Source organism: Corallococcus sp. AB038B, from assembly GCF_003668955.1.
Taxonomy (GTDB): Bacteria; Myxococcota; Myxococcia; order Myxococcales; family Myxococcaceae; genus Corallococcus; species Corallococcus exiguus.
The window spans coordinates 147,419-325,846 of record NZ_RAWO01000006.1 but is presented as its reverse complement, the minus strand read 5'-3'; the positions used below and the strand labels follow the sequence as shown (position 1 = coordinate 325,846).

Here is a 178,428-nt window from a genome sequence, read left to right as displayed (position 1 = left end):
GGCACGCTGGGCATCCTCAAGGCGGGCGGCGCGTACGTGCCGTTGGATCCGAGCTACCCGAAGGAGCGCCTGGGCTGGCTTCTGGAGGACGCGCAGGGCCCGGCGTTGGTGGCGCACTCGCATCTGCTGGAGTCGTTGCCCGCCTTCAGCGCGCAGGTGGTCTGCCTCGACACGGACGCGACGTTGGCCATGGAGCCGACCGAGGCGCCAGTGGCAGGGCCCCGGCCTGAGAACGTGGCGTACCTCATCTACACGTCGGGAAGCACAGGCCGTCCGAAGGGCGTGGCGGTGACGCACCGGAACGCGGCGGCGTTCCTCGCGTGGGCAACGGAGACGTTCACGGAGGAGGAGACGAAGGCAGTGCTTGCGGCGACGAGCCTGAACTTCGACCTCTCCGTCTTCGAACTCTTCGCACCGCTGGTGAGAGGCGGCAGCGTGGTGGTGGTGCGCAACGCCCTGCATCTGGTGGAGGAGAAGCCAGAGGCGGACGTCACGCTCATCAACACGGTGCCGTCGGCGATGGCGCAGTTGGTGCGGCTCAACGCGGTGCCGCCGACAGTGCAGGTCATCAACCTCGCCGGTGAAGCGTTGCCGGAGACGTTGGCGAAGGCCGTGTACGCGGTGCCGACGGTGCACAAGCTGTACAACCTGTATGGCCCGTCGGAAGACACGACGTACTCGACGTGGTCGCTGGTGGGGCGGAATGAGGTGCCGAACATCGGCCGGCCGCTCACCAACACGCGGGCCTACGTGCTGGACAAGTATCTGCAGCCGGTGCCGGTGGGCGTGGCGGGAGAGTTGTTCCTGGCGGGTGAAGGCCAGGCGCGCGGCTACCTGCTGAGGCCGGAGTTGACGGCGGAGAAGTTCCTGCCGGAAGTCTACGGCCCGGAAGGCAGCCGGATGTACCGCACGGGAGACCGGGTGCGGTACCGGGCGGACGGAGTGCTGGAGTACCTGGGGCGAGTGGACTTCCAGGTGAAGGTGCGAGGCTTCCGCATCGAGCTGGGCGAAGTGGAGTCCGCGCTGCGCCAGCAAGAGGCAGTGAAGGAAGCCGTGGTGGTGGCGAAGGGGGAGGGGGCGGAGAAGCGCCTCGTGGCCTACGTGGCGCCGAAGGCCGGCGCGACACTGGAAGCGGAGTCGCTGAAGGCAAGCCTGCGCCAACGGCTGCCGGAGTACATGGTGCCCGGAGCAGTGGTGGTGCTGGAGGCACTGCCGCTCAACTCCAACGGCAAGGTGGACCGCAAGGCCCTGCCGGAGCCGGAGGCACCGACCTCCACCCGCACGTATGTGGCACCGCGCACGGAGGTGGAAGCGAAGCTGGCGGCCATCTGGGCGGAGGTGCTGCGAGTGCCTCAGGTCGGCGTGAAGGACGACTTCTTCGCGCTCGGCGGCCACTCGCTGCTGGTGACGCAGGTGGTGTCGCGCATCCGCACGGAGACCGGCGTGGAGTTGCCGCTGCGCGCGTTGTTCGAGGCTCCCACGCTCGAGGCCCTGGCCCAACGGATGGGGACGGCGGGCCGGGGCCAGAGCTCGATGCCGGGCGACTCGTTGATGGGCACGACGCCGCCGCTGTCGTTCGCGCAGCAGCGCCTGTGGTTCATCGACCAGATGGAGCCGGGTACGGCGCTCTACAACCTGCCCGTGGCGGTGCGGCTGGTGGGTTCGCTCGATGTCGCAGCCCTGGAGCGGGCCCTGAACGAGGTCGTGCGCCGTCACGAGGCCCTGCGGACCACCTTCGAGGAGCGCGGCGGTCAGGCCATCCAGGTCATCCAGCCCACCCTGTCGCTGGAGCTGGGCCGGGAGGACCTGCGGTCCGTCGACGAAGCTCGCCGCGAGACGGAGGCCCGCCGGCAGGTGGAGCAGGAGATGCTCCGTCCCTTCGACCTGGGCCGTGGGCCGTTGATCCGCACCCGGCTGTTCACGCTCGGGGAGCGCGAGAGCGTCCTCGTGGTGACGATGCACCACATCGTGTCGGACGGCTGGTCGCTGGGCGTGATGATCCGCGAGGTGGGCGCGCTCTACGCGGCCTTCTCCTCGGGGCAGCCGTCACCCCTGCCCGAGCTGCCCGTGCAGTACGCGCGCTACGCGTCCTGGCAACGCGGCCGGCTCCAGGGAGAAGTCCTCGCGCGGCAGGTGGACTACTGGAAGCGGAAGCTCGCAGGCGCGCCGCCGGTGCTGGAGCTGCCCACGGACCGCCCGCGTCCGCCCGAGCGGGGCATCGCCGGTGCGAAGTACGCCTTCACCCTGTCCCGGTCGTTGACGGGGGCGCTCAAGGCGCTGGCCCAGCGGGAAGGGGCCTCGCTGTACATGGTGCTGCTGTCAGGGTGGCAGGTGCTGATGGCGCGCTACAGCGGCCAGCAGGACATCAGCGTGGGTTCACCCATCGCGGGCCGCATGCGTGCGGAGCTGGAGGGGCTCATCGGCTTCTTCGTCAACACGCTCGTGCTGCGTGCGGACGTGGACGGCGCCCTGTCCTTCCGGGAGTTGCTCGCCCAAGTGCGCGAAACGGTGCTGGATGCGTACGAGCACCAGGAGGTCCCGTTCGAGAAGTTGGTGGAGGTCCTCCAGCCCGAGCGCAGCCGCAGCCACACGCCGCTGTTCCAGACGATGCTCGCCCTCCAGAACATGCCGATGGGCGAGCTGCGGCTGCCGGACGTGGTGCTCCAGCCGGTGAACGTGGAGAGCCCCATCGCGCAGTTCGACCTGAGCGTGTCGTTCATGGAGCAGCCTCAGGGCCTCTCCGGCACGATGGAGTACAGCACGGAGCTGTTCGACGCGGGCACCGTCCAGCGGATGGTCACGCACCTGCTCACGCTGCTCGAAGGCGCGGTCGCGCGCCCGGACACGCGAGTGGCCCGACTGCCCCTGCTGACCGGCCCCGAGCGCCGCGAAATGCTGGTGGAGTGGAACGCCACGCGCGCGCCCTTCCCCGAGTCCAGCCTGCATGCGCTCTTCGAGGCGCAGGTCCGTCACGCGCCAGAGGCAGTGGCTGCTGTCTTCGAGGGAACGCAACTGACGTACGCGCAGCTCGACGCGCACGCCAATCAGCTCGCCCACGCCCTGCGCCGTCGAGGCGTGGGCCCGGAGGTCCGCGTCGCCCTCAGCGTCGAGCGCTCCCTCGACATCGTTATTGGCCTGCTCGGCATCCTGAAGGCCGGTGGCGCCTGGGTGCCCGTGGATCCGCTCCTGCCCCGTGAGCGCCTGGCGTTCATGTTGGAGGACAGCGCGGCGCAGGTGCTCGTGACCCAGCAGCCACTGCTGGCCCGCTTCCCGGAGACCTTGCATGCCCGCGCGCTCTGCCTGGATACGGAGCGCGAGTCGCTGGCCAGGGAGTCGACGGATGCGCCCGTGACGGGCGTCACGCCCGCGAACATGGCGTACCTGCTCTACACCTCGGGAAGCACGGGGACGCCGAAGGGCACGGCGGTGGAGCACCGCGGCGTGGCCAACCTGGTCACCCACGAAGCGGTGGCCTACGGCATCGCCCCTGGCAGCCGAGTGCTTCAGTTCGCCAGCCTCAGCTTCGACCTGTCGGTGGAGGAGATCTTCACCACGCTCTGCAACGGCGCCACGCTGGTGCTCGCGCCGCTGGAGAAGCTGATGCCGGGCGCGCCGCTGCCCGTACTGCTGCGTGAGCAGGAGTTGAGCGTCGTCAGCCTCACCCCCGCGGCGTTGGCGGCCACCTCCTCCGAGGGGCTGCCCAATGTTCGCACCGTCATCTCCGGCGGCGAGGCCCTGCCCGCGGACGTCGCCGCGCGGTGGGCTCCGGGGCGGCGCCTGCTCAATACATACGGCCCGACGGAAGCCACCGTCATCGCCACACTGGGCGAAGTGGTGGCGGATGGAAACGTGCCGACCATCGGCAAGCCGCTGGCGAACGTGCGCGTCTTCGTGCTGGACCCGTACGGGCAGCCGGTGCCCATGGGCGTGCGCGGTGAGTTGCACATCGGCGGCGTGGGCGTGGCACGTGGATACGCGGGACGTCCGGGACTCACCGCCGAGCGCTTCGTGCCGGACGCCTTCTCGGGTGAAGTGGGCGCCCGTCTCTACCGGACGGGCGACGTCGTGCGCTGGCGTGCGGACGGCCAGCTGGACTTCGTCGGCCGCATCGACTCCCAGGTGAAGGTGCGCGGCTTCCGCATCGAACTGGGCGAGGTCGAAACCGCGCTGGCGCGGCAGCCGGGAGTGAGCGAGGCCGTCGTGCTGGTGCGGGGCGACGGTGCCGACAAGCGGCTCGTGGGCTACGTCGTGGCGAAGGAAGGCCACGCGCTGGACGTGGACACGCTGCGCACGGGCCTGCGCCAGGGGATGCCCGAGTACATGGTGCCGGGAGCGCTGATGGTGCTGGACGCCCTGCCGCTCAACGCGAACGGCAAGGTGGACCGCAGGGCGCTGCCAGAGCCGGAGGCCGCCCGAGGGGGCGACGCCTACGTGGCCCCGCGCACTGTGACGGAGGCGAAGCTCGCGTCCATCTGGGCGGAGGTGCTCCGCCTGGAGCGCGTAGGTGTGAAGGACAACTTCTTCGCGCTGGGTGGACACTCGCTGCTGGCGACGCAGGTGGTGTCGCGCATCCGCACGTCGCTGGGCGTGGAGATGCCGCTGCGTCTGCTGTTCGAAGCGCCCACGGTGGATGCGCTGGCGCAGCGGATCGAGCAACTGGGACGCTCCGGCGTGCCCTCGCTGAGCGCCGGAGCGCGTCCGGCGTCGCTGCCGCTGTCCTTCGCGCAGCAGCGGTTGTGGTTCATCGACCAGCTGGATCCGGGCAGCCCGCTCTACAACGTGCCCACCGTGGTGCGGCTGGAGGGCGACCTGGACGCCGCGGCGCTGGAGCAGGCCCTGCGGGAGGTCGTGCAACGGCACGAAGCCCTGCGCACGACGTTCGAGGAAGAGGCGGGCCAGCCCGTCCAGCGCATCCACGCGTCCGTGGACGTGCCGTTGAACATCATGGACCTGACGGGCTCCGGGCCTGAACGGGAGGACGTGGCCCGTCAGCGGGTGCTGGAGGAGCTGGCGAAGCCCTTCGACCTGATGCGAGGACCGCTCCTGCGGGCGCTGATGGTGCGCATGGATGCACGCGACCACGTGCTCGTGGTCACGATGCACCATGCCGTGTCGGACGGCTGGTCCGTGGGCGTCCTGCTCCGCGAGATGGGAGCGCTGTACACCGCGCGGGCGAGGGGCCTGGCGTTGGCACTGCCACCGCTGCCGGTGCAGTACGCGGACTACGCGGCCTGGCAGCGCGACTGGCTGAGGGATGAAACCCTGGCGCGCGAGGTGGACTACTGGAAGCAGTCGCTGACGGGAGCACCGCCGGTGTTGGAGCTGCCGACGGACCGTCCGCGTCCGGCGGTGCGCACGAACGCCGGCTCGACGCTGGGCTTCATGTTGCCGCTGGAGCTGTCCCAGCGGTTGGGCGCACTGGCTCGAAGTGAAGGCGCATCGCTGTTCATGGTGCTGCTGGCCGGGTGGCAGGTGCTGCTGTCGCGCTACTCGGGGCAGACGGACATCAGCGTGGGTTCGCCCATCGCGGGCCGCACGCGCGCGGAGGTCGAAGGCCTCATCGGCTTCTTCGTCAACACGCTGGTGCTGCGCACCCAGATGGATGGAGACCCGTCCTTCCGCGCGCTGCTCGCGCAGGTGCGGGAGATGGTGCTGGGCGCGTACGAGCACCAGGACGTGCCGTTCGAGAAGCTGGTGGAAGCGCTGCATCCGGAGCGCAGCCTGAGCCACACGCCGCTGTTTCAGACGTTGATGTCGCTCCAGAACGTGCCGATCGAGGAGGCCCATCTCCCAGGGCTGGTGCTCAAGCCCATGAGTCTCGAGGGCCGCACGTCGAAGTTCGACCTGAGCCTCTTCTTCACGGAGACGCCGGATGGGCTGGCCGGAGCGGTGGAGTACAGCACCGATCTGTTCGAAGCGACGACGATGCGCCGGATGGTGGAGCACCTGCACGTGCTGCTGGAAGGCGTGGTTTCAAAGCCGGACGCAGCGGTGGGCCGGCTGCCCCTGCTCACGCCCGCGGAGCGTCAGCAGGTGCTGGTGACGTGGAATCAGCAGCAGGCGGAGTACGCGCGTGACGCGACGATTCCGGCGCTCTTCGAGGCGCAGGCGAAGCGCACGCCGGATGCCGTGGCCGTGGTGAGCGGGAAGCAGCGGCTGACGTACCGAGAGGTGGAGGCGAAGGCGAACCAGCTGGCGCACCGGCTGCGCAAGCTGGGAGTGGGCCCGGAGTCGCGAGTAGGCCTGTGCGTGGAGCGCACTGCGGACGTGGTGGTAGGCACGCTGGGCATCCTCAAGGCGGGCGGCGCGTACGTGCCGTTGGATCCGAGCTACCCGAAGGAGCGCCTGGGCTGGCTTCTGGAGGACGCGCAGGGCCCGGCGTTGGTGGCGCACTCGCATCTGCTGGAGTCGTTGCCCGCCTTCAGCGCGCAGGTGGTCTGCCTCGACACGGACGCGACGTTGGCCATGGAGCCGACCGAGGCGCCGGAGGCAGGCCCCCGTCCTGAAAACGTGGCGTACCTCATCTACACGTCGGGAAGCACGGGCCGTCCGAAGGGCGTCGCGGTGACGCACCGGAACGCAGTGGCCTTCCTCGCGTGGGCGACAGAGAGGTTCACAGAAGAAGAGACGAAGGCAGTACTCGCGGCGACGAGCCTGAACTTCGACCTCTCGGTGTTCGAGCTGTTCGCTCCGTTGGTGAGGGGCGGCAGCGTGGTGGTGGTGCGCAATGCCCTGCACCTGGCGGAGGAGAAGCCAGAGGCGGAGGTGACGCTCATCAACACGGTGCCGTCGGCGATGGCGCAGTTGGTGCGGCTGAACGCAGTGCCGCCGTCAGTGCAGGTCATCAACCTCGCCGGTGAAGCACTGCCGGAGACGTTGGCGAAGAGCGTCTACGGCATCCCCACGGTGAGGAAGCTCTACAACCTGTACGGGCCTTCGGAAGACACGACGTACTCGACGTGGTCGCTGGTGGGGCGCGCAGAGGTGCCGAACATCGGCCGGCCGCTGACCAACACGCGGGCCTACGTGCTGGACAAGTATCTGCAGCCGGTGCCGGTGGGCGTAGCGGGCGAGTTGTTCCTGGCGGGCGAAGGCCAGGCGCGCGGCTACCTGCTGAGGCCGGAGCTGACGGCGGAGAAGTTCCTGCCGGAAGTCTACGGCCCGGAGGGCAGCCGCATGTACCGCACGGGAGACCGGGTGCGATACCGGGCGGATGGAGTGCTGGAGTACCTGGGGCGCGTGGACTTCCAGGTGAAGGTGCGAGGCTTCCGCATCGAGCTGGGCGAAGTGGAGTCCGCGCTGCGCCAGCAGGAGGCGGTGAAGGACGCCGTCGTGGTGGCGAAGGGGGAGGGCGCGGAGAAGCGGCTCGTGGCGTACGTGGCGCCGAAGGCCGGTGCGACGCTGGAAGCGGAGGCCCTGAAGGCGAGCCTGCGCCAACGGCTGCCGGAGTACATGGTGCCCGGAGCGGTGGTGGTGCTGGAGGCACTGCCGCTCAACTCCAACGGCAAGGTGGACCGCAAGGCCCTGCCGGAGCCAGAGGCCCAGAAGTCCGGCAACACGTACGAAGCGCCCCGCACGGAAGTGGAAGCGAAGCTGGCGGCCATCTGGGCGGAAGTGCTGCGAGTGCCCCAGGTCGGCGTGAAGGACGACTTCTTCGCGCTGGGTGGCCACTCGCTGCTCGCGACGCAGGTGGTGTCGCGGGTGCGCGCGGAGACGGGAGCGGAGTTGCCGCTGCGCGCGTTGTTCGAAGCGCCCACGGTGGAAGCTCTCGCCCGGCGGCTGGAGAAGGCCGGACGCGCGAAGGCACCGGCCATCGTGCCCGTGTCACGAGACGCAGCGCTGCCACTGTCGTTCGCGCAGCAGCGCCTGTGGTTCATCGACCAACTGGAGCCGGGTACGGCGCTCTACAACGTGCCCATCGCGGTACGGCTGGAAGGCGACCTGAACGTGGAGGTCCTGGACCGGGCCCTGCGTGAGGTCGTGCGCCGTCACGAGGCCCTGCGGACGACGTTCGTCGCGGGCAACCCCGAGCCGGAGCAGCGGACCACGTTCGATAGCGCCTTCACGCTGGCGGTGGATGACCTGGCGTCGAACACCGCCGCGCTTCGCAAGCGCGTGGAGCAAGAGGTTCTGAGGCCCTTCGCGCTCGCACACGGTCCGCTCCTCCGAGCGCTCGTGCTGAAGCTCGACACGCGCGAACATGTGCTCGTCGTTACGATGCACCACATCGTGTCGGACGGATGGTCGCTCGGGGTGTTGGTCCGCGAGGTCGGCGCGCTCTACGCGGCGTTCGTGCAGGGCCAGCCCTCACCGCTGCCGGAGCTGCCGGTGCAGTACGCGGACTACGCGGCGTGGCAGCGCGGCTGGTTGCAGGGCGCGACGCTCCAGCGGGAGGTGGACTACTGGAAGCAGAAGCTCTCCGGTGCGCCGCCAGTGCTGGAGCTGCCCACGGACCGTCCACGTCCCGCGGTGCGAGGAGCCGCGGGAGCGACCCAGAGCTTCCTCTGGCCGCAATCGCTGGCCCAGGGCCTGCGTGGCCTCGCGCAGCGCGAAGGGGCCTCGCTGTACATGGTGCTGCTGGCGGGCTGGCAGGTGTTGCTGTCGCGCTACAGCGGACAGCAGGACATCAGCGTGGGTTCGCCCATCGCGGGTCGCACACGCTCGGAGGTGGAAGGCCTCATCGGCTTCTTCGTCAACACGCTGGTGCTGCGCACGGACCTGTCCGGAGACCCCAGCTTCCGGGGCCTGCTCCAGCAGGTGCGTGAGACGGTCCTGGAGGCGCAGGAGCACCAGGAGGTGCCGTTCGAGAAGCTGGTGGAGGCGCTCCAGCCCGAGCGCAGCCGCAGCCACACGCCGCTGTTTCAGACGCTGCTGGCGCTCCAGAACGTGCCCGTCGGTGAAGCCCGGCTGCCCGGTATGACGCTCAAGCCCGTGGAGATCGCGGGCGGAACGTCGAAGTTCGACCTGAGCGTCTTCTTCGTGGAGACCGCGGAGGGCCTGAGCGGAACGCTGGAATACAGCACCGACCTGTTCGACGCCGCGACGGTGCGCCGGATGGTGGAGCACCTGCACGTGCTGCTGGAAGGCGTGGTGGCGAAGCCGGAGGAGGCAGTGGGCCGCTTGCCCATGCTGACGGACGCGGAGCGCCAGCAGGTGTTGGTGACGTGGAACCAGCAGCAAGCGGAGTACGACCGCGCCGCGACGATTCCCCAGCTCTTCGAAGCACAAGCGAAGCGCACGCCGGATGCCGTGGCGGTGGTGAGCGGCAAGCAGCGGCTGACGTACCGGGAGGTGGAGTCGAAGGCGAACCAGCTGGCGCACCGTTTGCGCAAGCTGGGAGTGGGCCCGGAGTCACGAGTGGGCCTGTGCGTGGAGCGCACGGCGGACGTGGTGGTGGGCACGCTGGGCATCCTCAAGGCGGGCGGCGCCTACGTACCGTTGGATCCGAGCTACCCGAAGGAGCGTCTGGGCTGGCTGCTGGAGGACGCGCAAGGCCCGGCGTTGGTGGCGCACTCGCACCTCTTGGAGTCGCTGCCCGCCTTCAGTGCGCAGGCGGTGTGCCTGGACACGGACGCGGCATTGGCGACGGAGCCGAAAGAGGCACCGGAATCAGGTCTGCGCCCGGAGAACGTGGCGTACCTCATCTACACGTCAGGAAGCACGGGCCGCCCGAAGGGCGTCGCGGTGACGCATCGGAACGCAGTGGCCTTCCTCACGTGGGCAACGGAGACGTTCACGGAGGAGGAGACGAAGGCAGTGCTCGCGGCGACGAGCCTGAACTTCGACCTCTCCGTCTTCGAACTCTTCGCACCGCTGGTGAGAGGCGGCAGCGTGGTGGTGGTGCGCAACGCCCTGCATCTGGTGGAGGAGAAGCCGGAGGCGGACGTCACGCTCATCAACACGGTGCCGTCTGCGATGGCGCAGTTGGTGCGGCTGAACGCCGTGCCGCCATCGGTGCAAGTCATCAACTTGGCGGGCGAAGCGCTGCCGGAGACACTGACGAAGGGCGTCTACGGCATCCCCACGGTGAGGAAGGTCTACAACCTATACGGCCCGTCGGAAGACACGACGTACTCGACGTGGTCGTTGGTGGGACGGAATGAGGTGCCGAACATCGGCCGGCCGCTCACCAACACGCGTGCGTACGTGTTGGACAAGTACCTGCAGCCGGTGCCGGTGGGCGTGGCGGGAGAGTTGTTCCTGGCGGGTGAAGGCCAAGCGCGCGGCTACCTGCTGAGGCCGGAGCTGACGGCGGAGAAGTTCCTGCCGGAAGTCTACGGCCCGGAAGGCAGCCGGATGTACCGCACGGGGGACCGCGTGCGATACCGCGCGGACGGAGTGCTGGAGTACCTGGGGCGAGTGGACTTCCAGGTGAAGGTGCGAGGCTTCCGCATCGAGCTGGGCGAAGTGGAGTCCGCGCTGCGCCAGCAGGAGGCGGTGAAGGACGCCGTCGTGGTGGCGAAGGGGGAGGGCGCGGAGAAGCGGCTTGTGGCGTACGTGGCGCCGAAGGCCAACGCGACACTGGAAGCGGAGGCTCTGAAGGCAAGCCTGCGCCAACGACTGCCGGAGTACATGGTGCCCGGAGCGGTGGTGGTGCTGGAGGCACTGCCGCTCAACTCCAACGGCAAGGTGGACCGCAAGGCCCTGCCAGACCTGGACGTCACCACGTCCCAGGCCGACAACTTCGTCGCACCCCGTGACGCGCTGGAGTCCCAGCTCGTGGCGGTGTGGGAAGAGGTCCTGGGCGTGAAGCCCATCGGGGTGCGCACCAGCTTCTTCGCGCTGGGAGGCCACTCGCTGCTCGCGGTCCGCCTGATGGCCGCGCTGCGCGAACAACTGGGCCGCGATGTCCCCCTGGCCGCGCTCTTCCAGCACCCCACCGTGGAGGACCTGGCCAACCTGCTTCGCGCCGAGACGGAGACGTGGTCGCCGCTCGTCCCGCTGGAGAAGGGCGACGCGGGTCTCCGGCCCCTGTTCCTCGTCCACCCGGGTGGCGGCAACGTGCTCGCCTACCCGGAGCTGGCGCGGCTCCTGGGGCCCCAGCAGCCTGTCTTCGGCCTCCAGGCTCGCGGCCTCCAGGCCGGCCATGCCGTGGTGGAGACCGTGGAGGAGATGGCCACCCTGTACGTGGCCGCGATTCGCGCAGAGCAGCCGGAAGGGCCGTACCGCCTCGCGGGCTGGTCGCTCGGCGGCGTCATCGCCTTCGAGATGGCTCGCCAGCTGCGCGCCCAGGGCCAGGCCGTGGGGTTGCTGGCGCTGCTGGACGCCTACGTCCCCGGCGTCGGAGCGCCTCCCGGCGAGGCCCCCAAGAAGGACCCCGACGCCAGCACGCGCGTCGCCTTCGCCCTGACGGTGGCCCAGGCCTTCTCCCTGACCCTGCCCGTGTCGAACGAGGCCCTGGAGCGCATGGATGACGAAGCCATGCTGGGGACGCTCCTCGCCGTGGGCGTCCAGGCCGGACTCCTGGAGGAAGCGACGGGCCGCGAGCAATTGCGCGCGCTGTTCCGCGTCTACCAGGCCAACCTGCGCGCCATGGACCGCTACGTGCCTGGCCCCTACGACGGACCGGCGCTGCTGCTCGCCGCCACGGAAGCGACCCCCACCTCCGAGGTGCCCCGCCACCGCGGCTGGGAGCCCTTCGTCCGGGGGGGACTGGACGTGAGGGACGTCCCTGGGGGACACCATCAACTCATGCAGGAGCCGTACGTGCGGCACGTGGCCACGCTGTTGCGCGAGGCCCTGGAGGACAAGTCATGACCGTTGAAACATCCAGCGGGGGCTCACCGTGGCCCACCCGCATCATCCTGGCCATCTGGTTCGTGTGCTTCTCCGTGGGCTCGCTGATCCACATCCTCGTCGTGGCGAAGTACGGCCTCTTCGCGAATGATCCGGCGGATCCGCTGCCCACGCCGTTCGTCGTCGTGAACGAGTTCTTCACGGTCCTCAACCCGCTCACCATCGCGCTGCTCATCTTCAGGCGGCGGGCGGGCATCCTCTCCGCGCTGGGCGTGGTGGCGCTCGTCTACGTCCTCAACCTGGCCCTGATGGTGTGGTTCTGGACCGCGAAGCAGCACCTCCACGTCGCGTGGCTGTACCTCAACGGCACCATGGGCGTGTTCATGGCCCTGACCGCCAGGCGCCTGTGGCGGGCCGCCCCCGAGGCGAAGGCCCTCCCACCCGCCACCACCCCGAGCCCGACCTAGCCCCCGCCCCCCTGTCTGGCCGCCAGCCGGCCCCGGGGGAGGTCCCCCCGAGGAGAAACCCCCGGGCCGGACGCGCATCTTGAGAAAGGTCGGGGCGGTAGCTATAAGCCCCGACCCACTACAACGCTGGACCTCCCTCCCATCCTGGGTGGGGGCAAGGCGCACTGGAGAGAAGCCATGAAGCCCGACATGCACCCGGTCTACCCGCCCTCCCGCATCACCTGCGCGTGCGGCAACATCGTCGAGACCAAGTCCACCCGCGGCTCGTTCAGCGTGGAAGTCTGCTCGAACTGCCACCCGTTCTTCACCGGCAAGTACAAGCTGCTGGACACGGCCGGCCGCATCGACCGCTTCAAGAAGAAGTACGCGAACAACGCGCCGGCCGCCAAGAAGGGCGCCAAGGCCGCCGAGCCCGAGAAGGCGTAGTCCTTCGGCTCTACAGCATCCGCAGCACCCCACGAGCAGGGTCGTGGAGGGCCTCGAAAGACAGAGGCGCTCCCCGCCCTGCTCGCGGTGTTTCAGCTCCAAGCGCTCGTCAAATTTTCACGCGCGCTTTCGGTGCTACAGCCAATTACAGGCCAGAAATTCGACGTAGCAGCCAACTGACCGCACAGTCCGCCGCGTCCCAGAGACGTCTGTCCCAAAGACGGAGGCGTGATGTTCGCGGAAGCTGCTGCCCCTGCCCTGAAGATTGTCCGACGCTCCCAGAACGACAGCGTCTTCGCGAAGCGCGGGGAGGCCTACACGCTGCTGCAGGGCGACAGCCTGGAGCTGATGGCCCAGCTGCCCGAGCAGTCCTTCGACCTCATCTTCGCGGACCCGCCGTACTTCCTCTCCAACGGCGGCACCACCTGCAAGGGTGGCAAGCGTGTCTCCGTGGCGAAGGGCCAGTGGGACGTGTCCCGCGGAGTGGAGGAGGACCACGCCTTCACCACCAAGTGGCTCGCCGCCTGCCAGCGCCTGCTGCGCCCCACCGGCACGCTGTGGGTGAGCGGCACCCAGCACGTCATCTTCAACGCCGGCTTCGCCATGCAGAAGCTGGGCTACAAGCTGCTCAACACCGTCACCTGGTACAAGCCCAACGCGAGCCCCAACCTGGCGTGCCGCTACTTCACGCACTCCACGGAGCTGCTCATCTGGGCCTCGCCGTCGTCCGGCGGCAAGCTGAAGCACGTCTTCAACTACCAGCGCATGAAGGCGGAGAACGGCGGCAAGCAGATGCGCGACGTGTGGAACCTGCCGCGCAACGGTGACGAGGAGCTCACCGCCGACGGCGCCGGCCGCATGTGGACGCAGACGGCCCCGCGCGGCGAGGAGAAGTCCTTCGGCAGCCACCCCACCCAGAAGCCGGTGGCCCTGCTGGAGCGCATCCTGGAGGCGAGCTGCCCGGAGAACTCGCTCATCCTGGACCCGTTCAACGGCAGCGGCACCACCGGCGTGGCCGCCCTGAAGCACGGCCACCGCTACGTGGGCATCGACATGAACCCGGAGTACCTGGCCCTGTCCAAGAAGCGCCTGGACGCGACCCTCAAGTAACCCCGTGTCTCAAGCGCGGGTGAGGATGAGCTCCACGCCCTGACGGGCGATGGGGTGGTACCTCGCCCCGTTCTTCTCGAACGCCGCGCGCGCCACCTTGCGGTGGTCGCGCGACGAGGCGAGCACGCTGTAGAGCGGCTTCAGGTACTTCATCCGGCCCACCTCGCCGAGGAACTCCTCGGCCCGGCCGAGCGGAGCATCGAAGCCCGCGCGCAGCGCCGCCACCAGCCACGCCACCAGCACCTCCGAGTTGCGGCTGCCCGTGAGCGAGAACCTCGCGTCCAGCTCCCGGAAGACGTCCTGGGACGTGTCCGTCGGCATGGACTCCAGGAAGAGCTGCCACTCGGTGGGCGTCCAGTCCTTCGTGTCCGCTTGCGAAGGCACCTTCCCGCGCAGCTTCTCCAGCGCCTCCAGCCGCGCGGAGGTGGGGCGGGGCGCGCTGGGCGGCACGCCGGGCCGGTTCAGGTACGCGTCCGCGTCCACCTTCGCCAGGGCCCCCGGCAGCTCGGCCTCCGTGAAGCGGACGAACTCCTCCGTGGTGAGCGCCTGGAAGCGGTACTTCGCCAGGTAGCGGCGCAGGAAGCCGTCGAAGGTGGGACGGCCCACCGCGTCCTCCAGCGCGCGCAGCAGCAGGTAACCCTTCTCGTAGGGAATCTGGGAGAAGGCCTCGTCCGGATCCACGCCGGACAGGTGCGTGCGCAGCGCGGTGAGCTGCGGGTGCGCGCGGAAGTGGTGCAGCGCTTCATCCAGCGAACGGCGCCCCAGGGCCGCGTGCAGCGCCGCGACCTCCGGCCCCGCCAGCGCCTCCAGGATGCGGCGCTCCGCGAAGACGGTGAAGCCTTCGTTCAGCCAGAAGTGCTCCGCGGACGCGTTCGTCACCAGGTTGCCCGTCCACGAGTGCGCCAACTCGTGCGCCACCACGTTCACCAGGCTCTTGTCCCCCGCGATGAGCGTGGGCGTGAGGAACGTCAGGCGCGGGTTCTCCATGCCGCCGTAGGGGAACGACGGCGGCATCAGCAGCAGGTCGAAGCGCTCCCAGTCGTACGGCCCGAAGAGCGACTCCGCGGCCTTGAGCATGTCGTCCACGCCCGCGAACTCGTCCGCCGCGTCCTCCAGCGCCTCCGGCTCCGCCCACACCCGCGAGCGCGGCCCCAGCTCCTTGGACGTGAGGCTGCCCACCGCGAACGCCAGCAGGTACGGGGGCACCGGCTGCGGCATCTCGTAGTGCTCCTCCGCCTCCACGCCGTGCTCCTCGCGCGCCACGAATGAAGCCGCCATCACGGACTTGAGCTGCTTGGGCACCCGCAAGGACGCGCGGTAGCGGATGCGGATGCGCGGCGTGTCCTGCAGCGGCACCACGCTGCGCGCGTGGATGGCCTGGCACTGGCTGAACAGGAACGGCTGCTGCCCGCCCGCCGTTTGCGACGGCGTCAGCCACTGCAGCGCGCTCGCCTCCGGCGACGTGCGGTAGCGCACCGTCAGCTGCTTCAGCCCCGCGGGCAGCTCAATCCGAAGCCGGCTGCCGAGGATGGGTTCAGGAGGGGAGAGGATGTAGGGCAAGGGGCGACCCTGGGCATCCACCACGCCCCGGATGTCCAGGCCGCGGGTGTCCAGGTCGAGGGGACCTGCTGACGCCTCCTTGAGCGTCAGCGTGGCCTCCGCGTGCAGGCGGCGCGTCCGGAAATCGACGCGGGCCTTCCAGTCCAGCGTTTCGGTCTCAGGCTGCGTGCTGTCGTTGTACGAGTGCGGGTCGAGGCGAGCCATGGGGCCCGACTTGTAGTCGGGGAGCCGACCTCCTGGCGAGCACACCCGACGGCAATGCCGGTTGACTTCCGGGTCAATCGCCTACATTTGTGCAGTCCCCTACTTCCTTTCATGGGAGCCGATTTCCGATGACGACCCGGATCCGAAAAGTGGCGGTGCTTGGCGCTGGCGTGATGGGCAGCGGCATCGCCGCGCATCTGGCCAACTCCGGCGTGCGCGCCCTGTTGCTGGACATCGTTCCGCCCCAGGCTGCTCCGGGCGAGGACACCGCTTCCAAGGCGTTCCGCAACAAGTTCTCGCAGGGCGCCATCGCGAACCTGCGCAAGGCGAAGCCCAGCCCCATCGTGTCAGAGCAGGTGCTCGCGGCCATTGAAGTGGGCAACCTGGAAGACGACCTCGCGCGCCTGGGCGAGTGCGATTGGATCATCGAGGTGGTGAAGGAGGACCTGGCCGTCAAGCAGGCCCTGTTCGCCAAGGTGGAGAAGCACGCCCGCAAGGACGCCATCATCTCCTCCAACACCTCCGGCCTCTCCATCGTGGGGATGACCGAAGGCCGCGGCGCGGACTTCAAGAAGAACTTCCTCGTCACGCACTTCTTCAACCCCGTGCGCTACATGAAGCTCCTGGAGCTCGTGGCCGGCCAGGAGACGAGCGCGGAGGTCGTGAAGACCATCCACAAGTTCGGCGAAGAGGTCCTGGGCAAGGGCATCGTCTACGGCAAGGACACCACCAACTTCATCGCGAACCGCATCGGCGTGTACGGGATGATGCGGACCATCTCCGAGATGCAGAAGACGGAGATGTCCATTGAAGAGGTGGACAAGATCTTTGGCCCGGCCATGGGCCGTCCCAAGTCCGCCGTGTTCCGCACCGCGGACATCGTGGGCCTGGACACGTTCACCCACGTGGCGAAGAACTGTTACGACACGCTGACGCACGACGAAGAGCGCAACGTCTTCGCCGCCCCGGACTTCCTCCAGAAGATGGTGGAGAAGAAGATGCTGGGCGACAAGAGCGGCGGCGGCTTCTACAAGAAGGACCGCTCCTCCGGTGGCAAGGACATCCTCGCGCTGGACCTGAAGACGCTGGAGTACCGGCCGCAGGCGAAGGTGCGCTTCGACTCGCTGGGCGCCGCGAAGGACATCGAGAACGTCAAGGAGCGCGTGGCGTCCGTGATGAACGCGGACGACAAGGCCGGCAAGTTCGCCGAGCGCGTCACCCTGGACGTGCTGGCGTACTCCAGCCGCCGCATCCCGGAGATCGCCGACGACCTGGTCAACGTGGACCGCGGCGTGCGCTGGGGCTTCGGCTGGGACCTGGGGCCCTTCGAGGTCTGGGACGCCTACGGTGTCCAGAAGGGCGTGGAGCGCATGAAGGCGCTGGGCCTCAAGCCCGCCGCCTGGGTGGAGGAGATGCTGGCCAAGGGCCGCACGTCCTTCTACGGCGTGCAGGACGGCCGCGACACCTACTGGGACATCCCGTCCAAGTCCGTGAAGCCGGTGGTTGAGAACGCGCGCACCTTCCGCGTGGAGTACCTCAAGCGCGGCAACAAGAAGATCACCGGCAACGACAGCGCGTCGCTGTGGGACACGGGCGACGGCGTCACGCTCTTGGAGTTCCACTCCAAGATGAACTCCATCGACGATGACATCATCGCGATGATGAACACCGCGCTGGATGAGACGGAGAAGAACTTCAAGGGTCTCGTCATCGGCAACGACGGATCCAACTTCTCCGCCGGCGCGAACATCATGGCCATGCTGATGGCGGCCAAGAGCGAGGACTTCGACTCCATCCGCAAGATGGCGTCCGCGTTCCAGGCGGCCAACCAGCGCATGCGCTACAGCCCCGTGCCCGTCGTGACGGCGCCCTTCAACCTCACGCTGGGCGGCGGCGCGGAGGTCACCATGGGTGGCAACGCGGTGCAGGCCAGCGCGGAGCTGTACATGGGCCTCGTGGAAGTGGGCGTGGGCCTCATCCCGGGCGGCGGCGGCACCATGATGCTGCTGCGCAACGTGTTCGGCGGCTACGCGGCGGACAAGGACTTCGACTCGCTGCCCTTCCTCAAGAAGGTGTTCCTCGCCATCGGCATGGCGAAGGTCGCCACCAGCGCGGAAGAGGCTCGCGAGACGGGCTTCCTGTCCCAGCAGGACGGCATCACGGGCAACCGCGACTTCCTCCTGTCGGACGCGAAGTCGCGCGTGCTGGGTCTGGCGAACGGCGGCTTCCGCCCGCCGCGTCCCACGCGCTTCCGGCTGCCGGGCCCCAACGGCGCGGCCACCATCGACATGATGCTGTACGACATGCAGCTCAATAATCAGATCAGCGCCCACGACCGGAAGATCGCCCAGAAGCTGGCGCGCGTGCTCTCCGGTGGTGACACCAGCCCGTCCGTGCTGGTGACCGAGGAGAAGCTGCTGGAGCTGGAGATGGAAGCGTTCCTGAGCCTCATCGGCGAGGAGAAGACCCAGGACCGCATGATGTTCATGCTCGAGAAGGGCAAGCCGCTGCGCAACTAGCGCGAGGCGTTTACCCAATGGTTTTCCAGACGCGAATTCCGAAGCACGCCCGGACGGTGTCCGGGCAGGGAGACATCTAAAATGTCCGGTCGAGTCGTGATTGCCAGCGCGGTGCGCACCCCCTTCACCCGCGCCCACAAGGGAGAGTTCAAGGACACGCGGCCGGATACGCTCGCGGCCCTTGCCATCAAGGAGGCCGTCGCCCAGGTCCCCGGCTTGAAGCCGGCGGACGTGGAGGACGTCATCATGGGCTGTGCCATGCCGGAGGCGGAGCAGGGCATGAACGTGGCCCGCAACGCGAGCCTGCTCGCCGGCCTGCCAGACACCGTTCCGGGTCTGACCATCAACCGCTTCTGTTCGTCCGGCGTGCAGTCCGTGGCGCAGGCGGCGCAGGGCATCAAGTCCGGCATGATGCAGGTGGCCGTGGCCGGTGGCACCGAGTCCATGACCATGGTGCCCATGGGCGGCAACAAGGTCTCCGCCAACCCGGAGATCATGCAGAAGCTGCCGGAGGTCTACACCTCCATGGGCGCGACGGCGGAGAACATCGCCTCCCGCTACAACGTCACCCGTGAGGACGCGGACAAGTTCGCCGCCGAGTCCCAGCGCCGCGCGGCCACTGCCCGCGAGCAGGGGAAGTTCAAGGAGGAGATCTTCCCCGTCACCACCACGATGTTCGACGAGGACGGCACCCAGAAGCAGGTGACCGTCACGGTGGACACCATCCTGCGCCCGGAGACGACGGTGGAGGGCCTGGCCAAGCTGCGCCCGGCCTTCAACGCCAAGGGCGTGGTGACGGCGGGCAACGCGTCGCCGCTGACGGACGGCGCGGCGGCCGCGGTGGTGATGAGCGAGGAGAAGGCGAAGGAGCTCAACGTCAAGCCGCTGGGCTACTTCGTGGACTACGTGGTCGCCGGCGTGCCGCCCGAAATCATGGGCGTGGGCCCGGTGCCCGCCATCCGCAAGCTGCTGGAGCGCAACAAGCTGAAGGTGGAAGACATCAGCGTGTTCGAGCTCAACGAGGCCTTCGCGGCGCAGGCGCTGCACTGCATCCGTGAGCTGGGCATCCCCCAGGACAAGGTGAACCCGAACGGCGGCGCCATCGCCCTGGGCCACCCGCTGGGCGTGTCCGGTGCACGCATGGTGGCCACCATCCTGCGCGAGCTGAAGCGCCGGGACGGCCGCTACGGCGTGGTGAGCATGTGCATCGGCGGCGGCATGGGTGCCGCGGCGCTGGTGGAGCTGGCGAAGTAATCCGCTTCCGCTTCGCGCCCCCTGGTGGCTTCAAGGGGGCGCGAGGTGGACTGTCAGGAGGCCGGGGCGTCCGGGTCGTTCACCGGGACGCCCGCCAGGCGCAGCACCCGCAGCGCGTTGGTGGTGTCCACCACCCCCTGCCGGAGCCGGTAGTCGAACACCATCTTCCCGTCCTCCAGGTGGTCGCGGAAGTGGACGTTCACCACGTGCGAGCCCGGCTCGTCCGCCAGCACCGCCAGGGACAAATCGTGCGTCGTCACCGCGCCACACGCACCGGAGGCGAGCAGCAGCCGCAGCACTTCGCGTGAGGCAATCTGGCGCTCGCGGGTGTTGGTGCCCAGCAGGATTTCGTCCAGCAGGAAGAGCGCCTGGCCCTTCGCGGCGGCCGCCGCGTCCAGCACCACCTTCAGCCGCAGCACCTCCGCGTGGAAGTACGACACGCCGCGCTCCAGCGAGTCCTTCACGCGCATGCTGGTGAGCACCTGCACCGGGGACAGCCGGAACGATGCCGCGGCCACCGGCGCGCCCGCGAGCGCCAGCACCACGTTCGCGCCCAGCGCGCGCATCAGCGTCGTCTTGCCGCTCATGTTGGAGCCCGTAATCAGCAGCGCGTGGCGCGGGCCGGGCAGGGACACGTCGTTGGGCACGGGCGCGTCCAGCAGCGGGTGTCCCAGCGCGGTGGCCTCCACGCTCGGGCCCTGGGCGTGCAGCTCGGGCCAGGTGAAGGCAGGGCGGTCATGGGCCAGACCTCCCAGGCAGCAGAGGGCCTCCAGTTCCGCGAGCCCCTCGAACCACTGACGCACGTCGCGGCCGTGGGCGGCGCGCCAGTTCTCCAGCGCGAATAGGGCGTGGATGTCCCAGAGCGTGAGCCAGTGGATGAGGGGGTGGAACTGGTGCCGCTTGAACTCGATGAGCGAGAACAGCCGGCTGAAGCGCTGGAACAGCACGGACACCGCCGGGCCGCTCTGCGCCGTCAGGCCGGACTGGAGCTGCTTGAGGCGCGGGTGCTCGAAGGTCTGCTTCTCCACGCGCTCGAAGAGGGACGCGTAGCGCACGAAGCCGCGCTCGCCGCGCTCCACGCCTTCGTCCATCTGCCGCAGCGTGCGGCGCGTGGCCACGGCGATGCCCAACTGCGCGAGCAGCCCCACCCAGACGGTGCTGTCTGGAATCACGCCGACCGTGCCCAGGATGAAGAGGGTGAGCGTTATCAGGGGCAGGATGATGGCCAGGGGCCGCGCCCAACGGATGGCGTCCAGCGAGGGCCCGGCTTCCGCCCACTCGATGAAGAGGGCCGGATCCGCCTTGTCCTTCGCCACCACGCGGGCGTCCGCGCAGAGGTCCTGGCGGAAGTCGACGCGCGGGGCCAGCTCGCGCGCGGCGCCCTGCCGGGTCACCACCGTCTCCGCGGTGGCGGGGGAGGACAGCCACTCGGCCAGCCGCTCTTCACCCGCGCGCGTCGCCGTCTCGTTGATGAGCTGGAAGAGGCTGCCCTGGCCAAAGACATCCAGGTCCGTGGCGTAGAGGTGGTTGGGGGAGAGGAACCGCTCGCCCTTGTCCGTGAAGGAATGCCAGCCGCCCTCCAGCCGCGCCAGACCGCGCTCGTTGAGCAGCACGAAGAGGCGCGCACGCTGCTCCTTGAGGAACACCTGGTGATGCAGCACCGCCAGCAGGCCATAGACGGCGAGCGCCCCGGCCGCGGCCCACCACCAGGGCTTGGGCAGCCGGCCCATCAGCGTCAGCGCGGCCACGACGAGCGCCGCCACGAAGGCCACGGTGCGCAGGTTGGCGTACCTCGCGCTGACGCGGTCCAGCTCCGTCAGGTCCGCCTGGGCGGCGGCGCGGCGGTCGGTGTACGTGCGATGCGGGCTCTGGGACTCGGTCGGGACGGGCACGATGGTCGCGCATGCTGTGCGGCCCCCCGTCCGAGGGCAAGCGCTCAACGCGTCCCGTCACGCTTCGATGCCAGTCGAGAACAGCCTCTGGACGGGGGCACGATGCAGGGCGCCTCCATCGTCGAGTGGGCCCGCTGTTGACTCCCAAGGGCCCCCCGGGATTTGAATGCAGCCCATGAGGGACGGTCGGGCCGGCCGTGCCTCATCGAGGGGGTTCACCCCATGTCGTTACCCAAGGTCGTGCTGGGCGGAGGGCTCGTGATGGGCCTGCTCGCCGCGCCTCCCGCCGAGGCACGTTTCGGCAAGCGCTCGGACTCCACCGAATCGTCGAAGCCCGTCCACGAGGCGACCGCCATCGGTTCGGACCGGGACGACGATTCGAAGAAGGACGACGAGGAGAACAAGAACCGTTCGTCCAAGAGCAAGAGGACCACCGTGTCCTCCACGGACGACAGCTACGAGTACAACTCGAGCGCGTCCAGCGACGCCGCCTCCTTCATCCTGGGCGCCATCTTCGAGCTGCTCTTCCGGGGCATGGGGGAGGCCATCGCCAACACGGGCACCCACCACGGCCACGAGATGGTGGCCCCGGACGCGCCGCCCCAGCGCAACTCGCTGCGGCACGCCGTGCCGTTCTCCTTCCGAGCGGGCCTGCTGGTGTCACCCCTCAGGGGCGGTACCGGCTTGGACTTCGACCTCGGCTGGGAGGCCCAGCGCTTCGGCATGGACCTGCGGCTGTCGCGGCTGACGGGGACGTGGGACACCTCGGCGTACCGCGACACCCTCACCCTGGGGGAGATGCACGCGACGTACTCCCCCCTCGTCCGGGAGGAGCTCCGCCTGCGCGTGGAAGCCGGCGTCTCCACCCTGGATGTTCCCGGGCGCGTCTACGTGGCCCCAAGCCTGGGCATGTCCGTGGAGGCGTGCCTGCTGGGCCCCCTGGACGTGGAGGGGCGCCTGCAGATGACGCCCGGGCCCTACCAGCAACTGGACGCGCGCGGAGGGCTCGCGCTGCATCTGGGCAGCCTCATGCTGCGCGGCGGGGTGCGCTACCTCGCGCTGGACTCAGAGGTGGCCCCGCTGGGGCTGCCTCTCGGCTTCACCCCCGAGTTCGGCCTGGGCTTCGCGTTCTGAACAGCGCCGTGCGCTGAAAACACCACGGGCCCGGCCGCGGATGCTCTCGCGGTCAGGCCCGTTGGACGTCACGGTCCCCTTGAAGGGACGTGGGGTCTACTTCTCCTTGGAGGCCAGCTTGCGCAGGGCCTTCTGGTCACGCACGCAGAGGATGCGGCCGACGTTGCCGAGCACGCCCTCGCGCTTCATCTCGTTGATGAGCGTGGACACGAAGGAGCGCGAGGCGCCCACCAGGTCCGCCAGGTCCTGCTGCGTAATCCCGCGCAGGTCCGTCTCACCGCCGTGCGGGCAGCGCTCGCCGTGCGCTTCCACCAGCGTGAGCAGGGTGTCCGCCAGCCGGGCCGGAACCTCCTTGAAGGTCAGGCCCAGGACGCGCTTGCGCAGCGAGCGCACGCGGTCCGCGTAGGCGCGCACCACGTCCACCGCCAGGGCCGGACGGGCCTCCAGCTGGGCGCGGAAGTCGCGACCCTCGATGCTCCACACCTCGGCCTCGCCCGCCGCCACGGCCATCTCCTCGATGGGCGTGCCTTCCGGGCGGAACAGCTCGCCGAACAGGTCGCCCGGGCGCAGGATGGACACCACCGAGCGGGTGCTGTTCTTGCCAATGCGCATCAGGCGCACGCGGCCGGACTTCAGCAGGTACACGCGGTCAGACGTGTCGCCGGGGCGGTAGATGGTCGAGTTGTGCGGGAAGGACTCGACCTTGAAGTACCCCTTGAAGTCGATGGCCTCCTGGCCGGGGACCAGCTTGTTCGCGGTCACCATCATGCCGGACGACGTCGCCTGCAGCGGCGCCACGACATTGGAACCGATGGGGCCGAGGGGGCGGTTGAAGCCGTGCATGGGAGACTCCTGGGAAGGCGGAAAGGGATGGGGAAGGTTGGTCGCTGCTGCTGCTGCTGACGGACCTTGCTCTTTCCAAGAGGCGTGCCATGAGCACTTGAACTATTCCCGGGGGAACAGTTCGAGGAATGCCGGGTACTTAGCGCTACACCCCGGTCTGTTCCCCCCAACTGTGTCCAAAACCTGAAACAGAACGTTCAAACAGTCTGATCACTTTGAACGAAACGTTAAATGGGGACACTGGTTTGTCGGGGCTGGGACACTGTCAGGAAGCATCCTTCACCGGATAAGGGTGCACCTGTGGACCCTGCCCCTGTGCAAGACCGAACTTTTGAAGCTTTCGTTCAAGCGTTGGACGGCTGATGCCCAGGATCTGACACGTGCGTCCCTTGTGTCCCTTGGTGACGGCCATGGCCCGGGCAATGAGCTGCCGTTCGGCCTCTTCCAGGGTGGGGATGAGGCTCACGTCGTCCACGGCGGGGGCCGCGAACATGCCGCCCGCGGTGCCCGGCCCGCCCCCGCGCTGGGCGTCCAGGGGGCTTGAAGGGCTCGCCTCCAGGGCGGGCAGGTCGTCGTTGCGGAGCACGTCACCCGGCGCGAGCACCACGGCGCGGGTGAGGACGTTCTCCAGTTCGCGCACGTTGCCGCGCCAGGGCAGGCGCGTGAGGCGCTCCATCACCTCGTGGGGCACGCGGGTGACGCGCTTGTGCACCTTCTCGTTGATGCGCTCCAAGAGGTGCTTCACGAGCGGGGGGATGTCCTCGCGCCGTTCACGCAAAGGCGGGATGACGAGGGTAATCACCTTGAGGCGCTGGTAGAGGTCCTCGCGGAAGCGGCCCTGGTCCACCTCGTCCGCGAGGTGGCGGTGGGTGGCGGCGATGACGCGGGCGCGCAGCTTCACGCGCTTGACGCCGCCCACGCGCTCGAACTCGCGCTCCTGGAGCACGCGCAACAGCTTCGCCTGGAGCATCAGCGACATGTCGCCAATCTCGTCCAGGAAGACGGTGCCGTCCTCGGCCAGCTCGAACTTGCCGGGCTTGCCGGCGACCGCGCCGGTGAAGGCGCCCTTCTCGTGGCCGAACAGCTCGCTCTCCAGCAGCGTGTCCACGATGGCGGAGCAGTTGATGCCGATGAAGGGGCGGGGCTCGTCGTAGGAGTAGTTGTGGATGACGCGGGCGATGAGCTCCTTGCCCGTGCCGCTCTCGCCGTTGATCAGCACCGTCGCGGTGCTGCTCGCGACCTTGCCAATCTCCTTCACCAGCTGCTGCATGGAGGGGCTGGTGCCCACGATGTCGCCCAGGCGGACGACGGCGTTCTCGCGGTGGACCTCATCCGCGCGGCGCGACAGCTGGCGGTACTCCAGCGCGCGCTCCACCACCAGGTCCAGGGCGGCCGGATCCGGGAAGGGCTTGTGGATGTAGTCGAACGCACCGGCCTTCATGGCCCGGATGGTCGTCTCCATGTCGTGGTAGGCGGTGACGAGGATGATGCGCGCGTCGCCGCACAGGCCCTTCATCTCCTCGATGATCTCCAGGCCCGTGCGGTCCGGGAGCATCATGTCCAGGATGACCACGCTGGGCATGTTCTCCTGGGCGGCCTTGAGGCCCGCGGCCGCGCTGGTGGCCGTCACCACCTGGTAGCGCGGCTGCCCGTCGTCCTGCTCGATCTCCTCGAAGTGCATCGTGAGGGTTTCGAGCAGCGACACGTCATCGTCGACGATGAGGAGGGTCTCCATGGGGTCCTCAGGCGGCGAACGTCAGCGTGAACACCATCCCCGGTTCCGCGCTCCCCTGGGCCGCCACGTCGCCCCCCACACCCGTCATCACCCGCCGCAGGGCGGCCAGGGACAGCCCCGCGCCCCGCGCCAGCCGCGAGCCGAAGGGGTCGAACAGCGTGCCCCGCTCATCCGGAGGCAGGGCCGCGGCTGGATCATCCAGGATGAGGCTGACGTGGCCGGGGTCGTCCTGGCGCAGCGTCACCTGGACGCGGCCCTCTTCTGGCAGGCCCATGGCCACGTTGAGCAGGACTTGAGCGAGCACGGGCCTCAACCGGTTGGGATCCACCCTCACGCGGGGCAGGTCCGCCTCTTCCTTCACATCCACCTCGATGCGGCGCTCGGCCAGTTCCGGGGCCACCATGGCGGTCGCCTCCTGGACGACCGAGCGCAGGGCGTGGGCGTCCAGGTTCGCGGCGCTCTCGCGGCCGTATTCGGAGAGCAGCCAGAGCATGCGCTCCATGGTGCGGATTTCGCGGTTGGCGATGGTGAGCCGCCGCTTGTCCCGGTCCGACAGGCCGGTGTTCCGGGCCAGCGTCTGCACCGCCATCTTCACGGAGGAGAGCGGGTTGCGGATCTCATGGCTGAGGGACGAGGACAGCTTGGAGATCTGCACCGGCGGGGCGCCCTCCAGCACGGTGCCCAGGTCGAGCACGCCCGCGGCGGCCTCCTCGCCGTCCATGCCCAGCACGAGCCGCAGGTGGTTGGCGGGCGGGTTGCCGGTGGGGCCTCCCGCGGAGAGGGTGACGAACTCCACCGCGCGGCGGTCCTCGCGCGCGCGCGCATCCAGTTCGCGGGCACGCTCCTGGGGAACCCCCAGCGCGGTGTGCAGGGACATGCCCACGAGCGCCTTGGCGTCGCGGCGCAGCACCTGGGCGCAGTCACCTTCGGCGCGTGTCACCCGGAGGTTGGGAGACCAGGCGAGCTGCGCGGCTTGCAGGAGATGGGCGTTCATTGGTGGACCTGAAACATACCGGGTAACGTCGAGCGCTGTCCTTATGACCAGCACCGCACGTCCTCCGAAGAACCTTGTGGCGGCCCTTCTGTTCCTGTCCGGGGCCACGGCGCTCGTCTACGAGCTGGTCTGGTCCAAATACCTGGGGAACGTGCTGGGCAACAGCGGCCAGGCGCACGCCGTCGTGCTGGCCACGTTCATGGGGGGGCTGGCGCTGGGGGCGTTTGTCTTCGGGCGGACAGCGGACCGGGTGAAGAACCCCCTGGCGCTCTATGGCGTGCTGGAACTGGGCGTGGGCCTGTACGCGCTGGCGTTCCCGTACGTCCTGGGGGCGCTGGAGCACCTGTGGCTGTCCCTGGCGCCCCACGTGCCGGAGGGCCTGCGGGTGGCGCCGCGCCTGCTCGTGTCCTCGCTGTCCCTGGTGGTGCCCACGCTGCTCATGGGCGGCACGCTGCCGGCATTGGTGCGCCACTTCGCGGCGAGCCTCGCCGGGGTGCGCAAGGAGCTGGCGCGGCTGTATGCCATCAACAGCCTGGGCGCGGCGGTGGGCGTCTACGTGGCGGGCACGCGGCTCGTTCCGCTGGTGGGCCTGTCCGCATCCGCGAAACTGGCCGCGGGCATCAACGTGCTGCTCGCACTGGCGGCGCTGGCGCTGGCCCGTCAGCACCCACCGGCGGTGACAGTGGGGGCGGCGGCCTCCGCGGAGGACGTGGCCTATCCCCGGCGGGCGGTGCGGGCCGCGCTCGTGGGCGTGATGCTGTCGGGCTTCACGTCCATGCTGTACCAGGTGACGTGGATCCGCCTGCTGTCCATCGTGCTGGGGGCGTCCACGTATGCCTTCACGCTCATCCTGACGGCGTTCATCCTGGGCATCGGCCTGGGCAGCTTCTGGCTGATGACGCGCAAGGAGGGCGGGGACTCGCTGAAGCTGTATGGCTGGACGCAGGTGGGGCTGGTGTTGAGCCTCTGCGTGGCGTTGCCGCTGTACGTGCGGCTGCCGCACCTGTTCCGCTGGTCGGAGTGGATGCTCACGCGTGCGGTGGAGACGTGGCCCGTCTTCCAGGGCATCACCTTCGCGTTCTGCTGTCTGGTGTTGCTGGTGCCCACGTTCATCATGGGCATCGCGTTCCCGGCTGCGGCCCGCGTGGCCACGGCGAAGGTGTCCGAGGTGGGGCGCCAGTTGGGTGGTGTGTACCTGTGGAACACGGCGGGCACGCTCTCCGGCTCCGTGCTGGGCGGGCTGGTGCTGATGCCTTTCTGGGGCATGCAGGGCAACTTCATCGCGGGGGCGGTGGCGAACCTCCTCTCCGCGGCGCTGGCCTTCCGCGCCCTGTCCGAGCCGAAGGCAGGGGAGGGCGCAAGCGTGGTGCCCGCGTGGCGGACGCTGGCGCCGGTGGGCGTGACGGCGGTGCTGGCGGCGGTGGTGCTGGGCAGCATGCACGGCTGGCCGCAGCGGCTGGCGAACATCGCGGCCATCCGTGCGCACCAGAAGCCGCCGGACAGCTACGCGAAGCTGGTGGAGAGCACGGAGAAGAACATCGTCCCGCGCTTCTACGCGGACGACACCTTCGCCTCGGTGATGGTGGGGGACCTGCCGAGCGAAAACCTGCGCTTCATGAAGATCAACGGGAAGACGGACGCGTCGAACGGGAGCGACATCGAGACGCAGGTGGTGGCGGGTCACCTGGGCGCGCTGCTCCACCCGCGCGACCCGAAGAACGTGCTCGTCATCGGCTCGGGCGCGGCCATCACCACGGGCAGCGTGTTGGCGCATCCAGTGGAGCGCCTGGACATGGTGGAAATCTCCCCTGCGGTCATCGATGCGGCGCGCCTGTTCAAGGCGGACAACCGCAACGCGGTGGATGATCCGCGCACGCACGTGCACATCGACGACGCGAAGACGTTCATGGCGCTGGCGCCCATCCGGTACGACCTCATCATCAGCGTGCCGTCCAACCCCTGGGTGTCGGGCGTGTCCGGCCTCTTCACGCGCGACTTCTTCCAGCTGGTGGACAAGCACCTGACGGACGACGGCGTGATGGTGCAGTGGATCCACACCTACGAGAGCAACCGCGAGCTGGTGCGGCTGGTGATCCGCACGCTGCAGGACACCTTCCCGCACGCCACGACGTGGCTGGGCCCGGAGGACCTGGTGATGGTGGCCAGCCGCAAGCCGCTGTCATTCAACGCGGCGGAGGTGGCCGCGCGCATGGCCCGGCCGGACGTGAAGGCGGACCTGGCGCGGGTGGAGATCAACGACCTGTTCGGCCTGCTGTCCAAGCAGGTGCACACCGAGGCCGGACAGAAGGCCTTCGCGGGTGAGGGCCCCATCAACACGGACGACCAGAACCTTTTGGAGTACGCGTCGCCGGTGGCGTTCTTCCTGGCGAACCTGGACGTGCGCGTGAATGACGAGCGCCGGTCGCCGGAGACAGGGCCTGGGCTGCTCCTGCACCAGTACCTGCGCGATTTTCCGCCCACCGCCGAGCAGGCCGCGGGGCTGTACCGCAACGTGCAGCGCTACCACGCGGACAAGGATCCAACGGTCCGGGGCGTGGCGGCGCTGTGGCGTTCGCTGGCGCCGGAGGATCCCGCGGCGGCGCTCGCGCTGGGCCGGGCGGTGCTGGCGCAGGGGGACCTGACCCTGGCGGCGTCCCTCTTGGAGCCGGAGGTGGCGCGGGGCGGCCGTTCCCCGGAGCTGGTGACGGAGTACCTGAAGCTGGTGACGGCCCGGGCCTGGGCCGCGCGCACGGTGTGGACGCCGATGAACGCGGACGGGGCGCTGGCGGTGGGCCGCGAGGTGGCGGCGCTCCACCCACAGGACGCGAAGCTGCAGAAGGCGTTCAAGGCCTACTGCGAGGCCCTTCCTCCGGACGCCTGCGGGAGGACCGCCCGTATGCCCACGGCGGTGCCTGGCGAGCCCTGAAACAGGGGGGATGAAACCTTGAGAGGTTCCAGACCCGCGATATTCCTTGATCCGGCCCCCCCATCCTCCCGATGACGGATGGAGGTGCTTGCCCGCCCGTTGTACTGTCCGTATCGACCCTGACTTCCCGCAGGGTGTGTCTTTCCACCGCTGCAACGACCCCCGGAGTTTCCCATGAACGCGATCGCGAAGGCCCCGAAGAAGCAGTTCCGCAAGAACCGTGGTCAGGGCATGACCGAGTACATCATCATCGTTGCCCTGATCGCGATCGCCGCCATCGGCGTGATCACGCTGTTCGGTGACAACATCCGCAAGCTGTTCGGCGCCTCCGCGGCGGCCCTGGCCGGTAACGACAACGTGGCCAACGACGGCCAGGTGTCCAACGACCAGCTGAACAAGAAGACCATGAAGTCCTTCGGTCAGAACAACACCTACTGAGCCGCTTCCGGGCTTCGGTGAATGGCAGGTCCCTCCAACTGGAAGGGCCTGCCATTCGTGTTTCAGGGGGGTGAAGCGGTCGTCCTCGTGCGCTCCCGCGCCCAGAGGACCCAGCCGTTCGCCTTCGCCAGCTCGCGCCAGCCGCCGCGCTTCTGGAGGTGATCCAGCAGGAGGTTGCCCGGGTTCTCCGTGTCCCAGACGACGTAGTCTGGATCATAGGCCTCCAGTGCCTGCTCCCAGCCGGGCTCGGACCACACGAGCCGCGCATAGGCCTGGTGGATGGCGGCGGGGAACGGATCATTCCGGCTGTCGATGTAGACCTTGTACGGGGCACCCGCGAAGTAGGAGATGGGGCCGCCCATGATGAAGCGGTTGAGCACGCGGCCCGGAGGCTGTTGGCTCAGCGTCTGGAGCACGGGCAGGGGGATGATGGGGTGCGTGCCCTTCTCCACGGGGCGGGGCGCGCTTGCGTTCAGCGCGAACAGACCGGCCAGCAGGACGGTGGGCCATAGCGCCAGGGACGTTCCGGTGCTCCAGGTGGCCAGGGGGCGCTCCAGCCACGACAGGAATCGGGGGAGGGCGGGCGCGTCCACGTCGCCCGTGCGCGCGTGCTCCACCAGCGTGAGGGCGAGGAGCACGGACGCGAACGGCGCGTGGCGCTGGACCTTCAGCGCGGCGATGCCCAGCACGAGCGTGGGCAGGAGGGCAGCGGCGCGCCGCACTCGGGCCCGGCCGATGACGAAGAGGCACGCGCCGAAGAGGAGGAGGTAGACCCAGCTCCAGCCTGCATCCAGGTCCAGCGGGCGCCACTCGTTGATGTGCTGAGTGGATGAGAGCAGCGAGTGCTCAAGCGGATACAGGTAGATGCGGGGGCCGTCCGGCGACAGGCCCGCGACGAGGAACATCGCGAACGCCGAAGCGAGCGCCGCCCCGCAGCGCCGGAGCGACGCGGGCGTGCGGTCATCCAGGGCCGTGCCCATCGCGGTGGAAGCGAGCAGCGCCGGGCCCAGGAGCCAGCTGCCGTGAAGGTTGGCCCAGGCGAGTCCCAGGAGCGGGAAGGCCCAGAGCACCCGCGTATTGCCCTGTCGCCAGGCCTGGACGCCCAGGGCGGCGAGGACGAACAGCAGGTGTCCCAGATGGAAGGGACGCTCCTGGATCCATGTGGAAGCCTGGACGCCCGACACCAATCCCAGACAGGCGAGCACGAGGAGATGGGAGGGCCGGGCGTCCGCGCGCCGCAGGGCGACCCAGAGCAGGAGCACGTTGGCCGCGACAAGTGAGGCGACGAGGAGCGAGGGACCGGCGGCGCCCAGGGCCTTGATGAGCAGGACGCAGAGCACGCCGAAGCCCCACTCGTGGGGGACCCAGCCCGCGGTGCCCGTCACGCTGAACGGGTCCACGGGGTTGAAGCCGTGCTCCAGCACGTAGCGGCCCCCCGCCAGGTGGAAGAACAGGTCGTAGTTGCGAAGGGGAAGGAACCCCAGCCAGAGGATGAGCCCCAGCGTGAACAGGGCCACTGGGGCGGGCAGGAGGGCGCGGAGCCGCATGGTGTTCGGGTGGGGCCTACTGAGCGCCGGGGGCGGGCAGGGGCGGCCTCGGGGCGGCGGAGAAGCCCAGGCGGCGCAGCATGACCTGCCGGATGGAGGGGATGCGGAAGCGGAAGATGAAGGCGTCCGCGAAGTAGTGCGCGAGCACGCAAGCGAAGCCCAGCGAGGTCAGCGCGCGCAGCAGGGGATTCGCTTGCGCGCCGCCGCCGATGCCCAGCGAGCCGCGCATGGGGCCATCCAGCAGGAAGCCATGCACCACGCCCAGCGCGAACAGCGGGAGCATGGACACGACCATGGCGGGCCAGATGAGCTTCTGGCTCAAGCGGGGCGCGTCCCCCTCGCGAGGCTCCAGCATGCGGGCGCTGAGGAGGTAGTACTCCAGGCCGTGCATGCCCGGGAGCATCACGTAGCCCCAGGACGGCGCCACGAGTGCCAGGCCGGTCGCGGTGGCCATGCCCAGGAGGTAGAGCACCTTGGGGCCGCTGGCGGTGCCGGAGCGGAGCACGCTGCGGAAGAGCAGGAGGAAGTAGCCCAGCCAGATGGCGATGAGCACGGGCAGCGTCTGCCACGGAAGGACGACGCCCTGGCCCACGTCGAGGTAGGCGGGGGCGTTCGGGGCGGCGGACTCGGCGACGAAGAAGATGCGGACGAGGAGGACGGAGAGGAGCAGCGGAACGTAGAGCTGCTGGAGCTTGCGCTCGAGCGGGGTGGGCGCGGGAAGGCCCGCCTGTCCGCCGCGCAGGCCGTGCAGGGACCACAGGCCCCGGTGTTGGGACAGGGTGTGGTGCATGCCGAAGACGTTGAAGATGACGGCCACGGCGAAGGTGTGGATGGAGCGGTCGGCGTAGAAGACGACGAATAGCGCCGCGCCCACGGCGAGCATGGCCAGCGCACCGGCGAGGATGGTGCGCGGCTGGTTGGGCGCGGCGGTGAGCACGTCGCGGTGTACGCCGAAGAGCAGGAACGTGAGGATGACGTGCGTGGCGTTGCCCAGCAGGTTCTGGGCGGTCCAGCTCAGCATCCGGTGCGCGCTGTCCGCGGAGGCAGGGGCGAGGAACGCACTGGCGACGGCGGCCACCAGGGTCAGGGCCAGGGGGATGGCCAGGATGGCGAGGTCGGCCCGGGGCGAGAACAGCCACAGGCGGCGAAAGCGCAGGGAGCCGGGCGCGGCCGGCGTGTCCTGCTCCGTGGCGGTGGCGACTCCGGGGCTCAGCGGTGTCATGGGACTGGGAGTATACCGGGTCGCCTGGACCCCAAGAACCCGGGCCGCAGCGAACCTCCCTGGCTGCAAGGCGGAGGAGGGGGCCGGAGAATCCAAGGCAAACGCAAGGGCCCGTTCAGGGACGCAATCGATGGCGGCGCGAGCGCCAGTCTGGATTGCCACAGAAATCCCGGATTTGTGGCTTGTGTTGAGTTTCCGACAAAAGTAAGAGTATGGTTTTCCCCGGTGCGTCGTCACCCGGGAGTGGACTCTTCCAAGAGTGAGGGGCGATTGTCTTTCGGGTCATGGGTGTGGGGAGTGCTGGCGGGGGGAGTCCTGCTGGTGGCGTGCAATGAATCGCGACCGCCAGTCATCGACGCGGAGGTCGCGGCGAAGCCAGGGACGGTCTTTGGGGAGCACCGGCAATCACAAGCAGCCCTAGCGGCGAAGGAAGTGGGCGAGGACTGTGCCGCGGGAGGCGCGTCCGCTTGCCGCTCAAATCTCTGTCTCCACACCGCGCCCGCCCCCGGACAAGGGCTGATCTGCTCCAGGTCGTGTCAGGCGGAGGCGGAGTGCCCCGCGGACTGGCGGTGCGCTTCGGTTCATCCGAACGCGGGGGCCTCCTTCTGCGTGCCGCCCAAGGGGTGGTCCGCGCACCCCGCGCCGGAGCGATAGGCCCATCCCATGCTTGCCCATCTCTTGATGCTTTTGCTGGTGGCTACGCCTCCAGGCGCTCCCCGTGCGTCCTCGCCCCGGTATCTGGTTTTTGGCCGGCTGGGAGCTTGGATTGCCCTGGATGTGTCCACGGGCAAGCCTGAGCGTATCCCTGTTCCTGCCCCGCATCTGGCGACGACCCTGGCCCTTTCCCCGGATGGTCAGCACGTCATCTTCACGGCATATGAAAAGGCGGCACACAACGACGTGATGTACCGGTGGGATTGGAAGACGAAGAACGCACCGGTTCGCATTGGGAATGAGCAGGGCTTCCATGCGGATCCCGCCGTCAGTCCGGATGGTCAGTGGATCTACTTCGCGCACCATCCCCGAATGGGTGGCCCCCCGGGGCAGCACGAACAAAGGGCGAACGCGCAGCTGTATCGCGTGAAGATGGACGGCACCCAGCTCACGGCGCTCACGGACGAGCCCGGTTGCCACCTCCGGCCGTCCTTTCGTCCCAACGGAGAGCTCGTCTACGTCCATACGCCCTGCCGTTCGAACTTCAGGACCGTCCACCTGATGCGCGAAGGTCAGGCCGCCTCCGGCCCGGTGGCTTCTGGCAATCTGAACGAGCCCGTCTCCTCGCCGGATGGACAGAGGCTGGTGTTCGTGGAGCACGACGAAGCGGAAGCGCTGCTCAAGGAATGGAGCTCCGCGGAGCGTCCCCCCCGCATCCTTCACCGGTTCCGCTTGATGGATGGGTCCAGTGCCAGGGTTCAATTCGGTGCAACGGCGCGGGAACTCTACTTCCAGGATGATGAATTTGTTTCGCGGCTTGTGGGCCGCAAGGTCACCCGACTCTTTTCCATGGAAAACGTCCCATGAGAACGCTGTTTCGATTCGCGCTGCTCCTGGCCGTTTCCGGAGCCTCCGCGGCCCATGCGCAGTTCTGTCCGCTCAACATCCTCCCTCGCTGTGAGGGCTCCCAAGGGAATCCGGATTCCCAGCCAGCCCGTCCCACTGCACCTGGAGGCGCGGGATACTTCGGCGACCCGGTCAGTGTCTCGGATGGCTACAACTACCTGCGCCACGTGGACTTCGAGCTGCCGCTCAGTCAGGGCAGCCTGCCCTTCATTCGCATGTATGCGACGCCGGCCAGCGCGTACCAATATTCCAGACTGGATGAGACAGGCCTTGCGGGTTATCTCCAGTCATCCATGGGAAAGCCGTTCGGCGAACACCGGACGAACACCGGGAGCGTCAACTGGTGGCATAACTTCTATAGCTCCGTCTACAAGGCAAGGCCCACAGATGCCGCGGTCAATATCCGTGACGTCGATGGACACTTGAATGTCATGAGTTGGAATCCGACGCCAGGCACGTCGGGCCGGTGGTATACGAACCATTCTTATAATCTCGGCAATCGGGATCAGCTCTGGCAGGACACCTCGGATGGGGGCTGGCCGCAGCAGTTCGTCTACTACCGCGAGGGAAGCGGGCGCTATGTCTATGATTCCGTCCTCGTTCTGGATGGCGGCACCGGGCGTGCTCCGCGCCATTATTTCCTGAGCCGCATCGAGGATGCCGAGTACGCATCGGATGGGGGGGTGGAGGTTGCTCGGGCGGTGCTCGAGTACGCGCTTCCCTCGACGGATGGCGGAACCCTGCCAGATCCGTCATGCCCCGGGGGACAGCCGGGGTCTACGCCAGGCGTTCCCTACTTGCGGACGATCACGACCCGCGATGGTGCGAAGCTCCACTTCTACTATCGAAGCGTGCTGGGGACCTTCTCGGGGAAGGATCTGTGTGTCCTCGATCACGTGACCCTCGAGGATTCAGCTGATGGCGGCGTGACCGAGAAGACGCTCGTGCAGTATGGCTATGCGCCAAACAAGAACGAGCTGGTGGACGTCACCTATCCGCAGACGGGCGGAAGTCGGAAGTACGTCTATTCCAGAACCTCCAGCGAAGCCACGTACGACCTCTACGCGGGGGGAGCTCAGACCGGCCAACTCAAGTGGGGGACGAGCGAGCTGAAGGCCTGGCGGGACGTGTCGGAAGGCCATGATTACGCCATCACCATTCCGCCGAAGGATACCAGTGAGCTGGACGCCTGTACCCTCGCAGGGGGTCGCCCAGACCAGCCTACGATGGAGTTCGCGGACTCCTTGGCGGGGCTCGGCACTGGCGCCTCGGGGGCAACGACCTTCACGAATCGGTTCATCTCCGGGGTTCCCTATGACTCCTCCTGGTCCTGGCGGCTGCACACGCGCAAGGAGCGGTGCGACGGGACCTCCTGCCCTGGCGTGAACCCTGGCACGGAGCGGTGGGAGTATGAGTGCGCGACTACTGACAGTACGGCTGTCCCCGCGATGCCCAAGGCCCACAAGGATCTGCGGGACACGTGGACGGCCTACTCCCACGTCAATCCGGACGCTGGCGTCGCTATTGCCCAGGGATTTCCCCTGCGCCACGTCAAGGAACTCAGGCAGGTCACCGAAGGCGCTACTTCCCTCAGTGGAACGGGAGGCCTTGCCCAGTTGAAGTATGGCTATACCTACGGTGGAGCTGGGCGCTCGCTGCGCGCCTTCGAGCAATTGCTCGAGCGGAAGGAGACGGCCAGCGTCCTGGCTCCGTCCGGAGTGACGGACCCCAATGCGCGGACGCAATACGTCTACGATTCCGTGACGAACCGGCTGAATGCGACGTTCCGTACGGGGTGGACCCAGGTGCGGGACAGTTCGGGCAACTGGCAGGTGGAGAAGCGCCGGGTGGCGGTGTTCAACTTCCGGGCGAATCAGTGCGGCGGCGTGGGGCCGGAGGACGCCGAGGGCCGCGTGCTGGAGGTCCACGGGCCCTGTCTGGTGGACGCGAGCGTCGCGGATGTGTCGACCCTTGCGGACTGCCCGTCCACGACGCCGTTCCCGGTGACGAAGTACGAGTACTGGCCGCGGACGGATGTGGAGAACCGCCGTAACAAACTCAAGAAGGAGTCTGTCTTCCCGGGCGGCTGCGGTGGGAGCACGTCGCTGGACACGCAGTACCTGGAGTACGACTTCTTCGGGAACGCCACCCGGATCCAGGACTCCAACGGCGTGATGCTTACACGGGAGTTCAACCAGGACCTGCTCGCGAAGCAGAGCGTGGTGGATGGCTCGACCACGACCACGACCGAATTGACGTACGACCAGGGACGCCTCAAGGCCATCAAGCATCCCCAGGGCAACTACGACGTCCTCTGCTTCCGGTCGGGGACGACCTCGGGCTGTTCGGGCGGGACGCTCACGAAGCTGCTCCAGTGGAAGGCGACCGCCGCGGATGTGGCGGGCTCCTCCTGGTCGGAGCGCGTGGACTACACCTACTGGCCGGACGAAACGCTCAAGTCGGAAACGTTCCAGACGTGGACGGGAAGCACCGCGCAAACGCGCCGGGTGAAGACCTACGCGGCGGATGCACGGAAGCATCCGACCTACGAGGGCATGGGTACGTCGCCCTCGCCCGTCCAGACGGCACGGGTGTTTGACTCGAATGGCAACCTGACGGGTCTGGGCTTCTCCTCGAACGCGCCGCCCGCGGTTTGCGGCGGTGTGAATCCGGACGGCTCGCCGGTTTCGACCCTGTGCACTGCGATGGGCTATGACCGGTTGAACCGGCTCACCAAGGTCGACGAGTTCCCTACGTCTGGCCGCGACCAGCGCACGTGCTTCACGCACGACGTGCAGAACAACGTTACTTCCGTACGGGCGGGTTGTGCGGTGGCGTCGGGCTCGAATGATTGCTCAACGTGCAGTTCGTCGGTGCCCGCGTCCACCTACGGCTACGACGACTTCGGCAACCTGGTGACGGTGTCCCTGCCGCATACGAGTGACGGCGCCGGTGGTGCGGGCGTCACCCGTTATGCCTATGACGCCCGGGGCTCGGTGACGGTGAAGGAGACGCCGGAGATGCGGGCCACGTGGGAGTGGCTCACGTATGAGTACGACCTGCTGGGCCGGCCCCTGCGCTCCGTGCGGCACTTCACCACGCCCTACGCGGGCGCGGAGAACCTGTTCGCCCTGTCGTATGACGTAAATGATTCAGGGGATGCCACGAGCGTACCTCCGGCGAGCTGCCCGCAGCCTGTGAAGACAGCGGGACGCTTGCGCTACCGTCACGATTCATTCGGGCGGACCTGGTATCAATACGACGCGTTCGGCCAGGTGGCTGGAGAGATCCGGCTGCGCGAAGGCGAGACGGGTTGTTCGTCAGGCACGGTGAATGATCACCCGCACACGTTCTATACCTACACGGCGAATGGCAATGTCGAAACCGTGACGTATCCGCATGGACGCGTGATCACCTACGTCTATGGGACGGGGGCGAAGCTGAACCGGACCCAGGCCATCGACGTCCGGCTCTTCGGGACGACGGGCTACACTGATACGCGCGTCATCGAGGGCATCGTCTGGGAGCCGTATGGCAACCTGCGTGGCTATCAGATGAATCACCCGGCGACGTCGAACAGCAGCGCTTTCGAGTTCATGCTCGGGGACAACACGGCGGTGGCACCCGCCGCGTGTCCGACTGCTGCCCCAAACCTCTCGTCCGGAGACATGACGGGCCGCCTGCGTTCCCTGCGGGTTTCGTCCGGCCCGTTCTCGCCGGGGGCGGGGAATGGGGACATCTATCAGCGTGGGTATACGTGGACGGGCGACCAGGTGGCTCGGCTGGACACGTGCCTTCTGGGGGCGACGACGCCTCGGACGGAGACGTATGCCTATGACCGCACACTGCGACTGGTGGGGGCAGGGCGGCCGACGGGCAACTTCGCGGCGACGGGGGGCGCCTTCGACTCCCGGACGTATCAGTATGACGGGCGTGGCAACCGGACCCAGATGGAGGAGGACGGATTCATTTACGACCTCAGCTCCGGGACGGCTCCGGCGGTGGACCAGTTGACGGGGTGGGGCTCTTCCGCCACGGGGAGCCTGCTGAAGTACACCCTGTCACATGACGTTGATGGCCGGGTGACGCAGAAGCGGTGGGCCGCGACCATGTCGGGTGGGCCTGTCTACACGCTGGGCTTCGAGTACGGACAGACGGTGGGGGTGGCCACGGAAATCGTGTTCCGCGCGGTCAATATCAATGGCACGTACTACAACTATTTCTACGATGCGCTGGGCCGTCGGCGGCTGAAGTCGAATCCTTATGGGACGACAGACGAGTACTTCCACTCGGTGACGAGTCGGTTGCTGACGGACCGGGGCAATAATGGGCTTGGCACGCCGATTGGCCACTTCACGCTGGATGACTATGTGTGGCTCGCGGGGCGTCCGGTGGCGCTCGTGCGCGGGAAGTTCAGTGCCGCATGGGCGCGGCAGCCGGACGGCACTGGGGACTGCGCCCGTGATGGCGAGTCGGTGGCCTGCGGCGTGTATTTCCCGGTGACGGACCACATTGGCAAGCCCGTGGTGATGCTGGACGCTTCGCGACGGGTGACAGGTGCTGCGGACTCGGACCCGTTCGGACACGTGAACCGGGTGAGCTACCATGCAGAGACGGCGCACCCCTATGCGCACAACACGTCCACAACGCTGGCATCGTTCTCCCAACCCAAGGAGAACACCTCCGTCCAGGTGCGGATGCGCGCTCGCTACCACGTGGTGGATACGGAGCCTGGGGTGGACTTCGTGCACTTGGTGGACTCGACCACGAGTGGTGTCCTCGACAGTCAGTCGGGGGCGCGCCGGGGGCGCGTCACCACGTCTTGGGTGACTCCGTCCAACGGCAGCGTGGCGGTGAGTTTTGCCTCGAATGCCAGCGGCTTGACCAGTTACCAGGGAGTCTCGGTCGAGGGCTACGAGTACCAGCGGTATCAGACGGGAGCCCAGGCTTTCTGGATTTCGCTCGGGTTTCCAGGTCAATATCGAGATGCTGAAACCGACCTCGTTGAGAATTGGAATCGCTATTACGATCCAGATGCGGGGCGATATCTGCAGCTTGAGCCAATGCAGTATGAATCCGCATATCTGTATGGAATGGCGAGGAGCGGTTTTGTTGTGCCGGCGTACACCTATGCACTGGGAAATCCGATTGGTTTTTTTGATCCTAACGGGCTGTACATAAAGGGAACGACTTCGACTTCGAGTAAGTTCATAAAGAATGAACCTCGGGCCAATACGCTTCCGTATAGTTTCCCGGTCACCTCTCCTTGCACGAAGAGGGCTGATTCGAGCGGCCGTCAGGCGTATGGCTATGATGCCAGTGTTCATACGATTATCGAGGTTAGATATCCGGAAGGAGCGAATCCTAAAGCGCTCGTGTATGATCCGTTCGGCGATCCCTCGGTGAACAATGGGGAGGTGACAATGGAATGTCACGAGAAACGCCATGTCGCCGATGCGGAAGCTGCGTTTTCTAGTGACGGGTTGAATGGTGCTATAGCGACAGAAGGTTTTGATTCGCTCAGTGATTGCGAGAGGGCTCGGGCGAGTTTCGGGACGAGTATTGACGCGTATCACGGCTGGTTCAAGTCTGGTACGCGTAGGCGGTGGGATTGGTATAATGATGGTTTTTAGGCAGTGGGGAATGTTTGTTTTTGTCGTGACGGCGTGTGCTGCTCGTGGCGTTTCGGTTCCTTCTGAGATGCTTGGTGCTGATGCTACGGCTGGTGGTAGGTCGGATTCGCGTGCCTTGGTGAACGGAGGTCTTCCAGGGTGGACGGTTGATTCGGAGATTTCTCCTTGGCCTTGTGATGTGAAAAGCGTCCATTGGAAGCGTCGCTTTCTAAGGGTTCACGTTAGGTCTGGGGACTGCAGTTTTTCCGTGGATCCGCCTAATGAGATTGGAAATTGTTGGTTTGAGTTGCATGAGTCGGAAATGAACCTTGGTGACGGTATTGTTCCTGCCAAGGATCTTGTCTCTGCATTTAGTGCTGATGGGGATGTGATTTACTGTGGGCGCCGATGGCACTGTGGGTGTGATGACGAATGATTTTTGGATTCCCAGGCCTTCATGGGGGAGTTGATCCGCTGCGCAGCCTCTTGGCTGGATGAGCGGCAGCCAAAGCCCCCTGGGGCGGCATCTGCGGCTTGAAGAAGCTCGCGCCTGCCGACATCGGCTTCGTAGATAGTTCCTGCGTGGATCCGCCGCTCGGGGACTCCAGGTAGGAGACGGGGTTCATCCTCCACCCACCCTGTGCTAAAACGGGAATGTCTGTGGAAGGCCGACTGCTTCTGAAGAACTGCGCCGTGTTCCGTGCGGGCGGTCGCGTCCGTCACGGCATGGCCGTCGTGGTCGAAGAGGGCATCATCCGCCGCGTCGCCCCGGACGCAGAGGTGCCCGTGCTCCCCGGTGACTGGGAAGTGGCCTGTCGAGGCCGCCTTGTCGCCCCCGGGCTTGTGGACTATCACTCGCACATGGTCAACGGGCAGCTCTTGCCCCCCCAATGGCGACTTCCTCCTGCGCCAGCCCCGCTCGCGCCTGGAGCGCATGCGCTCGGTGGCCAACCTCCTCACCGCCGAGGACGTCGAAGTCCTGACCCGCCTCGGCGCCGACTGCGTATTCCAACACCATTGATTATGAGTATGACCTGGGTAACCGGCTCACCAGCATTGAAGACAGCCTGGGCCCTGTCCTGACCGAGGCCTACGACGGCCTGGACCGTCTCACCCAGGAGGTGTCACAGAACGGAACGCTGGATTACACCTATGACGACGCGGGGAATTTGACGGAAATGACGGCCACCGGGCAGTCGTCCGTTGTCTATGCCTACGACGACGCGGGACGGCTGACCTCCATCGTCCAAGGTGCCCGAACAGTAGCCTTCACCTACGATGCAGGCGGCCGTCGGCAGTCCATCGGCCTGCCCAACGGCGTGTCCCAGCATTATCTCCGTGACGCTGCGGGGCTCCTGACAGGAATTGACTACAAGCAGGGGACGACCGTGGTGGGGGACCTGCGCTATTCCTACGACGAAGACGGAAACCGCGTCACGGTGAGCGGTACCCAGGCTCGGACGGGCCTGCCGGACGCCGTTTCTGGCGCGGTCTACGACGCGGCCAGCCAGTTGACGGCCTGGAAGGGGCACACGCGAACCTACGACGCCAATGGCAACCTGGTCTTTGATGGCTCGCGGACCTATACGTGGGATGTTCGCAATCAACTGGCCCAGATCAATAACGGCACGGTGACCCTCGCTGCGTTCCTGTACGAGCCCACGGGACGCCGTTCCCGCAAGACGGTCTCAGGGACCGTGGAGGACTACCTCTACAGCGGGGACAACTTCATCCAGGTGCAGTCCCTCGCGGGGACGCGCAATCTCCTGACGGGGCTCGAGATGGATGAAGTGTACAGCCAGACCACGTCCGCCGGGACGCACGACTTCCTGTCGGACGTGATGGGTTCGACCGTGGCGCTCGTGGATGGGAGCAGCACTCTGGTCGGGAGCTATACCTACGACCCCTATGGCATGACGGCGGCTGCGGGGAACGTGGCTGGCAACAGTCAGACGTTCACGGGGCGTGAGGATGACAACACGGGCCTGCTCTACTTCCGGGCCCGCTACTACGAGCCGGAGACAGGTCGGTTCCTCCAGGAGGAACCCCTTGTTCAGAATCCCGAGACGCTCCAGGACTACGCGCTGATGGGGCAGGGACTGCCGCCCTACGCATATGCGTCCAACAATCCGCTGACCTATCGGGACCCGACGGGAGAGGAGGCGGTGGCGACATTCACCGCGGGTGGCGCCGCCGCGGGCGGGCCCGTGGGCGCGGTCATTGGCTTCGCTGTGGGGACGGTCGCGGTGGGCATCATGGCGTATTGCATCACGCATCCGGACGCATGCACCATCTCCTGGCCGGGCAATTCAGTGGACGATCCGGTCATGAACCCGCCAGCACCTCCAAACATCTGCCCCATGGGGCAAGGGACGGATCGAGGACACACTTCGGGGCCTCTTCAGGGCTAAAATCCGTTCAAGCACATGAAACCTGTGCCGGGAGATCCCACCAAGGTAGAGTTCAGGGATCCGCAGACTGGTAAGAAGATCATCAAACCCAAGCCTCCTGGATTCGACGATTGGTGGAACGGAAAAAAGAAGTAGCAGGCCGAAGCACAAAGGGCGCCATCAAACCGCTCGCGGTCGCGGCAATGGAACAGGCCTGGGATCTTGAGGAAGATGCGCAGGCTTCCCGCAGCGCCCTGTTCCATGCTTATTTGATGGCGGCCCGTGCCGGGAGAATGGAAGCGATGACGAATGCAGGACTCCATCTCATGTATGGGGATGGGGTTCGCAAGGATGCGAAGGCGGCGCTCATGTGGATGAGAAAGGCCGCCCGGCTGGGTGATGATGTTGCTGCCTTCAACCTCGGGTTGTTTTATGGGAAGGGGCAGTATGTCCGTAAGGACAGGCGGCTCGCCGAGCGCTGGTATCGGCGTGCCGTCGTCCTTGGATTCCCACTGGCCAAGGGGAATCTGGCCGCTTTGCTCTACTTCGGCAGGAACCGGCAGAAGTGGAAGGAAGCTGTCGTGCTCTGTCGAGCACTTGCTCGCCACGGCGACATGGGCGCGCTCTGCACCGTGGCCGATGCCTACGAACGGGGGCGCGGCGTCAGGAAGAATCTGAAGAAGGCGATCCAGTTGTACAAGAAGGCCGCTGCTGGGGGAGATGCCGAAGCGCAGTCAATCCTGGGATGGATGTATAGCAATGGCATTGGCGGGGTTCGGGACGTCCTGGGCGCGATCCGCTGGTACCAGGAAGCCGCGAAGCAAGGTCATCCCAGCGCCTACTTCAGCCTGGGATATATCTATGCGCAGGGAAACGGGGTGCCCAGGTCCAAATCCCGTGCGGTCCGGTATTACACGCTGGCTGCAAATGCGGGGCATCCACGGGCCGCTGCTTGTCTGAAGGACCTTGGCGTCAAGACGTAGGGAACACACCTGCCGACTCCGCCGAAGACACCGTGAAGCAAAGCGAAGCGGCCGTCGCTCCCTTCTCACACCTGTAAGCCGCACCCCTTTAAACATCATAACCGTTCACCGGCTCAGGCCGTGTTCGCGAGCTGAAGCATCTCCGGGGTGGGCAGCAGCGAGGGTGCTGGAAGGCCGTGCCGATGCGCGTGCAGGGGGGGCTTCAGGAAGTCCAGGCCGCCGCGCCGTTGCAGCTTGAGCGTGGTGACGGCTGTGAGGAGTCGCTCCACGAAGCGACTGCCCTACCACGGTGATCACGGCGGTTGAGGCGGGTAGCCGCAGTAGGCGAACCAGGCCGCTGCGTCCTGTGGCCGCACGGTTGCGAGTGCCTCTCGCATCGCTTCGCGGAGGGCCACATGCGTGTGGGCGCCGATGGCCCGCATCCGCGTCTTTACTTTCAACCAGCACGACTCGATGGGGTTGAGTTCTGGGCTGTAGGGCGGCAGGAAGAGAAGACTCGCCTTGCGACTGCGAATGAGTTGCTCGACTGCCGGTCGGTGATGGGGGCTGAGGTTATCCATGACAACCACGTCGTGAGGTTTGAGGATGGGTAGAAGTCCCTCACGGACGTAGGTTTCGAAACGTTCGCTGTTGGTGGCGCCCTCAAAAGTCAGTACCGGCCCCACTCCTTGGAGCGTCAGGTCCCCTATCATCGTGACTTGTTGGCGACGGCCCAGGGGCACGTAGCCGCGAGCACGCTGCCCACGTCGAGCACGCCCATACCGGCGCGTCATGGTGAGGGTCGCGGCAGTCTCGTCGATGAAGTGGAGGCGCGCGGGCTTCAGTTGGGCGGCCGTAGCCAGATACCGCCTGCGGGCCCGGCGATTCTTCGCCAGCCTCCGCTCGGAGGCGAGGAGTGACTTTTTTTGCGCGTATAGCCTAATCGGCGGAAGGCACGTCCCATGGTGGCGCGGCTCACCCTCACACCCGTTTGCTTGGCGTAAGCATCCGCGATTTCCTGGGTCGTACTGTCGGGCGCGGCATCCAGCAACCGCTTCACCTTGCCCAGTTGCGAATCCGGGATGCGGAAGAAGGGCCGAGGGCCCGGGCGCTTTGGCGCGATGGAGCCGGTTCGCTTCCAGCGGCCAATGAGGCGATCAACCGTCGCGACCCCTACTCGAAACCGCTTGGCGAGCTCTCCCCAGGACTCCTCTCGTGTCAGGTGCGCGTCGAGTATCCGCTGCCGCAAGTCCATCGAAAGTGGTGCGCCCATGACCTCAATCTATGGGCTCTGGCGCGCTCGCCCTTGCTCGTCACGCATGGGATGGGCCCACCGAGGGCTACGCCCTGCGCCTGCCTCGATCCACGTTCGTGAGCACCGTCGTAAACGACCGCGCATGAATCCCGATCGGCTCGGAGGGTAGGCAGGCGCTGGAGGAGGAAGGAAGGGGCAGGAGCTCGCGTCGTTCGGCCTTGTGTGCGCAAGAACCGGATGAAGAAGCGAGCCCTGCCTCAGGGAAAGCAGCCGCTACGCCTGCGATGTCGTGACCGCAGGCGGCTGATTCGCTGGAGAGAGTGGACTGGCTGCCCGCTCACAATGCGACGGTGCTTGGCGGTGGCCAGTGGCCAGCGCAAGCCGCGAGGGAGTTGCAGTGTGCAGCCTCGACGGTGGTCTCGGCGGTGCAGCGCTTCCAGAAGTCAGGCCGAGAAGGCCCCTTGGGTCGGCGCGCCCACGGCGAGCATGCCCAGCGTACCGGCGAGGACGTTACGCGGCTGGTGGGGGGACGGCGGTGAGCACGTCGCGGTGCACGCCGAAGAGCAGGAACGTGAGGATGACGTGCGTGGCGTTGCCCAGGAGGTTCTGGGCGGTCCAGCCCCGGAGCCGGTGGGCATTGTCCGCGGCGGCGGGGGCGAGGACCGCGCTGGCGACTGCGGCCACCGCGGTCAGGGCCAGGGGGACGCCCAGGATGGCGAGGTCGGCCCGGGGCGAGAACAGCCACAGGCGGCGAAAGCGCAGGCTGCCGGGGGTGGCCGGCGTGTCCTGCTCCGTGGCGGTGGCGACTCCGGGGCTCAGCGGTGTCTTGGGGCCGGAAGTATACCGGGTCTCCAGGGGCCCAGAACCTGAGCCCCTCGTGCTGTCCTGCCTGCCGGGCAGGAAGGGGGGACTCCCGATGGACGCGCCAGAGGCACCCGTTCTGTTTCGCGCTTCGATGGGAAGACCCCAGGCCTGGTGGGACCGGCTCTTCCTGGGGCTGGTGTCGACGGGCGCCGCGCTGTTCTACGCCGGCTTCGGAGTCCCCTGGTCCGGAAGCCATCTGGCGCCGGGACTCACCGCGGAGAAGGTCCGCTCCGTGTCCCCGGGCATGTCCGAAGATGAGGTGGTTCAACGCCTGGGCATGCCTCTGGCGCGGGAGGTGAGGCCATCGGGAAGGCTCTCCTGGGACTACGCGAATCCGGTTGCGAAGGTTCGGCGGTATCCGAAGGTCTACGTCACCTTCGAGTCAGGACGCGTTTTCGCGGTCGAGGTGGAACTCAAGACCTTCTGGGGTGTCGATGAGGAGGTCCTCTATCTGCGGACCTCTGACCGCATCATTCAAAGGCCTGACCTTGATGACGTCCTTCCTTGATCCGAACTGTGGGCGTGGACAGGGGCGAAAGCCCCTTGGATGATGGAACATGGGAGAGGACTTTCGCTGGGCCCTGGACGGTGGATGCTCTGGGTTCACATTTTCCTGTAGACAAGCTCTGGTCTGCATGTTGACTCAGTCAGGGCCAGATCATTCGTCTTGCCAGAGGGAGTGGAGGTGAGCCATCGATAGGAGTTGGGCGTGGACCCTGGCGGCAGGCTTGCTGGTCATCGTGGTGATTCCCGCGCTTGCCATCTATGTGTCGGGAAGAACGCGAATCGTCCTCGTGAATGAGACCGGGAGCGAGTTGCGTGCCTTGATTGCTCGGATTCCTGGCGAGGAATGCTCTTTTGAGAAGGTCCCAGTTCATGGCCGTGTCGTCTGTCAGGGACGCGCGAACGCGGATGGAGACCTGTCCGTTGACCTTGAGTTCACGGATGGCGGCAAGGTCCAATTGGAAACCGGTGCGTTCGTGAATCCGTGGCTCGGATTGCGAGGAGTCGCGACCGTGAACGCAGACGGTGGAGTCAGCGTGGAGTGGGACTGATTGCCGCCACGGAGCTTCCTGAAGATTGTTCCCGCGCGGTGGAAGCCCGAGACGCATGAACTGATAGGTGAGAACATGAAACCCGAATGGCCTTTGCTGGTGCTGCTGATCCTCCCTGCTTCCTGCGCTGTTAGCCATAGTCCCAAGATGGCCCCAGTTCATGTTCAAGAGGGAGGGAACTGCAAGAGTAGCGCCGACTGCGAGGAGGAGCTGGAATGCATGTTCTGGCTGCGGACAACACCGGGGTCGGCAGGTACCTGTCAGCGGCCGTGCGAAGAGACTTCGGAATGCCCCAGCGGACAGCTGTGCGGCAGCAGAGCGTTTACCGATTCGCCGGGGTCTTTTTGCACGCCTCCGGGCGTCGATTAATGGAGATGCGTTCAAACATGCCCCACTGGCACAACCTCCACCTATTGCCCCACCTACGTTCCCAGAGGGGGCTCAGGCCAGGAATCCGACCCCTGGGTTTGGCCACAGCTGCCATGACCTCCTGACGGTCCGGACAGTCACCCTGAGGGCCTGGGCGATGTCCCGCCAGGACTGGCCCTCGGTCCGGAGCCGGTGAACGGCACCGAGATCCACCTGGCGCCGGGGCGGTGAGCGCGGTCATTGGATAAAGTCCAGTCTTCCTGTTTCTGTGGGGTGTAGGGCTTCCGTTGCTTCTGTTTGCGAAGCGCCGGGCTCCTGCGCGGTGAGGACGACGGTCATGGCGTCCGTGAGAAGAGAAGCCCTGGACGAGAGCCTCTGGAAGGGAGTCGACGGCTGGGACGATCTCCAGTTGTACGAGGGCCCCAGGCTGACGCTGTTCGTCTTCCGCCACGAGGGGTTTGGCGCCGTCTGGGGAAACGAGCGATTCTTCCGGGACCTGGGTGTTGTTCCCGCGCGGCAGAAGCGCGAGACGTATGAATTGGTAGGTGAGCCCATGGCTCCTGCTGCCTGGTCACTGCTCATGCAGGGAACGCCCATTCCGTAGGACGGTCATGCGATTCGTTCAGATTGTCTGGATCTTCGTTGGGGCGTACCTGGGGCCGGTGGTCATGGTTGCTCTCCTGAGCCTCTTGCCGAAAGAGGGGTTTCGTTCGCTGGAGGTGCTGGACATTCCATTGGGGCAGGGGGCGACCCTGCCCGGAATCGCGGTGCTGTGGTTGCTGTCCCTGGTATTGGGAGCTGTCGCCGCGCTCTGGGTGTGGAGGTGGCGCTTCGAGCGCCGAACCCAGGTATGAGCGTGTCTCCTCGTTGGCTCCCACGATTGGGAATCGTTGGATTGGTGTGTGGCTTCGTGCCGTCGGTGGGCATCGCGGTTGGACTGTGTGCCCTGGGAATTGGCAGCATCGTGTTGGGGGATCCGCACCCCTTCCCTGGTGACCCACCCGTGGACATGCTCGCGGAGGTCGCGCTCTTTGGATGGCTGCTCCTCCTCGTGGGACATGGGTGCTTCTTCGTCGCCCGGAGGGAGTCTGATCAGATCGTCCAGTTCTGGCGATGGGTGATGCTTCCGTTGACCCTGGTGTCGTTCCTCGTGCTGCTGCCAGTCTTTGCGCAGATTGCTGGCAGACATTGGGGTGAATGGGGCCGTCTCAAGGCCGCTCTTCACGACAACGAGGCCCGTGTCCGTGCATTCTCGAGCCGGGCGGATGGTGTCTTGTCGGAGGAGGAGTACGCGCGGGCGAAGGCGTGGTGGCTGGATCAGCCCGCCACCTTCCGCTTCGAGACGGAGCCTGAGCCCGTCAGGATTCACTTGAGGAGGACCAACCCTCCGTATCTGGTGGTCGATTTCGGAGAAGGCCAGAATGCGGTCTTCGAGCCGGTGACGATGCACTGCATCTACTCAGATTGACGAGAGGTAGGAGTCCGCGTGGGTCTGTGTCTTGTTGTCCATGAAGGTGATGAGGAATTGGAGGAGGTCGCGGTTGGCGGTTACTCGGACTTCAACGCGTTGCGCGATTACGTCACTCGCGAGCTGGAGGCCGGGAAGCCGGGCTCTCGGTTCCCTGTGCTCATCGTGCACTCGGACTGTGATGGCGAGTGGTCCGTTCCCGAATGCGAGCGGTTGCGCGAGGAACTGGCGGTCATCGCAGGGGAGATGCAGGCGCGCCCGCCGGTCGCTTTTGCGTCGGAGTGGCAACGAAGCGAGGCGGGTTCCATGGGGCTCGTGCCTCGAAACGCGTTCGAGTCGTTCCTCGCCGTGAGTGGTGGCTTCCTGGTGGAGGCCCTGCAGGACCTGGTGGAATTCGCGCTCGAGCGCCGGGCTCCCATCTCGTTTCAGTGAGTTCCCGGGTCGGCGGCCTGCATGGATCCGCCCTTCGGGGACTCCAGGTAGGAGACGGGGTTCATCCTCCACCCACCCCGTGCTAAAACGGGAAGGTCCATGGAAGGCCGACTGCTTCTGAAGAACTGCGCCGTGTTCCGTGCGGACGGTCGCGTCCGCCACGGCATGGCCGTCGTGGTCGAAGAGGGCATCATCCGCCGCGTCGCCCCGGACGCAGAGGTGCCCGTGCTCCCCGGTGACTGGGAAGTGGCCTGTCGCGGCCGGCTCGTCGCCCCAGGGCTCGTGGACTGTCACTCGCACATGGTCAACGGGCAGCTCCTGCCCCCCAATGGCGACTTCCTCCTGCGCCAGCCCCGCTCGCGCCTGGAGCGCATGCGCTCGGTGGCCAACCTCCTCACCGCCGAGGACGTGGAGGTCCTGACCCGCTTCGCCGCCGCCCGCGCGCTGCTCGATGGCGTCAGCCTGGTCGTGGACCACCTGTCGTGCCCCACCGACGTCGCTGGCGCCCTGGAGGCCCAGGCCCGCGCCGCGAACACGCTGGGCATCCGCCTCGTCACGTCCCATTCCACGCACAGCCTGGATGGCGCCGATGTGGCCAACGCCCAGGCGGACGCCAACGCGGACTTCGTCCGCCGCTACCGCGAACACCCTCGCGTCCGTGGCGCACTCGGCTTCCACGCGTCCTACACCTGCGAGGACCCGCTCCTGTCCCGCATCGCGGAGCTGCGCAAGGAGCTGAACGCGTCCGTCGTGTTCCACATCGCGGAGAACGAGGACGACCTCTCCACCACCTACGCCACGCACGGCCGCCGCGTCGTGCCGCGCCTGGACGCGCTGGGCCTGCTGGGCCCCCACGCCATCGCCGGCTACCCGCGCGCCGTGGAGCGCTCCGAGTCCGAGCGGCTGGCCGCCTCCGGCACCTTCATCGCCCTCACGCCCCGCGCCACGCGCTCCATGGACCGCGCGGCCGAATCCGCCGACGGCGCGCTGTCCAGCCTCCACCTCGTGGGCCTGGGCACTGGCGGCCATGGCACCCTCCAGGAGGAGCTGGCCGGGGCGCTCGTCAGCATGCTGTCCCTGGCGCGCTCCGGCCGCATGCCGGACCTGGATGACTCACTGGCGCACCTGTTCGTCAGCGGCCCCGCGGAGCTGTGCACCCGCCTGTACGGCAAGCCGTCGGGCGGCGTGGACGAGGGCAGCATCGCGGACCTCGTCGTCTACGACGCCATCCCCGCCGCGGATCCGGAGACGGGCTACGCGCCCTTCCTCCTGGGGCAGCTCACCGCCGCCCGCGTGGCGTGGACCATCGTGGATGGCCGCGTCTGCGTCCGTGAGGGGCAGCTGCTGGGCAGCGACTTCGTGGACCTGGCCCGGGACGCCGCCGCCGCGCTCGGCCGCGTCTGGTCCCGCGCACGGCTGGGTTCGTAGGGTAGAAGGGGCGCGTGAGTGCCCTGCCTCCCCGCCTCGTGGACCTGCTGCGCGCCTCCCGCGCCCGCCGGGGTCCGCTGCTCTCGGACCCCGCCACCTCCGCCTTCCGCCTGCTGAACGGCGCCGCGGACGGCGTGCCCGACGTGACGGCGGACCTCTTCGGCGACGTCGTCGTGGTCAGCCTCTACCGCGACCTGACGGATGCCGAGGAAGTCACACTGCTCGACGCCGCCGTCGCCGCGTGGACGCCCCGGAGCGTCTACCTGAAGCGCCGTCCCCGGGAGGCGCGCGTGCTCGCCAACGTGGCGAAGGACGCGCTCGCTCCGGAGTCCGCCGCGCGGGGTGAACCCGTGGAGGACTTCGTCTCCAAGGAGAACGGCCTGTCCTTCCACATCCGCCCCGGACAGGGCCTCTCCGTGGGCCTCTACCTGGACATGCGCGACACCCGCGCGTGGCTCCAGGCCCAGGCCTCTGGCCTCACCGTGCTCAACCTCTTCGCGTACACCTGCGCCTTCGGCGTCGCCGCGACCGCCGGGGGCGCGAAGCGCGTGCTCAACATGGACGCCAGCCGCCGCGTGCTCGAATGGGGCGAGGAGAACGCGCGCCTCAACGGCCAATCCGTGGAGCGCTACGACTACGTGGCTGGCGATGTCTTCGATTGGCTCGGGAGGCTCGCGAAGAAGGGGGAGTCCTTCGATGTCGTGGTCGCGGACCCTCCGTCGTTCTCCACCACCAAGACGACGCGCTTCTCCGCCGCTCGCGACTACGCCCGGCTGGCGGAAGCCGCCGCGAAGGTGGTCGCTCCCAGGGGCCGCCTGGTCGCCTGCTGCAACCTGGCGGGACTGCCTTCGCGTCGCTTCGAAACCATGGTGCTGGAAGGTGTGACGCGGGCTGGCAGGACGGGGAAGGCAGTGGGGTCGCTCGGTCCCTCGGGGCTCGACTTTCCGACACCTCCAGGTGAGGAACCGGCACTCAAGGTGCACGTCGTCCAACTTCGTTAGCGCCTCCGGGCGGGGCGCGGCTACATTGCTTCCATGGCTCCCGCCGCCTCCTCGCCTCCGCGCGATGCGTTCCGCTTCGGCAACTACCGGCTCATCGATCGGATCGCCGTGGGGGGCATGGCGGAGATCTTCCTCGCGCACCAGTTGGATGCCAGCGGCGAAGAGACGCCCATCGTCATCAAGCGCATCCGCCCGCATCTGTCCAAGCACGCGGCCTTCGTGAAGATGTTCCTCAACGAGGCGCGGCTGGCGGCCCAGCTCAATCACCCCAACATCGTGCAGATCCACGACCTGGGGAAGATCGTCGACAGCTACTTCATCGCCATGGAGTACGTGTCCGGCCGGGACATGCGCCGCGTCGTGCCCAAGGCCGAGTCCCTGGGGATTCCCTTCCCCATGGTGTACGCGCTGAAGATCGCCTCCTGCGTCTGCGCGGGCCTGCACTACGCGCATCAGAAGAAGGACCGCTACAGCAACCCGCTCAACATCGTCCACCGCGACGTCACGCCGGAGAACATCGTCGTCGCGTTCGACGGCTCGGTGAAGGTGCTCGACTTCGGCATCGCCAAGGCCGCCAACCAGGTGGAGGAGACGCGCTCGGGAGAAATCAAAGGCAAGCTCAGCTACCTGTCCCCGGAGCAGTGCCTGGGCCGGCCGCTGGACTGCCGCAGCGACATCTTCTCGCTGGGCACCGTCCTCTACGAGTGGCTCACCGGCTTCAAGCTCTTCACCGGCGACTCCGACGTCGCCGTCATGCGCAGCATCACGGAAGCCAAGATCTACGCGCCGTCATACTTCCGCGAGGACCTGCCGGAGCGCGTGGAGGCCATCCTGATGCGCGCGCTCGCCCGCGACCGCGAGCGCCGCTACCAGACGGCGTTGGACATGCAGCGCGACCTGGATGCCTTCCTGGAGTCCTACGACTTCACGCCCTCGCCGCTGCACCTGGCCAACTTCGTCAAGCAGCTCTTCGAGGACGAGCGCCCGCAGGAATTGAAGCGCCTGTCCACGCGCCAGTCCTCCGCGCCCACGTCGGAGATGGCGCTGGAGCTGTCGGAGGTGGCGGCGTCCGTGGACGGCCCGCCCACGGAGGCCATGCACCTGGACGACCTCCCCGCCACCGAGCCGCGCCTGCTCGCGCTGACGGTGGACCCGGCGGTGTATGAAAGGCTGGAGGCCCAGGCGCGCAAGGCGAACGTCTCCCTGGCGAAGCTCGCGGCGGATGTGCTGGAGGGATGGCTGAAGACGCGCTGACCGCGTGCCTTTGCTTGCCTTGCCCATGCCCCGGCTGAAGTTGACGCTCGAATACGAAGGCACCCGGTACGTGGGCTGGCAGGTGCAGCCCAATGGCCCGTCCATCCAGTCCACGCTCCAGGACGCGCTCCAGAAGCTCCTGGGGGAACGCGTCTTCGTTGCGTCCGCCGGACGCACTGACTCGGGCGTGCACGCGACGGGGCAGGTGGCCAGCTTCGACACGCAGCGCGTGCTTCCGATGAAGGCCTACACCATGGGCCTCAACGGTATCCTCCCGCCGGACATCGCGGTGGTGGCCGCGGAGGAGGTGTCGCCGGAGTTCGACCCGCGCCGCTGGTCGCGCGGCAAGCGATACCGCTATCGGGTGAGCAACCGGCGCATGCGGTCCCCCCTGTTGCGCACGACGCACTGGGAGGTGTTCGCCCCGCTGGACGTGGAGGCCATGCGCCGCGCGTCCCATGCCCTGCTGGGCCGGCATGACTTCTCCGCGTTCCGCGCCGCGGACTGCCAGGCGAAGCACGCGGTGCGTGAAATCCGGCAGGTGCGCGTGGAAGGCACGTCCGGCGACACCGTGGCCTTCGTGGTGGAGGGCACCGCCTTCCTCAAGCACATGGTGCGCAACCTGGTGGGCACGCTGGTGGAGGTGGGGAAGGGCCGCCGCCCCGAGGCCTGGGTGGCCGAAGTGCTGGCTTCGCGCGAGCGCAAGCTGGCAGGGGCCACCGCGCCGCCGCAGGGGCTGGTGATGGAGGAGGTCTTCTACGGCGACGGCCCGCCCCCTCGCTCGGCGGGGGACTCGGCCGTCGGGGAAGAGGACGAAGGGTGAGAGTGCGGTAGGCTTTCGGGCCGTGAGCTCCAAACCCAGTGCCCTCGAGCCCCTGCGCGTCCGCGTCCGCCGCTTCCAGTTCATCGTCGGACTGGGGTTCCTGTCGCTGGTGGTGGGGGCCATGCTCAGCGTGTCGCTGGTGCTGCGCCTGCACGCGCGGGTGAGCGCGCTGCCGTCCGACTTCCTGCGCATCCCGGTGGCGGTGGCGCTGGAGGACCTGTGGGTGCTCGCGGTGCTGCCGACGCTCTGCTACGGCGCCGCCCGCATCGTCGCGCTGCGCACGTGGACCACCGCCGTGGGGGCCGCGCTGTCCGGCGGCGTGTTCGTGCTCGCGCTCAACTTCGTGCGCGATGGCATGGAGAGCTTCACCACGGGCTGGACCGTCGCGTCGGCGTTGCGGGGGCTGGCCTTCGTGGGAGGCATCCTGCTGAGCGCCCGGGCCATCCGCGCGGGCCGCGCCGCCGCCGAGAAGGGCTCCGCGGAGGCCGAGGCGAAGGCCGTCGCCCGCAAGTCGGAGTACGACGAGTTCCTCAAGGCCGCGGAAGCAGGTGGCGCGCGTCTGGAGCAGCGCGAGGGTGGCGCCGCCGCCGAAGCTCCGGCAGCGTCCGGGAGCGCACCTGCCGCGACCGCGCCGACAGGTGAAGCGAGCAGCGCAGGGGAGACTCCCGCGCCCCCGAGCGACGTGCCGAAGACGCCCGCGGCTTGAGGAAACGACAAAGGCGGCTCCGGCTTCGCGCCGAAGCCGCCTCGGGTTCAACGGCCTACTACGGGTAGCAGGCCGCCTGGCGCAGGCCGGTGTCCTCGGGGAAGCCGAGGGCCACGTTGAAGTTCTGCACGGCCTGGCCGGCCATGCCCTTCACCAGGTTGTCCAGCGCGGCCATCACCGCCACGGAGCGGCCCTTCGTCGCCACGGAGATGTCGCAGAAGTTGCTGCCTGCCACGGCCGCCACGCGCGGCGTGCCCTCCACGATGCGCACGAACTTCGAGCCCTCGTAGTAGCGGCGGTACTTCTCCGTCAGCGACTGCGTCACCACCGCGCCGCCGTGCTCCGGCCACTCGAACTGCACCGTGGCGAAGATGCCGCGCACCATGGGCGCCGAGTGCGGCACGAAGGCCAGCCGGTGCCGCTGCGCACCGTGCGCCACCAGCATCACCTCCACCTCCGCCTCGTGCTGGTGCTCCAGCGGCTTGTACGCGCGGAAGTCATGCGCGCGCGTCGGGTGGTGCGTGCCCTCGCCCGGCAGCGAACCGGAGCCGGACGAGCCCGTCACACCCGATACCGCCAGCAGCCCCAGCCCCGGCGTGGCCGCGATGGGCAACAGCGCCAGCTGCACCGCCGTCGCGAAGCAGCCCGGGTTGGCGATGCGCTTCGCCGTCTTCACCTGCTCACGCTTCCACTCCGTGAGGCCGTAGGTGAACGTGCCCAGCAGGTCCGGGGACGGGTGCGGCCGGCCGTAGGCGCCCGCGTACCGGCCCGGGTGGTCCAGGCGGAAGTCGGACGACAGGTCCACCAGCAGCATCCGGTCCGTGAGGCCCGCGTCCGCCCACTGCTTCTCCAGCCCGGCGAACTGCGACGCCAGCTCGCCGTGCCCCAGCGCGCTGAACACCACCGGACGCTGCGAGTCCGCCAGCCAGCGCCAGTCGGGCTCCGCCTCGAAGCGACCGTCCACCAGGCCGCGCAGGTGCGGGTGCACCTTGTGGATGGGCGAACCCGCGTGGTGCCGGGACACCACGCGGATGCCGGCGTTGCCAGGATGGCCCGAGAGCAGCCGCAGCAGCTCGCCTCCGCCGAAACCGGAGGCCCCCAGGATGTAGATGTTCGCAGGCGACGTCATGACTTCCTCCCCGCTCCCAGCTTGGGCGCGAGCTTCTCCACGATGAGATTCCCCAGGGCGTTCGGATCCGCGCGCGCGTTGCGAGCGGGCAGCCCCACCACCTGCTCCACGAAGCGCACGCCCACCGCGTTGTCCGTGGCGGGCCCGGCCACCATGTCCATCTCGATGCCGTACACCTCGCGCAGGTGCCGCACGCCGCCGGCCGCGCCCACCGGGTCGTTCGCGCACAGGATGAACGCGCCGCCCAGCGCCTTGAGCTCCGGATCCGCCAGGATGGCCTGCACGCCGTACTCGCCCATGATGCCGTCGCCCGTCTCCGCGACGATGACGTCCACGTCCTGGGCCGCCATCTCCGAAAAGACAATCCGCGCCACCTTGGACGCGGTGCGCGCGCCGGTGCACACGACGCCCGCGTCGGTGAAGTCCATCACCACGTCCGCGCCGCTGTCCTGCATGGACAGCGTGTCGCGCATCAGCGACACGCCCGTGAGCTTCGCGCCGCCCACGCGGTAGCCCGCCTGCGACAGCTTCCGCACCACCACGCTGGCCGCGTACGTCTTGCCCGCGTTCATGCAGGTGCCCACCACGTAAACCACCGGGCACGTCACCGCCCGCGACGTGCCCTTGAGCGCGCCGGTGGAGATGTGCGCGTGCTGGCCCGCGCGCGACTGGAACTCCGGGAAGGTGAGGACCTGGCCCAGCACCTCCGCCTCGAACGGCGGGCCCACGCCCGGGTTGTGCGACGTGCACTTCCCGATGACGCCGCCCATGTTGAGGATGTTGAGCTTGTCGCCCACCGTGACGGACGCGGGCACGATGCCCTCGTAGCCGTGCAGCGCGTTGCGGTGACCCAGCGCGCCCACGACGATGTCGCCCGCGTGGAGCGTGACGAGCCGGCCGTTCACGTCCTCCAGCTGGTTGTAGACGCTCTTCTCCCCGTGGATGCGCACCGCGATGACGGCGCCCTCTTCGCACTTCACCTCATCCGTGAGGTGCACCGTGCGCCCCACCTGGAGGTTGCGCGTGACACTGCCCACCTTGTCGACGTGGATCTTCATGTCGTCACTTCGCTTTCTGAGAGAGCATCTGTGCGACGCCGTAGAGCTTGGCGAACCCCGCCGCTTCCGTCCCCGTCCACAACACGTTGGCCTCTCCGTACGTCGCCACCTTCGCGTCCATCAGCGAGTGCGGCGAACGCACGCCTTCCACGACGTGGGCGCGCGGGGTGAGCACCAGCTTCACCTCGCCCGTCACGCGGTCCTGCGAGGAGGCGAGGAACGCCTCCAGGTCCTTCACCACCGGGTCGAAGAAGTGACCCTCGTGCAGCAGCGACCCGTACAGGTTGCCCACCGTCTCCTTCCAGAAGAGCTGCTTGCCCGACAGCACCAGCTTCTCCAGCTCGCGGTGCGACGCGATGAGCAGGTGCGCCGCCGGAGCCTCGAAGCCCACTCGGCCCTTGATGCCCAGGATGGTGTCGCCCAGGTGCACGCCCCGGCCGATGCCGTACGGACGGCCCAGGGCGTTGAGCTGCTCCACCACGTCCACCGCGGACAGCGCCTTGCCGTCGAGCGCCACCGGCACGCCCTTGTCGAAGGAGATGATCAGCGGCCGAGGCTTCAGGTCGGTGGGGATTTCACCACCGGGGAAGGCCGCTTCCGGCAGGGTGCTCCACGAGTCCAGCGTCTCGCGGCCGCCCACGGACGTGCCCCACATGCCCTCGTTGACGGAGTACGTGCCCGTCTTGGCCGGCATGTGGAAACCGCGCTCCGCGAGGAAGGAGATCTCCTGCTGACGGGAGAGCGCCAGGTCGCGGATGGGGGTGATGAGCTGAAGCTGGGGCGCGAGCGTGCGGAAGGCCACGTCGAAGCGGACCTGATCATTCCCGGCGCCGGTGCTGCCGTGGGCCACGGCCTGCACGCCCAGCTTCTCCGCCATGCGCACGGCCTCCACGGCCTGGCAGGCGCGCTCGGCGGAGACGCTCAGCGGGTAGAGCTGGCCGCGCAGCACGTTGCCGGCGATGAGGAATCGCAGGTAGCCCTGGAACAGGGTGTCGCGCGCGTCCACCGTGTGGTGCGCCACCGCGCCCAGCTTCTGGGACAGGGCCTGGATGCGCTCCAACTGCTCGGGCGGGAAGCCGCCCGTGTCCACGGTGACGGTGGTGACGTCCCAGCCCTGCTCGCGCAGGTACACCGTGCAGAAGGCGGTATCGAGGCCGCCGGAGAACGCCAGCACCACGGACTTCTTGCTCATCTTCGGACTCCTGTTGCTGCGAAAGGGGGTGAGGAAGGTTTCAGGGGGCCCAGACGCGCGAAGCGGCCTGTGCCTGCTGTGCGTGGGTGCGCGTGAGCCAGTCGCGCGCATCCGCCAGTTCCTCGCGCGCGGTGGCGAGGCCCAGGTTTCCGGCGCCACCCAGGTGGGTGGCCGTCAGCGCGCCGCGGTCCGGCTGGAAGCTGCCGTCATTGAGCTGACGGCCCACCTCCCGGTACGCGTCGCGGAAGGGCTGCCCCTTGGCCACGAGCGCGTAGGCGTGGTGCGCGGCGTAGAGCGTGTCGTCGCACGCCGCGCGAGCCTTCTCCGCGTTCACCTTCAGGGCGGGCACCAGCCGCGCCAGCACGTCCAGCAGCGCCTTCGCGCTGGTGAGCGCCTGGAGGGTGGGGCGCTTCAGCAGCTGGAAATCACGGTGGTAGCTGGAGGGAAGTCCTCCGGCCACCGCCTCCACCTGATGCGCCAGGCCCCGCAGCTCGCGGCAGCGGCCCCGGGCCAGCTCCACCACGTCCGGGTTCTTCTTCTGCGGCATGATGGACGAGCCGGTCGTGAAGGCATCCGGCAGGGCCAGGAAGCCGAACTCGTCCATGCTGTAGAGCTGCACGTCCCAAAGCCACTTCTCCAGAGTGCCCGCCACCGAGCACGCCCAGGTGAGCAGCGCCGCTTCATGCCGCCCCCGACTGTCCTGCGCGTCGATGGGGCTGCGTTGAACTCGACTGAAACCGAGCAACCGCGCGACATATTCACGGTCGATGGGCAGCGGCACGCCGAAGCCCGCGGCGGCGCCCAGCGGGCAGCGGTCGAGCCGCCCCCACACGCCCTTCAGCGCCTCCAGCTCCTCCAGCAGTCCTTCCGCGAACGCCATGCCCCACAGGCCGAACGTGGACGGCATCGCGCGGCGCAGGTGCGTGTAGCCGGGCAGGGGCAGGTCCGCGTGCGCTTCCGCGAAGTCCAGGAACGTGCCCGCCAGCTCCGCGGTACGCGCGCCCAGCGCGAGCAGCTCCTCACGCATGAACAGCCGCAGGGCCAGCAGCACCTGGTCGTTGCGCGAGCGCGCCAGGTGGATGCGCTTGCCCGCCTCGCCGGTGCGCTCCACGAGCGCGGCCTCCAGCGCGGTGTGGCCGTCCTCCTGCTCCGGGCGGATGGTGAAGCGGCCCGCGCGGGCCTCGTCGTGGAGCGCGTGCAGAGAGGACACGAGCGACGTGGCGGCCTCCGGGCTGAGCAGGCCCACGTGCGCGAGCATGCGCGCGTGCGCGGCGCTGCCCAGCGCGTCGTGCGGCACCAGCGACAGGTCCACCACGGGGTCATCGCCCACGGTGAAGGCGTGGATGGCCGCGTCCAGCGGCTGGCCCTTTCCCCACAATGTCTCAGCCACGCGACACCTCCCCGGCATAGCCGTGCAGCAGTCGTCGATAGAACGCGAGCCCCGCCTCCAGCTCCGCGCGCGTGAGGTACTCGTTGGCCTGGTGGCTCCGCAGCGTGTCGCCCGGGCCCACCTTCACCGCCGGGATGTCTCCCAGGAACGCCCAGTCGGACGTGGTGCTGGAGCCCACCGTGTCCTGGCCCGACGCCACCACCGCCGCGCGCACCAGCGGGTGCGACGCGTCCGTGCCCTTGGGCAGGTAGCGCGCGGAGTGCACCACCACTTCACTCTCCAGCGCCTGCCCCACGTCCTCCGCCACCTTCGCGTGGTCCATGCCCGGCGTGGTGCGCAGGTCCACGAAGAACTCGCACCGGTCCGGCACCTGGTTGCGCGCCAGTCCGCCAGACACCTGCGTCACCTGCGCCCGCGCCTCACCCAGCAGCGGGTGCGCGGGGAAGCGCAGCGCGGACACGGCCTGGATGTCCCGGGCCGCCTTGAGGATGGCGTTGTCCAGCCCACCCGCATGCGCGTGCGCTACATGGCCACTCTTTCCGTGCGCCACGCAGCGCAAGAGCAGCATGCCCCGCTGCGCCGTGCAGGGCTTGAGCGACGTGGGCTCGCCCACGATGGCGGCGTCCATCGGCCCCAGCGTGGACAAGAGCGGACCCAGCCCCTTGCCGCCCGTCTCCTCCTCGGCGGTGAGCGCGAAGACGCACTCCACACCCTTGGGCGCTCCTTCCTCCAGGAGCGCCTTCGCGGTGAGGAGCATGGCGGTGACGCAGCCCTTGGCGTCGTTGGCGCCCAGGCCGTAGAGCGTGTCGTCCTTCCACACGGCCTCGTGCGGCTCCGTGTTCCACCCGGCGCACGGCTTCACCGTGTCCAGGTGCGAGTTGACGAGCAGGCGCTTCGGCCCGCTGCCCACGCTGAACCACACGTTGTGGCCCTGGCGGTGCACGCGGGCACCCCAGGACTCCGCATGGCCCGCGACGAGGTCCGCGATGCGGGCCTCGTCGCCGGAGACGCTGGGCGTGGCGACCAGCGCGGTGAGCAGCTCGGCGGGGTTCAACCCTTGGCCTCGCCGTGCTTCACCGGGTGCTCGCGCACGACCATGGTGCCGCTGCCCTCGTTGGTGAAGACCTCCTCCAACAGCGCATCGGACTGCTTGCCGCTCACCAGGTGCACGCTGCCCACGCCGCCCACCAGCGCGTGGCGCATGGCGTGCGCCTTGGGACGCATGCCGCCCGTGAGACGGCCTTCCGCCTCCAGCGACGCCAGGTCCGACAGCGTGGCCAGCGAGATGAGGGACGACGGGTCGGAGACATCCTTGAGGAGCCCCGGCACCTCCACCATGAAGAACAGCTTCTCCGCATGCAGCGCCGCCGCCAGGGCCGCCGCCACCGTGTCCGCGTTGGTGTTGTACACGGCGCCGTCCTGGCCGCCCGACAGCGGGGCGATGACGGGCACGTAGTCCGCGGAGCGCAGGTGCTCCACGACGCGCGTGTCCACGGACTCGATGTCGCCCACGAGGCCGTAGTCCACCATGCGGCCTTGCGTCTCGCCGGGCTCCGTCACCAGCACGGGCGGGCGCTTGCGCGCCTTGATGAGGCCCGCGTCCACGCCGGACAGGCCCACCGCGGGCACACCCGCGGCCTGGAGGTCCGCGAGCAGGTCCGTGTGCAGCTTGCCCGCCAGCACCATCTTCGCCGCGTCCAGCACGGGCGCGGAGGTGATGCGGCGGCCGGCCACCTTCTCGATGGGCAGGTGCAGGGCGTCACAGAGCGCGTCCAGCTCCGGACCGCCGCCGTGCACCACGACGGGGCGGATGGAGAAGGCCCACAGGAGGGCGATCTGCTCGCACGCCGTCTTGCGGGTGCGCGGATCCGTCAGCACGGCCCCGCCCAGCTTCACCACGAAGGTCTTGCTGCGGAACTGCTTCACGTACTTCGCCGCGTTGCGAAGCGCGGCGTACGGGTCGGGAGACAAAGGCACGGTGGACCTCTGGAAATGCAAAAGGGGACGGAAGAAGGGTGGGGCGGCGGGCCGTGTGAATCAGCCGCCGCGCATCCAGGCCAGGAGGGCGCGCTGCACGTGGTAGCGGTTGCCCGCCTCATCCACGACGCGGCTGCTGGCGTGATCCAACACCTCGTCGGCGACCTCCACGTTGCGGCGCACGGGCAGGCAGTGCAGGAACGCCGCGTCCTTCGCGGCCTTCGCCATGTGCCGGCGCGTGGGCATCCAGCCCGAGTACGACGCGAGCAGCGCCGCCACGTCCGTGGGCGTGCTCGCCGTCTGCGCGGTGGGGCCCCAGGACTTCGCGTACACGGCGCGGCTGCCGACCAGCGCCTCGTCCTGGTCGTGCGTGTACGTGATGCTGCCGCCGGTGGCCTTGGCGTACGCCTCCGCCTCCGCGCGCACGGCCGGGTGCAGGTCGAAGCCCGGAGGATGCGCCACGCGCACCTCGCAGCCCGCGGCCGCCGCGGACAGGAGGAAGGAGTTGGGCACGGCCTTGGGCAGCGGCTTGATGTGCGGCGCCCAGGTGAGCGTCACCGGCAGCTTCTTCGTGGTGCCGAACGTCTCGCGCAGGGTGAGCGCGTCCGCCAGGCCCTGGCAGGGGTGCTCGCGCGCGGACTCCATGCTCACCACCGGTACGGTGGCCCACTTGCGGAAGGCGTTGATGACGGGGTCGGCCTCGTCCTCCTCGTCACCGCCACCCTGGGAGAAGGTGCGGATGCCGAGCATGTCCACGAAGCGCGACAGGACGGGCGACGCCTCCTTGATGTGCTCCGCGCGGTCCGCGTTCATCACCGCGCCGGGCCGGTCCTCCAGCTTCCACACGCCAGAGCCCACGTCGAGCACGATGGCGTGCCCACCCGCGCGCAGCATCACGGCCTCGAAGGACGTGCGCGTGCGCAGCGACGGGTTGAAGAACACCATGCCCAGGATCTTCCCGGGGAACAGGTGCCCCGGATCCTTCTGCTTCCACGCGGCCGCCTGCGAGAGGACCGCCTCGACGCCTTCCGGGCCCAGGTCCTGAATGCGGGTGACATGCTTCATGGGCTTCGTGCTCCCCCGGCCGCGCCGGATGGATGGGGACTGCTGAATATGCACTTGAATTCGTGCATATTCCTTAAGGAGGCGCGGATATTATGCAGAACGGCGCAGCGCGCAAGAACATTCACTGGGATTTTTCATGCGCCTTGCGTGCGTATTCAGCCGCATGCATGGTGAACGTGAATGAACCTGGACGACGCCATCCTTCAGCTCATCTCCCGCCAGGACGTGCCGGATCAGTTCGTCCTGCAGTCGTTGCTCGAAGAGGCGGGGCACACGCCCAGCCAGTCCACGCTGTCGCGGCGGCTGAAGAAGCTGAGCGTGCAGAAGGTGAACGGGCGCTACCAGCGCTCGGAGCCGCCGGTGATGCCCGTGCCGCTCGCGCCGAAGGTGACGATCATCGAGGCGCCGCCCAACATGCTGGTGCTGAAGACGGCGCCCGGCTACGCGCAGATCTTCGGGCTGGCGCTGGACCGCGAGGAGCTGGAGGGCCTGGCGGGCACGGTGGCGGGCGACGACACCATCTTCATCGCGGTGAGGGATCCATCGTACCTGCGGGACGTGCGCGAGGCGGTGGAGGAGCTCATCCAGCGCGGCCCGTGAACGGGAACCGGCGCACGGACTCCCACGGGCCGCCGAGATAGCGCCAGAGCAGCAGCGCGGGCGAGTGCGAGTCGAAGGCGGACCAGCCCGCGCCCAGTTCCGCGAGCGCGGCCTTCGCCTCCTCGACGGTGGCCTTGTTCATCAGCGTGACGTGGGGCCGGAAGGGCTGACGGTCCTGCGGCGTGAGCCACTCCACGTAGGCGCGAGAGAGCTCGCGGTGCACGGGCGCGAGGCCCGGGGCTTCCACGTCCACCGCCATGCCGCGTCCCAGGCTCCGCAGCTTCGTGAAGCGCAGCGTGGGCGCGGGGCGTTCGGTGACGACCTCGAGCGCTGCCTCCACGGCGTCCTGCTCATGCGGGGGCAGGTGGTGGAAGAGGGAGACGTGCGCCGGGATGACGTTGCGCTCGGGTGGGAAGTAACGGCGGCGCAGGCCGTCCAGGCGCGTGAAGGCTTCTGGCTCCAGCTCAGCGGTGACGAGCAACGGGGCTTCGGAGAGGGTGGCCATGCGGCGCACACCTTCCGTCCGAAGCCCCAGAGGCACAAGAGGCGCTCAGCCTTGCGACGCGAAGAAGGCCCGCAGCGAGTCGTCGGCCTTCTTGCGGTACTCCGGCAGGCGCGAGCGCTCGGCATCGGCGAGGGCCTTCTTCACGCCCGGCGCGTCGAAGTCGTGGGTGTAGACCGGCGTGCCGGGCTGCTGGCGCCACGAATCGGCGAGGCTGCCCGCGTCGATGGCGTCGAAGCCCAACTCCTCGACGAGCTTGAGCACCTTCGCGCGGTGCTCGGGCGGATCGCCCGCGATGGGCAGCGCCACCCGTCCGGGCGTGCCCTTCGGCTGGCCCTTCTCCAGGAGGCTCTGGAAGAAGATGTTGTTGAAGGCCTTGATGACGGGGCGGCCGATGAGCGACGCGACCCACTCGCTCTCCACCTTGCCGTTCTCCAGCTCCGGGATGCTGCCGTCGCGCACGGGGTAGTAGTTGCCCGTGTCGATGATCACGACGTCCTTCGGCACGTTCGCGAACAGGCTCTTCGGCAGGTCGGGGACCGCCTTCTGGGGGATGGTCACGACGATGACTTCGCCCGCCTTCGCGGCCTCTTCCGCGGTGACAGCCTTCGCGCCCGTCTCCTTCGCGAGGTCGCGCAGGGTGTCCGGCCCGCGTGAGTTCGCGATGAACACTTCATGGCCCAGCTGCGTCCACCGCCGAGCCAGGGTCCCGCCGATCATGCCCGCGCCAATGATTCCGATTTTCATGTCGTCCTCGTCCGGGAAGTAGGTCCTACGACAGCAAGCGCCGGTCGGATGCCCGACCCGCATGCGTGATTCGCGGTCCTGTTGGATTACCGCCGGCCCCGAGTGTGGACGACCTGCCGGGTGGGCCCACGGCGCCGCGTGCTCCTGCGTCGACACGACGTCTACCGAACGTGCGAGCGAGCGGGGCCTTCCGCCCCGACCCGGGCATTCGCTAACGTTCCTGTCCGGGCTGGTCCTTGGGAGACCCGCCTCGCTGCCATGGCCCACATTCCGTCCGAGCTGGTCGCGGCCTTCCGGGGGACCGCCGCGCGAACCCTGTCCTCCGAGGAGGACACGGCGCTTGCGCCCGTCCTGATGGGCATCCTCGAGCGTTGCGAGGCGGCCTGGCCCGGCGTCAGGCTGGAGCCCAAGGCCTTCGTCGCGCATCTGGGGCTGCACACGCCGCCGGGCGAGCCCCTCGCGCAGTCCCTGGCCGCGCTGCATTGCGAGGACCTGTATCTGGCGCTGGCGTCGGTGGAGGGGCAGCGGGCCGCGCTGGATGTGCTGGAGTCCGCCGTGTTGGTGCCCGCGGGGCGAGCGGTGCGCCGCGTGGAGGACTCGGACGCCTTCGTGGACGAGGTGCTCCAGCTCACGCGCCTGCGGCTCCTGGTGGAGGAGGGCGGCCGTGCTCCGCGCCTCTCGGAGTACGCGGGCCGGGGGCCGCTGCGGCGGTGGGCGGAGGCCGTTGCGCTGGGCATCGCGCTGTCGCTCAAGCGCAAGCCGGACCGGAGCACGCCGTTGGACGACGCGCTCATCGCGGCGGACCTGGGCGCGACGGATCCGGAGCTGGAGCACATCCGCCACCGCTACCGTCCCGCCTTCCGCGCCGCCTTCACGGAGGCCCTGGCCGCGCTCGCGCCGCGCGACCGCAACCTGCTGCGCATGGGGTTGGTGCAGGGCCTGGGCGTGGAGTCGCTGGGCGCCCTGCACCAGGTGCATGCGTCCACGGTGTCGCGGTGGATGGCGAAGGCGCGCGAAGGGCTCCTGGCGCAGACCCGGCAGGGCCTGGCCCGGCGGCTCGCGCTCAACACCTCTCAGCTGGACAGCCTGCTGCGCGTGCTCGACGGCAGTCTGGAGATCAGCCTCGCGTCCCTCCTGAAGGAAGGGTGATTCCCTCCATGCCCGAGTCCACCGCCCACCTCGATGAGGTCGAGCTGCTCGACCTCGCGGACGGCATTCCGTCCCAGTCCCTGCGCGAGCGCGCCGAAGGCCACCTGGACACCTGTGCGTCCTGCCGCGAGGCCCTGGCGGACTTCTTGCGCGTGCGCGCCGTCCCCGCGCCGGATGTGCACGCCGCGCGCACGGCCGTGGCGGTGTCGGAGCCGTTCACCCGCTCCGTCAAGTCGCGCATCCCCCAGGTCGCGCAGGGGACGCTGCTGGGCCGCTACGTGGTGCTGGAGCGGCTGGGCGCGGGCGGTATGGGCGTCGTCCACGCGGCGTATGATCCAAGCCTCGACCGTCGCATCGGACTGAAGCTCCTGCGCGCGCCGACCTCCACCAGCGGCTCCCAGGGGGGAACGGAGCGGCTCCTGCGCGAGGCCCAGGCCGCCGCGCGCACGCGCCACCCGCACGTTGTCGCAGTGCACGACGTGGGGACGTTCGGGGACGTCGTCTTCATCGCGATGGAGCTGGTGGACGGCGGCACCGTGCGCCAGCACTTACTGGAGGCCACCCGGCCGTGGCGCGACGTGGTGCGGCTCTACATCCAGGCGGGCAGGGGACTCGCGGCGGCGCACGCGGCGGGCGTCGTGCACCGGGACTTCAAGCCGGACAACGTGCTCGTGGACAAGGAGGGCCGCGCCCGCGTGACGGACTTCGGACTGGCCCGCCTGGAGTCCACCGAGGACGTGGGCACCGATGCGGCCGTCCCCACGCTGGGCCCTGGCAAGACCGCGTCGCTCAAGAGCACCCCAGGAGATGCCGCGCCGAAGGTCGCTGCGGGCGAAGCCCTGTCTCCAACGGTCGCTGCGGGCGAAGCCTTGTCTCCAACGGTCGCTGCGGGCGAAGCCTTGTCTCCAACGGTCGCTGCGGACGAAGCCTCGTTGCCGAAGGGCAGCCCGGGAGGGGCCGCGCCGCCGAAGGGCGCCCCGCTGGTCACCAGCGTCGCGGGCACGCCTGGGTACATCGCGCCGGAGGTGCTCACGGGCTCCCCCGCGGACGCGCGGTCGGATCAGTACGCGTTCTGCATCTCGTTGTACGAAGGGCTGCACGGGCAGAAGCCCTCCGCGGCTGAGGCCGGTGGCCTGGCGAACCGGAGCAACGTCCCGCGCGCCGTGCACGCGCTCATCGTGCGCGGGCTGTCGCCGGAGCCGGGGGTCCGCCATGCCTCCATGACGGTCCTGCTCGACGCGCTGGAGCGCGCGGCCTTCCCACGCACCAGCGCGAAGATGGCAGCCGCGGGCGTGGGAGCGGGCCTGCTCGCCATCGCGGCCGCTGTGGTGTTCGCCCGGGGCCCGTCGCCCTGCGCGGATGACCCCACGCGGCTCCAGGGCATCTGGGACGCGGACCGCAAGGCGGCGCTGCTCAAGGCCTTCCAGGCCACGGGCGCGCCGGACGCTGTCGCCGCCTACGAGGCCACCGCCCGGACGCTGGATGCCTATGCCTCCGGTTGGAACGACAGCCGCCGCGATGCGTGCCTGGCCACGCACGAACACGGCACGCAGTCCACCGCGGTGCTGGACCTGCGGACCCACTGCCTGGAGCGCCGCCGCCGCGAGCTGACCGCTCTTACGGAAGTGCTCTTCTCCGCGGACCGCGTGGGCGTCGCCAGCGCTCCGGAAGCTGCGCAGGCGCTGAGCCCCCTTTCACGCTGCGCGGACGTGGAGGCCCTGTCCCAACCGGTGCCCCCGCCGGAGCGGCCGGAGGTCGCCGCTCGCGTGAAAGCCGCCTACGCGAAGCTGGACGACGCGCGGGCCCGCCTGGGCGCGGACCGATGGCAGGACGCCGTGGACCGCGTCGCCCCCATCGTGAAGGAGGCGGAGACGCTGGGCTACAAGCCGCTCCTCGGCGAGGCCCTGCTCATCGAAGGCGAAGCCCGCGCCTTCCTGCGCGACGAGTCCGCGGAACCGGCGCTGCGCCGCGCGATGCTGGCGTCACTGTCGGGGCGCGACGACCTGCGCGCCGCGGAGGCCCTCGTCTACCAGGTCTTCGTCGACGGCGAGGTGACCCAGCGCCCGGAGCAGGCCAAGGCCCACGCCGACGAGGCCCGAGCGCTCCTCGAGCGGTCCGGCGGCAACCTGGAGCTGGAGTCCCAGTTGCTCGCGTACGAGGGCAATTCGCTGGAGCAGCAGTCGCGCTCGTCGGACGCGCTGCCCTTGATCCAACAGGCACTGGCGCTCCAGGAGCGGCTGCATGGCCGCGACTCGCCACGGCTCGCCCGCGCGCTGCTCACGATGGCCTCCACCCAGCGGTCGATGGGGCGCGCGGAGGAGGCGCTTGCCACCATCCAGCGGGCCAGGAACGTGTTGGAGGCAGCCTACGGCCCGGACCACCCGAAGGTCGCCATCACGATCAACAACATGGGCGGGACCCTGATGGAGTTGCGGCGCTACGAGGAGGGACGTGAGGCCTTCCTGGAGACCCTGCGCCGCTACGCGCGCATCTATGGCCCCGACCACCAGCCCCAGCGCTACGTCGCCGGCCTGCAGTCGAACCTGAGCGCGGCGGCCTTCCGCATGGGGCGCTACGAAGAGTCCGAGCGCCGCATGCTGGAAGCCCGGGCCATCTACAAACAGCTGTTCCCCAAGGGCTCCATCTTCCGGATCCGCTCCGGTACCAACCTGTCCCAGATCCTCATGAACCAGAGCCGGGTGGCGGACGCCCAGGTGCTGCTCCAGGAGATGGAAGAAGAGGTGGCGGCGGCCCGGGCTGATGGCCGCAGCGATCCCATCTTCGCGGCGCCGTCGCGGTGCCGGGCGGAAGCCTGGATGCGGCTGGGACAGACCGAGCGCGCCGTCGCGGAGGCGAAGCGCAGCGTGGCCATCGTGCGGGAGCTGAAGGGAGAGACCGAGCTGGGAGAATCGTTGCGCGTCCTGACCGTGGCGCTCACCCGTGCGAAGCAGCTCAACGAGGCCCGGGACGTGGCGCGAGAGCTCCTGACCCTGCACCACAAGCTCGCGGGCCAAGAGACCCGGCCTCCCATGGAGATGGAGGAGATGATGGCCGAGCTGTCCCTGGCGCGGGGTGAGGTGGACGAGGCCCGCAAGTGGGGGGAGCGCTCCCTGGAGGCCTGGAGCCAGACGGCGGCCCCTCCCCTTGAGATGGCCAACATCCGCTTCATCCTGGCCCGCGCGCTGCGCAAGGCCCACCTGGAGCCGGAGCGGGCCCGGACCCTGGCCACCGCCGCTCGCGACGCCGTGCTCCCCACCGCCGAGCCCCGGCTGCTCAAGCTCTCCGACCTGGACGCGTTCCTGCGGGAGCACTGAGGCGCGCGGGGCTGCTAGGGTGCCGCCCCCTATGCGAATCCTCGTCGGACTGACCTCGTCGGGCTGGACGGAGAAGGCCCGGTGGGCGTTGGACCACCACCGCGTCGCCTACCGCTACCAGGACTATGTCCCCCTCATCCAGGAGCGCTGGCTGCGCAAGCAGGTGGCTCCCGGTGTGAAGCCCTCCGTGCCGCTGCTCGTGGACCCGCCACAGCCGGCCACGCACGGCTCGTTCGCCATCGCGAAGCACGCGGAAGGAATGGGGCAGGGCAGCCCGCTCTTCCCGGCCTCGCAGGTGGACGCCATCACCGCGTGGAACGACACCAGCGAACACGTGCTGGACCTGGCGCGCGCCTACGCCATGCCGCGCATGCTGACGAACTCCCGCGCCCAGGCGGAGATGCTGCCGAAGTTCGTCCCCGGCTGGCTGCGCCCGGTGTTCGCTCCCTCCGCGCGTCTGGGCATGCGCTTCGTGGTGAAGAAGCACCAGGTGGCGGACACCTCGCCGGAGGCCATCGAGGCCGCCGTCGCCCCCTCCTACGACAAGCTGCGCGCCGCGCTGGGAGGCAGGCCCTACCTGCTGGACGCGGGCTTCACCTACGCGGACATCACCACCGCGGCGATGCTCGTGCTGCTGGGGCCGCCCGCGGACCGGCACCTGCCCATGGCGCCGGGCACGCGCGAGGTGTGGACCCATTCGGGGCTCGCCGCGCGCTTCCCGGACCTGCTCGCGTGGCGCGACGCGCTCTACGACAAGCACCGCCGCACCTGAAAAACACCACGGGCCGCCTCCCGGTGAGGGAAGGCGGCCCGCCGTGAATCACCGGTGCGTGCAGCCGGCTACTCCGCCTGCTTCACGCCCTTCGAGTTGTCCACCAGCACCTTGCCGAAGGTGAGCCCGTCCGGGCCCGCGTCCGCCTGGATGTGCTCGCCCGGCGCGAACTCGCCGTTCAGCACCTTGATGGCGAGCGGATCCAACAGGTACTTCTGCACCGCGCGCTTCAGCGGCCGGGCGCCGTACGTCGGGTCGTAGCCGCGCTCCGCCAGCAGCTCCCGCGCGCCTTCCGTGAGGTCCAGCGTGAGGCGCTTGGCCTGGAGCAGCTTCTGGAGCTTGCCCAGCTGGATGTCCACGATGCGGTAGATGTCCTTCTTGCGCAGCGGCTCGAAGATGACGATTTCGTCCACGCGGTTGAGGAACTCCGGCCGGAAGTGGCTGCGCAGCGCTTCCATCACCTCGCCGCGCGTCTTCTCGTTGAGCGTGTCCGTGCCCGCCATGCCCTCCTGGATGGCCTGCGAGCCGATGTTCGACGTGAGGATGAGCACCGCGTTGCGGAAGTCCACCGTGCGGCCCTGGCTGTCCGTCACCCGGCCCTCGTCGAGGATTTGCAGCAGGATGTTGAACACGTCGTGGTGGGCCTTCTCGATTTCGTCGAAGAGCACCACCGTGTACGGCCTGCGGCGGACGGCCTCCGTCAGCTGGCCGCCCTCCTCGTAGCCTACGTAGCCCGGAGGCGCGCCCACGAGCCGCGACACCGCGTGCTTCTCCATGTACTCGGACATGTCGATGCGGACCATGGCCGTGTCGTCGTCGAAGAGGAACTCCGCCAGCGCCTTCGCCGTCTCCGTCTTGCCCACGCCCGTGGGGCCCAGGAAGATGAACGAACCGATGGGGCGGTTCGGGTCCTGAAGTCCGCTGCGCGCGCGGCGCACGGCGTTGGACACGGCCTCAATCGGGCTGCGCTGGCCAATCACGCGCTCGGCGAGCCGGTCCTCCATCTTGACCAGCTTCTGCATCTCGCCCTCCATCAGCTTGGAGACCGGGATGCCCGTCCACTTGGCCACCACGGAGGCGATGTCCTCGGAGTCCACCTCCTCCTTGAGGAACTTCTGGTTCTTCTGAAGCTCCGCCAGCTTCTCGTTCTGCGCGGTGACTTCCTTCTCCAGCGAGGGGATGACGCCGAACTTCAGCTCCGCCGCGCGGTTCAGGTCGCCCTGACGCTCGGCCGCGGCCTGATCATTGCGCGCCTTCTCCTGCTTCTCCTTGAGCGAGCGCAGGGCCGCGATGGCCTTCTTCTCCGCGTCCCAGTGGGCCTTGAGCGAGTTGAACTTCTCGTTCAGGTTCGCGAGCTCCTTCTCGATGGTGGCCAGGCGCTCACGCGAGTGCGGGTCCGTCTCCTTGCGCAGGCCCTCACGCTCGATTTCCAGCTGCGTCACCTTGCGGCGGATGTCGTCGATCTCCGTGGGCATGGAGTCGATTTCGATGCGCAGGCGGCTGGAGGCCTCGTCGACCAGGTCGATGGCCTTGTCCGGCAGGAAGCGGTCCGCGATGTACCGGTGGCTGAGCGTGGCCGCCGCGACGAGCGCGGTGTCCTGGATGCGCACGCCGTGGTGCACCTCGTAGCGCTCCTTCAGGCCACGCAGGATGCTGATGGTGTCGTGCACCGTGGGCTCGCCCACGAACACCGGCTGGAAGCGGCGCTCCAGCGCGGCGTCCTTTTCAATGTGCTTGCGGTACTCGTCCAGCGTCGTCGCGCCAATGCAGTGCAGCTCGCCGCGCGCGAGCGCGGGCTTGAGCATGTTGCCCGCGTCCATGGCGCCTTCGGCCTTCCCGGCGCCCACGAGCGTGTGCATCTCGTCGATGAAGAGGATGATTTCGCCCGCCGCGTCCGCGACCTCCTTGAGGACCGCCTTGAGGCGCTCCTCGAACTCGCCGCGGAACTTGGCGCCGGCCACCATGGAGCCCAGGTCCAGGGTGATGAGGCGCTTGTTCTTCAAGCCCTCCGGCACGTCGCCGTCCACGATGCGGCGCGCGAGCCCTTCCGCGATGGCCGTCTTGCCCACGCCCGGCTCACCGATGAGCACCGGGTTGTTCTTGGTGCGGCGGCTGAGCACCTGGATGCAGCGGCGGATTTCTTCGTCGCGGCCGATGACGGGGTCCAGCTTGCCGGCGCGCGCGGCCTCCGTGAGGTCGCGGCCGTACTTCTCCAGCGCCTGGTAGGTGGACTCCGCGTCCGCGCTCGTCACGCGTGAGGAGCCTCGCACTTCCTTCAGGCCCGCCTGCACGCGCTCGCGCGTCACGCCGGAGGACTTCATGGCCTCGCCGACGGCGCCCTTGTCCTGGGTCAGCGCGAGCAGCAGGTGCTCAGACGAGGTGAACTCGTCCTTCAGCGCCTTGGCCTCGTCCTCGGCCTTGTCGAAGGTCTTCATCAAGCGCTGGCTGAGCATGGCGCTCTCGCCGCCCTGGATGCGGGGGAGCTTCTGGAGCGCTTCGCCCAGCCGGCCCGCGAACAGCTTCACGTCCACGCCAATCTTGCGCAGAAGAGGGTCGACGATGCCGTCCTTCTGCCCCAGCAGTGCCGCGGCGAGGTGCTCCGGCTCGTAGTGGGGATTGTCGGCCCGGCGGGCCAGGGACTGACCCTCCTGGATCGCCTCCTGCGCCTTCACCGTGTATTTGTCGAGTCGCATGACCTCAACGTAAGGGCCGGGGACCCCTTGGCAAGGCGACACTGCCCGTATGCCCTTCGTTTTCCCCGGAATACTTTGAGCCGCTGGAAGCGGCCGGGTAATCGTGGTGGCGAAGTTGCCAGGGGGTGGGGGGGTCGGTTATAGGCGGCGCCCATCCTCGGGGGCTTCACTCTGGACGCACACGGCGGCTATCTCGTTCGACTCGACACCTTCTCCGGGTTGGCGCTCGTGCGTCTGGCCCGGGAGGCCCTGTCGATGGACAGCGTGACGGCCGCCACGGCGCTGCGCGTCACCATCAACCGCCGCCGCAAGGTGGTCCGCCTGGCCTTCCTGGGGCCCTTCTCCCAGGGCCGGCAGGGCGCCCACTGGTACGCGGCGCACCACGCCCTGGCCCGCCTCCTGTCCGCCGCCGCCAACGCCACCGTGCACGCCTACGTGTACGACGCGGATGAGGGCGAGGAAGTCATCGCCTACGGCAATGGCCGCCGGGTGGGTGGGGAGAAGGTGGTGTACGAGGACGCGGAGCTGCCGTGTCCCCTGGAGGAGCTGGACGACGAGGCCTTCGCCCGGCTCCAGTCCCGCTGGCCCATGGGGCACCTGGCGTACGTGTTCGGCCTGACCCGGGACGAGCTCCTGCGCATCCCCCAGGCCCCGCTGGCCCGCGTGCTGCCCCTGGAGGGCACGGCCGCCGGCTCGGAAGCGGACGCGATGGCCGCCCTGGAGGCGCTGCTCCTGGGGCCCGCGCTGCCCCGCGCGGAGACGGACGCGGGCTGAAGCAGCGCGGACGGCTTCTCAGCGCCGCGCCGCGTCAGTCCCACTCGGACTTCAGGGGTCTTCGGTCGGCCCGTCGAGCGTGACGATGGCGTCCCGCACGCCCTCGCTGCGGAAGTACTGGGCGAGCAGGGCGAAGCCACCGGCGACGAGCACCGTAGGGAGCACCGCGCTGAGGGTCATCAGGGACGGGACGAGCGCGTAGAGCTGCTGCGCCGTGGTCGGGTCCTGGAACTCGGGCAGGTTCTTGAGCCCCTCCACCATGGCCTGGCTGGTGTGGCGGGCCACGACGGTCCACTGGGCCCCGTCGATGGTGCGCATCAGCGCGGCGAAGATGCCCGCGCCGCCGAGCAGCTGCCGGAAGCCATCCCGGGGCACGCCGTCCGGGGAGCGCAGCATGCGGCTGGAGGCGAAGAAGAGCAGGGTGCAGGCCACCGTCAGCCCGGTCAGCACCAGGGCGCGGGACTCGCGCATGGGGGAGAGCGCGGACAGCTGCGCCTCCATGATGGCCTGGGTGACGGCGGGGTCCTTGCCCAGCAGGGCAATGGTGGGGGTGTGCTCCCGCTGCGCCTCGCGGTGGGCCTCGAAGTTCATCATGACGGAGGCCTCGCTGCAGGCGAGGAACCCCGTCAGGGTGGAGAGCATCAGGCACAGCCCGGCGGCGATCCGCACGCCCCGGGGCAATCCCCCCGGGCGGGTGACTTCACGAGGCTTCACTTCCGGCTTGCCTCCACGTAGCGCATGCGAAGGTCGGACAGGAGGTTGTCCACCAGCTTCTCCTCCTCCTCGGTGAGGTTGCCGCGCGTCTTCTCGCGGAGCATCGCCAGGAGGTCCAGGTTCTGCCGGGCCGAAGGCAGGTCCTTCTCCATGCGGCCCGTCTCCGGGTTCGGCGCCCCACCCAGGTGGATGAGGACGGCGGAGCCCAGTCCGACAATGAAGGTGCTGAACGACAGGGACTCCTCGGAGGCGGGGCTCGCATCCCCCGTCATCACGAAGGTCTCACCCCGCTTCTCCGAAGGGCTCATTCGGACGCCTTGTCCTCTTCGCCAGCAGGCTCGTCCGCCTCGTCCTTGTCCTCGTCCTCGTCCGACTCGTCCTCGTCCGACTCATCCTCGTCGGAGGCGTCGTCGTCCGTGTCCTCGTCGTCGTCCTCGTCCTCGTCATCGAAGTCGTCTTCGATGTCGCCATCCATCAGCGTCTCGATGGGGACGGACTTGTCGGCCACGTCCGGCAGCTCCTCGAGGTGCTTCTTGTACGCGTCCTCGTCCACCTGGCCGCTGCGCTGGTAGCGGTCGGCGGTGCGCTTGTCGAGGTGCTTCGGGTTGATGCCATCAGCCATGATTCAAATCCTCGGAATTGCTTGGAAAACAGCGCGGCACCTTATAGCAGGAGGGGCGCCTGTCAACGCTGGTGTCCCCAGGCCCGGAAACCGATGAACGTCTCGCCCCGCCCCCCGCTTCCCCACGGCCCGTACCTGCTGTGCGACGACAGCATCCGCCCGGAGTTGCCCCTGGTGGACAAGGCCGGACAGCTGCTTCAGGGCGGTGCCCGGGTGCTCCAACTGCGCATGAAACACACCCCTCCCCGGGAGGCACTGGTGGCGGCCCGGGCGGTGGTGGCCCTGTGCCGGCGGGCGGGCGCGGTGTGCCTCATCAACGACCGGGTGGACCTGGCGCTCCTGTCGGACGCGCACGGGGTGCACGTGGGGGACGAGGACCTGCCTCCGGAGGCGGCGCGGGAGCTGTTGGGGCCTGGCCGGTACGTGGGCGTGACGGCGCGGGGGACGGAAGGGGCGAAGGCGGCCCGGGCGGCGGGGGCGGACTACGTGGGCGTGGGGCCCCTGTTCGGCACGACGACGAAGGTGGTGCAGGCGCCGGTGCTGGGGCTGGAGGCCTTCCGGCGGGTGGTGGCGGAGAGTCCGCTGCCGGTGGTGGGCATTGGCGGGGTGGGCCTGGCGAACATCGCGAGCGTGGCGGCGACAGGGGCGCATGGCGCGGCGGTGGTGTCCGACGCCCTGCTTGCCCAGGACATCGCCGAGCGCGTGCGGCAGCTGGCGGCGGCGTTTGACAGCGCGCGGGGGACTGGCCTCTAACCAGAGGAAGTACCCCACCATGAACCATCTGCCTCCGCGTCATCACGGGACGACTGCTCGCCGTCCCAACATCGGCCTCAGTCCGGACTGGGTCCATCCGGCCGACTCCGCCTTCCCCCGCTACGAATTGAAGGTGCCCTACGCGGAGGCGGTGCTGCGCGCGGGGGGCCTGCCCTTCGTGCTGCCGTACACCGACGACCCGTCCTGCGTGGACGCCTACCTGGAGCGGGTGTCCGGGCTGGTGGTGACGGGCGGCGCGTTCGACATCCCCCCGGCCGCGTACGGCGAGGAGGCCCGCGAAGGCATGGGGCCGCTGAAGGAGGGCCGCACGGCCTTCGAGGCGCAACTCATCCGCGGTGCGCTCAAGCGCAACCTGCCGGTGCTGGGCGTGTGCGGCGGCATGCAGCTGTTGGCCGTGGTGCTGGGCGGCACGCTGTTCCAGGACATCCTGAAAGAGATTCCGGGCGCGCGCGACCACGAGCAGAAGCACGACCGCACCCAGCCGCAGCACCCGGTGGAGGTGAAGAACGGCACGCAGCTGGCGGAGGCCGTGGGGCACGGGCAGCTGATGGTGAACTCCACGCACCACCAGGCGGTGAACAAGCCGGGCACGGACGTGACGGTGAGCGCGGTGTCGCCGGACGGAGTGGTGGAGGCGATTGAATCCACCGCGCACACGTTCGCGCTGGGCGTGCAGTGGCACCCGGAGCTGATGCTGGGGACCATCCCGGTGCACCTGGGCGTCTACAAGGCGCTGGTGCAGAAGGCACGAGAGCACCGCCGGTGAGGCCGCGAGTCCTGCTCCTGGCGGGACTGGAGCCCACGGGCAGGGCCGGGCTCCTGGCGGACGTGGCCGCGGTGCGGGCGCGGGGCGGCGACGCGGTGGCGGTGCCCACGGCCCAGACGGCGCAGGGCTCGCACACCTTCGCGGTGGTGCCGGCGTCCCCGCGCATGCTGGCCGCGCAGGTGACGGCCGCGCGCGAGTGGGGCCCCCTGCACGCGGTGAAGTGGGGCGTGGTGCCCGGTCCGTCGCAGCTGGCCACGGCGAGGGCGGCGCTCAAGGACGCGGACGCGTGGTGGGTGGTGGACCCGGTGGTGCGCTCCTCCCGGGGGCAGGTGCTGTCGCGCCTGACGCCCCGGCACTACCTGGCGCTCGCGGGCCCGCGCGTGCTGGTGACGCCGAACCTGGAGGAGGCCGCGTGGCTCCTGGGCCGGCCGGCGCTGGGCACGGTGGAGGACGCGCAGGAGGCGGCGGAGGCGCTGTGTCAGCGCGGCTTCGGCGCGGTGCTGGTGAAGGGCGGGCACCTGCCGGAAGGGCAGGGGCTGGCGGACGTGCTGGCATACGCCGGGCGCACGGTGGTGATGCGAGGGCGTCGGTTGAAGCGGCCGCCGGAGCGCCGCGGCACGGGCTGCCGGCTGGCCTCCGCGCTGGCGGCGGAGCTGGGCCGGGGCACGGGGCCGGAGGCCGCGGTGCGGGCGGCCCGTGAGCACGTCACGGGCTACCTGCGCACCGGCCGGGACTGACCGCGGGCGGCTACTCGCTCCGGGCGCGGCTTTCGAAGCGCGTGTACTCCGCGAGGAACACCAGCTCCACGGAACCAATGGGGCCGTTTCGCTGCTTGGCGACGATGAGCTCCACGGGGATGACCGTGTTGCTCTGGCCACCACCGCCGCCGCCGCCACCCCCGCCCCCTCCACCCTCGCCGCCATCTTCTTCCGTCTCGCGGTGGATGAACATCACCACGTCGGCGTCCTGCTCGATGGAGCCGGACTCACGCAGGTCGGACAGCATGGGCTTGCCGCCCTTGCGCTCCTCCACCTTACGGCTGAGCTGGCTGAGCGCGATGATGGGCACCTCCAGCTCCTTGGCCAGCTGCTTGAGCGCGCGGGAGATTTCAGCGACTTCCAACTGGCGGCTCTCCACCTTGCCCTTCTGGTGCATCAGCTGGAGGTAGTCGATGACGAGCAGCGACAGGCGCGGGTCCTTCTGCTTCACGCGCCGCGCCTTCGCGCGCAGGTCGAACGGGGACAGGCCGCCGGAGTCGTCGATGTAGATGGGCGCGTTGTAGAGCGCGCCCGCCATCTCCTGGAACTTCTCCTCGTCGTGCGGGGACAGCCGGCCGCCGCGCAGCTTCTTCATGTCCACGCGCGCGGTGGACGCGAGCAGACGCATGAGGAGCTGATCCGCGGGCATTTCCAGGCTGAAGATGCCGACGGCCTTGTTCTCCTTCAGCGCCGCGTGCACCGCGATGTTCATGGCGAAGGACGTCTTGCCCACGCCGGGGCGCGCCGCGAGGATGATGAGCTCACCGGCGTGCAGGCCGGTCAGCTGATTGTCCAGGTCGATGTAGCCCGTGGACAGACCGGTCACGCCGGTGTTCGCGGTCTTCATCTTGTCCAGCAGGTCGAGCGTCTGCTCCATCAGCTCGCTGACCGGACGCAGGTCGCCTTCGCGCTTCTTCTCCGCGAGGAGGAAGACCTTGCGCTCGGCCTCGTCGAGCAGGACCTCCAGCTCGCCCGTCTCCTGGCTGGCGAGGTCTTGAATCTCCCGGCCCACGTTGGCCAGGCGCCGGCGCAGCGCCTGGTCCTTGACGATGTGGGCGTACTGGACGGCGTTGGCCGCCAGCGGCACCACCTGGTCCAGGCCCATCAGGTACGCGGGGCCACCCACCGAGACGAGCTGGCCCAGGACCTTGAGCTCCTCCGCGAGCGTCAGGTGGTCCACCTGCTTGCTCTGCTGATCCAACCGCATCATCGCGGAGAAGATCTGCGCGTGCGAAGGGCTGGCGAAGTCTTCCGCGTGGACGACCTCCGCCACGGGCGTGATGAGCCCGTTGTCCGCCAGCACGGCGCCCAGCACCGCACGCTCCGCGGCGAGATCCTCGTGGACCCGCCGACCTTCCCTACCGTCCAGGACGTTCTGCATGGCTGCTTGGAACCTCTACAGGCAGCGTCTGACACGGTCCAGCGGACGTCCAGTTTCCTGCAACAGTCCTGTAGCAACCGGAAGGTCCGGGAGGGATGCCGCGACCCGCCGTGGCACCTCCGCCCGGCCTCCAGGTGAACCGACCCCGCGCGTCGGGCTATTCGGCGGCGCCCCACTGCTGGAGGAAGGCCTCCCGGTAGGTGCGACTGAGGATCACCGTGGAGCCGTCCTTGAGCACCAGGATGCCGTCCCCATGCGTCCACGGCTCCAGCCGGGCCACGGCCTCCAGGTTCACCAGGTCGCCGCGGTGCACGCGCACGAAGCGGGTGGGGTCCAGGCGCTCCTCCAGGGCCCGCAGCGTCTGGCGCACCAGGTGTTCGCCCTGGGCGGTGAAGAGCCGCACGTACTTGTCCTCCGACGACAGGCGCCACACGGTGTCCAGGCGCAGGGGCACCCAGCCCTCGCCCATCTTCACCACCAGCCGCTCCAGGGGGCGTTCCGGGCGGGCCTTCGCCACCGTGGCGAGCAGGGCGTCCAGCGCGCCGGAGCCGTGTGTGCCCGCGCTCAGCAGCGCATGGGCCTTGTCGAGCGCCCGGGTGAAGCGGCCGGCGTCATAGGGCTTGAGGAGGTAGTCCGCCGCGTGGGCCTCGAAGGCCTGGAGCGCGAAGCGCTCGTAGGCGGTGGAGAAGATGACGGCGGGGCAGGCGTCCGGCCCGAGCGTCTCCAGGACCTCGAAGCCGGTGAGGCCGGGCATCTGCACGTCCAGCACCACCAGGTCCGGCCGCAGCGACTCGATGCGCGCGAGCGCCTCCGTGCCGTCCGAGGCCTCGCCCACGCAGGTGAAGCGCGCGTCGTCCGCCAGCAGGCGCTTCACCTTCGCGCGAGCGGGCGCCTCGTCGTCCACCACCAGCACGCGGAACACCGTCATGCGACCTCCATCCGGGGCAGCCTCACCGTCACGCGCGCGCCACCCTCCGGCCCCGCGCCGCGCTCCAGCCGGGCCCTGTCTCCGTGCAGCAGCGTGAGCACGCGCTCCAACTGCGTCAGCCCCACGCCGGGCCCGGAGGCAGGGGAGGGCGCCCCGAAGCCGCGTCCGGTGTCCTCCACCTCCAGCGCCCAGCGGTCCGTTTCAGCACGCGCGCGGATGCGCACCTCCAGCGCGCCGCGCAGGTCCTGGTTGTGCTTCACCGCGTTCTCCACCAGCGTCTGCAACGCGAAGCAGGGCAGGCGCTGGGACTCCAGGCCCGGCGCCACGTCCCAGCGCACGTCCAACCGGTCGCCGAAGCGCGCCGCGAGCAATGCCACGAAGCGCTCGGTGTGCCCGCGCTCCTCGGCCAGCGTCCAGGTGGGCTCGGTGCGCTCCAGGCTCGCGCGCAAGAGCTGGCCCAGGTCGCTCAGGAGCCGGTCCGTGCGCGGCAGATCCTCGTACATCACCGAGCCGATGGTGTGCAGCGCGTTGAAGAGGAAGTGCGGGTGCAGCTGGCCCGTGAGCGACTGGAGCTGCGCGGCCCGCAGCTCGCCCTCCAGTTCCGCCGAGCGCAGCGCGCGGGCCTGCCGCTCCCGCCACTCGTACAGGAGCGAGATGACCGCGCAGCCCAGGCCGTAGGTAATCAGGTCCTTCTGCGCCTCCATGGGGAGCGCGTACAGGGGAGGCCCCAGGTCGTAGTCCCCCAGCTCCAGCAGCGCGTAGATGCCATGCCGCAGCCCCGCCATCAGCGCGATGTGCAGCGACGTGAAGAGGCTGAACGCCGCCGCGTGGATGCCCAGGAAGCGCGTCCAGCCCACGCGTGGGGCCGGCGCGTTGAGCACCGCCGTCATCAGGACGGGGAGCAGCAGCGTGACGGCGAGCGCGCTGGTCATCTCCCAGATGAACGCCGGCGCCCAATGGCCCGGATGCGGCCGCATGAGCTGCATCAGCCGCACCGCGCTGCCCTGCCACACCCCCAGGGCCAGTCCGAACGCCAGGACCTTCAGCGCCGGGCGCAAGCGCAGCCGGGGCCAGCGCCACCGCGTGGATGGAACGTCCTCCCGGGCCCTCACCCCACGGCCTCCGGGGTGAGGACGGCCGGACGCGCGGCGCGGGGCTTCATTCCGAAGAGCGGCCGGAGCCAGGACACGCGGGACACGCCTTCACACAGCGCCAGCGTGGCGGCGAAGGACAGCGTGAGCACCGCGAACAGCATGGCCCAGGGACCCACTGGCAGGCGCAGGCACAGGTAGCCCACGCAGATGATGACCGTCTGGTGGAAGATGTAGAACGGATACGACAGCGCCTGCGCGTGCGAAAGCCACGCGGGGGCCGTGCGCACGTGGTGCCGCGCCCAGGCCATTGCCGTCAGCAGCCCGCTCCAGATGAGCACCGTGCCCCCCATGATGGCGGGCACCACCGGCATCACCGGCCACGGCCACACCAGCTCCACCACGAGCGCCGCCAACGCCACGGCCAGCAGCACGTGGCGCAGCGCCACCAGCCGGCCCCACACACCCGGGCAGCGGCCCAGCAGGTGGCCATAGAGGAACAGCAGTCCGTAGTGAATGAGCGTGCGCGGATCATCCAGCAGCGCGTGCGTCTCCGGGAAGTCGCGCAGCAGCACCCGGTTGAGCGCCAGCGGCACCACGAGCCACAGCACGTTCACCCCGCGCGACAGCCACGCGTCCGCCCACGCGAGGAACCGCCCCCCGGCCTGCGTGCGCAGCGCCGCGAAGAGGGGCAGGGCCAGGAGGCAGTAGACGAACAGGTAGGCCACGAACCACAGATGGTGCCAGCTGAAGCTGCCCGCGGGGTAGGGCACGAAGTCGAACACCGTCGGGTAGAACGCGGCGTAGCTCCCCTGGATGCGGCCCTGGAACAGCCGCTCCACGTAGATCTGCGGCGGCACCACCACGAACATGCCGAACACCAGCGGCAACAACAGCCGCTTCGTCCGGTCCTTCGTGAACGCCCTCAAGGAGCGCCGCCGGAGCGCGAACGCGGTGCCCGCGCCGGAGATGACCATCAGCAGCGGCATGCGCACCAGATGCAGCACGGACATCACAGGCTCCAGCACCGGCAGCGCCTGGGGGCTCTTGATGTGCCACTCCCAGGTGTTGAACATCATCCCGGTGTGGAACAGGTGCAGCACCACGATGGCCAGCACCCGGAGCCAGTCCAGGTCGGGGTGGTGCGCGGCGGCGGGGCGGAGTGGGGTGCTCATGTGGCGGGGACCTCCAGGCGGTGTCCGCCGCTGAAGTACCCATGCCTGGGGCCCTGCAGCCACGCGGATGCCGTGAAACGGACCGCCAGCGGCGCGAGCCGGACGGCCTCCGCCCCGGAGACGCGAAAAGGGCCGCCCGGTTGCCCGGACGGCCCTTCCCTTGAAGCGATGGAGCGCTTCAGGTGATGCGGTGGACTACTCGGCCACCACGTCGACCTTGATCTTCGCCGTCACCTCGCGGTGCAGGCGGAGCTCCACTTCGTAGTTGCCCAGCGACTTGATGGGCTCGGCCAGGTGCAACTGGCGGCGATCCACCTGCTGGCCCTGGGCCGCGAGCGCCTCGGCGATGTCCAGCACCGTGACGGAGCCGAACAGCTTGTCCTGCTCGCCCACCTTGCGCTTGATGGTGACCTTGACGTTGCCCAGCTTCTTGGCCTGCTCGTCGGCGGCGCCCTTCAGCTTGGCGCTGCGCGCGGTCTGCACGGACTTCTCGTGCTCCAGCTGGCGCATGTTCTGTGCGCTGGCCAGGACCGCCTTCTTGCGCGGCAGAAGGAAATTGCGGCCGAAGCCGTCCTTCACCGTGACGAGCTCGCCGGACTTGCCGAGGTTGTCGATGTCCTCACGCAGAATGACCTTCATGTTCCTGTCTCCTGTGTTGCGGACCGGCGACTAGCCGACCACCGCGTTGTAGGGGAGGAGCGCGATGCCGCGGGCGCGCTTGATGGCCACCGCCACCTCACGCTGGTGCTTCGCGCAGTTGCCGGAGATGCGGCGGGGGATGATCTTGCCGCGCTCGGTGACGAAGTACTTCAGCGTCGCCTGGTCCTTGAAGTCCACCGACGCGTTCTTCTCCGCGCAGAACCGGCAGACCTTCTTGCGGCCGAAGCCGCGACCACCGCGCTTGTCGTCGTCGCCGCCCATGCCGCCGCGGTCGCCACGATCACCACCACGGTCGCGGTCACCGCCGCGATCGCCACCACGGTCGCCACCGCGCGAACCGCCGCCGTAGCCGCCGCCACCGCCACCGGGGCCGCGGGAAGCGCCCGCGCCCTGCTTGCTATCCATGCCGTTGCTCATGAACGTTCTCGTTTCCTGGAAGGTTGGGTGAAGGTCCCGTCAGAGGCGTTACGCCTCCTCCGTGGACTCCTCTTCCGAATCGCCACCCGCGAACTCGGGCGTCTCGCTGCGGAAGCCACCCTCGCGCTCGACGGGAGCGCCCGGACGGGCCTCCTCGACGTCGCCGGCCAGCTTGAGGTCCTCGAGCACCGGACGGGACTCGGGATCCACCTCGTCCGCGATCTTCACGGAGATGTAGCGCGTGACGTCGTCGAGGTTGCGCAGGTTGCGCTCGATCTCCGCCACCAGCTTGCCGTCACCCAGGAAGCTCGTGTGGACGTAGATGGCGCGGGGCTGCTTGGCCACGGGGAACAGGGTCTTCTTCTTCCCCCACACCGTGAAGCGGAGGACCTTGCCGCCCTCACGCGAGACGATGGTGCGGACGCGCTCCTTGAGCTTGTCCACGTTGTCGTCGGTCACGTCCGGCTTGACCAGGAAGATGGTCTCGTACTCACGAAGCCGCTTGGCGGCCTGCGTCTCTGCCATGTTTCTCTCCCCTTGGGGTCGAGTGCCCCCCGGACCATCCGGGGAGCGGGGAAACGGCCGGAGGCCCTCGAAGGCCACCACCGGGGACGGGAAATCCTCTCGCGCGCCCGTCACCATCGCGCCTTGGCCCGTGCGTGAACACGGGAAGCTTTGAAAGAACATCCACCGGAAAGCGTGGGACGCACTCCGGGGGAAGGGGCTTCTAAGAGGACCCCTCCTGGAAAGTCAAGGGGAGCCAGGGGGGCAACCGGCGGGCAGGCGGCCGGCCCCGCGCTTCAGGCCTTGCGGTTGTGGCGGTTCATCGCCGTGGAGAGCCCGTCGCGCACCCAGCTCTCCGCCATGTCCGCCGCCTTCCCGACGAGCTCCTCCAACTGGCGGCGCTCGCCGTCGTCGAAGTTGGACAGGACGTAGCCCGCCACGCGCTCCTTGGCGTTGGGGCCCTCCGGCTTGCCAATGCCCACCCGCACGCGGATGAAGGCGTCCTCGCCCAGGCATTGCACCATGCTCTTGAGCCCGTTGTGCCCGCCCGCGCCGCCGCCCGCCTTGAGCTGCAGCCTCCCGAAGGGCAGGTCCAGCTCGTCGTGAACCACGAGCACGTCCTGCACTTCGATCTTGTAGAAGCGCGCGGCCTCCGCCACGGAGCGGCCGGACAGGTTCATGTACGTCTGCGGCTCCACGAAGAGGATGCGCTCGCCGCCCAGGCTTCCCTGGCCCACCCGCGCCTGGAACTTGTCCTGGGTGAGCTCCGCGCGTGCGCGCGACAGGAGCGCGTCCACCACCATGAACCCGACGTTGTGGCGGTGGCGCTCGTATTCGCGCCCGGGGTTGCCCAGCCCGCAGATGAGCTTCATGGAAGGCTCCAGAGGAGGGCCGGATGCTTGGGGCGCCACGGCCGGAAAGACAGCGGGGCAGGCCCTGGAAGAGGCCCGCCCCGCGAGGAGATACCGAACGGTGGAAGAGGACTACTTCTTCGCCGGGGCCTTCGCCGGGGCCTTCGCCGCGGCCGCCGCGGGGGCCTTCGCGTCGCCCGCCTTCGCGTCCGCCGCCTTGCCCGCCGCCGGGGCAGCAGCCGCCGCCGCGGCAGCAGCCGGAGCCGCCTCCGCCGCTTCCGGCGCGGCGAGGACCGCGATGGTGTAGTTGACGTGCGTCTTCACGGACACGCCCTCGGGGAGCTTCACGTCGTTCACGTGGATGGCTTCCGCGATCTGCAGATTGCTGACGTCCACTTCAATCTGGAGCGGGATGGCGCCGGGGAGCGCCCATACCTCCAGGTTGCGGCGGATCTGCGTGAGCAGACCGCCCTCCGCCACGCCCGGGGCCTTGCCGGTGAGCACGACGGGCAGGTTCACCTTGACCTGCTCCTTCTCGCTCACGGCGATGAAGTCCGCGTGCAGGATGTCGCGGGTGAGCGGATCCATCTGGTAGTCCTTCAGCAGGACCTGCTGCTCATTGCCGGCCAGCTTCAGCTGGATGAGCGTGTTCAGCTTGTGCGGGGTGTTGATGGCCGTGCGGATGGCCTTGGGGTCCACGGAGATGTGCAGCGGCGCCTTCAGGTGCTTGCCGTAGACGACGGCGGGAACCTGGCCGGACGCACGCAGGCGGCGGGCAATGCCCTTGCCGGAACCTTCACGGGCCTGCGCTTCGAGGGTGCTCTTGTCGGTGGCCATGGAAATCTCTCTTTTTCGGTGGGTACCGCGGTGTTCACCGGCGTCTGGGCGCCCTCGGCATCCCACCCCCATGGTGGGCCCCGAAGACGGCGCCCGGGCCGTTGTGACGGGCCCATGGAACCGGTGGAGGGGGCCGGACATGCCAGCCCCCGGGGTCCTTCGTCAAGCCGCCCGGACTCCAGGCGGCTCTCAAGCTCGGACGGACTTCAGACGAACAGCGAGCTCAGCGAGTCCGCGCGGTGGATGCGCGCGATGGCTTCCCCGAAGAGGGCGTCCGTCTGCAGGGCGCGGATCTTCGGGCACGCCTTGGCGTTGGCCGCGAGCGGCACCGTGTCCGTGAAGACGACCTCCTCCAGGACGGAGTCGGTGATGCGCTGGATGGCGGGGCCGGACAGGATGGGGTGCACCGCGTACGCGAGCACCCGGCGCGCGCCCTTGTCCTTCAGCGCGAGGGCCGCCTGGGCGAGCGTGCCCGCGGTGTCCACCATGTCGTCCACCAGGATGGCGTCCTTGCCGTTCACGTCGCCAATGAGGTTCATCACCTCCGAGGCGTTGGGGCGCGGGCGGCGCTTGTCGATGATGGCCAGCCCCGTGTTCAGCCGCTTGGAGTAGGCGCGCGCGCGCTCCACGCCGCCGGCGTCCGGGCTGACGATGACCAGCTCGCTCGACTCCGTGAAGCGCTTGCGGATGTCCTCCAGGAACACCGGCGAGCCGTAGAGATGATCCGAGGGCATGTTGAAGAAGCCCTGGATCTGCCCGGCGTGCATGTCCATGGACACCACCCGGTTGACGCCCGCGACCTCCAGCATGTCCGCCACCAGCTTCGCGGTGATGGGCGTGCGGGCCGCCACCTTCCGGTCCTGCCTCGCGTAGCCGTAGTACGGCATCACGGCGGTGATGGAGCCTGCGCTCGCCCGCTTGAGGGCGTCGCACATGATCAACAGCTCCATCAGGTGGTGATTCGTCGGCGGGCAGGTGGACTGGACGATGAACACGTCCTGCCCACGCACGTTCTCGCCGATTTCGACGTGGATCTCCCCGTCGGAGAACGTGTCCACCACCGCGTTGCCCAGGGGCCGCTGGAGGTATTCGCAGATGCGCTGCGCCAACGCCGGGTTCGAGTTCCCGGCGAACACCTTGAAGTCACGCGACGGCTGCATGGGGGCGCTGACTAACCCGTGCGCGCCCCGAATGGAAGTTCGTTAGTCGAGTTCAGCCGCCACGGGACCGAGCGTCCCGTTCTGCGCCTGGTGAAGGTGTTTCTCGTACTCGATGAGGATGACCCGCTCCATCTGGCTTCGCGTGTCCGCGTTCAACGGATGGGCGATGTCCTTGTAGGTCCCGTCCTTCCGTTTTTTCGCGGGCATCGCGATGAAGAGCCCGGTGGAGCCGTGGATCACCTTCAGGTCGCGCACGACGAAGCAGTGATCCAGGGTGATGGTGACGTACGCCTTGAGCTTGTCCTCTTCGACCGGAAACACCCGGACGTCGGTGATGTTCATGGTCCCCCCCCGAACCTGGAAGGCCGGAGCTACGGGGAAGCCTGGGACAGACTGAAGGTGAAAAGCAAGCACCCCCTACCTGTCGCGCTGGGGACCGTTCACTGGGCCTCCAGCCGTCATGCCCCGAAGGGCCAATGACTCACCAGGTGGGCGAGGAAGGCCAGGTGATAGACGACGATGATGGCGTAGACGATGGCGCCCGCGCGGATGGCGAAGCGGCTGGCCTTGAGCCGGCGGTGCAGGCACAGCAGGCACAGCCCCGCGTTCACGATGAGCAGCTTGGAGAACATGAAGAGCAGCGGTGACTGCTCGTACGCCACGCGCATCACCGGGTTGAGCTCCTCCGCCACCCCCAGCTGCAGGAAGAGCAGGGTGAACAGCCCGTCCAACAGGTTCAGCATCAGCAGCGCCACCGACGCCGGTGACATGTAGAAAGAAGCCTGCTGCGTCCAACTCCCCGCCTGCACCTCATTCGCCGTCGCCGCCACGCCCCACCCCCAAGGTTCCCGTCCTGGTACCTGGAGCCAGGGCTATTCAAATCCCTTGCCAGGGCTTCCGGGACTTCATGGGAAGCAGCCGGGCAGGCGGCGGAGGCGGGGGCTTGCCGGCCTGGAAACGAAATTGACGGGAAGGGGTGGGTCGCGGAGATTCGCCCCGCCCAGCCACACCGAGACGAGTGCCCATTGCATCAATTCCCCAAAGATATCGGGTGGATAGAGGTCATCTGCGGATCGATGTTCTCCGGCAAGACGGAGGAGTTGATCCGCCGCGTCAAGCGCGCGCTGTACGGCCGGCAGAAGGTCCGCGTGTTCAAGCCGCGCATCGACACCCGCTACGACGACACGCAGGTGGTCAGCCACAGCCAGTTGAAATTGACGTCCCTGCCTATCGAAAGGGCTGAAGAAATTTTCCGGCACCTGTCCCCCGACACGCAGGTGGTGGGCATCGATGAGGTGCAGTTCCTGGGCGGAGAAGTGGTGCAGGTGTGCGAGGCGCTCGCCCAACGGGGCATGCGCGTCATCTGCGCGGGCCTGGACCAGGACTACCAGGGGCGCCCCTTCGAGCCGATGCCGCAGCTGATGGCGGTGGCGGAGTACGTGACGAAGGAACTGGCCATCTGCGCGGTGTGCGGGAACCCGGCCAACCGTTCGCAGCGCATCATTGGCAGCGAGGAGCGGGTGGTGGTGGGCGCGGCGGGTGCCTACGAGCCGCGCTGCCGCAAGTGTCACGTGGCGGAACCCGCGGAGGCGAGTCCTCCGCAGACGCTGAAGCTGTTCGACTGAAAGCCTCAATCCGCCTGTCACCGGCGCGGGAGCCCCATCCGATGCGCGACACTCTCTACGCGAACGTGCCGTTCAAGTTGAACGAGATGGCCCACCACTATGGGGCCAACGTCCACCTGGTGGGCAATCCGTTTCTCCTCTCCCAGCTGGCCACGCTGTGCGCCAAGGGCACGCTGCAGCCGCAGATCAACCGGCTGGTGGAGCAGCTCTACACGGACCTGGTGAAGACGGTCATCAACGCGGAGTTCCCGCGCAAGATGGTGACCATTCCCACCCGCATGATCGACTCCACGCCCCTGGGCATCTACCAGGGCGAGGTGGTGGACCCGCAGCTGCGCGTGGTGACGGTGAACATCGCGCGGGCGGGCACGCTGCCGTCGCAGGTGACGTATGACCTGCTCAACTTCACGGTGGACCCGTCCCTGGTGCGCCAGGACCACATCATCATGAGCCGGATGATCGACGCGGCCCAGGCGGTGGTGGGTTCGGAGATTGGCGGCGCGAAGATTGGCGGGGACGTGGATGACGCGTTCGTGCTGTTCCCGGACCCCATGGGGGCCACGGGCGGCAGCCTGGCCACGGCCATCCAGCTGTACAAGACGCGGGTGCCCGGGAAGGCCCGGCGCATCATCACGCTCAACCTCATCGTCACGCCGGAGTACCTGCGCCGGATGACGACGGAGCACCCGGACGTCATCATCTACGCGCTCCGTCTGGACCGCGGCCTGTCCCCGCCGGAGGTGTTCGGCACCGCGCCGGGCCTGCTCTGGGAGAAGGAGCGGGGCCTGGATGACCGTCAGTACATCGTCCCCGGCGGCGGCGGCTTCGGGGAGATCATGAACAACGCCTACGTGTAGAGGGAGCACCCGGTGACGACGTTCCACGAGAAGGATGTCGGCGTCCTCATCTCCGAGGAGGCCGTGCAGGCGCGCGTGAAGGAGCTGGGCGCGCAGATTACCCGCGACTACGAGGGCAAGGAGCTGACGCTCATCTGCGTGCTCAAGGGCTCCGCGTTCTTCGCCATCGACCTGGCGCGCGCCATTGATTTGCCGCTGACGCTCGAGTTCCTGGGCGTGTCCAGCTACCACGGCGGCACGGAGTCCACGGGCGAGGTGCGCATCACCACGGACGTGTCCAAGCCGATGGCGGGCAAGCACCTGCTCATCATCGAGGACATCATCGACACGGGGCTCACCATGAGCTTCCTCCTGGAGAACCTCCGGGCGCGCCACCCGGCGTCGGTGAAGATCTGCTCGCTGCTGGAGAAGCCCGCGCGGGCCAAGACGAAGGTGGACATCGACTACAAGGGCTTCGTCATCGAGGACAAGTTCGTCGTCGGGTACGGCCTGGACTACGGCGAGAAGTACCGGAACCTGCCGTTCATCGGCATCTGGAAGCACGTCTGAGAAACGCCTGATGGGCTCGGGTGCCCTCCCTTCGGGGTGGGGGCCTCGGGACTGCGAGGGCCTTGTCCACGCGCCGCACGGCGGCCGTGTGCAGGGCCCTCACGCGTTGTGGGGCGCACGCATGCACAGCCTCTCCTCTGGACCCCTGAGGAGGCTTGAACATGCGAGACGGAAACGAGAGGGCCGCCCGGACGGCCCCCGCCAACGGCGACGCGATGCAGAAGTACCTGGCGGAAGCGGTGGGCACCTTCGTGCTGGTGCTCGGCGGTGTCGGGGCGGCGGTGCTGGCGGGCGACCGCATCGGCTTCCTGGGCGTGGCCTTCGCCTTCGGGCTGTCGCTGCTGGCCATGGTCTACACGATTGGTCCCATCTCCGGCTGCCACGTGAACCCGGCCGTGACGGTGGGCCTGATGATGGCGGGCAAGTTCGACAAGCGGCACCTGGCTGGCTACGTCATCGCGCAGTGCGTGGGCGCCATCATCGCCGCGGGCGTGGTGCTGCTCATCGCGAAGGGCGCGCCGGGCGGCTACTCCGCGGGCGCGGAGGGGCTGGGCAGCAATGGCTACGGGGTGGCGTCGCCGGAGGGCTACGGCGGCGGGGCGGCCTTCATCGCGGAGGTGGTGCTCACCTTCCTGCTGGTGCTGACGGTGCTGGGGGCCACGGACTCGCGGGCGCCGGTGGGCTTCGCGGGCGTGGCCATTGGCCTGGTGCTGACGCTCATCCACCTGGTGGGCATCCCCATCACCAACACGTCGGTGAACCCGGCGCGCAGCCTGGGCCCGGCGCTGTTCGCGGGTGGCGATGCCCTGCGCCAGCTGTGGATGTTCATCATCGCGCCGCTGTTGGGGGCGGCCTTCGCGTCCGCGGTGTACCGGCTGGTGAACCGCCCGGCGGTGCAGATTACGGCCGCGCGCGCGGAGCAGGCCACGGACGAGGAGCGCCGGGAGCGCGTGACGGGCCAGCGCGACGTGGAGCGTCCTGTCTAAGAGGGTTGGAAGCACGAAGGCCGTGCCTCGCTTCGTCGCGGGGCACGGCCTTGAGTGTGTGAAGCGGGGGAGGGGGCCTAGAAGGCGGCGTCGAAGACGACGTCGTTGGCGGCGCCCACGCCCACGGCGACCTGGTAGGACGACACGCGGCGCTCGAAGAAGTTGGTGAGCTCCTGCACGTCCTGCAGGTCCATGAAGTGCAGCGGGTTCTTGGTGTGGAAGACGGGGGCGATGCCCAGCATCTGCAGGCGCTGGTCGGCCACGTACTCCAGGTAGCCGCGCATCTCCTGTACGGAGAGGCCCATCACGCCGCCGCTCAGCAGGTCCTGGGCGAACTGCGTCTCGCACTCCACCGCGTCGCGCATCATCTGCACGACTTCCTTCTCCAGGCCCGCGTCGAAGAGGTCCGGCTCTTCCTTGCGCGCGGTCTTGATGGCCTCGAAGGCGAAGGTCATGTGGGCGGACTCGTCGCGGAACACCCAGTTGGTGCCCGCGGCCAGACCGTTCAGCAGACCCTTGCTGCGCAGGAAGTACACGTAGGCGAAGGCCGCGAAGAAGAAGAGGCCTTCAATGCAGCCCGCGAAGCAGATGAGGTTCAAGAGGAACTGGCGGCGGTCCGACTTGGAGCGGACCTGATCCAGCGCCTGGATGCTGTCCATCCACTTCATGCAGAAGCGCGCCTTGCGCTGGATGGACGGGATGTTGTCCACCGCCGCGAAGGCCTTGGCGCGCTCCGCCGGGTCCGGCACGTAGCTGTCCAGCAGCGTCAGGTAGAACTGGACGTGCAGGGCCTCTTCGTAGAGCTGGCGCGACAGGTACATGCGCGCTTCGGGCGCGTTCAGGTGCTTGTAGAGGTTGAGCACCAGGTTGTTGCCGACGATGGAGTCGCCCGTGGCGAAGAAGGCCACCAGCCGGTGGATGAGGTGACGCTCCGCGTCCGTCATCTTCGAGCGCAGGTCCACCAGGTCCGTGGAGAAGTCGATCTCCTCCACCGTCCAGGTGTTCTTGATGGCGTTGCGGTACATCTCGAAGAAGACGGGATACGCCATGGGGCGCAGCGTCAGGTTCATTCCCGGATCAAGCAGCATTGCTTCGGTACTCCCTTACTCACACGACGACAGGGGACAGCGGGGTGGGGGACCGCCAGGGGACTACTGGCAGGCCTCGCACGCCTCGGGGTTCTCCAGCGAGCACGCCACCGCTTCCGCCTCCGCCGTCACCACCTGCGGCGCGGGCGTGGGGGCGGCCGTCATCGTCGGGCCGCCCTGGCCCACGGTGGCCTTGGCGATGCGGGTCGCCGGGCGCGAGCGCATGTAATACGTGGTCTTCAGCCCCTTCTGCCACGCGTAGAAGTACATCGAGGACAGCTTCCCGATGTTGGGCGTCTCCACGAAGAGGTTGAGCGACTGGCTCTGGTCGATGAAGGCGCCGCGGTCCGCTCCCATGTCCAGCAGCGCGCGCATGGGGAGCTCCCACGCGGTGCGGTAGATGGCGCGCAGCGCCTCCGGCAGCTCGGTGAGGTCCTGCACGCTGCCTTCGGCCAGCTTGATGCGGTTGCGGGTGCTCTCGTTCCAGAGCCCCAGCTGCTGCAGGTCGCGCACCAGGTAGCGGTTCACCTGGAGGAAGTCACCGGACAGCGTCTCGCGCTTGAAGAGGTTGGACACCTGCGGCTCGATGCACTCGTAGCAGCCGGCGATGGACGCGATGGTGGCCGTGGGCGCGATGGCGATCATCAGCGAGTTGCGCAGGCCCACCTTCATGATGCGCGAGCGCAGCGCGTCCCAGCGCAGCGTGTCCTCCGGGACGATGCCCCAGCTGTCGAACTGGAGCTCGCCCTTGGCCGCGCGCGTCTCCGGGAAGGACGGGTGCGCGCCGAACTGCTCCGCCAGGTCGGAGGAGGTCACGAGCGCCGCGTAGTAGATCTCCTCGGAGATCTTCTTGGACAGGTTGCGCGCCTCGACGGAGTCGAAGGGCAGGCGCAGCTGGAAGAAGACGTCCTGGAGGCCCATCAGGCCCAGGCCCACCGGGCGCCAGCGGCGGTTGGAGTCCGCGGCGGTGGGGATGGGGTAGTAGTTGAGGTCGATGACGCGGTCCAACTGCTTGAGCGCGAGCATCGCGTTGGAGCGCAGCTGGTCGAAGTCGAACTTCCCGTCCTTCACCATGCGGCCCAGGTTGAGCGAACCCAGGTTGCACACCGCCGTCTCACCCTGGCTCGTGACCTCCAGGATTTCGGTGCACAGGTTGGACAGGTGGATGACGTTGCCCGGCTGGCCCGTCTGGTTGCTCTTGCGGTTGCAGATGTCCTTGAAGGTCATCCAGCCGTTGCCCGTCTGGGCCAGCACCTTCATCATCCGGGCGTACAGGTCGCGCGCCTTCACCTTGCGCACGGCGTGGCCCTGCGCTTCGGCCTCCGCGTAGGCCTTCTCGAAGGCCTCGCCGAAGAGGTCGGTGAGGTGGGGCGTCGTCTTCGGGTCGAAGAGGCTCCACTCCTGGTCGGCCTCCACGCGGCGCATGAAGAGGTCCGGCACCCAGTTGGCCAGGTTCAGGTTGTGCGCGCGGCGGGCCTCGTCACCGGTGTTGTCACGCAGCTCGAGGAAGTCCTCGATGTCCGCGTGCCACGTCTCCAGGTACACGCAGCACGCGCCCTTGCGCTTGCCGCCCTGGTTCACCGCCGCCACGGACGCGTCCAGCGTCTTGAGCCACGGGACGATGCCGTTGGAGTGGCCGTTGGTGGACTTGATCAGCGAGCCGCGCGCGCGCACGCGGTGGTACGCCACGCCGATGCCGCCGCTGAACTTCGACAGCATCGCGATGTCCGAATACTTCTTGTAGATGGCGTCCAGCTCGTCCGCCGGCGAGTCCAGGAGGAAGCAGCTGGAGAGCTGCTCGTGGCGCGTGCCGGAGTTGAACAGGGTGGGGGAGCTGGGCAGGTACTCCAGCGAGCTGAACAGGCGGTAGAGCTCGATGGCCTCGCGCGCGTTGTCGCCGGACAGGGAGCACGCCACGCGCAGGAAGAAGTCCTGCGGCGTTTCAATGACTTCGCGCGTCTGCGGGTTCTTGAGCAGGTAGCGGTCGTAGACGGTGCGCAGGCCGAAGTACTCGAACAGGTCGTTGCGGACCGGGTCGATGGCGGCGTTGAGCTTGCGCGCGTTGGCCTGGACGAAGGTGAGCAGGCGGTCCGCGATGAGGCCGTGCTTGTGGCCGGCGGCGACGGACTGGCTGAAGGACTGGATGTCCTGGTTGCTGACCTCCTTCTGCATGAAGGTGGAGAGCAGGCGCGCGGAGAGCCGGGCGTACTCGGGCTCCTCCACGATGAGCGCCGCGGCGGTCTGGATGGACAGGCTGTCCAGCTCCCGCGTGGTGGCGCCGTCATACAGGCCGCTGATGGTCTTGGTGGCCACGCGCATCACGTCCACGCGCGACAGGCCCACGCACGACTTGCCCACCGCGCGGACGATCTTGTTGAGGTCCACCGGCTCCGCCGTGCCGTTGCGCTTCTTCACCCGCATGGTGGTGGTGAAGTCGCCGGTGGCCGACGGGGCCTGCGTGGCGGGCGCCACGGTGGCGGAGTCGGGGGGCGGCGAAGCGACGGCGTTCGGCTTGAAAGGCGTCTGGACGGTCACGGGCGTCTCACTTCCGGGCAAGGCAATAGCGGAGCCACCGGGGGTGGGCGGACCCCGTGGGTGATGACTCCGGAGATGACAGGGAGGGACTACTTTCCGATCAGAATCCGCAGGCTTGGCGACAACAACCCGACATGTAGCGAATTGTCGGGCAGATGTGTGTGTCGGTCAAGGAAACCTCACCAGCGTCCGGGTTCCGGGAACGTGCCCCCGGGGTGGCGGGCGAGCAACAGAGGTGACCCAAGCTATGGGGGGTCACCGGGTGTGTCAACGCAAGATCCTGTGTAAACCTGCCCGAAGGGTCGGATCGATCATTGCAATCTATGATCACTTGCCGAGGCACTTTCGGGCGTCTTCCGGCCGACATTTACATGGCCGGAAAAGCCCATCCGGGACCGTCTTTTTCATGGGGTCACCCAACCCCTGGAGATCAGGGCTGGGGGCCCGCGTCGGGGGTTGGGGCGGCCTGCGGAGGCTGTTGGGCGGCGTCACCGGCGGGTGACGGGGCGGGTTGCCGGGGCGCCGGTGCTACAGGGGTGTTGTCCGGGGCGCTCTCGCTATGGACGGCGCGGCGCAGGGCCTCCTCCAGGTCGCGGGCGGTAGGGCCCACGGTGGTGAGCATCTGGTTGGCGGCGCGGGCGTGGCGGTTCTCCGACTCCGCGGCGAGCTTGAGCTGGGCCAGGCCCTCGGACACGAGGCGGCGGGCGTCCTCCAGCTTCTGGCGTGCCTGGTAGAAGGCCACGTCGGTGAGCATGGACTGGAGGCTGCGGCGCTGCTCCTCGGTGATGCCGGACAGCTTCTCCGCGCGGCGCAGATAATAGAGGCCGCGCTCCACCTTGGCGGGCTCGCCGGACGCGATGCGCGGGCGGGCCAGGGTCTCCAGGAGGGGGAAGAGGGCGCGGTCCAGGTCGTCGCGGTCGGTGAACTTCTGCTGCGTCAGCAGGGTGACGTCCTGGCCCTCCAGGGGGAGGGGGGCGTAGGCGTCCGCGAGGCGCGGGTCCCCGGGGCGGTAGGCGGCGGCGCCGGTGGGCAGGGCGCGGCCCTTCATCACCACCAGCTCGCCGTTCTCCTGCAGGACGGTGAAGGTGCGGGCGTTGAGCTGGCCCAGGAGGAAGACGACGCCGCCACCCAGGCCCAGGATGACGAGGAAGACGACGAGCCGGGTGAAGGTGCGGCGGGCCCGGTAGCCGAATCCCTGCGGTGAATGGGTGGTCATGTCGCCTGCTCTCCGGTCGGACGGGCTTGGGCCCGTGAGGGTCGAAACCTGAAATTGGGTCTTCTGGGACTCCAACGCTACGATTACCGCCCTGTCGGGATCATCATTTGCAATCCACCTTTCGTCGCATGGGGCCCAGCGAGCTGCTGCCCCGCTACATCTTCGCGGAGAGCCTGTTCGCGCGCCGGCGCGTGCTCGAGGTCGACGCCGTGGCGTCCACGGGCGGCGAGAGCGCGCGCTTCCTGGTGGAGCGGGGCGCGCGCACCGTGGTGGCGTGCGACGCGGACGTGTCCGCGGTGGAGGCGGCGCAGAAGGCCCATGCGCACCCGCAGCTGCGCTTCCGCGCCAACGTCTATGACGACCTGGAGGCGGGAAGCTTCGACCTGGTGCTGGTGACGGACCTGGCGCCGTATGTGCGCGCGCCTGAGCTGTTGGCGGAGCTGGCGCGGCTGGTGGCCCGGCAGGGCTTCCTGGTGGGTGGCCTGCGCAACATCGCGGGGCTGGCGCTGCCCCAGTTGCTGGAGCCGGAAGAGACGGTGCCGCCCACGTACGGGCAGCTGCTGGACGCGCTGACGGCGCACTTCCCGCATGTAGAGGTGGCCACGCAGTCGCCGGTGCTGGGCTACCAGCTCGCGTTCGAGCGGGGCGACGGGTTGCAGGTGGACGGCTCGCTCGTGCGGCACAGCGAGGCGGCGTACTTCGTGGTGATGGCGGGCCTGGAGCCGACGCGGGTGGTGGACCCCACGTGGGTGCAGCTGCCGCCGGAGCCGCTGGCCTTCACGCGCGGCAAGCTGGACGAGGTCGCGGCCCGGGCGAAGACGTGGGAGGAGCGGGCAGGGCGGCTGAAGGAAGCGGTGTCGAAGCTTCGCGCGGAGATTGGAGACCGCGAGGCGGAGGTCGTGTCGCTCAAGCCGGCGCTGGAGGGCGCCCGGCAGGACATGGCGCGGCTGACCGCGCAGCTGGAGCAGGCTCGGGGCACGGTGGAGTCCGCGCGCGAGCGGGACGACCTGAGCAGCCGGCTGCGGCGCCGTGAGCTGGAGTTGCAGGTCGCGACGGAGCGGATCGCCGATGCGGACCGGCGGCTGACGGCGCAGCGCCTGGAGGTAGAGGCGGCGCAGCGTTCGCAGGCGGACGCGGGCGTGCAGGCGCTGGCTGCGCAGGAGACGCTGCGGCTGGAGCGGGCGCGGCGCGAGGAGACGGCGGCGACGCTGGATGAGTCTCGCGAGCGGCTGACGCAGGCGTACACGGAGCTGCGCGACCTGCAGGATGAGCTGGGCTCGCTGCGCATCGACCGGGAGCGGGACCGGCTGGCGGCGGAGCGCGCGCAGGACGGAGCGGAGGACAAGCGCCGTCAGGCGGAGGCGGCTCGCGAGCGGGAGCTGCGCATCGCGGAGCAGTATTCGACGGCGCTCGCGGCGGTGGAGCACCTGAAGGCGGAACTGGCGCGCGCGCAGGAGTCGGCGCGGACGGCGGGCGACGCGGTGCCGGTGAAGGACGCGGAGCTGGCGCGAGCGCGCCGGGAGCTCGCCGAGGCCCAGCAGCGGATGCACTCCGCCGAAGGGGCGCGCAAGGACGCGGAGGCGCGGCTTTCCGAGCGCGAGGCGTTGCAGCGTGGTCTGGAGACGGAGCTCACCAGCGCGCGTGAGGCGGAAGGCCGGCTGCGGCAGGAGCTGGAGGGCCGCGCTCAGTCGGAGTCGGCGGCTCGGGCGCTGGCGGCGCGGTTGGAGGAGGAGCTTCACGCGGCCGGGCTGCGCCTGGAGTCTCTGGAGGCGGAGCAGAAGCGGGTCGAGTCCGCGCAGCACGTGGCGGGGCAGCGGCTGGTGGCGGCGGAGACGGAGCGTGTCCGCGTGGAGGCCGCGCTCGTCCAGGCCATCGACGCGGAGCGGGGCCAGGCGCAGGCACGACTGGAGGAGGCGCTGGCCCAGTCCCGCGCCGAGGCCGACGAGCGGGTGACGAACGCGCTGGCCGCCGCGCATTCCGACGCGGATTCGCGGCAGGAGCGCGCGCTGGCGGAGGCCCGCGAGCAGGAGGAGGCTCGGCTCGCGCGGGCGTTGGAGGAGGAACGGGCTTTCGCGGAACTCGCGCTGGAGGAGGCCCGTGAGCAGGCGGATGCCCGGCTCTCGAAGGCGTTGGTGGAGGCCCGGTCCGACGCGGAGGCTCGGCTCGCTCGGGAGTTGGAGGAGGCCCGGTCCGAGGCGGATGCCCGTGTCGAGCGTGCGGCGGCGGATGCGCGCGAGGCGGCTCAGGCGCTGGAGGCGAATCGGTCTGACGCGGATACCCGTGTCGAGCGTGCGCTCGCGGATGCGCGCGAGGCGGCTCAGGCGTTGGAGGCGGCTCGGGCCGATGCGGATGCCCGTGTCGAACGCGCGGTGGCGGATGCGGAGGCCCGTGTCGAGCAGGCTCTGGCCGACGCGGATGCTCGGGTGGCGAAGGCGCTCGCGGACGCCTCCGCTGAACGGGCCGCGGCCCTGGCGGAAGCGGAGAGCCGCCGCGAACAGGCGCTCACCGAGGTTCGTGCCACGGCCTCGGCTCAGCGGAGCCGGCAACTGGTGGATGGCGAGGCACGGACAGCGCAGGCTCTCGCGGAAGCGCGTGCCGACGCGGAAGCCGAACGGGCCCAGGCGCTGGCCGAAGCCCGCGCCGAGTCGGAGGCCGAGCGGGTCCGGCAGTTGGAAGAAGCCGAAGTCCGCGCGGCGCGGATGCTCGTGGAGGTGCGTGCCGAAGCGGAGGCGCTCCTGGCCCGTCGGCTGGAAGAGGCCGAAGCCCGCTCGGCCACCGCGCTCACCGACGCCCGCGCCGTGTCGAGCGGCCAGACGGAGCAGGTGCTCACCAACGTGCGCGCCGAGGCGGAGGCCCGGCTCGCGGCGGCGGAGGCGCGTGCCTCCGAGGCACTCGAGGCCGCGGTCGAACAGGCCCGTTCCGAAGCCCGGGACACCCTGGCCCGTGAGGTGTGGGAACACGGGGCCCGGCTCGCGGAGTCGAACCAGGCGCGCGAGACCGCCGAGGCGCGGAACACGGAGTTGGAGGCAACGCTCCGTTCGCTGCGGCAGGAACTGACGGACTCGGAAGCTCTGTCCGCGCTCATCCAGGAGGACCTGGCTCGGGAGCAGAAGGCCCGGGCCTCGGTGCAGGCGGAGCTTGATGCGGCTCGCGAGTCCCTGACCCACGAGCAGGAGCGGGGGGCTCGCTGGGAGGCGTTGCTCGCCGATACCCAGGCCCAGCTGCTGTCGGAGCGCGAGCAGCAGGCCCGCGCGCAGGTGGCACTCGCGAACCTTCAGGAGTCGCTCGACGCGGAGCGGGCCCTTCGCTCCCGGTTGGAGGGCTCCGAGTCCTCGTGGAACGAGGCGCAGAGCGCACTGGAATCGGACCGGCTGCGGCTGGATGCCGCGCTGGGCGTGGCGCGCACGGTCTTGGAGGAGGAGCGCGCGCAGCGGGCCCGGTTGGAGGCGTCGTTCTCCCAGCTCCAGCAGGACTCCGCTTCTGCGCTGGAAGCGTCGCGGGGTTCGGCACAGGAGGCTCGGAGCCAGCTCGAAGCGGAGCTGTCGGCGGCGCGTGCCGCTCGGCTGTCCACCGAGGCCGCCTTCGAGCAGACGCGCCAGACCCTTTCGGAGGCCCAGGCCTCTTTCGCCGAAGCGCAGCGCACGAACGAAGAACTGCGGCAGTCGCACGCGGCGTCGGCGGACGAGGCGCGTGGGTACGCCCGGGAGCTGGAAGAGGCCCGTGCCGCGCTGACGGAGGCGAAGCAATCGCAGGCGGCCCTGGATGCGACGGTGCGCGAGCTGCGCGCGGAGCTCACCGAGGCGCGGCGGTCCGAGGTTGAGGCGCTGTCCTCGCTCGATGACGCGCGTACGCAGGAGGCTCGCGACCGCGAGTCGCGCGCGACGGATGAGGCTGCGCTGCGCTCGGAGCTGGAGACCCTGCGTGCGGAGGCCTCGGCCCAGCGCGAGCGCCTGACCGAAGCGGAGCATGCGCGGGCATCCGTCCAGACCCAGCTCGCGGAAGTCGAAGCCCGCCGCGCCGAACTGGAAGCGTCGCTGTCGGACACCGAGTCCCGTTTCGCTGAAGAGGCCGCTCGTCTCCCCGCGATGCAGCAGTCCCTCACGGAGGCCGAGGCTCGCCTCGCGACCGAGACCGCGCGAGGGGCCTCGCTGGAGCAGTCGCTTTCGGAGGCCGAAGCCCGCCATGCCGCCGCGTCTTCGCAAGGGGCCGCGCTGGAGCAGTCGCTCGCGGAGGCCGAGGCCCGCCATGCCGCGGATGCCGCGCGTCTGACTTCGCTGGAGCAGACCCTGGCGGAGGCGGAGTCCCGGCAGACCACGGAGACCGAGCGCCATGCATCGTTGGCGCGGACGCTTGTGGAGGCCGAGGCCCGGCTTGCCACGGAGTCCGCGCGGCGCTCCGAACTGGAAGCAGCGCTTTCGGAGGCGGAGTCCCGGCAGGCCGCTGAATCCACGCGGCGTGCCGAACTGGAAGCGGCGCTTTCAGAGGCGGAGTCCCGACAGGCTGCGGAATCCACGCGGCGTGCCGAGCTGGAAGCGGCGCTCACGGAGACAGAGTCCCGGCAGGCTGCGGAGTCCACGCGGCGTGCCGAGCTGGAAGCGGCGCTCGCGGAGACGGAGGCCCGGCAGGCCACGGAGTCCATGCGGCGCTCCGAGCTGGAAGCGGCGCTCGCGGAGGCGGAGTCCCGGCAGGCCACGGAGTCCACGCGGCGTGCCGAACTCGAAGCATCGCTCTCGGAGGTCGACGTCCGGCAGGCCGCGGAGTCCACTCGCCGTTCCGAACTGGAAGCGTCCATCGCCTCGGCGGAGTCCACGATTGCCGCCGAGACTGCTCGCCGCGCCGAGCTGGAAGCTTCGTTGAAGGACGCGGAGTCCCGCCTCGCCACCCTGGAGCAGGCCCTGGCGGACGCGGAGAAGCGCGCCTCTTCCGAGACGTCGCGCCGTGTCGGACTGGAAGCCTCCCTGACGGAGGTGGAGTTCCGACTCGCCGCGGAGACCTCGAACCTCAGCGCGCTGGAGGATTCGCTCGCGCAGGCGGAGGCCCGTCTCGCGGAGGGCTCGCAGTCGCAGGACGCGGCACGCGAGTCCGAAGCCCGGGCTGCACGTCTCACGGAGTCCCTGAGCGCACGCGAACAGGAACTGCGCGAAGCCAGCGCCCTCCGGGTCTCCATGGAGGCGCAGCTGGAAGGCGCGCTCTCGCGGACCGAGCGGCAGCAGCAGGACCTGGACGAACTGCGCGAGCAACTGGGGCTGAAGGAGCAGGAGCTGACGGCCGTGCGCGCCGAGACGGCCCGCTTGGGTGCTGCGCACCAGGAGTTGATGCGCCTGGGCTCCGAGCTGCAACGGGCGCACGCCGCGCTGCATGAGCGCAGCCAGCAGGTCGGCCGGCTGGAAGCGGAGTTGGTGGATGCCAGCGACCGGCTCGCCGCCACGCGCGAGCACGCGGAGGTGCTCGTGGTGCAGCTCGAAACCGCGCGACGCTTCGCGGGCAAGGCCACGAACCTGGAGTCCTCGCTGGAAGGCCTGCGCGAGGAACTGGAAACCGTTCGCGCGGACGCGGCCCGGCTCACGGAGACCGTCCAGACGGGGAACGAGCGCACCGCCACCCTGGAAGCACAGCTCGCGGACCTCACCTCGCGCGCGGGGCAGGAGCGGACCGACCTGGAAGCCCGGCTCGCGGAAGCCACCTCTCAGGCCGGCACGGAGCAGGCTGAGCTGGAGCTGCGCCTGACCGAAGCGCTCACCAGCGCGGGCACGGACAAGGCCACGCTGGAGCTGCGCCTCAACGAAGCGCTCGCGCGCGCCGGCCTGGAGAAGGCCGAACTGGAGACTCGCCTCAACGAACTCCTCGCGAACGCCGGGACGGAGAAGGCCGAACTCGAAACACGCCTCAACGAACTCCTCGCGAACGCCGGGACGGAGAAGGCTGAACTCGAAACTCGCCTCGCCGAAACGCTCGCCCAGGCCGCCACGGAGAAGGCCGAACTGGAAGTGCGGCTCGCGGAATCCACCGCCCAGGCCGGCACGGAACGGTCGGACCTCGAAGTCCGTCTCGCCGAACTCACGGAGCAGGCCCGCGAAGAGAAGGCCTCCATCGAGGCACAGCTCGCGGACGCCACCGCCCGTGCAGCGGCGGAACGGGCCGAGCTCGAAGCCCGCATCGCGGACCTCACCGCTCAATCCGACTCCGCGAACGCCGAGCGCGACGCCCGTCTCTCGGAAGCCCAGGCCCGCGCCTCGACGGAACAGGCCGAGCTCGAAGCCCGCCTCGCCCAATCCGCCGAACAGACCCGCGAATCGCTCGCCGCCATGGAGTCCCGGCTCGCCACGGCGCTCGAGGACGCGCGGACCGAACAGGCCGCGCTGGAGGCCCGCGTCGCCGCCCTGACCCAGGCCGCCGCCGACGCCGAGGCCCATGCCCGCCGCGCGGACACCGAGCGCACCGCCATGGCCTCCGAACGTGAGCGCCTCCAGTCAGACCTCACGGTCGCCCGCGCCGCCCGCGTCCGCCTGGAGGGCCGGACCAACTCCCTGGAGACCACCGCCGCGGATGCCGCGCGCCTCCTGGACACCGAGCGTGCTGAACGCGACCAGCTCTCCACCCGGATCCGCGAACAGCAGGCCCGGCTGGACGCGCTGGAGACCGAACGCCAGACCCTGCTCCAGGCCCTGGAGGAGTCGAAGTCCGCCGCCGCACCGCCTCCGGAGGACGTGCTGGAGATGGCCGCGGAGATGGAGGTCCTCCAGGCCCACGTGGAGAAGATGCAGGACCAGCTCGCCGCCCGGGAGGCCGAACTGGCCGAGCTGCGCCGCGCCAGCGCCCCCGCCGCTCCCGGAGCTTCACGCCGGGCCATGCCTGCCCTGGACGTTCCCACCGCGCCCAAGAAGGTCGGCGAGCGCGAATAAACGCGGGCGTCTACACTTCCCCCCGTGGACGCAAGCGAACGCATCTTCAAGTACCACGGCCTGGGCAACGACTTCGTCGTCCTGGACCGGCGCCGCACGGGCCAGGACATCGACGCGGAGCAGTCCCGCTGGCTGTGCGACCGGCGCCGGGGCATTGGCGCGGACGGGGTGCTCGCACTCCTCCCGTCGTCCCGCGGCCTTGCCCGCATGGTCGTCCACAACGCCGACGGCAGCATCGCGGAGATGTGCGGCAACGGCCTGCGCTGTGCGGTGAAGTATCTGGTGGACCAATCCGGCAAGCACCCCGCGCTCATCGACGTGGAGACCGGGGCCGGCGTGCTCACCTGCGAGCCCGGCTACGGCGATGGCGGCGTCGTCGGCGTGGACATCTCCATGGGCCCGGCCCGGCTGGTGGCCGCGAACCTGCCCTCCGGGACGACGGGCCAGCCCTTCGTGAGCGCCCCCGTGCCCGGCCATGAAGGCCTGCTCGGCACCGCGGTGAACATGGGCAACCCGCACCTGGTTCTCCTGGATCAGCCCCTGGAAGCCGCCGAGCGCCTGGGCCCCGGCCTGGAGCGGCACCCCGCCTTCCCGGACCGCACCAACGTGGAGTTCGTCCGCGTGGACGAGGACGGCCTCACCGTCGTCGTCTGGGAGCGTGGCTGCGGCCTCACCCAGGCCTGTGGCACGGGGGCGTGCGCGTCCGCCGTGGCGGCCGTGCTGGCGAAGCGACTGCCCTCGAATGCCTGGCTGCGCGTCACCCTGCCGGGCGGAGACCTGAGAATCCGCGTTCCGGACGACCTGTCCGACATCCGGCTCCGAGGCCCCGTGGCCTTCGTCTTCGAAGGCGTTGTCGTGCTTCCAAGGGCCCGATAGCCTTCGGTTTTCCTCCCTTCGCCCCCCGAGCGCCGTGGCCGGTCCCATCCTCGTCGTCGACGACGACCTGTTCTTCCGACAACTCGCCACGGACCTGCTGTCGCGCCGGGGGCACCGCGTGGTCGCGGTGGAGAACGCCACCCTGGCCCTGGCCGAGGTGGCCCGGGCGACGTTCGACCTGGTGCTCACCGACGTGGTGATGCCCGGCGTGGACGGCTTCTCGCTCACCGCGCGCCTGCGCGAACGCGACCCCGAGCAGGAGGTCATCCTCGTCAGCACGCGCGAAGACGTGCAGGGCTCGGAGGTCGCGCTGCGCCTGGGCGTGGCGGACTGCCTGGTCAAGCCCGTGGAGGAGTCGGACCTGCTGCTCGCGGTGGACCGCGCCATGGAGCGCGCCCAGCTGCGCCACGAGCGCGCCCGGCTCCAGGACGAGAACCTGGAGTTCGCCCGCTTCCACAACCTCCAGCAGCGCTGCCTGGAGCTGCTCTCCCATCCGGACCTGGAATGGCTCCAGGAGCGCGTCATCGCGGACCTGGGCGCGGTGTGCGACGCGCAGAGCGCCGCGCTGTGGGTGGTGGACGACCGGGGAGACCTGGCGCTGCGCTCCTACCGGGGCCTGCTCGACAAGCAGTTCCTGCCGGAGAAGATGAGCCCGGAGGGGCCGCTGTCCCTGCGCCTGCGCGAAGCCGCCCCGTGGCTCGCGCGCGATGAGCGCTCCCCGGTGCTGTACGTACCGCTGGTGGCCGCCGGGGAGGTGATGGGTCTGGCGCAGCTGTCCGACCCGCTCACCGGTGACTTCCGCGTGGAGCACACGCGCGACGCGAAGGTGCTGGCGGACTTCGCCGCGGTGGGCGTGAAGAACGGCCGCAAGCTGATGGCGCTCCAGCGCCTGGGCCTGCGCGACCGCGACACCGCCGCGTACAACCTCAGCTACTTCACCGACTACGCGTCCAAGGAGATCTACAAGGCGCGCAGGTACGGGCGCACGTTCTCGCTGCTGACCTTCAGCATCGACAACCTGCCGCTGGTGCGCGTGCGGCTGGGCGCGCAGGACGCGAAGAAGGCGGTGCGCGGCATCATCAAGGCGCTCAGTAAAATCATCCGCGACTCGGACGTCATCGCGAAGGCGAGCGACCAGGAGTTCTACCTCCTCCTTCCGGAGACGGACTTCTTCGGCGCCATGATGTTCGTGCGCCGCGCCGTCGCCGCCGTGCGCGACGAGCCGGACGTGCAGGATGTGGAGCAGCGCCTGCCGCTGGCGCTCGTCGGCGGAGCCAGCACGTTCCCCAAGGACGGCGAGGACTTCGACGAGCTGGTGCACCGCTGCCGCCGCCGCATGGACGAGCGCCGCGCGTCGCTCCAGCGTCGGCTGATGCTGGACGGGCTGCCGTTCTGGGACGAGGTGGATCTGCTGCTGGGCACGCCCAACAGCCCGCGCCTGCCCACGGATGACCGCGCGGAGCCCAGCCGCCGGGGCAAGGTGGCGGACGTGCTCTTCGACGAGCTCCAGGTGGAGATCGCCCGGGAGCTGGTGCGCGACCCGGGCTCGCGCGGGTTGCTCTACGTGGGCGGCCCGGAGATCCGCGCGGACCTGCCGCTGGCGGTGGGGCTGGAGCAGGCGCCGCCGGACCTGTCGTCTCGCATCTACCTGTTGGGCCGCCGCGTGGACCTGGAGTCGCACGCCGCGCTCACGCCGGTGTTCCTGGAAGGGGACGAACGGGTGGCGCGCCACGAGTTCATCCTCTGGCTGTCGGAGAGTGCGTCGTACGCGCTCATCCAGCGGCGGGGGCGGGGCGCGACGTGGGGGTTCCACACCTCGGACACCGCGGTGGTGGACGGGCTCATCTCCAAGCTGCAGGCCGAATACGACCTGCAGCCCTACTGACGTCACGAAGCGGAGCAAGCGACCTTGGCCCAGGTGCGGAAGATCCTCATCGCCGACCCCGACCTCGACTCGGTGCGCGCCCTGTCGCGGGCGCTGCGCACGAAGGGCTATCAGGTGCACTACGCGCCGGATGGCTCGCGGGCGCTGGAGGTCGCGGTGCTCCGGCACCCGGACCTGACGCTCTTCGACGAGGCGTGCCGGCTCTTGGACGCGCGCACGTTCGTTCAAATCCTGCGCACCAACCCGCGCACGGAAGACATCCCGGTGGTGCTCACCACGTCCAGCCTGGACTCGGACCGGGCGCGGGGCATGCGGGACGGCACGCTGCGCAAGCCCTTCAACCTGGATGAAGTGCTCAGCCGCATCGAGCACATCTTCCGGCGCAACGAAGCGGCCAAGGACCTCAAGAGCGAGCAGCAGGAAATCGAAGGCTCGCTCAGCCAGCTCAGCATCCCGGACCTCATGCAGATCCTGGGCATGAACAAGCGCAACGGGAAGCTGTCGCTCGAGCGCGGCGCGGAGCGCGGGGAGATCACCGTCTCCGACGGCCGCACGGTGAACGCGCGGCTCGGGAGGGTGGAAGGGGAGAAGGCGCTGTTCCGGCTCCTGTCGTGGACGGAGGGCAACTTCACCTTCACGCCTGGCACCAGCGCCGCGCGCCCGCGCATCAACCGCGCCATGGACGACGCTCTCCTAGAAGGCATGCGCCAGTCGGACGAGGTGAACCGTCTGTTGCCGGGCCTGCCGCCGCGCCACACGCGGCTGATGCTGGCACCGGAGGTGGACCTGTCCGAGGAGCAGCACCCGGTGACGGCGCAGGTGATGGAGTTGCTCCGTCAGCCGCGAGCGCTGGGCGAGGTGTTGGACCTGGCGCCCGCCACGGACATGGAGGTCCTGGGCGTGCTGTCCACGCTGCTCCAGAAGGGCGTAGCGCGTCCCACGGAGAGCGAAGGCCAGAACCTGGGCGCGAGCGACCTCATCGGCGCGGCGGAGGTGCACGCGCTGCGTGGGCGCCTGCTGCGCACGCGGACGCTGGCGAAGGTCGCGACGGCGAAGGTCTTCGTCTGTGGCAGTGGTTCATCCGCGGCGCGGCGAATCCTGGCGCGGGTGCCGGGGCTGGAGGCGATGTCGGCGGACCCCACCGCGGTGAAGAGCGGCTTCGGGACGCTGGGGCGCCTGGAACTGAGCGACGTGCTGAACGTGGACTTCTGCGTGCTGCCTCCCGCGGAGGCCGCGCGCCCGCTCTGGCGTCCGTTCAGCGCGGGATCCATTGGCGCGCTGTTGATGGACAACTCGGAGCCGGCGGTGCGGCTGGCGCACTACCTTGCTTGGGAGGTCCGCATCCCCATCGTGGTGGTGGGCACGGAGGTCCCCGCGCCGCTGCAGGGCGCCCCGGCCGGAGTGATTGCACCCGGTGAAGACCTCACGGAGGCCCTGCGCGCCATGCTGGTCCAGGCGCTCAACCCCGCGCCCACGCTGCCCGGCGTCACGCAGGTGCAGCGCGCCTCCGTGACGCCCCAGTGAAGCGGCACGCTTCGGCGCTCCAGATGCATCGGGGCGCGCGTCAGTGACACCTCAGTAAGCGTTCAGCTCCGGCGCTCCAGGTACATGGGGAGCGTGCCCTTGGGCCGCAGCGTCAGGTGCGAATCCGGCTCCAGCGTGAAGCCGGGCGCTTCGCGCAGGCGGTAGCGCTGGGCCACGGTGGCCAGCACGAGCTGCGCCTCCATCATCGCGAAGCTGTTGCCGATGCACTGCCTGGGCCCGCCGCTGAAGGGGAAGTACGCGAAGCGGTGGCGCTTCGCCGCGGCCTCGGGGGCGAAGCGCTCTGGACGGAAGGCGTCTGGCTCCTCCCAGAAGTCCGGATGGCGCTGCGTGACGTAGGGGCTCACGTCCACCGACGTCCCCTTCGGGATGCGGAAGCCGCCAATGACGTCGTCCTCCTCCACGCTGCGGCTGAAGATGACCGCCGCCGGGTACAGCCGCATCGTCTCCTCCACCACCTGCTTCGTGTACCCGAGCTTCGGCACGTCCTCCACCGTGGGCGCGCGTCCCCCCAGCACCGCGTCCAGCTCCGCGTGCAGCCGAGCCTCCACCTCCGGGTGCTTCGACAGCAGTCCCCACACCCAGCTCAGCGACGTGGCCGTCGTCTCGTGGCCGGCGAGGAGCATCGTCATCACCTCGCTCCCCAACTGCTCGTCCGTCATGCCCTCACCCGTGTCCTCGTCGCGCGCGAGCATCAGCATGGAGAGCAGGTCGCCCGTGTCGTCGCCGCGCTGACGCCGCGTGGCGATGATGCCCCGCACGGTCCCCAGCAGCGTGGCGCGCGCGTCCCGGAAGGCGCGGTCGTAGCGGGTGGGCAGCACGGGCGGCAGCATGCGGAAGGTGCGGAAGCGCTCGGCGATCTGCTGGCTCAGCTCGGTGAAGGCCGCGCCCACCCGTTCGGTCTGGTCCTCCACGGACGTGCCGAAGAGGGCCTCTCCGACGATGGCCAACGTCAGCCGCATCATCTCCTCGTTGATGCCCACGGGCGTCCCGTTCGCGGCGGCCGTCTCCCAGCGCTGGAGCAGTCCTTGTGTCTGCTTCACCATTCCGGCGGCCATTCCCGCGATGCGCTGCCGGTGGAAGGCGGGCTGGGCCAGGCGCCGCTGCCGGAGCCAGAAGTCCCCCGTGCTCGTGAGCAGGCCGTTGCCGGTGATCCACCGGCCCATGCGGTACGTGAGGTGGTCCTTCGTGTAGTTCTTCACGTGGTCCTGCAACACGTGCTTCACGGCGTCCGGATGCGCGACCAGGTGCGAGCGCATGGGGCCCAGCCGGTAGCGCACCACGTCACCGTACTGGCGATGGAGCGTGCCCAGGCAGCCCAGGATGTCGCGGCGCACGTCGGGCAGGATGCCCATGAGCAGGTGGCCCCGGGGACCCGGGGGCTGGCGGGTGACGGCGGCGGTGGCGGTGGTCATCGGGCGCTTTCTCCTGAAGGGAGGTATCGCGCTCCCATGCCCCGCGTGCATGGTCCCGGGGCGCCAACGCATTGTCCGCGGGCGCCACCGCGCATTGCGAGTCGAGGCGGCGTCAGGCCATGCTGGCCCGCCATGCGTCCCCAGACGCTCCAGTCCTCGCTGTTCCGCCCCCTGTTCCAGGTGGGCATGTCGCTGGGCATCGCCCGGGAGCGGCTGCTCGAAGCGGTGGGCGTGGACGAAGCCCTGCTCGCGCGGCCGGACGTGCGGCTTCCCTACGTGGCGCTCCAGCGCGTGTGGACCCTGCTCGTCGAGGTGGGCGGCTCCGAGCCGCTGGCCGTGAGGCTCGCGCAGGCGCTGGAGCCCACCCACGTGGGGCTCGTGGGCTACGTGCTGGTCAACAGCCCCGACCTGCGCACGTCCCTCCAGCGCTATTGCCGCATCCACGCGCTGCTGGACCCGCGCACGACGTGGCGCGTCCTCCAGCTGCCCGGGATGATGCGCGTGGAGCTGGAGTTGGATCCGCAGGATGAATGGGCCTCGCGCATGAAGCACCCGGTGGAGGGGCTGCTCGTGGCGATGGTGGCCAGCGGCCGCGCGCTCAGCGGCGAGGACTGGCGCCCCACGCGCGTGTGCGTCACGCATCCGCGCCATGCGGCTTCGCCGGCCGTGGAGGAGTTCCTCGGCGTCGGCATCGAATACGGCGCGAGCGCCAACCTCGTGCAGGGTGACGAGGCCGCCGCGAACCTCCCCATTCGCCACGCGGACATCGAGCTGGGCAACCTGCTCCACGCCCGCGCGGAGGCGGAGCTGGCGCGGGTGGAGGCCCACGAGGTCCGCTCCTGGCGCGAGCGCGTGGAAGAGGTGCTCGCGGCCCAGCCCCGAACGGGGGACCTTGTCCCCGCGGACGTGGCGACGCGGCTCGCGGTGAGTGAGCGCACGCTCCAGCGCCGCCTGCGGGAGGAGGGCGTCACCTTCGCGGGCCTGGAGGACGCCGTGCGCCGCGACCGCGCCTTCCAGCTCCTGCGCGACGGACAGTTGCCCCACTTCGAGATCGCCTTCCTCCTGGGCTTCAGCGACCCCAGCGCTTTCACCCGCGCCTTCCGCCGCTGGAGCGGAACGACTCCGGGACAGTGGCAGGTGTCCCAGGCCGCGAAGCCGTGAAGGAGGCGGACGCCGGAATCCGTCCCTCGCGCGGAATGTTTTCCACATGGGCGCGGCACATGGCCGCACCGGAGAGGGGAACACGGATGATCAAGACGCTGAGGGACGCGGAAGAACTGGTGCGCACGCGCCACGTCATCACCGAGGTGCCCACCCACGGGCCCACGTCCCTCGTCGAACAGGTCATGGGTGGCAGGCCCACCGGCAGCTGGCGCGACCACGCGAAGGGGCGCCTCGCGTACCGGCTGGGGCGCATGTTGCGCGCGTCGAAGGACGTGCTCGCTGTGCGGCTGGTGGAGGGCAAGGTCGCCTTCGTGGACCCCACGCTCTGGCCCGCCGTCTACCGCGTCGCCATGGAGCCCGCGCGCCGCCGCCCGTCGCTCCAGGGCCTGTCCCCGGACGCACGCGCGCTGCTCTCCACCGTGGAGCGGGACAAGCGCGTCCCCTTGGACAAGGAAGGCCCTTGGACCAAGGCGCGCGAGGCGCTGGAGGAACGGCTGCTGGTCCACTTCTCCGAAGCGCAGGATGAAGACGGCCGCCATGTCGCGGTGCTGCGCTCGTGGCGGGCCTGGGCTTCTCCCAACCTCAAGGCGGATGCGGCCCGGCTCTCCTACGAGGACGCCCAGGCGCGGCTGCGGGCGGCGTGCGACGGGGCTCCCACGGGGCTGGGGCCCTGGGTTTTCTAGACGCGCCGGGACTTCAGGCAGCCTCGTCCAGGATCTCCAGTGCGTCCCGGACCCCCGGCAGCCGGGCGAGCAGCTCGTACTCCGCGGGCTGGAGCATGGACACACGGCGGCCCGCGACGCGCTCCATCCACAGCTCGATGCGGTGGTCGCCATCCGGGTTGCGCTGGCGGGAGATGCGGGCGCGGCGGCCCTCCTTGTGACAGGCCAGGATGTCCTGCTGGAGGCTGCGGAGACGGCGGAACACCTTCAGCGCCATTCGACCCTCGGGGGTGTCGAACGTGTGGAAATGCCGGTTCCGCGACAGCGGCCGGCTGGGATCATGAAGCCTCTCCACGAGGCGGCGCACGAAAGGGTCCATCGACGGGGAAGGATAACATCCGGTACCCTGTCCCTCAGCGATGCCCCATCGATTTTTCCCCCGTCCCTGGACGCTCGTCCTGCTCCTGCCGCTTGCTTGCAAGGACCCAGAGACAGCGGCCGCGCAGAAACAGGCCGTACAGGTCCAGAACTCCCTGTCCCAGGGTCGTGAGGCGCTCACGAAGGGCCAGTACGCCCGCGCCATCTCCGAGCTGCAGAAGGCCGCCAACGCCGCGCCAGAGAGCGTGGAGCCGCTCCTCCTCCTGGCCAAGGCACACCAGGGCGCCGGCAACCCGGGCGCGGCCATCCTCACGCTCAAGCAGGCGGAGGGCCTCATCCCGGGCACCGACCCCGTCATCCAGAAGCAGCTCTCCGACCTGTACATGGGGGAGGGGCAGATTCCCCAGGCCATCTCCACGCTCGTGTCGCTGAGGGAGGAGGGCAAGCTGTCCAACGAGGACATCCTGTCGCTGGCCCGCCTCCAGGCGCGGCAGGGGAACCCGGACGCGGCCTTCACCACGCTGGAGCGCATCCTCCGGGAGAACCCGGACGACGCCCCGACGAAGACGATGGAGGCCGAAATCCTGCTCATGAAGGGCGAGGAGCTGCTCGCGGCCAACCTGATGGACCGCGTGCTCCAGGGCTCGCCCAGCTTCACGCCCGCGAGGCTGTTGCGCGCGCGCTTCTTCCTGATGAGCGGCGTCAACGACATGGCGGAGGCGGACCTCCAGTCCGTGCCGCCCGAGGACGCGGACTCCACGGACGTGGTGGCGATGAAGGCCCGCGTGCTCATGGCGCTCGGGCGTCCGGCTGAAGCCGAAGGCGCGCTGCGCAAGCTGCTAGAGGACGACGCGGAGAACGCGGAGGCCACCGCGTGGCTGGCGGAGATTGTCTGCGCCCAGGGCCGTGCATCGGAGGCCCAGCAGCTGGTGGACCGCGCGCTGCACCTGCGCCCGCGCTTCGCCCGCGCGCTGTACGTGCGCGGCCGCGTGCTGGAGGAGCAGAGCGACGCGCGCGGGGCGGAGGACAGCTACCGCTTCGCCCTCAAGGCGGAGCCCGCGTTCCCGCCCGCGCTGTCGCGCATGTGGCGGCTGCACCTGAAGGCCGGCCGCAAGCCGGAGGCGCAGGAAGTGCTTGAGCGGCTCACGAGCCTGAACGAGGCGACCGTGGAGGAGAAGGCCGCGCTCGCGAACCTCTACGCCCAGTTCGAGACGCAGCTGCCGCGCGGCAAGAAGCTCATCGACGAGGCCCTGAAGCGCGAGCCGCACAACCCCGACTACCTGCGCATCCAGAAGGCCATCGACAAGGCGACGCCCAAGAAGAAGAAGGCGGGCCCGACGGGGCCCGTCATCATCCGCGGGCGGCGCTGACGGCGGGCGCGGAGGAGGGCAGCCCCTCCGCGTCCATGACGACCTTCTCCAGCGCCTTGAGCCCCTTGCGCTGGCCCACCGCCACCACGAGCAGGTTCTCGCGAGTGAAGTAGCGCCGGGCCACTTCCCGCACCCGCGCGGCCGTCTGGCGGTCCACCTGATCCGCGCGGTGGCCGAACGTCTCCGGCCGGCGGAACAGCTCCACGCCGCCGAACCATCCGGCCAGCTCCCCCGGCGAGTCCTGGGAGAACTCCAGCAGCATCCGGTGGCGGCGCTTGGCGCGGTTCAGCTCCTCCTCGCCCGCCTCCTTCTCACAGAGCTCGGAGAGCACGCGCAGCGACTCCGCCACCACGAGCGACGCCTTCTCCGGCGCGCTGGCCGCTTCAATCTCGAAGAGGCTGAGGTCGTGGTACGTGTCCAGCCCCGCCTGCACCGAGTACGCGAGGCCGCGCTTCTCCACGATTTCGAACGGCAGCCGCGACGACAGTCCGTCGTCCAGCAGGCGCCGGAGGATTTGCAGCGCGGGGAAGTCCTCGTGCTGCTCCGGGACGGCGCGGAAGGTGAGCTTGAACTCCGTCTGCGACTCGTCGTGGGAGACGAAGTGGAAGTGCGGCCCGGGGCCCAGCGGCGGCGGCGCGCTCTCCGTGGTGGCGCTGCCCGTGGGCAGGTGGGCGAAGGCGCGCTCGGCCAGGGCCAGCACCTCCGAGTGCTTCACGCTGCCCGCGGCGGACACCACCAGGTTGCCGGCCACGTAGTGCCGGGCGAAGTGCTCCAGCACCTGGGCGTGGGTGAGGGCCTTCACGGACTCGGGGGTGCCGGCGATTTTCAGGGACAGCGGGTGGCCGGGGAAGAGCAGGCGCTTGGACAGGTTGTCCAGGTCGATGTCGCGCCCCTTGTCGTCCACCTCGTCGAGCATCTCCTCCAGGATGATCTGCCGCTCCACCTCCATGTCGGTGAGGCGGGGGCGGGTGAGCATGTCGCCGATGACGTCCAGGCCCACGCTCAGGTGCGACGGGTGCAGCGGGGTGTAGTAGTAGCCGTGGTCGCGGGTGGTGGCGCCGTTGAGGTTGCCGCCCACCTCCTCCACGGCCGCGTTCATCTTCACCGTGTCCGGCCAGGCCTCGCTTCCCCGGAAGAAGAGGTGCTCCAGGAAGTGGCTGACGCCGTTGTTTTCCACCGACTCATGCCGGCTGCCGGTCCTCACGTAGACGGCCAGCAGGGCGGTGTGCAGGTGGGGCGTCTCGACGGTGACGACGCGCAGCCCCGAGGGCAGCACGTCCCGGTACGGTGTAAAGCTCATGCGCGAGGAAGCCTTAACACGAAGGTCGTCCCCTGGCCGGGAATACTCTGGCAGGAGAGCGAGCCCCCGTGGGCCTGGAGGATCTGTTGGCTCACCGCGAGCCCCAGGCCCGTGCCGCCCTCCTTGGTGGTGAAGAAGGGCTCGAAGAGGTGGCGGCGGACCTCCTCGGTCATGCCGTTGCCGGTGTCGCGCACGGTGACCTCCACGTCCCCCTCCTTCGGGATGGTCGCCACGGTGAGCCGTCCCCCGGAGGGCATGGCCTCGCGGCTGTTGCGAAGCAGGTTGAGGAACACCTGCCGCAGCTGGCCCTGGTCGGCGAGCACGCGAGGCGTGCCGGGCGCGAAGTCCCGCACCACCTCCACGCCCGCGCGCACCAGCTCCTCGCGGGTGAAGTCGAGCACGCCGTCCAGCACCGCGATGATGTCCTCCGGCTCCAGGTCCGGCCGGGCGGGGCGGGCCATGCGCAGGTACTGCTCGGTGACGTCGGTGAGGCGGTCCACCTCATGGGTGACGGCGGAGAGCAGCTCGCGAGCCTCCGTGGCGGTGTCCTGCGAGTCGAATTGCGCGCTGTCCACCGCGTCCTGGAGCAGCTCCACGTTGAGGCCAATGGAGGACAGCGGATTGCGCACCTCGTGCACGATTTGAGCGGAGATGCGGCCGACGGCGGCCAGCTGCTCCGCGCGCATCAGCGCCTCCGCCTGGGACTTGAGCTGCGCCTCGCGTGCCTGGAGCGAGCGGGCCATCTGGTCGAACTCGCGTGCGAGCAGGGCGACCTCGTCCGCGCCGCGCACACCCAGCTGGGCGGAGTAGTCGCCCCGGCCGATGCGGGACACGCCTTCGATGAGCGTGCGCACCGGGCGCAGCGTGCGGGCGGACCAGGCGGTGACGCCCACGCCCACGCCAATGGCCATGATGGACAGCGCGATGATGGTGAGGCCCGTCCTGCGCTCGCGCTCCTCCGCGCCGTCCACGCGCTCGCGGATGCGATTGGTCAGCGTCGCGCGCAGCACACGCAGCTCACGGCCGATGGCGCTCTCCAGTTGGCGCAGCTCGGCGGTGGCGCGTGCCACCTCCTGGCTTTCGGGGGACTCGGACGCGAGCGAGGTGAACACGGCCTCCACCGCGTGCCCGTAGGCCTTGGAGTTGCGTGACAGCTCCGCGAAGCGCGAGTCCAGCTCCATCACGAAGGGCACTTCACCTTCCGGGGCGAAGGTGAGCACCTCGCGGGCCTTGGCGCGGGCGGCCTCCAGGCGCTGGGCCATCTGGGGCGCGTAGTACAGGCTCGCCAGCCGGATGAGCGCGCGGCGCGTCTCCACGCTGTTCTGCTCCAGCACCCGCTCGGTGTCCTTCTCCTGGCTGGTCTGGAAGGTCTCCAGCGCGGCGGCGTCCTGGGACAGCTGGAGGTAGCCCTGGCTGACGAGCCGGATCTCCAAACGGTTGCGGTGCAGCTCCGCCACGCTGAACAGGGACACCGCCCCGAACGTCAGCAGCACCAGCGCGTAGCCCAGGAAGATGCGGGTGGCGAGCGAGAGCTTCATGGAGGAGGGGACAGGACATACGTCCTGAGGAGGCCCCATTACAGCGCAATCCCCACCGCGCCGCCTGCTTCCGGCCGCCTGGACTCCACCTCTCCGGGGAGGGGGGCTGGTAGCGTCCGCCGCATGGCTCCGCGCTTCGTCCGCTCCACGCTCCTCGCCGCCGCCCTGGCGTCCCTCACCCCCGCCTGCCGGGAGAAGGAGGTCCGCCCTGCCCTGGACCTGCTCACCGCCTCCTGTGCCGGCACCCAGCCGCTGGCCGGGGTGACGCACCTGCGCTTCCGCGTGACGGGCCCTGGCCTGGACACGCCCCGAGAGCGGGTGTCGACGGTGAACTGGACCTGGATGGAGGACGTGCCCACCCTTCCGCCTGGCCTCGAACGGGTGCTGGAGGTGCGGGCCTACGTGGGGGTACCGGATCAGGGCGGCCAGCTGGTCTCGCTGGGCCGCTCCGTGCCGTTCACCGTGTTGGACGGGGAGGATGAGCCGAATCCGCGGGTGCGTGTGGTCCTGCGGCGGCTGGGGGAGTTCGTGCCGGTGAACCTGGCGTCGGATCCGAGGACATGCTCGTTGCCGGCCGAAGCGCGCGCGGCGCACACGGCCACGACCCTGCCGGATGGACGGGTGTTGATCGCTGGAGGCTACAGGCCCGAGGCGAACGGGACGCGGCCCGTGTCGGCGACCACGGAGCTGTTCAACCCGGCGGAGGGCACGTTCATCCCCGGACCGGACGTGGGCGCGCGGGCCTTCCACACGGCGTCGCTGCTGCCGGATGGCCGTGTGTTCCTGGCGGGCGGCGCGGAGTCCTTCGCCCCGGTGGCGTTGCAGTCCACGGCACGCCTCCTTGACCCGAGGACGGGTGCAAGGAGTGAGCTCACGCCCAAGGTTGCGCGCTACCAGCACGCGGCGGCGGTGGATGCGAAAGGCCACGTGTTGCTGGTCAGCGGACGCGCGGCGGATGGCGGCACGGTGGACACGCTGGAAGGCTTCGACTCGGCCACGGGGCGATTTGTCTATCACCCCGCACCGTTTGACTTCGTGGACGCAGCGCTGACGGTGGATCCGAGCGGGCAGATCTTCCAGGTCGTGGGCGGAGGCACTGTCGTGGGGGCCGTGAGGGACGTGGTGGCCTTCTCGTTCGGCGACGACGACATCTCCTCACTGGCCACGGGGGCTGAGCTTCGTGTCCCCCGGGTGGGCGCCGCCGTGGCGCTGCTGGGCCGGGCGGACGAGGATCCACTGCCCCTGGTCATGGGGGGCTTCGACGGCGTGGACCCGGAGAAGGGCGCGCGGCCCGTGGGCGCCTCCGAGTTCCTGAAGGGCGTGATCCTCGCGGAGGACGGCCCCGCGTTGATGCCCCGGAGCAACCTGTGCGCGGTGACGCTGCCGGACGGTCGCATCGTGGCGCTGGGCGGGCGGGGCACCGGCATCGGCACGACGTACGCAGTGCCATGGGTGGAGCTGATCACCCCGCACGCGGGCGCGCAGCCCACGGTGTTGGGGCTGTCGCTGATGCCGCAGCCGCGCGTGTGGCACACGTGCTCCGCGCTGCCGGACGGCTCCGTGCTCGTGGTGGGCGGCGTGGACGACAGCACCGGGGAGATCCGCGCCAACACCGAAGCCCTGGTGGTGATGCCGCCGCCGCGCGACTGAAGCTGCTACGCTCCAGGTCCCATGAAGGACTGTCTACCTGTCCGGTTTGCTCTAGCCCTGGCGTTGCTCCTGACGACCGCGGAGGCCATCGCGCGTGAGCAAGAGGAACTCGCGATCCGCACGGTGCTGCTGTCGGAGCACCCATCGGACTTCGTGCCCACCCTCTACGTGAAGGGGAAGGTGGCCACCGTCCTCCGCTTCGAGGCGTCCGTGGACCCCGCGCGGACCCGCATGCTGGCCTGGGAGGGCCGGTTCGAGCCGCTGCTGGTGGGTGGTCGCAAGGTGATTGTCGAACCCCTCCAGGATTTGCGGGAGGACGAAGGACTCCCCCTGCTGGTGACGCTCGCGAATGGCAAGGAGGTGCCGTTTCTCCTCAAGCCCGCGGGGGAGGGGAGACGGAACAGGGTGGATCAACAGGTGAATGTGTTCGAGGACCCCCGCGGCTACGACGCCCTGTACTCGACGCTGATGGACTCACTCAAACAGCGGCGCGTCCTAGAGGAGGAGAACCAGCGCCTGCGAGAGGAGGAGCATTCCGCGGACCATGCGCTCGCGACACTCCTGGCCCAGGGGAACCTCAAGCACACGCCTTTCACCCGTCGCCAGGGCTGGCGTCTCAAGGAGGACGGGGCGGACATCCTGGTGGAGGTGCTCTCCAGCAAGACGCTTCCGAAGGTGGCCGTGTTGTTCACCCTGACGAACCGTGATGCGAAGAAGCCCTGGCGGATGAGGGAAGCCCGTCTGTCCACGGTTTCCGGCGGGAACACACGTGCGTTCGCGCTGCGCATGCAGCAGGAGGAGATTCCGCCGGGCGCCATGGGCCGCATCGCCGTTGTCGCTGACGACAGCGCCTTCCAGTCACCGCAAGGCCTGGAGCAACTGGCGCTGGAGTTGCTCCGTGCGGATGGCTTGTCCCAGGCGTACCTCGTCCTGGAACAGCGTTTCATCCGGGAGTAGATCGACGCGACATGAACGCACCGCGCAAGTGGTCCCCGGTTGCCATCGTGCTGGTCCTGTCGCTGGGCTGCACCACGACCCGAGGGGTCGTGGGGCTTCGTTCGGATGGGACACCCAAGCCCGAGGACTGTCCCGAGGACGCGCTGAACACGATGCGGATTCTGCGCCTGCGTGTAGGCGATGGGGCGAATGTAGCGCTCGACATCAACCAGGACGACGTCAGCCCCATCACGCTCTACGACGGTCCTGTGGAGAGCCTGTTGATCTCCAGCCTCGGGCCCCTTGAAACGACCACCCGTCTCTATGGACGGGTATGGACCGGCGGCCCGCAGGTGGTCGTCCGGTACTACGAGGCGCATCCGCCAGACGGCGACAAGGTTCCCATCTGTGCCGTGGCGCGGCTCTCCAAGGGGCAATTGCGGAAGCGGCCCGACTCCAAGCCAGGAACGGCCATCCTGGAGTTCTCCTCGGCGGGCGTCGACATCGTCGAATCCTATCGCTGAAACACGAAGGCCCCGCGTCCCGGTGAGGGGACGGTGGGGCCTTCTTGCTTCACGCCAGGGTACGGCTCAGGCGTTGGTCGGCGGAGCCTCGGAAGGCTTCGCCTCGCCCTCGGTGGACGCCGGCTCGGTGGCGGCCGGGGCTTCCGTGGGCGTGGCTGCTGCCGCGGCGGCGCGGGCCTCCGCTTCGGCGCGGGAGCGAGCCTGCTCGTCGCTGCGCTGGTCGCTGGCGGCGACTTCGTCCGGCGTCAGCTCCGTGCGGTCCGCGAGCATGCCCGTCTTCTTCTCCAGGTCCTTGATGGCCCGGCGAAGCAGGTCGCGCTCCAGGAGCGTGCGGTTGAGGCGCTTCTCCAGCGCCTTGTACTTGTCCTTGCCCAGGTCGGCCTCGGACTTCGTCACCGACAGGATGCGCGCGTGCGTGTCGGCGCGGCCCTTGAGCCGGCGCACTTCCTTCTCCAGCTCCGCGGCGCGCGAACGGTCCTTGTTCGCCGCCTGCTCCAGCCGGTTCATCTTCTCGCGGTCCGCGTCGTTCAGCTCGCGGTAGCGGCGCACGGGCTCCGCCGGGGCCACGGGCGCGGGCGTCACGGACACCGCCGCGATCACCACGGGCTCGCTCGCGGGGGCGGCGATCTGATCCGCCGGAGCCGAAGCCGGCGCCTCGACGGGGGCAGGGACAGCGGCGGGCGCGGTCGTCTGCGTGGGGGCGGCGGCCGGGGCCTCACGGCGGCGGGGGCCATTGCGCGACTCGGTCTCCGCGCGCAGCCGGGAGTTCTCCGTCAGGGCCTGCGCCAGCTCCGCGCGGGTCTGCTCCAGCTGCATGCTGGCGTTGCGCTCCACCTCGGCGCGGGCCTTCACCAGGTCGTTCGAGCCCTTCTCGCCTTCCTTCTGCTCGAAGAGCTTCCGCTTGGTCTGCTTGAGCTGCTCCTTGACCTCCTGGAGCTGCGCGCGCTGCTCGTCCAGCTCCTTCTGCTTGCGCTGGACCTCCGATTCCGCCTTCGCGCGCGCCTTGCTCTCGGACTCCAGCTCGCCCCGGAACGACGGCGCGGAAGAGGAAGAGGAGAGCGAGGGACGGCCCGCGTTGGCACCAGCGCCGCTCTTGTCTCGGAAAAGCAGCAGACCGAGCGTCACCGCGAACCCGATCGATACGAGGATGAGTGCAAACAGCAAGGGAACGACCTCCACAGAAGGATGCAAAAAGCGGGGCAGCCTACCGCTGGGACATGGCGCGTCAAGGCTTCACTGGCAGGCAACCCGGCGGGCCCCACCCGCCGCGCCGGCCGGGCCGTGGCGCCCGCCTGCATTCTGGCTCCCCCGTCAGCGCCATCCTGGGGCACGCTCGCTCCCCATGGCGCACCTGGAGCTGAAGCCGAAGCGGGACGTGTCGAGCTTCCGCAAGCTCGCCATCGGCAGCTGGGCGACCGCGTATGACCCCACGGTCTACGGCACGCTGACGGTGCGCATGGACGCGGCGCTCGCCTGGATGGACGCCTTCCACCAGCGCACCGGCGTGCGGCTCACCGCGACCCACCTGGTCCTCAAGGCCATGGGCGAAGCGCTGCGCCGCTGCCCGGACGCCAACGCGCTCCTGCGCTACCAGCGCATCTACCTGCGTCAGCGGATCACCGTGTGCGCGGTGCTGCCAGGTGCTGATCAACGCGGCCTCACGCCCGTGCGCATCGAGGACGTGGACCAGAAGTCCGTGCACGAACTGGCGCTGGAGGTGGAGTCCACCACTGCGCGCGTGCGCGAGGGCCGGGACGTCCAGGTGGAGCAGGGCCGGAATCTGCTCAAGCGCGTGCCGCACCTGTTGCTGCACCGCTTCACCGGGCTCGTGTCGTTCCTCACGTACACGTTGAACCTGGACCCTTCGTGGCTCGGCCTGCCCAGGGATCCGTTCGGAGCCGCGGTGGTGGTGGACGTGGGCGAGCTGGGGCTGGACACGGCGTACCTGCCGCTCGCGCCCTTCACCCGCGTGCCCATCTTCCTCGCGCCCGGCGCGGTGCGCGAGGTGGCGGTGGTGGAGGAGGGGAGGGTGGTGCCCGGACACGTGATGAACATCAACGCGTCCTTCGACCACCGCTTCCTCGACGGCTACCACGCGGGCGTCATCGCCAACACGCTGCGCGAGATGCTGGAGCACCCGGTGGAGTCCTTCGGTCCGCTCCCGGATCCATCGGTGGAATAGCCCGCCGTCAACGTTGTCCGCTCGCACGAGCGAAGCGTCCGGGAGGCTGGCCCACGCGCTTGCTGAACGCCGCGGTGAAGGTGCTCGCCGAGCTGTAGCCAACGCGCTCGGCCACCTCCGTGATGGAGAGCTCCTGACCGCGAAGCAGTCCCCTGGCGACGGCCATCCGCCAGTCCAGCAGGTACTCCATGGGGGGCAATCCCACGGTGCGCGTGAAGCGCTCGAAGAACACCGTGCGCGAGAGCGCCGCGCTCTTCGCGAGCTGCGCCACGGTCCACGGCCGCGTGAGGTGGCGGTGCATCTGCCGGATCGCGGGTGCGAGCCGCGCATCCGCCAATCCGCGGAGGAGCCCCGGAGGTGTGTCGCCGCTCGGCGTGGACCGCAGCGCCTCGATGAGCAGCAACTCCACGAGCCGCGTGAGCACGAGCTCGCGCCCCGAGCGCTGTTCGCTCGTTTCGTCCCTGACGAGCTGGACCAGCGTGGAGAGCCGCTCCACGCCGCGCACGTGCACCAGGATTGGGAGCAACGACACCATCAGGGCCGCGTCAGGTGAGTCGAAGACGAAGTAACCCCCGAGCAGTCGCACGTCCGGGCGGCCGCCACGCCGACCGTGACGCACCTCTCCGGTGGGGGAAGGGGCCACCTTGGGGTCGACACGTTCGGCCGTCACCGGCTCGAAGCCGGAGATGGTGAAGCCCGGCGTCGCCGGCAGCAGCACGAAGTCGCCGCCCTCGATCGTGACGGCCGGTTGTCCGTCGATGGCCAGCCGGCAGCTCCCTTCGAGCACGGCACAGAAGCTGGGCTGACCGAAGTCCGAGTAACGAACTCCCCATGCACCCGCTCCGCTGATGCCCTTCGAGAAGATGGCCCTGGGCTGAAGCAGCGCGATGACTTCCGAAAGGGGATCGGTCATGCCCGGACGCTAGCAAAAGAAATGCGGACTCCCCGTAGTGGAGCGTCCTGGATGCCGCCGGTACCTTCAGAACATCGACGCCGCGCGAATCGCGGCCAAAGGAGACGGCATGAAGACGGTGCTCATCACGGGGTGTTCTTCTGGTTATGGACTCGAGACGGCACGCCACTTTCACGCCCAGGGCTGGAACGTGGTCGCCACCATGCGAACGCCGCGTGAGGGTGTCCTCCCTTCGTCGGACCGGTTGCGCGTGGTGCCGCTCGACGTGACGAAGCCCGAGAGCATCGCCGCCGCGCTGGATGCGAGCGGGCCCATCGACGTGCTCGTCAACAACGCCGGCATCGGGCTCATGGGCGCCTTCGAGGCCACGCCGATGGCCACGGTGCGCGAGGTGTTCGAGACCAACGTCTTCGGCGTCATGGCGATGACGCAGGCGGTGTTGCCGCGGCTTCGCGCACGCAGGTCGGGCGTCATCGTGAACGTGACCTCCAGCGCGACCCTGGCACCCATGCCGCTGGTGGCCGTCTACACCGCGAGCAAGGTGGCCATCGAAGGGTTCACGGAGTCGCTCGCCTTCGAGCTCGCGGACTTCAACCTGCGCGTGAAGCTCGTCGAGCCGGGCTATTGCCCTGACACCCGCTTCACGAGCAACGGCACTCCCCGGATGGAGGGACTGTTCCCCGAAGCGTACGCACCCTTCGCCCAGCGCATCTTCAGCTCGCTGGGACAGCCCTCCGCGGTGACGCGCGAGTCCGACGTGGCCGAGGCCATCTGGCGTGCCGCGAACGACACGTCGGAGACGCTCCGCTTCCCCGCCGGGCCAGACGCGGTGGCGCTGGCCCGGTCGGCGTGAACGGCCGGGAGCCTGTCAGTACGCGTACTCCCAGCCTCCACGGCCGCGAGTGCCCTGGCCCATCCGCGCGCTCATCTCACGCAGTCGGCGCACGCGCTCCGGGATGGGCGGGTGCGTGGAGAACAGCGACATCACTCCGCCGTGGTGCAGCGGGTTGACGATGAACAGGTGCGACGTCGCGGGGGCCCGATCATACGGCATCGCCTCCGCGCCGCGCTCCATCTTCAACAGCGCGCTCGCCAGCGCATCCGGGTCACCGCACAGCTCCGCGCCCGTGGCGTCCGCGCCGTACTCGCGCGAGCGGCTCACCGCCAACTGCAGCAGCGTGGCCGCGATGGGCGCCACCAGCAGCAGGCCCAGGTTGGACAGCGCTCCGGCCACGCCACCGTCCCTGTCGTCGTCGCCGCGGCTGAGCATGCTGCCGCCGAACCAGAAGAGCATCTGCGCCGCGTAGCTGATGATGCCCGCGAGCGTCGCCGCCACCGTGCCGATGAGCGTGTCCCGGTTGCGCACGTGGCCAATCTCGTGCGCCAGCACACCTTCCAGTTCGCGCCGGTCCAGGATGTCCATGATGCCCGCCGTCACCGCGACGGCCGCGTGGCTCGGGTTTCGGCCCGTGGCGAACGCGTTCGGCTGCGCGGTGGGGAGCAGGTAGACCTTCGGCTTCGGCATGCCCGCGCGCGCCGCCAGACGCTCCACCATCTCATGCAGCCACGGGGCCTGCTTATGGGACAGCGGCTGCGCGCCGTGGATGGCCAGCGCGATTCGGTCGCTGAACCAGTACGAGCCGAAGTTCATCACCACCGCGAAGAGGCCCGCCATCATCAGCCCCTGCGCGCCGCCCAGCCGCTGGCCGATGACGAGCACCAGGGCCGTCAATCCCGCCAGCAGGACAGTCGTCTTCAATGCGTTGCCCAGCCGGTGCCACCCGCCGCCCTTGAGCGCCGGTGCGGCCGGTCCTCGGGTTGTCATGTGGGGGTCACGCTGCGCCATGTTCCTCGTTCCGTGCCTTTCGCCCCGCCATGGGGGCCACACGAAACGTAAGCAGGAGCAGGGAGGCGTCAACGTAACGGGTCCAGGCTACCCCGGAGGCCCATGGCCCCGGCTGCCGCCCGTCCCAAAGGTAGTGCCGGCCTTAAAGATAGAAACGATCCGCCACGCCCGCCGTACGCTGGAGGATGGCGCTCCACCCGAGCCAGACGTCAATGCCACTGTCGCCCGCCTTCGACTCGCTCCCCAGGGCACCGAGCGAGCCCGTGCAGCCCGCCACCATGCCCAACCCGGACTCGCGCACGTGCTCCAGGAGCGTGCGCACGGTGGGCATGCCGCGCGCCTCGAAGCGGTCCGCCACGTCCTCGCGTCCGGCGAAATCCGGTTCGTCCAACCTGTCCAACAGGAAGCGCTCCAGGGCCCACCAGAACAGGTACACCTCGACCCGCCGCCCGGCCGCGGTCGCCGCCGCCGCGATGGCGAGACCCTGGTGCACACGGTCATATTCGCCACTGTGCAGGAAGACGATGACCCTGTTGTCCGGCGTGCTCACGCGGTGGCTCATACCGTCCAGAAGACAGCGCGTCCATTCACACCCGGAGAGCGACCGGCGGGGCCCTTTGGCTTGCACCTCGGCCCTGGCGCTTGGTAGGAACCTTACGACCTTCCAGGCTTACAGGTTTTTTGCAGCGACAGCGCGGGTGGCTTTCAGCGACATGGGCGACGAGACGACAGCCAAGCGGAAGGATGCCCACCTCGACCTGTGCGCGACCGGCGATGTGGAACCGGCACAGAACTCCACGCTGTTGGAGTGCGTGCACCTCATCCACTGCGCCATGCCGGAGATGGCGGTGGAGGACGTGGACCTGTCCACGCCGTTCCTGGGCAAGCGCCTCCAGGCCCCGCTCCTCGTCACCGGAATGACGGGTGGCACGGATCGCGCGGGCGCGGTGAACCGGGACCTGGCGCTGCTCGCGGAGCGGCACGGCCTGGCCTTCGGCGTGGGCAGCCAGCGCGCCATGGCGGAGGACAACGCGCGCGCGGCGTCGTACGCGGTGCGCGACGTGGCGCCCACGGTGGCGCTCCTGGGCAACATCGGGCTGTACCAGGCCATCGGGCTGGGCGTGGATGGCGTGCGGCGCTTGATGGACGCCATTGGCGCGGACGGCATGGCGCTGCACCTCAACGCGGGCCAGGAGCTGACGCAGCCGGAAGGCGACCGCGACTTCCGCGGCGGCTACCGCGTGGTGGAGGAGCTGGCGCGTGCGATGGGCGACCGGCTGATGGTGAAGGAGACCGGGTGCGGCATCGGCCCGGACGTGGCGCGGCGCCTGGTGGAGCTGGGCGTGCGCAACGTGGACGTCTCCGGGCTGGGCGGCACGTCGTGGGTGCGCGTGGAGCAGCTTCGCGCGGTGGGTTCGCAGGCGCAGGTGGGTGCGGAGTTCAGCGGCTGGGGCATCCCCACCGCGGCGGCCATCGCCAGCGTGCGCAAGGCGGTGGGGCCTGAGGTCCGGCTCGTGGCCAGCGGCGGTGTGCGCGGCGGGCTGGAGTCCGCGAAGGTGCTCGCGTTGGGCGCGGACCTGGCGGGCATGGCGCTGCCGCTGTTCCGGGCGCAGCAGCAGGGCGGGCTGCCGGCCGCGGAGGAGGCGCTGAAGGTCATCCTCACGAGCCTGCGGCAGGCACTGGTGCTGACGGGCAGCCGCTCCGTCGCTCAGCTGCGGCAGCGGCCTCGCGTGGTGACCGGCGCGTTGAAGGATTGGTTGGCGGCATTGTGATGCCGGGTGGATCCCAGGTTGGGAAGGAAGAACATGTCTGACACCGTGACGTCCCGGCTCGCCGGATTCCACAAGCTGCCCCTGGAGGAGCGCCTGGCGCGCATTGGCCAGATGTTCCGGCTGACCGAGGCGGAGCTGGACCAGCTGCGCGGCGAGAACGGCCTGGACCTGTCCATCGCCAACCAGATGATCGAAAACGCGGTGGGCACCTTCTCCCTGCCGCTGGGACTGGGCCTCAACCTCAACGTCAACGGGCGCGACTACCTGGTGCCCATGGCCGTGGAGGAGCCGTCCGTCGTGGCGGCGGTGTCGTTCGCGTCGAAGATCGTCCGCGAGTCGGGCGGCTTCATCGCGGAGGCCGACGCGTCGATGATGATCGGCCAGGTGCAGGTCTCCAACTACGGAGACCCCGGCCACGCGTCCGAGAAGATCCTGGATGCGAAGGATGAAATCCTCGCCCTGGCGAACAGCTTCCACCCGGCCATGGTGGCTCGCGGCGGTGGCGCGAAGGACGTGGAGGTGCGCCTCCTGCCCGCGCCGGAAGGACCGCGCGGCGAGCCGCTGCTCATCGTCCACCTGCTCATCGACGCGCAGGAGGCGATGGGGGCGAACCTCATCAACACCATGGCGGAGGGTGTGGCGCCGCTGATCGAGCAGCTGACCGGCGGCCGGGTGTACCTGCGCATCCTGTCGAACCTGGCGGACAAGCGGCTCGCGCGCGCCACGTGCCGCATCCCGCTGCCGCTGCTGGCGGACTTCGGCCTGCCGGGCGAGGTCATCGCCGAGGGCATCGCGCAGGCGAGCCGCTTCGCGGAGGCCGACCCGTACCGCGCCGCCACGCACAACAAGGGCGTGATGAACGGCATCGACGCGGTGGCCATCGCCACGGGGCAGGACTGGCGCTCCATCGAGGCCGGTGCCCACGCGTTCGCGTGCCGCAAGGGGCAGTACCGCCCGCTGTCCACCTGGTACCTGGAAGAGGGGCACCTGGTGGGCCGCATCGAGCTGCCGCTGGCGCTGGGCCTGGTGGGTGGCCCCATCAAGATCCACCCGGGAGCGCAGGTGGCGCTCAAGCTGATGCGCGCCACCAGCGTGCGTGAGCTGTCCATGGTCTTCGCGGCGGTGGGCCTGGCGCAGAACTTCGCGGCGCTGCGGGCCCTGGGCTCCGTGGGCATCCAGAAGGGCCACATGGCCATGCACGCGCGCAGCGTCGCCGTCACGGCGGGCGCGCGAGGCGGGGACGTGGAGAAGGTGGCCAACCTGTTGGTGAAGGCCGGGCACGTGAAGGTGGAGAAGGCGCGGGAGATCCTCGCGAGCCTGCCGCCGGAGACGCCCGTCGTCGCCACCCTCACCAACGGCTGACGTCCGCCTCCGGGCGCTCCCTTGATGCGGGAGCGCTTGACGGGGCCCGGTGGTGCGCGGAATGAAGGCGCCCGCCCCTTTCGCGAGCCTGGTGCCATGACTTCCGCAATGAATCCCCTGGTCGCCTTCGGTGCTGGCAAGGTCATCCTGCTGGGCGAGCACAGCGTGGTGTACGGCTACCCCGCCATCGCCGGTCCCCTGACCATTGGCGTGGTGGCGCGCGGTGGGCCTTCGCGCTCGTGTGTGCTGGACGTGCCGGTGACGGCGGACGCGGCGCAGAAGCGGATGATGCGCAAGGCCTTCGCGCGCGCGGCGAAGCTCGTGGGCGAGCCGAAGGTGAAGGTCACGCTGGAGCCGCAGTTGCCGCTGTCCGCGGGGCTGGGCAGCTCCGCGGCGCTGGCGGTGGCCACGTCGCGCGTGCTGCTTCAGGCGGCGGGGCAGGCGCCCACGGCGAAGGCGACGGCGCGGCTGGCGTGGGAGATGGAGCAGGAGTTCCACGGCACGCCGTCGGGCGTGGACCACACCACGAGCTCGGAGGAGAAGCTCATCCTCTACCGGCGGGTGCAGTCGCCGGCGGGCGTCACGGGCCGCGCGCGCGAGTTGAAGAGTCCGCGGCCGGTGTCGGTGGTGGTGGCGCTGGCGGGCGCGCGCAGTCCCACGAAGCTGACGGTGGGGGCGCTGCGCGAGCGGCAGGCGCGGTGGCCGGAGCGCTACAAGCGGCTCTTCGGTCAGGTGGGGAGGCTCGTCACCGAGGCGGCGAAGACGGTGGAGGCGGGCGACCTGGAGGGGCTGGGGGACGCGATGAACGTCAACCAGGGCCTCCTGAACGCGCTGGGGCTGTCGTCACCAGCGTTGGAGGACATGGTGTTCCGGCTGCGCTCGCTGGGCGCGCTGGGGGCCAAATTCACCGGGGCGGGAGGTGACGGTGGCGCGGTCATCGGCCTCTTCCCCGAACCGGAGCCCGTGGTCGCGCAACTGACGCGTGACGGCGTGCGCTGCTTCGCGAGTCAGCTCGCGGGGCCGCGGGTCCAGGGAGACATTCCATGAAGGCAACGGTCCGGGCGCATCCCAACATCGCGCTCGTGAAGTACTGGGGAAAGCGCGACGAGGCGCTCATCCTCCCGCACCAGTCCAGCCTGTCGTTGACGCTGGCCCCCATCCACGTGACGACGACGGTGGAGTTCGGCGCGCCGTCGGACACGGTGGAGCTGCACGGCCACGTGGCCAAGGGCAGCGAGCGCGACCGCGTGCTGCGCCTGTTGGACGAGGTGCGCGTGCAGGCAGGGCGCGACCTGGGTCCCGCGAAGGTGGTGTCGCGCGGGGACTTCCCCATGGCGGCGGGTCTGGCCAGCAGCGCGGCGGGCTTCGCGGCGCTGGCGGTGGCGGGGCGCGCGGCGGCGGGGCTGTCTCAGGACACGAGGGCGTCCAGCATCCTGGCGAGGCGGGGCAGCGGCTCCGCGTGCCGCAGCGTGCAGGGCGGCTTCTGCGAGTGGATGCGCGGCGAGCGCGAGGACGGCGAGGACAGCTACGCCGTGCAGCGCTTCGACGCGGGCCACTGGTCGGACCTGCGCATGGTGGTGGCCATCCTCGACCGCGGCGAGAAAGAGGTGAAGTCGCGGGACGGGATGAAGAACACCGTGGAGACGAGCCCCTACTATCCGGCCTGGGTGAAGGACGCGGAGGCGGAAGTCCCTCGCGCCCGGGAGCTCATCGCGAAGAAGGACCTGGAGGCGCTGGGCGAGCTGTGTGAGCGCAACGCGTGGCGGATGCACTCCACTTCGCTCGCGGCGGATCCGCCGCTCTGCTACCTGAACTCGGCGACGCTGGGGCTCATCCAGCACCTGCGCGAGCAGCGCAAGAAGGGCGTGCCGGTGTGGTTCACGCTCGACGCGGGGCCGAACCCGGTGCTGCTGACGACCGCGGCCCACGAGGTCGCGGCGGAAGCCCTGGCCCGCGCCTGCGGAGCCGTGGACGTGGTGCGCTGCGTGCCCGGCGGTGACGCGACGCTGCTCACCGAGCACCTGTTCTGATGGACCGAGCGCTCTCCGCCCCGGGCAAGCTGTTCATCTCCGGCGAGTACGCCGTGCTGTGGGGCGGCGTGTCGCGCCTCGCGGCCGTGGCGCCACGGACGGCCGCCTATGTGCGCAGGCGTCAGGACTCGCGCGTGCACATCTGCCTGGAGGAGGGGACGCTCCAGGGCCTCACCACGCCCCGAGGCGTGAAGTGGGATCGCGAAGTGCCCGCAGGCTTCTCCTTCGTCGCCCGCACGCTGGATGAAGCCCTGCGCGCGCATGGCCGCGCGAGCGTGGGCTTCGACATGGCGGTGGCTCCGGGCGCGCTCGGCCCGGGCGGCCACAAGCTGGGCATCGGGGGCAGCGCGTCCGCGACGGTGCTCGCCGCGGAGGCCGCGCGCTTCGTGCTGGAGGAGAAGTTCGACGTCCTGAAGCTCGCGCTCACCGCGCACACGCTGGGGCAGGGCGGCAAGGGCAGCGGCGGTGACGTGGCCACGAGCTTCGCCGGTGGTGCCGTGCGCTATCGGCGCTACGACATCACCGCGCTCGCGAACGCCGCCAACACCGGCCGCTTCAACGCCGCGCTCGCCGAGTCCCCGCCGGTGGACCTCTGGCGCATGCCCGTGCCGCGCGTGTCCATGCTCTACGCCTTCACCGGCGAGAGCGCGTCCACGAAGCTCCTCATCGGTCAGGTGGAGGCCCGCCTCGCGGACGCCGGGCGCAGGGCCTTCGTGGAGCGCTCGGACGCGTTGGGCCACACGATTGAAGACGGCCTGGGCAGCGGTGACTTCCGTGCCTTCTCCGAAGCCGTGAAGGCCCAGCACGCGCTGCTGCTGGAACTGGGCCCGCTGGAGACCGAAGGCATGCGCCGCGTGCTGGCCATCGCCGCGTCCTACCACTGCGCGGGCAAGCTCTCAGGCGCGGGCGGCGGTGACGGCTGCATCCTCTTCGCCCCGGATGCACAGGCGCGCGATGCGCTGCGCGAGGGCCTGGAATCGCGCGGCTTCCTCACGCTGTCGCTCGACGTGGAACAGGGCGTGCGCGGCGAAGCGCAGACGGATGCGCGGCTTCGCGGCTGGGTGGACGCGCTCACGTGAAATCTGCGCGGCGCGCGCCCGGGTGCGCCGTTAGAACATGTGACCGAACGTGATGTAGAAGCGCTGACGGCCCGTCTCGGTGGAGCGCGCGTAGTCCATGCGCACCACTGCCGCGCGGCGCGAGAAGCGCAGGCCGCCGCCGATTCCCGGGTGCCACTCATGCCACTTGCCGTCCGTCACACCCGGATGCCACACGCGGCCCAGGTCCAGGAACACCACCGCGCCCAGCGCCAGCGGCTGCCCGAAGAAGGCCATCCGCGCCGCCTGGAAACGCAGCTCGGAGTTGCTGAACGCCTTCACGTTGCCGGCGAAGCGGTTGCGCTCGATGCCGCGCACGCTGCTCATGCCGCCAATGCCCTCGGACACGTTGACGCCGCCCGTGGTCATCCACTCGAAGAACGGCACCTCCCCGAAGAGCATGTCCAGCGTGAGCCGCTGCGCGAAGACGAGCCGCGGGGTGATGCGGATGTAGCGGCGCTCGCTCAGCGTCACGCCCGCGTACTGGTAGCGGCTGAAGGTGGCCAGGCCCGACACGCGCAGCGCCACCTCCTCCACGCCGCCTGACGTCGGGTCGGCCTCGTCATCGCGCGTGTCCCAGAGCGCGCCCGCGAGCAGCTGTCCGCTGGGCCCACCCTCGATGCCGATGGGCCGCTCCTGCGCCAGGATGGACGTCTCGTAGGGCGACACGCGCGTGTAGCGCCAGCCGTAGCCCACGTACGACTGGAACGGGTGATTCTCACCGAACGGCCGCCCGCGCAGACGCACCCAGAGGCCCGGCGAGCCCTTGTCGTAGTTGTAGCGCTCGTCGTCCACGTCACCCCGGAAGTCCGGGGCGGACAGGTTGCCCGCGCCGAAGAAGGGGCTGCTCTTCTCCTGGCGGTACTCCAGCCGTCCCTCCAAACGCAGGGGCCCCAGCAACTGCGGCCCGTCGTAACGGAGGTAATGATTCATGGCGCCGCGCGCGGTGAAGAACACCTGCGCGGACAGGGCATGCGCGTAGGGCGCCTTGCTGCCGTCGCCATAGAGGTACATGCCGCCGACAGCGCCGTAGCCGAAGCCCTGATCCGAGCTGAAGGACAGGAGCGGCAGCGCGATGCCGTCCATCGTAGGCGTTCGCTTCACGGGCGAGAGCCCGGGCGCCGTGCGGCTGGCCGCCACGGCACTCAGTGACAGCAGCATGAAGAACAGGAAGACGACTGGAGCCAGCATCGAAACCCCGTGAAGCCCCGAGGGGGCGCATCGATTCCAGCCCGGGACAGAGACCCTTTCCGCCCGCCTGCTCTCCAAGAGAGCAGCGCGGCCTCGGAAGCTCCTGTCCCCCTGAATGCCCATTTTGCCTTGGGGGATGGGGGAGCCGTCAACGTGCGCGAAAGTCTCAACGAGCTCGTCAGCGAGAATTCACGAAATTGGGCGAATACCCTCGTCCGGAGGATTGGATCGAAAGTTCCGCCCGTGGCGGCGCGTCGGCCTCGGAACGCTCTGCTCGTCCATCTGGACGGTGTGCCCAAGGCGCTGCTCGACGAAGCCATTGTCACAGGGCGCATGCCCTTTGTTTCACAGCTGGTCCGCTCTGGCGCGTATCACCTGGAGAACGCATTCTGGGGAGCGCCCACGTCCACGCCGTTCTTCCAGGCGGGGCTGCTCTACGGGCTGCAACACCCCAACCTGCCAGGCTACAGCTGGTACGACCGGGCGCTCGGCCGCAAGGTGCAGATGAACACTCCGGGCGACGCGATGGCCATCGACGCGCGCCTGCGAGGCCACGGACGCACGAGCCTGTTGGACCACGGCGGCCACACGTACTTCTCGCTCTTCCACGCGGGCGCCATGAACCGCATGTGCATGAGCACGCTGTCGAGCTTCAAGCTGATGGCGCGCTCGTTCGCGTACGAGATGCAGGGCCTGGGTTCGGCGCGCACGAGGGGCGCGTGGGACTTCCTGCGTTCCTTCGGCATGGAGTCCTGGCACGCCGTGCGCGAGGTGCGCCAGTGGGCGCGCCAGCTCAACGACTGGCGCCACGAGCAGGGTTTCCTCCTGAGCCGCATCCTCCTCCAGCGGTTGGGCTGGAGCTTCGCGTACACCAAGTCCCTGGTGGACATGGTGCGCGGCGTGCCGCTCATCTACCTGGTGTACGGCAACTACGATGAGGTGGCGCATCGCCGCGGTCCGCGTTCGGAGCTGGCGATGCAGGAACTCCACCGCGTGGACGCATCACTGGCGGAGCTGTTCGCCGTGGCTCGCGCCGCGCCGGAGCCCTACGACGTCATCCTCCTGTCGGATCATGGCCACGTGGACAGCCTGCCCCTGGAGCAGCGCCAGGGCCGGCGCCTGGAGGCCGTGCTCTTCGAAGGCGAGGTGCCCGAGCTGCGCGCGGACGTGCGCCGCGGCCTGCTGGATGGGCGCCAGGATCCAGCCCCGGACAGCGCCGCGCGTGAGCCCTTCATCCCGGTGGTGGTGGAGGCCGGCAACTTCGCCCACATCTACTTGAGCGGCCGTCCCGCGCCGCTGGAGGCGCGCGAACTCCTGTCGCTGCATCCGGAGGTGCTGGCCCGGGCCACCAGCAATCCGGACATCGGCATGGTGGCGATGCGCCGGGGCACCGAGGCGGTGGTGGTGATGGGCGGAGGCGTCTACGGCCTGGAGGACCTGGACCGCGCGCCGCTCACCACCGAGTACAGCAAGCGCGCCGTGGCGGACTTCCTCCAGGGACTGCCACGCATGGACACCGCGGGGGACCTGGTCCTCTTCGGTGAGGCCGTGCAGAAGGGCGGCACGGTGGGCTTCGCGTGGGAGTTCGGCTCGCACGGCGGCTTGACGCGCGTGGAGTCCGACAGCCTGGTGATGTGGCCCGCGAACGGCCCGGTGGACCTGTCTGGCCTCAGCCACTGCGCGCGGTTGCACGAGCGCCTGGCGGAGGCCTACCTGGACACCGGCTCACCGCGGATTCTCCATTGAAACCGAGGAAGGGGAGGACGATGCGGCTTCCCAACGCCGGCGGACGCACGTGGCTCAAGGTGCTGGGCGGAGTGGTGGGGCTCGTCCTGTCCCTGCTCCTGCTCTCCACCGCGTTCTTCAAGTGGAACCTGAGTGGCTCCGGGGACCTGCTGACGCCCCGCTTCCCGCTGGACAAGTTCGTCCGCGACCTGCCGGGGCACCTGGTGTGGCTGGTGCCGTTCATGCTCCTGCAGGCGTCGCTGGTGCCGCTGCGGGCGGTGCAGTGGCAGGCCACGCTGCGCAAGCACATCCCGTTCAAGGACCGCTTCCAGATGGTGGGCATTGGCGTGTTCGTGCACAACGCGCTGCCGGGAAAGCTGGGCGAGGTGACGCGCTCCTTCCTCCTGTCGCGCACGCACAACATCCCCTTCATCCGGAGCCTGGGCTCCGTGGGCGTGTGCAAGCTGATGGAGTTCGCCTGTCTGATGCTGCTGGTGGCCCTGTCCTTCCTGGGCCCCTTCGGCGAGACCATGGCCCACTTCCGGACGGAGCTGCACGTGGCGCTGTCGCTGTGCATCGGCCTGGTGGCGCTGGTGGTGCTGCTGGCCCACTGGGCGGCGCCCCTGGGGCGCTGGCTGCATCAGCGTCACACCATGCCGCGCGTGGACAGCTTCCTGAATCACGTGGGCGAGGGCCTGGGCACCGCGCGCTCCTTCAAGGGCATGGCGAAGGTGTTCTTCTTCTCCATCTTCCCGGTGTTCGCCTCCGCGCTGGCGTACGGCCTGGCGCTGCATGGCGTGCACATCCCCGGCGGCCTCTTCGCGGGTGCCGTCGTGCTGGGCGCCATCTCCCTGGGGCAGTCGCTGCCGGGCGTCCCGGCGGGCATGGGCATCTACTACTTCGTCACCAGTTGGGCGGCGCGCGCGCTGGGTTCCAACCCGGAGGACGCGGCGGCCTTCGCCACGCTCACGCACCTGGGCACCGTCATCAGCCAGGTGGCTGTGGGCGCCTGGTGCGTGCACCGCTCCAAGCTGCGGATCCGCGACCTGCGCAAGGGAGGCAGGCTGGCCAACGCCGCCGCGCACCACGTGGCGCATGAAGCGGTGGAACCCGCGCCGCCCTGAGCCGCGCGAAGAGGGCAGGGCCGGAAAACAAAAAGGGCCCCGACTTGTGGTCGGGGCCCTTCGATTACTTCATGCCCAGGAGAGGACTCGAACCTCCATGCCCTTGCAGGCGCTAGACCCTGAATCTAGTGTGTCTACCAATTCCACCACCTGGGCAGGTGGCTCGCGGTGCCTTGCGGCGCCGTGATGGGCGAGACGTATAAAGAACCTCCCCCGCCCGGTCAACACCCTTTTTCAGGCTACTTCTTCAGCGGCCAGCGGCCCTCGGACTCGAGCTTCCGGCGGATGGCCGGGTTCTCGTCCATGAAGGCGACCAGCGACTCCTCGGTGATTTCCACCGTGATGTCCTCGCCGCCGACCTCCGTCTGACACGACAGGCGGGAGTACGGCCGGACGTCGAAGCCCATGTCCAGGCGGTCCATCTCGTCGTCCCGCTGCTCGCTCAGCGAGTCCAGACCCTTGCGGATCCAGACATGGCAGGTGGAGCACCCGCACACGCCGCCGCAGCTGTGGCCCACCTGGGCCTCGCCCTTCTCCGCGGCGTCCAGCAGGGTGGTGCCTTGGGGCACGTCCACGGCGACCTCGGCCAGGGGGCTCTTGAAGGTGACCTTGGGCACGGCTCAGTACTCCTCCACGGAATGGCCGGACACCACCTGGGTGATGGCGCGGTTCATGACCCGTTCGATGAAGGCCCGGGACGCCTCGTCCAGCGCGTGCAGGGCCTCCTTCACGGCCATGTAGTCCTTGCCCTGCGCGGCTTCGCGCACGCGGGTCATGGCGGCCTGGATGGCCTCCGGCTCGTCGGCCTGGAGCAGCGCCGCGTTCTCGCGCAGCTGGCGGTCGGCCTCGGAGAGGACGCGCTCGGCCTCCACCTGCTGCTCGCGCAGCTGGCGGGCCTGGATGTCGTCCTCCGCGAAGTCGATGGAGTCGAGGAGCATCTTCTCGATCTCCTCCTCCGACAGGCCGTGGCTGGGCTTCACGGTGATGGCCTGCGCCACGCCGGTGCTCTGCTCCTTGGCGGTGACGGACAGGATGCCGTCCGCGTCCACCTGGAAGCGCACCTCCACGCGGGCCATGCCGGCCGCCATGGTGGGGATGCCGGAGAGCGTGAAGCGCGCGAGGCTGCGGTTGTCCTGCACCAGCTCGCGCTCGCCCTGCACCACGTGCACGTCCAGGCCTGTCTGGCCGTCCTTGAACGTGGTGAACACCTGCGCCGCCGCCGTGGGGATGGTGGAGTTGCGGGGGATCAACTTCTCCGTGATGCCGCCCATCGTCTCCAGGCCCAGCGACAGGGGGATGACGTCCAGCAGCAGCACTTCGTCCTGGCGGTCGCCGTCGGTGAGGAGGCTCGCCTGGACCGCGGCGCCCAACGCCACGACCTGATCCGGATCGATGTCGCCCAGGGGCTCGCGGCCGAACATCTCCGCCACGAAGCGGCGCACCGCGGGCACACGCGTGGAGCCGCCCACCAGGATGACGCCGTCCAGCTCGCCCGCCGCCACGCCCGCGTCCTTCAGTGCACGCCGGCACACCGTGCCCGTCTTCGCCACGAGCGGTTGGATCCACGCCTCGAAGTCCGCGCGGGACAGCGGCTGCGAATGGCCCTCCACGCTGAGCGTGACCTCCGCCGCGTCGGTGAGCGCCTCCTTCGCCTTTCGAGCGGCGACCATCAGCTCCGCCACCTGCGCGGGAGTGGGGGCCTGGACGCCCATCTTCTGGAGCACGTGCTGCGCGATGGCGCGGTCGAAGTCGTCTCCGCCCAGCGCGGAGTCACCGCCGGTGGACTTCACCTCGAAGACGCCGTCCTCCAGCTTGAGGATGGAGATGTCGAACGTGCCGCCGCCCAAATCGTAGACGGCGAACATCCCCTGGCTGCCCTTGTCCAGGCCGTACGCCAGCGCGGCGGCGGTGGGCTCGTTGAGCAGGCGCAGCACCTCCAGGCCCGCGAGCTTCCCCGCGTCGCGGGTGGCCTGGCGCTGGGCATCGTCGAAGTAGGCGGGCACGGTGATGACGGCCTGCTCCACCTTGCCGGAGAAGTGCGCCTCCGCGCGGCGCTTCAGGGCGCGGAGAATCTCGCCCGACACTTCGATGGGCGTCACCGGCTGGCCACCGGCCACGTTGAAGCGCACCACGTTGGCGCCGGGGGCGAAGTCGTAGTGGCCCAGCTTGCGCGTCTCCGGATCGTCCGGGCTGCGGCCCATGAAGCGCTTCACCGACACGATGGTGTCCGTGGGGGCCTCGGCCGCGAGCTTCCGCGCGCGGGCGCCCACCACCACGCCGCCGTCCCTGCCGTAGTGCACGACAGAGGGCAGCAAGAGCGAGTCGCCGTCATCCACCGGAACGCACCGGGGCTTGCCCTGGGACACGGACGCCACCAGCGAGTGCGTGGTGCCCAGGTCGATGCCCACCACGTGGCCCTTCGGCTTGAGCGGGTCGTGGATCTGCAGATAGCCGTTGTTGCTCACGCGAGCACCTCCTCCTCGAACGCGTCCACCTGCTCGAGGAAGCGCGTGAAGTAGCGCACCCGCCCCAGCGCGTGCGACGCCTTTCTCACCCCGTCCGGAGAATCCCCAGCGCCTTCCAGCGTGCCGAGCGCCGCCACGGCCTCCTGGAGCGCCGCCGCCTTGCGGTCCGCCACGTCCTTCGCCATGGCCTGGGCCCTGGGCAGGTCCTTCGCCGCGATGGCTTCATCCAAGGCCTCGCGCAGCTCCATGACCTCCTCCAGGAACTCCAGGGGCATGTCCTTCTGGGCGCCCGCGTCCTCGCGGTCCAGGTCCACGCCGTGGAGCTTGAGCAGGTAGAAGGCGCGGCGCACCGGGTCCTTCAGTGTCTTGAAGGCCCCGTTGAGGGCGGTGGTGCCCTCCACGGCGGCCAGGCGCGCCTTGGCGTCACCGGGGCCGACGCGGTCCGGGTGCAGTTGGAGCGACAGCTCCCGGTACTGCTTCTCCAGGGCCGGCACGTCCACGGCGTGGGAGCGGGGCAGCCCGAACACGTCGAAGTGGGTCCTCACGGTGCGCACATCCTCACGGGAAACGAAAAAGGGGCCCGGCACCGGGCCGGACCCCTGCTGCCCGCTCCCTGACCGACGGGGCGGGCGGGAAGGCCGCTTCAGGCTCAGACGGAGAAGCTCTCTCCGCAGCCGCAGGCGGCCTTGATGTTGGGGTTGTTCAGCTTGAAGCCGGACGCCATCAGCGACTGCTCGAACACCAGCTCCGTGCCGATGAGGTACAGGTAGCTCTTGGGGTCCACGAAGACGCGCACGCCGTCGCGCTCGAACACCTTGTCGCGCTCGCGGGACTTCTCCGCCCACTCCATGGAGTACTGGAGGCCGGAGCACCCGCCACCCTTCACCGCGATGCGCAGGCCGGCGTCTGGCGTCTGCCGTTCCACCAGCAGCTGCTTGAGGCGCGCCACCGCGCTGTCCGCCAGGCCAATGCCCTTGGGGGCCGGCTTGGCGGGCGCCTGAGGGGCCTGGGTCGTCTGGGCCTGCTCGTTCATGGGGTCGTCCTCAATCCTGGAAGAAATACCGCGCGGAGCTTCAGGCCTGCCGCGACGCGCGCTTCTTCTTGAAGTCTTCGATGGCCGCCTTGATGGCGTCCTCGGCCAGCACGGAGCAGTGGATCTTCACCGGGGGCAGCGCCAGCTCCCGGGCCACGTCCTTGTTGGAGATGGTCATGGCCTGATCCACCGTCTTGCCCTTCACCCACTCGGTGACGAGCGAGCTGGACGCGATGGCGGAGCCGCAGCCGAAGGTCTTGAACCGCGCGTCCTCAATCACGCCCGAGTCGCTGATCTTCAGCTGGAGGCGCATCACGTCGCCGCAAGCGGGGGCGCCCACGAGGCCGGTGCCGACGTTCGGGTCGTTCTTGTCGAGCGTCCCCACGTTGCGGGGGTTCTCGTAGTGCTCGATGACCTTCTCGCTGTAAGCCATGCGTCTAACGCTCCTTCATCATCCAACGCTTGAACTGATGCGCCATCCGGGCAACCGATGCGCGGCCGGGCGGGCGGGGGGTTCCGTGCCCGGCTGGAAATCTTGAGAGGAGGGGAGCGCCTGGTGGGCGATCCACTCGATGCTCTAGTGGGCGGTCCACTCGATGCTCTTGAGGTCGATGCCTTCCTTGGCCATCTCGTACAGAGGGCTCATGTCTCGCAACTTGCGGACTTTGTCCACCACGAGGCGGATGACGAAGTCGACCTCCTCCTCCGTGTTGAAGCGGCCCAGGCCGAAGCGGATGGAGCTGTGCGCCATGTCCTCTTCGACCCCCAGGGCGCGCAGCACGTAGGAGGGCTCCAGCGACGCGGACGTGCACGCGGAGCCGGAGGACACCGCGACGTCCTTGATGGACATCATCAGGGCCTCGCCCTCCACGTAGGAGAAGGAGATGTTGAGGCTGCCCGGCATGCGGTGCTCCATGCTGCCGTTCACCGTCACCATGTCCAGCTGCTCCATGATGCCGGTGCGCAGCCGCTCACGCAGGCGGAACAGGCGCGCGGACTCCTCCGGCAGGTCCAGCTTCGCGACCTCGGCCGCCGCGCCGAAGCCGACGATGGACGCCACGTTCAGCGTGCCGCTGCGCATGCCGCGCTCGTGACCGCCGCCGTCCACCATGGGCGCGATGCGCACGCGCGGCTTGCGGCGAACGTAGAGGGCGCCCACGCCCTTGGGGCCGTACATCTTGTGCGCGCTGATGGAGGCCAGGTCGACGTTCATCTTCTCCACGTCGAAGGGCACCTTGCCCACGCCCTGCACCGCGTCGCAGTGGAAGAGGACGCCCTTCTCACGGCACAGCTTGCCAATCTCCGCCACCGGCTGGACCACGCCGATCTCGTTGTTGGCGAACATGATGGAGACGAGCACCGTCTTGGGCGTCATCGCCGCGGCCAGCTTCTCCAGGCTCACGCGGCCGTCCTTCTCCACGTCCAGGTAGGTGACGCGCGCGCCACCCGTGGGCATCTCCGCCCACTTCTTGTACGTGTCGTCCGCGTCCAGGTTGAACTTCACCGCCAGCTCGGGAACCTCTTCCGGCGTGACGTCGCGCTCGGCCAGCTGGCCCAGGCGCAGGAGCTTGAGCTCGTCCAGGCGCTCCTGGCGCACGCGCTCCAGGCGCTTGCAGGTATCCAGGACGGCCTTGTGCTCCGTCTTCAGGGTGATGATGTGGTCGCCCTTGGACTTGTAGAACTCGATGACGCCCTTGATGGCCAGGTTGTCGGACTCGGTGGCGCCGGAGGTGAAGACGATCTCCTTCTCCGACGCGCCAATGAGGTCCGCCACCTGCCGGCGCGCCTTCTCCACCGCGGCCTCGGCCTTCCAGCCGAACGCGTGATTGCGGCTGGCCGCGTTGCCGAAGTCCTCGCGGAGGTAGGGCAACATCACTTCCAGCACCCGCGGGTCGAGCGGGGTGGTCGCGTGGTTGTCCATGTAGATGGGCAGGCTCAGCATGAAATCCTCAGAAAGAAGTGACGCAGGAGGGTGGAACACCCCTCCGCTCCCCGGCGACGCGGTGGGTCCGCGCGCAGCGGCAGGGTCTACATGGGCCCACACGAATGTGGACCGGACTGGTCAATTATAAAATCGACCCCCCTCGGGTCAAGGGAACATGGGGTCCAGGGCCCGTGTCTTCGACGCACCAGGTCGTGGGGAGTGCCGGGCAGGTTCAACACTCCTCCAGAGTGGAGCACTCCGGCTGTGCCAGGTTGGAGCGGGGTGATCCGAAACGGTGCTTCGCGAGCCCATAAGTGCCCGTTTCGTGGCACCCCGGGACATGGCCGGGCGCCTGCACTGGAGACGGCGCGGAGGGTGTCAGACATGAGCGCCAACGCGAAGTCGCAGGCCCGGAGCAACGCCCAGGACACGCAGCAGGACGGGACGGGGCGGCCGTCGCTGGTCCGCCTGGAGGGAGGGCTGGATCGCTCCCGCTACGTGGACGGCTGGCGGGCGGGCAAGCCCGCGGAGGACCCCGACAAGGTGAAGAAGTGGGGCCTCATCACCGCGCGGCCCAGTGAGTTCCTCATCCACATGCGCCGGGGGCGCGTGCGCGAGGTGAGCGGCCAGGGCGCGAGCTGCTTCAAGTTGCCGGGGGACTCGGTGGCCATCGTGCCCACCAGCATCCAGCGGTTCCAGTTCACCGCGGATCAGGTGACGAGCGAGAAGGTGGGCGTGGCGGTGACGGGCCTGGCGGTGTACCGCATCGCGGATCCGCTGGTGGCCTTCCGGATGCTCAACTTCAGCTACCCGGAGCGCGCGCAGGAGAAGCTGGCGGAGCTGCTCGGGGAGATGTTCGTGGGCGCGGCGCGCCGGCTGGTGGCGAACCTCACCGTGGAGGAGTGCCTCACCCGGCGCAAGGAGGGCATCGCGGCGGAGCTGATGCGCGAGATTGCCCCGGTGCTCTCCGGACGGGGCCGGCTGGAGGACCGCACCGACGTGGGCTGGGGCGTGCTGCTGGACACGATTGAAATCCAGGACGTGCGCGTCCTGTCCTCTTCCGTCTTCGAACACATGCAGGCCCGCTTCCGCCGGGAGCAGGAGCGGCAGGCGCGCGAGGCGGAGCTGGCCAAGGAGCGCTTCGTGCGGCGCGAGGAGACGGAGGCCGAGCGCGTGCTCAACCTCCAGAAGCTCGCCGCGCGCGAGGAGGTCCGTCAGCGCACCCAGGCCACGGAAGAGCAGGCGCAGATGGAGCAGCTCGCGCAGGAAGCGCGGCTGGCCCAGGCGAAGATGGAGCAGGCGCGTCAGCAGCAGCAGGAGCGCACCTCCGTGGACCGCGAAGTGGCGCTCGCGAAGCTGACCGCGCAGGAGGAGGTCCGCACACGCACGGAGGCGCTGAAGGAGCAGGCCCGGCTGGAGGCGCTGGCCACGGACGCACGCCTGGAGGAGGCGCGGCTCACGAGCGAACGGCAGCTCGCGTACAACCGCGCGCAGGGTGAACTGGAGGAGCTGCGCTGGGAGCAGGAGGCGGAGGCCGCCAAGGCGCAGGTGGAGTTGGAGCGGATGCGCCGCCAGCAGGAATCGGAGGCCGCGCGTCACGAAGTCCAGCTCGCCGTGGCCCGGCAGGAGGCCGAGCAGCTGTCCGCCCGGCTCCAGGTGCTGCTGGCGAAGCAGTCCATCGCGGAGGCGGAGGCCGGCATCGCGGAGCTGGAGCTGCGGCGCACCCGCGCGCAGCAGGGGCTGGAGATGGAGCGCGCGCAGACGCTGCGTGACATCGAGAACTCGGTGAGTCCAGAGGTCATCCAGTTGACGTTGGCGCAGCAGCTGCCGCAGGTGGCGGCCGCCTTCCAGCAGCGGATGGGCGAGGTGCACGTGACAGCGGTGGATGGAGCGAACCCCTTTGGCTACATCGCCGCCGCCGTGGAGGGCGTGATGGGGCTGGCACGCTCCGCGGGGCTGAAGGTGCCTGCCGCCCCCGCGGAGATGCCGGCGGGGTAGCCGCGTCCCCGGCCTCCGCATATAGAAGGGAGCCTCCGAAGGTCCGGACGCGCGGAGGCGTAAGGCTCGCATGGACACGAAGAAGCTGACGCTGGCGGCGGTGGTGGCGGGAGTGGCGGTGGCGGTGGTGCCGTGGCTGTTGCCCACGGGGCCGAGCGCCGGGCTGGACGCGGCCCGGTTCCTGGAGTCCGGGAACCTCGCCTGGGGCGCGCTGGTGGTGTTCGCCGGCGGCCTGCTCACCGCGCTGACGCCGTGCGTGTACCCGCTCATCCCCATCACCGTGTCGGTGTTCGGCGCGAGGAAGGCGGAGTCGCGGGGCCGCTCGCTGGCGCTGACCACGTCGTACATCGTGGGCATGGGCGTGGTGTTCAGCGCGCTGGGCGTGCTGGCGGCGAAGACGGGCCAGGCCTTCGGCTCCATGCTGGGCAGTCCCGTGGTGGTGCTGGGGCTGGCGGCGTTCCTGCTGCTCTTGGCCTCGTCGATGTTCGGCGCGTTCGAGCTGGCGCTGCCGTCGTCCATGCAGACGAAGCTGAGCAACGTAGGCGGCGCGGGCATCGCGGGCGCGTTCGTGATGGGCAGCGTGTCCGGGTTCCTGGCGGCGCCGTGCACGGGGCCGGTGCTCACGGGCCTGCTGGCCTTCGTGGCGAAGTCCGCCAACACGACGCTGGGCGCGACGCTGCTGTTCATCTACGCGCTGGGTATCGGCGTGCCGTTCTTCCTCATCGGCGTCTTCACCGTGCGCCTGCCGCGCGGTGGCGTGTGGATGGAGTGGGTGAAGAGCGTGCTGGGCATCATGCTGGTGGCGCTCGCGTTCTCGTACGTGAAGGACGCCTTCCCCTGGGCGCGCGACACCGTGAAGGCGCTGGGCGCCGAGGTGGGCCAGGTCCCCGGTGCGGTGCTGGCCGCGGTGCTGGTGGTGGTGGGCGTGCTGGTGGGCGCGGTGCACCGTTCGTTCAAGGAGGGCGCGCGCGACTTCGGCTTCAAGGCGCTGGGCGTGGCGCTGGTGGTGGGCGCGCTGGTGGTGCGCGGAGGCGCGCTGGACGCGAGGCCCACGGGTGAGCTGTGGGTGCGCATGGGCCTCCAGGAGCACCCGGTGGCGCCGTCATGGCAGTGGCACCACGTGATGCCGGCGAAGAAGGCGACGTTCGACGCCAGCCAGTTCGAGCAGGTGCTCGCGGCGGCGAAGAAGGAAGGCCGTCCGGTGCTCATCGACTTCTTCGCGGACTGGTGCGCGGCCTGCAAGGAGCTGGACCGGCTGACGTATCCGTCCTCGGAGGTCATCTCCCAGGCAGAGGGCAGCCGCTTCCTCACCATCAAGATCGACGCGACCAACAGCGAGGACCACCTGGACGCGCTGATGGAGCAGCTGGGCGTGGAGGGCCTGCCCACGGTGGCCTTCGTGAATCCGGATGGCACCGTGCTGACGAAGCCGCGCGTGACGGGCTTCCTGGAGCCCGTGCCCTTCGCGGCGGAGATGCAGAAGGTCCTGCAGTAGGTCGCTAGAGGTAGTTCTCCCAGCCCAGCCGGCCGCGGCTCGCCAGCACGCGCTCAATCATCAGCTCGTGCAGGGTGAGCAGCGGCTTCGCGAGCTCTTCGCCCTCCAGCCGCGCGAGCGCGCCGGCCATGGCCTCCAGCGTGGACATCCCGTCCGGGTGCGGCGGCTTGCGCAGGCGGCGCGTGTCCGGCGCGGGCGGCGGCAGCCTCATGCCCGGCAACCGGCGCAGGGCGGGGACGCGCTGCACCATGCGCCGCGCCTGTGCCCAGCTCCCGTCGATGACCACGAGCCGCTTCGGCGGAGGGCCCTCCGCCTCCGGTGCGTCCGGGAACAGGAGCCACGTGTCCGGCGTGTCCAGCACCGACGCGTCGAAGGGCGCTCCGGGCGCTCCATAGGACACGATGTGGCAGCGGGGCAGGGCCAGCGCGGCGATGCGCGCAGTGTTGGTGCTCTTCTGCGACTCCTTGTTGTGCCGGATGATCAGCAGCTCCGTGCGCGTGGGGATGACGGGCACGTCCGCGCACAGGCACAGGGCCGTGGGCAGGTAGCACCGCTCACAGCGGCCCGACAGGTCCTCCGGGGTGCTCGACCTCATTTCGCCGCGGTGCGGTAGCGCTCCATCAGGGCCCGCGCCTCACGCAGCTTCTCCTCGACGAAGAGGTCGTCCGCGTCCGGCTCGTATTCGGCGTCCGGCGGATCCAACTGGAAGAGGGCGGACAGGCTCGCGGGGGCGACCTCCAGCCACTCGGACGTGCGGGTGAGCGCGGCCTGCCTCCGCCCGGCGAAGGTCTCCGGCCCGTCCTCCGGGCCGCAGCGGCAGATGCGCGCGGAGTCCCCGGACACGTCCACGTAGAGCCCCAGCACCTCCGCGTCCACCTCCGCGGCCAGCGCGCAGGTGGCCTCGCTGACGTAGGCCGCCATGGCCTGCGCCGCGCTGCGCTCCGTCAGCGAACGCACCAGGTAGACCTGCCACCCGGCCTCCGTGAGCGCCCCGGCCTCGCTCAGTGGGGCCAGCTCCGCCGGCGGCGCCTGGATGCGCGACAGCAGCCGGCGCACCGGGACCTCCAGCCGCTCGAGCCGGGCGTTTGACGCGGGGCAGAAGAAGACCACGCGGTACTCTCGGCTGTCGGCGGCGGTTTCCATGGGCATACGGCGGTGGCCCAAGAGGACCAAAGGACTCCCCAGGCACGCAAGGGGGGAGTTACGTCCGAGGACGCTTCCCCGTGCTCCCAGGGGGCCTCCCCCTGGCCTGGAACACGACGCGGCGGGACACGTCCCCCCGCCTGACGCACCAGGAGATGCCACCGCCCCCGCGCCCACCGCGGATCCGCGTCCACGAAATCGCTCCAGCCCCCAGAAAGCCGCTGGGGCATGATGGACGCCCCTTTTTCACCCCGTTTTTCACGCCGGGTCCGGCACGCGCCACCCGGAGGCAAGTCACACCCATGGAGAGACATTGAACCGGGGAGTGCCTGGATGTCTGTCTATTCCATGCAAGGAGTTGGCGTCTGCTTGAAGTGTTTCAGCCGTACTGGCCGCCGTGACTCGGGAAGAAGCGCGACAGCGTTTGTCGCATCCGTGAGAAAAAAAGAATCCGGCCCTCGGCGTTCTCTGGAGGGAAGGGAGGCGGTCGCATGGTGCCAGGGAGGGAGGAGCCGCCAGTCCGGGAGGGCTCTGGAGGGGAATTCGCCGCGTTCGCGATCCGCCATCAGCCGGTGCTGGTCGCCATCGCGCGCAATGTCTGCGGCAAGAGTGCCAGTGATTGCGACGACCTGGTGCAGGACGTGCTCTTGCGCGCGCTCCTGCAGTGGGAGCGGCTCAAGCGTTGGCCGGAGCCCGCGCGCCGTGCGTGGCTGGTGCGCGTGCTGCACAACCGGTTCCTGGACCAGTGCCGCCGCCAGGGCGCGGAGACGGACCGCCGGGTGGACCTGCACAACGTCCACATGCTCTTCGAGGACCCGGAGGACGCGCCGGAGCCCGAACAGTGGGAGTGCGTCACGGAGGACGAGCTGCGCCAGGCCGTGGCGCGGCTCAACGAGAAGCTGCGCCAGGCGTTCGAACTGCATGCGCGCGGCCTGCGCCATGCGGAGATCGCCCGGCGGATGAATACCCCCAGTGCGGGAACGGTGGGCACGTGGCTCTTCCACGCCCGCCGCCGCCTCAAGGCCATGCTCCACGACACCGCGGAACGCCGCCGCCAGGAGAGGGAACGATGAGCACCGCGTGTGAAGACCTCCAGCCCTTCCTGGACGGGAGCCTGTCCGCCGAGGACCAGCGCCGCGTCCGGGGCCACCTGGCCACCTGCGACGTCTGCTCCCGCCGCTTCCACGACCTGCTGCAACTGGAGATGCTCGCGAGGCTCGCGCTGGAGGACCCGGCGGAGAGCGAGCGCTGGGTGTCCGCCCGCCAGGCCCGCGAGACGGTGCCCGGGTCCGACTGGGACGACGTGCCGGAGAACTGGCCCGGAGACGTGCTCGCCCCGCCCTCGCCCCCGGAGCGCGAAGGCCGGGCCTGGCACCAGGGCGCTCGCCGCTTCCGCCGCCGCTGCCCGGGGTGCGCCAACTGCTGCCCCTGGTTCGCGACGACGGAGGCGGTGGAGGCCGTCAGCGCGCCGCGCCTCCCGTGCCCGCGCACCAGCCGCTCCGGTGCGACGCTGCTGCGCCCCCGCACGCGCCGCTGAAAACGCGGGCCCTCGCCGCCTGCTCCTCCCTGGGGGGCAGGCGGGGGAGCCAGCGGCGAACGCTGTCAGCGGAATCCACCAAGGATTGCTTCCGCTCGCGTTTCGCAAGGGACGGGAGGTGGCCTCGTGACTCCAGGCCCTGACGCGTGATGGATCTCTGGTGCAAGAAGCTCTACCGGTTCCTGGATGGGGAGCTGGAATCAGGGGACGAGGAGCACTTCCGGCTCCATCTGGCCCTCTGCCGTGCGTGCGCCAGCGGGCTGCATGATGCGATGCAGTTGGAGATGCTCAGCGTCCAGGCCCTGTGTGGCGCGGTGGCCCACAACGACGCGCCACCACCGCCTGCTCCCCTCCGCGGTCCGTTCCGCTTCGCGTTGCCGCGCGGCAGATGGCGGCATGCGATGGGGGCGGTGCTGGCCATGGGACTGGGTGCGCTTACCGCGGTCATGACGGGGGACGGCTTCCGGCCGAAGGACGCGTGGCGGGCGGATGCGTCCGCGCGAGAGCTGGAGGCGCGCATCGCGTACCCGGCTGCGGACCGCTACCTCCCCTATGTTCCCGTCCGGACGGGGGCGGGGGGCGCAGTGGCGCTCGCGACCGAACCGCCGGTGCCCCTGCGGACCCTGGCGGCGCTGGAGGAGCGGGGGGACCTGCACGGCATCGCGGCGGCCTACCTGGTGCGTGGCGAATTGCGTCAGGCGTCGGACTTCCTGTCGCGCAGCGCCCCTTCGTTGGACCGGGACAGTGACCGGGCCGTGGTGGCGATGGCGGCGGGGGATTTGCGGGGCGCCCTGGGGCTGCTCGAAGGCGTGTTGCGTCAAGCACCGGACCATCCCCAGGCCCTGTGGAACCGGGCGCTGGTGCTTCGGGCCATGGGACTTCCGCTCCAGGCGGCGGAGGCCTTCGAGGCCGTGGCCCGCCGGGGGGAACCGGGGTGGAGCGAAGAGGCCGGAATCCGGGCCCTGGCGCTCCGGCAGGGGGGCGCCTTCTTGAAATGATTAGGGACGACCCAAGGATTCTGGCGATCGGCGTCTAATTATCGAGGCGCGGCGTGGCGGCGGCGGCGGGGTGGACGGCAAGACACCGCACCCGGGGGGACGCGATGTACCGCATCGATGCGTGGATCCAGGGGGACGGCGAGCTGTGGGCGCCCGGTTCCAACGGGGGCGCGGGTGTGCGGCCGGAGGACGAGGCTCGGGAGCCGAGGGGGTACCGGGTCGAGGAGCAGGAGGGGGACGGGGAAGAGGACTCCCGGCACGAAGGCGAGGAATCGCTCTTCGATTTCGAGGAAAGCGACCTGGATTGGGTCGCCAGCTACTGAGGTAACGGCGCGCGCGGTTGGATGTCCGCGCTCCACGCGGCCTTCGGGGGAGGGCCGCCGCTTCCAGTGGATTCGCTGGCCGTGAGGCCTGGCGGGTTCCAGGTGTCCCGAACCGGGGGGGACGGGATCCGGAAGCGTGTGGGAGCGAGGACTTCCGAGCGGGTGAGCAGGTGGGAATGCGCCCCAGGCCCTCCGTTCCCGGACCCAAGGGTTCCGGGAGCGGGGGGCTTCGGTTTTTTTTGGGCGCGCTAGGCTGCTCCGCCTCCTCCCCGACCCGGAGTTCCCGACATGAACCGTTGGCGCGCAGTCCTACCCGCCCTGAGCCTGGGCTGTCTGGTGGCGTGTGCCACCGTCCCCGTGAGCGCCCCCACCCCGTCACCCGTGCCGCCGCCGTCCCAGGAGCGGGCCCTGCGCGAGTCCTGGTTGAAGGAGCGGCACGGGCTGCTGCTGGACATGATGCGCCGGCACGGCGTGGCCATGTGGGTCGTGGTCAACGAGGAGTTCCACGATGATCCGCTGACGGCCTGGGTCGCGCCGCCGCTGCCGTACGCCGGCAACCGCGACGTGTTCGTCTTCGTGGACGCGGGTGACGCGGGGCTCCAGAAGGTCGCGTTGACGGGCTACGCCACGGAGGCGGTGTCGCGCTTCTTCGAGGCGCCCCCGGTGGAGCGCAAGCAGACGGAGGCGCTCGCGGACCTGGACGCGCGCTACCACCCGCGCACCATCGCGCTGGCCATGGACGGGCGGCGGGGTGTGACGCGCAGCCTGACGCATGACACCTACAAGTGGCTGGTGGAGGCGCTGGGCCCCTCCGCGGAAGCGCGCTTCGTGAGCGCGGCGCCGCTCATCGAGGAGTACCTGGACACGCGGCTGCCCGGCGAGTTCACGCCCTACCGCGACCTGGTGGTGCTGACGGAGTCGCTGGTGAAGCGGGCGCTCTCCAACGAGGTGGTGGTGCCCGGCAAGACGACGGTGGGGGACGTGCGCCGTTGGCTCTACGACGCGCTGTTCGACGCGCGCGTGGGCACGTGGTTCCAGCCGGACCTGCGCGTGCAACGGCAGGGCATGAAGGACGGCTTCTCCCGAGGCTTCCTGGCGGTGGCGGACGAGGCGGTGGTCATCCAGCGCGGCGACCTGCTGCACGTGGACTTCGGCGTCTCGGCGCTGGGGCTGAGCACGGACTGGCAGAAGATGGCGTACGTGCTGAAGGACGGGGAGATGGACGCGCCGGAGGGGTTGAAGCGCGCGCTGGAGAACACGCGGACGCTGCAGGACGCGCTGATGCTGCGCGCGTCGCGGCCGGGGCGCTCGTCGGCGGATGTCTACGACGCGACGATGGCGGAGATGAAGGAGCGGGGCATCGAGGCCAAGGTCTACAGCCATCCGCTCGGCGCGCAGGGCCATGCGCTGGGCGCGTCCATCGACTTCCGCGCGGCATCGCGCTCCGAGGCACCCAGACTGTTGCGCAAGGGCTCGTACCTCGCCGTCGAGCTCAACACCGTCACGCCCGTGCCAGAGTGGGGTGGGCAGCAGGTGGCGGTGATGCAGGAAGATCCGGCGTACCTGACGGACGAAGGCTGGCGGTTCTTCGTGCCGCGCCAGGACGCCTTCTATCTCATCCACTGACGACACGAAGGGAGCGGACGTGATGCGCGTGGGCAGACCATGGACGACGTTCGGAAGGGGGGCGTGCGCACTGCTCCTCATGGGACTCACGGGGTGCAGCGCCGCCAGTGGGGACGAAGCCCCCGCGCGGCAGGAGAGCCCCCTGGCCGCGGATGTGTCGCTGCGGCCGCCGCGCGCGGTGGACAGTCTGCTCAGTCTGTTCGATCAGACAGCCTCCGTGGTGGAGGGTGAAGTCACGGACGTGCGCAGCGAGTACTCGCCGCGCACGGGCCCGTGGACGGTGGTGACGCTGGGGAATGTGCGGGCGCACCTGGGCGCGGCGCCGCGGGAGCTGCGCCTCAAGCAGGCCGGAGGGGTGCTGCCGGATGGACGCCAGCTCGTGGTGAGCCATGTGCCCCGCTTCGTCCGGGGCGCGCGCTACGTGGTCTTCCTTCGCAACACCGGATGGAGCCTGTCGCCGGTGCTGGACGAGCACGCCTTCCGCGTGGAGTCGGTGGCGGGCCGCGAGGTGCTCGTCGGGGCCGAGGGCGGGCTCGTGGCGGGTATGAGCTCAGCGGGTGTGCGGCAGACGGCGCCGGTTTTCGAGACGGTGGACCTGATGGGGGCCCGTCCGGCGCTGCGCGCGGAGGCACAGGCCCGGGGAGTTCCAGAGGGAATGGAGCGCGAGGCGTTCCTCTCGTTGCTCCAGAATCACCTGCGCGCGCGTGGGCTCACCGTGACGGGAGCGTTCCGAGAGGAGCCCGTCACCACCGCGTCGTCGATGTCCGTGCCGGTGACGCCCGCCGTGGGCGCGTCCGTGGTGCCGGGTGCCGTTCCCCTCCAGCCCGAGCGGGACATCCCGCCCGGCCAGCCGTGATGAGGTCCGCCATGAAGACAACGACATTCGTGGGCGTCGTCGCGGCACTGGTGCTGGGCGGCATGGAGGCGGGTGCCGCCGCCTGGGACACGTGCAACGGGATGCCGGTGAAGTGGTACAGCGGGCCGGCTGTGTACCGGAACCGGTGCAGCATCCCGGACTCCGGCAACGTCAACACGGCGTACTGGAACGGCCTGCGGCAGTGGGACGACCTGTCTCACATCGTCAGTGGCTTCAACGTGAACGCGGCGACGGACTGCTCGCTGGACCACAGCGACGGGCAGAACGAGATCGGCCTGTGTGACCGGGCGTCCATCGACGGGAACAACGGCGTGACGTACTCCGTCGTGGGGCTGTGCTTCATCGGGGCCAACGGCATCGACGAGGCGGACGTCTGCATCGCCAGCGACCTGGACTTCACGCCGCGCACCGGCAATGCGTTCGGCACGTCCGGCCGGAGCACGTTCGTGCATGAGGCGGGGCACTTCTTCGGCTTCAAGCACGAAGGCGGGCACAGCATCCTGCGCACCTCGCCGCCGCACCTGGTCACGGGCGGCTACGAGTCCTCCACGCTGTGGCCCACGAACGCGCAGGGCATGAACACGCTGTACGGCTATTCGGTGACGAAGCCGAACCTGCTGCCGTCCTCCATGGGCGTGGTGGGGGACGTGACGCAGACGCTGGACCCGGCCGGAACGAAGTCGGTGTGCCGGGGCACGGCGCAGAGCGTGAAGTTCTACGTGGGCAACATGGGCAACGCGGCCGTGTCGTCCTACTCGATGCGCGTGCGCCTGAGCCCGACCGCGCCGCCGAACGGCTACTACGAGTCCACCAACGTGGTGGGCACGTTCAACCACTCGCTGGGGGCGTTCTCGGAGGGCATCTACTCGCTGGGCTTCACGGTGCCGGCGACGCTGCCGTTCACCACGTACTACGTCTACCTGGACATGGATCCGGCGGGCGCGGTGGACGAACTGAAGGAGAACGACAACACCACCGTCAGCGCCATGGTCCTGCGGGTGGGGTGCTGAGCATGCGGCACGGGGCCCTGATGGTGGCGCTGCTGTTGAGCGCCTGCGCGAAGTCGAAGGAGGAGCGGGTGACGTCGCGTGAGGCCCTCACGGCGGAGCGTCCGCAGCCACGCGGCGCGGCCACGGTGCGCACGGACGAAGGCACCTATTCAGCCCCTTCCGTGCGGTTCAGCGTCGACTTCCTGGAGGATCCCCCCGTGAAGATGCGGCTCGTGGTGCTGAGTGCCCAGGCGGAGGACGGAAGCACCTGGCGCTTCCGCATGTCAGTGGGGGATGGGTTCGTGACGTCGAAGCACGCCACCGCGAGGCTCATCCCGCTGAATGCGCTGGGCCCCGGCCTCGCAGTGGTGGACTACCAGCTGGCCGGGGAGCCCGCGATGATGCTGGACGAGGGCACCCTGGACCTGACCGTCACCGGAAGTCATGCGAAGGGCGAGGTGCGCAGGACGGACGGCCGCGTGCGCGCGACTTTCGAGGGGCCGCTCACCTTCGAATGCATGGTGCCGCCCGCGTGGCTGAGCAAAGCGAACGCGCAAGCAGCGCCCGCGCCTGTCCCGGCCTCTGATGAAGCCGGGGAGGTCCGGGTTCTCGACGAGGCCCTGTCCACGCCGCAATGCCGTTCCATCGCGGACGCCTTCCGCTAAGCACAGACCTCCCCGTGGCCCCTCATCCACCCGGGCCCACGGGGGCGTCACTCCGCGTCACGGCCGCTCACCTCGGACCAGGTCAGTCCGAAGCGCGCCAGATACTTCCGGAGCCGGTCCGCGTCGTTGACGCTCTTCTTCTGCGCACGCGATTGAGCGAACAACGTCCGGCCCGCGTCCGACAACGAGCGCGCGGAGCGGCACACCGACACCACATCCGCGAGCTGCACCCGGTCGAACCGGTCCAGCTCCGCGGCCCGCATCGCGCCCATCACCTCCACCAGCACGTCCTCGCCCGTGGTCGTCGCGGCCATGCCCGCGGGCCGCCACTGTGCTCGCAGGCGGTCCAGTTCCTCGTCCACCACGTCGCGGGTCATGCGCCCGCCGGCCGCCAGCGTGGACATGCGCAGCACCGCCGCGTTGAGGTCTCGGAAGTTGCCGCTCCACCGGGCATCCGGGGACGTGGCGAAGCGTAGGAAGTACTCCTGCGCCTCCTTGCTCATCGTCACCCGCGTCCCCAGCGCCTGCGACGCCTGATCCAGTTCGTATTGCAGGTTGGGGGCGATGTCCTCCGGACGCTCGCGCAGCGCGGGCAGCCGGAAGGTCCACAGGTTGATGCGCGCGAGCAGGTCCTCGCGGAACCGCCCTCGCTCCACGTCCAGTTGGAGGTCGCGGTTCGTCCCCGCGATGAGCTGGAAGTCGCTCTCCGCCTCCTTGTCCGCGCCCACCGGTAGGAAGCGCTTGTCCTCCAGCGCGCGTAGCAACATGGCCTGCTCGTCCGCGCCCAGCTCTCCAATCTCGTCGAGGAACAGCACTCCGCTGTTCGCTTGCCGCATCAGTCCGGGCCGGTCTCCCACCGCGCCCGTGAACGCGCCCTTCACGTGGCCGAAGAGCGTGGACATGGCGCCGTCGCCGCGCAGCGTGGCGCAGTTCAGGTCCACGAACGGGCCCGTCACCTGGTTGCGCGCCTTCTTCAGCGCGTAGATGCGCTTCGCGAGCCGTGACTTGCCCGCGCCCGTGGGGCCTGTCAGCAGCAGCGGCGCTCGGGATTGCACGGCCACCTGTTCAATCCGCTCGATGATCCGGTTGAACGCGGCGTTGTGCGTGTCGATGCCGGACTTGAGGAACGACAAGCCCTCACGCTGCTGTTGCCGGAAGCGCGCCGCCAGCGTGTCGTAGTTCGACAGGTCCAGGTCGATGATGGCGTGCGTGCCCACCGCCCCGTGGTCCTTCCCCTTGCCCGGAGACGTCTGCACCAGCCGGCCCGGAATCAGCCGGCTCTCCACCAGGAGGAACATGCAGATCTGCGCGATGTGCGTGCCCGTGGTGATGTGCACCAGGTAGTCCTCTTCCTCCGGATGGAAGGAGTTCGCGCGCACGTGGTCCAGCAGCGCGCCGTAGGTCTCCTCCAGGTTCCACGGATCCCGGATGGGCAGTGACGTGAGCCGCACCTGCGTCTCCGGGGACACCTGCGCGATGTCGTCCCGGATGACCGCCGCCAGCGACGTCCCATGAGGCGGGTGCAGCAGCTCCAGCCGGTGCACCAGCAGGTCCTCCTGCTGGCACAGCGACACCGTGGGTCGCCACCGCGTCCAGCGGTTCGCCCCCATCCCCGTGTCCAGCGTCGTCCCCAGCATCCCGATGACGACCGTCCGCCGCGCCTTCGCCTTTTGAGCCATCAGGCTACGTATTTATCCCATGGGATATGGATTTCCAGCCCACCCCGAGGGCTCCCCTCGGAAACGGCGTTGGCACGCCGGCTGCTCTAGCTCCCCCACGTGACCGGGACACAGAGCCCGGTCGAACGACCGAAAGGTGCAGCGCCATGGACCGGACGAACGCGAACTACGAAGTGATGTCGGACGAAGCGGGTCGCCCCATCAAGACGTGGACGGTGGGGGTGCCGTTCGAGGACGAAGCGAAGAAGCAGCTTCGCAACCTCCGCGGCCTGCCCTTCATCCACAAGTGGATCGCCGCGATGCCGGACGTGCACCGCGGTTACGGCGCGACGGTCGGGAGCGTGGTGCCCACGGTGGGCGCGGTGGTGCCGGCGGCGGTGGGCGTGGACATCGGATGCGGGATGATCGCCGTGCGCACGACGCTGCGCGCGGATCAGCTGCCGGACTCGCTGCGCGGGGTGCGCTCGGCCATCGAGGCGGCGGTTCCGCACGGCCGTACGGACAACGGCGGCCGGAATGACCGTGGCGCGTGGAAGGACTCGCCCGCGACGCATACCGGTGCCTGGGCCCGCCTGGCGGAAGGGTACGCCCGTATCGTCGCGAAGCATCCTCGCATCGGCCGTGGGCCGGAGCTGGCGCACCTGGGAACGCTGGGGACGGGTAACCACTTCATCGAGCTGTGCGTCGATGAGTCGGACGGCGTGTGGCTGATGCTGCACTCGGGGTCGCGCGGCGTGGGTAACCGCATCGGAAGCCACTTCATCGAGCTGGCGAAGCAGGACATGGAGCGCTTCTTCATCCGCCTGCCGGACGCGGACCTGGCGTATCTGCCGGAGGGGACGGAGCACTTCGACGACTACGTGTTCGCGGTGAGCTGGGCGCAGGACTTCGCGGCGATGAACCGCGAGCTCATGCTGCACTCGGCGGTGGAGGCCCTGAAGGCGAGCGGTGAGCTGCCTCCGTTCGAGCTGTCCGAGTCCGCGGTGAACTGCCACCACAACTACATCTCGCGCGAGCACCACTTCGGAAAGAACTGCTTCGTGACCCGCAAGGGCGCGGTGCGGGCGCGTGAAGGCGACATGGGAATCATCCCCGGCAGCATGGGGGCCCGTTCCTACATCGTCCGCGGGAAGGGAAACGCGGATGCCTTCCACTCGTGCAGCCACGGCGCGGGCCGGGCGATGTCGCGCGAAGCGGCGAAGAAGCGCTTCACGCTGGAGGACCACGAGAAGGCGACCGCGGGCGTGGAGTGCCGCAAGGACGTTGACGTGATTGACGAGACGCCGGCCGCGTACAAGTCCATCGACGCCGTGATGGCCGCGCAGGCGGACCTGGTGGAGGTCGTCCACACGCTGAAGCAGGTGGTGTGCGTGAAGGGATAGCCGAAGGGTAACCCCACCCGCCGTCCTGCGGAGGTGCACATGCCGGGATGAAGACGCCGAGGCGCCCGTTCCCCCCAAGAGGTCCGCGAAAGCGGCCGTTAAGGGTGGGGGAGCGGGCGCCGCTATTTTTTGAAATCAGGGATGGGATGCTGCGCACGTCCGCGAGCGCGCAAAGGAGCACCACGCACATGGTTCGCATCGATGGTTCACAGGGGGAAGGGGGCGGCCAGGTGCTGCGCACGGCGTTGGCGCTGTCGCTGGTGACGGGCACGCCGTTCGAGATGGTCAACGTGCGCGCCGGCCGCGCCAAGCCGGGCCTGCTGCGCCAGCACCTCACCGCGCTCAAGGCAGCGGAGACCGTGGGCGCCGCGGAGGTGACGGGCGCGGAGCTGGGCTCCAAGCAACTGTCCTTCCATCCGCGCGCGCTGTCGGCGGGCAACTACCACTTCGCGGTGGGCACGGCGGGCAGCGCGACGCTGGTGCTCCAGACGGTGCTGCCCGCGCTGCTGCACGCGGAAGGGGCCTCCACTCTGATGCTGGAGGGCGGGACGCACAACCCGGCGGCGCCTCCGTTCGAGTTCCTGGAGAAGGCGTATCTGCCGCTCCTGCGCCGCATGGGCCCGCGCGTGGACGTGACGCTGGAGCGGCCCGGCTACTATCCGGCCGGCGGGGGCCGGTTCCGCGTGGACATCCATCCCTCGAAGCTCCAGCCGCTCCAGTTGCTGGAGCGCGGCCGGGTGCTGCGCACGGAGGCCGTGGCCCAGGTGGCGGCCATCCCCTTCGACGTGGCGAAGCGCGAACTGGACACCGTGGCCGCCGCGCTGAAGCTGCGTCCGGATCAGCAGCGGCCGGAAGAGCTCAAGCGCGCCTTCGGTCCGGGCAACGTGCTGCGCGTCGAAGTGGAGAGCGAGCACGTGACGGAGGTCTTCACCGGCTTCGGTGAACGCGGCAAGCGCGCGGAAGTCGTGGCGGAGGAGGTCGCCGCGAAGGTGAAGCGCTACCTGGACGCGGGCGTGCCCGTGGGCGAGCACCTGTGTGATCAGCTCCTGCTGCTGTGTGCCCTGGCGAAGGGTGGCAACTTCCGCACGGTGGCGCTGGACAGCCATTCGCTCACGCAGCGCGAGACGATGGCCTGGTTCCTCGACGTGAAGGTGGACGCGCGTGAGCTGGAGCGCGACGTGCACGAGGTGACGGTGCGCGCCTGACGTGGGTTGGGGCAGGGCGGTGCCCCCTTGGCCGGCCGGATGCCTGGCGGTCGGACGAGGCACCTGTGCAGCAGGGCTCAACCCATGGCGTTACCTCGCAGCCTTCCTACGTTGTGACCCGTGGGGGAGGCTGCGCGTGGCGGAAGTCCCTGAAGTCGAAATCATCATCCGAGACCTGAAGCAGGCCGTCGTGGGCCGGCGCTTCGTGGACGCGGAGGTGCTGATGCCCGCGGCGGTGCGCTTCGCCTCGCCGCCGGACTTCATCGCGAATCTCAGTGGCCGCAAGGTGCTCGCGGCGGAGCGGCGCGCGAAGTTCATGCTGCTCACGCTCGATGACGGGCAGACGCTCGCGCTGCACTTCATGCTCTGGGGCGAACTGCAGCTTCGGCCCGTGGGAAGCGAACGGCCTCCCGCGACGCTCGTGGTCCTCACGCTGGAGGGCAACGAGGAACTCCAGCTCACCGACACGCTGGGCTACGCGCGCATGGCGCTAGGGCCGACAGCGATGCTGGCCTCGCAGCTCAAGCTGGAGGAGCTGGGACCGGAGGCGCTCGACGAGGCCTTCACTCCGGAGGTCCTGGCGAAGCTGCTTCGCCGCAGGCGCAGCCCGCTCAAGACGGTGCTCCTGAATCAGCGCGTGCTCGCGGGGCTGGGCAACCGCGACGCGGACGAGAGCATGTGGGTCGCGGGCATCGACCCCCGGCGGCTGGCGTCGTCCCTGTCCCCGACGGAAATCGTCCGGCTGCACCAGGGCATCCGCGACGTGCTGGAAGAGGGCCTGCGGCTGCGCGGCACGCAGCGCGACCTGTTTGGTGTGCAGGGGCAGGCGAAGCACCGGCGCAATATCTTCGGGAAGACGGGAGCGCCTTGTCCCCGCTGCGCCACGCCCGTGTCTCATCTGCGCATTGGCGGCCGCAACACGCACTGGTGCTCGCACTGCCAGCCCGCGGACGGCGCCGCGACAGAGGCTCCGGCGCAGACGTCACTGCTCTGAGCTGGTATGAATGGGAGCGTGTCCGACGTTCCCGTCCCCTCGCCCCTGTCCCTCGATGACGCGCTCGCGCGAGCGAGCGAGGAACTCCAGTTCCCCAGCTACTACCAGTCCAGTGTGCGGCCGCTCCTGCGCAACCCCGAAGGACGCTGGCCCCACTGCTGCGGCGGAGGCTGTGAGCCGTGCGCCCAGACGCTCATCCGCGTCGCGCTGCGTGCGCTCGAACTGATGGGCACGCCGCGCCAGAGCCCTCCGCCGGACTTCTAGTCAGAACAGCCGCGTCCCCAGGCCCACGCGACCCGTGAGCCCCAGCCGCGTGTGGCCCGCGCCCGCGCGCTCCTGGAACGTCTCCACGCCCACCTGTCCCGCCGCGAGCAGCGACAGGTTGCCGCCCAGGTAGACCTCCACGCCAAAGCCTCCCAGCGCCTGGAAGCGCCGCTGCTTGTCGCCCGTGAGTCCCAGGTCGATGGGCAGGTCCACCAGGCCCAGCACCACCACGGTGTCCGCCACGCGGTAGCCCGCCACCATCCCCGGCAGGATGCGCACCAGCACGCCGGAGAAGTTGTCGTCGTCCATGTACGTGGAGCCGGAGTTGAGCACCAGGCCCACGCCCAGCGTCGGCGCCAGCCTGAACGCCCCGCTCCGCACCACCTCCTTGCGGCCCACCAGCTCCAGCGACGCGCCCAGCTTGAACCAGTCGAAGCGCGCCCGCGCCTCCACCTCCAACGCGCCCAGGCCCTGCCGGAACCCCAGGCCCACCTCCGGCGCGCCCGTGTAGCCATAGAGCGCCGTCGCCCCCGCCGGCAGCATCACCGGCGCCACCACGGAGCCCAGCGGGTCCTCCTGTGAGAAGGACACTTCGGCATCCTGGGCGGAGGCCAGTCCGGGCACGGCGAGGAGGGCGAGCAGGAGTCCGAGGCGCGTCATGGGCGCGCACCCTAGCTTGGGATGCAGCCTGGCCAAAACCCAACGAATCCAGGGACTTGGGGGCAGGTTGTACATTCGCAAGGGATCCCTGGAAGAATAGGGAATCCATGGTTGCCTACCTGCACGCCGCACCGCCTCCTGATGCCTCCATGCCCGGAGGTCCCGACGCACTCGACCTGCAGGGTGGGGCCGGGGGCTGGGTGCTGCTTGTGGGTGACACTCCGCGGCCCACGGTGGCGGAGGCGCTCGTTCGCGAAGGCTTCGACTCCGTGCACGTGGACGGCGCACGCGCGGCGCTGGCGCGGCTGGGCGTGGAGGCGGGAGGGACGCTGCCGGACGCGGCGCCCATGGCCCCGAAGGCCGAGTTGCCCCGGCTGGTCATCATCGACGCGGACCTGCCGGACGGCGACGGCTTCAGCCTCTGCGGCGTGCTCCGCGCGGACCCGAAGTGCGCGCACCTGCCGGTGCTGCTGGTGGCGAAGTACGCGGAGGAGTTCCACCGCGACCTCGCAGCGGGCGTGGGCGCGGACGAGTACCTGGTGGAGCCGGTGGAGGCGCGCGATGTGGCGATGCTCGCGCGGCTCAAGGCGGGACGGCGCGGCGAGGAGGACGTCTACGACGCGCACACCGCGACCCTGCCGCTCGGGGCGCTGCTGCGCGCGCTCCTGTCCGGCGTGCGCTCGGGGCGCGTGGTGCTGTCGGAGGACTCCGGCGCTCTCTTCTTCCGCCATGGCCTGGCGGTGGACGCGGCCTTCCACGGCGAGCGCGGCATCCTCGCGTTCCGGCGCCTGCTGTGCTTCGGCTCGGGCGCGTACACGGTGACGTTCGGCCCGGAGCTGCAGCGGGGCAGCTTCTCCATGGACCGCCAGTTCCTGTGCGAGCAGGTGGAGCCAGCCCTGGAGCGCTTTGAACAGCTGCGCGTCAAGGGCCTGCCCCTGGCGGCGCGGCTCACGGTGGACTTCGCCCGGCTCGCGCAGGAGCTGCCCTCGCTGCCGGAAGACGTGGAGCAGGTGGTGCGCCTCTTCGACGGGCGGCGCACCGTGCGCGCCATGCTCCTGGAGTGCCGCTTCCCGGAGGCCCTGGCCTACGAGGCCGCGACCCGCCTGTTCATGCTGGGCGTGCTGGTGCCCGCCATCCTGGTGGAGGAGCGCGAGCGCGCCCGGGAGTCCGCCGGACCGCCCCGCCTCTTCGAGCCCGTCCTGGCCACCGATTCCGAGCCGGAGCCCGGGCCGGACGCGTCGTGAGGGTTTGACTCGGGCGGCCTGCTCGGGGCACAAGGCCGGGAACGCCACGGGCTGAACGCCCGTCCACCCCACGCCGAAGCCGCCCCCATGTCCGGTCACAACCGCTGGTCGAAACTCAAACGCCGGAATGCCGTCCTGGGCGTGGCCAAGGGCAAGCTCTACTCCAAGGCCATCAAGGAGATGACCGTCGCCGCGCGCCTGGGCGGCGGTGACCCGGCCAGCAACGCCCGCCTGCGCGTCGCCGTGGCCCTGGCGCGCGAGTCGAACATCCCGCGCGACACCATCGAACGCGCCATCAAGAAGGGCACGGGCGAGCTGGCCGGCGAGTCCTACGAAGAGGTGACGTACGAGGGCTACGGCCCCGGCGGCGTCGCGCTCATCATCGAGTGCCTCACCGACAACCGGAACCGCTCCGCCAGCGACGTGCGCAACCTCCTGGGCAACTACGGCGGGAACATGGGCGCGGAAGGCGCAGTGGGCTGGATGTTCCACAAGAAGGGCGTCATCACCGTGAAGCCCGGCCCCACCGAGGACCAGGTGATGGAGCAGGCCCTGGACGCGGGCGCGGAGGACGTCGTGGACCAGGGGCCGGATGGCTTCGAGGTGCGCACCGCCCCGGCCGACCTGCACACGGTGGGCGCGAAGCTGGAGGCCGCGGGCCTGCCCCTGGGCGAACAGAAGTGGACCTTCGTGCCGCAGAACACCGTGAAGGTGGAAGGCGACAACGCGAAGCGCCTGTTGAAGCTGATGGACGCGCTCGACGACAACGACGACGTGCAGCACGTGCACGCCAACTTCGAAATCGACGAGTCCCTGATGGAGTCGCTGTCCACGTAAAGCCCCCGCAAGGGGCGCGTGGGAAAGGAACGGGCCGGTGCGGGTACTCGGCGTGGACCCTGGCAGCCGCTTCATGGGCTTCGGGGTGGTGGAGGAGAAGAAGGGCAAGCTCGTGCACCTGGGCCATGGCGTCATCAAGGTGGTGGAGTCCGCGCCCCTCGCTGAACGCCTGAAGGACCTGCACGCCGCCTTGAGCGCCGCGCTCCAGCGCTACCAGCCGGAGGCCGTCGCCGTGGAAGGCCTCTTCACGCACCGCAACGCCCGGAGCGCCCTGGTGCTGGGACACGCGCGCGGCGTGGCGCTGCTCGCCGCGGCGCAGGCAGGCCTGCCCGTGCACGAGTACGCCCCCGCCAGCGTGAAGAAGTCCGTGGGCGCCAGCGGCGCGGGCGGCAAGGACGCGGTGGCGCGCATGGTGCGCACGCTGCTCGGCGTGGAAGAAGCGACGCTGGAGCGCGCGGATGCCAGTGACGCGCTCGCCGTCGCGCTGTGCCACTTGAACCAGTTTCGCGTGGGGATGCCCCGCGCCAGCGCTCCCGGCAACGGCAAGCGCAAGGGGGCCGCGTCGGTGCTCGCGGACCGCCTGTCGTCCGCCTACCAGCGCCCGGAGACCCGCCGATGATCGCCCGGCTGCGTGGCAACGTGTTGGAGAAGGGCCCCGAGGATGCCGTCATCGACGTGCACGGCGTGGGCTATCGCGTGAACCTGTCCGCCGTGTCGCTGGGCAAGCTGCCCGCGGACGGCCAGCCGGTGGACCTGCGCATCCGCACCGTGGTGCGCGAGGACGCCTTCGAGCTCTTCGGCTTCCTCTCCCCGGCGGAGGAGGAGCTCTTCCAGTTGCTCAACACCGTGTCCCGCGTCGGTCCGCGCATGGCCCTGGGCGTGATGTCCGGCATGGAGGTGGGCGAGCTCATCGCGGCGCTGTCGCGCGGTGAGACGAGCCGGCTCGCGAAGATCCACGGCGTGGGCAAGAAGACCGCGGAGCGGCTCGTCCTGGAGCTCAAGGAGAAGGTGCGCAATCTCCACTCGGAGGGCATCGCGCGTGGCGCCACGCCCCGCGCGCCCGTCACCTCCGGCAACAAGGCGGACCTCGTCTCCGCGCTGCTCAACCTGGGCTACAAGCAGCCCCAGGCGGAGAAGGCCGCGGACGTCGTCATCGAACAGCTGGGCCCGGAGGCCTCCTTCCAGGCCCTCTTCCGCGAAGCGCTCAAGGCCCTGCGCTCCAGTCCGTGACTTCCGGACACCGCTCCGCCCTCCGGGGCGAGACGCGGTGCTTCCTGGAGCGGGAAATCCTCGGAAAAAACGCGCAACTCTTTTTCCTGTAGGAAGCCGTTGTCGTCACACGGCGAACGCGCCTGCCGTTCGCTGGCCATCATCTGGGGATCCACGCAGCTCACGGTTTGACACCCCTGAGCAATCCTGGCCGGCCATGAGCTGGCCCATTCCGCTGCAGATATCAATTTCCAGCGCAGATGCGGTGGTCCCGAAAGGACCGCGCCGCGCCCAGGAGGCGTGTTTCATGGCGACGTGGCGGGGTGTTTCGGTCGTCGTGCTGCTGCTCTCCGGCGTCATCGGGGTGGGGTGCGGCGCGGCCGAAGGCGAGGACGTGTCGGCGGTGGGCGAGGTGTCGGCGGCGCTGGAGTCAGCGGCCTACGGAGGCCCGCAGCCGTGTGGCCCGTCCGCGCGGATTGTCGGGGATGTCCGGCGCGGCGAGGAGGGCTCGGCGCCGGAGACGCTGGTGGAGGTGGCCGGGCAGGTCTTCTACGCCGCGAATGACGGCGTGTCCGGCCGCGAGCTGTGGGTGACGGACGGGAGCGCCACGGAAGCGCGCCGGGTGAAGGACGTGCGGCCCGGTGCGTACGGCAGCACGCCGCGCTTCCTCACGCGGATGGGCGGGCGGCTGTTCTTCGTCGCGGACGACGGCGCGCACGGGCCGGAGCTGTGGCTGTCGGACGGCACCGAGAAGGGCACGGTGCTGGTGGCGGACATCCGGCGCGGGGCGCAGGGCAGCGCGCCGGACGCGCTGACGGTGGTGGGCAGTCGGCTGTACTTCACCGCGGATGACGGCGTGCGTGGCCGCGAGCTGTGGAGCACGGACGGCACGGCGAAGGGCACGCTGCTCACGCAGGAGTTCGCGCCCGGGCCGGCCTCGCTGTACCTGGACGACCTGACGGAGTGGAACGGGAAGCTGGCGCTGGTGGCGTACGGCGACGCGGTGACGCTGTGGGTGGTGGAGGGGCGCACGGGCTCTTCACGGGCGCTCTTCCGCGGCCAGGAGCAGTCCGTCGTCTTCTCGCTGACGCCCGCGGGGAAGGACCGCCTCTTCTTCCTCGTGGACGTGGGCTTTGGCGAGGCCGACCTCTGGGTGACGCGGGGTCAGCCCTTCCTCACCTTCCCGCTCCGGCACTTCGCGGGGGACTACCCGTCGGAGCTCACGCCGCTGGGCAGCGCCGTGTACTTCATGGCCGGCGCGGAGGGCTTCTTCGGCGAGCCCGGCGACCTGTTCCACGGCGGCGAGCTGTGGAAGAGCGACGGCTCGCTCCTGGGCACCCGCCTGGTGAAGGACGTGCGGCCGGGGCCCGAGGGTTCGCTGCCCTCCGGGCTGACGGTGCTGGACGGGCGGCTGTACTTCGCGGCGGATGACGGCGTGCACGGCCGCGAGCTGTGGAGCTCCAACGGCACGGCGCAGGGCACGGTGCTGGTGCAGGACGTGGAGCCGGGCCCCGCGGGCAGCACCCCCACGGCCTTCGCGGTGCTGGACGGGTGGCTCTTCTTCTCCGCGACGACGGCAGGCCGGGGCCGCGAGGGCTGGTACTCCAACGGCGACCCGGGCCGCGTGGACCCGATGCGCGACATCGCGCCCGCGGGGATGGACGCGAATCCCCACGGGTTCGTGCGCGCGGGGGGCTCCGTCCTCTTCATCGCCACGGACCCGGCCCAGGGGGAGGAACCCTGGGCGCTGCCCTTCCTCCCCGCGGCCCGCTGCGCGCGCCTGGAGCCCTGAGGGAGTCGACTACGCCGCGCGCCGGAGCGCGGGCGTGGGATGCAGCCCGCCCGTGTTCGGCGCGGGCAGCACCACGGTGGGGCCCAGGCCCGGGGCCAGGAGGTGCGCGGTGAGCAGCGAGGACGGGTGGAAGTTCACGAACGACGCGTCATGCGCGGACGGACCCGCGAAGAGCTTCTCCACCACCATGGACGCGTACTGCTCCAGCGAGTCCTCGCGCGTGTTGCCGTTGAGCACCACCTCCCAGCCCATCTGCTCCGCGAAGCGGCGCACGCCGGGGATGCGCGACAACAGCGGCGTGTAGCTCTCCGTGCTCACGCCGTTCTCGCTCACCACGAAGACTTCATTCGCGGTGGCCACCGCCAGGGACATGTTCCCCTGCGTGTGGCCGGGCGTGCTGAGCAGCGCCGCGCCCTGGCCCAGCCACGTGTCGCCGTCCAGGAGCACCACGCGCTCGTCGGGGATGTCCGCGCCGCCGGGCACGAACCACACGTGCTGCATGGGGTGCAGGTGCTTCACCATGGTCCACTCCGCGCGCTGCACCAGCAGCTTCGCCCGGGGAAACACGGGCGCGGCGCCGTCACCGCCCAGCCAGCCGCGCAGGTCCTGGATGTGCAGGTGGTCGAAGGCCAGGTAGTCCACGTCCGACGGTGTCAGCCCCAGCTGCTCCAGGTATCCCTGCACCGTGCCGTGGCGGGTGGACATCACCTTGTCGGAGAGGAACGCGCCGTAGCGCTCGCGCAGCGCGCGGTAGAAGGGCGCCGCGTGGCCCCGCTCGTAGTCGGTGGGGTTGAAGAGCAGCGTGCGCCGCTGGCCGGTGCCGGCCTCCGCGAACTGCACCACCTGCATGCGGTTGGTCATCATCACGTAGGGCGCTGGTGACAGCGCCGCCCCGCTGAAGGCGAACAGCGTGGGGTAGGGGAACGTGATGAGGTCGCACGTGGCCACCGCCGCCACCGGGCCTTCCCGGACGAAGGCTTCGCGGGCCTCCTGCGCGGCGCGGCGCAGCTTCTGGAGACGGGCGCCGGGCGAACGCTCGGTGCGGGCCTCGGGCAGGAGGGGCAGGGGACGGAATGGGGCAGAAGCGGAAATCATGACGCGACTCCCTTCGGGCAGGGGGACGTGCCCCCTGGCTGGCCGGTCGGCGTGCCGCTCCGAGTCTAGCGCCGCCAGAAGGGCAGCGACACGCGCCCCCTTCGCTGTATAGGGTCGGAATGGCGATGGCGAGGAAGTCCGACGACACCCTCTCGGGAGATGTTCAGCCGGAAGACATCCGGCTGGAGGTCTCCCTGCGCCCGCGCTCCTTCGACGAGTACGTGGGGCAGGGTGCGGTCGTCGAAAAGCTCAAGGTGTACGTGGCCGCGGCGAAGAGCCGGGGTGACTCGCTGGACCACTGCCTGTTCTCCGGCCCTCCCGGCCTGGGCAAGACGTCGCTCGCGTACATCATCGCGAACGAGTTGGGCGTGGGCATCCACGTCACCAGCGGCCCCGCGCTGGAGAAGAAGGGCGACCTGGCGGGTCTGCTCACCAACCTCAACGAGCGGGACATCCTCTTCATCGACGAAATCCACCGCCTCAACGCCGCCGTGGAGGAATACCTCTACCCGGCGATGGAGGACTTCCGGCTGGACATCACCATCGACACCGGGCCCGCCGCCCGCGCGATGAAGATTGATTTGCCGCCCTTCACGCTGGTGGGCGCCACCACGCGCACGGGCCTGCTCACGTCCCCGCTGCGCGACCGCTTCCAGATTCAGGATCGCCTGGAGTACTACGAGCCGAAGTTCCTGGAGCAGATTCTCGACCGCTCCGCGCGCATCCTCGGCGTACCCCTGGACCGCGCCGCCAGCCGCGAAATCTCCACCCGCTCGCGCGGCACGCCCCGCATCGCCAACCGGCTGTTGCGCCGCCTGCGCGACTTCGCCCAGGTGGAGGGCAACGGCCGCATCACCTACGACCTGGCGCACGACTCGCTGAGCCGCCTGGGCGTGGACGCCAGCGGCCTGGACGCGATGGACCGCAAGATTCTCCTCACCATCCTGGAGAAGTTCGGCGGCGGTCCGGTGGGCGTGGAGACCATCGCCGCGAGCGTGGGCGAACAGCGCGACACCATCGAGGACGTCTACGAGCCCTTCCTGATGCAGGAGGGCTTCCTCATGCGCACGCCCCGGGGCCGCACCGCCACGCTGCGCACCTACCAGTACTTCAAGAAGACGCCGCCCCCCAGCTCCCCGCAAGGGGCGCTCTTCTAGCCCGCACCACTTCCCGCCATGAGCCAAGCCTCCGCGCCCGCCGTGCCCACGGTCATCCCCAGTCCCCGCGACTACTACGGCGACCTGATGCGCGCCTCTCAGGCCACGCGCGCGGGCTTCCTCGCCGAGCGCGAGCGCTGGCTCCGCGGCGTCCCGGTGGAGGGCCGCGAGGAGCTGCTCTTCGAGTTCGAGATGTGGCTGCGCGCCGTGGAGCGCTACCTGAACCTCCACAACTCCGTGGTGGACGCCCGCGCCCGGCCGCTCGTCACGCGCGACTTCCACGAGGAACTGGTGGACGTGCGCGACGCCATGGAGCGCGCCGTGCGCGTCGCCCGGCACCTGCAGGACCCGGACAGCGACCCGAAGATGGTCTTCCGCAAGTACGTGGAGACCCAGCTCGCGGACGACCGCGTGCGCCGGCTGCTCATCGAAGAAGAGTTGGATCAAGAGACCCCGCCGGAGAGCCTCTTCGTCGTGCGCGAGGCGTTCGACGCGCTGAAGAACCTGCTCGACAACCTGCTCCAGTTGCCGCTCATCGGCCTGTCGCTGTTCCAGGACGTGGGCAAGCTGACGCTGCGGGAGATCGTCCTCAACCGCTACTTCCGCCCCTTCCGCCCGCTGGAGTTCCGCGTCGAGTACGACCGCCTGCGCTCCGTGCGCCTGCTGGACGTGCTGGGCTCGCTGCCCGCGGACACGCGGCCTCTCTTCACCACCGCGTTCCTGGGCCTGTTCCGCGTGCTGCACTACCTGACGCACGTGGACCCGGAGGCGCAGCCGCCCGTGCCGCGCCGCGTGCGCGTGCTCCTGTCCCTGGTGCGCGGCGAGGTGTCCGCCGTCGCCAGCTACCTGCACACGGACCTGTCTCCCAAGGCCGGCCCCAAGCACTTGCAGGCCGCCACGCTGCGCGCCGCGCGCGACCTGGCCCGCGAGACGGACCGCATCTCCCGTGAAGTGCTGGTGGACCTGGACCGAGACCCCGCCGCCCCGCTGCGCGCCGCGGAGGCCTTCACCACGCTGCTGCGCCAGCAGATCGTCGCGCTGGTGGACGCGCTGGCCCCCAATGGCTCGTTGGGAGATGAAGCCTTCGGCCATCTCACCAGCGCCCAGGACGCCGCGCTGCGCCTGCGCAAGGACCTGTGGGTCTACGCCCAGCTGTGCCGCGCCGCCGAAAGCCACCTGCGCTCGGAGGACGTGGCCGCCGCCGAGCGTGTGCTGGAGGCCCTCAAGTCGTTCCTCGACTACTTCCACGACGGCGGCTACCAGCTGCTGCGCTACGCGGACTACGACGCCTTCGACCGCTTCACCTCGCTGCTGGTGGAGTTGCCCTGGCCCCCGGAAGGTCCCGGCATCCGCAGCCGCCTGGCGGAGGACCTCCGGCGTTTCTCGCAGACGCTGGAGACCACCTTCCACGCCGTCAGCCGCCGCTCTCTGCTCCAGGGCCGTGGCTTCGACAGGCCGGACGCGGAAGCCCTGCGCGACCGCTTCCTGCCGCCTGCTCGCTGACCCACCCTCTGCGTCACGATTCTCGTCAAGCCCCGGACTCCCCGTATGTCCGGGATGTGCGTTTGCTTCCGGGCACTCGCCTGCGATAGAGACGCGCCCCTGTCACGTGGGTGACACGCACTCCGGGTTGGCGTGAAACCACTCGGGTGCCCCGGGGTTCGAAGGATGAATTCCGGACATCGCTGTCACGGTGGGAGGCGCAGTGGTGGGTTTCCCAAGAGGGGTGTCTGGGTTCCGGTCCCGGTTGTCTCCTGTCCCGGCGTCCCATGCGCCAGCAGTTCCGGGGGGTTGGGAAGGGTGCGGCCTTCTTTTCAGGCAATTCTTGTGTCACGGCCGCGTGGCATGTTGATTGCTTTTATGCGCAGCGCGTCAGGCCGCCGTGGAACGGCCTGACGGGGCCATACCCCGCGTATGTCAGTACGAAGCAGTCCCTAGAGGCGACACCGACATGCTCCAGTTCAACGACTTCCAGCGCACCCTCTCCCAGCCGGCCATCTGCCGCGGTGTGGGGCTCCACTCCGGGTTGCCCGTGACGCTGACCCTGAAGCCCGCGCCCGCGGGGCATGGAATCGTCTTCGTCCGCACGGACCTGGAGCGCCCGGTGAGCATCCCCGCGCTGGCGGAGTACGTGGTGGACACGTCGCTGGCCACCACGCTGGGCCGCGACGGCGTGAAGGTGGGCACGGTGGAGCACCTGATGTCCGCGCTGGCGGCGCTGGGCATCGACAACGTGCGCGCGGAGCTGGACGGGCCGGAAGTGCCCATCATGGACGGCAGCGCGGCTCCCTTCACGCACGCCATCATGGAGGCCGGGTCGCACGAGCTGGACGCGCCGCGCGAGTACCTGGTCATCAAGAAGAACGTGGCGGTGACGGACGGCGACAAGCAGGCCTCGCTCACCCCCGCCCGGCGCTTCCGCATCAGCTGCACCATCGACTTCGAGCACCCCGTCATCCAGGGCCAGTCCTTCGACGTGGACGTGAACGACCGGGGCTTCTCGCGTGAAATCTCGCGCGCCCGCACCTTCGGCTTCCTGCGTGACGTGGAGAAGCTCAAGACGCTGGGTCTGGCGCGCGGCGGCTCGCTGGAGAACGCCGTCGTCGTGGACGAGGCCGCCATCCTCAACCCGGACGGCCTGCGCTTCCCGGACGAGTTCGTGCGTCACAAGATCCTGGACGCCATCGGCGACGTGTCGCTGTTTGGCCGGCCTGTCATTGGCCACATGACAGCGTTCAAGACGGGACACGCGCTCAATCACAAGCTCGTGCGCAAGGTGCTGGCGGACCCCTCCAGCTTCGACATCGTCACGGCGCGCCGCCGGGACGTGGAAGGGCGTGAGCCGGGCCGCGGAAGCCTCGCGGGCGCGTTGGAGCTGGAGCCCCTGGTCGCCTGAACGACAGACTGGCAATTCCTTGCCAGTCCCGGGGACCTCTATTAAGTCGGCGGGCTATGTCCATGCGCTCTACTCGCATCGCCCTGGCCGCCCTCCTCGCGGCATCCCTCACCGCCGGCTGCAACAAGGAGAAGGCGCCGGCCAATGCCCAGGCGCCCGCCGCGCAGGCCCAGGCTGGCAACGCCGCCGAGCCGGCGCCGGACACCGTGGTGGCGACCTTCGGCAACAACGAGAAGGTCACCTTCGGTGAGCTGAACGAGCGCATCAAGGAGCCGCTGGCGAACCTGGACAAGCAGAAGTTCCAGCTGCGCAAGCGCGGCCTGGAAGGGCTCGTCACGGAGCGCCTGGTGAAGGCCGAGGCGACCAAGCGCGGCATCACCGAGGAGCAGCTGCTCAAGGCGGAGATCGACGACAAGATCCCCGCGCCGCCGGAAGAGAAGATCAAGGAGGTCTTCGACGGCGCCAAGGGTCAGCTGCCCCCGGGCGCGACCTACGAGCAGATGAAGCCGCAGATCGTGGAGTTCCTGGCCGGCAACCAGAAGCAGGAAGTGGCCCAGAAGTTCTTCGACTCGCTGCGCGCGGGCGCCAACGTGAAGTACGAGCTGCCCGAGCCCCCGCGCCCGCCCGCGGAGCGCAAGCAGGTGTCCGCCATCGGCCCGGCCAAGGGTCCGGAGAGCGCGCCGGTCACCATCGTGGAGTTCAGCGACTTCCAGTGCCCGTTCTGCAGCCGCGCCATCGGCACGGTGGACGAGGTGACGAAGATCTACGGCGACAAGGTGCGCTTGGTGTTCCGCCAGTTCCCGCTGGACTTCCACCAGCAGGCGCAGAAGGCCGCCGAGGCCTCGCTGTGCGCGAACGAGCAGGGCAAGTTCTGGGAGATGCACGACAAGCTCTTCGCCAACCAGAAGGCGCTGGGCGTGGATGACCTGAAGAAGTACGCGGGCGAGCTGAAGCTGGACACCGCCAAGTTCAACACCTGCCTCGACACCGGCGCGACGGCCGCGACGGTGAAGTCCGACATGGCGGATGGCTCCAAGGTGGGCGTCACCGGCACGCCGGCGTTCTTCATCAACGGCATCATGCTGTCGGGCGCGCAGCCCCTGGACGAGTTCAAGAGCATCATCGACGCGGAGCTGAAGGGCGCGAAGTAGTCCGTAGCGTCTGCAGGGAGGGATGCGGTGGCGTCCAAACCCAGGGCCACGCCCCGCGTGAGCGGTGAGGCGGCTTCGCTCGAACTGGAGCGGCCGCTCGCCGCTGTCGTCTCTCCCACCCGGCCCCTTTCGGCGCACTTCCTGGCGCCGGAGGGGCTGGTGCTCCTCCCGGAATCCCACGGCGCGGCCGGCTTCTTCGCCGGCAGCCTGGGGACGCTCTCGGTCGAGGAGGTGTTCGCCCAGATTCTCTCGGGCATCCGCACTGGCCAGCTCGTCGTGCAGCACGGCAGCGTGCGCCGCACGGTGGCCTTCCGCGACGGGCAGGTGGTGTTCGCCACCTCCAGCGAGCGCTGGGAGCGCCTGGGCGCGGTGATGGTGCGGCTGGGGCTGCTGACGGAAGCGCGGCTCACCCAGGCGCTGGCGCAGGTGACGCCCGCGCGCCGCATTGGCCAGGTGCTCACGTCGCAGGGGCTTGTCTCCGAGGCCAGCCTCTACAGCGCCATGACGTTCGTGGTGCGCGAGGTGGTGCTCAACCTCTTCGAGATGGTGGAGGGCAGCTTCCTCTTCCTGGAGGCGAAGTCCCCGGCCGTGGACGCGGTGAAGCTGCCGGAGCGCACGCGCGACCTGGTGCTCACCGGCATCAAGCGCGCGGAGGAGACGGGCCGCCTGCGCCGCCGCTTCCCGGACGACATGCGCGTGACGCCCGGCCCCCAGGGCGCGCTGCCCGGCGAGGAGGCCCTGTTCGCGAAGCTGGGCGAGGGCACGACGCTGGGCGCGCTCCGGGGCGCCTACGCGGGCAGCCAGTACGCCTTCTACAGCGGCGTGGAGGAGGCGGTGCGCGGCGGCCACCTGTCCGTGCAGGCCGCGGAAGCGCCTCCTGTTCCAGGCCCCGCGGTGGAGGGCATGGCCTGGGAGCTGTTGTCCGCGGAGGAGCGCTACAACCTCCTCCTGTCGCTGGTGCACCGCGCGCTGCGCGAGGCGGGCCGCGACGTGGACCTGCTGCGCGGCTTCGTGGAGTCGCCGCCGCCGGGACTGGAGGAGGCCTACCGGGGCGTCACGCTGGGGCCGGACGGACGGGTGGACGTGGCCCGGCTGCGCGCCAACGTGTCCACCAGCGGCGGCGAGGCCGTGGGCCGGGCCATGGCGCTGGAGGCGCTGGACGCGTTCGTGTCCTACGCGCTGTTCTCCGCGCGCAACGTGCTGCCGGCGGACGTGGCCGAGCGGCTGGCCAACACCTATCGCACCCTCCAGGGCGGCCTGTCGTAAGGCCGCTCCCGGGCGCGAAGTTTCCACCGTCTGACAGCACACACCGCCCCCGTGTGCCCCTGGCGGGTCCGGAGGTGGGTGTCCACGTTCCTCCCCACGGCTGGCGGCTGGCGGGGGACGAGCACATGGGCGCGATGCGGATGTTGGGTTGGGGTGTGCTTCTGCTGAGCACTGCGTGTGGCGCGTCCCGGACGGCGGTGACGAAGACGGAGCCCGGCACGGGTGGTTCCGGCATGGCGTCGGACGAGTCCGCCATCGCGTCCACCACGCGGCGCTACGTGGACGAGGACCTGGGCTTCGAAATCATCCGGCCCACGGCGGAGTGGCAGCTGGATGAGACGAACGAGCGCACCCCGGAGGGGCTGGCGATTCCCGTCATCCTGCGCCACCGCGTGACAGGGGCGCAGGTGGTGCTGCAGGTGGCGCCCGGCGTGGCCACGCCTGTGCAGTTCGCGGAGCGGCTGACGCAGGGGCTGCGCCAGCAGCCGGGCTTCACCACCACGGATCCGCAGCCCATCGCGCTGTCGGACAACGCGGTGGGGTTCGACTTCCAGGTGGGCGAGGGCGTGCGCGGCAAGGTGGCCGTGCGCGAAGGCAACTCCGGCCGCGTGCTGATGATGCTGGCCACCTGGCCCACGGAGGCCACCGCTGGCATCACGGAGAGCGTGGACGCCTTGATGGCGGGCGTCCGTCCACTGCCGGAGCCGAGCGTGGCGGTGCGGGCACCCAGCGCGCCTGAAAAGGAGCCCGGCGACCCGCGCTAGCTGGCGCGAGGAACCGGGCTTCGAGGCCCCACGCGGCGGTCCGCGCGGGGCCTGGAGACTCTGCGAACGACTACGCGCGGGTCGGCTTGCCCTTGGCGGCCTTCGGAGCCTTGGCGGCCTTGGGGGCCTTCGCGGGAGCCTCGGCCTTGGTGGGCTCCGGCTGCGAGGCGATGCGCGCGGCCTGCTGGCGCACCAGCTCCACCAGCGTGCGTGCGCCCACGCCCGTGCCGCCCTTGTTGAGGTAGCCGCGCTCCTTGGGGCTGTTGGACGGACCGGCGATATCCAGGTGCACCCAGGGCGTGTCGCCCACGAACTCCTTGAGGAAGAGGGCCGCGTTGATGGCGCCGCCCCAGCGCTCGCCGGAGTTCTTCATGTCCGCCACGTCGGAGCGCAGCGCGTCCTTCTGCAGGTCGCTGACGGGCAGGCGCCACATCTCCTCGCCCGCGGCGCGCGCGGCGGTGAGCACGCTGTTCACCGTGTCGTCGTCGTCGCCGAAGGCGCCCACGATGTAGCTGCCCAGCGCCACCATGCACGCGCCGGTGAGCGTCGCCAGGTCGATGATGGCGGACGGCTCGTGCTCGCCGGCCCAGGTGAGCATGTCGCCCAGCACCAGGCGGCCTTCCGCGTCCGTGTTGGTGATCTCCACCGTCTTGCCGGAGCGCGCGGTGAGGATGTCACCGGGCTTGTACGCCGTGCCGGACGGCATGTTCTCGCACGCGCCGATGAAGGCGTGCACGGGGAAGGGCGGCTTCACCACGGAGCCGATGACCTTCATCGCGGCCAGCACCGCGGCGGAGCCCGCCATGTCCGTCTTCATCTCCACCATGCCCTCGGTGGGCTTGAGCGACAGGCCGCCCGAGTCGAACGTGATGGCCTTGCCCACCAGCGCCAGCGGGGCGCGCTTCGCGTCCTTCGCGTTCTTCGGCGTGTAGACCAGGTGGATGAGCCGCGGCTCCTGCACGCTGCCGGCGGTGACGCCCAGGAACATGCCCATGTTCAGGCGCTCGATCTCCTTGCGCGCGCCAATCTCCGCGGTGAGCCCGCCTTCCTTGGCGGCCTGCTGCGCGGCCTGCGCCAGCTTCGTGGGCGTCACCACGTTGGGGGGCTCGTTGACCAGGTCGCGCGCCCAGTTGACGGCCTCCGCCAGCTTCAGGCCCAGGTGGAGCGCGTCGTCCAGCGCGCGCGACTTCTCCGTGCCCTCCGGCAGGGACAGCGTGGCGCGGGTCAGCTTGGGGGCGCCCTTGTCCTCGCGCGCGGAGGACTTGTACTTGTCGAAGCGGTAGACGCCCAGCTCCAGGCCCTCCACCACCGCGCGCACGGCCAGCGCCGCGTCGTCCGTGGCGGGCACGCGGAAGCCGATGGCGGCGGACTTCAGCCGCTGCGCCGTCTTCGCCGCGCGGCCCGCGGCCAGCCGCAGCACCTCCGGCTGGAAGCGCGCGCGGTTGCCCAGGCCCAGGAGCAGGACGCGGTCCGCGCCCAGCTTCCCCAGCGTGTGCACCAGGAAGGACTGGTCCACCTTGCCCTTGAAGCCCTCCTGGGTGGCGGCGGCGCGCAGCTTGCCGTCCAGCGCCGAATCCGCGGCCGTCAGCGGCGCGGGGGCGGCATCACCCAGCTCGCCCTCGAAGAGGGGGATGACGAGCAGCTCACCGCTCACCGGCGCGGCTTCACCGGAGACGAGACTGAATTGCATGGCGACTTGGACTCCTGGACAGAGGGAGGGGGTGATCCGAGGGGCGCGACTGTAGACGCGCCGCGTGTTGCTCGCAAAGCGCTGGTTGCCACTCGGGCATTGCAATGCCCCTGCGCGCTGGATAGCTGTGCACTCCCAATGCCCACCCTGTTGCTGCATCTGACGGCCATCGAACGGTTGGCGGCCCACCCGGACGGGCTCCCCGCCGACTGGGTGCGCGCGCTGTCCGAGGACCTGCCGTACGCGCGCTTTGGCGCGGCGCTGCCGGACCTGCCGCTGTGCGCCGGCGTGCGCGGGGGCCTGGGCGTGATGATGCAGCCAGAGGCCGGCTGGCCCCCCTTCGCGCGGCTGTACCACGAGCGCGCCCCGGTGGGCCTGGGCCTGAAGATGGCGGAGCTCGTCGCTTCTGGCGCCCTCGTGGGCACGGAGGCGGGCCTGGCCATCCTCGCGGGGTATTTCACCCACCTGAGCCTGGACCGGCGCCTCCACCCGCTGGTGGACCAGCTGGTGCTGCGCCACCGCCGCAAGGGCGAGCGGGCCTCGGATGCACGGCGTCAGGTGGAGTGGGCCCAGACGCTCTTCTTCCTGCGCCAGCAGGACGGCACGGATGGCGTGGGCACCGCCCGCATCCGCGAGAAGTTCCAGGTGGTGAAGAGCTCCGGCATCCCGCTGCGAGGCATTGGCCGGGGCATCTACGAACTGGTGCGCCTGGCGTCGCAGGACCGCGTGGGGCAGGCCCCCACCAAGGCGGAGCTGGACGGCTGGGTGCGCGGTCTCTACGTCTCCGGGCTCTTCCTCTCCAGTCCGCTCGGCCGCACACGGGCCCTCCCGGCGTACTCGCAGCTCTCCTTCCAGGAGCTGTACCGCAATGATCACTTTGACTTCGCGGTGGAACTGGACGCCGCGCTGGAGGTGACGCGCGGGCTGATTCGAAAACTGCACGGCTACATGGCGCGCGGCACCTACACGCCGCGCACGCGCGCGCGGTTCATGGAGGAGTTTCCAGAGGGAACGCTGGGCGCCACCGCCGCGTAGTGAACGGATCCGCACGGCCCGCGTCGCGGGCCTGTGTTCGCGTGCAGGGCATCCAGCCGATCGAGCAGGTTGCCCTCCGGGGCGTGGCGCTATCCGAAGCGGGGAGTGCCTCCTATCCTCGATAGGGAATGACAGTCTTGCTCCTCATGGCGGCGGGTGTGTTGGCGGGTGGGTTGGGGGCGCTCCTGGGCATCGGGGGCGGCATCGTCCTGGTCCCCGTGCTCGTGTTGGGTTTCGGAATCCCACTGGAGCAGGCCGTCCCCGCGAGCCTGATGTGCGTGGTGGCCAACTCCTGCGCCGCCGCCGCCAGCTACGTGGAGAACAAACTGAGTGACCTGCGGCTGGGGCTCACCCTGGAGCTGGCGACCGTGATGGGCGCCATCGTCGGGGGGCTGGTGGCCGCCTTTGTCGCGGAGGCGATGGTGGCCGTGGTGTTCGGCCTCTTCACGCTCTTCGTGGCGCTGCAGATGCTGCTGATGCGCCGCCCCGTCCAGGAGCCGGCGACGGCGGCCAACTACGAGCCCGGCAACTACCCGCTGGGCATCTCCGGCTCCTTCGTGGCGGGTGGGCTGTCCGCGCTGCTGGGCGTGGGCGGTGGCCCGCTGAAGGTGCCGCTGATGACCTACGGCATGCGCGTGCCCTTCAAGGTCGCCAGCGCCACCAGCAACCTGATGGTGGGCGTCACCGGCGCGGCCAGCGTCGCGGCCTACGCGTGGCGCGGCCAATTGAATCTGGGGCTCGTGGCGCCGTTGGTCGTAGGGGTGCTGGGCGGCGCGTCCGTGGGCAGCAAACTGATGCTGAGGACTCCGACCGCGGTGCTCAAGAAGCTCTTCGCGGCGGTCCTGTTGATTGTGGCCGGACAGATGTTGTGGAAGGGAGGGGAGGGGTTGTGGCCGAGCGTATGGAAATGAGTGAAGCGGAGCCTGAGCTACCCGGTGTCCACCCGTCGATGATGGTGCCGGAGGCAGGACCCCCGCGTCGCAACGTGCAGGCGACGTCGGTGGCGTTGGACGCGGAGTTCCACGAAGAACTCCAGCAGGAACCCATCACCCAGCCGGAGGTGCTCCCACGCGAGCGCCGGGGGGCCCGGAGGCTCGCAGCCGGGGAACGATGGATTGCCCGCATGCTGCGCACCGGGGCCATCACCAGTGGGGCCATGTTCGTCACGTCGCTCGGGCTGGAGTTATTGCCGCGCGACGAGTCCGTGCACGTGGCCATCGACCTGTTGCGCAAGGGCGCGGCGTCCATGCTGTTGGTGACGCCGGTGGCGCGGCTGGCGATGGCGGGGACGTTGTTGGGCCTGCGCGGCGAGTGGCGTTACGCCGCCATCGCCGCGGGCGTCATCGGGTTGCTCGCGCTGGCGGTGGGCGCGGGCTTCCAGGCCTGAACCGGAGTCAGACGCAATGAAGACCGCGCGCGGGGCTACACGCCGCGCGCGGCGAAGTGCGCGAGGACGTTCTTCACCTTCGCCACTTCATCGTGCTGCTTGAGGTCCTCGTACATGGGCAGCACCGCCTCGAACTGCTCGCGGGCCGCGGCGTAGTCCTGGAGGTAGTAGCAGGACAGCCCCAGGTCCCAGCGCGCGCGGGCCTCGTAGACGTGGTCGTGCATCTCGCCGTACACGTCCACCGCGCGCAGCAGGTGCGGCCGCGCGTTGTCGTGATGGCCCAGCAGGCCTTCGGATTCACCCAGCAGCAGGTGCCCCAGCGCGAGCGCCTCCGCGTCCTCGCCCTGCTCCAGCAGCGGCACGGCCTCCAGGAAGCGCTTGCGGGCGGGCTCGTACTCGCCCTTGGCCATGCGCAAATCGCCAATGTCCAGGAGCAGCCGCGCGATGCGCTCGGAGTTGCGCGTCTGGCGGTAGAGGATGAGCGCCTCCTGGTACTTCTCCTCGGCGCCGTCGACCTCGCCCATGGCGCGCAGGGACTCGCCGATGCAGGCGCGGGAGAGTGCCTCGCCTTCGCGGTCGCGAGCCTCGTTGAAGAGCAGGGCGGCGGTGGCCATGTGCTCGATGGCGCTCTTGTGATCCTCGAAGTAGGCCTTCACCACGCCCAGGCCGAAGAGCGCCTGTGCCTGGCCGGGCTTGTTGCCCGCGGTCTTGAAGAAGCCGAAGGCCTCCTCGTAGTGCTCGCGGCTCGCGGCGTGGTCCTCCAGCATCCCGTACAGCTCCGCCAGCGCCACCAGGCCCTGGCCTACTTCAGAGGGCGAGCCGGTGATGCGCAGCGGGGCGAGCGCGTTCTTCTGCTTCTGGATGGCGTCTGCGATGTGGGCGCGTTCGTTGTCGGACGGGTGCATGTCAGTTCTCGTGAACCTTGCGGCGGCGGACGCCCCTGTCCAGCGAATCGTGCTTCTCGCCGCCTTCAGCGCCGTTGCCATCGGGCTCGGCGTTTCCGTTGCGCTCGGCCTTCTCCTTCTCGTGGACCAGCAGCGGGGAGAAGAAGCAGTCCTTCTTCGTGTACTCGTCGAAGGCGAACGCGAAGCGGTAGCTGGCCGCCGCGCGCTGGTTGCAGTCCGTGCGCTCGCAGAAGCGGCAGGAGATTCCGCTGGGGATGGCGTCCTTGCGCAGGTCGTTGGTGGGCAGGCCATACGCCAGGTACTTCGCGTTCTCCGCGTGCGTGCCCAGGCCGATGGAGTACGCCGTGCCCTTCACGATGGAGCCTTCAATCGGCTGCAGCTGCACCTTCGCGAAGCAGAAGTACGTCGTGCCGTCCGGCATGATGGAGTACTGGCGGGTAATCTGGGACGGGTTGAGGAACGCCAGGTGCACCGCCCACTTCGCGCAGGAGCCGCCGCCGGACGCGAAGCGGATGCCGGTGCCGCTGTAGCGCTTGGAGATGTTCCCGGCGATGTCCGCGCGCAGGAAGTGGAAGGGCAGGCCCTGGCGCTTGGGGTCGGACAGGTTGCAGATGCGGTGTGCCACCGTCTCGTAGGTGGTGCCGAAGATGTTGGAGAGCAACTCCACGTCGTAGCGCGTGCGCTGCACCTCCTTGAAGAACTCGCCGTAGGGCAGCATCAACGCGCCGGCGAAGTAGTTCGCCAGGTTGACCTTGATGAGCCGCTCCGTCTCCCCGTGCCGCATGCGTCCGGCGCCGAGGATGCGCTCCACCAGCTTCTCGCGGTCCATCACCATCAGGCCCATGGACGCGGCCACCTGGAACTTCAGCGGCTGCTCCGTGAGGTCCGGTGACAGCGTGAGCGTGCGCGCGTCCAGGTCCAGCCGGCGCACCACGGACGACCCGCTGGTCGCGCGTTCAATCTGCACCTTGAAGTCGAAGCGCTCCTCCAGCATGCGGATGAGGTTGCTGCTGGTGAGCTGCTGCTCCAGGCGGAAGTCGCGGCGCAGTCCCTCCGCCTGCTCCTCCAGCTCCGGGAAGTAGTTGCGGTGCTTCTCCAGGAAGTCGCTGACCTCGTCGAAGGGCGAGTAGTCGAAGCGCACGCCCGGCGTGTTGCCCAGACCGGAAGGGGAGCCCTGCGTGCGCGTGCGCTCCTCCACGTTGAGCTGCGCGAGCACGTTCTCCAGCTGCGTGCGCGTGTTCTTGTAGAGGTTGAACAGCGCGGCGACGGTGCCGGCCAGCTTCGGCTCCGCGGACAGCGACTGGAGCGACTCCGAGTCGATGTCCAGGCTCTTGAGCAGCGGTTCATCCAGCAGCTTCGCCAGGGCCTCGTCCACGCGGCCCTCGCCCAGCGTGGACATGAACTGCTCGGGGTCCTGCTCGAAGTAACGCAGCGCCTTCCACAGGAGTGGGAAGGGCATCACGCGCTTCCCCTTCTCGATGAGGTTCAGGTACGCGGGCGAGACCCCCAGGTCCTTCGCGGCGTCCGCCTGCTTGATGTTGCGTTGCAAGCGCAGGCCTCGAAGCTTCAGCCCCACGTTCGCGTTCAGCGCGTTGTCGTTGTTCATGGCTCCAACCCCCGGCGGGCCGCGTCAGGAGGCGCGCTCCAACACCGGGTCTCTGGATCCACTCTGCAAATCGATTTACCGATTTGCAATCAACGTTTTCGGATCGCCGCAGCGCTGTCCCGCAGGCGACGCGCGAAGGGTTGACTGCCTCCACCCTGGCCTTACAGGGACGTAATCCCATGTAATCACGGGGCTTTCAGGCGCTCCCGGTGTGCGGCGGCGGCGCTTGTGCACCGCGTTGTCAACCCTTGACTGACGCGGTGCGGCGGGACTGGGGAAAAGTCAGTAAAAAAGCGGCAGATTATTTACAGCGACTCAGCGGGCTTCCGGGAGCCGCTGAAAGATGATCGCGACGTTGGTGCCGCCGAAGCCGAAGGAGTTGCTCATGACGGCGTTCACGCGGGCCTCGCGGGCGGTGTTGGGCACGCAGTCCAGCGGGATGCGCGGATCCTGATTCTCCAGGTTGATGGTGGGGGGCAGCACACCGCGCGTGAGGGCGAGGATGCTGATGACGGCCTCGGCGGCGCCGGCCGCGCCGTTCATGTGACCCGTCATGGACTTGGTGGAGGAGATGGCGAGCGACTTCGCCGCGTCGCCGAACACCTTCGCGATGCCCTCCATCTCCAGCAGGTCGCCGACCTCCGTCGAGGTGCCGTGGGCGTTGAGGTAGCCGATGTCCGCGGGGGCCATCCGCGCATCCTTCAGGGAGGCCTTCATCGCGCGCTGGGCGCCTTCATGGCCGGGCGCGGGCGAGGTGACGTGGTAGGCGTCCGAGCTGGCGCCATAGCCCACGAGCTCCGCGAGGATGCGGGCGCCCCGGGCGCGGGCGTGCTCGTACTCTTCCAGCACGAGGATGGCCGCGCCTTCCGCGAGCACGAAGCCGTCGCGGTCCTTGTCGAACGGGCGGCTCGCGGCCTGGGGTGCGTCGTTGCGGTTGGACAGGGCCTTCATCGCGGCGAAGCCGCCCACGCCCAGCATGGAGATGGGGGCCTCCGCGCCGCCCGCCAGCGCCACGTCGAACTCGCCGCGCTGGATGCCGCGCATCGCTTCACCGATGGCGTGCGCGCTGGTGGAGCACGCGGAGTTGGTGGCCCAGGACGGGCCCTTGATGCCGTGGCGCATGGAGATGTAGCCGGGCGCCATGTTGATGATCATCTGGAGGATGAAGAAGGAGCTGATGCGGTCCGGCCCCTTCTCCAGCGCCTTGCGGTGCGTCTCCTCCAGGCTGCTGAGACCGCCGATGCCGGAGCCGATGACGGCCGCCACGCGCTCCGCGTTCTGTTCGGTGATGACCAGCCCGGAGTCCTCGAGGGCCATGTCCGACGCGGCCACCGCGAACTGCGCGAAGCGGTCCATGCGGCGCACCTCGCGCCGTTCGATGTAGTCCTCCGGGTTGAAGCCCTTCACCTCTCCGGCGAAGCGGCAGTCCAGCGCGCTCGCGTCGAACAGGGTGATGGGCCCCACGCCGCTGCGGCCGTTCACCAGCGCGTCCCAGCTCTTCTCCACGCCGATGCCACAAGGGCTGATGAGCCCCATTCCCGTCACGACGACGCGCCGCTGTTCCATCGCCCACTCCTTGACCCTGCATGTTGAACGGGATGGTATTATGACCATCCTTCCATGAGTTCAAGCCAAAGGGAGCCCCGATGAGCGAGCAGGCAGACAATCCACGCACGAGGACGGTGACGTGGCGGGACCCGAAGGAGGGCGCCTCCGCGGCGAAGAAGCTGTCGGGGCTGGAGTACCTGCGCGCCATCCAGCGGGGCGAGCTGCCGGGGCCGCCCATCGCGGAGCTGATGGGCTTCACTCCCGTGGAGGTGGAAGAGGGCCGGGTGGTGTTCGCGGTGAAGCCGGGCGAGCACCACTACAACCCCATTGGCATGGTGCACGGCGGGCTGGCCGCGACGCTGATGGACTCCGCCATGGGATGCGCCATCCACACGATGCTGCCGGTGGGCGCGGGCTACACGACGCTGGAGCTTCACGTGAACTACGTGAAGGGCATTGCCCACGACACGGGGCAACTGTTCTGCAAGGGCGAGGTCATCCACCTGGGCGGCCGCGTGGCGACGGCGCAGGGCCGGCTGGTGGACGAGAAGGGCACGCTCTACGCGCACGGCACGACGACGTGCATGGTGTTCCGGCCGCCGGGCGCGGGCGGCAAGGAGTAGGGGCGATGCGCTACACCGCTGAACACAAGCAGGCCACGCACGCGCGCATCCTCGCGGCGGCGGAGAAGTTGTTCCGCGCGGAGGGCTTCAGCGGTGCGAGCGTGGAGCGCGTGATGCGGGCCGCGGGCCTGACGGTGGGCGGCTTCTACGCCCACTTCACCTCCAAGGAGTCGCTGCTCGCGGAGTCGCTGCGTGCCTTCATGACGGCGCGCAGGACGCCCTGGCTCGCGGGGCTGGAGCAGGCGCGGGGCCCCGTGTTCCTGGATCGCTTCGCGCGGCGCTACCTGGATCAGTTCGACCGGGGCACGGGCGATACCACCTGCATGATGCCTTCGCTCCTGTCGGACCTGACGCGCGCGGCGCCGGAGGTGCAGGCCGCGTTCGGACAGGGGCTGGAGGACCTGGTGGGCCAGGCCCAGACGCACCTGCCCCCGCGCGAGGGCGCCACGCCCCGGCAGCAGATGCTGGCCACGGTGGCGCTGTGCTTCGGCGCGATGACGCTCGCACGGGCCACCGCGTCCCAGCCGCTGGCGGGGGAGATTCTGGACGCGGCTCGCGCGCTGCTCGTCGCGGGGGCTCCCGTGGAGGGGGAGGGGAGCGCCACGAACGAGGCGCCTCGCGCGCACGCGGCGCCGCGGAGGGTTCCTGCCTCGCGCAAGAAGGCGCCTTCCCGGAAGCGCCGTGTCGGCTCCGCGCGCAAGAAGCCCCTCTGAGCGGACGTCCTGCCGACATGTGTTCCTGGTGCGTCGGCATTCCGGGCTGGACGGCATGGGGTCCACCGTGGAGTCCTTCTGCGCGGACCTTGAACTGCGGGGATGAAGTGGGCGCATTGAAGAAGTGGGTGGCTCGCGCGTGGCTGCTGAGCCTTGCGCTCACGCTGGGCGCATGTGCCTCCGCGCCGCTCGCGGCTCCCTGGGCGGACCCCGAGCCCCTCCGCTACAACATCATCTACACGCAGGACCCCACGCCGCGTTTGAACGTGGAGGTCTTCCTGCCTCGGAAGTTTCCGCGCGAGTTCCTCTTCCGGCAGCCGGGGCGGGTGGAGTCCCTGTTCATCACGGACGAGGTCGGCACCCGCTTCGACGTCTTCCCCAAGAACGGAGTGGTGCAGGTTCCCGAGGGGACACGCTTCATCCGCTACCACTACCCGTTGACCACCTCCTCACAAGGAGGGGGCGGCAGGCACCTGTTCGGAGGCATGGGAGAAGGAGACACGTGGCACGTGGCCGGCAAGGCCTACTTGCTGACCCCCAGCCGCGTGACGGCCAACATGCGCGTGGACGTCACTGCGTCTGGCGCGGACGTGCTCCTGCCATGGACACCCGGAGACAACGGCGTCTACCACCTGCGCGGCGAGGACCTCATCGACGCGGGCTTCCATTCCTTCGGTGGCAGGCGGTGCGAGGCGCATGTCGGAGCCTCCGTGATGGAGGTCGCCCTGCTGGGCCGCTTCACGCACCTGACGGACGCGGACCTCTGCGCGTGGCTTGAACAGGCCGGGCGCGAGGTGGTCACCGTGCGCAAGTCCTTCCCGTACCCGCGCATCACCGTGCGCGTCGTGCCCGTGCCCGGTGACGCCACGCCCGGAGTCTTCGGGATGACCTTGTGGAGCGCTCCGCCCAGCATCTCCATCCTCGTGGGGCAGGACGCCACCGCCGCGTCCTTCGCGAAGGACTGGGTCGCCGTCCACGAGATGCTGCACCTGACGCATCCGGCGTTGGTGCCCCGGGAGGCCTGGCTCACCGAGGGCCTGGCCACCTACTACACGGAGCTCGCCCGCGCGCGGTCCGGACGCCAGACGGCCCAGCAGGCCTGGCGGGAGCTGACGAATGGCTTCGCGCGAGGCCAGGCCGCCTCGCGCTCACGCAACATGAAGGAGGTCGTCGCCGAAGAGCGAAACTTCATGGGCATCTACTGGACCGGTGCGCTCTTCGCACTGCACCTGGACGTGGAGCTGCGCCGCGTGACGAACGGCCGCGCACAACTGGAGGACGTGCTGGAGTTGCTCGCCACGCACGGCCCCACCGCGACGCTCGAAAGCTTCGGAGCCGCCGTGGACACGGTCGCGGGCCAGCCGCTGTTCGGTGCGCTGCTCGCCCGCCATCTGCCGAAGCCCGCCTTCTCCGAACTGGCCCCCTTGCTGGAGAACCTGGGCGTCCGAATTGACCCAGGCGGCGTCACGCTCCATGCTGCGCCGGGCAGTGGGTTGCGTGAGGCACTGGATGGCGAGCGGACCTCGGACGACGCGAGGTAAACCCCTGGAAAAGGAAGAGGGCCGTAACCGATTCCCGGTTGTCGCGTATCGCATGCATCCGCGAGGTTCGCGGCTCCCGTAGATGAGGTCCGCCATGTTCCGCAGCGTCCTGATGCTCGCCACCGCCCTGTCGCTGTCCGCGTCCGCCGCCGAGCCCGCTCCCTCCGACAAGCACTTCGTCTTCCATGATCCGAACAGCCGCGACACGGTGATGTTCGTGCTGGACGCGCCGCTGGAGGTCATCAACGGCCTGTCCAACCAGGTGACGGGCCGCGTGGATGTGCAG

149 protein-coding genes, 1 tRNA gene and 2 pseudogenes (1 of these 152 running past the window's edge) are annotated in these 178,428 nt (G+C 69.3%); 88 read left to right on the top strand and 64 right to left on the bottom strand.

Going from position 1 to position 178,428, the window contains the following annotated elements; all coding sequences use genetic code 11:
• Nucleotides 1-36 precede the first annotated feature (36 nt).
• From D7Y04_RS24940 to D7Y04_RS24925, 4 genes are all read left to right on the top strand, one after another.
• The gene (locus D7Y04_RS24940; protein ID WP_233601565.1) at nucleotides 37-11,757 is read left to right on the top strand and encodes a non-ribosomal peptide synthetase; all 11,721 of its coding nucleotides are present in this window, start codon (nucleotides 37-39) and stop codon (nucleotides 11,755-11,757) included.
• Nucleotides 11,754-12,203: a hypothetical protein gene (locus D7Y04_RS24935; RefSeq protein WP_121760905.1), complete on the top strand. Its 450-nt coding sequence runs from the start codon at nucleotides 11,754-11,756 to the stop codon at nucleotides 12,201-12,203. Before D7Y04_RS24940 ends, D7Y04_RS24935 begins: the two co-directional genes overlap by 4 nt.
• 177 nt (nucleotides 12,204-12,380) lie before the next feature.
• The gene (rpmE, locus tag D7Y04_RS24930) at nucleotides 12,381-12,629 is read left to right on the top strand and encodes a 50S ribosomal protein L31 (RefSeq protein WP_120563970.1); all 249 of its coding nucleotides are present in this window, start codon (nucleotides 12,381-12,383) and stop codon (nucleotides 12,627-12,629) included.
• Nucleotides 12,630-12,860: 231 nt separating this feature from the next.
• On the top strand, nucleotides 12,861-13,739 hold the full coding sequence (locus D7Y04_RS24925; protein WP_120597855.1) for a site-specific DNA-methyltransferase: 879 nt from the start codon (nucleotides 12,861-12,863) through the stop codon (nucleotides 13,737-13,739).
• Nucleotides 13,740-13,748: 9 nt separating this feature from the next.
• Here D7Y04_RS24925 and D7Y04_RS24920 read toward each other — a convergent pair whose 3' ends face one another.
• The gene (locus D7Y04_RS24920; protein WP_121760904.1) at nucleotides 13,749-15,503 is read right to left on the bottom strand and encodes a M1 family metallopeptidase; all 1,755 of its coding nucleotides are present in this window, start codon (nucleotides 15,501-15,503) and stop codon (nucleotides 13,749-13,751) included.
• Between the two features lie 128 nt (nucleotides 15,504-15,631).
• Here D7Y04_RS24920 and D7Y04_RS24915 point away from each other — a divergent pair, with 128 nt between their 5' ends.
• Both D7Y04_RS24915 and D7Y04_RS24910 read left to right on the top strand, forming a co-directional pair.
• Nucleotides 15,632-18,022, top strand: a complete 2,391-nt coding sequence (locus D7Y04_RS24915; RefSeq protein WP_121760903.1) for a 3-hydroxyacyl-CoA dehydrogenase/enoyl-CoA hydratase family protein — start codon at nucleotides 15,632-15,634, stop codon at nucleotides 18,020-18,022.
• Between the two features lie 81 nt (nucleotides 18,023-18,103).
• The gene (locus D7Y04_RS24910) at nucleotides 18,104-19,276 is read left to right on the top strand and encodes a thiolase family protein (RefSeq protein ID WP_120597852.1); all 1,173 of its coding nucleotides are present in this window, start codon (nucleotides 18,104-18,106) and stop codon (nucleotides 19,274-19,276) included.
• Nucleotides 19,277-19,329: 53 nt separating this feature from the next.
• Here D7Y04_RS24910 and D7Y04_RS24905 read toward each other — a convergent pair whose 3' ends face one another.
• Nucleotides 19,330-21,168, bottom strand: coding sequence for a DNA mismatch repair protein MutS (locus D7Y04_RS24905; RefSeq protein WP_121760902.1), 1,839 nt, complete (start codon nucleotides 21,166-21,168; stop codon nucleotides 19,330-19,332).
• 222 nt (nucleotides 21,169-21,390) lie between these two features.
• On the opposite strand from D7Y04_RS24905, the gene D7Y04_RS24900 reads away from it, so the two are divergent.
• On the top strand, nucleotides 21,391-22,302 hold the full coding sequence (locus D7Y04_RS24900) for a hypothetical protein (RefSeq protein ID WP_121760901.1): 912 nt from the start codon (nucleotides 21,391-21,393) through the stop codon (nucleotides 22,300-22,302).
• Nucleotides 22,303-22,398: 96 nt separating this feature from the next.
• On the opposite strand, the gene mrpC is transcribed toward D7Y04_RS24900, so the two are convergent.
• The 3 genes from mrpC to D7Y04_RS24885 all read right to left on the bottom strand — a co-directional run bounded on the left by mrpC (nucleotide 22,399) and on the right by D7Y04_RS24885 (nucleotide 25,874).
• Nucleotides 22,399-23,145 (bottom strand): Crp/Fnr family transcriptional regulator MrpC, encoded by a 747-nt coding sequence (mrpC, locus tag D7Y04_RS24895; protein WP_014395195.1) that lies wholly within the window; start codon nucleotides 23,143-23,145, stop codon nucleotides 22,399-22,401.
• Nucleotides 23,146-23,410: 265 nt separating this feature from the next.
• Nucleotides 23,411-24,880, bottom strand: coding sequence for a sigma-54 dependent transcriptional regulator (locus tag D7Y04_RS24890; protein WP_121760900.1), 1,470 nt, complete (start codon nucleotides 24,878-24,880; stop codon nucleotides 23,411-23,413).
• A gap of 7 nt (nucleotides 24,881-24,887) precedes the next feature.
• The gene (locus tag D7Y04_RS24885; RefSeq protein ID WP_120581292.1) at nucleotides 24,888-25,874 is read right to left on the bottom strand and encodes a sensor histidine kinase KdpD; all 987 of its coding nucleotides are present in this window, start codon (nucleotides 25,872-25,874) and stop codon (nucleotides 24,888-24,890) included.
• A gap of 76 nt (nucleotides 25,875-25,950) precedes the next feature.
• On the opposite strand from D7Y04_RS24885, the gene D7Y04_RS24880 reads away from it, so the two are divergent.
• Entirely contained in the window at nucleotides 25,951-28,800 is a 2,850-nt protein-coding gene (locus tag D7Y04_RS24880; RefSeq protein ID WP_233601564.1) for a fused MFS/spermidine synthase, read from the top strand.
• Between the two features lie 174 nt (nucleotides 28,801-28,974).
• A complete protein-coding gene (locus D7Y04_RS24875) occupies nucleotides 28,975-29,238 on the top strand; it encodes a hypothetical protein (protein WP_120597846.1) in 264 nt (87 codons plus the stop codon).
• A gap of 62 nt (nucleotides 29,239-29,300) precedes the next feature.
• On the opposite strand, the gene D7Y04_RS24870 is transcribed toward D7Y04_RS24875, so the two are convergent.
• On the bottom strand, nucleotides 29,301-30,785 hold the full coding sequence (locus tag D7Y04_RS24870; protein ID WP_121760898.1) for a hypothetical protein: 1,485 nt from the start codon (nucleotides 30,783-30,785) through the stop codon (nucleotides 29,301-29,303).
• A 16-nt stretch (nucleotides 30,786-30,801) separates the two neighbouring features.
• Nucleotides 30,802-32,007: a hypothetical protein gene (locus D7Y04_RS24865; RefSeq protein WP_121760897.1), complete on the bottom strand. Its 1,206-nt coding sequence runs from the start codon at nucleotides 32,005-32,007 to the stop codon at nucleotides 30,802-30,804.
• A 663-nt stretch (nucleotides 32,008-32,670) separates the two neighbouring features.
• Between D7Y04_RS24865 and D7Y04_RS24860 the strand changes: the two genes are divergently transcribed.
• From D7Y04_RS24860 to D7Y04_RS24840, 5 genes and pseudogenes are all read left to right on the top strand, one after another.
• A complete protein-coding gene (locus tag D7Y04_RS24860) occupies nucleotides 32,671-33,528 on the top strand; it encodes a PD40 domain-containing protein (RefSeq protein WP_121760896.1) in 858 nt (285 codons plus the stop codon).
• Nucleotides 33,525-39,200 (top strand): RHS repeat-associated core domain-containing protein, encoded by a 5,676-nt coding sequence (locus D7Y04_RS24855; RefSeq protein ID WP_121760895.1) that lies wholly within the window; start codon nucleotides 33,525-33,527, stop codon nucleotides 39,198-39,200. The genes D7Y04_RS24860 and D7Y04_RS24855 overlap by 4 nt, the downstream gene beginning before the upstream one ends.
• A gap of 639 nt (nucleotides 39,201-39,839) precedes the next feature.
• Nucleotides 39,840-40,176, top strand: a pseudogene (locus D7Y04_RS46830) (amidohydrolase); the annotation flags it as partial.
• A gap of 19 nt (nucleotides 40,177-40,195) precedes the next feature.
• The gene (locus D7Y04_RS24845) at nucleotides 40,196-41,590 is read left to right on the top strand and encodes an RHS repeat-associated core domain-containing protein (protein ID WP_368666424.1); all 1,395 of its coding nucleotides are present in this window, start codon (nucleotides 40,196-40,198) and stop codon (nucleotides 41,588-41,590) included.
• A 113-nt stretch (nucleotides 41,591-41,703) separates the two neighbouring features.
• Entirely contained in the window at nucleotides 41,704-42,552 is an 849-nt protein-coding gene (locus tag D7Y04_RS24840; protein ID WP_233601572.1) for a tetratricopeptide repeat protein, read from the top strand.
• A gap of 113 nt (nucleotides 42,553-42,665) precedes the next feature.
• On the opposite strand, the pseudogene D7Y04_RS24835 reads toward D7Y04_RS24840, so the two are convergent.
• The 4 genes and pseudogenes from D7Y04_RS24835 to D7Y04_RS45190 all read right to left on the bottom strand — a co-directional run.
• Nucleotides 42,666-42,833, bottom strand: a pseudogene (locus D7Y04_RS24835) (IS66 family transposase); the annotation flags it as partial.
• A 12-nt stretch (nucleotides 42,834-42,845) separates the two neighbouring features.
• The gene (locus D7Y04_RS46825) at nucleotides 42,846-43,427 is read right to left on the bottom strand and encodes an IS630 family transposase (RefSeq protein ID WP_217277970.1); all 582 of its coding nucleotides are present in this window, start codon (nucleotides 43,425-43,427) and stop codon (nucleotides 42,846-42,848) included.
• Nucleotides 43,373-43,786, bottom strand: coding sequence for a helix-turn-helix domain-containing protein (locus tag D7Y04_RS46820; RefSeq protein ID WP_368666423.1), 414 nt, complete (start codon nucleotides 43,784-43,786; stop codon nucleotides 43,373-43,375). Before D7Y04_RS46820 ends, D7Y04_RS46825 begins: the two co-directional genes overlap by 55 nt.
• 510 nt (nucleotides 43,787-44,296) lie before the next feature.
• On the bottom strand, nucleotides 44,297-44,470 hold the full coding sequence (locus D7Y04_RS45190) for a hypothetical protein (RefSeq protein WP_199749725.1): 174 nt from the start codon (nucleotides 44,468-44,470) through the stop codon (nucleotides 44,297-44,299).
• 232 nt (nucleotides 44,471-44,702) lie between these two features.
• Between D7Y04_RS45190 and bamE the strand changes: the two genes are divergently transcribed.
• The 11 genes from bamE to D7Y04_RS24765 all read left to right on the top strand — a co-directional run bounded on the left by bamE (nucleotide 44,703) and on the right by D7Y04_RS24765 (nucleotide 53,186).
• Nucleotides 44,703-45,158: an outer membrane protein assembly factor BamE gene (gene bamE / locus D7Y04_RS24815; protein WP_121760892.1), complete on the top strand. Its 456-nt coding sequence runs from the start codon at nucleotides 44,703-44,705 to the stop codon at nucleotides 45,156-45,158.
• A gap of 220 nt (nucleotides 45,159-45,378) precedes the next feature.
• The gene (locus D7Y04_RS44105) at nucleotides 45,379-45,705 is read left to right on the top strand and encodes a hypothetical protein (RefSeq protein ID WP_147477189.1); all 327 of its coding nucleotides are present in this window, start codon (nucleotides 45,379-45,381) and stop codon (nucleotides 45,703-45,705) included.
• Nucleotides 45,706-46,411: 706 nt separating this feature from the next.
• Nucleotides 46,412-46,678, top strand: a complete 267-nt coding sequence (locus D7Y04_RS24805; protein WP_121760890.1) for a hypothetical protein — start codon at nucleotides 46,412-46,414, stop codon at nucleotides 46,676-46,678.
• Between the two features lie 7 nt (nucleotides 46,679-46,685).
• A complete protein-coding gene (locus tag D7Y04_RS24800) occupies nucleotides 46,686-46,928 on the top strand; it encodes a hypothetical protein (protein WP_121760889.1) in 243 nt (80 codons plus the stop codon).
• A gap of 149 nt (nucleotides 46,929-47,077) precedes the next feature.
• Nucleotides 47,078-47,542: a hypothetical protein gene (locus D7Y04_RS24795; protein WP_147477188.1), complete on the top strand. Its 465-nt coding sequence runs from the start codon at nucleotides 47,078-47,080 to the stop codon at nucleotides 47,540-47,542.
• A gap of 18 nt (nucleotides 47,543-47,560) precedes the next feature.
• Entirely contained in the window at nucleotides 47,561-47,974 is a 414-nt protein-coding gene (locus D7Y04_RS24790) for an Imm70 family immunity protein (RefSeq protein ID WP_121760887.1), read from the top strand.
• A 99-nt stretch (nucleotides 47,975-48,073) separates the two neighbouring features.
• Nucleotides 48,074-49,402 (top strand): amidohydrolase family protein, encoded by a 1,329-nt coding sequence (locus D7Y04_RS24785; RefSeq protein WP_120577899.1) that lies wholly within the window; start codon nucleotides 48,074-48,076, stop codon nucleotides 49,400-49,402.
• Between the two features lie 14 nt (nucleotides 49,403-49,416).
• Nucleotides 49,417-50,403, top strand: coding sequence for a class I SAM-dependent rRNA methyltransferase (locus D7Y04_RS24780; protein ID WP_121760886.1), 987 nt, complete (start codon nucleotides 49,417-49,419; stop codon nucleotides 50,401-50,403).
• A 33-nt stretch (nucleotides 50,404-50,436) separates the two neighbouring features.
• Nucleotides 50,437-51,657 carry a serine/threonine-protein kinase gene (locus tag D7Y04_RS24775; RefSeq protein ID WP_120596248.1) on the top strand — a complete coding sequence of 407 codons (1,221 nt, stop codon included), beginning with the start codon at nucleotides 50,437-50,439 and terminating at the stop codon, nucleotides 51,655-51,657.
• Nucleotides 51,658-51,682: 25 nt separating this feature from the next.
• Complete coding sequence (gene truA / locus D7Y04_RS24770) at nucleotides 51,683-52,480, top strand: tRNA pseudouridine(38-40) synthase TruA (protein ID WP_121760885.1); 798 nt, start codon at nucleotides 51,683-51,685, stop codon at nucleotides 52,478-52,480.
• Nucleotides 52,481-52,502: 22 nt separating this feature from the next.
• On the top strand, nucleotides 52,503-53,186 hold the full coding sequence (locus D7Y04_RS24765; protein ID WP_121760884.1) for a hypothetical protein: 684 nt from the start codon (nucleotides 52,503-52,505) through the stop codon (nucleotides 53,184-53,186).
• Nucleotides 53,187-53,244: 58 nt separating this feature from the next.
• On the opposite strand, the gene argC is transcribed toward D7Y04_RS24765, so the two are convergent.
• From argC to D7Y04_RS24730, 7 genes are read right to left on the bottom strand one after another with little or no spacing between them, the layout of a single operon-like run.
• Nucleotides 53,245-54,315 carry an N-acetyl-gamma-glutamyl-phosphate reductase gene (argC, locus tag D7Y04_RS24760; RefSeq protein WP_120577894.1) on the bottom strand — a complete coding sequence of 357 codons (1,071 nt, stop codon included), beginning with the start codon at nucleotides 54,313-54,315 and terminating at the stop codon, nucleotides 53,245-53,247.
• Nucleotides 54,312-55,373 carry a DUF1611 domain-containing protein gene (locus D7Y04_RS24755; protein ID WP_121760883.1) on the bottom strand — a complete coding sequence of 354 codons (1,062 nt, stop codon included), beginning with the start codon at nucleotides 55,371-55,373 and terminating at the stop codon, nucleotides 54,312-54,314. The genes argC and D7Y04_RS24755 overlap by 4 nt, the downstream gene beginning before the upstream one ends.
• Nucleotides 55,374-55,377: 4 nt before the next feature.
• Nucleotides 55,378-56,565 (bottom strand): argininosuccinate synthase, encoded by a 1,188-nt coding sequence (gene argG / locus D7Y04_RS24750; protein WP_120596252.1) that lies wholly within the window; start codon nucleotides 56,563-56,565, stop codon nucleotides 55,378-55,380.
• A 40-nt stretch (nucleotides 56,566-56,605) separates the two neighbouring features.
• Complete coding sequence (gene argH / locus D7Y04_RS24745; protein ID WP_169820821.1) at nucleotides 56,606-57,955, bottom strand: argininosuccinate lyase; 1,350 nt, start codon at nucleotides 57,953-57,955, stop codon at nucleotides 56,606-56,608.
• Nucleotides 57,948-59,009, bottom strand: a complete 1,062-nt coding sequence (locus tag D7Y04_RS24740; protein WP_121760882.1) for a M20/M25/M40 family metallo-hydrolase — start codon at nucleotides 59,007-59,009, stop codon at nucleotides 57,948-57,950. Before D7Y04_RS24740 ends, argH begins: the two co-directional genes overlap by 8 nt.
• Nucleotides 59,006-59,932, bottom strand: a complete 927-nt coding sequence (gene argB / locus D7Y04_RS24735; protein ID WP_120577889.1) for an acetylglutamate kinase — start codon at nucleotides 59,930-59,932, stop codon at nucleotides 59,006-59,008. The genes D7Y04_RS24740 and argB overlap by 4 nt, the downstream gene beginning before the upstream one ends.
• A gap of 60 nt (nucleotides 59,933-59,992) precedes the next feature.
• Complete coding sequence (locus tag D7Y04_RS24730) at nucleotides 59,993-60,997, bottom strand: N-acetylornithine carbamoyltransferase (RefSeq protein WP_120596254.1); 1,005 nt, start codon at nucleotides 60,995-60,997, stop codon at nucleotides 59,993-59,995.
• A gap of 180 nt (nucleotides 60,998-61,177) precedes the next feature.
• On the opposite strand from D7Y04_RS24730, the gene D7Y04_RS24725 reads away from it, so the two are divergent.
• A complete protein-coding gene (locus D7Y04_RS24725; RefSeq protein WP_121760881.1) occupies nucleotides 61,178-61,597 on the top strand; it encodes an arginine repressor in 420 nt (139 codons plus the stop codon).
• On the opposite strand, the gene D7Y04_RS24720 is transcribed toward D7Y04_RS24725, so the two are convergent.
• Both D7Y04_RS24720 and D7Y04_RS24715 read right to left on the bottom strand, forming a co-directional pair.
• Entirely contained in the window at nucleotides 61,578-62,102 is a 525-nt protein-coding gene (locus D7Y04_RS24720; RefSeq protein WP_121760880.1) for a 2'-5' RNA ligase family protein, read from the bottom strand. The genes D7Y04_RS24725 and D7Y04_RS24720 overlap by 20 nt on opposite strands.
• Nucleotides 62,103-62,147: 45 nt before the next feature.
• Nucleotides 62,148-62,846 carry an NADPH-dependent F420 reductase gene (locus D7Y04_RS24715; protein ID WP_121760879.1) on the bottom strand — a complete coding sequence of 233 codons (699 nt, stop codon included), beginning with the start codon at nucleotides 62,844-62,846 and terminating at the stop codon, nucleotides 62,148-62,150.
• A 258-nt stretch (nucleotides 62,847-63,104) separates the two neighbouring features.
• Between D7Y04_RS24715 and D7Y04_RS24710 the strand changes: the two genes are divergently transcribed.
• From D7Y04_RS24710 to D7Y04_RS24700, 3 genes are read left to right on the top strand one after another with little or no spacing between them, the layout of a single operon-like run.
• Nucleotides 63,105-63,995 (top strand): RNA polymerase subunit sigma-70, encoded by an 891-nt coding sequence (locus D7Y04_RS24710; RefSeq protein ID WP_121760878.1) that lies wholly within the window; start codon nucleotides 63,105-63,107, stop codon nucleotides 63,993-63,995.
• Between the two features lie 8 nt (nucleotides 63,996-64,003).
• Nucleotides 64,004-67,309 (top strand): serine/threonine-protein kinase, encoded by a 3,306-nt coding sequence (locus D7Y04_RS24705; protein ID WP_147477187.1) that lies wholly within the window; start codon nucleotides 64,004-64,006, stop codon nucleotides 67,307-67,309.
• 31 nt (nucleotides 67,310-67,340) lie between these two features.
• Nucleotides 67,341-68,081 carry a glutathione S-transferase C-terminal domain-containing protein gene (locus D7Y04_RS24700; protein ID WP_121760876.1) on the top strand — a complete coding sequence of 247 codons (741 nt, stop codon included), beginning with the start codon at nucleotides 67,341-67,343 and terminating at the stop codon, nucleotides 68,079-68,081.
• Nucleotides 68,082-68,149: 68 nt separating this feature from the next.
• On the opposite strand, the gene clpB is transcribed toward D7Y04_RS24700, so the two are convergent.
• Complete coding sequence (clpB, locus tag D7Y04_RS24695) at nucleotides 68,150-70,774, bottom strand: ATP-dependent chaperone ClpB (RefSeq protein ID WP_120596261.1); 2,625 nt, start codon at nucleotides 70,772-70,774, stop codon at nucleotides 68,150-68,152.
• A 255-nt stretch (nucleotides 70,775-71,029) separates the two neighbouring features.
• Here clpB and D7Y04_RS24690 point away from each other — a divergent pair, with 255 nt between their 5' ends.
• On the top strand, nucleotides 71,030-71,548 hold the full coding sequence (locus D7Y04_RS24690) for a hypothetical protein (RefSeq protein ID WP_171806818.1): 519 nt from the start codon (nucleotides 71,030-71,032) through the stop codon (nucleotides 71,546-71,548).
• 51 nt (nucleotides 71,549-71,599) lie between these two features.
• Here D7Y04_RS24690 and D7Y04_RS24685 read toward each other — a convergent pair whose 3' ends face one another.
• From D7Y04_RS24685 to D7Y04_RS24675, 3 genes are read right to left on the bottom strand one after another with little or no spacing between them, the layout of a single operon-like run.
• The gene (locus D7Y04_RS24685) at nucleotides 71,600-72,262 is read right to left on the bottom strand and encodes a hypothetical protein (RefSeq protein ID WP_171806817.1); all 663 of its coding nucleotides are present in this window, start codon (nucleotides 72,260-72,262) and stop codon (nucleotides 71,600-71,602) included.
• Nucleotides 72,259-72,570: a DUF1844 domain-containing protein gene (locus D7Y04_RS24680; RefSeq protein ID WP_121760874.1), complete on the bottom strand. Its 312-nt coding sequence runs from the start codon at nucleotides 72,568-72,570 to the stop codon at nucleotides 72,259-72,261. Before D7Y04_RS24680 ends, D7Y04_RS24685 begins: the two co-directional genes overlap by 4 nt.
• On the bottom strand, nucleotides 72,567-72,884 hold the full coding sequence (locus D7Y04_RS24675) for a hypothetical protein (RefSeq protein ID WP_121760873.1): 318 nt from the start codon (nucleotides 72,882-72,884) through the stop codon (nucleotides 72,567-72,569). Before D7Y04_RS24675 ends, D7Y04_RS24680 begins: the two co-directional genes overlap by 4 nt.
• A 93-nt stretch (nucleotides 72,885-72,977) precedes the next feature.
• Between D7Y04_RS24675 and thiE the strand changes: the two genes are divergently transcribed.
• The 3 genes from thiE to D7Y04_RS24660 are packed head-to-tail and all read left to right on the top strand — an operon-like array spanning nucleotide 72,978 to nucleotide 75,161.
• Complete coding sequence (gene thiE, locus D7Y04_RS24670; RefSeq protein WP_121760872.1) at nucleotides 72,978-73,637, top strand: thiamine phosphate synthase; 660 nt, start codon at nucleotides 72,978-72,980, stop codon at nucleotides 73,635-73,637.
• Nucleotides 73,638-73,656: 19 nt separating this feature from the next.
• On the top strand, nucleotides 73,657-74,424 hold the full coding sequence (locus tag D7Y04_RS24665; protein ID WP_121760871.1) for a gamma-glutamyl-gamma-aminobutyrate hydrolase family protein: 768 nt from the start codon (nucleotides 73,657-73,659) through the stop codon (nucleotides 74,422-74,424).
• Nucleotides 74,421-75,161, top strand: a complete 741-nt coding sequence (locus tag D7Y04_RS24660) for a bifunctional hydroxymethylpyrimidine kinase/phosphomethylpyrimidine kinase (RefSeq protein ID WP_121760870.1) — start codon at nucleotides 74,421-74,423, stop codon at nucleotides 75,159-75,161. Before D7Y04_RS24665 ends, D7Y04_RS24660 begins: the two co-directional genes overlap by 4 nt.
• Before the next feature lie 10 nt (nucleotides 75,162-75,171).
• Here D7Y04_RS24660 and dnaB read toward each other — a convergent pair whose 3' ends face one another.
• The 12 genes from dnaB to D7Y04_RS24600 form a co-directional block, all read right to left on the bottom strand.
• The gene (dnaB, locus tag D7Y04_RS24655; RefSeq protein WP_121760869.1) at nucleotides 75,172-76,563 is read right to left on the bottom strand and encodes a replicative DNA helicase; all 1,392 of its coding nucleotides are present in this window, start codon (nucleotides 76,561-76,563) and stop codon (nucleotides 75,172-75,174) included.
• 157 nt (nucleotides 76,564-76,720) lie between these two features.
• Nucleotides 76,721-77,491, bottom strand: coding sequence for a LytTR family DNA-binding domain-containing protein (locus D7Y04_RS24650; RefSeq protein ID WP_121760868.1), 771 nt, complete (start codon nucleotides 77,489-77,491; stop codon nucleotides 76,721-76,723).
• Entirely contained in the window at nucleotides 77,488-78,603 is a 1,116-nt protein-coding gene (locus D7Y04_RS24645; RefSeq protein WP_121760867.1) for a sensor histidine kinase, read from the bottom strand. The genes D7Y04_RS24650 and D7Y04_RS24645 overlap by 4 nt, the downstream gene beginning before the upstream one ends.
• Nucleotides 78,600-79,757 carry an acyltransferase gene (locus D7Y04_RS24640; protein WP_121760866.1) on the bottom strand — a complete coding sequence of 386 codons (1,158 nt, stop codon included), beginning with the start codon at nucleotides 79,755-79,757 and terminating at the stop codon, nucleotides 78,600-78,602. Before D7Y04_RS24640 ends, D7Y04_RS24645 begins: the two co-directional genes overlap by 4 nt.
• Nucleotides 79,758-79,952: 195 nt before the next feature.
• Nucleotides 79,953-80,396, bottom strand: coding sequence for a 50S ribosomal protein L9 (gene rplI, locus D7Y04_RS24635; RefSeq protein WP_120598311.1), 444 nt, complete (start codon nucleotides 80,394-80,396; stop codon nucleotides 79,953-79,955).
• Between the two features lie 30 nt (nucleotides 80,397-80,426).
• Complete coding sequence (gene rpsR / locus D7Y04_RS24630; protein WP_120524744.1) at nucleotides 80,427-80,834, bottom strand: 30S ribosomal protein S18; 408 nt, start codon at nucleotides 80,832-80,834, stop codon at nucleotides 80,427-80,429.
• 48 nt (nucleotides 80,835-80,882) lie between these two features.
• Nucleotides 80,883-81,359 (bottom strand): 30S ribosomal protein S6, encoded by a 477-nt coding sequence (gene rpsF / locus D7Y04_RS24625; RefSeq protein ID WP_120598312.1) that lies wholly within the window; start codon nucleotides 81,357-81,359, stop codon nucleotides 80,883-80,885.
• A 275-nt stretch (nucleotides 81,360-81,634) separates the two neighbouring features.
• The gene (gene pth / locus D7Y04_RS24620; RefSeq protein ID WP_120598313.1) at nucleotides 81,635-82,210 is read right to left on the bottom strand and encodes an aminoacyl-tRNA hydrolase; all 576 of its coding nucleotides are present in this window, start codon (nucleotides 82,208-82,210) and stop codon (nucleotides 81,635-81,637) included.
• Between the two features lie 111 nt (nucleotides 82,211-82,321).
• Complete coding sequence (locus D7Y04_RS24615) at nucleotides 82,322-83,026, bottom strand: 50S ribosomal protein L25/general stress protein Ctc (RefSeq protein ID WP_120598314.1); 705 nt, start codon at nucleotides 83,024-83,026, stop codon at nucleotides 82,322-82,324.
• Between the two features lie 206 nt (nucleotides 83,027-83,232).
• Nucleotides 83,233-84,186, bottom strand: coding sequence for a ribose-phosphate pyrophosphokinase (locus tag D7Y04_RS24610; RefSeq protein WP_120579916.1), 954 nt, complete (start codon nucleotides 84,184-84,186; stop codon nucleotides 83,233-83,235).
• A gap of 42 nt (nucleotides 84,187-84,228) precedes the next feature.
• Nucleotides 84,229-84,528 carry a septation regulator SpoVG gene (spoVG, locus tag D7Y04_RS24605; protein WP_014395244.1) on the bottom strand — a complete coding sequence of 100 codons (300 nt, stop codon included), beginning with the start codon at nucleotides 84,526-84,528 and terminating at the stop codon, nucleotides 84,229-84,231.
• 116 nt (nucleotides 84,529-84,644) lie between these two features.
• Complete coding sequence (locus D7Y04_RS24600; protein WP_121760865.1) at nucleotides 84,645-85,016, bottom strand: DUF5658 family protein; 372 nt, start codon at nucleotides 85,014-85,016, stop codon at nucleotides 84,645-84,647.
• 195 nt (nucleotides 85,017-85,211) lie between these two features.
• On the opposite strand from D7Y04_RS24600, the gene D7Y04_RS24595 reads away from it, so the two are divergent.
• The 4 genes from D7Y04_RS24595 to aqpZ all read left to right on the top strand — a co-directional run bounded on the left by D7Y04_RS24595 (nucleotide 85,212) and on the right by aqpZ (nucleotide 88,203).
• Nucleotides 85,212-85,811, top strand: a complete 600-nt coding sequence (locus D7Y04_RS24595; RefSeq protein ID WP_043321219.1) for a thymidine kinase — start codon at nucleotides 85,212-85,214, stop codon at nucleotides 85,809-85,811.
• A 41-nt stretch (nucleotides 85,812-85,852) separates the two neighbouring features.
• Nucleotides 85,853-86,668: a uracil phosphoribosyltransferase gene (locus D7Y04_RS24590; protein ID WP_120598316.1), complete on the top strand. Its 816-nt coding sequence runs from the start codon at nucleotides 85,853-85,855 to the stop codon at nucleotides 86,666-86,668.
• Between the two features lie 12 nt (nucleotides 86,669-86,680).
• On the top strand, nucleotides 86,681-87,217 hold the full coding sequence (gene hpt, locus D7Y04_RS24585; RefSeq protein ID WP_120598317.1) for a hypoxanthine phosphoribosyltransferase: 537 nt from the start codon (nucleotides 86,681-86,683) through the stop codon (nucleotides 87,215-87,217).
• 161 nt (nucleotides 87,218-87,378) lie between these two features.
• The gene (aqpZ, locus tag D7Y04_RS24580; protein WP_121760864.1) at nucleotides 87,379-88,203 is read left to right on the top strand and encodes an aquaporin Z; all 825 of its coding nucleotides are present in this window, start codon (nucleotides 87,379-87,381) and stop codon (nucleotides 88,201-88,203) included.
• 77 nt (nucleotides 88,204-88,280) lie between these two features.
• On the opposite strand, the gene D7Y04_RS24575 is transcribed toward aqpZ, so the two are convergent.
• The 3 genes from D7Y04_RS24575 to D7Y04_RS24565 form a co-directional block, all read right to left on the bottom strand.
• Nucleotides 88,281-89,291, bottom strand: coding sequence for a ribonucleotide-diphosphate reductase subunit beta (locus D7Y04_RS24575; protein WP_121760863.1), 1,011 nt, complete (start codon nucleotides 89,289-89,291; stop codon nucleotides 88,281-88,283).
• Nucleotides 89,292-89,354: 63 nt separating this feature from the next.
• Entirely contained in the window at nucleotides 89,355-91,712 is a 2,358-nt protein-coding gene (locus tag D7Y04_RS24570) for a ribonucleoside-diphosphate reductase subunit alpha (protein ID WP_171809648.1), read from the bottom strand.
• A gap of 544 nt (nucleotides 91,713-92,256) precedes the next feature.
• Nucleotides 92,257-93,042, bottom strand: a complete 786-nt coding sequence (locus tag D7Y04_RS24565) for an IF-2 protein (protein ID WP_121760861.1) — start codon at nucleotides 93,040-93,042, stop codon at nucleotides 92,257-92,259.
• A gap of 128 nt (nucleotides 93,043-93,170) precedes the next feature.
• Between D7Y04_RS24565 and D7Y04_RS46575 the strand changes: the two genes are divergently transcribed.
• From D7Y04_RS46575 to D7Y04_RS24545, 4 genes are read left to right on the top strand one after another with little or no spacing between them, the layout of a single operon-like run.
• Nucleotides 93,171-99,944 (top strand): methyltransferase domain-containing protein, encoded by a 6,774-nt coding sequence (locus tag D7Y04_RS46575; protein ID WP_121760860.1) that lies wholly within the window; start codon nucleotides 93,171-93,173, stop codon nucleotides 99,942-99,944.
• A gap of 24 nt (nucleotides 99,945-99,968) precedes the next feature.
• Nucleotides 99,969-100,820 (top strand): diaminopimelate epimerase, encoded by an 852-nt coding sequence (gene dapF, locus D7Y04_RS24555; protein ID WP_120594871.1) that lies wholly within the window; start codon nucleotides 99,969-99,971, stop codon nucleotides 100,818-100,820.
• A gap of 34 nt (nucleotides 100,821-100,854) precedes the next feature.
• Nucleotides 100,855-102,705: a response regulator gene (locus D7Y04_RS24550; RefSeq protein ID WP_120594870.1), complete on the top strand. Its 1,851-nt coding sequence runs from the start codon at nucleotides 100,855-100,857 to the stop codon at nucleotides 102,703-102,705.
• 24 nt (nucleotides 102,706-102,729) lie between these two features.
• On the top strand, nucleotides 102,730-104,229 hold the full coding sequence (locus tag D7Y04_RS24545; RefSeq protein ID WP_120594869.1) for a DUF4388 domain-containing protein: 1,500 nt from the start codon (nucleotides 102,730-102,732) through the stop codon (nucleotides 104,227-104,229).
• A 62-nt stretch (nucleotides 104,230-104,291) separates the two neighbouring features.
• Here D7Y04_RS24545 and D7Y04_RS24540 read toward each other — a convergent pair whose 3' ends face one another.
• A complete protein-coding gene (locus D7Y04_RS24540) occupies nucleotides 104,292-105,662 on the bottom strand; it encodes a cytochrome P450 (protein ID WP_121760859.1) in 1,371 nt (456 codons plus the stop codon).
• A gap of 132 nt (nucleotides 105,663-105,794) precedes the next feature.
• Here D7Y04_RS24540 and D7Y04_RS24535 point away from each other — a divergent pair, with 132 nt between their 5' ends.
• Entirely contained in the window at nucleotides 105,795-106,823 is a 1,029-nt protein-coding gene (locus tag D7Y04_RS24535) for an AraC family transcriptional regulator (RefSeq protein WP_158627582.1), read from the top strand.
• 86 nt (nucleotides 106,824-106,909) lie between these two features.
• On the top strand, nucleotides 106,910-107,509 hold the full coding sequence (locus D7Y04_RS24530) for an RNA methyltransferase (RefSeq protein WP_120575994.1): 600 nt from the start codon (nucleotides 106,910-106,912) through the stop codon (nucleotides 107,507-107,509).
• Between the two features lie 13 nt (nucleotides 107,510-107,522).
• Here the strand turns inward: D7Y04_RS24530 and D7Y04_RS24525 are convergent, their stop codons facing one another.
• On the bottom strand, nucleotides 107,523-107,765 hold the full coding sequence (locus tag D7Y04_RS24525) for a hypothetical protein (protein ID WP_233601563.1): 243 nt from the start codon (nucleotides 107,763-107,765) through the stop codon (nucleotides 107,523-107,525).
• Nucleotides 107,766-107,907: 142 nt separating this feature from the next.
• Between D7Y04_RS24525 and D7Y04_RS24520 the strand changes: the two genes are divergently transcribed.
• Nucleotides 107,908-109,236, top strand: a complete 1,329-nt coding sequence (locus D7Y04_RS24520; protein ID WP_121760857.1) for a tetratricopeptide repeat protein — start codon at nucleotides 107,908-107,910, stop codon at nucleotides 109,234-109,236.
• Here D7Y04_RS24520 and D7Y04_RS24515 read toward each other — a convergent pair.
• Nucleotides 109,217-110,536 carry a pitrilysin family protein gene (locus tag D7Y04_RS24515; protein WP_120564037.1) on the bottom strand — a complete coding sequence of 440 codons (1,320 nt, stop codon included), beginning with the start codon at nucleotides 110,534-110,536 and terminating at the stop codon, nucleotides 109,217-109,219. The genes D7Y04_RS24520 and D7Y04_RS24515 overlap by 20 nt on opposite strands.
• The gene (locus D7Y04_RS24510; protein ID WP_120594863.1) at nucleotides 110,533-112,074 is read right to left on the bottom strand and encodes a HAMP domain-containing sensor histidine kinase; all 1,542 of its coding nucleotides are present in this window, start codon (nucleotides 112,072-112,074) and stop codon (nucleotides 110,533-110,535) included. The genes D7Y04_RS24515 and D7Y04_RS24510 overlap by 4 nt, the downstream gene beginning before the upstream one ends.
• Nucleotides 112,075-112,197: 123 nt before the next feature.
• On the opposite strand from D7Y04_RS24510, the gene D7Y04_RS24505 reads away from it, so the two are divergent.
• The 3 genes from D7Y04_RS24505 (at nucleotide 112,198) to D7Y04_RS24495 (ending at nucleotide 115,184) form a co-directional block, all read left to right on the top strand.
• Nucleotides 112,198-113,724 carry a hypothetical protein gene (locus tag D7Y04_RS24505; RefSeq protein ID WP_121760856.1) on the top strand — a complete coding sequence of 509 codons (1,527 nt, stop codon included), beginning with the start codon at nucleotides 112,198-112,200 and terminating at the stop codon, nucleotides 113,722-113,724.
• A gap of 63 nt (nucleotides 113,725-113,787) precedes the next feature.
• Nucleotides 113,788-114,681: a DUF2381 family protein gene (locus tag D7Y04_RS24500; protein ID WP_158620598.1), complete on the top strand. Its 894-nt coding sequence runs from the start codon at nucleotides 113,788-113,790 to the stop codon at nucleotides 114,679-114,681.
• Between the two features lie 11 nt (nucleotides 114,682-114,692).
• Nucleotides 114,693-115,184, top strand: coding sequence for a serine/threonine protein kinase (locus tag D7Y04_RS24495; protein WP_120594860.1), 492 nt, complete (start codon nucleotides 114,693-114,695; stop codon nucleotides 115,182-115,184).
• A 66-nt stretch (nucleotides 115,185-115,250) separates the two neighbouring features.
• On the opposite strand, the gene D7Y04_RS24490 is transcribed toward D7Y04_RS24495, so the two are convergent.
• A complete protein-coding gene (locus tag D7Y04_RS24490; RefSeq protein ID WP_120594859.1) occupies nucleotides 115,251-116,348 on the bottom strand; it encodes a cell envelope biogenesis protein TolA in 1,098 nt (365 codons plus the stop codon).
• A 178-nt stretch (nucleotides 116,349-116,526) separates the two neighbouring features.
• Between D7Y04_RS24490 and D7Y04_RS24485 the strand changes: the two genes are divergently transcribed.
• Nucleotides 116,527-117,366 (top strand): 2-oxo acid dehydrogenase subunit E2, encoded by an 840-nt coding sequence (locus D7Y04_RS24485; protein ID WP_121760855.1) that lies wholly within the window; start codon nucleotides 116,527-116,529, stop codon nucleotides 117,364-117,366.
• 7 nt (nucleotides 117,367-117,373) lie between these two features.
• Here the strand turns inward: D7Y04_RS24485 and D7Y04_RS24480 are convergent, their stop codons facing one another.
• Nucleotides 117,374-118,279 carry an AraC family transcriptional regulator gene (locus tag D7Y04_RS24480; RefSeq protein ID WP_121760854.1) on the bottom strand — a complete coding sequence of 302 codons (906 nt, stop codon included), beginning with the start codon at nucleotides 118,277-118,279 and terminating at the stop codon, nucleotides 117,374-117,376.
• A 109-nt stretch (nucleotides 118,280-118,388) separates the two neighbouring features.
• Between D7Y04_RS24480 and D7Y04_RS24475 the strand changes: the two genes are divergently transcribed.
• Entirely contained in the window at nucleotides 118,389-119,132 is a 744-nt protein-coding gene (locus D7Y04_RS24475; RefSeq protein ID WP_233601562.1) for an SDR family oxidoreductase, read from the top strand.
• 15 nt (nucleotides 119,133-119,147) lie between these two features.
• Here the strand turns inward: D7Y04_RS24475 and D7Y04_RS24470 are convergent, their stop codons facing one another.
• A complete protein-coding gene (locus D7Y04_RS24470; protein WP_121760853.1) occupies nucleotides 119,148-120,104 on the bottom strand; it encodes a zinc metalloprotease HtpX in 957 nt (318 codons plus the stop codon).
• A gap of 163 nt (nucleotides 120,105-120,267) precedes the next feature.
• Entirely contained in the window at nucleotides 120,268-120,675 is a 408-nt protein-coding gene (locus D7Y04_RS24465; protein ID WP_233601561.1) for a hypothetical protein, read from the bottom strand.
• Nucleotides 120,676-120,838: 163 nt separating this feature from the next.
• On the opposite strand from D7Y04_RS24465, the gene fni reads away from it, so the two are divergent.
• From fni to D7Y04_RS24440, 5 genes are all read left to right on the top strand, one after another.
• Nucleotides 120,839-121,897, top strand: coding sequence for a type 2 isopentenyl-diphosphate Delta-isomerase (fni, locus tag D7Y04_RS24460; RefSeq protein ID WP_121760852.1), 1,059 nt, complete (start codon nucleotides 120,839-120,841; stop codon nucleotides 121,895-121,897).
• 33 nt (nucleotides 121,898-121,930) lie between these two features.
• On the top strand, nucleotides 121,931-123,259 hold the full coding sequence (locus tag D7Y04_RS24455; RefSeq protein ID WP_121755364.1) for a hydroxymethylglutaryl-CoA reductase, degradative: 1,329 nt from the start codon (nucleotides 121,931-121,933) through the stop codon (nucleotides 123,257-123,259).
• A 108-nt stretch (nucleotides 123,260-123,367) separates the two neighbouring features.
• Entirely contained in the window at nucleotides 123,368-124,306 is a 939-nt protein-coding gene (gene mvk, locus D7Y04_RS24450; protein ID WP_120594852.1) for a mevalonate kinase, read from the top strand.
• A complete protein-coding gene (gene mvaD / locus D7Y04_RS24445; protein WP_121760851.1) occupies nucleotides 124,303-125,289 on the top strand; it encodes a diphosphomevalonate decarboxylase in 987 nt (328 codons plus the stop codon). Before mvk ends, mvaD begins: the two co-directional genes overlap by 4 nt.
• Nucleotides 125,289-126,368 (top strand): mevalonate kinase, encoded by a 1,080-nt coding sequence (locus D7Y04_RS24440; protein WP_121760850.1) that lies wholly within the window; start codon nucleotides 125,289-125,291, stop codon nucleotides 126,366-126,368. Before mvaD ends, D7Y04_RS24440 begins: the two co-directional genes overlap by 1 nt.
• A gap of 30 nt (nucleotides 126,369-126,398) precedes the next feature.
• Here D7Y04_RS24440 and D7Y04_RS24435 read toward each other — a convergent pair whose 3' ends face one another.
• Nucleotides 126,399-127,577: a BamA/TamA family outer membrane protein gene (locus tag D7Y04_RS24435; RefSeq protein ID WP_120594849.1), complete on the bottom strand. Its 1,179-nt coding sequence runs from the start codon at nucleotides 127,575-127,577 to the stop codon at nucleotides 126,399-126,401.
• Between the two features lie 243 nt (nucleotides 127,578-127,820).
• Here D7Y04_RS24435 and D7Y04_RS24430 point away from each other — a divergent pair, with 243 nt between their 5' ends.
• Nucleotides 127,821-129,323 carry an alkaline phosphatase family protein gene (locus D7Y04_RS24430; RefSeq protein WP_370457207.1) on the top strand — a complete coding sequence of 501 codons (1,503 nt, stop codon included), beginning with the start codon at nucleotides 127,821-127,823 and terminating at the stop codon, nucleotides 129,321-129,323.
• A 20-nt stretch (nucleotides 129,324-129,343) separates the two neighbouring features.
• Entirely contained in the window at nucleotides 129,344-130,426 is a 1,083-nt protein-coding gene (locus tag D7Y04_RS24425; protein ID WP_120594848.1) for a lysylphosphatidylglycerol synthase transmembrane domain-containing protein, read from the top strand.
• Nucleotides 130,427-130,498: 72 nt separating this feature from the next.
• Here the strand turns inward: D7Y04_RS24425 and D7Y04_RS24420 are convergent.
• From D7Y04_RS24420 to D7Y04_RS24390, 7 genes are all read right to left on the bottom strand, one after another.
• A tRNA-Leu gene (locus D7Y04_RS24420) sits at nucleotides 130,499-130,582 on the bottom strand.
• Nucleotides 130,583-130,665: 83 nt separating this feature from the next.
• Nucleotides 130,666-131,043 carry a 2Fe-2S iron-sulfur cluster-binding protein gene (locus tag D7Y04_RS24415; protein WP_120594847.1) on the bottom strand — a complete coding sequence of 126 codons (378 nt, stop codon included), beginning with the start codon at nucleotides 131,041-131,043 and terminating at the stop codon, nucleotides 130,666-130,668.
• Nucleotides 131,044-131,046: 3 nt separating this feature from the next.
• Nucleotides 131,047-132,891 carry a Fe-S protein assembly chaperone HscA gene (hscA, locus tag D7Y04_RS24410; RefSeq protein ID WP_121760849.1) on the bottom strand — a complete coding sequence of 615 codons (1,845 nt, stop codon included), beginning with the start codon at nucleotides 132,889-132,891 and terminating at the stop codon, nucleotides 131,047-131,049.
• Nucleotides 132,888-133,436, bottom strand: coding sequence for a Fe-S protein assembly co-chaperone HscB (gene hscB / locus D7Y04_RS24405; RefSeq protein ID WP_120594874.1), 549 nt, complete (start codon nucleotides 133,434-133,436; stop codon nucleotides 132,888-132,890). Before hscB ends, hscA begins: the two co-directional genes overlap by 4 nt.
• A 104-nt stretch (nucleotides 133,437-133,540) precedes the next feature.
• Nucleotides 133,541-133,924, bottom strand: a complete 384-nt coding sequence (locus tag D7Y04_RS24400) for an iron-sulfur cluster assembly accessory protein (protein WP_120594845.1) — start codon at nucleotides 133,922-133,924, stop codon at nucleotides 133,541-133,543.
• A 40-nt stretch (nucleotides 133,925-133,964) separates the two neighbouring features.
• Nucleotides 133,965-134,357 (bottom strand): Fe-S cluster assembly scaffold IscU, encoded by a 393-nt coding sequence (iscU, locus tag D7Y04_RS24395; protein WP_120553652.1) that lies wholly within the window; start codon nucleotides 134,355-134,357, stop codon nucleotides 133,965-133,967.
• 144 nt (nucleotides 134,358-134,501) lie between these two features.
• A complete protein-coding gene (locus D7Y04_RS24390) occupies nucleotides 134,502-135,863 on the bottom strand; it encodes an IscS subfamily cysteine desulfurase (protein WP_233601571.1) in 1,362 nt (453 codons plus the stop codon).
• A 369-nt stretch (nucleotides 135,864-136,232) separates the two neighbouring features.
• Here D7Y04_RS24390 and D7Y04_RS24385 point away from each other — a divergent pair, with 369 nt between their 5' ends.
• Together D7Y04_RS24385 and D7Y04_RS24380 are read left to right on the top strand one after the other, a co-directional pair.
• Complete coding sequence (locus tag D7Y04_RS24385) at nucleotides 136,233-137,846, top strand: SPFH domain-containing protein (protein WP_121760848.1); 1,614 nt, start codon at nucleotides 136,233-136,235, stop codon at nucleotides 137,844-137,846.
• 70 nt (nucleotides 137,847-137,916) lie between these two features.
• On the top strand, nucleotides 137,917-139,341 hold the full coding sequence (locus D7Y04_RS24380) for a protein-disulfide reductase DsbD (protein ID WP_120594842.1): 1,425 nt from the start codon (nucleotides 137,917-137,919) through the stop codon (nucleotides 139,339-139,341).
• A 4-nt stretch (nucleotides 139,342-139,345) separates the two neighbouring features.
• Here the strand turns inward: D7Y04_RS24380 and D7Y04_RS24375 are convergent, their stop codons facing one another.
• Together D7Y04_RS24375 and D7Y04_RS24370 are read right to left on the bottom strand one after the other, a co-directional pair.
• Entirely contained in the window at nucleotides 139,346-139,936 is a 591-nt protein-coding gene (locus D7Y04_RS24375; protein WP_120564061.1) for a tRNA-uridine aminocarboxypropyltransferase, read from the bottom strand.
• On the bottom strand, nucleotides 139,933-140,484 hold the full coding sequence (locus D7Y04_RS24370) for a hypothetical protein (protein ID WP_120594873.1): 552 nt from the start codon (nucleotides 140,482-140,484) through the stop codon (nucleotides 139,933-139,935). Before D7Y04_RS24370 ends, D7Y04_RS24375 begins: the two co-directional genes overlap by 4 nt.
• Before the next feature lie 491 nt (nucleotides 140,485-140,975).
• On the opposite strand from D7Y04_RS24370, the gene D7Y04_RS24365 reads away from it, so the two are divergent.
• From D7Y04_RS24365 to D7Y04_RS24330, 8 genes are all read left to right on the top strand, one after another.
• Nucleotides 140,976-141,557: an RNA polymerase sigma factor gene (locus D7Y04_RS24365; RefSeq protein WP_120564062.1), complete on the top strand. Its 582-nt coding sequence runs from the start codon at nucleotides 140,976-140,978 to the stop codon at nucleotides 141,555-141,557.
• Entirely contained in the window at nucleotides 141,554-142,021 is a 468-nt protein-coding gene (locus D7Y04_RS24360; RefSeq protein WP_121760847.1) for an anti-sigma factor, read from the top strand. Before D7Y04_RS24365 ends, D7Y04_RS24360 begins: the two co-directional genes overlap by 4 nt.
• A gap of 149 nt (nucleotides 142,022-142,170) precedes the next feature.
• Nucleotides 142,171-143,019 carry a zf-HC2 domain-containing protein gene (locus D7Y04_RS24355; RefSeq protein ID WP_121760846.1) on the top strand — a complete coding sequence of 283 codons (849 nt, stop codon included), beginning with the start codon at nucleotides 142,171-142,173 and terminating at the stop codon, nucleotides 143,017-143,019.
• A gap of 104 nt (nucleotides 143,020-143,123) precedes the next feature.
• Nucleotides 143,124-143,342 carry a hypothetical protein gene (locus D7Y04_RS24350; RefSeq protein WP_147477186.1) on the top strand — a complete coding sequence of 73 codons (219 nt, stop codon included), beginning with the start codon at nucleotides 143,124-143,126 and terminating at the stop codon, nucleotides 143,340-143,342.
• Between the two features lie 288 nt (nucleotides 143,343-143,630).
• Nucleotides 143,631-144,968 carry a M24 family metallopeptidase gene (locus D7Y04_RS24345; RefSeq protein ID WP_120596911.1) on the top strand — a complete coding sequence of 446 codons (1,338 nt, stop codon included), beginning with the start codon at nucleotides 143,631-143,633 and terminating at the stop codon, nucleotides 144,966-144,968.
• Nucleotides 144,969-145,047: 79 nt separating this feature from the next.
• Nucleotides 145,048-145,824: a hypothetical protein gene (locus tag D7Y04_RS24340; protein WP_121760844.1), complete on the top strand. Its 777-nt coding sequence runs from the start codon at nucleotides 145,048-145,050 to the stop codon at nucleotides 145,822-145,824.
• Nucleotides 145,825-145,835: 11 nt separating this feature from the next.
• Nucleotides 145,836-146,855 carry a hypothetical protein gene (locus D7Y04_RS24335; protein ID WP_121760843.1) on the top strand — a complete coding sequence of 340 codons (1,020 nt, stop codon included), beginning with the start codon at nucleotides 145,836-145,838 and terminating at the stop codon, nucleotides 146,853-146,855.
• 2 nt (nucleotides 146,856-146,857) lie between these two features.
• The gene (locus tag D7Y04_RS24330; RefSeq protein WP_121760842.1) at nucleotides 146,858-147,499 is read left to right on the top strand and encodes a hypothetical protein; all 642 of its coding nucleotides are present in this window, start codon (nucleotides 146,858-146,860) and stop codon (nucleotides 147,497-147,499) included.
• Nucleotides 147,500-147,546: 47 nt separating this feature from the next.
• Here D7Y04_RS24330 and rtcR read toward each other — a convergent pair whose 3' ends face one another.
• A complete protein-coding gene (gene rtcR / locus D7Y04_RS24325; RefSeq protein WP_121760841.1) occupies nucleotides 147,547-149,178 on the bottom strand; it encodes an RNA repair transcriptional activator RtcR in 1,632 nt (543 codons plus the stop codon).
• A 146-nt stretch (nucleotides 149,179-149,324) separates the two neighbouring features.
• Here rtcR and D7Y04_RS24320 point away from each other — a divergent pair, with 146 nt between their 5' ends.
• The 4 genes from D7Y04_RS24320 to D7Y04_RS24305 all read left to right on the top strand — a co-directional run bounded on the left by D7Y04_RS24320 (nucleotide 149,325) and on the right by D7Y04_RS24305 (nucleotide 153,023).
• On the top strand, nucleotides 149,325-150,560 hold the full coding sequence (locus D7Y04_RS24320) for an RtcB family protein (RefSeq protein ID WP_120596906.1): 1,236 nt from the start codon (nucleotides 149,325-149,327) through the stop codon (nucleotides 150,558-150,560).
• A gap of 188 nt (nucleotides 150,561-150,748) precedes the next feature.
• The gene (gene rtcA, locus D7Y04_RS24315; RefSeq protein ID WP_121760955.1) at nucleotides 150,749-151,765 is read left to right on the top strand and encodes an RNA 3'-terminal phosphate cyclase; all 1,017 of its coding nucleotides are present in this window, start codon (nucleotides 150,749-150,751) and stop codon (nucleotides 151,763-151,765) included.
• 136 nt (nucleotides 151,766-151,901) lie between these two features.
• Complete coding sequence (locus D7Y04_RS24310; protein WP_121760840.1) at nucleotides 151,902-152,759, top strand: Fpg/Nei family DNA glycosylase; 858 nt, start codon at nucleotides 151,902-151,904, stop codon at nucleotides 152,757-152,759.
• Nucleotides 152,760-152,765: 6 nt separating this feature from the next.
• The gene (locus D7Y04_RS24305; RefSeq protein WP_171811156.1) at nucleotides 152,766-153,023 is read left to right on the top strand and encodes a hypothetical protein; all 258 of its coding nucleotides are present in this window, start codon (nucleotides 152,766-152,768) and stop codon (nucleotides 153,021-153,023) included.
• Here the strand turns inward: D7Y04_RS24305 and D7Y04_RS24300 are convergent, their stop codons facing one another.
• Nucleotides 153,024-153,683, bottom strand: coding sequence for a hypothetical protein (locus D7Y04_RS24300; RefSeq protein ID WP_120578571.1), 660 nt, complete (start codon nucleotides 153,681-153,683; stop codon nucleotides 153,024-153,026).
• A 107-nt stretch (nucleotides 153,684-153,790) separates the two neighbouring features.
• On the opposite strand from D7Y04_RS24300, the gene D7Y04_RS24295 reads away from it, so the two are divergent.
• The 5 genes from D7Y04_RS24295 (at nucleotide 153,791) to D7Y04_RS24275 (ending at nucleotide 158,765) form a co-directional block, all read left to right on the top strand.
• On the top strand, nucleotides 153,791-154,927 hold the full coding sequence (locus D7Y04_RS24295) for a response regulator (protein ID WP_121760839.1): 1,137 nt from the start codon (nucleotides 153,791-153,793) through the stop codon (nucleotides 154,925-154,927).
• Between the two features lie 87 nt (nucleotides 154,928-155,014).
• Nucleotides 155,015-155,764, top strand: a complete 750-nt coding sequence (locus tag D7Y04_RS24290; protein WP_121760838.1) for a YebC/PmpR family DNA-binding transcriptional regulator — start codon at nucleotides 155,015-155,017, stop codon at nucleotides 155,762-155,764.
• A 37-nt stretch (nucleotides 155,765-155,801) separates the two neighbouring features.
• On the top strand, nucleotides 155,802-156,383 hold the full coding sequence (gene ruvC / locus D7Y04_RS24285) for a crossover junction endodeoxyribonuclease RuvC (protein ID WP_120578568.1): 582 nt from the start codon (nucleotides 155,802-155,804) through the stop codon (nucleotides 156,381-156,383).
• Nucleotides 156,380-156,994: a Holliday junction branch migration protein RuvA gene (gene ruvA / locus D7Y04_RS24280; protein ID WP_120596901.1), complete on the top strand. Its 615-nt coding sequence runs from the start codon at nucleotides 156,380-156,382 to the stop codon at nucleotides 156,992-156,994. Before ruvC ends, ruvA begins: the two co-directional genes overlap by 4 nt.
• 286 nt (nucleotides 156,995-157,280) lie before the next feature.
• A complete protein-coding gene (locus D7Y04_RS24275; protein ID WP_121760837.1) occupies nucleotides 157,281-158,765 on the top strand; it encodes an ELWxxDGT repeat protein in 1,485 nt (494 codons plus the stop codon).
• Nucleotides 158,766-158,774: 9 nt separating this feature from the next.
• Here D7Y04_RS24275 and D7Y04_RS24270 read toward each other — a convergent pair whose 3' ends face one another.
• Nucleotides 158,775-159,860, bottom strand: coding sequence for a hypothetical protein (locus tag D7Y04_RS24270; protein WP_121760836.1), 1,086 nt, complete (start codon nucleotides 159,858-159,860; stop codon nucleotides 158,775-158,777).
• Nucleotides 159,861-159,979: 119 nt separating this feature from the next.
• On the opposite strand from D7Y04_RS24270, the gene ruvB reads away from it, so the two are divergent.
• The 6 genes from ruvB (at nucleotide 159,980) to D7Y04_RS24240 (ending at nucleotide 167,094) form a co-directional block, all read left to right on the top strand.
• Nucleotides 159,980-161,017: a Holliday junction branch migration DNA helicase RuvB gene (ruvB, locus tag D7Y04_RS24265; protein WP_120596898.1), complete on the top strand. Its 1,038-nt coding sequence runs from the start codon at nucleotides 159,980-159,982 to the stop codon at nucleotides 161,015-161,017.
• Nucleotides 161,018-161,035: 18 nt separating this feature from the next.
• Nucleotides 161,036-162,520 (top strand): hypothetical protein, encoded by a 1,485-nt coding sequence (locus tag D7Y04_RS24260; RefSeq protein WP_120578564.1) that lies wholly within the window; start codon nucleotides 161,036-161,038, stop codon nucleotides 162,518-162,520.
• Between the two features lie 448 nt (nucleotides 162,521-162,968).
• On the top strand, nucleotides 162,969-163,913 hold the full coding sequence (lpxC, locus tag D7Y04_RS24255; RefSeq protein WP_120596897.1) for a UDP-3-O-acyl-N-acetylglucosamine deacetylase: 945 nt from the start codon (nucleotides 162,969-162,971) through the stop codon (nucleotides 163,911-163,913).
• 56 nt (nucleotides 163,914-163,969) lie between these two features.
• Complete coding sequence (locus tag D7Y04_RS24250; protein ID WP_120596896.1) at nucleotides 163,970-165,064, top strand: thioredoxin domain-containing protein; 1,095 nt, start codon at nucleotides 163,970-163,972, stop codon at nucleotides 165,062-165,064.
• Nucleotides 165,065-165,091: 27 nt separating this feature from the next.
• The gene (locus D7Y04_RS24245) at nucleotides 165,092-166,330 is read left to right on the top strand and encodes a DUF4388 domain-containing protein (protein ID WP_120596895.1); all 1,239 of its coding nucleotides are present in this window, start codon (nucleotides 165,092-165,094) and stop codon (nucleotides 166,328-166,330) included.
• Between the two features lie 125 nt (nucleotides 166,331-166,455).
• Nucleotides 166,456-167,094 carry a hypothetical protein gene (locus D7Y04_RS24240; protein ID WP_121760954.1) on the top strand — a complete coding sequence of 213 codons (639 nt, stop codon included), beginning with the start codon at nucleotides 166,456-166,458 and terminating at the stop codon, nucleotides 167,092-167,094.
• 70 nt (nucleotides 167,095-167,164) lie between these two features.
• Here D7Y04_RS24240 and D7Y04_RS24235 read toward each other — a convergent pair whose 3' ends face one another.
• A complete protein-coding gene (locus D7Y04_RS24235; RefSeq protein ID WP_121760835.1) occupies nucleotides 167,165-168,784 on the bottom strand; it encodes a leucyl aminopeptidase in 1,620 nt (539 codons plus the stop codon).
• A 138-nt stretch (nucleotides 168,785-168,922) separates the two neighbouring features.
• Here D7Y04_RS24235 and D7Y04_RS24230 point away from each other — a divergent pair, with 138 nt between their 5' ends.
• The 3 genes from D7Y04_RS24230 (at nucleotide 168,923) to D7Y04_RS24220 (ending at nucleotide 171,206) form a co-directional block, all read left to right on the top strand.
• Nucleotides 168,923-169,819 carry a hypothetical protein gene (locus tag D7Y04_RS24230; RefSeq protein WP_120596893.1) on the top strand — a complete coding sequence of 299 codons (897 nt, stop codon included), beginning with the start codon at nucleotides 168,923-168,925 and terminating at the stop codon, nucleotides 169,817-169,819.
• Between the two features lie 128 nt (nucleotides 169,820-169,947).
• The gene (locus tag D7Y04_RS24225) at nucleotides 169,948-170,730 is read left to right on the top strand and encodes a sulfite exporter TauE/SafE family protein (RefSeq protein WP_120564086.1); all 783 of its coding nucleotides are present in this window, start codon (nucleotides 169,948-169,950) and stop codon (nucleotides 170,728-170,730) included.
• Nucleotides 170,727-171,206 (top strand): hypothetical protein, encoded by a 480-nt coding sequence (locus D7Y04_RS24220; RefSeq protein WP_233601560.1) that lies wholly within the window; start codon nucleotides 170,727-170,729, stop codon nucleotides 171,204-171,206. The genes D7Y04_RS24225 and D7Y04_RS24220 overlap by 4 nt, the downstream gene beginning before the upstream one ends.
• Nucleotides 171,207-171,241: 35 nt before the next feature.
• Here D7Y04_RS24220 and D7Y04_RS24215 read toward each other — a convergent pair whose 3' ends face one another.
• The 3 genes from D7Y04_RS24215 to fabF all read right to left on the bottom strand — a co-directional run bounded on the left by D7Y04_RS24215 (nucleotide 171,242) and on the right by fabF (nucleotide 175,283).
• Nucleotides 171,242-172,111, bottom strand: a complete 870-nt coding sequence (locus tag D7Y04_RS24215; protein ID WP_120580718.1) for a tetratricopeptide repeat protein — start codon at nucleotides 172,109-172,111, stop codon at nucleotides 171,242-171,244.
• Nucleotide 172,112: 1 nt separating this feature from the next.
• Nucleotides 172,113-173,717, bottom strand: coding sequence for a short-chain fatty acyl-CoA regulator family protein (locus D7Y04_RS24210; RefSeq protein WP_120599549.1), 1,605 nt, complete (start codon nucleotides 173,715-173,717; stop codon nucleotides 172,113-172,115).
• Nucleotides 173,718-174,032: 315 nt separating this feature from the next.
• Nucleotides 174,033-175,283, bottom strand: coding sequence for a beta-ketoacyl-ACP synthase II (fabF, locus tag D7Y04_RS24205; protein WP_121760834.1), 1,251 nt, complete (start codon nucleotides 175,281-175,283; stop codon nucleotides 174,033-174,035).
• A gap of 80 nt (nucleotides 175,284-175,363) precedes the next feature.
• On the opposite strand from fabF, the gene D7Y04_RS24200 reads away from it, so the two are divergent.
• The 4 genes from D7Y04_RS24200 to D7Y04_RS24185 form a co-directional block, all read left to right on the top strand.
• Entirely contained in the window at nucleotides 175,364-175,888 is a 525-nt protein-coding gene (locus tag D7Y04_RS24200) for a PaaI family thioesterase (RefSeq protein ID WP_120580715.1), read from the top strand.
• 5 nt (nucleotides 175,889-175,893) lie between these two features.
• On the top strand, nucleotides 175,894-176,601 hold the full coding sequence (locus D7Y04_RS24195) for a TetR/AcrR family transcriptional regulator (RefSeq protein WP_120599551.1): 708 nt from the start codon (nucleotides 175,894-175,896) through the stop codon (nucleotides 176,599-176,601).
• 116 nt (nucleotides 176,602-176,717) lie between these two features.
• Nucleotides 176,718-178,142: a hypothetical protein gene (locus tag D7Y04_RS24190; RefSeq protein WP_233601559.1), complete on the top strand. Its 1,425-nt coding sequence runs from the start codon at nucleotides 176,718-176,720 to the stop codon at nucleotides 178,140-178,142.
• A gap of 94 nt (nucleotides 178,143-178,236) precedes the next feature.
• Nucleotides 178,237-178,428 carry the start of a YceI family protein gene (locus tag D7Y04_RS24185; RefSeq protein WP_120599552.1) on the top strand. The gene runs 432 nt beyond the window's last position, so 192 of the gene's 624 nt are visible here — the first part of the coding sequence; the start codon lies at nucleotides 178,237-178,239; its stop codon lies off the right edge, out of view.

Excerpts from the sequence above, each read along its gene's own strand:
- D7Y04_RS24730 (WP_120596254.1), bottom strand. The coding sequence starts at position 60,997 with ATGAAGCATGTCACCCGCATTCAGGACCTGGGCCCGGAAGGCGTCGAG.
- D7Y04_RS24870 (WP_121760898.1), bottom strand. The coding sequence starts at position 30,785 with ATGCGGCTCCGCGCCCTCCTGCCCGCCCCAGTGGCCCTGTTCACGCTG.
- D7Y04_RS24365 (WP_120564062.1), top strand. The coding sequence starts at position 140,976 with ATGGTGCCAGGGAGGGAGGAGCCGCCAGTCCGGGAGGGCTCTGGAGGG.
- D7Y04_RS24485 (WP_121760855.1), top strand. The coding sequence starts at position 116,527 with ATGGCGCACCTGGAGCTGAAGCCGAAGCGGGACGTGTCGAGCTTCCGC.
- D7Y04_RS24715 (WP_121760879.1), bottom strand. The coding sequence starts at position 62,846 with ATGAAAATCGGAATCATTGGCGCGGGCATGATCGGCGGGACCCTGGCT.
- D7Y04_RS24435 (WP_120594849.1), bottom strand. The coding sequence starts at position 127,577 with ATGCTGGCTCCAGTCGTCTTCCTGTTCTTCATGCTGCTGTCACTGAGT.
- D7Y04_RS24470 (WP_121760853.1), bottom strand. The coding sequence starts at position 120,104 with ATGACAACCCGAGGACCGGCCGCACCGGCGCTCAAGGGCGGCGGGTGG.
- D7Y04_RS24875 (WP_120597846.1), top strand. The coding sequence starts at position 28,975 with ATGAACGCGATCGCGAAGGCCCCGAAGAAGCAGTTCCGCAAGAACCGT.
- D7Y04_RS24615 (WP_120598314.1), bottom strand. The coding sequence starts at position 83,026 with ATGGCCACCGACAAGAGCACCCTCGAAGCGCAGGCCCGTGAAGGTTCC.
- D7Y04_RS24565 (WP_121760861.1), bottom strand. The coding sequence starts at position 93,042 with ATGACCACCCATTCACCGCAGGGATTCGGCTACCGGGCCCGCCGCACC.
- D7Y04_RS24910 (WP_120597852.1), top strand. The coding sequence starts at position 18,104 with ATGTCCGGTCGAGTCGTGATTGCCAGCGCGGTGCGCACCCCCTTCACC.
- D7Y04_RS24330 (WP_121760842.1), top strand. The coding sequence starts at position 146,858 with ATGCGGCACGGGGCCCTGATGGTGGCGCTGCTGTTGAGCGCCTGCGCG.
- D7Y04_RS24425 (WP_120594848.1), top strand. The coding sequence starts at position 129,344 with ATGCGGCTTCCCAACGCCGGCGGACGCACGTGGCTCAAGGTGCTGGGC.
- D7Y04_RS24575 (WP_121760863.1), bottom strand. The coding sequence starts at position 89,291 with ATGCTGCTTGATCCGGGAATGAACCTGACGCTGCGCCCCATGGCGTAT.
- D7Y04_RS24525 (WP_233601563.1), bottom strand. The coding sequence starts at position 107,765 with ATGGCGCTGAAGGTGTTCCGCCGTCTCCGCAGCCTCCAGCAGGACATC.
- D7Y04_RS24495 (WP_120594860.1), top strand. The coding sequence starts at position 114,693 with ATGAACGCACCGCGCAAGTGGTCCCCGGTTGCCATCGTGCTGGTCCTG.
- D7Y04_RS24610 (WP_120579916.1), bottom strand. The coding sequence starts at position 84,186 with ATGCAGCCGTCGCGTGACTTCAAGGTGTTCGCCGGGAACTCGAACCCG.
- rtcR (WP_121760841.1), bottom strand. The coding sequence starts at position 149,178 with ATGGCTCAAAAGGCGAAGGCGCGGCGGACGGTCGTCATCGGGATGCTG.
- D7Y04_RS24215 (WP_120580718.1), bottom strand. The coding sequence starts at position 172,111 with ATGCACCCGTCCGACAACGAACGCGCCCACATCGCAGACGCCATCCAG.
- D7Y04_RS24805 (WP_121760890.1), top strand. The coding sequence starts at position 46,412 with ATGGCGTCCGTGAGAAGAGAAGCCCTGGACGAGAGCCTCTGGAAGGGA.
- D7Y04_RS24865 (WP_121760897.1), bottom strand. The coding sequence starts at position 32,007 with ATGACACCGCTGAGCCCCGGAGTCGCCACCGCCACGGAGCAGGACACG.
- D7Y04_RS24775 (WP_120596248.1), top strand. The coding sequence starts at position 50,437 with ATGGCTCCCGCCGCCTCCTCGCCTCCGCGCGATGCGTTCCGCTTCGGC.
- D7Y04_RS24570 (WP_171809648.1), bottom strand. The coding sequence starts at position 91,712 with ATGCGGGTGAAGAAGCGCAACGGCACGGCGGAGCCGGTGGACCTCAAC.
- D7Y04_RS24535 (WP_158627582.1), top strand. The coding sequence starts at position 105,795 with ATGCGTCCCCAGACGCTCCAGTCCTCGCTGTTCCGCCCCCTGTTCCAG.
- D7Y04_RS24260 (WP_120578564.1), top strand. The coding sequence starts at position 161,036 with ATGAGCCAAGCCTCCGCGCCCGCCGTGCCCACGGTCATCCCCAGTCCC.
- D7Y04_RS24890 (WP_121760900.1), bottom strand. The coding sequence starts at position 24,880 with ATGGAGACCCTCCTCATCGTCGACGATGACGTGTCGCTGCTCGAAACC.
- D7Y04_RS24370 (WP_120594873.1), bottom strand. The coding sequence starts at position 140,484 with ATGGAAACCGCCGCCGACAGCCGAGAGTACCGCGTGGTCTTCTTCTGC.
- D7Y04_RS24240 (WP_121760954.1), top strand. The coding sequence starts at position 166,456 with ATGGGCGCGATGCGGATGTTGGGTTGGGGTGTGCTTCTGCTGAGCACT.
- argC (WP_120577894.1), bottom strand. The coding sequence starts at position 54,315 with ATGACGTCGCCTGCGAACATCTACATCCTGGGGGCCTCCGGTTTCGGC.
- rpsF (WP_120598312.1), bottom strand. The coding sequence starts at position 81,359 with ATGGCAGAGACGCAGGCCGCCAAGCGGCTTCGTGAGTACGAGACCATC.
- D7Y04_RS24650 (WP_121760868.1), bottom strand. The coding sequence starts at position 77,491 with ATGACGGTGTTCCGCGTGCTGGTGGTGGACGACGAGGCGCCCGCTCGC.
- ruvB (WP_120596898.1), top strand. The coding sequence starts at position 159,980 with ATGGCGATGGCGAGGAAGTCCGACGACACCCTCTCGGGAGATGTTCAG.
- iscU (WP_120553652.1), bottom strand. The coding sequence starts at position 134,357 with ATGGCTTACAGCGAGAAGGTCATCGAGCACTACGAGAACCCCCGCAAC.
- D7Y04_RS24345 (WP_120596911.1), top strand. The coding sequence starts at position 143,631 with ATGAACCGTTGGCGCGCAGTCCTACCCGCCCTGAGCCTGGGCTGTCTG.
- D7Y04_RS24700 (WP_121760876.1), top strand. The coding sequence starts at position 67,341 with ATGCGAATCCTCGTCGGACTGACCTCGTCGGGCTGGACGGAGAAGGCC.
- D7Y04_RS24900 (WP_121760901.1), top strand. The coding sequence starts at position 21,391 with ATGTCGTTACCCAAGGTCGTGCTGGGCGGAGGGCTCGTGATGGGCCTG.
- D7Y04_RS24640 (WP_121760866.1), bottom strand. The coding sequence starts at position 79,757 with ATGAGCACCCCACTCCGCCCCGCCGCCGCGCACCACCCCGACCTGGAC.
- mvk (WP_120594852.1), top strand. The coding sequence starts at position 123,368 with ATGAATCCCCTGGTCGCCTTCGGTGCTGGCAAGGTCATCCTGCTGGGC.
- D7Y04_RS24480 (WP_121760854.1), bottom strand. The coding sequence starts at position 118,279 with ATGACCGATCCCCTTTCGGAAGTCATCGCGCTGCTTCAGCCCAGGGCC.
- D7Y04_RS24335 (WP_121760843.1), top strand. The coding sequence starts at position 145,836 with ATGAAGACAACGACATTCGTGGGCGTCGTCGCGGCACTGGTGCTGGGC.
- truA (WP_121760885.1), top strand. The coding sequence starts at position 51,683 with ATGCCCCGGCTGAAGTTGACGCTCGAATACGAAGGCACCCGGTACGTG.
- clpB (WP_120596261.1), bottom strand. The coding sequence starts at position 70,774 with ATGCGACTCGACAAATACACGGTGAAGGCGCAGGAGGCGATCCAGGAG.
- aqpZ (WP_121760864.1), top strand. The coding sequence starts at position 87,379 with ATGCGAGACGGAAACGAGAGGGCCGCCCGGACGGCCCCCGCCAACGGC.
- D7Y04_RS24400 (WP_120594845.1), bottom strand. The coding sequence starts at position 133,924 with ATGAACGAGCAGGCCCAGACGACCCAGGCCCCTCAGGCGCCCGCCAAG.
- rtcA (WP_121760955.1), top strand. The coding sequence starts at position 150,749 with ATGGTTCGCATCGATGGTTCACAGGGGGAAGGGGGCGGCCAGGTGCTG.
- D7Y04_RS24705 (WP_147477187.1), top strand. The coding sequence starts at position 64,004 with ATGCCCGAGTCCACCGCCCACCTCGATGAGGTCGAGCTGCTCGACCTC.
- D7Y04_RS24250 (WP_120596896.1), top strand. The coding sequence starts at position 163,970 with ATGTCCATGCGCTCTACTCGCATCGCCCTGGCCGCCCTCCTCGCGGCA.
- D7Y04_RS24340 (WP_121760844.1), top strand. The coding sequence starts at position 145,048 with ATGGGACTCACGGGGTGCAGCGCCGCCAGTGGGGACGAAGCCCCCGCG.
- D7Y04_RS24375 (WP_120564061.1), bottom strand. The coding sequence starts at position 139,936 with ATGAGGTCGAGCACCCCGGAGGACCTGTCGGGCCGCTGTGAGCGGTGC.
- D7Y04_RS24305 (WP_171811156.1), top strand. The coding sequence starts at position 152,766 with ATGAATGGGAGCGTGTCCGACGTTCCCGTCCCCTCGCCCCTGTCCCTC.
- D7Y04_RS24320 (WP_120596906.1), top strand. The coding sequence starts at position 149,325 with ATGGACCGGACGAACGCGAACTACGAAGTGATGTCGGACGAAGCGGGT.
- argG (WP_120596252.1), bottom strand. The coding sequence starts at position 56,565 with ATGAGCAAGAAGTCCGTGGTGCTGGCGTTCTCCGGCGGCCTCGATACC.
- D7Y04_RS24785 (WP_120577899.1), top strand. The coding sequence starts at position 48,074 with ATGGAAGGCCGACTGCTTCTGAAGAACTGCGCCGTGTTCCGTGCGGAC.
- D7Y04_RS24300 (WP_120578571.1), bottom strand. The coding sequence starts at position 153,683 with ATGACGCGCCTCGGACTCCTGCTCGCCCTCCTCGCCGTGCCCGGACTG.
- D7Y04_RS24360 (WP_121760847.1), top strand. The coding sequence starts at position 141,554 with ATGAGCACCGCGTGTGAAGACCTCCAGCCCTTCCTGGACGGGAGCCTG.
- D7Y04_RS24230 (WP_120596893.1), top strand. The coding sequence starts at position 168,923 with ATGCCCACCCTGTTGCTGCATCTGACGGCCATCGAACGGTTGGCGGCC.
- D7Y04_RS24520 (WP_121760857.1), top strand. The coding sequence starts at position 107,908 with ATGCCCCATCGATTTTTCCCCCGTCCCTGGACGCTCGTCCTGCTCCTG.
- D7Y04_RS24530 (WP_120575994.1), top strand. The coding sequence starts at position 106,910 with ATGATCAAGACGCTGAGGGACGCGGAAGAACTGGTGCGCACGCGCCAC.
- D7Y04_RS24505 (WP_121760856.1), top strand. The coding sequence starts at position 112,198 with ATGGCTCCGCGCTTCGTCCGCTCCACGCTCCTCGCCGCCGCCCTGGCG.
- D7Y04_RS24210 (WP_120599549.1), bottom strand. The coding sequence starts at position 173,717 with ATGAACAACGACAACGCGCTGAACGCGAACGTGGGGCTGAAGCTTCGA.
- dnaB (WP_121760869.1), bottom strand. The coding sequence starts at position 76,563 with ATGCAGAACGTCCTGGACGGTAGGGAAGGTCGGCGGGTCCACGAGGAT.
- D7Y04_RS24915 (WP_121760903.1), top strand. The coding sequence starts at position 15,632 with ATGACGACCCGGATCCGAAAAGTGGCGGTGCTTGGCGCTGGCGTGATG.
- D7Y04_RS24200 (WP_120580715.1), top strand. The coding sequence starts at position 175,364 with ATGAGCGAGCAGGCAGACAATCCACGCACGAGGACGGTGACGTGGCGG.
- D7Y04_RS24510 (WP_120594863.1), bottom strand. The coding sequence starts at position 112,074 with ATGAAGCTCTCGCTCGCCACCCGCATCTTCCTGGGCTACGCGCTGGTG.
- D7Y04_RS24800 (WP_121760889.1), top strand. The coding sequence starts at position 46,686 with ATGCGATTCGTTCAGATTGTCTGGATCTTCGTTGGGGCGTACCTGGGG.
- D7Y04_RS24855 (WP_121760895.1), top strand. The coding sequence starts at position 33,525 with ATGAGAACGCTGTTTCGATTCGCGCTGCTCCTGGCCGTTTCCGGAGCC.
- fabF (WP_121760834.1), bottom strand. The coding sequence starts at position 175,283 with ATGGAACAGCGGCGCGTCGTCGTGACGGGAATGGGGCTCATCAGCCCT.
- D7Y04_RS24860 (WP_121760896.1), top strand. The coding sequence starts at position 32,671 with ATGCTTGCCCATCTCTTGATGCTTTTGCTGGTGGCTACGCCTCCAGGC.
- D7Y04_RS24935 (WP_121760905.1), top strand. The coding sequence starts at position 11,754 with ATGACCGTTGAAACATCCAGCGGGGGCTCACCGTGGCCCACCCGCATC.
- D7Y04_RS24380 (WP_120594842.1), top strand. The coding sequence starts at position 137,917 with ATGGACACGAAGAAGCTGACGCTGGCGGCGGTGGTGGCGGGAGTGGCG.
- D7Y04_RS46820 (WP_368666423.1), bottom strand. The coding sequence starts at position 43,786 with ATGGACTTGCGGCAGCGGATACTCGACGCGCACCTGACACGAGAGGAG.
- D7Y04_RS24275 (WP_121760837.1), top strand. The coding sequence starts at position 157,281 with ATGGCGACGTGGCGGGGTGTTTCGGTCGTCGTGCTGCTGCTCTCCGGC.
- D7Y04_RS24220 (WP_233601560.1), top strand. The coding sequence starts at position 170,727 with ATGAGTGAAGCGGAGCCTGAGCTACCCGGTGTCCACCCGTCGATGATG.
- lpxC (WP_120596897.1), top strand. The coding sequence starts at position 162,969 with ATGCTCCAGTTCAACGACTTCCAGCGCACCCTCTCCCAGCCGGCCATC.
- D7Y04_RS24195 (WP_120599551.1), top strand. The coding sequence starts at position 175,894 with ATGCGCTACACCGCTGAACACAAGCAGGCCACGCACGCGCGCATCCTC.
- fni (WP_121760852.1), top strand. The coding sequence starts at position 120,839 with ATGGGCGACGAGACGACAGCCAAGCGGAAGGATGCCCACCTCGACCTG.
- thiE (WP_121760872.1), top strand. The coding sequence starts at position 72,978 with ATGAACGTCTCGCCCCGCCCCCCGCTTCCCCACGGCCCGTACCTGCTG.
- D7Y04_RS24710 (WP_121760878.1), top strand. The coding sequence starts at position 63,105 with ATGGCCCACATTCCGTCCGAGCTGGTCGCGGCCTTCCGGGGGACCGCC.
- D7Y04_RS24355 (WP_121760846.1), top strand. The coding sequence starts at position 142,171 with ATGGATCTCTGGTGCAAGAAGCTCTACCGGTTCCTGGATGGGGAGCTG.
- rpsR (WP_120524744.1), bottom strand. The coding sequence starts at position 80,834 with ATGAGCAACGGCATGGATAGCAAGCAGGGCGCGGGCGCTTCCCGCGGC.
- D7Y04_RS24665 (WP_121760871.1), top strand. The coding sequence starts at position 73,657 with ATGAACCATCTGCCTCCGCGTCATCACGGGACGACTGCTCGCCGTCCC.
- spoVG (WP_014395244.1), bottom strand. The coding sequence starts at position 84,528 with ATGAACATCACCGACGTCCGGGTGTTTCCGGTCGAAGAGGACAAGCTC.
- D7Y04_RS24755 (WP_121760883.1), bottom strand. The coding sequence starts at position 55,373 with ATGAAGATCCACGTCGACAAGGTGGGCAGTGTCACGCGCAACCTCCAG.
- D7Y04_RS24885 (WP_120581292.1), bottom strand. The coding sequence starts at position 25,874 with ATGAACGCCCATCTCCTGCAAGCCGCGCAGCTCGCCTGGTCTCCCAAC.
- D7Y04_RS24925 (WP_120597855.1), top strand. The coding sequence starts at position 12,861 with ATGTTCGCGGAAGCTGCTGCCCCTGCCCTGAAGATTGTCCGACGCTCC.
- mvaD (WP_121760851.1), top strand. The coding sequence starts at position 124,303 with ATGAAGGCAACGGTCCGGGCGCATCCCAACATCGCGCTCGTGAAGTAC.
- ruvA (WP_120596901.1), top strand. The coding sequence starts at position 156,380 with ATGATCGCCCGGCTGCGTGGCAACGTGTTGGAGAAGGGCCCCGAGGAT.
- D7Y04_RS24540 (WP_121760859.1), bottom strand. The coding sequence starts at position 105,662 with ATGACCACCGCCACCGCCGCCGTCACCCGCCAGCCCCCGGGTCCCCGG.
- bamE (WP_121760892.1), top strand. The coding sequence starts at position 44,703 with ATGGACGCGCCAGAGGCACCCGTTCTGTTTCGCGCTTCGATGGGAAGA.
- D7Y04_RS24455 (WP_121755364.1), top strand. The coding sequence starts at position 121,931 with ATGTCTGACACCGTGACGTCCCGGCTCGCCGGATTCCACAAGCTGCCC.
- D7Y04_RS24720 (WP_121760880.1), bottom strand. The coding sequence starts at position 62,102 with ATGGCCACCCTCTCCGAAGCCCCGTTGCTCGTCACCGCTGAGCTGGAG.
- rpmE (WP_120563970.1), top strand. The coding sequence starts at position 12,381 with ATGAAGCCCGACATGCACCCGGTCTACCCGCCCTCCCGCATCACCTGC.
- D7Y04_RS24385 (WP_121760848.1), top strand. The coding sequence starts at position 136,233 with ATGAGCGCCAACGCGAAGTCGCAGGCCCGGAGCAACGCCCAGGACACG.
- D7Y04_RS24295 (WP_121760839.1), top strand. The coding sequence starts at position 153,791 with ATGGTTGCCTACCTGCACGCCGCACCGCCTCCTGATGCCTCCATGCCC.
- pth (WP_120598313.1), bottom strand. The coding sequence starts at position 82,210 with ATGAAGCTCATCTGCGGGCTGGGCAACCCCGGGCGCGAATACGAGCGC.
- D7Y04_RS24350 (WP_147477186.1), top strand. The coding sequence starts at position 143,124 with ATGTACCGCATCGATGCGTGGATCCAGGGGGACGGCGAGCTGTGGGCG.
- D7Y04_RS24515 (WP_120564037.1), bottom strand. The coding sequence starts at position 110,536 with ATGAGCTTTACACCGTACCGGGACGTGCTGCCCTCGGGGCTGCGCGTC.
- D7Y04_RS24475 (WP_233601562.1), top strand. The coding sequence starts at position 118,389 with ATGAAGACGGTGCTCATCACGGGGTGTTCTTCTGGTTATGGACTCGAG.
- D7Y04_RS24225 (WP_120564086.1), top strand. The coding sequence starts at position 169,948 with ATGACAGTCTTGCTCCTCATGGCGGCGGGTGTGTTGGCGGGTGGGTTG.
- D7Y04_RS24290 (WP_121760838.1), top strand. The coding sequence starts at position 155,015 with ATGTCCGGTCACAACCGCTGGTCGAAACTCAAACGCCGGAATGCCGTC.
- rplI (WP_120598311.1), bottom strand. The coding sequence starts at position 80,396 with ATGAAGGTCATTCTGCGTGAGGACATCGACAACCTCGGCAAGTCCGGC.
- D7Y04_RS24590 (WP_120598316.1), top strand. The coding sequence starts at position 85,853 with ATGCGCGACACTCTCTACGCGAACGTGCCGTTCAAGTTGAACGAGATG.
- mrpC (WP_014395195.1), bottom strand. The coding sequence starts at position 23,145 with ATGCACGGCTTCAACCGCCCCCTCGGCCCCATCGGTTCCAATGTCGTG.
- D7Y04_RS24270 (WP_121760836.1), bottom strand. The coding sequence starts at position 159,860 with ATGATTTCCGCTTCTGCCCCATTCCGTCCCCTGCCCCTCCTGCCCGAG.
- D7Y04_RS24675 (WP_121760873.1), bottom strand. The coding sequence starts at position 72,884 with ATGGCTGATGGCATCAACCCGAAGCACCTCGACAAGCGCACCGCCGAC.
- D7Y04_RS24235 (WP_121760835.1), bottom strand. The coding sequence starts at position 168,784 with ATGCAATTCAGTCTCGTCTCCGGTGAAGCCGCGCCGGTGAGCGGTGAG.
- D7Y04_RS24690 (WP_171806818.1), top strand. The coding sequence starts at position 71,030 with ATGGACAGCGTGACGGCCGCCACGGCGCTGCGCGTCACCATCAACCGC.
- D7Y04_RS24725 (WP_121760881.1), top strand. The coding sequence starts at position 61,178 with ATGAACCTGGACGACGCCATCCTTCAGCTCATCTCCCGCCAGGACGTG.
- D7Y04_RS24920 (WP_121760904.1), bottom strand. The coding sequence starts at position 15,503 with ATGGCTCGCCTCGACCCGCACTCGTACAACGACAGCACGCAGCCTGAG.
- D7Y04_RS24440 (WP_121760850.1), top strand. The coding sequence starts at position 125,289 with ATGGACCGAGCGCTCTCCGCCCCGGGCAAGCTGTTCATCTCCGGCGAG.
- D7Y04_RS46575 (WP_121760860.1), top strand. The coding sequence starts at position 93,171 with ATGGGGCCCAGCGAGCTGCTGCCCCGCTACATCTTCGCGGAGAGCCTG.
- D7Y04_RS24680 (WP_121760874.1), bottom strand. The coding sequence starts at position 72,570 with ATGAGCCCTTCGGAGAAGCGGGGTGAGACCTTCGTGATGACGGGGGAT.